The organism is Alteromonas sp. ABH4_454, from assembly GCF_056311775.1.
The window spans coordinates 2,191,513-2,422,198 of record NZ_CM149972.1; the positions used below are offsets into that span (position 1 = coordinate 2,191,513).

Sequence of the window (230,686 nt, forward strand, 5' to 3'; positions counted from 1 at the left end):
ATTGAAGCAGACAGACTGATTACGCCTGACGCCAGTACCGAAGACGAGGTGATTGACCGTGCCATTCGCCCTAAAATGTTGGAAGACTACACAGGGCAGCCTCACGTTTGTGAGCAAATGGAAATATTTATTAAGGCGGCACGTAATCGCGATGATGCGCTCGACCATCTACTTATCTTTGGCCCGCCTGGTTTAGGTAAAACAACCTTGGCGAATATTGTGGCTAACGAGATGGGCGTAAACATCAAAACCACTTCAGGGCCTGTGCTAGAGAAAGCTGGTGATCTTGCCGCGCTGCTTACCAACCTAGAGCGCAATGATGTATTGTTCATTGATGAAATACACAGATTAAGCCCAGTAGTGGAAGAAATCCTTTATCCAGCAATGGAAGACTATCAGCTTGATATTATGATAGGCGAGGGGCCTGCCGCCCGTTCAATTAAGCTAGACCTTCCTCCTTTTACGCTGGTAGGCGCTACCACCCGCGCAGGTTCGCTAACGTCGCCATTACGCGACCGTTTCGGGATTGTTCAACGATTAGAGTTTTACAACGTAAAAGACCTCACTAGCATCGTTGCAAGAAGTGCAAGCTATCTTAATTTAGAAATGAATGAGGAAGGCGCTCAAGAAGTGGCACGTCGCTCTAGAGGTACACCGCGTATCGCTAATCGTTTGTTACGCCGTGTACGGGATTATGCCGAAATCAAATCTGACGGTACTGTGGGCGCAGACGTTGCTGCCAAAGCTTTAGATATGCTTGATGTAGACAAAGAAGGTTTTGATTACATGGACCGCAAATTGCTTACTGCTATTATCGAAAAGTTTGATGGTGGTCCAGTAGGGCTAGATAATTTGGCTGCGGCCATTGGCGAAGAGAAAGAGACCATAGAAGATGTAATTGAACCCTTCCTTATTCAGCAGGGCTTTTTACAACGCACGCCACGGGGGCGTATTGTGTCGCAGCGCGCCTATCTGCACTTCGGCTTCACTCCGTCAGAATAGTTTGTAACCCTTTTGTAAGAAGGTTTAGATTCGTTTTAAAGGCCTAGCTGAAATGCTGGGCTTTTTTGGGTAAGGCCGAAGGCTTCAAATATTAGAAGTAAGCGCTTATATAGGGGAAGGTGGCAAGTTCAGGGCCGCTAGTGAAGAGTGTTTGAAAGTAAATGGCGAATTGTTGAAATGCGCTTGTTAAGCATGGGCCGCTAATATTTTGTTTTGTACAGATGCTAAATTACAGGCAAAAAAAAGCCCGCTCATTGAGCGGGCTAAAACAACAAGTGTTGAAGGAAATAAATCCAGGGAACTCATGTCTAACAGGAGAATAACTCTTGCATGACCGTGCTAAGCACCATCACGCTCTGTACGACTGATGCTGTGCATTATAGGGAGAGCAGAGAAAACTACAATTGAGTAAAATTGTTAGTTTGGATTAGAAAAACTAATGTGTTAACTAGGTGTTTCGGGTTGGTTTAATTTTGATTAAATGTTAGCTTTTATGGGCTCTGTGGCGTGGTTTTGTTCTGCACCTTATCGTGCTAATTAGTTATTTTAACTTTGTTTTGGATTATTATATTTTTTGGTGAAGGAATAGTTATGCATTTACATCAGGTAAGAGTGTATTACGAAGATACCGACGCAGGCGGTATCGTCTATTATGCGAATTACCTAAAGTTTATGGAGCGAGCCCGCACAGAGTGGCTTCGCGAGCTAGGTTTTGAGCAAGACACGCTGATGGAACAATCTATCGCTTTCGTCGTCAAACACGTTGAAATGCATAACTATGCGCCTGCACGGTTCAATCAACTGTTGAGTATTGAAACTCGCGTTGTAGAATTGAAAGGCGCTAGTATGACGTTTCAACAAAATATTAAAAATGAACAAGGCGTTACCTTAGTATCTGGAAATATTAAGGTTGCCTGCGTCGATTTGGCTGTAATGAAGCCAAAAAGACTACCACGTACTTTGTTAGGGGAAATTTCGCGTGTCATCTGATCTCACTTTTATTGGCTTGTTTTTACAAGCAAGCTTTATTGTTCAACTTGTTATGCTTCTACTATTAAGCGTTTCAGTCGCGTCTTGGACATTTATATTTCAACGAAGTAAAGCTCTGTCGGCTGCGCGTAACGAAATGCGTCAGTTTGAAGATAAGTTTTGGTCAGGTGCTGACCTGAATCGTCTTTATCAAGAACTTTCCGCCAGAACTAACTTAACAGGCATGGGCAGCATCTTTTGCTCAGGCTTTAAAGAGTTTGTTCGCCTACGCAAATCTAACACCGCCACCAATGGCATTGTTGACGGTACATATCGTGCCATGCGTGTTTCTATGTCTCGCCAAGTCGAAGAATTAGAAAGTCGTTTACCCTTTTTAGCTACGGCGGGCTCAATTAGCCCTTACATCGGTCTATTCGGCACTGTGTGGGGGATCATGAATGCCTTCATCGCACTAGGTGAAGTGCAGCAAGCTACCCTTGCAATGGTTGCACCTGGTATCGCAGAAGCACTAATCGCAACCGCTATTGGTCTATTCGCAGCAATCCCAGCTGTAATCGCATACAACCGTTTCAGCCACCAAGTTGAGAAGCTAGAAAATAGCTACGGCAACTTTATGGAAGAGTTCTCTGCAATTCTTCACCGCCAAGCCGTTGCTGCGCAAGCACAACAACAAGCCTAAGCGTTTACATTCCAAACGGAGGACTTGTTATGTATGTAAGAAAACGCCGTAGGCCCGTATCAGAGATAAACGTAGTGCCCTACATCGACGTGATGTTGGTATTGCTTATAATCTTTATGGTAACGGCGCCGCTTATTTCTCAAGGGGTAAAGGTAGATTTGCCTAAAGCAAGTGCCAACCCGATAGAGCAAGAAGATACACCGCCAATTATTGCGTCAGTGGATGTTAAAGGTCGCTACTTTCTTAATGTAGGAGAAGACCAAGAATCGCCAATTAGCGAAGATGAGCTTGGCGCTATTGTAAAAGCACAATTGACCAAAGAGCCTAACACGCCCGTAGTGGTTAAAGGCGATGGGCAAGTAGCGTATAACGAAGTGATACAGCTAATGGTGTTATTACAGCAAGCGGGTGTGCCTTCAGTGGGGTTAATGACGGATCCGGTTGAGTAATATAGATATGTCAAAACCTGAAGTGTCCAATAGCACTGAGCATAAAAATGCTTCTTCGAAAGAAGAGGAGCGCGCGGGGACGAAACAAAAAGGTAACAAGAAAAGTACAATGACGCCTGAACAACTTGGTTTATACAAGTCGTTAGGTTTGCATGCCATTATCGCTGCACTGTTACTTATTAGCGTCAGTTTCTCTCCTGACCCTTTGCCGAGTATGCCATCCAATGCGCCTGTAATAGAAGCAACGTTTATTGATGCGCAAGCAATTGCAGATCAAAAAAGAGAGCAGGCACAAGCTGAAGCTCAAGCAAGAGCCGAAGAACAAGAAAGGCAAAGAAAAGCAGAAGCAGCTGCAGAGAAAAAACGTCAGCAACAGCTAGCTGCAAAGCGTGCGAAAGAAAAGCGTGAAGCAGAAGCTGCTGAAGCGAAACGTCAAAAAGACTTGGAGCGCTTAGCGGCGCAAAAGGAACAAGAGCGTAAGGAGCGCGAAGCAAAAGCGAAAGCCGAGGCCGAGCGTAAGAAGAAAGAAGCCGCTGAACGTGCAGAGATGGAAAGGATCATGCAAGAGCAGTTAGCGCAAGAGCGAGCTGCACAGCAAGAACGTAGGCGAAAACAGGTACTTACTGAAGTAGAGCGCTACACCGCGCTTATTCAGCAAACCATTAAACGCAACTTGTATTCAGACGACAGTTATCAAGGCAAAACCTGTCGATTGAATATTCGGTTAGCAACAACAGGGTTTGTGACGAGCATTCGCGTACTCGGCGGCAATGACGCGCTATGCCGCGCAGCAGAGAGTGCGGTTCGCAGGGCTGAAAAGTTGCCGGTATCTGATGCGCCAGACGTTTACGAGCAGTTAAAAGACATTACTTTAAAAGTGGAATTATAGTGGTATGAAAAAACTAGGTTTATGGATAGCGCTTATTACGATGACATTCAGTGTCAACGTGTTTGCATCCTTAGAAATTGTAATAACCGAGGGCGTAGATAGTGCACGTCCAATCGGGGTTGTGCCATTTAAATGGAAAGGTCAGGGCAGTATGCCTGGCGAACTGTCTAAAGTAGTAATGGCAGATTTGATGCGCAGTGGTAAGTTTAACCCGGTATCTGTCGATAAAATGCCACAGTACCCAGAGACAGCGGAGCAAGTGTCTTTTACCGCATGGGCAACGCTTGGTGTTGATACCGTATTAGTGGGAAGTATTGAGCCACAAGGTGGCGACCGCTACCTTGTATCTTATGAGTTGATTGATGTACTTAAAGGGCAGGTTGACAATGGTCAGGCCAAAGTACTCAAAGACGGCAACTTAGTATCGAGTAACGATCACGTTCTTGCTGCCCGTCAGGCAGTGATCAACGGCCGAGATTTTCGCCAGTATGCGCATCGAATTAGCGACATAGTGTATGAAAAATTAACAGGTGTTCGCGGCGCATTTTTAACGAAAATTGCTTACGTCATTGTTCGCGACCGCGATACGGTTGAAAAACCTTATCAATTAGTGATTGCAGACTACGATGGTGAAAATGAAACGCGCTTGCTGTCCTCTCCCGAACCGCTTATGTCGCCAGTGTGGTCGCCTGATGGAGAGAAGCTTGCCTACGTGAGTTTTGAAAATCGTAGACCTCAAATATTCATTCAGGATATTTACACCAGTGAGCGTACGCGCATTACTGATTTCCCTGGAATAAATAGTAGCCCGGTGTTTTCACCAGATGGCAAGCAACTTGCTATGGTTTTATCGAAAGATGGAAACCCTGAACTCTATGTGATGGACTTAGCGACGAAAAATCTTCGCCGAGTTACACGCAATAGAGCGATTGATACGGAGCCTGCGTGGCTACCCGATGGCAGCGGTTTAATATTTAGCTCGGAACGGGGTGGTAAACCCCAGATATATAGCGTAAATTTAAATTCTGGGAAAGTAAGGCGCGTTACCTTCGTAGGTGAGCAAAACCTTGGCGGTACGCTAACCCCTGACGGCAAGCAAATGATTATGGTTAACCAAACTAATGGGAACTATCACATTGCTAAGCAGTCTTTGGATGGTGGATCACCTCAAGTACTGACACGGACGTACTTAGATGAATCACCAAGTGTAGCGCCGAATGGAAGCATGATTATTTACAGCACCCTTCACGAGGGGACTCAAGTACTATCATTGGTCTCTTTAGATGGGCGTTTTAAAGCTAGGTTACCAGCAGCCAATGGGCAAGTTAAATCGCCAAGTTGGTCACCATTTTTGTTCTAACAATTTAACGACTAAACAATAAAATTTAAGGATTAGTAGGATGCAAATGAATAAAGTGATGAAGAGCTTCATTATCGCATTGCCAGTAGTGACAATGATGGCATGTTCTTCAGGCCCTAGCGAAGAAGAATTGGCAGCTGAACGTAACCGCCTTGCACAAGAACAAGCGGCTGCGGAAGCGGAAGCACGTGAAGCAGAAGCTCAGCGCGTTAAAGCAGAAGCTGCACAGCGTATGAAGCGTCAGGAAGAAATGGTTCAGCAAGAAATGGAAGCGCTGAAAAACGAACAAACCGTTTACTTTGACTTTGACCGCTCAAGCATCAAGCCAGAGTTTCAGCGTATTCTAGACAAGCACGCGGCGTTCTTGGTGAAAAACCCAAGCACTAAAGTGACTATTGAAGGTCACACTGACAGCCGTGGTACACCAGAGTACAACATTGCACTAGGCGAGCGTCGTGCACAGTCTGTTGAAACTTACCTACTTAATGCTGGCGTAAGCAGCAGCCAAGTAACAGTAGTTTCATACGGTGAAGAAAAACCAGCAGTGATGGGTTCTACTGAGTATGCATTTGCTCAAAACCGTCGCGGAGTGGTTGTTTACCGCTAATGACTATTCTAACGAATAAGACATTAAAAATGGGCGTCACGTTATGTGCCGCCCTTGCTGTTTCTACCGCATTTGCGCAAGCGCCTGTAGTAGACGCCAATGGCGGCAGTGAATTAGAGCAGCGTATTGTCGTGCTTGAGCGTATTGTTAAGAGCCGAACTGAAATGCAGCATAGGCTTCAAACGCAACTAGACAATATGCAAATGGAAGTCGACCAGCTGCGTGGTGCGGTTGAAGTTAATACCAACGAACTTCAAAAAGTACTTGAGCGCCAGCGTGAGCTTTACCTTGAAATAGATAAGCGCGTTGAAGCCCTTAAGCAAAGTGGTGCGCTACAAGGCAGTGCTATGCCAAGTGCAGGTGTTGATTCTGGCTCTGTGAGCTCTCCAACAGCATCTACGCCAACGCAAGCTCCGCAAGCAGGTGAAGATGAAGCCTATGAAAATGCGGTGAATTTGATCCTTAAGTCTCGTGAGTACGATAAAGCCATTCCTGCGTTTCAATCGTTCATTTCACGCTTTCCCAACAGTGGTTACGCACCAAATGCGCATTACTGGTTAGGGCAACTGCTGTTTAATAAGCAGCAGTGGAGCGAAGCAAGTGAGCAATTTAATATTGTAGCTAATCGCTTTACCGATTCTTCCAAGCGTCCTGATGCCTTATTAAAACTAGGTGTCATTGCTGAGCGAACGGGAGACAGTTCAACAGCACGTCAGCTGTTCCAACAAGTTGTAAATGATTACCCTGATTCTTCGGCAAAACGCCTCGCTGAATCTCGGTTAAATAACTTGTAATGAACAAAGCCTCTTTTAAAGAGGCTTTTTTGTGAGTTAGAGAAAAGTTTTTTTCAAAAAATACCATTTAGAGTGCATAAAACTTCTGCACCAAATTTCACTGTATTTCGTAGAAACCTGACTAAACTCAATTAGTACTGGTATAAATACTCAGCGATTTGTTTTCATTTTGACCGTTTAGTCGTAATTTGACAGAAAAATGAAAATAAAAGGACGTTATGGGTTGCGTCGAATAAAAATCTGAGTATTATATGCCGCCGTTGCCAAGACACAGGCAACAACAGGAAAGAAAGGGTCGTTAGCTCAGTTGGTAGAGCAGTTGACTTTTAATCAATTGGTCGCTGGTTCGAATCCAGCACGACCCACCACTTTCTATCCTAGCATCAAATGATGGGTCGTTAGCTCAGTTGGTAGAGCAGTTGACTTTTAATCAATTGGTCGCTGGTTCGAATCCAGCACGACCCACCATCATTTGAATTGCTAAACTTATCTTTGTGTCACTTGATGGGTCGTTAGCTCAGTTGGTAGAGCAGTTGACTTTTAATCAATTGGTCGCTGGTTCGAATCCAGCACGACCCACCATCAAGTCTTCTTAATGTTCAAACAACGCTACTCAAATCGCACTTTCTGAAATCTAACTTATATTTCTCTTTGCACTGTCACTTATCTCATTTTTACTTTGATCTGGTTAACTTAACCCCATGTAGTAGAAAGGTAAGTACAAATACGACTATTTAATTACGCTTATGTTGAATAGGTAGTATGTAATTTTTATGACAGTTCGGTATAATCCGCACCCTTGTCGCAACAGAGATGTAGGTTAATGTCAGTAGCATTTCGAGTGGATCAGGTAGAGTACCCGTTCCCAGCAAAACCACAGCCATTATCAGAAGCACGTAAAGCTGAATTAAAGGCTGAGATCAAAGCTTTACTTAAAGCCCGTAACGCTGTGCTTGTCGCACACTATTACACCGATCATGAAATTCAGGCGCTTGCTGAAGAAACTGGCGGTTGTGTAGCTGACTCTTTAGAAATGGCGCGATTTGGTAGAGATGTAGCAGAGCAAACGTTAATTGTTGCTGGCGTTCGCTTTATGGGCGAAACGGCAAAAATTCTTAGTCCAGAAAAGACGGTGCTAATGCCTACCCTTGAAGCGACCTGTTCCCTTGATATCGGTTGCCCGGTAAAAGAGTTCAGCGAGTTTTGTGACCAACATCCTGATCACACCGTTGTGGTTTACGCGAATACTTCGGCCGCTGTGAAAGCGCGCGCAGATTGGGTAGTAACGTCAAGCATCGCGCTGGAAATTGTTGAGCACTTAGACAGCCAGGGCAAAAAGATCATTTGGGGCCCTGACAGACACCTAGGCTCTTACATCGCAAAGCAAACCGGTGCCGACATGCTAATGTGGCAGGGCGAGTGTATTGTTCACGATGAGTTCTCTGCGCAAAAACTTGCCGACATCAAGGCGCTATACCCTAACGCTGCAGTACTGGTTCACCCTGAATCACCAGCCAGCGTGGTAGACATGGCTGATGCGGTTGGCTCAACCAGCCAGCTGATAAAAGCATCGCAAACCATGGATAACGACACCTTTATTGTTGCTACCGATAAAGGCATCTTTTACAAGATGCAACAACTTACTCCAGAGAAGACGTTTATAGAGGCTCCAACAGGCGGTAACGGCGCTACGTGTAAAAGCTGTGCTCACTGTCCTTGGATGGCAATGAACGGCTTAGAAGCGATTAAGGCGTCTTTAACGGGCGAAACTGATGGGCACGAAATCTTTGTTGATGATGAATTACGTAAAGGTGCACTTATTCCACTTGATCGCATGCTTAACTTCTCAGCCGAGTTAAAAGCGAAAGGCGGGCTATAAGCGCACGTTTTATAAGCACTTGCTGAATATTTTCCAGCAAGTTCTTGATTAAGCGCGCGGCTTTACCTACTATACGCGCGCTCAAGGGTTTTCGTAGTTAAAAGCTTCTTGATACAAAATTTGGAGAGATGGCTGAGTGGCTGAAGGCGCACGCCTGGAAAGTGTGTATACGTTTATAGCGTATCGAGGGTTCGAATCCCTCTCTCTCCGCCAAATACAAAGAACCGGCTTTACGCCGGTTTTTTTGTTTTAAACGCTGTTATTTAGCTTAACTATTACTCAGAATGCTGTGTTAGTGTTTTAACTCGCTCACGTTCAATTTCAAGTAAATTATTTTGAGCCCACTCAATGGCTGTTTTTATTACTGGCACTAACGTTTCTCCAAGCTCAGTCAGTTTATATTCCACTCGAAGTACCATCTCGTCCGTATAGTTCGCTCGACTTACTAATCCATCTCTTTCTAGTTTTCTTAGTGTTTGTGTGAGCATTTTCTGTGAAATCCCCTCACATTGGCGTTTAAGTTCGCCAAATCGAAGTGTATTGCCATCGAGTGCAACTACCACTAATGCCACCCATTTTTCTCCAATCATCGCTAATACCTGCCTGGAAGGGCAAATTTTTGCGTAAACATTAGGTGAGAGTTCGTTTTCTTCCGTAATCACTAGTTACCTCAAAGTGCCTAATTGAAGGCAACGTCTTTAGTCTTTAAATTGGTTTTCGGTATCCATTGGATACCGGTGTTCTAAATGTACTTATTTCTCCAATTAACATCAACTAAAGGGTTAAGAAATGAATAATATTGCGGTAGTAGGGTTCGGAAACGTGGGTAAAAACTTAGCGCATCTTTTTAACCGCGCTAATTATAAAGTGACGGTTTACTCCACCACAGGCGATGCAGGTGCGACTGTTTATGATACTCAACTCCTTGGGCATGGCTTTAAAGAAGTCGACGCAGTTGCTTTAGCTCTGCCTTATAAAGCGGCATTGGCTTTAGTTGAGGAACAAGCGGAATCTCTAGCAGACAAAATAATCATCGATTGCACAAATCCACTTAACGATGACTGGTCACCCTTGCTACTGGGTGAAAGTACTTCTGCTGCTGAGGAAATAGCAAAACGAGCGCCATCCGCACATGTAGTGAAAGCGTTTAACACAATTTTTGCTGATGTTATGTCACCTCAGTACCATAATATTAGCGGTACACCGACAACGGGTTTTGTAGCAGGTGATGATGCGGTAGCGAAAGAAATGGTTATGAGACTTGTCGATAAAGCCGGTTTTGCAGCGCTAGATGTGGGGGCTTTAAAAAACGCACGCTATCTTGAAGCTATGGCCCATTTAAATATCGAAATTGCGGTTAATCAACGAGGTGGTACAAAAGCGGTATTTTGCTACTACCAAGACAAATAGTTAAACATAGGAAAGAAGTTCGCAGCAATGCGGGCTTTTTAACTAGTCATAAACGCCACTAAATTCATTTCAATCTATTTCCTCGCTAAGTAAGCATAAATCGCAATCTATTACTTTTACAGTAACGTAATAAGAGTAACGTTTTAAACAAGGAGTGCGCTATGACAACTTTTAAACATACAGCGATAGTTACAGGAGCATCAAGGGGAATAGGTGCCGAAATTGCCAAAAAGCTGAGTAAAGAAGGCTTTCAGATTGTTGTGAATTACTCAGGGAGTGAAGAGCAAGCGCGAGGTGTGGTGCATGATATCGAGAAGGACGGCGGTATAGCTTGCGCCATTCAAGCCGATGTATCTGATATCAGTGATGTGAAACGTCTATTCGATGAGACTGAAAAGCAATTTGGTTCGGTCGATATACTCGTTAATAATGCTGGTGTTCTATCTATGGATGCATTAGCAGATGTGAGTGAAGATACCATTCATCAACATGTGGATATCAATCTTAAAGGCGTAATCTTCACCACGCAGCAGGCAGTTAATCGGCTAAACCAAGGTGGCCGAATTGTGAATATATCTACCTCTATTGTTGGCCTCAAACTAGAGAAATATGGCGTTTACGCGGCAACAAAAGCTGGTGTTGAAACCTTGACTGCTATAACGTCAAAGGAACTACGTGGAAAAGACATTACGGTAAATGCCGTAGCACCTGCCCCACTGATACCGAACTGTTTATGAAAGGCAAGTCGGAAGACTTTGTTGAGAAGTTAAAAAACATGGCGCCGTTAGAACGTTTGGGTACGCCAAAGGATATTGCTAACGTCGTTGCCTTCCTATGCAGCGAAGACGGTATCTGGATAAATGGTCAAGTTATACGGGCTAATGGTGGGATTGTTTGAAGATTTGCATAAAATGTAACGCGCTATTGAACGTAGTAGCAGTTAGTTATGCTAAAAAGCAGTCTAAGTGATGAGTTCATCATTATTGAAATTATTCAAATATTAATATATATTTTCTTGGTTAATAAATGTACAAATGTGGCTGTGGCCTATAACGTTTGTTGTTACTGAAGTACGATATCGATTGGATATAACGTTATTTTAGCAAGGACGCTTTAATGACACCTCTGAAACGAAACCTCACTAGATTTTTTATCTTTTTCCTTGTGCTTTTTCTTAGCGCTACCATTTTTGGCTTTGTTTATTTTTTTAAAATGGAACGAAGCGAAGATATATTGAACACTCTTTATTTTAGAGAATTACAGCAGATAGAGAATGGAATACAGCGTAGCATAGAAAAAGTGAATAAAACCGGCAGCTATGTATTGTCGTCTTGGCGTGAAGGGAAAGATAAAAAAAGCAAAGTTTTTGATCAAGCAGAGAAAAGCTTTGAGAGTCAAGCAAAGCAAAACTTCGAGGATCTAGCAAGTTCAGCGCAAGACTTAACGACATAAAACTACATTCTCCGGAGTTTACCTACGGTTACTGTAAAAAAGGAAAAGAATCGTTTTCCCTGAACATAGACGATTTCAATTCGGTCGAATTTGCCAAAACGAAGTGCTTGGACGATGGATACAAAGGAACCCTAAGATTAAGCGCAAGTATTGATATGGTCCTTTCTCAAGGATTAAACCGTTTTCAAACAGTAGCGTTAGTGGAAAGCAATGGCTTGGTGCGATCAATAGTTAACAACAGGGCTATGCTTACCAAAGAGCCAGAGCTTTATCTTAACAAGATATCTTCTAAAGTTTTTTCCAAAAATGCCGCGAAGTTAGATGATAGTGTTTCGCTTTTCGGGACCCATTTTGAAGACATAACCCTCGATAGAAACGACTACCGTGTCTATGTGCACCCGATAGTAAGTAGAGGCTTGAGCGCTGATAAAAAAGAGTACTTTTTAGTTGGCCTGGTGAATAAACAGTTAATAGTAACTGAAAAACTCAAGTTGCCTTCTGAAGTCCTCATGTGGCTTATATTAGCTCTATTATTATTCATAGCATGTACGCCATTGCTAAAATTACGGTTTGTTAGTGCAACCTATGCCATACAAAGGGGGGACAAAAGCCAAATAATACTAGGGCTTATTATTGCGGTAGGTATTCTATCTATAGGACTATCCCAACAACTGTTTCAAGGTTATTTAGTATCTGTAAAAGAAGAACAGCTAAAAAACATTCATAAGTCTATTGTAAATGATGCGAAGAGTGAACTAATTCGCATTATTGCCGCTACTAACCCAAACTGCGCAGATAAAGAAGGGAAAGATAATAGGTGTGAAGTTGACTATGTTACAGCATCCCAAATATATGGCACGGAGTTGAAAGATAGTCCAGCTCTATATGTTATTGATGGCGTTTGCAAAGATAATAAGTTTAAAGTCTATGATGTAAAAGCCCCCCATATATGTGAACCTGTGTTTGGTGGCTGTTCAATCCAATACATTATTGATAGTGAGTGGCAAGATAACATAGTTGATATACAACCTAGCAAAACAAGAACCTTTCTAGAAACAGCAATATATTTAGATGGGAATGGAAAAATTCAAGTTGACGAGCTGGATGAAAAACCTAGGTACGCATCATCCAGATTAGAGCTAGGCAAAGATACAGACTTGTCACACCGCGAGTATTTTAAGCGGGGGAAGAAGAATGAGTTCTGGAGTTTTGGTAATACCAAACTATTTTTACAGCGTATTTTTAATATTGAAGATGGGCGATTGAATTCAGTTATTGCATATCCAGCAAAAAGCGCAAAAGAAACAAAAACTTCGAGTAAAAATACAACAAACGACGAAGATAAAAGTACAAAATTAAAAGTAGTCGGCGCGAGGATATCTTCGCTGGTTGATAGAGTTTTACCAAAGAACTTTGGGTTTGCAGTTATCGATTCGCAAGGCGATGTAATTTATCACAGCACAGACTCATTGAGTTTGGTAGAAAACTTTTATACTGAAATTAACCAAGATCCGCTTGCCATTATTGCAAACAATCATCGGCAAGGTGAAGTGATAAGCTTTGATGTGAATTATAAAGGCGCGCCTCATAAAATAGCGGTAGGTCCTCTGTTTGATTCTGACGAAAGCTCTACAGTCCCATGGAACTTGGTCGTGTTTTTTGACCCAAGTGAAGTGCATACAAACAATATGATCTTGGTATTTGTTGCTGTACTACTTTATCTCTTATTAATTATTCCTTCCTTTTTAGTGTGTCGATATTTGTTGGTCCAAAAATTTTGGCAGGACATTTGTTATTATGACGTTGAAATAGACACTCGTTATTATACATTATTCACTGTTTTTGCAGTCTCGATGGTGAGTTGTGTAATTAGTTTAATGGGTATTGTGCATAGTCTTTTAGCGAGGTTGACGCTGTGGGGGCTGGCCTGCGTTGCAATGATGTTTGTTTTATGCTCATTGTGGCGACTAAATTATTCCGCTTATTTTGGCTGGTATCGCCCTAAAATAATAGCATCGTTAATACTTATACCATTTTTTCTGCTTACTATTTGTGTGGATTGGAGACTTAACTACGACATTATCTTGTTAAACTGGCAAAGTGCTATCGTAGGAGGAATTACACTTTTAGCGGTTTCAGTGTTCACTTTGTATAGGCTTCAGTTTTGGAACAGCGAAGATAAAGGTAAACCCCTATTCAGCCCTAAGGCGGATACTCATTCTAGACAGAGAACAAATAAACAGCGATACCGCTTCCCTAACAATTACCCCGCCTATTTAGCCGCGCTTGTTTTTTTAGCCGCCGCTACACCTGCAACCATTATTACATACAGTGCTCATGAATATTTGTTGGAGCGGCAAGCAAATTTTGAAGAAGACTATTTAAGGCATAGCTTTAGAGCTAAGTCAGATGATCTTCTGAGATACATGCGCTTTATTTCTGAAAAAGAAGATATAGAAGTGCCCTTCGCTTTTCCCAGTGATTATGAGTCTTTAACAGCATCTTTCGTTTTAGAAACGGCTCCCAGAAGTAAAGAGGAAAGCACTAATATTAAAGAGGTGGATGACTGGAATTGGTTTATTTTTGACAGTGATCACTCGTCTTCGACAGATAAGCTTTTTGACTTGCTTTTTAACTCTACATTCGATGGGACTGATTTTGTTAGTCATCTGACATACGAAGCAAAACTCACGCTAACCGAAGGTAAGCGCCGTAGTGACGCTTTTCATTACCGAGCTGATAATTTCATGGTTTCAGCCTTATCTGACCCAAGGAGTAGAGTAGTCATATTGTGTATGTTCTTATTTCCTCTAGTTATTTTTGTAACAGTTAGACAATTGATTGTTCGCCGGTTAATGGGGGAGCATTTACAGGATCAATACAGAGTTAGGACCAAAAGTGAAAAAATCGACTATTATGCTACTAGTTTTCCCGACTTAACAAAACTGGACGACGTTAGTAATAGACGCTCACAGCTTATACTTAATACTACTAGAGCATTGGCAGAGGTAGAGCTTAACGAAATTGCTAAAAATAAAGAGATAATTCTCTATCAACAACAAGTATTCAGAATTATGGATTGTTTAGACAAGTTTTATTCTTCTGAAGAGCATCTTGAAACATTTTTCTTTTTAAAAAAGCTTAGAGCTTTCCTTAATGCAAATAAAAATAAACGAATTATCGTTGCTATTTCAGCGTTGGAACAGATAAGCCTAGACAATTCTTTGAGGAAGGATGCATTAGAGCTTCTTTATGAAATCCATAAAGATCCTAAAATTAGATTAATAATCATAGCTGAAACTGCACCCTTGTATCGTATTCTTACTCCAAAGGCTTACCAACCAAACTCAAATATTTCAGTAGACATAGATGAAAAAACTAGTTGGACGAAATTGTATTCTGAATTTGATAAATATTACGCATGGTCACCTGTATGCAAAAAAAGACTTGATAACCCATTTGCTCCGAAAGATTTATATGACTATGAAGTCAAGGCTTGGCCGGAAATGCGTGCATTAAAAGATAAGTATGACAGTTGCTTACTTCGCGAGCCTGAACAGGTTATAGAATATATGTTGGTGCATGCTGGGCCCATTTACAGGCGTAAATGGGAAGAGTGTACTATCAATGAAAAAGTAATTCTGTGGAGAATCGCAAATGGCGCATCGATTAACCCTGAAAGTACAACTACCATAGAGCGACTAATGAGACGTTGCTACCTGTATCGAGATAAAGGTTGGAGCTTGATAAATGAAAGCTTCAGGCAGTTTATACTTACAGCAGAGTCTGAAGCAACTATGAAAGAATGGCTAGATAATACGGATGTGGGAATGTGGACGGTATTAAGAGTTCCAATTTTTGCACTACTCTTGGTATTGGTTGCCGTTTTTGTTTATTCCAGCGGAAGCTCACTAGATACGTTTTTGGGTATCGCTACCGCGACTTTGGGCTTAATTCCCCTTTTAATCAAAAATATAAGTCTTTTGCGGGGAGGGACGGCAACTGATATTGAATGATGGCTTCGTATAAATGTTGGAAAATTTTAATAAAGAAACCCGCTTAAAAGCGGGTTTCTTTAGTCACTGTATCACGATGTTGAAATGGTTAAAGCCAACATCTTCTGATATAGCCGCAGATTACTTAGCAACCTGCTGGTGAAGTTTGATTAGGTCAGGAAGCTTTTTCGCGTAAATCGCTTTCTTAGTACCCGGGTGAAGTAGTTGGCTTACGAAAGTACGTAAGAAACCAAGTACAAAAGTTTGAACTCGGTCTGCATCTGCTTCGCTTGGATTAGCGATAAGCGTTTCTGTTTCCGCTTGTACTTTATGTACAATTGGGTCCATGGTGTCTTTGCCTGCAACAAGGTCGTTACCTGTTACTACACCTTTGCCAAGTAAGTCGCGTACGGCATCGTAAAGGTCGGCAGAAACAGCATTCGCTTGACCCCAATTTGCGATGTTGTACTCTTCAGAAATTTTATCTAGCTCGGCAGTTGGCTCGCTAGATTTCAATAGGCCTTCAATAAGTTTGTGTGCTTCGGTTTGTTTTACAGGTGTTGATAATTCTGACATGATTTACTTGATGAAATAGTGAAAAGGCGTTTTATAAATACTTTTCTATTTGCTGTCAAGGTGGTTAGTTTTTAGACGTATTTATTTTCTATACCTATCAATTGCTTACGCTTTTTCGTGCGGTAAAAACCGTTTACAGTCATACACTAGGTTATTTTCCATGTCATTTAAGTTAGTTTTTCGGTGTGTACCGTGAAAGCCATTTTTTTCGACCACGACGGTACGCTAATCGACTCAGAAATGACGCATTTCGAGTTATGGAAAACCATGCTTGCAAGTATGGGAAAAGAACTAACATTCGAGTATTACCACACGCGTATGGCTGGCATCTCGGTAATGAACAATGCTAGTGATATTATTCGGGATTTCTCGCTTGCATTAACGCCCCGAGAACTCTTTAAGAAGAGAAGGGCGCTGACACTTCAATTTCTACAGCACCAAGCATTTCCGTTAATGCGTGGCGCAAAAGAGACCCTTATGTTCTGTAAATCTCATGGCTTACGCGTAGCTATAGTAACGGGGGGCGCTCGGTTGGCGGTTGAAAAAACAGTGTCTTTCTATGGCTTTGAAGATATTGTTGAGTGTATCGTTTCTTCTGATGACGTAGTTAAAGGTAAACCTTCACCCGATTGTTATTTAGCAGCCCTATCCCAAATGCAGTTGGCACCCCATGAAGTTATAGCAGTTGAAGATACTGAGTTTGGTTTGCAAGCTGCCGTTAGTGCAGGAATTGAAACAGTGGTTATACCCACACCCTTGTCGGCTAATCATGATTTTTCTAAAGCAGCGTGCGTGTATGAAAATCTTGAGGACTGGGCAGCATCGCTGCCCCAGAGGTAGGGAGAGCGTTGCTGCCCTTAAAGTAAATAGAGCAGCGATTATGCCGTCATTCGCTTATCGTCTTTCTGCGAATTCATATTCTGTTTAAAGCGCGCGGGGAAAGGTAACGTGAGTAAAGGTCGCTTTGCCTTCGCTTCTTTACCTTTCGCCTCTTCAACGTTTTTCACGACACGAATATTATCGCTGCGTAACGTTTCCGCTTCGGTCTCTTTGGTAATTACCGCAACAGTTTCGCTTTTAAATTGAGCTTCTGATGCGCTTTCTGCTTCTAAGAAAGTAATACCAGCCTTTTTGCCAAGGTTGTAATCGTGACGAAGCTGCGCATCAGTACTGCCTAACAGCTTACTTTGAAGTTTGTTAGGTGCAAAAATTTGAATTACCTCAACCCCTTCAGGTGGGTTCTCGATAAACGCTAATTCTTTTTGATACGCATGCTCATGTTGCAGTAAATAGTCGATAGTTTTTGGGCAGGTACCCGTTGCACACATTACTGCGCTTAGCTTTTGTAGCCAAGGTGATTGTGCTTGAAAGCTCTCGTCCACTGTTCTAATCACTACAATTTTTGTAGCACCGCGCCTATAAGCCTCTGTGACAGGTAAAGGCGCGGCTAAACCACCATCTAAGTAAAAATCGGTATTGGCAGCTCGCTTGGCTTCAATTTCAGTGTGAAGCGGAACACCTTGTTTGTATAACAAAGGCAGAGCGCTTGATGCTTTAATCAATTCAACCCAGTTGTTTTGGCTCTTCATAGGGTTTAGAAAATATGCTTTTCTGTCTCTAGAGTTCGTGGCTGTAAACAGTATTTCTCTATCTGCCACATTGTTTTTAGCCGTATCTAAATCTAATAAACGGTTAGCTTCTTGGGTTTTATCAAAGTACCAGTCTAAATCGACAATATGTTTGCCCACTAAACCACGGCCCATCTGAAAGAAACGCTTATGTCGTGTTAAGCCGCGAATAAGGCGTTTTGCATACCCTTTTTGACGTGCAACAAAACTTGTTAAGTTTTGCGAGCCTGCCGACGTGCCAATAAGGATATCGAAGGGGTCATGCCCTGCATCTAGCCATGTATCAAGTACACCTGCTGTGAAAATACCGCGCTGACCGCCACCTTCTGCGACTAAAGCAACTTTGCTATTAGCAGAATTTTCAGCATTACGAGCATTAGTTGATGCAGATTGTTGACCGAACATGATGACCCTCTATTTGACCATATATAAGTTGACTACTTGGTCTAATTGTAAGGAGATCACGTGTTAGGGGAAAATTGAAAGATTGAATCACATTAATAGGAAATAACTGATACAAAACGTTTTTTGTTATTACTGTGTGATTTTTATGTTTACATTTCGATCGTTACGAAGCAGTCTGAATAAATAACAGAAAGTTAGGCATGATAGGAAAAGTATCAATGAATATCGTGGTGTTAGGCGCGGGTAGTATTGGTTGTTATGTTGCAGGTTGTTTGTTGGCGTCCGGCTTTGCGCTTAATGGGTCCAATACGCTTACACTTATTGGTCGACAGCGATTATGCAACGACATCGTAGCAAATGGCTTGAAAGTGACAGACTGGCAGGGCCGCAATCAAATGAGCGACGCTCATCACGTCAGTTTTTCATTAAATAACGATAGCTTAGCTAATGCAGAGATCATTCTACTATGTGTTAAAAGCCAAGATACCGAGAGTGCTGCCAGCATAATTAATCAGTTTGCGAAGCCTCAAGCGCTTGTTATCAGTCTGCAAAACGGTGTGGGCAACGCTGATCTATTACGACAACATTTAGAACAAGTTGTTATTGCGGGCATGGTGCCTTTCAACGTTTTTTACAAAGGAAAGGGGCACTTCCATTGTGGTACAGAGGGGAATTTAGCTTTAGAAGATCCCGACAATCATTGTACAAAATTAGTTAAGGCGCTTGAAAACGCTTCCCTGCCGGTGACGATTTATAGAGATATGGCAGCGGTGCAGTATGGCAAGCTCATTATGAACTTGAATAACGCGGTAAATGCTTTGTCGGGCATACCGCTTAAATCGCAGCTAGGGAATAGGCAATACAGGCTGGTAATGGCAAAGGTATTGTCTGAGGCGTTAGCAGTATTAAAAGCGGAAGGAATTGCACCAGCAAGAACCGGTAAGGTCATTCCCAAGCTGATGCCAAAAATTATGAAGCTGCCTAACTTTTTGTTCAAGGCGGTTGCTGCATCAACGCTTAAGATCGACCCCGAAGCACGCTCCTCCATGTATGAGGATTTGGTACTAGGAAGGCGTACTGAAATAGATTACTTAAACGGTGAGATAGTCAGGTTGGGCAAAAAGCATCATATCGCGACACCGGTCAACGCCTATATTGTTGAACTAGTTAAACAGAATGAGCAAAAGCAACAAGGAAGCCCGTGTCTATCGGCAGAGGCTTTGCTACCTACTGAAAAACATCAGTAAAACTTACCGTCTGCAAAAAAACTGATTAGCTATTTATTTGTGCGCAGCAAAATTAATAGCGATTAATTGTGTAAAAGGAATTTTTGAAGTGTATTCACCAAGTGCACTTTATCAACCGGTTTACCAACGTGAGCATTCATGCCTGCGGCTAGGCATTCGTCGATATCTTGCTGCATTGCATTTGCAGTCAACGCCACGATCGGCGTATTTTTCTTAAGGATTTGGCGGATGTGTCGTGTCGCGCTTATGCCGTCCACCTGCGGCATCTGGACATCCATAAGAACTAAGTCGAATTCTTGTTTTGCCATTGCATCAATGGCCTCTTGTCCGTTAGACGCATAATGCAGATCCAATTTAAACTCTTCCAATAACGCCTTCATTACCTCTACATTAATATCATTGTCCTCGGCTAATAACACCCGCTTTCCAGCCAATAAATAGTGAGAATCTTCTTCGTTCGCTGCAGAAGACATACTGTCTGTGTCAGCAGCTATAGCAAAGCTTACGTCAAATGAAAATGTGGTTCCCTTGCCAAGTTCGCTTTCAACGGTTAAAGAAGAGCCCATTAATTTAAGCAGGTTGTTGGTAATATTAAGCCCCAATCCTGTACCGCCGTATTTTCGCGCGATAGAACTTTCCGCTTGCGTAAAAGGCGTAAACAGCTTTGCCTGGTTTTCTTTAGAGATGCCAATACCAGTATCTTTAACCCAGCAATGAAGGGTGTAATGACTATCGCAAGCTTCAGTAACGCGAACACCTATTTCGACAATGCCTTCTTTAGAAAACTTGATGGCGTTACTGAGCAAATTAGCCATAATTTGCTTAAATCTGAGTTCATCGAACATCAGTTCATCTTTGAGGTTTTCATCAACATTTAGCACTAGGTTCAGGTCTTTGCGCTGCGCTTGGTCAGAAAAAATGTCAATTAATGTACTTATACTCGATTTTACGTGATGCGGCCCGATAGCTAACGTTAGTTTGCCGGCTTCTATTTTCGAAAAGTCCAATAGGTCATTGATAAGTTGCAGAAGCATTTCCGACGCAGTGACGATTTTCTTTGTTAAATCTTTCGTTTCGAAATCAGATGAACGTTTAGCTACGGTTTGACCAAATCCAATTATGGCATTCAAAGGCGTGCGGATCTCATGGCTAATATTTGATATAAATTCTGACTTAATGCGGCTGTGTAGTTCGGCTTTGTCTTTTGCCGTTGAGTAAAGTGCATTCGCCTGTCTTGATTTTTTTAGCAGAACTAAAATGATTACTATGGTAACCATCGTTAATGCAACCAACACAGAAAGTAGCTTTGAGAATAACTCTTGTGTCTGTTGCGCTTCGTTTTTCAACTTTAACGCTTCTTCAAAAGCTTTGTTCTCATTCTCAAGTAAGTTCGCTCTCTCTTTTTCTTGGGTAATTTGTTGAACCAAGTTAGCGCTTTCAATTAGTTCTAAATCTTCGTACTTTTTCGCTTGTAAATATGCTTCGTGAAACACCTCAAACTGTTCGAACGCTAATTTATAATCACCTTTTGCTGCGGTGATATAAGCCGCAGTTTTGTCTAACTGGGCACGCCATGTCGTTTGTTCATCCTCCCGATTTTCATCATAAAGCTCGCGTGCAAGCGCTAGCGACTGATAGGCCTCATCTAACTCGCCTAAAGTAAGGTGTGCTTCTGCTTTCAAGCGATAAATTTCACTATTGTAAAAAGATGAAGAAAGGGGATGGGCTAGTACTTTTTCAGATAGCGCTATTGCAGCTTTTAATTCTCCAGCACGATAGTAAGTGGTTGCTATCCCGTAGGTTGCTAGAAATTCTGAATAGTTAATATCAATTTTTCTATCGTGTTCAACGGCGCGTTCGAAGTAGCCAATGGCGTTATCATAATCACCTAAATTTCGATATAAAATACCAATGGCATAAAGGTTGTCGCTTTCTAAAATCCGTTGATTGGCTGCTTGGGCGCCAGCTAGTGACTTTTCATAAAAGCGCAATGCAAGCTCGTAAGCCCTTACCGACTGATAGTAATCTGCCACGATAGAATCGTAGAGAGGCCTGAGGTAAGAAAGTTCATGAGTGATCAGCAAATCATTAACCGTATTAATAAGCTCTGCATTAGGAGCGAAAACCTGCCCCTCACTATAAGTAAGAATTTGGTAGATTAGGGCATAGGCTTTGACATCAGCGGGAAGGGATGGCGTAGAAATTAACGCGTCAAAACGTTTGTAAGCTTCTGTGTAGTCTGCACTTATGCCATACATTCTCGCTATTCCTGCTGCGATAATGAGGCCATCTCTGGATTTATCTTCTAGCTCTTTTAATTCGCGTAAAATATTGTCATTCGGTCGCTGATGGATTAACAATTGGTAGCGAGCGTATAAAGCGGCGACCGTTCTTTTTTCGTCTACTATCAATGTATCCGATAGCAAAAGCGTTTCTAACTCATCAATTGCAGCGCCTATTGGCGTGGGCGAGACAGTTTCTACTTGCCGACTGATTTCGTTAACCCGGTCAGCTATCGAAGCGTGAACATGAAACGCAGCAAAACTTATTGCAAACACAAATAATAATGTAGAACAAAAAAAACGGGTCAAAGTCAGGCGCCTCCCATGCGAATGCAGCCTCTATATTAAACGATTAAGGTAGTTTATAACTTAGTCAATAAGTCTAAACTATTCGAAGGTACGACAACATTTCAAGGAGAAGAGAAAATGAATGAAAGCATTAAACTCAACTACGTAGAGTTTGGGTCATTAAACTTAAACGCATCTAAAACGTTTTTTGAATCTGCGTTTAACTGGAGCTTTACTGACTACGGTAGTGAGTATAGTGCCTTTAGAAATTCAGGGTTAGATGGCGGCATCTTTGCAGCGGAACGGGTTTCAAAAGCAGAGAGCGGGGCGCCCTTGTTAGTACTTTATGCTAGTAACATTGCTAAAGCACAACGTAATGTAGAGAGCGCGGGCGGAACAATTACCAAACCATTATTTGATTTTCCCGGTGGGTGCCGTTTTCATTTTGTAGAGCCTGGCGGCAATGAACTTGCTGTTTGGTCTGAGTCGGCTAACTAGTATCATACTCTTTTCTAATGTTTTACGTACATTACGAGGAATACTAGAAATAAAAAACGCCTTACCAGTTAATGGTAAGGCGTTTTAGGTTTTACTGAGTAAAATTAAGTTTTAGTTTTGCTCAAGCACAATACGCAGCATTCTGCGAAGCGGCTCTGCAGCGCCCCACAATAGCTGATCGCCAACGGTGAACGCTGAGATATACTCAGGGCCCATGTTAAGCTTGCGGATACGACCTACTGGAATAGATAGCGTACCGGTTACCTTGGCTGGTGTGAGTTCCTGCATAGTCACTTCACGATCATCAGGCACGACTTTTACCCAGTCATTGTGTTTCGCTAAGATTTCTTCAATCTCGCTAACCGGCAGATCTTTCTTCAATTTAAGCGTAATCGCTTGGCTGTGACAGCGCATGGCACCTACGCGTACGCAAATACCGTCGATAGGTACTTCGCTGCCTTTTATGCCTAGAATTTTGTTTGCTTCGGCTTGGGCTTTCCACTCTTCACGGCTTTGACCTGAAGGTAGCTGTGAGTCGATATACGGGATCAGGCTTCCTGCAAGCGGTACACCAAACTGTTCACTTGGGTAGTCTGCGCTTCGAATAAACTCGGACACTTGCTGATCGATATCTAAAATTGCGGTAGCAGGATCTGCTACTTTATCTTTTACATTGCTGTGAATAGCGCCCATTTGGCTAATAAGTTCACGCATATGCTTAGCGCCTGAGCCTGAAGCCGCTTGGTAAGTCATGGGTGATGCCCACTCAACAAGGTCTTTTTCAAATAGACCCCCTAGCGCAAGCAGCATAAGGGAAACGGTACAGTTTCCACCTACGTAGGTGCGAATACCTTTTTCAATGCCACTATCAATTTCTTTACGGTTTACTGGGTCTAGTACAATGACCGCATCATCTTTCATGCGAAGGGCTGACGCTGCGTCAATCCAATAGCCATTCCAGCCAGACGCACGAAGATCATCATAAACGGCTTTCGTGTAGTCGCCGCCCTGACAAGTAATAATAATATCTTGTTTTGATAGCGCCTCGATGTCGTGCGCATCTTCTAAAACACCTGCATCTTTGCCAGCAAAGTTTGGCGCCGCAATACCCTTTTGAGAGGTGGTAAAAAAGGTGGGCTCAATGTGCGCGAAATCTTGCTCTTCTTGCATTCGCTGCATTAAAACTGAGCCAACCATACCGCGCCAGCCCACTAAACCTACTTTTTGTTGTGACATTAAACTGAGAACCCTTGTTACTAAAATGAAAAGTACTTCATCACTTATGTTTGTAGCAATTGGCCAATACTCTAGCCTTTTTATAAATTGGCGTGTATTGGAAAAACATAAAAGTGATGTCGAACGCCGCGTGCCTAGCGCACTGGCGCAATACCTGTCGTTTTTATTTTTATCTCCGCAGTCTAAGTGTTATTTGGCGCGCTGGCTAGATGGTTTTTATAAATAATCTATCGCTGATATAAGCATTTTAAACACGATGGAAATGTAAGCTGTTTATTATATAGATTACCTTGAAACTGCTTTAACGAAACCTGCGCTTATCGAGTTTAGGCATTATTGATACTTTAATGTTAGGCAATTAATTAAAAGAAAGATTGAGCCAGAATTTTTTAAGAAAACTAACGGGTAGAGAGCAATAATGAAAACAGTATTGATAACAGGTGCCACTGACGGCATTGGTCTAGAAACGGTAAAGATGTTGGGCAAAGAAGGTCACAACGTAATTTTACACGGTAGAAATAACGCGAAACTGGAGAATATAAAAGGTGCGCTAGAGGCTCAATTTCCAGGAAGTACGTTTGATACTGTTCAAGCCGATTTATCTTCGTTCGATGATGTAAGGCAGCTCGCAATTGCAGTAAAAGCCAAAAATAAACATCTAGATGTATTAATAAATAATGCCGGCGTATTTACAATGGATAACCCCGTCACAAGCGCAGGGCTAGATGCCAGATTTATGGTGAACACCATAGCGCCTTATATGATCACTCTAGGGTTAATCGATGTAATGGATGCACAAAGTAGAGTGATAAATGTGTCATCGGCTGCACAGGCTCCTATTAATTGGAGCGCGTTACGCGGTGAAATTCAGCTCTCAGATGGTGCTGCCTACGCGCAAAGCAAGCTAGCGATTACCATGTGGACCATGAACTTGGGCAGTAAATACAAAAATAATGGCCCTAAAACGGTATCTGTAAATCCGAAGTCGCTTTTGGGCAGCAAAATGGTGAAAAGCGCTTACGGTATTGCTGGGGGCGACCTGAAGCTTGGCGCACAAATTTTTATGGATGCCGCTTTCTCTGACCGGTTTGCCGATGTTGCAGGAGATTACTTTGATAATGACCACAATACCTTTGCTGCACCACATCCGTTTGCTAATGATCCTTCTCATATTAAGATGTTAATTGCCGAATTAGACGCCATCATCGCGGCGCATTAACGTTTTTGATGCGCTGTAAAATTAGCTTCTCTATTTTACGCTCTGATTAAATAGACAAAACTTCAAACACCTTGCTAGTGAAAAATAGGCCTACAAATTGCTTTAAACCTTATTAGTAATCCCTCACAATGTGTGAGGGATTATAAAATGTTGAGATACGTTAGACGAATAATGTAGTTCTTAACATGGACAAAAAGTGAGGAAAGCATGCAGTACGATAGCCACAACAAATTTGCTACGACAACCGTATTTTTACACTGGCTGGTGGGGTTAACCATTATCGGGTTACTCGCTACCGGCATTTACATGTCAGAAAATGGTGTTTATGCGCTTTATCCATGGCACAAGGCCATTGGTTTTATCATCTTATTTGTCGCGTTAGCCCGCGTAATATGGCGTATGAAGAACGGCTGGCCCAGTGCAGCTGCTAACTACAAACCCATTGAACACAAGTTAGCCACAGTGGTGCACTGGGTTCTGATTATTGCAACATTAATGATGCCTATATCAGGTTTAATGGCCTCGGTACTTGGAGGACACGGCCTATCCGTTTTCGGGTTGGAAGTATTTGCCCAAAACTTTAGTGTAGAAGACCCAGAAAAAACACTGCCTATCAATTACGAGCTGTCTAAGCTGGGTGGAGCGATTCACTTCTATTTAGGATACACCGTAATTGTCGCTTTATCGCTACACATTGCTGGCGCGCTTAAGCATCACATCATTGATAAGGACGGTACGTTAAAGCGTATGCTGGGTAAAACAATTAGTGAATAAAGTGTGAAGCACTTAAATACATCTATCTAGATGTACCATTTGGTGAGTAATAGCACGAAGATGAAAAAGAAAGCCGAGTTATCTAATAACTCGGCTTTTGTATATTAGAAAGGCGCAAAACTATCTTTTGGCGCGTTAGGAACTGTCCATCTCGATTTGGCATCAGCTTTTGACGGTGGTAAAACGCCCCGAGGAATTTGCATGCTATCGCCATATAGCCATAGCACCATGTTAGTTCTGCTGCCACCCGTAATTGGCTGCGCGGCGTGAGGTACACTGCCTCTGTGAAGCATAGCAACACCAGGTGCAAACACTGTACGTGTTACCTTGCCCGTTTCCTTATTAAAGAAGTCAACTTCCGACCCTTTAAAGGTTTCCCCTGGCACATTTAGGTTGATATTCATTGTCGCAGCAGACGCGTCAGTGTGTGGTCTAAGCGATGTGTCCATGCCTTCCTGGTATTGAATGGAGAAACCGAACGTCTGGCTATCGAACCCCATTACTTCAGGAAATAGCAAACGCGAAATAGGGCGCATGTACTTGTCCATGATTAGGTTATAAAACGTTTGGAACGTAGGTGCGGCCAAGTAACCTTCAGAACGTGCATCCAACATACCGCCGTTGCGATTTAGCGCAATACCGTAAGGAGGGCGAAGGGGTATGCCGGCATCGGCTACACCGTCTAAGTAAGCACGCAGAAGATGAAGTTTTTCAACATCAAATAGCTGAGCTTGATACACTCCTGGCAATACTTCCTCCCACAAATTTGCCACAGCCTGTTCTTTAGCTGGGTCTTCCCACGCTAGGGTAACAGCATTGCGAAGCGGTTCGCTTATCAAGTTTTCTGTTACCCATTCAGTCTGACTGCTCGTTTTGCTCATCCCATTCCTGCCATGCGCTCTTAAGTAATAAGCGGTTGCTGTCCCAAAAGCGTTGAACCGACGGCGCTCGTTTTAACATTTCATCGCGACTAGGAAGGACTAACGAGCGTGCTTGTTGCAAGGCTCCGTCTGTTGCTTCAACGTTATTTATAGTTGCTGTTTGCGTTTTTGAAAGGGTCATAAATATTCTCCGTTTAAATGCACTGTATCGGCGCAGGTTACTCGTTTGCATTGATGACAGTGCGTCGATGGCAAAAGAATATTGCACTTTTTAAAATTTAAAAATGCGTTATTTATAGAGTCAGAATATAGATTTTGTTGAAAATTGAAGTATGCCAATAAATTATCAATAAAAACTAAATACTGCTTCAGTACTTATGGGGTTTTTCATTCAAATTGCTGTAGGTATAGTTCGCGACCTATTTAACGCTTCGTCTTAAAAAACGAATAGCGTGCAACTTTTTAATGGGGGGAGATAAAATGAATGCTTCAGTTAATTACCACGTAAGAAAGCCTTTTACACAGGCATTTGAGTTTGATGTAGATGGTATTGATGGCAACTTGATATCGCCCGAACTTTTAACGACCAATGTTAAGGTCTTCGACATACGAAATAGCGACGTGAATATTGGTTTCAAAACCCATGGAATTACTTTTTTAGAAGGGCTTAAGGTGGTTCCTTACCCATTCAATGAAGATGAAGAAGCACTATATAATCGTAAAATAGTGGAACTGCTTCAATCACAAATTGGTGCGAGAGAAGTCTTGGTGTTTGATCATACTGTACGTATCGATGATGAAAATGCGTCGCGCAGACCTGCGAGAAACGTGCACAATGATTACAGTGAGAAAGGTATTCGGAAGCGTCTTATTGATTTAGTTGGAGAAGAAAAAGCCGCTGAATATCACAAAGGGCACTTTGGTTTCGTAAACCTGTGGAGACCCGTTGAAAACACCATCATGTCTTCTCCCTTAGGTTTTATCTACCCTGACTCCATGGATATCGAAGACTGGATAAACATTGAGCTTTGGTATCCAGACCGCAAAGGGGAGATTTTAGGCGTAGCACCTAATCCTCAACATCGCTGGTTCTATAAATCTAAAATGCGCGTGGATGAAGGTATTATTTTTAATATTTACGATAACAATGGGATCCCCCACTTAGCGCACAGTGCATTAGACATGAGCGAAGAAGGCGCTAAAAGTACAATGCGTAAGAGTATTGAAAGTAGGGTGCTGGTAAAATATTAGGGTGGCGTGAAGAGCGCTAACTCATATCTTCATCATCTAGCCTGCACTGGTTAGCAAAGATAAGGTAGTCGTCTGGCGCCGATACTTTATTTTGTTTCGCTTTATACATAGCAATGTCGGCCAGCTTAATCAGTGCATGCAAATTACGACTTGTTTGAGGGTAAAAGGCAACGCCCACGCTCATAGAAACCACCGTTGGCTTACTATCGTTGTTAAAATAAAAAGGTTGTTTAACGCCAGCATTCACTTTATCTACCACTTTCTGAACCGACGCTTCATCATCCGCTTGCAGTAACAACATAAATTCATCGCCGCCCCAACGTATCGCGACATCGTTTTTGCGTATTTTTTCTTTCAATTGCTCAGCAACAAAAATGAGAACCTCGTCACCCGCGTCGTGACCGTAAATATCATTTACCGCTTTAAAACCGTTAAGGTCAATCAGTGCCAACGCGAACTGGTGTTCCTTTCTCATGAGTTTGGTTATGAGCTTTTCACCGCCATTTCGATTGTAGATACCCGTTAAAGCGTCAAAATCTGCTTGTAGCGCAAGCTTTTGTAACTCTTGTCTACGACTCGAAATGTCATTTAACGTAAGCTGGTAGTAACGTTCACCTTCTTCTGTCAATAATGGGCTAGCAATAAGTTGAACCCAAATGGCATTGTCATTTGCGCTACTTTTTAGCTTGTACTCTCCCGTCGCAAACTCGTTTCGCGCAAAGGCTTCTTGAAGTGCGGCTTTCATTGCTTCTGGTGTTTCAAATAGTTCGTCTAACAGTTCGCCATAGCCTTGCTTTATTCCAAGCTCAGTCTTCTCTACCAAATCATTAAACGCGTCGTTTCGAAGCGCTATAGTGCCATTATCAGCCATCAAAACAGTTGCAGTTTTGGCGTTCTCAAATAGCATCCTAAATCGTTTTTCAAGAAATTCGATTTCTTCTCTTAATTGTCGTTCTTGGGTAAATTGCTCTTCGACTTTGTTCAGCAGTTGGTTAGTGTCGTAAACGAGTTTGCCTATTTCACTGCGCGAGTGATATTTAGGCGTTGGGATCCTCTGAGATGTTCCAGGCGTGATTTGGTGTAAAGAGCGGCCTACTCGTAACATAGGGGAAATAATAATGTAGTAGGTGATTATCAACGCCACTATACCAACGACCAAGGCTTCAGCGTACAGTGAGTAGCTGTTGTCGATACTGGTTTTTTCTGCTTGGTGAATAATGTATTCGAAATTGGGGTAGACATTCACCTCAGCAAGCGATTCTTCTGGCATAAAAGGGTGCCTAACCACAAATACCCGAGGTTCCGTACTTTTATTGATAGCTTCTGTTACATTCGTTTGGTAGTAAAGGGCTTCGCTTTTTATAGAGGCCGCTAGAATTTTGTCAGTTTTAACCAAACCGTTAATGGCTTCTTTTGCTAAGTCTTCATCTTCTAAAAAAGCCGCGATGGATGCGGTTGCACCAACGGTTTGATAAAGCTCTTCGATATCCCTGTTAGCTTCGTTTATTTCGTTTTCATAAGTCACGCGATAAAAGAATTCAGCGGTAGTAAGTACCACTAACATGGCCGCTGCGACTAAAAACAGTGAAAAACGAAAACCTAGACCTTGTACGTTAATCAAAACGATAAACTACCTTCATGTTGCTGGTGACCGTCGACTCATAAATATAGGCCAGTGCCGATTCGTCTTCCTCAAGCCGCACCTTAACATCGTCGATGGTTTGCTCTACCGCAGGAGGTTTAACGCGGCCTGAGAATTTTAGTCGCGACCAATAGGCATTAACCCTCGCAAGCGGAAGGCCCACTAAAGACTTGTAAAACTGACTTTTCAATTCGGAATCTAGTTCTACATCAATAGGCGTGGCTTCTTTTCCATTTGGGAACGCCGAGTATTTACCCATAAATAAATCGATTAAGCCTTTTTTATCCAATACCTCTACATCATTATTGAAATTAGTGACAACGACAATTTTTTCTTGCGCTTGCACCATAGAAAACATGCTTAGCATTAGTAGTGTTATAACAGTTATCAAGGGGATGGGTTTTAATAAATACATACTCCCCCCTTAAAAGCTAAAACTTAAGGCGAGGAATAGGGTGTGTGCTATACCGCCTTCATCGTCAACGACTAAACCATCGCGGGCACGAAGGCCGGTACCTCTTGCTTTAACGTTGGTTCGTTCAACTTGTGCCTTAAACGCTAGGTTTTCTCGTAGGTCCCAGCGCCAGCCCACAGAGAATGTCTTCTGCCGGTGAGCCAGTGTGCTGGCTACCTCTTCTACAAACATAGCGAGTTCAGCTGTAGCAGGAATGATGGGAAATTCAGGCTGCTCTTCGCTTAGAAAGTAGGTATCGGTTTCTGCAAAAGAAAATAGACCGTAAAAGGTATGCGCACCATAAAGGTAACTAATATTTAGAAAACCGTTAAAAGAGGGCCTTAATGCAACAGATTCTGAATCAATATGCGAAAGTTCACCGGATACTTCCCAGTCGCCTAAATAACGGTTGGCATAAAGAGAAGTATATTGAATAGTCGCGTCGCGCAGTCGCAGTGAATCCGAAAAGTCAGCCGCGCCGCTCCAAAAAGGTTGTAATAACTCTACAGCGGAGGTGACTTGTGCTATATCGAAATTATCGTTATCAGCTTCGGTGCGTGTGTGTTTTAACGCTACGCTCCAATCAAAAGCGGTTAACTCAATGCCAAGCGTGCGTAAATTTTCAAAGGTGATAGGTTCGAAATCTTTACTTGAAAAGTCGCTTTCTCCTTTACCCCAAAATCCTTTAACTGATAAGTTGAAGTTTTCATAACGTTTCAAGTAACTGATATCAGCGCCATCAAGGCTTCTAGCCGGGACAATGCCGTAAACTTCTGTAGGCACTTTCACCCAAGGGTAGGCAATAGATACATCCCTCGTATCACTAAAATGGAAGATATCGGCTGCAAGTCTTCCGGCTCTAACCTGCCACGAAGGCGTTAGGTTATAGCGCAAAAAAGCCATCTGCGTTATTGAGTCTATGTCCTGCTCATCTTGCTCTCTATAAACAAATTGCCCTACGAAGTCGAGGTTGTTTGAAAGGCTGTAATCGAGCTGCACGCCAATAAGACTTAAAGGCTTAAATGCAAAGCCATCTTTTTTGGCAAATTCGGCTTGAGCCCGGTCGTTTCGAAATTGATACTTGTTGGTATCAGCGGTAGCGGTTGCTAAGGTGCCAAAACCGCTAATCTTAAGTTTGCTTTGTTCTGCTGCTGCAACGTTAGCTAGCAGCAGGCTGAAGATGGCCGTGAAGAACAAGTACGGCTTTTTCATCATTGTATTACCCAATTTGACGTCTGCGTTAAATGTTGCCGAAAAAGCATTGTTTCGACAATTTTACTTTAGTACAAGCATAGTAGAGAAACGGAGAAGCTACTGAAAAATTGGTGTTTTGTTTTGCTAACCAAAAAAGTAAGAAAACCAGTTTTCTTAAAATTAGATAATCTTAAAGAACTACGCCGTTTAACTTTTCGTCCCAATACGGCGTGCCGCTAAAGCGTTCAGCTAAAAAATCAATAAACGCGCGGACCTTAGGAGCTAATAACCGGTTGCTAGGATACACTGCCCACAGTGCACATTCGGTAGCAAGCGGGTAATCTTGTAGTATTTGAACTAATTCGCCGCTTTCTAACTGAGGGTAGCTACACCAAGTAGCAGTAAGGGTTATACCGCAACCTTGAATACAGGCATCGCGCACCGCTTCACCATTATCCATACGTAAATGATTAGGCGTTTTCACTGATGTAACCCCATGGGCTCCCTTAAAGTCCCACACCTCTAGCCCTGTTAGGTTTACTATTTTGTGGTTTTTTAAGTCGGATGGTGTTTCTGGAGCGCCGTATTTATCTATATAGCTTTTGGCGGCGACAATAATACGTTTGTCATCAGCGAGTTTTTTCGCGTGTAAATTACTGTCTTTCAATTCGGCATCGCGAATGGCAACATCAAAGCCACCTTCTACCACATCCAAAATACTGTCGCTGAACCTGAAATCGATATTTAGCTGTGGGTATTGTTCTAAAAATTCAGGGATCGCAGGTACTAAATGCATTCGACCAAATGAAGCAGGGGCAGTGACGCGTAATGTTCCTTGTGGCGTTAACGCGCCGCTCCCCACGGCTGCTTGCGCAGTTTCAATACTGTCTAACACTTCTTGCGCATGGGGCAGAAAAAGCTTTCCATCGTCGGTAAGCGATACTTTCCGCGTGGTTCTGTGAATTAAGCGAACACCTAGCGTTTCTTCAAGTTTACCAATATGCGCGCTCGCCACGGCAGGTGAAATGTTAAGTTCACGCCCCGCTAAGCTGATATTTGCTGTGCTCGCAATACGCACAAAAAGCTTGAGGTGTTCTATGTTCATTTGAATTATCAATAAAATCTAAAAACTGTTTGTCTTTATACACCAATTATCATCTGAAGTTCTAGTATTTATGATTAGTCCCGTACCCAAACAACAGGATTTAAAGGAGCTCAAACATGAAAGCGATGGTAATAAACGAATTTGGCGGTTCTGAACAATTTACACAAAACGATATTCCAGAGCCAACCGTAAAGGCCGGGCATGTTGTTGTGCGTATTGCAGCAAGCAGCGTTAACACAATCGACATGATGATTCGCCAATCGGGGGCCGACTTACCCTTTGCTCCACAACTACCAGGCGTGTTAGGTATGGACTTCGCAGGCACTGTTGAAGCTGTTGGTGAAGGCGTTACAGACTATAAAGTAGGTGATGAAGTTTACGGCTGTGCCGGTGGTCTTGGCGATTTACAAGGCTCACTTGCAGAAAAAATGCTGGCAGATGTTCGCCTTATCGCTCACAAACCTTCGTCTCTTTCTATGAAAGAAGCGGCAGCCATTCCTCTTGTAGGTATTACCGCGTTTGAGGGGCTAACTCGCGCACTCACCAGTGAGGGGCAAAAAGTACTCGTTCATGGCGGTGCTGGTGGAGTAGGGCATATAGCAGTACAGCTTGCCAAGCATATGAAGGCTACCGTATTTGCTACAGGTGGCTCTGATGAGCAAAAAGAAATTATTGAATCTTTAGGTGCAACCTACATCGATTTCCGTAGTGAATCAGTTGAAGACTACGTAAGTAAATACACTGATGGTAACGGCTTTGACGTGATTTTCGATACGGTTGGCGGTAATAACCTTCAAAATTCATTCGCTGCTGCAAAATTAAACGGTCAGGTTTCGACTACTTTATCTTTACTAGAAACCGACTTGTCGCCTGTTCATTTTAGAGGACTAAGCCTGAACGTCGTGTTTATGTTATTGCCTATGATCCACAACGTGGGCCGCGAAGCGCATGGCGAAATACTTAAACAACTGGCGACCATTGTAGATGCAGGCGCACTAAAACCGATTATTGATGCCGAAGACTATACATTCGAGCAAATCGCACAGGCTCACGATCGTTTGGCAAGCGGTAAAGCAGTAGGCAAAGTCGTCGTTACCGTAGACTAGTTTTATCCTTTGAAGTTAAGGTAAACAAACTTCCCGTAGTGCTTCCCTTAGCACACCCTTCGCCGCAGTAATCTTTACTGCGGCTTTTTTATTTGTATCTTTTATTTAAAAGCGCCGTTTGGCAAAAGTCAGTGCTATCTACACAGTTCAAATGTTTTATAATTCTCTGTGCAAAGGAGAACTAAACGTGAATGAATATGCTCGGTATTTTAATGGCTACCCTTCAACTATTGTAGAACAAGCCCTACAGCTAATTTCGGACAATCGGCTAAAAAGCTACTTGTTGAAAAAATATCCCAAAGCTCATGATATAACTACAGATAAGCTGCTTTACCAGTACGCGACGGATTTTAAAAAGCAGTACTTAAAAAATGCGCCACCATTTGGGCGCGCCGCGTTTAAGAAACAGGGAGATATGGTTACCAATGCGTTAGGTACGCATACCTACCGTATGCAAGGTAAAACGCGCAAACACGACTTAGCCATTAATAGTGATTTGCTGCGTGCACCTGAGCCTTTATTAAAGGCCTTAGTAGTACATGAGTTGGCGCACTTTAAAGAAAAGGACCACAACAAAGCTTTCTATAAACTTTGTTGCTACATGGAGCCGGATTACCATCAGCTTGAGCTAGACTTGCGGTTATTCTGCGTAGCCGTTGCGATGGGAGAGAATCCTTATGGGTAGTACTTATGCCTTGATCTTAGGGGACGTCTATAATTGTAGTGCCGCTTATACGGCGATATAGCGGTTAAAGTGAAAGATGTTAAGCGAATAAGGAGTATTGATGAGCATTGCTAAAATTATGTCTACTCGTGTAGTCAGTGTGCATATGGACGATAGCTTGCAGTCGTTAAGAGAGTTATTTGCGGCAACAGGGTTTCATCATTTGGTTGTGGTTCACGATAATAAACTTCAGGGCATTATATCCGACAGAGACTTAATGAAATCGGTTAGCCCTTTCGTCGACACGTTAAGTGAGCGTATGCTTGATCGCGCTACGCTTGATAAACGCGCCCATCAAATTATGACCCGTGAAGTGATAACGCTAAATCCCACTGATTCAGTATTCGCGGCCATTGAGCTTTTCAATACGCATAAAATTTCCTGCATTCCCATCATTGATAAAGATAAGCACCCAGTTGGCATGGTGTCGTGGCGAGATGTAATGAAGTTTATGCAAAGTAGGGTGGAGGCTAAGCGCTAGCTCTGATTTATTTAGCCCTACTTTGTACTATTTGTTTGACTTGGGTTAGTTGTATTAATTTAACGATGCCCTGCAACCTTTAGGCATAGAGGCCCTTCCACCAGAGTAAAAAAGCTTTTCGGTAGAAAGGCCAACGATGATTTGTTAGCTTTTGCGATAGCTAACTTTAAACAGCAAGCTATAAAGCACGGGCACAGCGATAAGCGTAAGCACTGTGGCGAACGCCAATCCGCCCATAATCGTCACAGCCATGTCAGCAAAGAAGGCGTCGAATAGCAGCGGTGCCATACCTAGTATGGTAGTAACTGCCGCCAATGACACAGGACGTACACGGCTTATTGTGGCATCGACTATCGCTTGTCGAATGGCCAACCCTTCTTCTATCTGAAGGTCAATTTCTTCAATAAGCACTATGGCATTCTTGATAAGCATTCCAAACAAGCTTAAGAAGCCGAGTAGTGACATAAATCCAAAGGGCATATCAGTACTAAGAAGGCCTGTAACAACTCCTACAACCGCCATAGGTACCACAAGCCAAATGATAAGTGGCTGGCGTGCATGACCAAAGAGCAATACCGAGATAATAAACATGACTAAAAAGCCTGCGGGTAAGCCTGCGCCCAGCGCTTTTTGTGCATCGCTAGAGCTTTCAAATTCGCCGCCCCATTCCAAGGAATACCCTGATGGCAGGTCAATGTCTTCAATAAGTGGGCGAATTCTAGCTAATGCTTTGGCCGCGGTTTCATCGTCACCCGGCTCCGCTTCCACCGTAATAGTGCGTACGCGGTCGCGGCGATGAATGCGCATTTCTTCAGTCATTAGCTCTAAGCCTTGCGATACCTGTGTGAAAGGCACGTACTGGCGCTGCTGCGTAGACCATACTTGCGATTCGCGTATTGACTGAAGCTCGGTATCTTCTGCTTTACCCATTTTCGCAACAATGTTGTAGGCATAGTCGCCGTCTTGCACTGTACCTAGCTGAACACCGCTACTTGCGTACTGTATGGTTTGGCTAAAGTCGCTATGCGATACGCCAGCAATGCCAGCATTGTAATTGTCAAACTGCGTATTAATGGCAAAGCCTTTTTCACGCCAGTTGTGACGTACGTCTTTTACTTCTCCGTCAGCAAAGAGCAAAGCCTTAGCTTTTTCCGCTAATTCACGAAGCACTTCAGTATCTGGGCCAGAAAACCTCGCTTCTAATTTTGCACCCGAACCGGGCCCAAACTGCATGCGCTCCATATAGAAATTGGCGTCGAAATCTAAGTCAGTCAGCTTGTTTCTAAGCTTCTCTTGAATGGCTGGGATGTTATCCAGTTCATTCGCCCGAACCATGAAAAAAGCATAGTTTTCGTTAGCGCTTTTAGGTGCATAAGTGAGGGTAAAGCGATCTGCACCCTGGCCAATAAAGGTAGTTACAGCCGTCACGTTTTCCATTGCTAAAATGCGTGATTCAGCTTCTTTGGCAATGACTTCAGTGGCTCTTATGTCTCTGTCTTGTGGGCCCCAATAATGTACAAAGAATAGCGGCGCATTTGATGGTGGGAAGAAACCTTGTTTTACCATACCAAAGCTTCCATAAGCCACGATAGTAATAACAAACAATGCACCAATAGTTACCCAACGAAGTTTAAGTGCGCCTAACAACGTGCGCTTGAACCAGCGCTGCGATGCTGAGAGTTCGTTGCCTGCAGTCTGACCCATACCTTTTCGGTAGAAATACGCGCCGAGAACAGGCACTAACGTTACTGCTAATACCCAGCTGATCATTAGTGAAACTAAGACTACGGCAAATAACGAGTAAAGAAACTCGCCGGTGGCATCGTTTGAAAGACCTATGCCTGAGAATGCCGCAATACCAATAACGGTTGCGCCCAGTAGCGGCCACTGAGTACGTTTAACAATAAAGCTGGCAGACTCTTTAGCGGTTGAGCCAGTGGCCATGCGAAGCATCATACCTTCAGCAACCACAATAGCGTTATCTACTAGCATACCCATGGCGATAACCATAGCACCAAGGGATATACGCTGAAGCTGAATATCCATGAGCCACATCACAAGAATAGTACCTAGTACGGTAACAAGAAGCACAGAGCCAACGACTACACCTGAGCGCCATCCCATGAATAAACACAGGGTTAAAGTAACCACAGCGACTGACATGACAAGGTTATTAATAAAGCCAGTTACCGACTCATCAACCACTGAAGCTTGGTCGTATATGGGCGTCAGCGTAATGCCAACAGGTAGCTCTTGAAGTAGCTTTTCTACTTTTGCGTTTACACGTTCGCCTACATCAACAATATTTACATCAGTTAAGGCTGAGACAGAAAGTGTTAACGCTTCTTCGCCATTGTAGCGCACGTGAACAGGTTGTATGTCTGCGGGCTCTAATTTCAATGTGGCAATATCGGCAACTCTAAGTGAACGGTTAGTGCCCGGCACTACCACAGAAAGGTTTGAGATTTCTTCAAGCCTATCTGGTGCGCGCTCTACAATTAGACGCACATTCTTTTCGTCTACTTTAATACGGCCACCGTTAAAGGGCCTTAAGTTATCTTCAAAAAGAGCGGCGAGATCAGGAAAGGAAATGCCTAAGCCTGCTAGTTGGTAGGGGTTGATATACGCCACAATTTGTTCTTTTTGAACGCCAGTGACGTTTACTTTTGCCACCCCTTCCGTGGTAAGCAGGTCGCGGCGTATAATGCGGGCAAACTCGCGAAGTTCTCGCGTATCAAAATCCGGCGCGCTCAGCGCGTAATACAGGCCGTATACATCGCCAAAATCGTCGAACACTATGGGGTCTTGTGCGCCGGTGGGCAGTGAACTGGCAGTGTCTCGAAGGCGCTTTCTTAATTCATCCCATATCTGTGGCAAGAGGTTACTGTCGTAAGTACTCTTAACTTCAACGGTAATTTCAGAAAGGCCCGGTGATGAAACCGACGTCACTTCCTTTAACTGTGGCATTTGCTGAATAGCAATTTCCAAGCGCTCGGTAACTTCACGCTCCACTTTTTCAGCGCTAGCTCCAGGATAGTTGGTGTATACCTTAACCTGTTTAATAGTAAACGCAGGGTCTTCCAAACGGCCTATCTTGCTCATAGCTAAAATGCCGCCTAAAAGCAGGATGACTACCATTAGCCAAATGTTGACGGGCTTATCAATTGAATAGCGTGCGATATCCATAAATTACTTCTCTCCTTGGTAAGGAAGCACTTTCATGTCTGCACGCATTTGTGTTGCTCCAGCAGCAACTACTTGCTGGCCAAGTGTGATTTCGCTTTGGCTATTACTCTCGATAATTGCTAGCTCGTTTTCAATATGCTTAACGTCAACAGGTGTTTTTGTCACCGAACTCGTTTCGTCGTTATATACCCATACCGCAAACCCTGAGCTTTTGTTACCAACAAGGGATTTTACTGGCACAACAAAGCCTTCAGGATACATGCTACCTTGCAAACTTACTTTAACCACAGCGCGGGCGCCGGGTGTAAGCGGGAGTTCTTCACGAGGCTCCATAGCAAATACCACTTCATAGGTTTGCGACACAGGATCAGGCTGTGTTGAGTGCTCTACATAATTTACGGGGTACCACTGACTGCGATTGGTGGCTAACGTGGCACTTGCCTGTTTGATACCACGACCAATATTAGCGGTGAGCAAACGCTCGGGAACATTAATGTTGAAGTAAATTTTAGAAACATCCTGCAGGCGAGCAATGGGGGTGCCTGCAGCAACAAAGCTGTTGTTTTCAACAAGACGTTGAGACACTTTGGCATCAAAAGGGGCATAAAGTTGTGTGTAGCTTAAGTCCTGCTCGGCATTTTTTAGGTCAATAACCGCCAGTTCGTATGATGTTTTAGCGGTATCTAGGGCGCTTTGCGCTAGCAATTTTTGTGCGAACATCTTTTCAATTCTATCTAGTTCACGTTTTGCTTGGTCTAGACGTGTCTTCGACTCTTCAACACGACGCTCAAACGGTTTACGGTCGATAGTGGCCAGTAACTTTCCTTTCTCAATGTCGCTACCTGTGACCAAATCAGTTTGAATAAGGCGACCAGACACTTCAAAGCTTAAATCTACAGTCTTAACCGCAGAAACAACGGCAGGGAAGGTGAATTCGTCAAAGTCGGGAATGCTGCTTACCGTAGCAAGCTTCACGTAGCGAGGAGTTGCGCTTGATTGTTGTTCAGCGGGCTCTTTTTGAGAACATGCAGTCAGGGTTGAAACCGATAAAACGCTTAAAAATAGAATGTGAGAAAATCGCATTATGGACATAGGTGTGTGTAATCCATTGTCAGGGTAAATAAAGTATAGACATGAGAACGTTAAGTAATAATGCTTCAGCACAAGAGCGAATAAGCAGTTATTACTTAAAGTAAACTGGTGAGTGCATTTTAGTGCGGTCGCATTGAAAAGTAAACTGTTCGGTGTAAAATGGAAAGCAAGCGAGCTCGCGAAATGACGGGCAAAGCATAGGGGATTTATTTTGAGACTTTCAACATGGTAGGCAATACAAGAACGCGTAGTGATATAAAACGCGAAGCCATCATTCAGGCGGCTACACAGGCGTTCCAAAAGTTTGGCGTAAACGGCACCAGTATGGATAAGCTGGCTGAATTGGCGAACGTGTCAAAGCGCACAGTGTATAACCACTTTTCTACCAAGGAAGAACTGGTGATGCATTTGGTTACTCAGCAGTGGCAATCAGCAATTCTCAATATAAATAAAGTATACGATAGCGCGCTTCCGCTAGACGAGCAGCTTGAAGACCTTATTTTACAAGATATAGAGTTTATGGTGAGCGAATCCCATTTAGACCTAGCGCGGGTGGCTATTGGTCATTTCTTTTACGAGCCGGAAAAGCTTAAAGATGAAGTGGCACAGCTAAAAGCCCAAGAAACAGCGATGCATCGCTTCCTAAAAGATGCGAAAGCAGATGACAAGCTGGTCTTTGACGACTTAGACCGAGTTGTTGAGGAAATTGATAGCCTAGTAAAAGGGAAATGCTTTTGGCCTCAGCTTTTTAAAATTGAAGATACTCTGAGCGGTAATGACAAAAAAAATGTAGCGAAGAATACAGTCGCGCTAATCCTAAGCCGTTATGCGAAAGCATAGTCTTTCTAGACTAAGGGCGACATGCTAAGTGGTGGCTATGTAAATTAGCGATTAAAAGCCCGTCCCTTGTGCAAAAATACGTTATTTTTATGATTGTAACTAGATAGTTTTTGAAAATCTTGACTACCTAGCATTAGCGGTTCGTGTGGGATAACTGGACTGTTATTAAACGGCAGTATGTTATGCGCATCATAAAATAAAGGGCAAATCACAGCTATCTCCCAAGGCTTTCTACTGGCTTGCTTTTCCATAAAGCTAAATCGCAAATTATAGGCGTAAGGCGGTCTATCTGATGTCACTTTTCGTACTGCCAACCCAAGCATACCCAACCGTTGGAGTAAATATACTAGTGACTCTCCCTGAATTATTTCTTTATCATCTTTGCGTACTACAAATATTTCGTTCTCTCTAAAATACGCAAGTAGCATTTCCCGCATCCAAATGTTGGGTCTTGATTGGAATTTTTCGAGTAATTCTTCAAAACCATCGTATAGCTTTGAAAATGTATCGCTAAAAACCTTTTCAGACTGTAACGTGAAATTTTCTACTATCGTTTGAAAATGGCGTGACCAATCTTGTTCATCATAATAACCTTTAATCGTCGATAGCTTTTTCTCATTTACTTCAATATCTTTGAGTAAGTCATCGATAATAGTTAAAAGGTGTCTAGGAGTGTAAAATGTATGTCTAAGAATATACGAAAAAGTCGGTTCAGTACTGCCTAACTTGTTATACACTCTAGGTGGGAAAAGAGAAGCCCATGTATTCGCCGATTCGATCGAATAAATATCGCCATCGTAACGTGGCTGCTTTTTCTTTATGTTGAATTCTACAGCTATTCTTTTATTTACCAGTTCTACAAGAGATTGACCCCCAACCCATGATAAACATTCCGTTTTAGTATCGACCCAGTCTTCACCATATAACCTAGAATGAAAAAACACCTCACTTGGGATAGCGATCAAATATGACAAGTTTCTTTGATTTTTAGCGGTTGCAATATTACTTCTGGCACCAAGCGCAATAATTGAATCTACGAAAAGCCTATCAGATGGTGAAAAAGAAAATCCAATACCGTCTATATCATCAAGACAAATCAATAATTTTGTGTCTTCACTTTTCAAGTATCCAAAAAGAGCTTGCTTAAAGTCTTTAAAAGTTACACTTCCTACTTTTTTGTTTAAAAGCCTTGCGAAGTTAGGGATTATGCTCATCTTCTCTGAATCACTAATCTCACAAACTATATCAATTGCTCGACTGATAATAGAGCCTCGGCTCATCTGATTAGCAACAAAGAAATTGTACATTTTTTCGAGGTCGGAACCTGGGCGTAAAAACTTTTTTTCTATGTCAGGAAGGATTGCATCCGCAGCTTTGGTTAAAAACAAAAATTCTAATGTAGAAATCACTCCCTCTTCAATCAAGCGTTCGTCTTTTATCGCGTTAATAGACAAATCTGCTAATATTGTAGTCATAGCCTCCTTGAAAATATCATCTTCTTCTGGCCTTATAATTACCACTTTTCTATCGTGATTTTGTTTTTCTAAATAATCGACAATTGTGGACTTCCCGCTTCCTTTTCTGCCATAAATTAACCATATATCGTCAGTTTTTAGTCCTTCGTAAATGTCCGGTTTTTGCCAAATATATTTGATTTCTTTTTCTTCTAATTCAGATATTTCTTTAGAAAACCTAATTCTCATAGTTCTTCCTTAAACTAACTTTAGTCACTAACTTGTGGTTTTTCGCAAGCTAGTGAATAGCTCGCTGTATAAATAATATACATCTATGGCTGAAATACACAAACTTTAGTTCTTGCTCTGTCTTGTATAACTCACTAAAGCAATAAACGCCTTTCTTATAGAAAGGTATTGAAAACCATGTAATCGCATTCAAATGTTCGCTTAACGTCGTGAAGTAATCCGAGTTAAGTTGTGGTGCCGTTGGTTGAAAAAAGTGAGTTGCTGAACATCATGCGTTAGAGATCAATGGGGCGATATTTTGCCAACGTAACTTATTAGGAAGGGGATTTTCTGTTTCTCTTTTAAGCTTATTGTTATACCGACGAAGAAGAAAAAAACTATCCATAAGGTATTTAAAGGCTCTGGTACTGAAATGGTTTTAACTAGTTGAACACTATAGCTAGAATTGGAGTAACCGGAAGTAAACCGTGAATCATCAGCTCCGATCCCTGCAACCGGAATCAAATCTGAGTATTGCGCATAAGCAATTCGATAGAATCCATCTGAATCATTATCATCTCCAAACAAAACATCTGAAATACCTCCAAATGCATCGAGGCTTGACCCAAAAATGCTAGTTAAGTCACGATATTCATCTACGCTAATGTATTCCCCACGGCTGGAGTTTTCATTTAAAGCTACACTCCAGTCAAATGAAGGTATGAAAACATTGTACATATCTATCATTTCTTTGGACGTGGCGACACGCCAACCATCAATAGAGAACTGAGCTAATGCGCTATCAATTGAAAGCCCAATTGATTCATCCCAACGCATCCAATATAGCCCATTGCCCTCGACTAAATTTGAAACGGGGTCGTAGGAAAAATTATACTTGTTTATAACTGCAGCGAGAGCATTTCCTGAAAAAAGGCTCACTGTGATAACAATGATTAGAGAGTAGGAAAAACCTTTAAATTTCATAGTAATGTGTCCTATACCGTCAATGGAATCCGCACACAAATAGACTAATTCAAATATCTAGTGGGACTTTATAATCAAGTCAGTGTTAAATCAGATAGGCCTGATTCAGTTATAATTTAAGTTTATTTAGAATCTATTTTTAAGTACTACTATGCTTCAAATTAAGATATTGGAATCGAATTTTTTCTCAAAAGCGTGAACGCCTGAAAAAAACCATAGCATATAATGCAAGTGGGTTGGTTGTCATATATCTCCAAAACAATTTTTTAGGATCCTCAGCTAGCCTGAAAAGCCATTCTAGACCGAGACTTTGCATCCATTTTGGAGCTCTACCATAAACTCCAGTGACGTAATTGAAGCAACCACCACATGTTATGATTACCTTGGCGTGTATCTCATGTCGATTTTCAATTACCCACTGCTGTTCTGTTGGTTTGCCTAGTCCAACCCATAAAACATCGGGATTATTGTCGTTTATATAGGAAATTATTCGTTTACTATCCGCTGCCGTAAAATGACCTTTGTGTGTGCCACTAAGTAAGAAGTTAGCATGACGCTTCTGAAGAATGTCGCCACAGTCTGCGGCAATGCGGTCGCCGCCTCCTAGCAAGAAGTGTTTCAATGGTTTATCGCTAAGAGTAGGGATGTCGGTAATTAAATCTGTTATCGCTATACGCTCTGATATTTTCGAAGAAGAGAAAAGCTTTGAGCCAATGACAACGCTTTGGCCATCAGCGACTATTGCAGATGCTTGGCTCAACAGAAATAAAAAATTTTTATCTAGAATGCTCATACTAATCCCATGACCATTCGCTTCGAATACGATAAAAGGTGAGCTAGATTTATTTGCCCCCGTACATACTTCTTCAATAATTTTGACAAACTCTTGTCTTGATGCAGTAACAATAGGTAGCCCTGCAACTATCGTGGTGTTTATATCTCTGTCCATGCTTTTCTATTGTCGTTGATGTATTTAGACAAGCTTACTTTCCAGTGGGGGATAGGTGAGTTAGTAAACATTTGAATTTTACTATTAACTGCCGCTTCGTTATGAGAAACCTTTACTTTCCTATCGAATTTTTTTTCTGTAGGCATTACGGTTATTGTTTCGTCATATATCCGCATAATTTCTTTTACGTACTCGAATCTAGTCGCAGTTCCCGAATTAACTGCGTTAAAAATACCTACTGCCTTTTCTCTGATAAGTTCAAAGGCCATTGTTACCAAGTCATCTACGTATGTTGGATTACCCTTTTGGAAAGGGTCACTATACATCACCTTATCTTCTAGATTGTTAGCTTCTTGAATTCTTTTGGCTACGAAGTTTCTATTCGCGGATATACTTCCGCCGAAAAGCCAACCAGTTCTTAAAATAAGTGCGTTAGTATTGTTGGCTAAAGCTTCTTTTTCTCCCGCCAATTTACTCATATGATGCACATTCGTCGGCATCGTTAAGTCGTATTCGTTGTAGGGAGTATTGCCATGCTCGCCATATACACCTGTACTGCTAATGAAAATAAAAGGGATATTAAATAACCGACACGTATGGGCTAAACGAGTAGTATTTAAAACATTATCTCTTAGGCAAATATCAGGAAAGCTCTCACATTCGTCCATATTAGTATTCGCTGCGCAATGAATAAATACAGCATCAGTGTACTTGCTCAACCTCGATTTTAGGTCATTTAAAGATACGGTATGATTGTATTCTTCTTGTTTCAAGGCAAAGACTTCATGCCCGTATTTATAGGCATTTTGGCAGAACGCGCTGCCCAAAAGACCGTTTGCCCCTGAAAGGTACACGTTCATTCTTGTTCCCCAAAATAAAATTCTAATGGTCGGTTTTCCGATTCAGAAGGGTCGTGGGCAATTGAGGCAATGTTAAGCACAAGGTTTGAGCTAATACCGACGCCCTCAAAACAAAACCAAATTCCCGGCTTAACCGTCAGCCTTATGTTATTTTTTGATGAAACCACTATTTTGAATATTTCGCCACTCTGTGGATGAACAAAGTAAAATAAAACTTCACCGGAACAAGTAACGAGATTAAGCGTCATCCTTAGATGCTTTTTCCACCCTTTACGTTCGTTGAAGTTAATCTCTGTAAAATACGCTTCACCAAAAGTTGTAAAAGCGGTACTAGAGGCTTTTACAATGTGCCTAATATTTCCTTTTTCATTCTCAATAATTTTTTCGGAGGAAATAAAAACCCATTCTTTAAGTGGGTGATTGAGTTCTTGATAATCTATTTCTTTTATTTTTGCGCCCATGCTATTGCTCTTTTATTTGCATATTCTTGATAACGCATAATTTGCAGCAATGTGAAATCTCGCATGTTACTTTCTTTTTGATAATGCTCTACGTACCAATCGCTCACAAAGTCTATACATTCTTTATACTCTAAATTGGGTTGCCAGCTAAGGTGAAACATAGCTTTGTCGCAGTTCAGTTTAAGTAACCCTGCCTCATGAAATGGAGTTCTATCAACTATTGAGAAGGCGTCGCTTTGGTCCTTAATACCCCATCGATTTGCGAGTTCGCTAATAAGTTCAAGCACAGTTTTGTTTTGTTCATTTTTAGGACCGAAGTTAAAAGCTTGATGATTTAACCTAGATGGGCTCTGCGAGTCTTCAGATAAAGCAATTGCTAATGCTAGGTAGCCGCTCAATGGCTCTAACACATGCTGCCATGGTCGGGTGGCATCTGGGCATCGAATTGTAACTGGAACACTGTTTAGCCAACTTTTAATGCAATCAGGTACGATTCTGTCTTTTGCCCAATCCCCGCCACCTATAACATTACCTGCCCGGGCACTCGCTATTTTTATATTTGTCTTATTCTTTAAGAACGATTCAATGTAAGCATGTAATATAACTTCTGCAGCCCCTTTAGAGCCGCTATATATGTCTTTTCCACCAAGCCTATCTGTTTCTTTATATCCCCACTCCCACTCTACGTTCTCATAGCATTTGTCTGATGTAATGATAATAGCAGTGCAATCGGTTTCTAGTTCAGTCAGGCATTGTAAAATGCTGGCTGTTCCTAAGACGTTAGTTTTTATCGTGTCTAAAGGGTCTTCATATGATACGGAGACTAATGCTTGAGCAGCTAAATGGAATATAAAATCGGGGTTAAACGTTCTAATCACCCCATTCAAGCGTTCAGTTTCACAAATATCGAACTGGTGATGTTCAATGTCTTTCTCGAGGTTAAGTATTTCGAACATTGAAGGGGAGGTAGGGATGTCTTTGGAAATTCCACATATTTTTGCTCCGACTGAATGCAACCAAGTGGTTAGCCAAGTGCCTTTAAACCCAGTGTGGCCGGTAATTAATACCCTTTTACCGTTAAATACTTCGATACTCATTTAGTCTCTCCAAGTCTTCCATGGTGCTTCTCCGGAATTCCAAAGCTCATTTAGCTTAATATTATCTCGCATTGTATCCATTGGGTGCCAAAAACCGCTGTGCTGAAATGCCATTAATTGGTTAGATTGAGCTAGAGACTGAAGGGGATTTTTCTCCCATACACAATCGTCTCCATCGATAAGGTCAATAACGTTAGGATGCAATACAAAAAAGCCACCATTGATGAACGATCCATCTCCGACGGGTTTTTCTTGAAATTGAGTAACGTTGTTTGAGCCTGTTACATCCAGTGCACCGAAACGCCCCGGGGGCTGCACTGCTGTAACTGTTGCCAATTTACCATGCGCTTTATGAAAGTTTATTGTCTCTGTGATATTTAGGTCAGAGACTCCGTCACCATAGGTAAAACAAAAAGCTTCATCGTTGTTGATATACTTTTGAACTCGCTTTAGTCGACCTCCTGTCATTGAACTTTCACCTGTATCGACAAGAGTAACTTTCCAGTTTTCTGCGCGCCCTCGATGGACTTCCATTGAGTTGTTAGCAATATCAAATGTTACATCAGACATATGCAAAAAATAGTTCGCAAAATATTCTTTGATGATATAGCTCTTGTATCCGCAGCAGATGATAAAATCATTTATTCCGTGGGCCGAGTACATTTTTAGAATGTGCCATAGAATAGGCATCCCACCAATATCAATCATTGGCTTGGGCTTAATATCCGATTGCTCACTTATTCTTGTGCCACGACCCCCTGCCAATATTATTGCTTTCATACGCTTCCTTCTTACTCTCAATAAGGCAATTTCTATATATCTTTTTTAGAATCGCCAGTCTCAAGCCAATCGTCAACAAAAACATTTTATGCGCTTCTTTTACAGCACCACAAAACTCGTTTGCACCAAGTTAGACCCTTTGCCCTTTAAAATTCACTTAGTAATTCGAAAGTGTCGGCTAAAAGTGTCAATTAATTTTGCAGTTTGGTGATTAGAGGCATTGTATGGCTTTCAGCGAATGGTAATAAGTAGTTGGTGTTGTGAACGATTTGTAACGTAAATGTTTGGTCTGGTTGCTATTTTTTATATTTCTCAGTAATCCCACTTCCACAACTTATTATTATTTTTACTTGCCATCAGCACGTTTTAACAGAGAATTATTGGATTTAAAGATACACCTTTAGTTCAAAACCTTTAAATATTAAGCGTTAAGCGCTACGTAATCGAACGGTAATAATTTTCATCTATAAACTTGCCTTGTCAATTTCACTGTATCGCAAAATATTCAAAACCATGAATGTAAATTTATTATATCCACGCTGTAACAATGCCAGCGGCTTCTAGTCATCTAGGCGTGAATAAAGTTATTAAGTCTTTAGTATAAGGCGCGTATTTTGCATGGCACGTCTTAGATTTGTTTTTAATTTCACTTTTGTCTGGTTTTGCTATCAAGGATTCTCTAATGGGTAAGAAAGGCTTTGTTCGAAATAATGTGAATCAGTTCGCAGTTCTCTATAGGTTTTTTGATCTGTTAGCCATTCAGCTATGCTTGCTTATTTCCGCAGAAGTATACGGGGTTGTTGTATCACAGCAGTACTACCTTATTAGCCTTATTGCATGCTTAGCGTATTTGTTTAGTGCCGAGATGCTTTGGCTTTACCGTTCATGGCGCGCGGGTTCTATGAAAGAAATTTTATTCGTAGCCAGCATAAGCCACTTGCTGATGATGGGAGCGGTTGTAGGCTGGATGTTCATCTCAAAATCATCAGAAGATTATTCCAGACTAGCTATAGCTTTGTGGTTCGCGTCAAGTTGGTTAGTGTCGTGTACGTGGCGTGTGGCCCTTAGATACTTTCTATTTGCTGTACGTCGAAATGGCAGAAATACAAGGTACGTTGGCATTATAGGCGCAAATGAAACGGGCTTAGAGCTAACAAACGAAATTAGAAGAACGCCAGAAGCGGGTTATAACGTTGTTGGCGTGTATGATGATAGAGACGCTGATAGAACCGTAGTGCCTGAAGGTTCACAGTTATTAGGAGCAATCAATCAAGTTTATCACGATGTACTCACTGGTAAAGTTGATACGGTTTTCATTACCCTGCCTATGACAGCAAACAAACGTATTGAAAAAATTCTGCAGGCTCTTGGCGATACGCCGGCGCAAGTGCATCTTGTACCCAATTTCTTTGTATACAATCTTCTTCACTCAAGAATCTGTAACGTGGGTGAACTGCAAACTGTAAGTGTGTTCGACTCGCCAATGAAGGGTGCAATGAACTTCCTTAAACGTGTTGAAGACATTATTTTAGCAAGTATTATTCTTACCATCATTGCATTACCTATGCTTGTTATAGCTGCGGCCGTTAAACTAACCTCTAAAGGCCCAGTTATATTTAAGCAAAACCGCTATGGTATGGACGGCAAAAAAATCAAAGTGTGGAAGTTTAGAAGCATGACCGTTACTGAGGACGGCGATAAAGTGACGCAGGCAAGCAAAAATGACGCGCGTATAACGCCTGTAGGCGCATTTTTACGCAGAACATCGTTAGATGAGTTGCCACAGTTTATCAACGTACTGCAGGGCAGCATGTCTGTTGTAGGGCCAAGACCTCATGCCGTTGCGCATAATGAAATGTACCGAAAAAAAGTAGAGTATTATATGCTACGCCATCGTATTAAGCCTGGTATTACTGGTTGGGCACAAATTAATGGCTGGCGCGGTGAAACAGATACAGTAGATAAAATGAAAATGCGCGTTCAGTACGACCTTGATTACATTAAAAACTGGTCGCTTTGGCTAGATTTCAAGATCGTTTTTATGACGGTATTTAAAGGGTTTGTGGGTAAGAATGCATATTAATGCTGATAGGAAATAGCTTGGAAACGGCAGCGAGTAGTAAAGCAAGAGAAACTTGGGTTGACGCAGTGAAAGGATTCACAATCTCATTAGTTGTGTTTCATCACGTTTTTGTAGGCGTTAAGAACGCAATTGGGATTCCCGAATGGGTTGTTGATGTTTATATGTTGACCACGCCGATAAGGATGCCCTTGTTTTTTTTGGTTGCGGGGTTCTATGCTAAAAAGTCAATATTTGGTGAAAGAAAAAAATTTATAGATGGTAAGGTAATACACTTTCTATACTTCTACATCTTATGGAATACTATCAGTATTCTATGTAGAGTAGCCTTGGGTAAATATACGAATAATCAAGTTGATGTCTATGAGGTATTCTATTTTCTGTGGAGTCCATCTTTTACTTTGTGGTTTATTTATGCGCTAATGTTTGCTTTCTTAGTTGCAAGATTAACTAGAAATGTTAATTTTTATACTCAGATTACTTTTGCTCTTTTCTTCTCGATATTCTCAATCGTTTTCGGCGGACAAATATTCCCAAATTTTATTGCTAATCTATTAAAGTTTTACCCATTCTTTTTATTTGGAATCTATAAGTCTGAGCAGTTGCGAAATTGGGTTGCAAATTCCCCAAGACTAACACCTGTGGCCTGTTTCCTTCTTTATATCGCGATTTCAATATTTATACTAAGCTTCGGGCAATGGCTGAAAGAACTTCTATATTATATTCTTGCTGCTCTAGGGGCTGGGGGTATTATGACTTTTTTATATAGAATTAAGACCCACGGTTTCGCCAGTCTTTTAACGCTAATTGGTAGTTATAGTCTATATATTTATTTGCTACACTTCTTGCCCGCAGCAGGTAGCAGAAAAGTCGCGAGTATCCTAGGCTTCGGAAACGAGCCTACTTTGATTGTTATTTTTGGAACAATATTTTCGATTGTTTTCTGTATTGCCGCCGTGAAAATTATCAGAAAAATAAAGTTTTTAAGCTTCTTGATAAGACGCCCAGAGCTACTAAAGGTTAAATGATATATAAAATATCTGCTTGAATATATATTTTTTTAATTAAACTTAGGTGGTTTTAGGTGCGTTTTATACTGAACGCTAATTAGTCAAAATGCATAATTTTTTTTACATTATTGTAGCGAGCAAAAGTGGCGGAAATAACGTGAGTATTTTGTGCTAGTTTTAACTAAGTGGCATAATAGTACTCCTTACAAAAACAACTTTAAGCCTGAATCAACTTTATTTGCGTATTAAAATCTTACTGCTAGAAGTATCGAAAGAGTGCTTATAAATAACTTTTTGTACTCAAGTATTCAAGGAACATATAATTGATTTCTCATAAATACCGTTGTTTATTCATACATATACCAAAATGTGCTGGCACCAGTATTGAGCACGTTCTAGGTCACTTTGACGGACATGAAGGGCGGGCGGGTCAGGATCACAGAAGTATTCGTATGGTTTGTCAACCCGGGCCCAAAGTCTCAGAACTTTTTCATCCAGAAAACTTAAAAGATTTTATTCGTCGTATAAGAGAGCAATATAGAAAGCACGCAAATCCTGAAAATAGTGTTATGCCCTCCGAAGAAGAATATAACTCTTACTATAAATTTACAATTGTTAGAAACCCCGTTGAAAGGGCTTATTCTTGGTACAAAAATGCATTAAGAGATCCAATTCACCAAAAGAACTATGGGATAGACCCTAATGATTCATTTGATCAATTTATGCGAAAGTTTGCGGGAAAAGGATTTTTAAGACCACAAACTTATTGGTTAAAAGATTATAGTGGAGAAATTCCCATGGACTTTATTGGAAAGTTCGAAAATCTTTCTAAAGATTACGAACTTATCTGTAAAAAACTGGGAATTAAAGATTTTCATTTGCCTCATAAAATTGAAGGCCAGACTTCAGGAGAGAAGAAAATTGAAGACCGAACAATAGAGTTTATTAATAGGTTTTATGCAGAAGATTTTGAACGTTTTGGTTATAATTATGGATGAAATTGAAGTCAATTTAGGTTTAACGTATTTGTAATAGCTAAGAACTGGCCTGATAGCTACTGATCTTTTCTCAAAAATAAGACAATGACATTGATGAAAGCTTCAACTAACTGAAGACAATGGAGATCTCAGTATGAAGAAACGTTTAAGCGAAGAGCATATCATCTATGCAATCAAACAGCATGAAGCCGACACCAAGGTAGACGATATATGCCTTACTTATTTGCTTATATGAGTTACAATTGTAGTGTCAAAAAATTTTACATTGTTTTTTTTTAGGCAGTCCATGCCATTAGTCGTTTTTACTAACCTCTTGTATTAAAAGGTGTTATGATTTTTGGCGTGAACTTTGCTTATATTTCTTTAGGTTGGTATTTTTCTTATAAACATGATAGAGAGAAGGAATCATGAGGAAGTTTATTAAGGCAATTTTTATCTGCGCTACCTTAGCTGCTTCACTTAGCACTAACGCAGCGTTTATTAATTTTGATAATTATAATATTAACGGATTTGCAGGGCAAGACGTCAACGGGTCGGCTTCGACAAGCGGCTTTGGACTTTCGTTGGATCTGGATGGAAATACTTGGGTTTCAATCAGCGACCTTTTTGAAATAGACGCAACAAGTGTTTTGTATTTTTCATTTGAAGCCGCTGGTCCACAAGCAGAGTTATATGGTATCGGTTTCGATAACGATTCGAGTGTAACCGCTTCAACTTTGTTTGATATTGGTGGAACAGAAGCAAATAATGCTAATCAATTCTATGACTACGTTTCTGGCGATGGACGAGTAGATTTCGCTATCGATGTTGGTTCGTTCTTTTCAGGTACTTTTAGCAAATTGGTTTTTATTCTCGATGCAGACAATGTGGCTGGTACCTCCGCTTCATTTTTAGATGTAGAACTATGTTCGTCTAATAGCTTTTGTGAGTCAACCAGTCTACAAAGTGTAGCTCAGGTTAATAGTCCGTCTGCGTTGCTTATTTTTTGCCTCGGCTTTGGGTTACTAGTTTCAAGGTACTTTCGTAAATAGGAGCTTTGAAAATTTTCGACAACCTAGATTAGTAATATGATTCGGTTAAAGCCCTTTTTTAAATTGGGCTTTTTATTTTTCCCATCTAAGCCACTGAGTTAATCTCTAACCATTGTGCAAGGCTTGTCGGTCGCTCTACTAAATCCCCTACCTTTAAATAACACAGTATGTTTTATTGGTTTTAGTACTCGAAAATACAGTTTGTAGTGAAAAAGTCTCGCAGGTCCTCAGTGAATAGCTCTTGAAAAAATTGAAATGCATTGAATCACCTAGGCAGAAATGTAATTGCCAAGTGAGAGCTGGGTCAATTTGAAATTAAAAGAAATTCCTTTAAATCATGTTTACTTAATTACATTTAAATTGTATTTTTAAATGAAAATCGCATTTATATTATTCGAGGATGGGTAAAAAACATTTGAATCTTAAGTTGTAAGATGCAGTTTTGAAATAAATTAATACAAGTTATTCGATTTTGACGGGCGAATTTTGAAATTTAGAAAAGATATTAATGGATTACGGGCGATAGCGGTTATAGCTGTAGTTTTGTACCACTTTGACGAAGACTTTTTGAGTGGGGGATTCGCAGGAGTTGATGTATTTTTTGTCATTTCTGGTTTTTTAATGACATCAGCCATTATTGGGAAGTTAGAAGTAAATAAGTTTTCATTAATGGATTTTTATCTTGCAAGGGCAAATAGGATAGTGCCAGCGCTTGCAACACTTTGCTTTGCTCTTCTTTTATTTGGCTATTTCTTCATCTCACCAACCGACCTAAAGCCTTTAGCGAAGCATGCCATTTCATCTGTTGGCTTTTTTTCTAACTTTACATATTTAAGAGAGTCCGGATATTTTGACGCCGCATCAAATCAAAAGTGGTTACTTCATACATGGTCACTGTCAGTAGAATGGCAATTCTATATAATTTATCCAATTCTAATCGTATGTTTGACAAAGGTTATTCCTAAAAATTACTTAAAGTCATTGCTCATAGTATTTCTATGTATCTCATTTTTCTTTTCTTTATATAGTTCATACAAGTGGCCAAGTTTTGCCTACTTTATGCTTCCAACACGAGCATGGGAAATGTTATTGGGTGGTGTTGCATATTTCGCATCAATAAAAAGAACCAATGCGGCTTCCAACTATGCTACTTACGTTGGGTTAAGTGCAATAATTTGCTCATATATTATTTTCAATGAAAGCACTCATTGGCCTGGTTTATCAGTTACGCTACCTACATTAGGCACATACTTAGTAATAGTTAATCATTCAAAAAGCCTCTTGCTAAACAATAAACTGTCTCAAAAGATTGGAAATTGGTCATATTCTATTTATTTGTGGCATTGGCCAGTAGTGGTATCTTTTTACTATTTTTCTATTGAACGTGTCTTCTTACCACTAGGACTTGTATTATCGCTTGTTTTGGGTGCTTTAAGTTTTTCCACAGTCGAGCAGTTGAGGCTCGCTAAATTTGAATCATCCCTACAAAGTATTGTCAAAAGCACCTCTCTATGGCTTTTAACAATGGTCTTCGTCATTGGTTCTTTCTTCTTTTTTACTGACGGACTAATAAAAAGCACATCTAAAGAGTTCCGCTCAATTTTAAGTGAGACCAGAGAAAGTCCTGTTCGTGACAAGTGTCATCTTCAGACATATGTTAACCCAGAGAGCAGTTGTATTTTAGGAAATAAGAAGAAAGTTAACTGGGCTATTTTAGGTGACAGTCATGGGACAGAGATAGCCTTTGCTTTAAGTGGTGCGATAGGTAAAGAGTTCGGTGTTCAGCAATTCACATTTTCTGCTTGTAAGCCCTCTTATAAGTCTAATGATGAATTCAGCAAGTGTAGTCGCTGGTATAATGACACTGTGGAGTACCTTATAAATCATCAAGAAATTTCCAATGTTGTAATAACACATCGATTGACCAGGTACATTACTGGTGTCGATATTTATGACCACCAAAATTCTGGAAAAACACAGGTAGTTTCAGAAGAGTATACTAAATTGCTATTGGATAATTTTAGAAACATTATTGTCGAATTATCAATGACCAAAGACAAAGTTATTATAGTTGCACCAATTCCCGAAATCCCAAGGCACATCAAAACATTGCTTGGCATTGAGTACAAACGTGGGCGTAGCATTGAAAATGTCTATGGCACAAGTTTAGACTTTTACTATGATAGAAACTTCCGTTTTCTTAAGTTTTTATCTAGTCAGGACTTCTTACCAAATGTTGAAATCATATATGTTGAAGACATATTTTGCGACACCACTACATGCTACGCTGTTAGGGACGGAGTCCCCCTTTATTTCGATGATGACCACCCATCAGTTCTTGGAGCGAAGTTAATATCATCAAAAATCCTAGAAGAACAGTGAAAAGACTAGAAGTGAATCGACCAGACTTCTCTAATCACTCGATTACTTTATAATTATGTGTAGTAAAGTCAACTCCCCATTAATGAAACAGTGCTGAATTAGAGTTTTCTAGATACGCCTTCACCGGTAAATGAATTACGAGATGCAAGCGCGATTGTAGAGCTGATAACTTTTTCTTTATATTTATTGTAAGCTATAATTTAGTTGTAATAATACTACGCTTCAATACGACCACACGTAGCAGTTGATGTACGTTTGCTGTTTGTCCTGGTTTTACGTCTATTAAATCAGTTTCTGGTAAGGGATAGTCTACAATCACGCTACTAGATGTAGCAAGCACGCAGCACTTAAACTTTGGTAACTAATTCTCATAATAGTGGCTTTAATGAAGATTTTTAGTGTACCTCATTAAAAACTGTATTTACATCTACTTATCGGGCGCGGATTTTGCTTAAAGTGATTATATTTAGTGTTGCGAACGATTAAAAAAAACGTTACCGCGTTTAAAGCCATAATCACATGAACACGATTCAGTTTTTTGCGTTAAATTAACAGCGTGAGTTGTCAAAAAATAGCTTTAAGGATTAAGGATGAAAGCAATTATTGAAGGTGGTAAAACACCTGTTGGGACAGTTGTGGTAAGTGGAGCGAAGAACTCTGCAACCCGTTTATTAGCTGCAGCCTGTATTTCGGATGGAGAAGTTGTTTTAAATAATTTCCCTACTGAACTTGTTGATGCTAGACATAAAATTCGATTTTTAGAAAATGTTGGTGCCGACATAGTTGTTGATGAAGGTAAAGAGTCACTGACTATTAATTCTTCTAATATACGTTGTACCGAATTAGATACATACGATTACCCTATTCGAACCACATATTTGCTTGTCGCAAGTCAGATAAAAAATAGTGGTGAGGCACTCATTCCTTATCCAGGTGGTTGTAAAATAGGTAGCCGAGGTTACGACTTACACATGATGGTGTGGCGTGATTTGGGCGCTGAAGTTATTGAAGAGCCTGATTTTATTCGAGTTAAAGCGAGTAAATTCAAAGGCGGAACTATTAAATTCCCAATTTCAACCGTGGGTGGTACAGAGAACGCATTGATTTGCGCATGTATTGCTGAAGGGAAAACTGAAATAGTTAATGCCTATATAACCCCTGAAATCGAAGATTTAATAGACTTTCTTACTCGGATGGGCGCTTACATTGAAGTGACTGGTAATAGCCACATTACTGTTGTAGGAGCATCTGGAAGATTGAAAGGTGTTATCAAGTCAGTAATGTATGATCGAATTGAAGCATTAACCTGGTTAGTATATGCAGTAATGAGTGGCGGTACTTTACATATAAAGAATGTGCCATTCGATTCGATGCAAGTTCCGCTACTACATTTGAAAGAAGCTGGAATCGATTTTTTGAGTAACAGTAGCAGTATATACTATTCACCTGATTGTTTAATAAATGGGCAAGTGCAGCCATTTGAACTCGCTTGTGGTGCACACCCAGGAATAATCTCTGATATGCAATCCTTTTACACGCTACTGGGGATTATTGCGAAAGGCGATTCGCGTATCTTTGATTACAGGTACCCCAAACGTATTGCGTATGCTAATGAGTTGCAGAAATTAATTAGTACACCTGTAGTTGAAGCTGAAGAAGGAAAAATAACCACGCGCGGCCCTGGTAAGTTTAAAGCGGGCGAGGTTATTTCTACCGACTTACGTGGCAGCATGGCATTGGTTATGGCTGCGCTATGTGCTGAAGGCAAGACAGTAGTTCACGATGTAGAAATGGCGCTGCGAGGTTACAACAAGCTTGATAAAAAGTTAGCTGGTTTAGGCATAAACATTGAAGTGGTTGACGAATAATGCTGAAGGGGTTAGTAGAAAATTTTCTTGAAACTATACCCCTTGCTTGCAGGCAAAATTTGCCTGCAAGCGAGTTCAGTTACTGGAAAATAGGAGGGCCAGTTAAATTATATGTCGAACCGAATGACATAAAAGAATTGGCTCTTGCTATAAAGTTGTGCAACGCACAGTCTGATGTTCCATTTTTGGTCGTCGGCGATGGTTCGAATCTTCTTTTCGATTCTTCTGGTTTTGATGGTGTTGTTATTAAAATTGGAAATAACCTTTCTAATTTAAAAATCGATGGTACTAACGTAGTTTGTGAAGCCGGCATGTGGGTTCCTGAGTTCACCTATAGATTATCATCCTATGGGCTTTCAGGAATAGAGCATATATGTGGCATTCCAGGGCGCCTTGGCGGGTTGGTATATATGAACGGTGGCAGCAACAGGCGTTCAATTTTAGAAAACACTGTTTCAATTGAGCTTATTAACAAGCGTGGAGAAATTGAAAAAGTGTTCATAGAAGATCTAGAGTTTGCTTACCGTACATCACCTTTTCAAGAAGCCAATGACGAGCGAATAGTTGCGCGAGTAGAGCTAAAGCTAGAAAAAAGCGAGCGAAAACTAGTCCGAAATCAAATAAAAACAATTCTTTCTTCCCGAAGGAAAAAATTCCCTCGCAAACTACCAAACTGTGGCTCAGTATTTTTATCGGATCCAGCCATGTACGATATTATCGGCCCACCTGGTTATGCGATAGAAAAAGTAGGGTTAAAGGGCAGAGTGAGAGGAAACGCACAAATATCGCCAGTACATGCCAACTTTATTGTGAATAACGGTGGTGCTAGTAGTGATGATGTACTGTATTTGATAGCCTTAGCGCGACGAGAAGTGTATCAAAGCACGAATTTTTTGATGGATTGCGAAGTTAGATACGTTTATCCAAATGGCGGCCTAGTACAAGCGCATCTTAAAGCTGATAGTTCATATTCTTTATAGAAATATGTCTGTTAGAAACTATAAAGCCGTCATTTATAGGTCCTTCTAAAGCGAATTTAAGTAGGTTATTGAGTGTCCCAATTTTTGAAACTACCTGTAGCTAAGCTATTGTATTGCTTTCTGCTGCTCTATTTTATGTATTACTTCAGCATTATTGACTTTTTAACGGGGCAGGGAGGTAAAAATACTTTAGAACAAGCTGCTTCAGGGAATTTAGTTAGACAGTTAATTGGCGTTATAGTTTTGGGAGTTTGTGGCCTTTGCTTTTTGTATTTACCACGAATTAATGTTCCTGAGTTTCTCAATAGAAACAAGTTGCTAGTATGCTTTTTACTCTTTTGCATTTTGTCTATTGTTTGGTCTGTTGCACCATTCGTTTCATTCAGAAGGCTGATAGCATTTATAACATTAATTTTAGCAAGCTACGTGTTAGTAAAATCGTTTACGGCTGAATCATTACTAAACTTCCTATTAAATACTATATTTTGGGTTACGTTACTCGGAATTGCTTATACTATCGTGACTGGGAAGGGCTTTTCATTTGGCTTCTCGTCAAGAGGTTACGGATTGTCAGGCATCTTTCTTGATAAAAATGCTGCAGCCCGACTTTACGGTTATGGTATCGTGTTGCAAGCTAGCCCTTTCCAGATACAGAAAGAAAAGTGATATTTTTATATTATGCACTTTAACGCTTGCCATATTACTTTCTCAATCTGCTTCTGCGTTTGCAATGACAGTTATTGGTTCAAGTTTAGTAATAGGACTCCAACTATTTAAAGGTCAAAATCCTAGCCAGTCATTGTCGCGGTTCGTTATTTTTGTATTTATACTATCTTTTGCTTCAATTGTTCTTTATTTCTCTTACGAATATGCACTTAGTTTAATGGGAAGAGACCCTGGAATGACTAATAGAACAATTATATGGGAGTTATTATTGCCTTTCACTGAAGAGAAATCGTTCTTGGGTTATGGCTTTGGTGCATTTTGGGCAAGTTCTGAGGCGGTTGCATTTTCTGAAAGGTGGGGGTTTATAGGAAATGCACACAGTGGTTATTTTGAGGCTTTGTTAAATCTGGGCAAGACTGGACTGTACTTAAAATTTATTTTTCTTATTAACTTTACAGTTATATCAGTTTCGAATTATGTGAAAGGTGGTAAATTTGCTTTATTCACCTTGCCTGTTGTAATTATTCAGTCGATATCTAATTATGCGGGATTTGTGATTTTTAACCATAACAGTATGGATATGGTTATATTTTCCTTAGCTTATTTTATAGCAATAAATGAATATCATTATCTAAAAAGTGTTATTAAAAAATAACACTTTTAAAAAATAAATACTATCTCTTACTAACCATGTGTTATTTAAGTTGCCTAATTTTTCTCAAGGTATAGATCAACGGAACCTTGATGGCTTGAATAGCAGAAAGTTTAATTATTGTATTCATTAGTAAGTTTTTTACGTTTTTGTTCTCTATCAGTGAACGTTCTATAAACGTATTCGCATCTTCGATATTGTCGTTCATATATAGGCGAAGTGATGTTAGGAAACAAAAGTCGGATACCTTTCTACTCGGTTTTCTTAACAGCCCGGCTTGAATTCCATAAACGTCTAAAAGATCTTTTCCACATGCTTCTCTCATTTCATAGCACTGGACCGCAAATGCCATTAAAACCTTCTGTAAATAGAGCTTTTCATGGTTGGTCGCTATACCATCATTTTTGAACAAGCCTCTTTCGTACAAATTTTCTGGAATGACGAAAAATCTACCGGTTTTTATTAGTCGTAACCAGAGGTCTTTATCTTGAGCAAACTTGAAAAAGTGTCTGTATCCACCAACACTGCTATATGCTGATTTTCTATACATAACTTCACCATGCCCAATAGGAGTAGGTTTATAAGTTAAATCAGACTCTGGCACGTCTCCGGAAGTAAGCGCGAATAGCTTTCGCTTTCCTTCTCCCTTGTTGTCTATTTCGACATCTGTGTAATGGCATGAAACTAAGCTATAATCTTGGTGTTTATCTAAAAAATCCGATTGTGTACGAATCCTGTTAGGTAAAGATACGTCACCTGCACCATGAATAGCTATGTATTCTCCGCGTGCATTGTCGATAGCTCTTCTCATAGCTCCGACAAAACCTGTGTTATTCTGATGAATAATTGTTAGCTTTTCGCACTTTAATTTCTCTAGCTCTTCTCTAACTTTATTATCTGGGCTTCCATCATTTACTACAATGACTTCAAAATCACTAAAGTCTTGAGCTAACAAAGAACCAATTGATTCAGAAATCCGATCTGCTCTATTGTATTGTGCAACACATATTGAGACTTTTATTGAACTGCCCAAAACTATTTTCCTTTAGCAAAAAATTGTTATCACTATTCTGTTGTAGTTTATAACCAATTTCAAGCAGACAAGGTACTAACAGAAGTTAATAAGCATAAATCATTTTTGCGTGTAATATTTATGTTTTTATTGTGTGAAAATATTGGTTGTAGACAATAAATAGCATTAAATAGCACTGAATTGTGATACGGTTAACTGCTAGTTAGATAAATTATTTACGTTTAGATTATCATAGAAGTAATATATTTTTTACTCGTGTTGTATGCTTCATTAAGAGGGAAAAGCTTTGAACGATAAATTCATGGTATCGGTTATAATACCTGCTTATAACGCATCGGCTACAATTACTAGAGCTTTAGACTCAGTCAAGGCTCAAACTCTCCAACCTAGTGAAGTAATAATTGTTAATGATGGGTCTTCAGACAATACTTCTGCCGTTATACAAAACTATATAAAGTCTACTGCACTCAATATTATTTTAGTTGAGACTAAGAATGGAGGCCCCTCGAAAGCTAGAAATATTGCTATTGAAAGGGCCAAAGGTAATTGGCTGGCTTTTTTAGACGCTGACGATATTTGGAATAATAGTGACAAATTGTTACTTCAAAGCAGGTTGGTAGAGAAATATCCAGATACGGTTTTAGTCGATACATTTTCAGAAGTTTACTGGAACGACACCAAAACAAATATTAATGACACTGTAAAAAATGATAATGCGTTTGAGTTACTACTTACTAAGAACATAATCAATGCGACCTCTTCCGTTTTATCAAGTGCTGATTCAGTAAGGCTGGCAGGTGGGTTCAATACAGAAATAAAATTTGGTGAGGACAGGCTACTTTGGGCAAAGCTCGCTTTGCAAGGAAGATTTAGAACTGTCGAAATGTTATGCGTTTATAAAGAGAATCATGATGCTAACTTAACCTCTAATGGTATGACAAACCTAAAATATAGAAAGATGCTAGTTGAGGAGTTATTGAGCTTGAAAAACTTTTCTGAGAGAAAGGCGAAAGCTATTTGGCTCTTAAACTTCGAAGAATTTTTGAAGAAAGCCCTTAGAAATAGATGCTTCAACTTATACAACTCGATCGCATTGAGTGCTTTTAAAAAGTCGAGGGAAAGTTTTATCATGTCAAAGTATTTTTTATTTTGGATTCCCTCTTTAATCCTTTCTTTTTTTACTAGTAAATAGATATATGGTTACCGCTAATAATCGAATCATCCATTTGTTTTGGGTTTTCTTTGAGAAGTTCGGGCTTGTATTTCTTTCGATTTTTTCGTTTCTAATTTACGCAAAGTTTCTTTCACCTGAACAAATGGGAATCGGGATACTTTTGTTGGCTGCTGTAGAGTTCTTTGCAATGTTTGTAATATCCTTAGTAGACAACTCTATAATTAGACTAGATAAAATCACTACCCAGCAAGATGGTTGTATCTTCTGGGTACTTCTATTAGTTAGCCTTATTTTATCTTCTCTCACCTATTTAGGCTATTTACTTTACTTCAATGATAACCGTATTTTGTTAATAGGTTTCCTGGCAGTTTGCTCTTTACCGTTTCAAATTTCGGTTCGATTGCACATTGTTCATATGAGAATTAAAAGACAATTTAAAAAGCTTGCACAGCGTACGATTTTTGGAAAAGTACTCGGTATGCTGGCTGGAATTTATTTGGCAATCTATGGATACGGCGATTTCTCTATTGTCGTTCAAACATTAGTTATGGCAATAAGTTCCGCGTTCATGATTTTTGTTCTCGAACCAAGACGGTTACCTTTTAATTTTGATAGAAAGTTTATTTACGAACAATTGAGAGTAGGGGTACCTTCCTCTATCAAAGCAATAAATGTTACGTTATTTATGAAAGGTTTAGTCGTATTAATTGAGACAACATTAGGGACTGCTGCTGTTGGATTCTATAACTTCGCGTCTCGACTTGTCGAGCTGCCAAGGACAGCGCTGATGTCTGCTTTGATGGGATACGCCAACCCTGTTTTCTCAAAAAGAAAAAATGAAGGAAAGTCTATAAATACCCTATTCATAGACGCAACGCGCTTCAGCGCATTATTGATCATGCCCTTTTTTATTGGAATGAGTGTTATGGCAGAACCAATAATTGAGCTTCTATTTTCAAATAAGTGGGCTCCTTCTTCCTTGCTATTACAAGGCATAGCGGCTGTTACTTCTTTAAATCTGTTTTTTCTTTTTTTACCTAGCTCATTAGTGGCACTGGGGAAAACTAAGCTAGGCCTAAAAGGTCAGCTATTTTCTAGTGCTATAGGATTACTTTTTACTGCTTTAACCATTAATGAATATGGTTTAATTGCGATTATATTTGGCTTAATTGTGAGAACTCTTTCTAACAATATTGTCAACTTTTATGTTCTGAAGAAAATTTTGCATATAACTTTCTTTGAGTTTAGCAAATGTTTCATAGCTCCAGTAATCGGTGCAATCTCAATAGTCGTTTCAATAACGCTCTCTCGACTAACTTTAATTGTGAGCCCTCTCCTCTTACAAACTATAATTGAAGTCATTGTAGGCATTTTGGCCTACATACTCACCGTATTTGTTTTAAATAAAAAAGTTGTCAAGGAGTTTAAAACCTTCCTTAATTCATAGAATCAAAATAAATTTTGGAAATATGGCATTTTTTAATAGTCAATCTGGTATTTTGCCTATAACAAGGTCTCCGTTATTGTCAAATTTTGAAAAATTCAATACACGGTTATTGTAGGGAATGGATACCGATATAAAAGGTTCTGATAAAACGCTGTTTGTAATTTCTTCAAGCATCTGTTTTTCTTGGGGGGCGAGAAAGTCGGTTATGTTAGCATTGTAAATCGAGTCTTCTACAATCGTATTAAACATAAAGTTTTTTATATACATTGATTCTTTATATTTACCTGGGTCATTTATACTAAAACCCATGTTGTGCCAGTGTTTATCATGAATTAGAACATTGTTTTGAGCATGTACCCAGAAGCTTGAATCGCCTGCAAAACTTGCGTAGGCGATACCATTTGAGCCGGTAAATACAAAGTTATTAAAGATATTAACTATTCCCGCTGGCCTACTAAAAAGCCCGCCCAATTTGAAAGCAGCCCAAGATTTCTGGCGCTGATCACCCAGATTATGTATGTAGTTGTTAAAAATATAGCTTGGTCCTAGCATATTAGGAATAGCGCTTACACCACAATAGCCTTGTTCTATTTCGTTGTTATAAAATAGTACATTGCTTTGGCCACCATCTAACTCAATTATGTCATCATTCGAATACGCTAGATAATTATTATAAATCGCCGAATCTCTTATAAACCCACCCCACGATCTGCCATTCAGTCGACTTTCAATAACATCGTTGAACCTATGTTCATCCGTTCCATAAAAGCGATTGTTTCTAATAATATACTGGCCTTGCAGGCTTTCATCGTAATTGTTAGCTAATATGAGCATTGCCGCTGGACCTTTTGGGTGCCCATACCCCCAATGGTTTGCTTTTGGGGTTGGCGAATGGATTGTACATTCCTCTACAACAACAATCCCTGTTCTAACTAACGTCATACCGCCGTCATAGTTTATCGGTGTGTTTGAGCCGACTTCATAGGCAATACCGTTTCTATAGTAACTCTCTCCGCGACCCCACTGCGAAACGTTACACCCTTTAAACCATAAATGGCTAGCATCTCTGCTAAATATTCCATGTCGACGTCCCCCTTTAACAACAATATTTTCGAACATGATGTAACTATTACTTCCAATATTGATTGCATATTCATCGTTTTCATCTGCGATTATGGGCGTATTTTCATCACCAATAATTTTCGCCCAGCCCCCTTCTTTTCCTTGTATATTGAGCGAGGGAATATCTAGCGTTCCACCACTATAAATATCACTTAATTTGTAAACTAAATCTGGGTCTACCGGAGGGGTTTCTGCACGTGTAGTGAACTCAAAAGTGAAAATTTCTGAAGGCAACTCTAACGGTGTTACGGTAATTTCAACATTGTACTGTGTGTCAGAATCTAGGTGGACTAAACTTCCAGATAGCGCTTGCCTTACCGGTTCCCAATAAAGCTCTAGGCCTTCTTGCCACTGGCTTTCTCCAACTTTTTTGAAACGTACTTCAGTTGTGCTTTCTTCATGTTGGTCAAACAGTGTAATACTTGCTGAATGAATTAATGGGACGATTCTATGTGTTTCACCCGATGAAGTGGGTGGCGCTATGTCTGCGGGGGGGATGCCAGAGCGAATTGCTGCAAGCATTATAGCGTCTTCATCAATTGAGTGGTCGAGTTTTAAATTTTCTACGAGTAGCATTTTCTTTGAGGGGAATAGTCGAAGTGCTAATTCTATAAAGTCAGCTGCTTTCTCTGGTTGCTCCGCACACAAAGAAGATACAGCTTGGACAATAGTTGATTTTTTAGCCTTATTTAGAATGCGAGCTGCTTCAAAAGTATTCTCTTTGAACACTGGGGCTGTCAAAACGTTATTTTTTACCAATAAGTCAATTGAGCTAACAGTTTCATCTAAGCTGTTAGTGCTTTGCATTATTCTATTTACTTCTGGATTGCTACTGTAAGAGTTAGAAAGGCTTTTTGCTCCGTTTATAGAGCAAGCGGTCAAGGAAATTATTAAGAATAAAGTAACTGAAAGTATGTGAAAGCTTTTTGGGAATATAAGCATGAAAAAAACCTTTCTCCTTTGATGAGATAGTTCTTTAACACTAGCCCAAAAAAAAACAAATGCCTGCTTGGTTGTGTTTGGAAAAGTGGCACGTGCACTTAAGTTGTTGACCCGAATGGCTTTTAAAATTGTAAAAAATGACTCTAATGCAAAGCGTAATCACGTTCTTAATTAGAATTGACAATCGAAAGCTTTAATATCTGCGCTATCACCTTTTCGATACTGTTTATGAAACGATAAAACTTTTATATTTCCTCGCTGAAACTTGGGCAGTGAATCGCTTTACGCTCTCTATCAATTTAATATTATCTACTTCACTTTCGTTTTTAATTAATTCGTTTTTCATTGCGCTAGCAAGCATTGTGATATTCTCATACTCAACCAAAGGAGCAACCTGACCATCTTGCAATATTTCGCGCGCTCCGTGAGGGCAATCAAAAGCAACAACCTGTGTGCCTACAGACATCGCTTCTACAATCGCATTGGGGCTTCCTTCAAACCTAGAAGATAGTACATACAGGTCGGCAGCTTTCATCTCAGCAATTATATTGTCTGAATAGCCAGGCAAAGAGACGTTATCGTGCAAACCCAGTTCACTTATTTGTTGTTCTAATTCTTCGCGTAATTCACCTTCACCAAATATTATTAGTCGGCAAGGTATATTTTTTTGAACATCGGCAAACGCATCCAGTAGCATATCAAACCCTTTTTGATAGCTTAACCTTCCTACCGCGATAACCGTAGGCATGGCTTTATCAATTAACCAGGGGTGCTTTGGCGGTTGCTGTGCGGCCAATTCCGTTTCTTTCGTTAATACGGGGTTTGGAGCCGTTACAACGTCTTTTGCACGAACCACTGTAGTATCTATTAAATCTTGCGCCACACCTTTTGATACCGCAATTACTGGGTTAGGCAACAGGCGATAAATAAAGGGCGCAAGAAAGTAGGTAGCCTTCATCACCTTGTCAGAATTTACTTTCTTATCCAATGAAAAGGCATTTCTTTCGCTTACACTTAACTTTTTAAGCCAGCCTAATGAAGCGCACGTTATAGCGGTAATAACGTTGATATGAGTTAATGCCGCCAAAATACCATCTGGCTGGCAGCGCTTTAGCGCAGAACGAAGCGGACCAAATGCATTTAGCGTTCTTTCGCAACGCAACTCAATTAAGTTAACTTGATCACTCAGGTAGGGCTTGTTACTGCCACCTTGAGTGATCAGTATCATATCTACATGATCACCGTCTTCTATCATTTGGTTAGCTAATCTAACCATCATTTTTTCTGCACCACCGCCTCTAAGGTCATGAAGAACTATACATATTTTTGCCATGACTTATCCAAATTGTGCAATGTAAGCGTTTGCGACGTTTTTATATGAAAAGTGTTTTACTTTGTCGCTAATTGGTTTCGATTTAAGCGAATTATAATTGCATAGCGCGTTCGATAGAGCATCTGTGTCTAACGCTTTTACTAAAATCCCAGTTTCGTCAGGCGTAATGAGTTCGCTTGGGCCTGTGGGGCAGTCAAAAGCAATTACTGGGGTATTCAAAGACATTGCCTCAACTAACACTGTGGGCATGCCTTCATGCCTTGAAGATAAAATAAAGGCTTCTGCGCGCTTTATTATGCAATAAGGGTTGGTTGTGAAGCCTGTAAAGTGAACTAGGTCGTTAATACCTAAGCTAGCAGCTTGTTTTTTTAATGCCTCAAGGTCTTCACCTGCTCCTACTATTACCAGTTCCGGTAACGTGGCATCTTTCATGCGTGCTTTAGAATAGGCTTCTAAAAGAAGGTCAAAACCTTTTTGTTCCACCAGTCGCCCTACGCCACAAAAATACCGTTCGGGTAGGGGGCTTTGTGGGCTTTCACTGGATAACTTTTCGATGCTCGGTTGAAGTACAGCATTAGGAATAAAGCTCACTTTATTCTTACCAAAAATAACAGCGTCTTTAATTTGCTGTTTGAGACTTTCTGATACGGCGATGATTTTTCCATTGGATAGGCTGTATAAAGAGTACAGCGCTTTAATAGCCCATGGAGCTAGTTTTTGGTCGCTAACGTCAAACGCACAGTGCCTAGTATAGATAACCTTTAACTTTGGAAAACGTAATTTGCATAAGAAAGCTAAAATATTAGCCGTTTCTGTTGCTGCAATAATGACGTTAATTTCCTTTCGCTTTATTAAGCTGTATAGGTAGCTCAATTTTTGTCTAAAACCGTTATTGCTGTCTGCCGCGAATGCTGAAAAAGAATCTTGTAATTGACTAAAGCCTTCTTTGCTCTCGCCAGTTACATCGTGTACGTAAAAAACAGAGGTAACACCCTCATCACCTAACGCTTGAGATAAGTTTTTATGTACTCGCTCTACACCACCTCCAGTGGTAAAGAACTTATGAATAAACAGTACCTTGTATTTTTCCATGGCTACAGCTATGCCTGTGATTTCATTCTGTGCTTCCACGCACAATAAATAGAGTGGGGGTTGGTTGTAATATAGCGCCACAAAAACTTGCGAGGCTCGGTTACAGCACGATGTAACCACTCAAACCCTATTCGCTGCATAAACTCAGGGGCGCGTTTATAGTCGCCGGTAATATAGTTGTAGCAACCGCCACAAGTAATAATAACCGCTACGTTAAGTTTGTTCTTATTTCTAACCACAAACTCTTGTTCTTTGGGTTTGCCTAAACCAACCCACAGCACATCTACGTTTGCAGCATTAATTGCTGCAATAACTTCTGCTTCGTTGCTTTCATCGAAATAGCCATGGTGAGTGCCAGCAATGTGAAAGTTAGCATAACGCTGCTTTAGAATACCTGCGCACTTTTCAACAATGCTTTGCTGGCCACCTAAAAGGTAATGTCTTACATTTTCTGATGAGAGTTGAGGAATGTCGTGTATTGTGTCTGTCGTTGCTGTGCGTTCTGGAATTGGTTTGTCGGTAAACCACTTAGAGAAAGCTACAACACTTTGTCCATCGGCATGGATAATGTCTGCGCTTTCCAGTAAACGCATAAATTCAGGGTCGCTATTAGCAATTGAAATGCCTTGGCCATTTGAATCAAATATTGTTAACGGTGATGGCCCAGCGTTTGCAAGTGTATGACTTTTAATACGCTCTACGATTAAATCAACTAACTGTTTTCTGCTTAGGCATGCCGTTTTTAGTCCGCCCACATTCGTAAAAACAACTTCTTCCATTTTCATTGCTTTCGGCACCTGCTGTACTTATTTTCCGTTTTTTAGGATGTTATTCGCTAAGAATGACAATTTTGTGATTTTATCAGATTACTCTGGTTTTATACATTTATCGTGCCATGCAAAATACAAGCGCATTCACAAACACTGAATTGTAGGGGGAATGGATTTTATTATATTTTTGCCTACAACAATAAATGTATATGTCGAGTGATGCAATGATGTATCCTATGGAAAAGGCTGTTAAATTATATGTTGAGGAGTTTCCTGCTCTTACAGTGTGTTTTTATTTTATAATGGCTAGGCAAATTCATCTAATGGCTGGTAAGTGAATAAGTTTCGGCGAAATTTTAATGTTTGGGTACGGGTTATAGTTATCTCTGTGCTAGCCATAGTTTGCTCTAGAATTTTAGCAGACGGCGACCTTGTGTTTTCCGAATTGTTGTATCAGCGAATTGACGAGGTCTACGGTAGTAAAGCGAAAGAGCGCGTTGCAAGCTGGCAGAGGGTATTAAACAGTGCGAAACAGCTGGATGAAGATGAAAAGCTCTATGAAATAAATCGTTTTTTTAACGAACTCCCATTTGTTGACGATAGTCAGCATTGGAATAAATCTGATTACTGGGCAACACCGGTTGAATTCTTGGCTTCTAATGGTGGCGATTGTGAAGACTTCACTATTGCTAAATATTTTAGCTTAAGGGCACTAGGTGTTCCCGAGGAAAAAATGCGGTTTATGTATGTCAATGCGCTTAGGTTAAATCAAGCGCATATGGTTTTGGCTTACTTCCCTAAACCCAATGCTGTGCCCATTGTATTAGACAACATTAACCCACGCATATTACCGGCCTCCCAACGGCGTGATCTTGTACCCATTTACAGCTTCAACGGTGACGGTCTTTGGCTTGCTAAAGCTCAAGGGCGAGGAAAACAAATAAAAAATAGCCCAAACCATAGTTTATGGGAAGACCTTACTACTCGAATGGAAACGGGCTTTTAAAATTTAGGATTGAAAATGTCTTTAAGTCGACAATTTGGTTTAGGTTTTTTATCCGTACTTGTACTGGTCTTTTTAGGTACAGTCTGGATAAATGTTAATAGCACGCGCTCGTATATAAGCGATCAATTGTCTTCCCATGCTCAAGACACGGCAACATCTTTAGGTCTGTCTATCTCACCGTACGTTAGTATGGAGGGCGGACTACCGGTAATTGATACCATGGTTAATGCTATTTTCGACCGTGGCTATTATGAAAGTATCGAACTACAAGATTTAGATGGCAATACGTTGCTTAAAAAGGTTAACCCTCCGAGGCCCGAATTGGTTCCTGAATGGTTCATGCAACTATTTCCTATTACTCCACCAATCACCAAAACAGAGATTAACTCAGGCTGGGTAATGGCTGGCGAATTAACAGTTAAGAGTCACCCCGGACTTGGTTATGCACAGTTATGGAGCAATGCAAAGCGCACTTTTGTACTAACACTGGTGCTTTTCGTAGTAGGAACCCTATTGCTCGCTATTTTACTCAAACTTATCACTAACCCGTTGAAGGTGGTTATACGAGCTGCCGAACGTATAGCTAATCGCGACTTTAACCCTATTGAGTATGAACCTAAAACGAAAGAACTTGGCCTACTGGTTAAGGCGTTTAATAAAATGGCGGGTATTCTTTCGAAACAATACAGTGAGTTAACGGCCCAAGCGCAAGCCTATTATAAAAAGGCTTATCTTGACCCACTAACGCAATTAGGAAATAAACAAGCCCTAGATAATAAGTTAGCGCGTATATTCACTAAAACAGAAGAAGAGCCAGTAGCGGGCTTTTTGGTTCTTGTCAGGCTTTCAAGCCTAGCGCACGTTAACGAGTTAGAAGGTGCGGCTATTGCTGACGAATATATTAAAAATGTGAGTAAAATTTTACTTACCGCTACGCAGCAGAAGGGGGAGTTGTTTAGATCTCGCGGTGCCGATTTTGCAATTTTATTGGAGGATATGAGTGATGAAGATTGTCTGAGTGTGCTTGAAAACTTATCGGAGCAATTTAAGGCAAATAACTCTGACATGTTTAAAAATGGGTATGCCCACATAGGCGTAGCACATTTTGGCGCTGATACTCAAAAGGCCCTGTTGCTGGAGCAAGCTGATTCTGCGTTGACTTCTGCTTCTACTATTCCCAACGGTTGGCAATTAGCCAGCAACATTACAGTTCAACAAAGTCATCAAAGCTGGCGCGAGCAACTTAAACGTATTATTAATGAACAAGCTATTGATATTCTTCTACAACCTGTAAAGAATTTTGACAATGATGTTCTTGTGTCTGAGTGCCTTGCTCGCTTTATAGATAGTACTGGAACGAATTACTTGCCGATGGCTCAGTTAATACCAGAATCCGAAAAGCTATTAGTATCTGGAGAGCTTGATAAAGCAATACTTAGAAAAATTGATTCTCTGTTAAGTAAATCACCAAAGAGTAAAGAGCATAAGAGTATTTCTATAAATATATCAACAGCTTCGCTTAGTAGTATGGATAATGTGGGTGAACTTATTGATATCCTGAAACGGGTACGAGAGAAATCTAAAAATGTGATAGTAGAGATTCATGAGCACTCACTTCACCGATGCTTTAAAAATTGTGTATTTTTTGCAAATAAGCTGCGAGAGATAGACTGTAAGATAACGATAGAGCGCTTTGGTAGTTCAATATCAGCTTTTGCGCACATAAGGCAGATTCGACCGGACTATATAAAATTAGATGGAAGTTTCACTCGTCATATCAATTCATCGGAAGAAAACCAGTTCTTTGTCAGTAGCTTAGTGAGTATTGCTCACGGCCTTAATATTGAAGTAATAGCTGAGTTAGTGGAAGATGAAGATGAGGCTCGATGCTTGCATGGTTTATTCGTAGATTATGTTCAAGGTTACTATTTCGGAAAGCCAGAAGTGTGGTCTTGAAACGAAAGTTTTAGAAACAGTTAGCCTTTAAGATACTATATTTTAACCTGCTAACAACGTAAACTAATTGCATTAGGTTTAATGTCATAAATTTTGGAGTTACCATGCGCAGATTTATTTGGGTTTGTTCTCTTGTTTGTTCATCATTGATGTTCGCAAGCATGGCTCAATCGCAGGAAACCGGTCAGCAAGATTTGAAAGCATCGGCAATATTAATTGATGCTGCGAACGCACCCGGATACAAAGTTATCCAGGAAATAGAAAAAGCAATTGATGGCGGCGTCGAGGGAAATGAAGCCACAAAGGCGACTTTAGCCACACTGTCTGCAAGTGAAAATGAAACGCTAACCACCTCGCAAAAGGACATGCTTTCGACTTACACGCAAGCCAGTTATGCGTTTTTTAATGCTTTGATTGGCGGTTCTGAAATATTCGAAGCTACATTTGCTTCAATTGAAGAACTACCCGCGAACGCTGGTGATGTTGTTACTGTTGCAGTTACCTTCTTTCCAGAGCAAGCCAATGAAATTCTAGCTGCGGCGGTATTAACAGGTGAAATTACGCAGGAAGACGCGATTGCATTAGCTTTGCTTGCCGGCGCTAACCCTGAGGACGTAAGTACTGAAACTGCGGCAGGCGGAGACATTACAGCCGTTCCTGCTCCACTTGGCGCTGGCGTTGGTGCTGGTGGCGCGGGTGGTGGCGATACTACCGCCTCTACTAACTAATACTAAAACACCCCGCGTATGCGGGGTTTGTTTTTTAGCGAACTCATCTGGCATTATTCTTCAATTTTATTAGTATCTCTCTTCAATACCTGCACTATTGGAACTTAACTTGAGTACACATCATCACTTCGTCGCAGCGGAGCGAATAATCTTCTATAGTTTCTTAGTTTTCCTATTTTGGCTTCCATTGCCACTTGGATCGAATCGCCCTTGGGCGTGGTCTTTAATGGAAATTTATAGTTTCTTTATGCTTATTAGTTTGATTTGGATACATAGAGAATCCGCTATAGAACGCCTAAAGCCTTATAAAATACCAATACTGTTATTTAGTATTTTCGTAGTATGGGTTTGGGTACAGCAACTAACACTTCCCGTATCTGTAATAGATTTAGTGTCACCCAATAGTTATGCACTATTTAAGTCTGCAGGTGTTGGCGATGGCACGACCATATCAGTAGACCCAACGCAAACTAAAATCAGTTTACTAAAATCTATCAGTTACCTATGCGTTTTTATTAGCTGCTTGTTACTAATAACAACACCCAGTAGAGCGAAACAAGTCATGCTTTGTTTTTTACTGGCTGGCGTTTGGCAGGCCACCTATGGCAGTTTTGAAGCATTGTCAGGTTTATCAAGAAGCTTAGTATTCGATTTGCCAGTTAAAAACATCGCCACAGGCACATTTGTTTATCGAAACCATTACGCCAATTTCTTGGTGCTTTGCTTGGCCATGAGTGTGGGTTATCTAGTTAGTACATTGGAAACGAGAAGCCTGCCAACCAGTAGAGCAAAACTGCGCAGTATTTTAACTACACTTTTGAACGGTAAGGCACTGGTGAGGATATGTCTCGCTATTATGGTTATAGCTTTAGTTATGTCTCGTTCTCGTATGGGAAATACTTCTTTTTTCATTGCTATGACTATCACTGGTTTGCTTGGACTGTATTTAATTAAGAACAAGACCAGAGGCTTAACGTTTTTGATTATTAGTATGTTTATTATCGATATTTTTATATTAAGCGCCTGGTTTGGTCTGGATAAAGTTCAAGAAAGGTTAGTGGCTACCAGTTTGGAGCAGGAGAGCCGTGATGAAGTAGTAAGAGATGCATTGCCGTTACTCGGTGACTTTGCTGTAACGGGGTCAGGCATGGGAAGTTTCTACGGTATATTTCCTAGCTATCAAAGTGAAAATATACGGCTTTTTTACGACCATGCTCATAACGACTATTTGCAATTTGCGATTGAAGCAGGGATACCTGCTACAGCACTGTTGCTTACCCTTGTGATTATGTGCCTATATTTTGCAATTCGAGCTATGCGAGAGCGTGCAGATTCAATAATGAGAGGCGTGGCTTTTGGGTGCACTATGGCTATTTTGAGCGTTGCCATTCATATGACAGTGGATTTTCCACTTCAGGCACCAGCAAATGCAACCTACTTTACTACGATATTAGCATTGTCATTGCTTTGCACTAAGGTAAAAAGAGAGAGTCGAAAACGAAGGTCGAAACGCCATGCTGCCGGGGGAAATCTATGACTTTAAAATTCAAAGGGCGAATAGAGGACGACCCAGTAATAAGAAACTTGCTAAATGCTATGCCAGATGACGTAAAAAAATCTTTTACAGAAAAGCAGTCTACCTATTTAAAAACTGCAGTGGCTTCACGGCAATGGGGAAGTCACCCAATAGATTTACGAGGAACGGTTAAGGGCTTTAAGCACCGTTACTATTATGTATTCTTAGCAGGAAAGAACAAGCGAGAGCTAAGTAGAAGAGAAGAAAGAATGTCACAGTTGGTACAGGCAGGAATTCTATCGCTATTTTTAACGCTCTGTGTGCTTATAGGACTTGTTGTTTTATATATACTTAAATCGGCGCTAGGCATTAACTTATTTGAAGGTTTCTCTTTGGGGTTGTGGGATTGGATCAACACTTAGCTAGTCGAAGCACATAACCGTTGTTTTCGCTAGCAAGCCATCTACAGGTTATGCGTCTTTGTTCGTATTTCTCAACAAGAGCTAGTGCTTTATCTCGTGATTGAGGCGAAAGTATTGCGTTGTAAATTCGATGTTTTATTATTTGCTTGTATTGAGAGTATAAAGGGTGCCGTGCTTGATACGCAGCAAGCCCCAATTCTGTAAACAATAAATGTACTTCTGGCTGGCTCTTTCCGAACTTATCAGCTTGTGACAAATAAAACTTAAAGTCTTCGTCGAATTCTCCATTTCTCCATTTTAAAACAGCCATATTGGCCCAGGTAACTGGCCAACCTGGGCGATTTTGTATAGATAGCTGGTAAAGCTGCATGGCCTCATTGGTAACGTTAACAGTGTCTGTTTCTAACTTTTGATACAATCCCCACTGGTAAATATCGGCTAACACGTCTAAGTACAGCGGGTTGTTTTTAGAAAGCTCAACTGCTTTTTCTGCAGTTTCTTTTGCAAGAACATAGTCGCTTTGACTATTTATCTTCTCACTCTCTTTCCACTGCATTAACAGGTTGTTTGCCTTGTAGTAGTGCAAAGCTGCACGCAATTGGTCGAATGATGCGCTAATAAATGAAAGTAAGATAAGAGTTACCACACCAATAACCAAGTATTTAGTTATCTTAGCCTTTTGGTTCATTGAAACCATTTGCTAGCTATTCTCCAAGGTGTAGTGACAAATAAAGTTTCAGATACCTCTTTGCCAAAGTTTTGCGATACTAGGTTATAAGCGGCATCCATTTCTACTGGGCGGCGTTTTAAGCTGTGAGCGTCAGATGCAATGATATCTACCAAATTGTCTTCAAGCATTTTGAATCCTGTCTGCATTGCTGCATTAGAAAAGGTTCCTGTTAAAACACCTGCAGTTAATTGGAAAAGAACACCTTTACCTTTTAGCCATAATGCTTTGTTGTAGTCTGCAATTATGTCTCTGTTACGCTCAGGGTGAGCAATCATAGGCTGAACGTTGTTGCGTAGAAACCAACCGATGAGGCGATCAGTACCGGCTGGAATATGACTATGAGGAAGTTCTAGAAGAACAACGTCTTTGCCATCCCATTCGCCAATATAAGGGAGGGCTTTATTTGCAAACATTTGAAGAAGATCTGGTGAGATACGACATTCCGCTGCATAGTGAGATTTAAGCGGAATGTTATTCTCAATAAGTGCAGCGGAAAAATCTGCGTGCACCTTTGCGATGGTATTCAAGTCGTTATCGAAATAACCACTATGTATATGCGGTGTACAAACAATATGGGTTACACCTTTATCTACAGCATCTTCAGCTAAAGCGAGTGAAGCCGCCATATCGGCGGCTCCATCATCAATACCCGGAAGTAAATGACAGTGTAAATCGATCAAGTTTTTGATTGCTCCTCAGCGGTATCGGATTGATAACCGTAACGGTCGTAAAATCCTACGTAATCGTAAGATTTAGACGCTTTTTTCATATCGACTTGATTTAACACTACACCATCCACTCTTTTTCCAGCTTGCATGAAACGCGTTAAACCGCTGTTGATAAGTTTATCACTTGTGCTATCTGCTTTCACAACATAAAGCAGTGTATCACAACAGTTAGAGACCACCATGGCATCACTTACAGCCTGCGTTGGCGCGGTATCAATAATTATATGATCGTAGGTTGCCCTAAATTCAGATATAAGATCCCTGAAGCGATGAGAAGCAAGCAGTCTCTTGTGGGGTAGGGGGGATGGTTCCAGAACAAATAATATCTATTCCAGAGTTGACGTCATTAACCAAGCATTCGTCAAGCGTATGTGTACCCGAAATGAGGTTTGCTAAACCTGGTTGAAAACCAGGGAAACCAAATTGCTTCGCAATTGTAGGGCGGCGAAGGTCGGCCTCGATCAAAAGAACTTTTCCTAACTGCCCCATAGCAAAAGCAAGATTTATAGAAACGGTAGTTTTACCTTCTTTTGGCTCACTAGACGTAACCATAAATACTTTTTGAGAACTATCTAAATGAAGCAGTTGTAAACTTGTTCTAAGAGTTCTTATTGCCTCACTAAACGAGTGATGCTTGTTGTCGAAAAACTGTCGAAGAGGAAGGTCTTCTTTACGCTTGTGCTTTTGCCACGGGATTAAGCCTAGCATGCGTTGACCAAGCTTCTTCTCTACATCTTCTACAGAGCGAATACCGCGGTTTAGTGCTTCTAGCGCTAGTGCAAGGAAAATGCCCATACCAAGGCTAACTACAAACGCTGCAGCAATGATTAGGCCTTTTTTCGGCTTTGCTGGGATCGTAGGTGCAAGTGCTTCATCCAATATTCTCGCATTCGCAGTTTCAAAGCCGCCTACTTCGCTAGTTTCCTTTAAACGAGTGAAGAACGAATTGTATAGTTGCTGATTGATATCAACTTCACGTTGCAGTTTTCGACGCTGTGATTCAAGCGTTGTTAATCTTCTATAATCTTGTTTCGATGAATTTACCGTTTGGCGTAGGCCTTCAACTCGTGATTGTAACTGTTGGTATTCGCTGGTTATTCCCGAAATCAGAGCTTGTATTTGTTTATTTAAGCTCTTTTGAACAGAGTTTAGTTCTGCTGTAGCAGAAATCATACGCTGGTGTTTTGGGCCGTAGACTTTGCTTAATTCAGATACCTTACTTTCAGCTTCAAGCTCAGCGCGTTTAACTGACTGGATAGAAGGGTGGTTCAATACTTCAGGTAGTTTTGCAAGCTCTTCTACATCGCCTTGGTAACGTCTTACTTGTTCGTAGATAATAGCACTTTGCTTTAGTCTGCTTTCTGCTGCTACGAGTTCGCTATTAAGGTCTTGAAGCTCTTCACTGGCTAAACCTACCACGCCATCTAGATCTACAACTTGGTTTTCTTCGTAAAAATTAGTAAGAGCACTTTCTGAAGCAACAAGCTTTTCACGCAGCCCCAGTAAGCTATCGTTTAGCCACGTCGTAGCTTTTGATGTCATCGCAAACTTAGATTCAAGATAATTTTCTATATAAGTTTCTGCAAAAGCGTTTGCTATCGTTGCTGCCAATTTGGGAGATTCACTTTCAAAAGTAATTTTCACTACTTGAGTGTTTTTCACGGGCGAAATAGTTAAAGCCATAACGACTTTGTCGGTGACCGCTTTGCGTTTTGCAAATAAAAGTTCTTCTTCTGTGCGATCAACTTTAGGGGTTTGAGGTAAAAAAGGTAGCCCCTCTTTGATAGTAGACTTTAAATCTTTGATAAAAGATGAGATGCCGTTTGACTCTTCTTTGTTATAAAGAGGATGTTCCACAAGGTTTAACTTGTCGACGACCTTCTCAGCTATTTGTCGTGACTTGAGTATTTCGTACTGTGTTTCAAAATACTCTTTGCGGTTCGAGTTCAAGCCATAGATTTCTTCTATCGATACGACTTTTGCTTCCTCTGCTTCTATTAGTAAAGAAGACGATGCACGGTAAACTGGGGTCATGGACATAACGACCATAGCTACCAGAATAGTGACGATAAAAGCTAAGCTGATAATTCGCCATTGATAACGTCTAATAGTCTGCCAGTATTGGCCAAAATCAATAGTATCTTCCCCAAATAGAGAAGCTTCTAGTTGTTCAGTTCCTTTGGGTGCCATGGGTACTTCCGAAGTGGTAAATTAAAAGAAGCTTTGTTCAATAGTTACAATGTCGCCTGGTAATACGATACCAGACCGGTCTACTGAAATTGTGGTTGAGGAGCCGTCTGTATCTCGAACAATAAATATTTTAGTTTTTGACGCGCGTTCAGTGTAACCGCCAGCAAGTGCGGTTGCCTTATCTATAGTCAAGCCAGGCTGGTAAGGGTAACCGCCAGGTTTTTTGACTTCGCCATTAATGAAAAAAGGGCGATAGTCCGTAATTGAAACCGAAACAGAGGGTTCTACTAAGTAATCGCCTTTGAGGCCTTCATATATGTAGGACTCTAATTCAGGCAGGGTTTGGCCAATTAGCTTTATTTCACCAAGATATGGGTAATTGATGATTCCCACATCCGATAAACGAGTTTCTAACGAAAGGTCTTCTTGACCGTAAACGGTAATTTTTACTACATCACCTGAACCAAGTCGATATTGATCTAAACTGTTTGATTGCGCTAGTACAGAGGGCGCAAAAAAGCTTATAAACAGAACGCACAATACTACTAATCGTTGCATTTTTTTGTGTCCGAATTAAAGAGTTACTTTTACGGTAAAGCTTACTAAGTCTCTATCGTAGTCAATGATATCACGGTTACTGCTACGCGTGTCTTTCACGTAATCAAGATTAAATTGCATCCAACGACGAAATTGATAGGTAAGGCCTGCGCCTACTCTAATTGTATCGTCGCTTCTTGTAGTTACGCCTTCTTCACCTTCATAGCGGTCTTGATCGAATGAGGTTGTTAAGCGGGTGGTAAGCCTTTCTAACCAATCATGAGACCAAGTAGCACGATAGGTTCTACTTTTAATGAAGTTGCCTTCACCGTTAGTTTCATTAGTATTGCTGAACGTTGTTAGGTCAAGTTTAGTATACGAAACCGGTTGCCATACAACACCAATTTGCCAATCGACACCGTTAAAAGTATCTCTACCGGGAGCTTCAAAGTCTTTAGCACGGTAACCTAATTTAGCGTAACCTGAAGTTTGCGCAGTAGACTCCCAATTGACACCCAGTAATAATAAATCTTCAGTACTATCTAACGGGTTTTCTGGATTTAGCGCAAAATCATAATCCACATTTTTGTGCGTATAATCTAAGGTTATTTCCGTTAATGGGGCAACTTCGTACCTAAGGGTACCTCCAAATGTGGTCGTATCTCTATCTCTAGCTCGATATACATCGCTTTCGATATCATAATCTAGTGTTTGATAATCAAATATAAAGTCTAGGCCGAATTGAGAAGTTAGCGCCCCATACGAGTATATTGCCTCAAGTCCGGAACTTTTGTATTGGTCAGGCTCGTTAAGTGTGCTCCCGTTACCGATGGAAAATCGTGTTCCTCGGTCGTCGTGACCATCTTCCCAATTGGCTTCGGCTTTTAAACGATTTCTAGAATTGAACTCATGGTCAACTCTGGCATTTAAGAAATGGTCGGTGTAGTTGTCTATCTGACTGGAAAAATAGTCCTTCCTTTCTAATCTGTACCCAACCTGTACCTGATTTGCACCATAATTGTTCAGTAAAATAGCTTCTGGTGAAATTGTGTGGAACCAACTGTTAATCTCACTTGAGCTAGAACGTGTTACGTTATCATCATGCCCAAATCTATAATCAAGAGAGGGAACTAAATCAAAAGACCCCAATTCGATACTTGCGGCTTCTTGAGCTACAGTGTTGGTTGCTGCCAACATTGTAGGCAGCATAAGAGCTAGATACGTTTTACGCATTCAGTTTTCCTTACTGAGTTAATATTGCTGTAGTACTTAGATAAACGTTACTCTTTAGTTTTAACCGAAAAGCAAGTTGTATATTTAGCGATATAAGTTTCATCGCCGTAGTCACACTACAGTGCAAAAGAGGCATGCGTTCTGTGTATGCCATTAGTATGCCAGAATAGTAGATGAATATGATGTCATTATGACAACACCTAAGTCAAAGAAATTAACAATGAACACGTTAGTTTCAGAGTCGCTTCTATGTATGACGATAAATAGTACTATATATACCATCGCCTTAATAGAGGAACACTCAGAAGGTAATTTATGGTTTTGTCCTTTCTTTTTAGTATAAAATGCCGCAAGACCTGCAGAAATCAAAGATCGGTCTAAACTGATTCGTTAGATTGTGTTTATATCGTGGCTATAGCGGTATATCAAACCCGAGATGTATATGGAAAACAAAAATTCTTCTGACAAGCTTTTGCCAAGGGATTCAAACAAGGTGGTAAAAGGGGGGCTTTTAGTCCGGAATCAAAGTGGCTTTTCAACTATTTACCGATTGATCGATCTTACTATTATTGTCTTTTTTTATTACCTTTCATCTTCTTATTATAACGTGCCCTTTGGAAATTTGAGTGTTTTACTTCCATTGGTGTACGTAATTTTCTTTCAGCTTTCAGCTGAGTCTATAGAGCTTTATCGCTCTTGGCGGGGTGAAAGAACTATCGAAATGCTGAGAGCTGCTGCAATAACTTGTGCGATAAGTGCTGCTGTAACGTTGACTGTAGGTTTTTTCTTTACGGGCTATATAGACAATCCCTCACCTGCAATTTTACTGTGGTTTGCTAGTTCTTTTCTTAGCTTGCTTTTGTGGCGATACGTGATGAGAAAGCTTTTGTTCAGACTGCGAAAAGTCGGAATGAATTCACGCAACGCAATCGTTATTGGAGCAACTACACTGGGATACAATGTAGTCCAACAAATTATTGAAAATGATCAGCTTGGAATTCGATTTAGCGGATTGTTCGACGATCGCGCGGAGTCCAGGTTAGCACATGAATTTCAAAGTCAAATCAAAGGCAAAATAGAAGACGCGATAGAGTTAGCGAAGCGAAACGAAGTGGATTACATTTACATAGCTTTGCCTATGAATGCAGAAAAGCGAATAAGACACATTTTAGATAAGTGCAGTGACACAACCGCAAATGTTTACATTATTCCAAATTTCTTCATGTATAACTTACTTAACGCTCGCTGGCAGAGTGTTGGCTCTGTGCAAGCATTAAGTGTGTACGACACTCCATTTCAGGGGGCGAGTAACGTTCTCAAGCGAATTGAAGATATTGTGTTGGGTTCGCTAATCTTATCTTTACTTTTAGTACCGATGTGTATTATCGCATGCGTAGTAAAGCTGACCTCTAAAGGTCCTATCATATTTAAACAGAAGCGATATGGTTTAGATGGAAAGCAAATTACTGTCTACAAGTTTCGCTCAATGACAACACAAGATAATGGCGCAAAAGTAAAGCAGGCTACAAAAAATGACCCTAGAATAACAAAAGTGGGAGGCTTCTTGCGCCGAACATCTTTAGATGAATTACCCCAGTTCATAAATGTACTGCAAGGTCGAATGTCTATTGTAGGTCCCAGACCTCATGCAGTTGCTCATAATGAAGAGTACAGGAAACTTATAAAAGGTTATATGTTGCGTCATAAGGTAAGACCGGGGATTACGGGGTGGGCTCAGGTCAATGGTTTAAGAGGTGAAACCGAGACAGTTAATAAGATGGCTCAACGTGTGGAATATGATCTAGAATATATTCATCGATGGTCTGTCTGGCTAGACCTAAAAATCATTGTGATGACTGTTTTCAACGGATTCGTTAATAAAAATGCTTACTAGTGCACATAAACATATTTAAAAGCTACGTGAGATAACTGAAGAGCGGCTTCATATTTACTCTTTTGCTCATTCTTAGCCGTTATGCTATTGCGTAGCGGCTAGTTTTTGTAACGCTACAAATCTTAGCACGGATTCTGAGTACATAGCTAATGCATTACCCTAGTGTGCCTTCAACCTAAAATCCTTACAATCTAACACCTTTACAACCTTATCCCTTTACAGCGTCGCAGCCGATCAGACCCTGCATCATAAACGCTGATACCGTTATTCTTCTGCGTGCCAATAGGCATTCACTCATCACTTCATCGCTTAACACTTACACAGCACTATAAGTTCATCGTGCTCGACAGACTTTGAGATAAATTCCATGAATTTTAGTTTTCCTGTTTGAAAAGTGTGCTTTTTTGCGTTTTTTTAGACTAAAAATTAAGAAAATTTATAAAGAGTTTTTAAATTTTGATGTATTTGCTCTCGTCATCTTGACATTTTTTCTATATTATCCAGACCACAAATAGCAACTATTATTATTTGCAATTGCAAGACGAATGAAAAGTTAAGCGGTTTGTAAGCGCTAGCGACTTAAAAAAGTATGCCGAATAATAAGGTTCTTGGTTGCCACTTGACACACAACACTTTGAGAACACTTGGAGAGTAGTTTTGAAATTCAAACTTACGAGTATTGCCACTGCGATAATGTTAAGCCCAGCCTGTATTTGCTGCTGATATGGAAGACATTGAAAGGCTGACGGTAGAAGGTAAATACCTTTCGGTTAACCAGTCTAACTCTATCAAGAGCCCTACGCCTATCATCGACGTGCCGCAAAGCTTGTCAATTATAACCGCTGAAGAAATTACGGCTCGCGGTATTACTAGCGTTGGTCAAATTATTGATTACACGCCAGGTGTTAATACTTCTCAAGGTGAAGGTCACCGTGATGCAGTGGTATTTCGTGGCGTACGTTCAACAGCCGACTTCTACCTAGATGGTAATCGCGACGACGTTCAATACTACCGGGCGCTATACAACGTTGAACAAGTAGAAATTCTTCGTGGACCGAATGCATTGCTATTCGGCCGAGGCGGTACTGGCGGTATTTTAAACCGTGTATCTAAAAAGGCGAAAACGGGCGAAAAATTCGTAAACTATAACGTTTCTGCTAACACCTTTGGTGCTTACAACCTTCAATTAGACACAAACGTTGATACAGGCGATAAGTCGGCACTTCGTATCAACGCTATGTACGAAAGCTTGGATAACCACCGTGACTTCTACTATGGAGATCGCTATGGTTTTAACCCAACTGCACGTTTTGAAGTAAGCGACGATACTATTGTTGATGTGTCATACGAATACATCGATCACGAGCGCTTCATTGACCGTGGTGTGCCAACGGCAAACGGCGAACCAGTAGAAGCATTTGAAGAAATCGTATTTGGCGACCCAGAAAATAACTACCAAACTCTTGGTGCCGACCTTTTCCGTGCAAACGTAGAACACACGTTTTCGGACAGCTTAAAAGGTAACTTCAATGCCTTTTACGGTGACTACGACAAAGTTTACTCAAACTTTTACGCTGCGGCTTATGACGCCGACACTGAAGTAGTAACCCTTGACGGTTATGTAGATACTACTCAGCGTGAAAACCTTATCTTGTCTTCAAACTTAGTAGGCGAGTTTGCAACGGGCAGCATTGAGCATACGGTTATCTTTGGTGGTGAGGTTATTAATACCAAGTCGAATCAAGACCGCTATAACCCTGTATTTGATTCTACAGATGGCGATAGGGAAGCGTTTAATGTAACTCGCCCTCTTAGTTTCAGAGGCCTAACGGGTACTAACTCAGTTGGCGAAACAGTTACTGCTACTTTTAGTGATGTAAACGACGATACACATGTAGACCTTGATGTTTACTCTTTCTACGTGCAAGACGAAATTGCACTATCAGAAAACCTCGATATAGTGCTAGGCGCACGCTTTGATAGCTTCGATATTGAAGTGTTTAATGTTGTTGCAGCTGAAACGCGCAGCAGAAAAGACGAAGAAATATCGCCACGTGCAGGCCTTGTTTACAAGCCTCAAGAGAATATCTCAATTTATGCGAGCTACAGCGAGTCGTTTCTACCACGCAGTGGCGAGCAGTATGCGAATATCAACGGTGATGCAGACGCGCTTGACCCAGATACTTTCACTAACCAAGAAATTGGTATTAAGTGGGACTTCAGTGACAGTATGAGCTTTACGGCTGCTATATTTGAAAATGAGCAAACGTCACTTGATAACGACCCTAACGATGCAGAAAGCTTTGTGGAAGTAGACTCAGATGTATCTGGTTTTGAACTTCAGTTGCAAGGCTATATCACTGACAAGTGGTACGTTACTGCTAACTACAGTAACCTTGATGGCGAAAATGCAAGCGGTGTGGAGCTTCGTGAGCTACCTGAAAACACCATGTCAGTATGGACAACTTACGAAGTGAATGAAGTATTTGGCTTCGGCATTGGCGCAACATACCAAGACGAAAGTAAGGTATCGACAAGCGCTACGTCACCTGTACTGCCAAGCTATACCCGTGTTGATGCATCAGCGTACTACACACTTAGCGACAAGACACGCCTTCAGCTAAACGTAGAAAACTTAACTGATACGCTTTACTTCCCTAATGCACACTCTACGCATCAGGTTACAGTTGGCGCACCAATCAACGCCCGTTTATCTTTGATTGGTTCTTTCTAAGTATAACGGAAAGATTATCCATAGAATTTAAAAGCCATTCGTGAAAGCGAATGGCTTTTTTATTTTGCAGAAAAGTTGTTCCAAGCGCCCTTGATGTTATAAGCGTATTTGCAGCTAATATTGTTGTACCTTCATACTGACTAAGTCAGCAAGTCAGCAAGTCAGCAAGTCAGCAAGTCAGCAAGTCAGCAAGTCAGCAAGTCAGCAAGTCCGCGTTACGCCTGTTTTGCGAAGTCGATAAGTGTCTGTCCATCCATGCGATAGCCTAGCCATTCACTCTTTGGTTTAGCGCCAAGGGACTCATAAAAATCGATAGCAGGCTTATTCCAATCTAAAACACTCCACTCAAAACGGCCGCAGTCATTTTCTACTGCTGTTTTTGCTAAATGTTGCAGCAGCGCTTTACCCGCACCTAGGCCACGAGATTTCGGTGAAACATAAAGATCTTCAAGATAAAGTCCGTTGCGACCTTGCCAAGTGGAATAATTAAAGAAGTACACGGCAAAGCCAATAGGGGCATCGTTATTCTCGCAAATAACGCAATGAGCAGTGGCACCTTCGCCAAATAGTGTTTTTAGAAGCGCTTCTTCAGAGGCCTCTACTTCATGTTCGGCTTTTTCATAAATGGCAAGTTCCAGGATGAACTGGCGAATTTGTGAAATATCACTAGGCGTTGCTGGTCTTATTGAAATTGCATTGTTCATAGTGTTTTCCTTTCAATAGGCTTGAAAAAAAATGAGCCTCGAAGGCTCATTTTTAAAAGTTGAGTGCGTTTCTAACACTTAGTAGTGAACGGCTATATAGTGAGGCTATCCACTAGTCGGTTGTTAGTTAACTGCTAGTCAAGTGGGCCAGCAGGCTGAGGTGTATGTGCTTGATCCGCGCCATTGCTTTCGACTTGGCTACTAGACTTTCTACGTAATACTTTTCTTTTTATGAACGAGAAAGGTCCACGCAAATCTAGCAGTATCAAGTACAAACAAGGTACCAAAATGAGTGTTACTAAAGTCGCGTAAAGCACCGCAAAGCCAAGCGCAGCCGCCATAGGTACCACAAACGCCGCCTGTAGGCTGGTTTCAAACATAATTGGCAGTACGCCCACAAACGTCGTGATTGAGGTTAACGTAATTGCCCTAAAGCGCGCGGTACCGGCCTCAGTTACAGCTTCTTTTATACTGTAGCCTTGTGCACGGCGCTGATTCACAAAATCAGTCATAACCAGCGAGTCGTTGATAACAACCCCAGCTGCTGCAATAAGGCCAAAGTTAGACATCATAGATAGGTCTAGGCCTAGTACAAAGTGGCCGAACACTGCACCTGTAAAGCTAAATGGAATAACCGACATAATGATAAGGGGTTGCCCATAGCTCTTAAGCGGAACGGCTAAAAGGATGTACACCATAATCATGGCCGCTAAGAAGAACAGTATTTGCTCGTTTTGTTGCGCCTGCTGCTCTTCAATATCACCGCCAAGCTCAGTCATGACCGAAGGAAACGACTCTTTAAGCTGAGGGAGTAGCTTGTCTTGAATTTCTGTGACGACCTCGTTAGGTTCAACTTTTTCTTCATCAATGTTGCCCCAGATATAAACACTGCGGTAACCACCTTCTCGTCGAATGTAGCTAATACCCGGCTTTTCTTCTAAAGCAACCACGTCACCAAGCATTACTTCTTGACCGTTAGGGGTTTTGATTAAAGAGTACTTCAAGTCAGCAAAGCGTTCGCGGGTAAGTTCAGGGTAGCGAACCATAACCCTAACTTCTTCACCGTTGCGAATAACTCGCTGTGCTTCTCCACCGTAAAAGCCTGCACCAACCTGCGAGGCGATATTAGAAAGAGTAAGTCCTAAATCGTAGGCAACCGGTAGCAAGGTCATTTGTACTTCTTTGCTTGGTGGGTCGATAGTTGAACTTACATCAAACAAGCCTTCTTGCTGCTGCAGCATTTCAATGAACTTAAGGCCAGCCGCGTTTAAGGTGTTAATGTCTGGGCCAAATAGTAGATATCCGAATTCACCGTCGTCACCATCACCGTTTACATCATCAACCACAGTAAACGACTTCATTCCGGAAATTTCGGGAATGGCTTCGCGCCAGCGTCGAGCAAGCTCGAAAGTGTCGATAGGGCGGTCTTCTTCATTAACCAGTGGCGTAAGAATGCGCCCTTCATTGCTGTCTTCGTTAAAGGCGAGCCGATCGCGAATCATGCCTTGCCCAAACTCATCAATGATTTGTTCTTCAACATCTAGAATGGTTTGCTCAACAATTTTAAGTGCATTGATGGTTGCAAGATCAGAGACGTTTTCATTCATCTCTATTTTTACGCTAGGGAAGTCGTGTGGCACTTTAGGGTTTGGCACCATGCGCACATAGTTCGCGCCAATCAGGCCCATGCTCAACATTAGCATAGCCACGAACATCATAAGTACTGCCCAGCGCCACTCAATCGCTTTTGTAACTGTACGCTTGTATGGACCATTCACGAATGCAAAGAAGCCTCTGTTAAAGCGTGCACGCCAGCTATCTTGTCTTACAGGTGAGAATTTTGTGTGAGCTAAATGCGCGGGCAAGATGAGTTTTGACTCAATTAAACTAAATACCAAACACAAAATAACTACTACAGCGATGTTATAGAAAAATGCACCTTCAGGGCCGCTGCTTAGTGTAAATGGAGCAAATACCGCAATCGTAGTTAACACGCCAAAGGTAGCTGGGGTAGCCACGCGTTTAGCGCCGCGAACCACGTTATCTACGCCGCCGCCCTTGCTTTCAATTTCGGTGTAAGCACTTTCCCCAATAACAATAGCGTCGTCAACCACAATGCCCAGCACCATGATGAACGCAAAGAGCGAAAGAATATTAATACTTACGCCGAAAACTGGCATAAGCATCATTGCACCTAAGAAACACACCGGTAGGCCGACCATAACCCATAGCGCCAAACGAAAGCGCAAGAAAAGGGTAAGCATAAACGCGACGAGTACAGACCCTTGAACAAGGTTTGACAGCATCATGTCTAAACGCGCGTTAAGGTAGTAGGTCATATCTACTAAAACTTCTAGGCTGACGCCCTGAGGAAGAGTCTCATTTCTCTGGTCGATATAGGCTTTTACAGTCTCAGCTACAGGAATAGTGTTTTGGGTTTTAGTGGCTTTAACAGCAATGTAGATGGCGTTCATGCCGTTGTACTTAAAGTAGCGTTCGCCTTCGACAAACCCGTCATTAATATAGGCAACATCACCTAGGGTAACTTTAGCGCCACCTGAGCCAATTTTAATGGGGATTTGTTTGAACTCGTCGCCGCTGTAGTATTGATTTTCAACGCGAACTGACACTATGCCAGAATTAGTTCTAAGCTGGCCTGCAGAGATATTCGCTGAATAACTATTAATAGCCTGCGTCACATCGGCAATAGTTAAGCCGTACTTTCTTAGCGTATCGGGCTTTATTTCGATAGCAATTTCATCATCGGGTGTATTGGCTTCCACCAAAGATATAGAGCCAAGTTGAAGTAGTTCATCTTCGACTTCTTTTGCCAGCACTTTAAGCTCGGACAGCGGTAAGTCGCCAACAATGGGCATTTCTATCACTTGCTGCTGGAACTCTACTTGCGAAACGTTTACTGGCTCCATGCCAGCTGGAAAGGTTGCAATGCTGTCTACGCGAAGTTTGACCTTGTCTAGAACATCAGTAAGCTCAGCTTTAGTATCAATCTCTAAAGTGACGGCACCGCCACCACGAAATGCTCTAGATACAGTACGCTTGATTTCAGTGATGTCTTTCACCGCTTCTTCTACTTTGATGAAGATACTTTCTTCAATTTCTTGTGGCGAAGCGCCAGGGTAGTTGGCTTCAACGGTAATGTAGTTAATCTCGATGTTAGGAAACATCTGACGCTGAATAGTAAAGTAGCTGGCTATACCCATGACAATAATGAAGAACATCAAAAGGTTGGCTGCTACTGAGTTTCTTGCAAACCAAGAAATAATGCCGCTTTGCGTATCGTTATGATTTTCCATGACAGCTCCTTAATTAGCTTGTGCTGTCACGATTTCAGCTGTGGTCTCAATAACCTTCACAGGCATCCCGTTTTGCGGGTATTCAGGCAAACTCATTACTACCTTTTTTGCATTGAAGTCACCCTGAATGAGGAAGTCGCCATTTTCTTCACGGACTACCTCAACCTTATGAGATTTCAATCGGTCTTCATCGTCAAGGGTCCACAGCAGGCGATTGGTTACCAATTCCTGTGGTACACGGTATACGTCACTTAACGTTTTACCTTCAAAAGCTATCGTGCTGTACGAACCAAATTTAACGATAGGTTTAGATGAGTTAATTGCATAAGGGTCTTCAATGCGTGCCACGAAATAACTCATGCGCGTGGTGTTGTCTACAACGCCGGTATCTCGGTGGATGGTGCCTTTTACCGTAGCGCCCTGAATGTCATCGACTTCGATGGCAATTTCACTTCCTATTGTACTATCTGAAAGAAAAACGCGATCGAACCCGGCAATAGGGAAAGTGACTTCGGCATACTCTATATTATTAAGAATAGCGACAGGTGAACCCTGAGTCACATAGTCACCTGTGCTGATGTCTCTTGAGACAATAAGGGCATCGTATGGGGCTTTTACTTTACAGTTATCTAAATCGCGCTTTGCTATTTTTAGTTGGGCTTCTGCAGATTTAAGCGCTGCCTTTGCGCTCATTACTTGTGGCTTGCGAAGGTACAAATCGGTAACCCGCGCATTAGGCATCGTTTTCGCTTCCTTTGCCGCCACATCTGCTTGCGCTTCTTCTTGAATCAACTGAGCTTGTGCACTAGCTAAGTTTGCTTCTGCCAATAGAAGTGCAGCTTCATATGCATCAGCTTCTATTTCAAAAAGGACTTCACCACGTCGTATTAGACCGCCGCTTACAAATTTCGGGTTCCAACTCTCAACCTCTCCAGATACTTGCGCAGCAAGGTTTGTGGTTTCAAGAGGCGTGATTTCGCCATAGGAAGTGAGTTGTACGCGCACATCTTCTGGCGATAACGTTTCAATAGTCACGGTTGGGCGAGTATCAACCTCCTCTGTTATAGCGCTGTCGGAAGCAGACGCTTCGATTCCTTTCATTCCTAAATAACCTACCAGTAAGACACCAATAGGTAACGCAACTTTCATCCATTTCATGGGTAGATCTACTTTTATAGCGAATACTAAGCATAGTGTAGCGCTAAAGTGTTTCAGTAATACAGCGCAAATGTAACTAAACGTGAGTCAACTTTGTGTAAAGGACACAAAATTATTGATTACTGTACTTTTAAAGAGGATGAGCCAGATAGAGGTGACGAGCTTATAAATGAAGAGGCGCATACACGATTGCGCCCATTATCTTTTGCGAAATAGAGCGCTTTATCTGCACGGCGTATAGCACTTGAAACATCGGTATCAGCGCTGACCTCACTCACGCCAAAGCTACTCGTTACATGTATTTTTTTACCATTTATATCTAATGGGGCTTTACTGAGTAATTCTTTAATACTTTCTAATGCCTGCACCGCACCGGTCTCATTGGTATCGGCAAAGATAAACATAAATTCTTCACCTCCCCACCGCGCGAGAATATCTTGCCCGCGAAGCCGAGAGCTAAATAACTTAGCGATTTGCCTAAGCACCTCGTCACCTTTTTCGTGACCGAGGGTATCGTTTATACTTTTAAATCTATCTACATCGGCAATGGCAACAGAGAAGGGACGTTTACTGCGCAGCATTCTTGCGTATTCTCTATCTAGACACTGCTGAGCACCACGTCGATTTAGCAAATTTGTTAAATGGTCGTGTTTCGCTTGTCTCTCAAATTGTTCACTGAGATAGAGTGCGGTGTCGTAACTTTTCTGTCTGCTATATTCGTAAAAAGCAGATAGAAAAGAAACGGTTAGAAAAGAGTAGAGTAGGCGAGTTTTAAACGCATAGGTGTAGTTAGCAACGAAGGCTGCATCGTTAAATCCGAACAGGAGGATTGCGCAGGTAATCGTAAAGGCGATGAGCGCCAGTAGCCCGCGAACAAATCCGGCAAAAAACATGGTCACAGGCGGAACGAGGTAAATCCAAAGTGGGCCAGTGTTATCCTTACCACCCGTGATAATCAACAGTAATGTTAATACCATCAGGCAGCTGATCAGCAGCGTGATTGACCAGGTGCGAGCGCGAGGTGAAGAAAAGCGTACTTGTAACTGCTGCGAGACAGCAAAAACAACACTCGCAATAAACAGCGTTGTAGAGAGTGGATATTCAGCGTCGATAAAAGCACGAGTACCCAGCAAAAACGTAATAGACATACCAACGGCGGCAAACAGGTTAACCACAATAATGCGCCTGTTAGTTTCGTCTTTTTGGTGGCTTTTTACGCCACTGAATACGTATTGCTTAAACCGACTGAGCATAATTAGCTTTGTTGGTTAATCGTTATGTTAATATCTTGAGCCAGCTTTTTAATCGCTGACCTCATGGCTTTTATGCTAGATGCAAAGCCATCATTGCTAAGCGGAGCCTTGAACCTAAATGAGTGGATACTGGCTTCTTTTGAAGCGCGCGTAATTGCGTATTGTCCAGAAAGTATTACTTCACCTTCATATGTACTGACAAAGTCATTGAGATATAAAGATAAGTGCGGTGTTTCTTCACTTGCATAATGGTCGGGGCGAACAAGCGCTACATTACTCGAACCTAGAGCACTAGCGAGCGCTTTAGTCAGTCCTTCATCTACAGGCTCAGCCCATAAGTGGCTCGTAGAAATGTGAAGATTAGTGTCACTTGTTTGATACACCAATCCTCTATGCTTTAGATACTCTGGCAATGTTACTTTATCTAAAACGATACTTTGTTTCGCCTCGCGGTCTAAAACAGACTCAACGTTCGTTGAGTGGAGTAGGTAATAAGTCAGCGCGTTAGGGGCGCTACTGCATGCAGATAAAAAAGAAAACAATACAGCTAAAATTATGATTTTTATTGTTTTGTTATCCTTATTGAAAGAAAAAGTATTAACCTGCATTTTCATATAATTTAATCCTTTCATCCCTGACGACGGGTACGCTACCTTAAGTATCGGGTAAGTTTTGCGATCTTTCCAAAAATAAAGTTTAGGGTATATGCCCAATTGTTGAATTGAGGCATATCTCATCTGTTTACAGACTCATACACCTTTATTCGTTTACATTCATTTGTATTCATTTTTTGCGCCAAAATGAATAATTTATGTACAGTGATTTTTATTGAACAGAATTTTAAATAGCTACTTCATTTTTTGGCCTTGGGCTGAATATCTGCCTCAATATCCTTGGAAAATATTAAGCTGTTCGGAGACTGATTTAATTTCAAAAGCAACGGCTGAATATTGCGCATGGTTTCTTGCAAGGCATCAACGGTTTCTTTAATTTCAGATTGATTAAAGCCACCCTCACTGTAATTCTTCAGTAGGCTATCAAGGCTCACAAGAACCTGATTAAGGTTACTGTTGAGGGCTTTTGCATCAATGTCAGCGATAAGTAAATCGAAGTCGTCACTTGCTGTTTCTACTGATTCTGCCGCTAGACGCATATCTTCAACGGCCAACTCTACGTTCTCAACCATTTCTTTAAGGGGCAGCTGATTTATTTTATCTAGGATCGCGTCAGCTTTTTGCGTCAACTGAGTAAACTCGTTACTTACGGTAGGAATTACCTCATAACCGTTAATGACGGCTATCTCGTTGCCGGCGTCGGCGTCAGGAATATGCTGTAAATCTACGTAGAGACCACCGGTCAAAACATTGCCCATTCGAAGCGAAGCCCTGAGATCTCGGTGCAACCAGTTTCTGATGGTCTGCTTTATGGCACTCAGTCCTTCTTCTGTATCAGGTTGTCGCGCTTTACCCGGGTAGATGTTGATGAGCACCGGAATAGGGTAGTCCCTTTCTAGAATGTTTCCTTCAACCGCAGGGAAGGAGTTGATTGCAGTGACGTTACCAATCTCAATGCCTCGGTATTCAACGGGCGCGCCGACGGTGAGCCCTCGTACACTTTCATCGATAAGTAACAGGTATTCAGCGGCTACTTTATAACGGGCATCTGAGGCAGAAGTACTGTCGCCGTAAATAGTGAAAAAGGCGTTGTCTAATACTTGTTCACCCTTTGGTACGCCTTCAGGAATGCCAAAGGTAATGCCATTGGCTAATAAGGTTTCTAAGCTTCCGGTTTCTACACTGACCCCATTTGATTCAAGTAGAAGCTTTACGCCACTGACGTCCCAAAAGCGGGTCGTGTTAGTAATTAGCTTGTGATAGGGCGCTTCAATGAAGGCATCGTAATAAACGACACGCTCTTCAATGTTAAATGTGGCATCTTCAAATTCGCCAACTTTAAAACCCTTGTAAATGATGGGGTCGCCAGGTTTATAAGCAAATTCGTCGTCGCTTTTTAGCATAACGTGAAGGCCAGGAGTACCGGGCGGCGTAACAGGTGGGCGCTCAAGCGCAGTGAAATGCAGTTGTTCTTTGCCTTTGTCGTCAGCAGACATGGCAATGTAACTACCAGATAAAAGGGTATTGAGCCCAGATACTTCCGAAAAACTAATACGCGGGGCTACCACCCAAAACTTCGCATTTTCGTTGAGCAGGTGGGTCGCACTTGCATCAATTCTTGCCGTAACAAGCACACCGTTTAAATCGGGTTTCAGTGTTATTTTCTTAACCTGACCAATGTCTAAGTCGCGCACTTTTATTGGGGTTTTGTTTACTTCAATTCCGGTAGCTGATTGCAGTTCAATCGTGATAAGTGGGCCCTGGTTTTTCCATTGGTAATAAACCATCCAGCCACCAATAACAATCACAAGAATTGGAATAATCCAAATGCGAGAAACCGATGAGGTTGGCTTTACCTTTGCCTCGTTAATGTTGGGGTCGTTTGTGGTCATGGTAATTGTTTCCAGTGCTGCCAAATTAGCCTCGAATCAAATGTCATCGCGGCTATCATTGTTACAAATACAACGGCGCAAAAGGCGAGTGCCGCTTGGCCCGGATAAATAGACATAGTGTTTCCCATTTGTATGAGAGACACCAAAACTGCTACCACAAAAACGTCTATCATCGACCAGCGACCTATCGCCTCGGTAATGCGGTAGTAACGTATACGTAATTGTTTTGAAGTGGTTTTCTCTCGCTGTACGGAAAAATTAAGCCAAGCAAGAATTAAAATTTTCGCGACCGGAACAACCACACTGGCAACCAAGATGATTATCGCAACCGGATACGAGCCAGATTCCCAAAGTGAGATCACACCGCCAATAATGGTATTTGGTGTTTCTTGGCCAAAGAATTCAGTATACATAATTGGCATTACATTAGCAGGAATATATAAAATACAAGCAGTTAACAATAATGCCCACGTGCGCTGAATACTAATTTGTGCTTGTTTTTCGCATAGCGGTTTGGGTTGAGGGGGCTGACCTTGTGACATCCATAAGGCATAACTTGTCGTGTCGAATTTATAAATACAAAGGGCTGTAAATGCCGAAAAGCCGACAAACGCATAAAACGACAGCCCTATAGATACGTCGGCTAACTCTGTAATCTTGATAAGACTTACCAAGGTGCCCACCAGAAATATTTCAGCCATGCTCCAAGGCAAAAGCGCTTTAACCAACTTATACAGCCTAGCTAAGTAAAAAGGGCGACGGTTTTGAATTTGCGCTAATGAAAGCAATAACAGTCCAGCGAGGACCATACCGGGTAGCAAAAGCGTGGCTAAACTAGTTATTATCGCAAGAGATAAGTAATCATTTTCAATGAGCACGGTAATGCCCGTTGGCAGGTCGATACTGTGTTTTTGTCCGCTCGCTTTAAATGTCAAAAAGTTAAAGGGTAACGAGAGCAATAAAAAAATAAGCGCGCTGAACGCATAAGCGAGTAATTTTTCGCTGGCACCGACGCGATACGAAACTAACGTGTGGCTGCAAACAGGACAAACTGCTCTTTGTCTGTGCGCTAGCGCCGGTATGTGAACCTTAGTATGGCATTGCTCACAAACTATAGATAACGTATTAGATTCAGCCATAAAGTTTTATTGCGCCACTTTTTACACACTGGATGTATGATAGAGAGCAGCCTAATGAAATAACTCGTTGATTTTTGAATTCAACAGAATAGCGTATTGCGGCCACATCGGGAAGTAAAGTCATTCGTGCTTAGAAACATAACAACAATAATTGACGAGTAAATGATGGAAATAACAAACGAAATTCGCGGTACTTACAGAAAAGTTAAAAAACAAGGGAATCGTTTATTGCTAAAAAGGCGTATCGGCTTTTTGCGCTTTTGGGGGAGTATCACTTTTGCTCAGCGGTGCTACTTTCTGGCAACTGCAATGCTTTTATTACAGCTTTTTTTTGATGTTAAAAGTGGCTTATTTGAAACGGTCATGTTTGGCTTTGCCCTTAGTGGTATTATTAGTGAAACTTGGCCTAGGTTTATGGCGCTTTGGAATAGTTTACCGGGTAAAGCGGTAATTTTGTTTGTCTATGCCGTTATCGCGAATTTTGCCCTCGCTTCTGCTAGCGGGTTAGTAAATAGCATAACCGGCGTTTCGGCTGGTGCGCTGCCCTACAGCCACAATTTCGCGCTCATACTTATGGTGCCAAGCTGGTTCTTTGTCACCACGTTAATGGCACTCGTTGGCGGAATGCTAGTTATCTTTATTTATCTATTTTTTCTACTACTACTCAAGCCTTTTGGTGTGCAAAAACTGTGGCATAAGCCTGGTTATCGCTATGTGCTTTCTACCGCTGTGGCGCGGTTTGTTTGGACATTAGGTGTGGCGCTTCAGCTTAGCGTGTTAGCAGGGCAGGTAGGGTTACTCTCCGAGTTTAGTGGTGAAAACACAAGCCAGCTGATCACAATCGAAAACGAGACTGAAACGTCGATTGAAAACAGTGAGGTACCACTTACTGAGGAACAAGCGGAATATACTTCCGAGCTGGAAGACGATTTAACCGCGCTTCTCACCGACGCTAAGCAAAAAAGTATTCGCTATAAAAAGGCACAACGCCAAGCGTTAGCTAGTTTTATCTATGAGTTTGAAGCGGACACACGTTCCCGCTGTGCTCACTCTGAGGGGACTCGGGTAATTGAACTTAATGATTACGAGATATTACAAATAGCACAAACGCCGGAAGATGAAATTGGCTATACGTATTCAGTAGAGCCCTGTCGTTCAGCTGCTATTGGTTTGAGTGAAGTGCCTTAGGAAATAACAAATGAATATCGAATACCTAAAACTTTTTGTACGCGTGGCGCATTTAACTAACATAACGAAAACAAGGCTAAAGTCGCGACTATGTTGCAGTAGGTGTGGTTATAGTGGTGGATATAAGGAAATTAAGGCTCGTGACTGAGCTTTGCGGCTAAACTTTATGCGGAATTGATAAAAAAGCCCGCTACAGCATAGCTGCAGCGGGCTTCTAAATATAGTGAACAACAGCTTAGAAGCTAGCGTTACCCGGTGTACGTGGGAATGGGATCACGTCACGTACGTTTTGCATGCCGGTTACGTAAGCTACAAGACGTTCGAAACCTAGACCGAAACCTGAGTGAGGTACAGTGCCGTAGCGGCGTAGGTCGCGATACCATGCGTAGTCTTCTTTCGATAGTCCCATTTCTTCAAGACGAGCATCGAAAACATCTAATCGTTCTTCACGCTGTGAACCACCGATGATTTCACCAATACCTGGCGCTAATACGTCCATTGCAGCAACGGTTTTGCCGTCGTCGTTAATGCGCATGTAGAAGGCTTTAATATCTTTCGGGTAGTTCTGCATGATAATTGGCGCACCAACGTGCTCTTCGGCAAGGTAGCGCTCATGCTCAGAAGATAAATCGATACCCCATTCAACAGGGAACTCGAATTCTTTACCGCAGTTTTGCAGAATTTCAATAGCGTCAGTGTAATCCATGCGCACGAAGTCAGAGCTAACTAGCTTTTCTAAACGCTCAACCGCATCTTTCTTGATGCGCTGGGCGAAGAATGCCATATCATCAGGTAGCTCTTCTAATACCGCTTTACACACATACTTCAGCATGTCTTCAGCAAGCTGTGCGACATCTTTTAATTCAGCAAATGCCACTTCAGGCTCAATCATCCAGAACTCGGCAAGGTGACGAGACGTATTTGAGTTTTCTGCGCGGAACGTAGGTCCGAAGGTGTATACCTTAGACATAGCTGTACAGTAAGTTTCAACGTTAAGCTGACCTGATACGGTTAGGTAGGTTTCTTTACCGAAGAAATCTTCTGAGTAATCAACATTGCCTTTATCGTCTAGCGGAAGGTTCATCATATCAAGGGTTGATACGCGGAACATTTCACCAGCACCTTCTGTATCGCTAGCCGTTAGAATTGGCGTAGAAATCCAATAGTAACCCTTTTCGTGGAAGAAACGGTGGATAGCCTGAGACAAACAGTTACGTACACGAGTAACCGCACCAATAACATTGGTACGCGGGCGCAGGTGTGCGTATTCACGTAGGTATTCAATACTATGGCGCTTTGCCGCCATTGGGTAGGTATCAGGGTTTTCAACCAAACCTACAATTTCTACCTCGGTCGCATCAATTTCTAGTGATTGCCCTTGGCCTTGCGATTCCTTCACTGTACCGGTTACCGACAATGAACAACCAGCAGTAAGGCGCTGGATATCGGCGTAATTTGACAGAGAATTTAGCGCAATAACTTGTACAGGATCGAAGCAACTACCATCGTGTAGTGCAATAAATGATAACCCCGCTTTAGAGTCGCGGCGTGTTCTTACCCAACCCTTAACGGTTACCGATTCGCCAACGGCGTACTTACCTTTAAGCACGTCAACTACGGGCGCATGCGTCATGTTAATTTCTCCGTCTTACTGATCTTATGTTGTTGCTCGAATACACATCGAGCGTATCAACCTAGTGCATTAAACTATGCATGAAAAATTGCACTAAAATTTGCTTTATGGTCAATGTTTTGGATTGCTGTGCCGATAAGTCTTTAATGTCGGTAAAATGCATATTGAAGTTATGGTTAACTTCTTTATGTCATTTATGTATCGCGAATTATAGAAATAAGTATAAATAACGAGATACACCGAACGGAATTCGCTTCGGCGATGTAAAAATAACCAATGAAATACAATCCAATAGCACGCTAGTATACCCAACATAAAGCGGGATGCCAGAGAACAGAGTGACAAATGGGAAATAAAAATGATTCAGGCACGTCGGTACATAACCAGCAGCAAACGCAGGGGGAATCTCAACGCGCGTCACAATCCTCTGCAACAGGCGATATTGACAGGCGTTCTATGACCTATGAGCAACTAAGCTGAACGGCGTTCGACGCCACGCTCAAAAACTCCCTTTTATAAGGTAATGCTTGGCCTCAACGTGTTCGGTTGGGTGGGAATGGTGGTGGTTCTTATATTGTTTCACTACGCTCGGCCCGACTTCATCAGTGGCGTTCAGCAGTATTGGGGAATAGAAGGGGACTCATCTTGGTCTGAAGGTCATTTGTCTGCCATGACTATTATGCTGCAGGTATGCTTAATAGTAAGCCTTGTCAGCATTGTCATGCGTGCAAGACGCAATCGTCGACGCACAGACTCCTTCGGCGTAAACCTTATAATCTTGTTTGCTATTGCGGCAATTAGTTTAATAACTCTTGCGACTACGTTGGGTTTATAGCACAGGTTAACCAACGAAATTAATGGCGAGGAAATCAAAAAAGCTTGGCACTTTACGTCAGTAGAGCAGCCAAGCTTTTTGTTGTTAGCCAACTATTTTTACTCTTTGTACAATTCTGCAGCCTATATAAACGCTGCCTGAATTAGCCAATAGGTATAAGCAGCATAAGCAAGCACAAATGCGCCACCTTCAAGGCGGTTAAGGCGACCTTGACGTTTAATACCGATACAGAAAATGAAAAGTGCCACGGTAGAGGCGAACATCACCATGGCATCGCGGTAAAGGAACTCAGCCTCTACTGTCATAGGCTGTATCGTCCCTGCAATACCCACAACGGCTAGGGTATTAAACATATTAGAGCCAATAACATTGCCAATTGCTAAATCATGCTCGCCTTTTTTAACGGCCATTAATGACGACGCGAGTTCGGGTAGTGATGTACCAATTGCGATAACGGTAAGGCCGATTATCGTATCGCTTACACCAAAGAAGGTGGCGTATTCAACCGCGCCCCACACCAGCATGCGAGAGCTTGCAACAAGTAACAACAAACCCGCAATTAACCACATAACGTGGGTTTTAACGGTGCCTTCGTTACTATTGATTTCCTCATCGTATTCATCGGCAAGGGCGTCTTTATCGCCTTTCATTGCGTGATAGATACTCCATGAAATCAACAGTACAAATAGCCCTAGCAAAGAAAACGCGTCATCTTTGGAAACCGTTAAGTCCCATACCTGCCACACAGCAAAAAAAGTGATGCCCAGTAGTACGGGCAATTCTTTTTTGATAATTTCCGATCTAACCGCAATAGGGCTAATAACGGCGGTCAAACCTAAAATTAACAAAATGTTGGCGATATTCGAGCCGTAGGCGTTACCCAGCGCAATGCCCGAGTTACCTTGGTACGCGGCGAAAATAGAAACGATAATTTCAGGAGCGGACGTACCAAACCCAATAATAAGCATACCTATTAGGAGGGGCGATACACCATAATGATTAGCGACTGATGCGGCACCACCTACAAACTTTCCTGCACTCCAAAGCAGTACGGGTAACCCGATCAAAATAGCCACACTGGCTAGTAACATACTTACTCCTCAAACCATTTGTGTCGTTTTGTCTATCTCTATTTATAGACAAAATTAATAAACAAAAGCTCTATCAATAGATTTAATTGTACATCAGTTTTTATTGTCATTTCGATGAAAAAAAGCCGTGCAGATTGTGCTATGCAAAATTGAAGTTAGGCGTAAACTTCGCGACTAAATAACTGTGTATGCTATTTGAGCACCGCAGTTTACGTTTTAAGTTACCTACCATCTTTTAGAAGCGACATTAATGCACAAAACCTTGATTGTTACTGACGATGTTATCCCTTTTCGTAACTCTTCATTAACTGTACTTACTTTTCAAGAATATCTTGCTGAGTTCCCGAAGCTAAACGAACCCAAAACCCGGGTTATTAATATTTGCGATACCACGCGATATTTAAGCGAGGGCTATTACTGTTCGCTGTTGGCTCAGGCTCGTAACCATTCTGTGTTGCCTTCAGTAAATACCATCAATGATTTGCGTATGGCTGAAGAGAAAAGTATCGATCGCATCGCTTTTTCCTTATCGGTATCTCAAGATAATACTGAAATTACTGATGAGCCTTTATTAGTACTTTTCGGTGAAGTGAAAGATCAGCGCTTTAAGCGCTTGGCCCGACAAGCGTTTGAAAAATATTCGTATCCGGTATTGGTACTAAGCCTCATGGTTACCGATACCAACGAATTGCCAAAAGCTACGAATAAAGTGCAAATTGAAGGCTTTGCAACGTTGCAAGCTAAAGCGTTTAAAGACTTAGATGCAGCGCAACAAGCACGCTTTATCGAGCAACTTGAGAAACAGGCAAAAATACAGTGGAAAGCGAGTAAAACGAGCAAGCGCACGCGCTGGGATATGGCGATTTTGGTTAATCCAGAAGAAAGTACGCCTCCTAGTGATGAGCGAGCCATTAAAAACTTTGTAAAAGCGGCTGAAAAAGTAGGCTTTCGAGCAAATGTAGTCAGTCGCTTGTCGCAAGAAGAGTTAGGTCACTATGACGCACTATTCATTCGTGAAACCACAGCAATTGACCACCATACCTATCGTCTAGCCCGCGCCGCAGAGCGTGAGGGTATTGTGGTAATGGACGACACGCAGTCAATTTTGCGCTGCTGTAACAAGGTGTACTTGCAAGATGCGTTTGCATACCAAAAAGTACCTGCCCCAAAAGCGACCTTTGTATCAAGCGCTACTGATGATGTATGCGAAAAACTCATTGCCGACTTTGGCTTACCGCTGGTATTAAAGCTGCCAGAAAGCTCGTTTTCACGGGGTGTGCATAAAGCTGAAAATAAAGAAGCGTTAAAAGCGCGCTTAGAACAAATGCTGGCTGAATCGGCGCTAGTGCTAGTTCAAGAATATATTTTTACTGAGTTTGATTGGCGAATTGGAGTGTTAGGCGGCAAGCCAATTTACGCTTGTCAGTACTTCATGGTGCGCAACCATTGGCAGATATACAACCATCAGGGCGATAGATTCTCCTCGGGTGGATTTACAACAATGCCTACGTTTGAAGTGCCTAAGCCGGTATTACAAGCCGCTATTAAAGCCGCAAAAGCAGTGGGCAACGGTCTTTATGGCGTAGATATTAAGCAAACCGGAAATGCGGTTTACGTTATTGAAGTGAACGACAACCCAAGTATCGACTCGGGCGTCGAAGATAAATATTTAGGCAAAGAACTGTACGAATTAATTATGCAGGAATTTGCTGATAGGTTGGAGCAAAGAGGGCGATGATTACATCGGCTGAGTGCGTAATTGAAGTGAATAATGCAAGTCCACAGGAAAGTGCAAATCGTGCATATGGCCTAGCAGAAGGCGCATCGAATACTAAGTCGGCACAAGGTGCCGGTGCGCCTTCAACGCAGTCGAGTGTAGTGCTGCGTGTTGCGACATTAAACGATCTTGCTTCGCTTCAGCATATTGAGCAAACCTGCTTTACAACCGACAGACTAAGTAAAAGTCGTTTCAAGTTTTACATTGATGCACAGCACGCAGAGCTAATCGTGGCCGAGCGTGCGCCGTTAAATTCAGGCTTGAACCTCGATACAAATAAGCCGGATTGCAATAGCATAGTAGGCTACGGACTGTTACTGCTGCGACGCGGAACACAACTTACCAGACTGTATTCTATTGCGGTGCTGCCCGAAGCGCGAGGGCTTGGCGTTGCTGAAAAGCTTATAAATAGCTTGGGGGAGCGGGCGCTGCTGCGGGGAAAGCGATTTATGCGCCTGGAGGTAGCAGTAGGTAATGCAGGCGCCATTGCTTTATATAAAAAGTTAGGGTTTAGTCAGTTCGGTATGTATACCGATTACTACGACGATCACACTGACGCATTACGTATGCAGAAAGTATTGGTGCCGAGCAAGTCGGTTAAGCCAGAGGTTTACCCGTGGTACCAGCAAACAACAGATTTTACCTGCGGTCCGTCGGCATTGATGATGGCGATGTGTGCATTAAACAATCGCTATGAAATGACGCAAGAAAAAGAATTATCGTTGTGGCGCACAGCTACCACAATATTCATGATGTCAGGGCATGGTGGCTGTCACCCGGTGGGGTTAGCACTAGCTGCAGTAAATGAAGGTTATGCGGCGAAAGTGGTTATTAATCAGGACGTCCCACTTTTTGTTGATGGCGTTAGAGATGCTAATAAGAAAGCGATCGTTGAAAACGTCGAATCTCAGTTTATGGAAGAAGCACGAGCAAAAGGCATTTCCGTTGAGATTTCAGACTGGCGGACCGACGTAATCGACCAAACACTAAAAGCTGGCGGAGCAGTATTATGCCTAATCAGTACATACGCGTTTGATAAGAAAAAAGTGCCACATTGGGTAGCAATTACGAGCTGTGATCCTCACTGCTACTATCTGCACGACCCAGATGCGAGTGAAGGGCAGCCTGTTGAATATCAACACATTCCTGTTGCACGCGAAGACTTTTTAAGACTTGCCAGCTATGGCACGCGTAAAGTAAGAACATTGGTGCTCCTAAAAAATAAAAAGTAACGCCAATATCAAGCTAAGGTTTGAGGCAAAGTTAAATGCCCCAAGCCTTAGTGATGCACTTGTGTAACGTTAACCTTTTTATTTAGTGTTTTGAGCTGTGTTACCAATTGAGACAGCTCTTTCACCGAACCTGAATAATCAATGTGCTTATTCATTTCCTGGCCTTTCACTGCACTCTGATAAAGCGCTTCACTTTCAAAGCATGCAGTTTTCTTATTTAACGCGTTCCATTCGGCTTCTAGATCGCTCGGAATGCAATGACGTTTTGCAACAATCTTGTCTTTTATTTGCAACACTTTCCCGATCAATAATTGAGCATCTGTAGGCATAATAGTATCTCCTTTGCAATTTACTTGGATAAGTCACTGATATCTGGGGTTTATGATTTACTAAAAAACGATAAACCAGTTATTCGCATCTCACCGTTGAATAAAGGATTGCATTATTGATGCCACGTTCAATAAAAAGGTGAGAATCCTTTTTATGCGCTTGTAGGTTTGGAAGTACTTTCTCAGCTCTTAAACTGTGCTCTTAGAAAAACAGGGGCAAAGCTTGTTTATAAATTCAAACCGCTGAATAAATAGATTTCGACAGAGAACTAAAATCAGGGCTTTTGCTCTTAACCGAATTTAAGAGGAGAGGTTAACCCCGTAAAATTATCGGGACTTCGAAGGAAAATGTTTTTGTCGAACCTGCTGTAGTTTTAAGCTGGTGGCGTGACTATCGCCATTTATAAAAAAATCATCGAGAATTGGCATCACAGCTGAAGCAAAGGTTTCCTCAGCATCACGATCGAAAAATTGTGAAAAACCGTCTGCTTCAGAAAGTGCTGAATAGGCTTCTTTAGTAAGTTTGTTCCTGTGCCTATTCAACTTTGGTCGTTTTACGAGAAGCGCCGTTCTGATTGGCGCGCTATTTATAAGAATAGCGTTTGGGCTTGTCTTTGATTTTCTTAACTTGGCAGTAGCAAAAGTGCGGTGTCCAAATTAATAAATTAAGCAAAATAGCGGTAACAAGACTAAAAACAATTGAAGAAGGGGTTAGCGGTACGGAAGGGCTGAAGTTGTCGAGTACGCGATTTAACGTACCGTATTGAGAGGGCGAGGCCATAAACACCAGCTTTTCGAAATAGTGGCCGTGCTCAAGTTTTCTCATACCCTGCTCCAATGTGGTGATCTGGGCAAAGCGGCTCGCTTTCATTGACGCATTTTCACGCACTACCGGTTCGCTATTTTTCTGTAAACTGTCGAGCATGGCTTCCACAGACGAAAAGCCATGCTGTTTAGCGAGTACAGAGGAACTGGATACTTCATCTCTTAGTGCGTCATAGTAGCCATTTAAATATTGGCGGTAGTGGTCCGCTAAAATAGGTACCTGCAGTGTAATAATGAATAAAACTGCAAAGACCACTTTATCAAGAACACGCACTACCATTAAAAACTCGCTATAAAATAATCAGTATTGTCGACTCATTAGTGACCCGCCTAATCGTTGACTTCTGACATTCGTTTATAGAAGCCTTTTAACGCTAGGGGCTCTCGACATTGAACTCATCTCATGTAACAAAAAGTAAGTGTTAAGCGTAACAACCTCTCACGCTACTTCAAGGCTGTATAAATCGCATGGGTTAACTTACTTAATTGCTCGGAAGATATGATATAGGGAGGCATAATGTATACCAGTTTACCAAAGGGCCTTATCCACACGCCTTCTTCGACGAAATGACGCTGAATTTCGGCAACATTGACCGGATTTACAGTCTCAACCACCCCAATAGCGCCCAACACCCTAACATCAGCAACGCGGGGTAAGTCTGCACATTTTGCCAACTCGGTTTGTAATTGTTTCTCAATGGCGGGAATTTGTTGCTGCCAATGGTTTTCATTAATGAGTGATAAACTAGCGTTTGCCACAGCACAAGCTAACGGGTTGCCCATATAAGTTGGGCCGTGCATAAAAACGCCAGGCTCCCCTTGGCAAACCCCTAACGCAACATCTTCGGTACACAAAGTTGCGGCTAACGTCATATAGCCGCCAGTAATTGCCTTGCCTAAACACAAAATATCAGGCGAGATAGCGGCATGTTCACAAGCGAAGAGCTTACCTGTACGACCAAATCCAGTAGCAATCTCATCGCAAATTAACAGTACATCATAGGTGTCACATAGTTGGCGACAGCGTTTTAAGTATTCGGGGTGATAAATACGCATACCTCCCGCGCCTTGAACAATAGGCTCTAGAATTAACGCCGCCATGGTGTGGTGATGTTTCTCGAAAATCTCTTCAAGCGGAAGAATATCGTCTTCACTAAAGGTTTGACCAAAGCGAGTTTGTGGCGCAGGCGCGAAAATCTGCTTGCTTAATACACCTTCAAACAAACTGTGCATGCCGTTTACTGGATCGCACACACTCATAGCGGCAAACGTATCGCCGTGGTAGCCATTTCGCGGCGCAACAATACGTGACTTCTCAGTACGCCCTTGGCATGCCCAATATTGAATAGCCATCTTTATCGCTACTTCAACTGACACTGAACCAGAGTCAGCTAAAAACACTCGCTCTAAACCAGCTGGAACCATACTGAGTAAAGTTTTACATAAATCCACTGCTGGCTGGTGGGTGATACCGCCAAACATAACGTGAGAAAAAGCATCAATTTGCTTGTGCGCTGCATCGTTGAGTATGGGGTGGTTGTAGCCGTGAATAGCAGCCCACCAGCTAGACATGCCGTCTACTAACGCTTCACCGGTGGCCAAGGTGAGCTCGGCGCCTTTTGCACCAACTACTTCGTAACAGGGAAGGGGGTTAACCGCCGAGGTATAGGGGTGCCAAATGTGTTGTTTATCAAATTCTATATTGTTCACGAATTAACCATTAGTAAGGGTTTTAAATTGGTCAGAGTTGACAACTCGATATTGGGGCATAGACTAAGCCAGCAATAATAATTAGTAAAGGACACTCAATGACGCTGGCTAGTGCGCCTTCTGCGCAAACGACAACTATTCGAAACGATTGGACCAAAGCCGAAGTCGAAGCTTTGTTCGCCATGCCATTTAATGATTTACTGTTTGATGCCCAAGTGGTGCATAGACAGCATTTTAATCCTAACGAAGTGCAGGTTAGCACGCTTTTGTCGATTAAAACTGGTGCATGTCCTGAAGACTGCAAGTACTGCCCACAAAGCGCCCGTTATGATACAGGTCTTGAAAAGGAGCGCCTGCTAGAAATTGAAAAGGTTATCCAGCGTGCGAAAGAAGCAAAGCAAGTGGGCTCTACCCGTTTTTGCATGGGTGCCGCTTGGCGAAACCCGCGCGACAGAGATATGCCTTACATTTTAAAGATGGTTGAAGAGGTGAAAAGTTTAGGGCTGGAAACCTGTATGACGCTGGGCATGCTAACCCGTGACCAAGCAGTCGCACTTAAACAAGCGGGCTTGGATTACTATAACCATAACTTAGACACCTCACCGGAATACTACGGCGATATTATCACGACCCGTACTTACCAAGACCGATTGAATACGTTAGAGAACGTGCGTGCTGCAGGTATGAATGTTTGCTCAGGTGGCATTGTGGGCATGGGAGAAACGGTGAGCGACCGCGCCAGTATGCTGGTGCAGCTAGCAAACCTTCCCGAACAGCCGCAAAGTGTGCCTATTAATATGTTAGTAAAAGTTAAAGGTACACCACTCGATAGCGTAGAAGACTTGGACTATTTCGAGTTTATCCGCACTATTGCTGTTGCTCGTATCATGATGCCCAAGTCACATGTGCGCTTGTCGGCAGGCCGCGAAGCCATGAACGAGCAAATGCAGGCGCTGTGTTTTATGGCAGGCGCGAATTCCATTTTCTATGGCTGCAAGCTGTTAACTACGTCAAATCCAGATACCCATGAAGATGTTATGCTGTTCAAAAAGCTTGGTATTAATACTGAGCGTACAAGAGGTTACTCAGACGAAGCACATCAACAAGTGTTAGAAGAAGAAATTGCCCAGCAGCAAGAACAAGCCGACGACAGTAACGACTTGTTTATTGATGCAACCAAGCCTAAGGTAGCGCCAAAGAAACAGCAATTAACGGAGGCGTAATGGCCTTTCACTGGTTAGACGATTCGCTGAGCGCACGTGCTGAGCAAGGCTTGCTGCGCCAGCGCAACTGCCAACAATACGAAAAAGACAGCATTATTTGCATTAATGGTGAGCACTACCTTAATTTTTCTAGCAACGATTATTTGGGAATGCGCCAGCATGAAGGCGTATTGCAAAGTTGGGTTGAGGGGCTAGCGCAATTTGGTGGCGGCAGTGGTGCATCACCCTTGGTAACGGGGCATACGCAGGCTCATTTAGCGCTTGAAGCTTATATTGCCGATGGTTTAAACCGAGAAGCTGCGCTGTTGTTTAACTCTGGCTTTGCAGCTAACCAAGCCTTGTGTATGGCACTTTTTCCTCACATGTCTCACGCTGGCAGTAGCGGGGCGCCTGGGCACATTATTGCTGACAAGCTCATGCATGCGTCGTTTTTAGAAGGGGCGCAGTGCGTATCCGAGCGCGCCAAGCTTCGCCGCTTTAAGCACAACGATCTTAATCATTTGGAAAGCGTGCTTTCAGGTGTTTGCAATAACTCTGTTCTCGCTGCGGATGAACATAGCAAAGTTAATGCTGACGCTAATTTTAAATCAAGCCAACAAGATATTCTTATTGCCAGCGAAGGCGTGTTTAGCATGGACGGTGATGCCGCGCCTTGCAAAGATATAGCCGATATCGCCGCGAAGTATAACGCTTGGTTCATGCTAGACGATGCACATGGCATGGGCGTTTTGGGTGAAAACGGTTTTGGTACTGCAGAAGCGCTTAACTTAAGCCAGCAACAGGTTCCAGTTGTTATGGGAACATTCGGCAAAGCGCTAGGCACAGCAGGCGCATTTATTGCCGGAAGCCAAACCCTTATTGATTATCTGGTGAATTTTTCTAAGCACTATATGTATTCCACCGCAATGCCCCCAGCGCAAGCGGTGGCAACCTTATATTCACTCACACATATCGCCAGTGATACCGCTCGTCGCGAGTTGCTTACCAACAATATTTCCTATTTCAGAGAGTCGTTCCAAAAACGTTTTGGACAGACACTCAATGCGGACAAGGAAAGCGATAATTCAGACCATATCACCTTGGGATCTATCACCTTAGGAGCCTCGCAAAGCGCTATTCAACCCGTTATTGTCGGCAGCCCAGAGCATGCAGTTGCATTAAGTGAAGGTTTAAAACAACGAGGGATTTGGGCAGCCGCTATCCGGCAACCAACCGTACCGAAAAATCAAGACAGGCTGCGTATAACCTTAACCGCAAATCATACGACTCAAGATATCGATGTGTTAATTGATGCGCTTGAATTGTCGCTCAATGGTTTGAAGGAACTATCGCGCGATGGGTTAAGTGGGCCTTCTGCGAAAAGGGAAGCATAAAGAACGATGTATGCCGTAACAGCCCTAAGTTCCACAAACCAGAAAGAGATGTAAAAATGTCGGCAAGCCCAGCTGTGAAATCAGCGTCATTGACAGAGCCCTTGAAACCTTTTGAAGGTAAGGCGGCAAGTGATACAGCAAAAGTGCTTCCTAATAATGAAGACGCTTTCGTAGCAGAGTTTTGTAATTCCACTGTTGTCGATTCAGCCGACGGTACCGGCGAAGCTAAAAAAGCGATTGTCACACCAGCAATCACTGAACAGAGCATCGCACACCGTTTCTCAAAAGCGGCAGTAAAGTACGACAGTATTGCGTGTATTCAGCGTAATATTGCCGAGCAGGGGTTAGCAAACTTGCCAAAGACTTTGCAGGGCGAGGCCCTCGATATAGGCTGTGGAACGGGTATTCACACACAGGAAATTTTAAAAAAAGGTGCCGTTGCAACTGGAGTAGACATTGCTGAGGGTATGTTGGCGCAGGCACGAAAAAAGTACTCTGACCCCACTTTCGTAGAAGGTAGTGCTGTTGATTTACCTTTCTCTGAAAACACGTTTTCAACGGTGTTTTCGTCCATGGCGCTACAGTGGGTGAGTGACACAAACCTTGTTGCTAGCGAGATAGCACGAGTGCTTAAACAGGATGGTATCGCTGAGCTGGCTATTATGGTGTCTGGCTCTTTTAGTGAACTTAGAACGGCCCGCAAAGTGGCGCAGCTCCCTCAAGCAGAAACTCGTTTGCCGGCAACCGCGCAGTGGGTAAGCGGGTTTAAGCAATCAGGGCTCCGATTACAACGAGTTATTACCAAAGATTATATTGATACTCACCAAGATATTATGTCGCTACTGCGTTCAGTGAAAGATGTAGGAGCGGGTGAGACTGGCCAAAAACAACCTCCGCTTACCCGTCGAGATATTAAAAAATTAGCCATGGCGTATAGCAATATGAGTGGTGTAGAAAGTAAGTTACCGCTTACCTACCGCGTAAGTCATTTTAGATTGGAAAAACGATGAAGCAGTATTTCATTACCGGTACCGACACAGAAGTAGGGAAAACCTATGTCACCTGCCAATTACTAAAAGCAGCGCAAAAAGCATCGCTTACCGGCATCGGCTATAAACCTATTGCTGCTGGTTGTGAGCAGGTTAACGGTGAGTGGGTTAACGATGATGCGCTAAATATACAAAAAGCATGCGCGAAAATACGCGAAAACAAAGCCATTAAAGCTATAGATAATAGCGAGCTAAAAAGCGCAAGCGAAGAAAATGGACAGACACTTCCTTTACATCAAATAAACCCTATCGCATTAAGGCCGCCCATTGCGCCACATATTGCTGCACTTGAAGAAGGCGTGGCGTTAAGCTTTGAAAAAATTGCGCAAGGCCTTGATAAACTGCAAGCTTATCAGCCAGATCTACTGTTGATGGAAGGTGCAGGAGGGTGGCGATTACCCTTAATCGTGGGCGATGAGTATACGCCTACGTATTATCTATCCGATGTTGTGAAAACGCTCAACATGGACGTAATTTTCGTTGTGGGTATGCGTCTAGGCTGCTTAAACCATGCGCTATTAACCGCAGAAGCGATACGCGCAGATGGGCTAAAAATCAAAGGGTGGGTAGCCAACGACATCACAGGTAACATGACGCGATATCAGGAAAACCTGCATTCTCTAAAAGCCATGTTACCCGAGCCGCTGCTGGCAGAAATTCCCTACCAGCGTGAGCCTGATGAAGAGGCGCTATTCGCCGCTATCAAGCAAATAAGTTAAATCATCACCTGAATTAATTGGCTTTTTTTCTTCACCTAAAAAGATGAAGCCGTCTTTTTCACCGACTAAAGTAAGTTGGTTATCACAAAGACGTAACGCCGTGCCTTCACGGATAGCCACTACCGGCGTGGTTGGGTTTAGCGTTGTAAACTCGGCCAATCGCTGATCGCGGGTTTCACCATTATGGCCAGGAGGCTGATAATCGGTGTAGTGCGGGTTCAACTGAAACGGCACGATATCAAGCGCATCAAAACTAGGCGGCTCAATAATAGGCATGTCATTAGTGGTTCTAATTGATTCGCCACAGATATTCGAGCCCGCGCTCCATCCAATATAAGGCGTGCAATCGGCAATGGCGTGCTTTATTGGCACAATAAGCGCATTCGCATATAGTGTTGAAAGCAGACTGAAAGGTGTTTCCTCCACCTACCACAATAGCTTGGCCATTTTTCTTCGCATTGTTTACGGCGGCCACGGGGTCTTCTACTGTGTGTAGCCCAGTAACATTGCATTCTGGCAGGGCAGTAGCAACAGCATCTACATAGCTGTCGTACGTTTGAGTTACAGCGGCGTAAGGAACAAATAGGAGGTCGCGAATTTCGCCTAAGTGTGCAAAAATAAGTTCTCTAGCGTGCTCTAGGTAAGCCTCGTCGCCTTGACGAGAGCTACTTAGCATAAGTACATGTGCGGTCATACTAACTCCACAATTTTTCTGACGGCGTATCATACGCGAAACTGGGCACAAAGTTTAGTCGCGCTCCGTCACTGCGTTTAAATAGGATTTTGAATGAAACAATCTACATCGGTGCTATTCGTGTGTTTGGGTAATATTTGCCGTTCTCCAACCGCAGAAGCCGTGTTCAAGCACAAAGCTGCACAAGCTGGGTTAAGTATTGAAATTGATTCTGCGGGGACCCATGGTTACCACATTGGGAAACCAGCAGATAAGCGTTCACAGGCGGCTGGGGTAGAGCGAGGTTACAGCTTTAAGGGGCTTAAATGTCGTCGTGTTGATGACAGTGATTTTGAGCGCTTCGACTATATTTTAGCTATGGATAATAGCAACCTTGCAAATTTGCATGGTATGTCGCCAAGCCAGTACCAGGAAAAAATTAAGCTATTTCTGGACTTTGCAAATGTAGAAGACAAAGAAGTGCCTGACCCATACTACGGAGGGAAGCGCGGCTTTGAGTTGGTGTTAGATTTAATTGAAGAAGCATCGGACGGTTTGATTGCGCACATTAAGCAAACCCAACAACTATAATCAGAAGCTTTATCCACAAGCCATAACTGAGAAGCGGCATTGCGAACCAAATCTAGAACGCATATTAAGAACCGATTTTGAGAGCCGATTTTGAAAACCATTGAAACTAAACGCCCAGCCCTTTCTTTGGTTGTAATAACGCTACTTTGTTTGTTAGCCGTTGGCGTGGTGGGTGTCATTGGCGTGACAGGGTTTGCTAACACGGCTGCTGACTTAAAGCGACATATTATCGTTCAGCTTCAATTACCGCTTATACTTACCGCATGCTTAGTAGGGGCAGCGCTTTCCGTAAGTGGCGCAACCTTACAGGTGGTACTTCGAAACCCGCTAGCCGACCCGGGGATCATAGGTATCACCAGCGGAGCAAGTTTAGTTGCCGCACTATTGCTACTATTAACGCCGCAATGGGCTACAGCCTACCTGCATTACTTACTGCCTTTTGGGTGCTTCGTGGGTGCCTTGTTATCTACTTTTGTTATTAATCGTTTAGCCAGAAAATTGCTAAGCTCCTCCACTGCGGTAATTCTTGCTGGTATTGCCATATCGACTCTTAGTGGGGCTGTTATTGCCTGGCTTTATATGTTCAGCGATGCTAATGCTCTTCGTAACCTCACTTTTTGGCTAATGGGCAGCTTATATCAAACTAACTGGTTAATTTTATCGGTTGGAGGCCCGTTGATAGTTATAGCTGTAGGTTTACAGCTTTTTTTCGCGGATGATTTGAATAAGCTTTATGCTGGTGAACTTGCGGCAAAAAGTAGCGGTGTGGATGTGGAAAAACTTACCGAACGTGCCCTCATCGTTTGCGCCATCGCAGTGGGCACGGCGGTGTCGATGGCCGGGTCTATCGCTTTTGTGGGCTTATTAGTGCCTCATATTCTGCGTTTGATCATTGGGCATAACAATCGCTATTTATTGCCCTTAAGTGCGTTAAGTGGTGCAAGTCTTTTAATGCTGGTAGCGCTAAGCTCTGAAATGACCCGTGCTGTTACACTTCCTGTCTCTATGGTTACTGCAACCTTAGGTGGTCCATTACTCATTTGGGTACTGGCAAAGGGCCAGCTTAAAGGCTGATAAAATGACGACACCGAATCCTCTTACGCCAAAGCAACCTGATTCTCATAGTGAAGAAAATTCAAGCACAAATGAATGTCATGCGGTTAGTTACAACAAAACGCCTTGCATCAAAAGTCGCGAAAGCGTTTCGGATGCCTCAATGATTTTAAGCCTGCAAAATGTGCGCATTGGGTCACGGCTATGGGTGGAAGACTTAAGCGCGAAAAAGGGCGAATGTATCCATATCATAGGGCCAAACGGGGCTGGGAAGTCAACGCTGCTACTTACACTAGCAGGACTGATTGACGCTGATGAAGGTAAAGTAATACTGCATGGCAAGCCAATGGGGAGTTGGTCTCTTGCCACGCTTGCTAGCGTACGTACTTTGTTAGCTCAGCAAAGTGAAAGTGGTTTTCACTTGTCGGTGAAGGAATATTTAAGCTTTTACGCAACAGCACAGCAAGGTGTGCTCATTCCTTCGGTTTTAGAAAAAGCCCTTGAAGTGTCGGGATTCTTAAACAAAATCCTTACCCAGCTTTCTGGCGGAGAACGCCAGCGCGTAGAAATTTGTCGAGCGCTCTTACAAATTTGGCCCCAGTTAGAGCGGGGAGAGGGGTTAGCGTTTTTAGATGAGCCATTGCAAGGACTTGATATAAGGCACCAATATGCGCTGGCTAGTTTAGTAAAATTCCTTTGCAATAAAGGTAACACCATACTAATGACGTCTCACGATATCGCGCTTAGCGCTAACTACTGCAATAGTCTATGGTTAATGCACGAAGGTCGTATGGTCGCATTGGGTGAGCCACAAGACGTAGCAACTCAGGCAAACCTTGAGAAGGTGTTTGAATGCCATTTTGCTATAAGCAAGCACGATAACTTTCTAGAAATTCAAGTTTGCGCACCTATTTCCTTAGAATAAATGTGGTAAAGTGCCATCACATTTTTTAGATTCATATTTTCACATTAGGCTGATTATAAAAATGCGCTACAGGCATGCTGTGAAGCGCGCTACAGTCTTATTATTCGAAGCATTAAGTTTCAATAACTATTTTCAGTAAAACGTTTGCCCTACGTTTTTTTATTCAGGAGAACACCGTTGAGTAATTGGCAAGTAGACAGTTGGAGAAATAAACCTATTCTTCAGCAACCAGAGTACGACGACAAAGTACGTTTAAATGAAGTAGAGCAAACACTAAGTTCTTATCCTCCACTCGTATTCGCTGCTGAAGCCCGTGAACTTAGACGCCAGCTTAGGTGAAGTGAGCCTGGGTAAAGGCTTTCTTTTACAAGGCGGCGACTGCGCTGAGTCGTTTGACGAGTTTAACGCACCTAAAATTCGCGATACCTTTAAAGTTATCCTTCAAATGGCGATTGTGCTTACCTTTGCTGGCCGCTGCCCGGTGACTAAGGTTGCCCGCATGGCTGGGCAATATGCTAAGCCGCGTTCATCAGATTTTGAAACCCGTGGTGACGTGACCTTGCCAAGCTATCGCGGCGATATCATCAATAACTTTGAGTTTACTGAAGCAGCACGTCGACCTGACCCTGATCGCTTGTTAGAAGCGTATCATCGCAGTGCTTCAACCTTGAACCTTCTTCGCGCATTTGCGCAAGGTGGTTTGGCCGACCTTCACGAAGTGAACCGTTGGAACATGGCGTTTGTTGAAAACAGCCCGCTTAAAGAGCGTTATTCAGATATGGCTAACCGTATTCAAGATACGCTTGAGTTTATGGATGTTATTGGCATTAACGCACAAACTAGCTCTACGCTACATGAAACCTCGCTGTTTACGTCGCACGAAGCTTTGCTATTAAACTACGAACAGGCGCTTACACGTATTGATACGCTTACCGGCAAGCCTTACGACTGTTCTGCGCATATGGTGTGGATTGGCGAACGTACTCGTCAACTTGATCATGCGCACGTGGAGTTTTTCCGAGGCATTCACAACCCAATTGGTGTGAAAGTGGGGCCGAGCATGCAGGAAGACGAGCTTATTCGTTTAATTGATGCGCTTAACCCGCTAAACGATCCGGGTCGATTAACGCTTATTACTCGCATGGGTGCTGATAACTTAGCTGACAACCTGCCACGACTACTGCGCAAAGTTAAAGCGGAAGGCAGACATGTTGTGTGGAGTTCTGACCCGATGCACGGCAACACGTTCTCGGCGTCTAGCGGCTACAAAACCCGAAACTTCGATGCAATTTTGAAAGAAATTAAACAGTTCTTCCAAGCTCATGAAGCAGAAGGTACTCACGCTGGTGGTATTCACCTTGAAATGACCGGTCAGCACGTAACAGAATGTACTGGTGGTGCTTACCAGATTAGCGATGATGATTTAGCCCAGGCGTATAAGACACAATGTGATCCGCGCCTAAATGCAGACCAGGTGCTTGAAATGGCATTCTTAGTGGCAGACCATTTGCGTAATGCGTAATGCGTAATGCGTAATGCGTAATGCGTTAACCGCAGTAAGACTTACAAACGGGCAGCGAAACGAACGCTGCCCGTTTTTTATAGCAGTTGTTCTCTTTCTTCTTCACTTAAAATTCCGGTGAAGATGGTTTCTCTTCTTAAATTAGCGGTGCGCTCGTCATCGGCCAGCAACAATGCTTTGAATAGCTCCGGTTCATTGCGTGCCTCTATAATGCCCTTCCATAGCAGGTAGCTCCCATAACGCATCATTTTGTTTTGATATCGGGTTTCTAAGGTCCGTTCGGCTTGCTCAAAAAGCTCGGGGTGCGATATCAATTTTTCAGCTATGGCGCTGTGAATTTTTTTGATATGTTCGTTTACGTCACTTCGACGTTGTTTTCTGGGTCTTGCAAACATAAATCTTCTTGCTGTTTTGGTGTGCCTATTACGGGGAAATTTAAGTAAAAATACGACGTTGAATTATCTATTTATAGCGCTTTTTATCTTACCTTTTGTCTTATTTAAGTGGGTAAACCAACCACAAAGGCAGGGAGTAACAGAACTTAAGATTGTTATCACCATCGATGTAAGTAGGCTATCAGTATGAAAACTCAAGCAATAAGGCAATGCTCGTTATAAAGCGGTTATCGTCATAAGGCAGTTGCTAGTCATCATCTAAAAGGGGCTCTACTACAGACTCTAAGCCGTTTAACTTTATTTCATACATTAAAGCGAGACTGCTTACCTAACTTGTTTTCAGGGAAGCCTTGTTTGTGAAACCACACCAAATAAGGCTCTGGCAAATGAAAAAGGCGTCTTCCGGCATATTTTCCGAACGGCATTACTTGATTAATGGCGGCTTTTATAAGCGTTGGGTCCATCTATTAACTACCTTCTACATCTTTATCTGTATCTTCATCTTCACGCTGTTGAGCTTGCCATAGGGTTGCGTATTCACCGCCTTGTTCCAGCAAGTAAGTGTGTGTCCCTTCCTCTACTATAGTACCGTTTTTTAGTACCAGGATCTTGTCGGCATCGACAATAGTGGACAGTCTATGGGCTATCACCAAGCTAGTATGCCCCTTGGCTGCATCGCGTAGGGCTGACAAAATTGCTCTTTCTGATGTGCTGTCCAATGAGCTAGTGGCCTCGTCGAAAATCATAATGGGCGCACCTTTAAGTAAGGCTCGTGCGATAGATACGCGTTGCTTCTCGCCGCCAGAAAGCTTTAGTCCTCGCTCACCTACGGTTGTTTCTAGCATATCAGGCAGACTTTCTACAAAGGTTTCAAGGTGTGCAAGCTTAATCACTTGTTTAATATCTTCATCGCTGGCATCGGGGTTACCGTAGCGAATATTTTCTAGCAATGTGGTGTTAAACAGTACCGTATCCTGGGGGACGATACCGATATGTGAGCGCAGACTTTGTTGCGTAAGCGAGGCAATATTATTTCCGTCTATGGTAATGCTGCCCTGTTGAGGGTCATAAAAACGGAAAAGCAACTTCATTAGCGTAGATTTTCCCGCGCCGCTTTCGCCTACTACGGCTACCTTGGCGCCAGGCGCTACGTCAAAGCTAAATCCGTTTAATATTTTCCTATTTTCGTTATAAGCAAAATGCACATTATTAAAGCGTATTGCTGGGTTGGCGCAGGTTAATTCGGTGGCGTTGTCTGCATCTTTTATAGCAGGGGTTTGGGATAGAAGGTCGAATAACTTATCGATATTGGCAAGGCTGCCACGAATTTCACGGTATACAAACCCCAAAAAGTTTAAGGGCATGAAAATCTGCATAGTGAAGGCGTTGATGAGTACAAAGTCGCCAATGGTCATTTCGCCATTCATAACTCCAAAGGCAGCGTTTGCCATCATTGAAGTCATGGCAATGGCAATAATGGCGGCTTGTCCACCGTTTAATGCAAACAGCGATAAGCGGTTCTTCCGTCGCGCCTTTTCCCAAGCAGCTAAGTCTGTGTCGTAGCGATTGGCTTCAAACGATTCGTTATTGAAATATTTTACAGTCTCAAAGTTAAGCAGGCTGTCTACCGCCCTTGAGTTAGTGGTTGAGTCTGCTTCATTCATTTGTGTGACAAAGCGTGTGCGCCAATCTGTCGCTTTCATCGAAAAACCAATATAGGCCACAACGCTGAGCACAATTATCAGCGCGAAAGATACGCCGAACTGAAATAAGAGCAATCCAACTACGAGAGCTATCTCTAACAAAGTAGGGACAATATTAAACACCATAAAGCGCATTAAAAAGCTAACGCCGTTGGTGCCGCGCTCGATATCACGCGACAATCCGCCTGTGCGTCGATTCAGGTGAAAGCCTAAGTCTAGGTTGTGTAGATGTTTGAAGACTTTTAGCCCTAGACGGCGCATGGCGCGCTCAGTAACGCGACCAAATAGCGTATCTCGCACTTCGCCGAGTAAAACATTCAGTAAGCGCAGCGTTCCATAGGCAACGATTAAGCTAATAGGAACCGCCAAAGCTAGCGTGGTTAAATCGCCATTTAAGCTATCAACGGTGTACTTCAGCACGTAGGGCAGGCCAATACTGGCAAGCTTCGCTGCTACTAGGCACAGCAGCGCTAAAAATACGCGTTGCTTAAACTCGAGAAGATAAGGCCAAAGCTGTGAGAGAACGTGCCATTTAACAGGTTCGTCGACATTGGTAGGAAAACGGTTTTTTCTCATTTTATAGTGTGCTTTATTGTTTGGTTTACTGTACTAAGAGCGGGAAGGTTTAGAAAATAATTTGGCGTAAACCTTTTATTAGGAATTGAACAAGCTTGCCCATATATAATTATTCTCGCCTTTTGTGATACGTTTTGAAATAGGCTAGAGATTAAAATGGTCTTATTTATAGCAACGAATGTGTTTAATTTTAATTTCACCCCGCGTACACTAAGGTAGTTTAATTTAGTTACCTTGTTATTTACTCAATGATTTACTGGGGTTTGTAACGTCTAAAAATTGCTGTAGCGATTTATAAAGCAGCAAAGGATTAAGGAGTTGGTTTGTTAGAAGATAGTTTCGGTAGACAGTTTCACTATTTGCGTTTGTCGGTGACCGAAGCGTGCAACTTTCGCTGTCAGTACTGTTTGCCAGATGGGTACGAAGGCCCAACGAGCGATCAATTTATGACATTAAGCGAAATTGATACCTTGCTAAAAGCGTTTGCTCAGCTAGGTACTTCAAAAGTGCGTCTAACTGGCGGTGAGCCAACGCTGCGAAGAGACTTCCTTGATATCTTACAACTAACCAGTAATACGCCGGGTATAGAACGTGTGGCAATGACGACACACGGTGCGCGAATGGAAAAGTTTGCCCACCAGTGGAAAGGTGCAGGCTTAGATCAAGTAAACGTCAGTATCGATAGTTTAGACCCACGGCAATTTGCCGCAATAACAGGGCAGGACAAGCTAAAGGCTGTACTGCGAGGGTTAGATGCAGCAATTGACGCTGACCTTGATGTAAAAGTTAACTCTGTTTTACTCAACGACTTTTCTGATAGCCGTTTACATCGGTTTCTTGCTTGGCTTAAAGATATGCCGGTGACGCTCCGTTTTATCGAGTTGATGGAAACAGGCGATTTAAACCAATTTTTCAATAAACAACATCAAAGCGGTTCACCATTAAAAACTACCCTGTTAGACATGGGGTGGCAGCCCTTATTGCGTAGGAAAGATGCTGGGCCAGCGCAAGAATTTTATCACCCTGATTATGCAGGCAAGATTGGTTTAATCATGCCGTACAGCAAGGACTTTTGTAAAACCTGTAATCGTCTTCGTGTCTCCGCGCCAGGCAAGTTACACCTTTGCTTGTTCAGTGAAAACGGTATAGACATGAGACATCTTCTTGCCAATGGCAATGTGGATGACGTGGTGGCTTTCCTACAAGATGTGCTGGGTCAAAAGCACGAAACCCATTATCTACACGAAGGAAAAACAGGGGCCACAAAGCACCTAGCTATGCTAGGAGGCTAGCAAACTATTCCTACGTTAAAGGAAAATGTAGGCCAGAATAAAAAGCATCGAATAAGTTTGGTTTGTTGTAAAAATAAGCTATATTCTGCGTTGAAAGTATATTAAAAATAATAATGATAAAGGAAGTATATGCATATCAAGGACAGTGCGCGTCTCTCCTACCACTATATCACCGATAAAGACGCCGATTTTTTATGGGAGACTCGACCAAGACGAGCTTGTCATGAAGTATATCAATGGTGGTAAAAAATCCTCTAAAGAAGACATTCGCGATATTTTTGTTCCTCGCTTCCAAGCTTATTCCAACCCTGCTTTGGGGTGGGGGCTCTGGCGCGTAGAGACGCTAGCTGAAAAAGAAAGTATAGGGTGGATTTTGGTTCGTCCTTTTGGCTTTTTTACCCAACATCCTGAAAGTGACAATATGGAATTAGGCTGGCGCTTTAAACGTCAGACCTGGGGCAAGGGGTACGCCACCGAGGCTGCTCAAGCAATAAAAAACGCCTTGTATGATATTGGTGTAGAAAAGTTTTCGGCAATTGCTAACCCTGAAAACAGTGCGTCTATCAATATCATGAAAAAGCTAGGCATGACATTTAGTCATGAGCTTGAATATAAAGACAAACTCTATCATGAGACAGTGGTTGTATATTCTAACTAGGCAGGTGCATGATTAAATCAAAGAACGTATTGGTAAAATCACTTGTTCTTCAATATGTTCTTCACGCTCTGGTAGCGTGCCTGTTGGTCTTCAGATAGGGCTGTTGTTTCAAGAGTCTCTCTGCATTTGTTAATTGCAGCTACTGTGTCAGGAAGCATAGGCGCGTTTGCTTTTCTCGCTCTAATAATGGCTTGAAGATAGTTCAGTGCAATTGAGGGGTTTTTAGGCATAACACGAAACGCCTGAGCGAAGGTGGTATAAGATTGCTCCAAATTACCTCGTTTATACTGGGCGACAGCTGAGTTGTTGAGTGTTTTAGGGCTTAATGTAATTGCTTCTTTTTCTTCTTTTTCCTGCTTTAAATACGTCGCCATTAGGTTTAATTCATCAGCGCTTTCTTCTTGATTTGAAGAAATCGCATCTAAGATTGCAATAGACTCTTTTTTAAGTCCAACCTCATGCAGCGCTTTGGCTCTATCGAGTAATGCTTCTGTGGAGTGATGTTGGGCGTGGTCTGTGTGAAAGTCTGACAGAAGCATCTGTGCTTTCACCGTTTCATCTTTTAGATAGTGAAGTCGGGCATCGATCACTGTTAATTCGTCATTTACCGCTGCTTTTGGGTGGGCTTTTTTCAGACTGACGTAAATATTCATTGGTTTGTTTAACAATGCTGTTTACGTGTTCAGGCTCAGACGTCATTGCGAAATCAACACCGGCTCTTGCTGCAGTTAGATAAATATCTGGTTTATCGTAGATAGAGTTTTTCGCATAGCGTACTACTTTCTTCGCACTGTTAAACTGGCTTTCGTAATCGTGTGTGATACGAGCGAGGTTTATCGCTCTCTGATGCCGGGGGATATTCTGAGGAGAAATGTTGCATGCTAGCACTGTGCATTCTAGCGCATCATCAAACGCTGACTGTTTAATTTGTAGTTTGGCGAGTAAGTCGTATGCGTCTAATGCAGCATCAGGGCGCATCGCCAGTTGGATGATTTCTCTTTCTGCATCATCAAGCTGATTGAGTGCCAAGAGGCTTTTTGCAATTCCCATTTGAGCCCAGCTAAAATCTTGGATGTTTATTATTGTCTCAAAGAAGGCCAAAGCTTCCTGGAATCTCTCTGTGATAATAAACAAATCACCTTTAATCTTCATTGCTAGAGGAAAGTGTTCGGCATGCTCGGGTTGTAACAAGAAATGCTCGATTTCGGCGAGTGCCTTTTCATAGTTCTGTTTGTCCATGAATGAGTAAACATTTTCAAGAGCCTTTTTCCTTGCTAGAACGCGCGAAAGCCGACGGTCTAATTCGTTAACGGAAAACGGCTTAGCAATGAATTCATCTGGTTGCAGTTCGATAATTGCGTGGACGACTTCTGCTGATGTGTCTGCGCTAGTGAAGATAAATGCGCTGGTGAGCGGCAGTGAGTGAGACTCATTGAGTTGCTCTAGTAAAAAGTACCCGCCTTGTTCTGAACGTAAGTTATACGAGCAAATGATGGCGTCATAGGTGTGTTCTTGTAGCGCTGACAGAGCATGAGAGGGCCTATCAACATAGTCCATATTCCTAAAACCTAGCTGCTCAAGGGCATAGTGCATGTGGCTTTTTGCCAGCACCTGATCTTCGGCAATTAACAACTTAGTATTTCTAGCTAAGTGTAGCTTCATTAAAGGGTAGCCTTTAGGACGTTATGGAACTCACCATACCACGATAATTATTTTTAAAGTATAGCTCGTCAGTGAGACTATCGCACAGTTAAGGTAATTCGTAGTGAATATAGACAGCAGGAATTTCGTGGTGAACAGGGTGGTTAAGTGATTGGTACGATTTTGGAAGGTGCAATATTTGGCAGAGCTAAGTGGTAAGTGTAAGTGACAGCATTGCTGAAGTAGTTTTTTACAAGTGATTGATTTTGTTTAGAATGTGAATTGCTTTTGCACTATCTAGGTGAAGATAAAATGATAGTATTGCATTATAAGATGTGAATTCGTTGAATTTTAAGAATACTTAAAGAAGATGGTGGACGCTACTGGGCTTGAACCAGTGACCCTCGCCTTGTAAGGGCGATGCTCTCCCAACTGAGCTAAGCGTCCATATTTTGATTTCACTATTTAGCCACTGTGAGGAAGTGGTGGACGCTACTGGGCTTGAACCAGTGACCCTCGCCTTGTAAGGGCGATGCTCTCCCAACTGAGCTAAGCGTCCGTATTTTGATTTCACTGTTTAGCCACTGTGAGGAAGTGGTGGACGCTACTGGGCTTGAACCAGTGACCCTCGCCTTGTAAGGGCGATGCTCTCCCAACTGAGCTAAGCGTCCATATTTTGATTTCACTATTTAGCCACTGTGAAGAAGTGGTGGACGCTACTGGGCTTGAACCAGTGACCCTCGCCTTGTAAGGGCGATGCTCTCCCAACTGAGCTAAGCGTCCATATTTTGTAAAACCTTGCCTAAGCAAGTGGGGCGGTATTATAGAGTCGGTTCCGTTAGTGTCAACAATAAAATTAAAGAAAAATGACTGTGTGCCCGAAATTTAGCCACTCTGACTGTATCTTAACTAAAATGATGAAAAGAACAGCGTTTTTTAATGTCGTTTTGAATTCTTTTATATCCAAAAACTGCACGGTGCGTTTCTTCGAACTGGTAAGAAGTGGACAGACACTTGCTTCTTCCTCAGATTTTAGTGGACAGACACTTATTCAGCTCGACCAAAAGAAGTGAACGCGGAAGTGCGATGTTTTAATGGACAGACACTTAAACCAACCTAATGGAGTGCTTGTGTAAAAGAGACAGCTCTTTTTGGACAGTCACTTTCTTATTGAGGAAAGTGTTTACCCCTACTGTTACGTAAGCGTGCAGTAATTACCACATTCAGATGTCATCCTTACTCTTATGACTCAGTGTAGGTTAAATACCAGTTATTTGATAAGTGGATATCATACGTTACTATATCATCTCTAGACTTTAATGATTTTATAGCGTTCTTTTTCACGCCATGAATTGTCTTATCATAGATTATGGGGTGGCGAACATTATGTCTGTATTTATAGCTATAGCCGCTACCAGCAAAGCCTAAGACATCTCTAACCAAAGTAATTGTACAAATCTGATTTTCCGGTTTCACGACTATTTGAATTATATTCATTTTATTCAGTAAGCGAGCCAATCCACCGTTTTCCAGGTCACCCGGTGTAGCTCTTAATGTTGGGATTTTCTCAACATCTTGGCAAACAATATCTTCGATTTTTTCAAATACTAAAGTGTTGTCATAAAACTCATTAATGTACTTTTCCTCTAAGTCGCGGGGAGGAAGTAAAAGAAAAATAAAAACTATCCATAAAACAACTAATAAAATAAGTTTCTTCATATTTTGTCCTTGACCAAAGAACCGCAATATTGTGAGGGTTTTTAAACCATTCTTTGAAAACTAAAACAGCTGTTACAAACTCTACTCAACTAACAAAATTGGAGAGGAAAGGGGACAGACACTTAAACCAACCTAATTGAGTGCTTTTATAAAAGAGATTGCTCTTTTTGGGCAGCCACTTTCTTATTGAAGAAAGTGTTTACCCTACAGTTACTCGAAAAGTTGATTATAGATTTATCTAAGTGTGTGTCCATTGCAGCAAGAATGGATATAGAAGGAATAAGCTTGAAGGTAAGTGACTGTCCACTTTCTTCTCCTCTTTTACATTGTTCTATTCTCAACTTACTTTTGAAGTAGCGCGTAGACTGGTAGAATGCGCCCATCTTTAGAAATACTATTAACAATAGAGAGTGACCATGTCGGTTGTTACACGATTTGCACCCAGCCCAACAGGCTATCTTCACGTTGGTGGCGCACGAACTGCGCTTTATTCTTGGCTTCTTGCGAAAAGCAAAGGCGGTGAGTTTGTTCTTCGTATTGAAGATACAGATATCGAGCGTTCAACTGAAGAAGCTAAGCAGGCTATTTTAGACGGTATGCAATGGTTAGGTTTAACTTGGGACACAGGCCCTATCTATCAAACTGAGCGTTTTGATAGATATAAAGAACTTATCCAGCAGCTTTTGGATGAAGGTAAAGCGTATAAATGCTTTATGAGCTCTGAAGAGCTAGATGCAATTCGTGAGGCGCAAAAAGAGCGCGGTGAAAAGCCTCGTTATCCTGGCACATGGAGAGACAGAACGGACCACCCTGAAGGTGAACCGTTTGTTATTCGCTTCAAAAACCCTTTAGAAGGCAAAGTTGTTATTAACGATCATGTTCGCGGAAAAATTGAGATTAGCAATACAGAGCTAGACGATCTCATTATTCAGCGCACTGATGGCACGCCTACCTATAACTTCTGTGTAGTTGTAGATGATTGGGACATGGGGATTACCCATGTAGTGCGTGGTGAAGACCATATTAATAACACGCCACGCCAAATCAATATACTTGAAGCCCTTAATGCGCCAGTTCCAGAGTACGCTCACGTTTCTATGATCTTGGGTGATGACGGCAAAAAGTTATCAAAGCGACATGGTGCGGTAAGTGTAATGCAGTATCGTGATGACGGCTTCCTACCACAAGCGGTGCTTAACTATCTTGTTAGGTTGGGCTGGTCTCACGGCGACCAAGAAGTTTTCTCTGTCGACGAGATGATTGAGAAATTTAGTTTGGATGCAATAGGGCAGTCTGCGTCGGCATTTAATACAGAAAAGCTAATCTGGTTAAATCAGCATTACATAAAGACGTTGCCAGCAAGTGAGGTTGCCTCACATGCTAAATGGCATTTCGAACAGTTAAATGTTGATTTAACAACAGGTCCAGCGCTTGAATCGATAATTGCTATTCAAGCGGATAGAGTTAAAACGCTTAAAGAGTTAGCAGAGATTTCTACATACTTTTATCAAGACTACGAAGATTTCGATGCGAACGCAGCGAAAAAACATCTTCGCCCAGTCGCTCGAGGCCCATTAGAGCTTGCTAAAGATAAATTAATGGCAATTGAAGAGTGGAACCCAGAAAATATTCAAGCTGCTATTAATAGCACGGCTGAAGAACTGGAAGTAGGTATGGGTAAAGTAGGCATGCCGCTGCGTGTAGCTGTGACAGGTAGCGGTAATTCACCGTCTCTAGATATCACGTTGAATCTTATCTCAAAAGAGAAAATTGGCGAGAGAATCGACAAAGCGCTTACTTTTATAGCAAACAGAGAAAATTCATAAAAAAAGCGTTGACATGACAGAGGGGGATGCCTAGAATGCGCCCCGCTGTCACGGAACAGTCACACAAAATGACTGGTGCCATGATGGGGCCATAGCTCAGCTGGGAGAGCGCCTGCATGGCATGCAGGAGGTCGGCGGTTCGATCCCGCCTGGCTCCACCAAGTCACATTGAGTTGTGGTTTGATATAGGCTGAAGTTGTTAAAACAACTTCGGACTGAAATTTCAAAGCTTTAGCTTCGAAAAAGAATTCAGTCCCCTTCGTCTAGAGGCCTAGGACACCGCCCTTTCACGGCGGTAACAGGGGTTCGAATCCCCTAGGGGACGCCATTTTATCGCGTCACAGTCGATTAAAACTGTGAAATAGGCTGGAGTTGATTATTCAACTTCTGACTGAAAGTTTCGGTAGGGAAAGGTTAATCAGTTCGCTGATTCATTCCACCTTACTGAAAATCTCGAAAGCAGAGCTTTCGAAAGTTGATTTTCAGTCCCCTTCGTCTAGAGGCCTAGGACACCGCCCTTTCACGGCGGTAACAGGGGTTCGAATCCCCTAGGGGACGCCATTTTATCGCGTCACAGTCGATTACAACTGTGAAATAGGCTGGAGTTGTTAATTCAACTTCTGACTGAAAGTTTCGGTAAGAATAAGATTGTTTATTGCATTCTTGAGCTCACAGAAATTTAGTGAAATGTATCTTCACTAGCAAAGTTTCAGTCCCCTTCGTCTAGAGGCCTAGGACACCGCCCTTTCACGGCGGTAACAGGGGTTCGAATCCCCTAGGGGACGCCATTTTATCGCGTCACGGTCGATTAAAACTGTGAAATAGGCTGGAGTTGATAATTCAACTTCTGACTGAAAGTTTCGGTGGGAAAAGTCGCTCAGTTCGCTGGCTCACTTTGCCTTACTGAAAAATTTCGAAAGCAGAGTTTTCGAAAAAAGATTTTCAGTCCCCTTCGTCTAGAGGCCTAGGACACCGCCCTTTCACGGCGGTAACAGGGGTTCGAATCCCCTAGGGGACGCCATATCGAAAAAACCAGCCATCCGGCTGGTTTTTTTGTTTTTGTCTCCGGAAACTCTGTGGACAGACACTTCTATACTCCCTAAACCACCAGCCGTTTTTAATTGCTAGTGAATTGCCAATGGACAGTCACTTTTATACTTCCTTAACCATCAACCGCTTTTAGCTGTCAGCGGACAGTCACTTACATTTTCGTCCTTAACAAATGACTATCCAAGTATTACTAACTCAACCTTTCATGCTTACTCTAGGGTGAACTAATCCTTTACAAAGCAAAGTCAACATATCCTTGAGCAACTAGTTTTTTAGGATACGAAGCGTAAAGATCTTATGTCACAGTTGTCGATTAATCTCTTGTAGAGTAGATACGTAAGCTTGCTGAGCTGTTATGATCTCTTAAATACAAAAGAGGTGTTATATGCAGAATTATCCAATTGGGACTCCGGGTGTGCCATGGAGCGAGAAAGAGAAATCGCAGTGGAAATCTCAACAGACTGTGAAAAGAAGTTACCAAGAAGAAGTACTCGATAAACTTTTCAATATTATTCCTGAAGGCTTTGAACTAAAGCAGTATGGTTCTCTCCCATACGATTCTGAACGCTACCCATTATATGCAGTAGTTCCAAATAACTTTGATACTAAAAAGCCTACAGCGCTTGTTACGGGTGGAGTTCACGGTTATGAAACGAGTGGCGTGCAGGGCGCACTTCAGTTTATTAACACAAAGCTGTCTCAGTACGCAGAGCAAATAAACATTGTAGTTGTTCCATGTGTAAGCCCTTGGGGTTACGAGACGATAAATCGATGGAATCCAATGGCGCTAGATCCAAATCGCTCGTTTTACAGCGACTCTCCGGCACCAGAATCCGCTCAGCTTATGCAGTTAGTGTCTGATCTAGCGTTGTCGCTAACGCTTCATATCGATTTACACGAAACTACCGATACAGATAACACTGAATTCAGACCGGCGCTGGCCGCACGGGATGGCGTAACCCACGATAATTGGAATATACCTGACGGTTTCTATACGGTCGCAAACACGCCAAATCCACAAATAGAGTTTCAAAAAGCTGTAATCGATGCGGTGAAGAAAGTGACGCATATCGCTCCTGCAGACGAAAGCGGCAAGATTATTGGAGCAGATGTAGTGAGTGAAGGTGTTATCTGCTATGACAAAAAAGCTTTGTATCTATGTGGCGGTATGACAGATGCCAAATACGTTACAACAACGGAAGTATATCCCGATAGTGATAACGCGACACCTGAAAACTGTAACGACGCTCAGGTAGCTGCCATCTGCGCAGCACTCGATTACTCGAAATAGACGCTTGAACGTTTAGACGTCTAGATGTATATTTAAGCCTCTTTCAAAGGAGGCTTTTTGTGTTTACTTATTCTGCGGTTATTTACGACGGTAAAAAACAAAATTTAGTGCGATATGAATGTGGGACAGACACTGAGTTTGCTTCATATCTTGAATCGCGTTTTGGTTGCCATGTTTGTTTATGGTCAAATAAAGAATTGTCGGAAAACACAATGGCGGCTATTGCTGCTTCGCATGCTCAAAGTAAAAATGAAGGTTTAGATAAAACAGAAGCTTTATGAACTCAACATCACCGTGTATCGCCTTGTGTAAATTGAATGAAGATGAAATATGCGTTGGATGCAAACGTACTATTGATGAAATCGTAAAATGGCGGACATACACTGATAACCAAAAGCTGGCCGTTATAGCTCGTCTAGAGAGCATAAGGAAGGATACTACTTCCCAATAGTATGATAATGAAAAACTATAATTTGACGTTGTAATCAAATAAGAAACCGCTTTATAACAGCCCCTTTTTAGTGGACAGACACTCAAGCTTTAACTCAGCACTTTAGCCGAAAATCCCCTCGACTTAGATAGCTTCAAAGACAGACACTTACTCATCAATAGCACAATCCATTCAACAGTGTTCTTAGTCCAATAAAACGGACAGTCACAAAGTTGATAAACTGAGCACCAAATCCTGGCTGAAATTAACGCTTTTTGCTACACTCCCGCGCCAATTTTATGTTCTATTGACGTGAGACGCTTGTAATGAAAGTAATGCTTGCCCCTATGGAGGGCGTTGTCGATCACTTAATGAGAGATATGCTCACTCGTGTTGGTGGCTTCGACCAGTGTGTTACTGAGTTTGTAAGGGTTGTTGATCAAAAACTACCCAAGAAAACGTTTTATAGACTTTGCCCGGAGCTACACAACGGTGGCAAAACGCCCTCAGGCGTACCAGTAAGAGTTCAATTGCTAGGGCAACATCCACAATGGCTCGCAGAGAATGCACAAACTGCAATAGAACTGGGCTCCCCAGGTGTTGATCTGAACTTCGGTTGCCCTGCTAAGACCGTCAACAAAAGTAAGGGCGGGGCTGTGTTGTTGAAAGAGACGCAAACCCTTTACGGTATTGTGAAAGCGGTTAGGGAGGCCGTTCCTGCTGATATCCCGGTTTCAGCCAAAATCAGGCTGGGCTTTGAGGATAAGTCTTTAGCTATCGACAACGCTATCGCTATTACTGACGCAGGAGCCTCTGAGCTCGTTGTTCATGCAAGAACAAAAACAGAAGGCTATAAGCCACCGGCTTACTGGGACTGGATAGCGAAAATTAAGCAGCACACTGATATTCCCATTGTAGCAAATGGCGAAATTTGGAACGCTGACGACGCTAAGCGCTGTCAAAGCCAATCAGAGTGTACCAATCTAATGATAGGACGAGGTGCATTGGCAATGCCTAATTTGGCGCTGAGTATTAAAGAGGGCGTAGAACCTATGCCATGGACTGAACTGGCTGCGTTGTTGATACAGTACTCTGGCTACGAAATTTTTGGTGATAAAGGAAAATATTACCCTAATCGCATAAAGCAATGGTGCGGCTACCTAAAAAGACAATACCCAGAAGCTGAAACACTATTCAATGACATCAGACGTCTCACGAACTCTCAAGACATCGTTGACGTGCTTGCTCGCCAAGCTGATGTTTAGCTAAATAATGTTGTTGCTTTACCGAATCAAGATAAATATTTTTGAGCATTAGAGACGTTAGGGCGACATGCTCTTTGGCAACACTTAGCAAAATTTTCCATCATTTCTGGGCAGCCAACAGGGCCGGTAAAGAGGGTTTCGAAGTTACTGGTCACTAATTGCCAGTTTTCTTTTGTCATCCCAAGTTTATTGAGCAATTTGTTAGGCAGCTTTGGTATTCTGCAGGCGTTGCTACTGCGCTCTGCGTTCAACGTATCAGTAATAAGCTGCAAGTAATCTGTAAAAGCAAAAGGCAAACTCTCAGCTAGCTTTTTCTCACTGTCATTAAAGGGCATCAGAAACTTAGGTATTTTGTTCGAGCGCTTAGCATTTAAACGATATTGAATACTGGTGTAATGGGAGTTGGTGAGTGTCTTCGCTATTTTCGCTCTAATGGGGTTCAAATCAACATACGCCATTACGCTTGCTAGCGCTTTTTCATCTAATATTGCTTGAGATCTAAACCTTCTTTCCCAGAAATAGCCTTTACATTCATCTTCTTTATTAGCTTTGCGCGCTATGTATTCATTTAACATGCGCATAAACCAGCTTATGCTTTGAAGCCGCTCGCGATATATGACAGATAGCGACTTCAATTCTTCTCGCTCTTCTGCTGTAACTGAATCAAAATTTTCTAGGTATCGCTGTACTAAGGGAGGGCATTTGTAAAACATTCTCCACCTAAGCAATACTTCATCCATAGTCCAGCCGTCAGCTCTACCCTTAGCGATATGGAGTACAACATGAATATGGTTGTGCATTACAGCGTAAGCGCATAAATCAATGGCAAAAGCTTGTGATAGCTTGTGAAGCCTATCTTGAATCCATTTTCTTCTATGTTCGTAGTTTATGCCCGTACGTGAATCACGACCACACAAATAAGATTGCCTTACGCAGCGAGAAATACAATGGTAGTAAGGGGTGACATCGGTGTTAATTTGTTTGTAACGAGGTAAAGGCATATCCGTATCCCATAGTTATTTGTAAGTATTATGAGATTTACAGCGTTAAATTTAAGTGGTCTTTGGAACAGTTTTGTTGGTGTTAGCGATTAGCTGACTCCAAAATGGACTTCTTGGATTACTTTTTCGAACGGAAGTTATGCATTCGTTGAGGAGGATGGTCATGGACAGACACTTAAATTTAATAGTGTGTGAGAAAAAGGACAGTCACTGTTTGGTTAGCAAGTGTCTGTCCTTTCATATTCAACTACCAAGCGAACTAAACGTGGACAAAATCAAGTGCCTGTCCTTTATAAACCTTTTTAGGAGAGCTATACAAATACATCCACTCTAGAACCCACTCGCCCATCATTAGTACTCGATGTCTGTTGTGTATTCTGGGGTTGAGTTTCGCGACTTTCTTGCACACTACGTGACTCCGCTTGCTGAGCAGGTCGCTGAGGCGATTCTAAGATAGTAGAAACGGGCGTCGAATTAACAGATGAAACATCCATAAACAAACCTCATGTTGGAGCAAATTATCGTTTAAAGATAGCACATTTATTGAGCATTAAGAATTAAACTTCTTAAGTGTCTGTCCATAAAATTAGCGATCAACGGTTGTGCCTCGGCATTTGGGTGAATGCCATCGGTTTGCATTAAGTTTTTATTTAGCGCTATGTCTGCAAGAAAAAAGGGAATCTTTTGAACATCCTGAGCTTCTGCTACTTTATTGAAGTTCTGAGTAAACATTTGCGTGTAGCGTTTGCCGTAATTAGAAGGAATTTGCATTTCTTGTAGAAATACTACGGCATTACTATCCTTTGCAACACTTACCAGCGAATCTAAATTATCTCTAATTTTACCGATATTGTGGCCCTGAAGGCCGTCGTTGCCTCCCAGTTCAATTAATACATGTGTCGGGTTGTGTTGCTCTAATAAACGGGGAAATCGCGCTAAACCGCCATCAGTGGTTTCTCCGCTTACCGCAGCATTTACAATATCAATCGGAATATTGTCGTTTTGCCACATCTTTTGTAACAAACTGACCCATCCCTGATGTTGCTGTAATCCATAAGCCGCGGATAGACTATCTCCTAAGATTAGTAAAACCGCATTTTCGCTTGTGTCGCTCTGCTCCGCTTGATCTGATAGCGCTTGAAACGGTATTAAAAGAATAAGTAAAAAAGCGAACGAATAACGAAATTTAACAAACACGAATTGATGACCTCTTATGATAAAAGCTAATGCTGTAACCAAAGTAGTGGATACGAGTGAAGGTTCACTCCAGATCCTTCGTCCTATTTCTTTTGAAGTCAAGTCTGGTGAGTCCGTTGCCATTATTGGCGCGTCCGGTTCAGGTAAGTCAACCCTTTTGGGGTTATTGGCAGGGCTCGATCAAGTTACAGAAGGAGAAATTCTTCTAGATAACGAAGCACTTCATAGCATGAACGAAGAAGAGCGCGCTATTTTAAGAGGAAATAAAGTGGGCTTTATCTTTCAAAGCTTTATGTTAGTTCAAAGCTTAACAGCGCTTGAAAACGTTATGTTGCCCGCAGAAATTGCAGGCCTTGATAACCCAAAAACGCTTGCTCTTGATATTCTTGAACAGGTTGGTTTAAAGCATCGCGCGCATCACTTCCCTAACCAGTTATCGGGAGGCGAGCAGCAGCGTGTTGCCATAGCGCGTGCCTTTATCACTTCACCTAAAATACTTTTCGCCGATGAGCCTACCGGTAACCTAGACGCTAAAAATAGTGAAAAAATAGAAGCACTTCTTTTTAAAATGAACAGAGAAAAAGGCACGACTCTCGTCCTTGTTACCCACGATAATGAGCTTGCAGAACATTGTGATAGGCAACTCACCATGAATGCGGGAGAGCTTGTTGAAACAACCGGCGCGAACACAGTAGACAATAGAGAGGCAGTGTAGATGTCGACGTCTCTCAATTTAGGTTGGCGGCTTTTCAAGCATGAGGCTAGGCGCGGCGAACTTACCATTATATTGCTGGCTATTGTGTTATCTGTAGCAGCCGTGTTGTCGCTGTCGCTTTTTAGTGAGCGCTTGCAAAGTGCACTTAAGTCTCGCTCTGCTGCGTTTATTGCAGCAGATGCTCAGCTTCGCTCAGACGATCCTATAAACGAAGATTGGTTAGCTAGAGCACAAGAAGAGGGGCTCGCGACGGCAAAGCAAGTGGCGACACGCTCTATGGTATTTAAAGGCGATGAGATGTCGCTTGTCGATTTGCGAGCAGTGAACAACGCTTATCCCCTTAAAGGGACAGTCAATATCACCAATCAGCCTTTCGGAGAAAAACGCGCAACCGCAGCATTACCACAGCCGGGTGAAGCCTGGGTACAGTCTCGGCTTTTCCAGAGTTTAGGGCTTTCTATTGGCGATAATATCGAAATTGGCGATGGCACTTTTACCGTAACGCATGTGTTGGTAGATATTCCAGATGCTGGCTTCAGCGTGTTTAATACTGATCCTATCGCTCTGATTAACTTAGATGACTTGGAAAAAACCGCGATAACCGGGCCAGGAAGTCGCGCTCGTTATGTTGGCTTTTTTGCGGGCGACACAGGTGATATAGAAAGTTTTAACAATTGGTTACTGCCTCAACTGAATGACGATTTACATTCGTGGCGGACAGTCGAAGATGATGAGTCAGCAATAGGACGCTCTGTAGCAAGCGCCGAGCGTTATTTTTTACTAGCGAGTTTGTTAGCAATAGTATTAGCGGCGGTTTCCATTGCAGTTGCTGCTCAGCGTTATGCCCAGCGCCATTTTGACCCTGTAGCAATAATGAAGACCCTTGGTGCAACAAGCAACACAATCCGAAAAGTCTACTTGTTCCAAATTTTATTTATTACCGCACTTGGTATTTTTATTGGTCTCATTATTGGTTTTATCGGTCAGCAAATTGTGGTTTCTCTGGTAGCTGATAGAGTGGATGTGTCTCTTGACGTTTGGCACTGGCGCCCGCTTTTAATTGCCGTTGCTACGGGTGCTACCTGCGCTTTGCTCTTTTCTTTGTATCCTCTATTACAGTTGTTTTCAGTGCCCCCGCTTCGCGTATTGAGAAAAGATATCTCGGCGAATCTGCGTTCCAGAAGCATTCAGTTTGTCGCTTCTGGCGGCGCGATATTCTTATTGATGTGGATGTACAGCCGCGACCTCAAAATTAGCGCAATTTTATTCGTGTCAGGTGCAGCGCTCGTTCTGGGGCTACTTGGAGCAACGTATATACTGATTGCTATTGGTCGCAAGCTGGGCAGTGGCAGAATGGGGGCGTGGCAGTTGGCATGGGCTCGTATCAAGCGCCGTGCGATGGACAACAGTGTGCAGCTTATTAGCTTCTCAGTCACTATAATGCTGCTTCTAGTAGTGCTAGTAATGCGAAATGATATGGTTTCACAATGGCGCTCGCAATTACCCGAAGGTACACCAAACTACTTCCTGATAAATATTACACCGGACATACTGCCAGAATTGGACAGACACTTCGCTGGCAATGGCGTAACTATCGAAGAGTTTTATCCTGTTATCCGAGGGCGATTCGTTTCGGTAAACGGGGAAGGGGTCAATACGGAAGTTTCCAAAGAAGACGAGCCAAATCGAGAAGGTCGAAGAGGTTTAGGTAGAGAAGCGAACCTGACGTGGAGTAATTCGTTACAAAAAGAAAACGAGATTATTGAAGGGAATTGGCATGGAAATGTGGAGACACAATACAGCGAAGGGTGGTTCCCAGTTTCTGTTGAAGAAGGTGTTGCTGAAAGATTAAATATTGAAATGGGTGATAGGCTTACTTTTAATGTGGGAAGCGAAATTGTTGAAACGAAAGTAACGAGTATTCGTACCGTTAACTGGCAGACCATGCAGCCCAATTTCTTTTTTGTTATTCATCCAGACGCGATGGCTGCGTTTAGCCCAACGTATATCACTAGTTTTTATCTGCCCACTGATAGGAAGGCTGAGTTAACGAAGCTCTTAAAGCCGTTTGCTTCAATCACAATGTTTGATGTAGACGCTCGAATAAACCAGCTTCGAGAGATTGTGGACCAGGTTTCTGTCGCCGTTGAGTTTATTTTGGTACTGGTTTTAATGGCGGGAAGTCTAGTATTGATTGCTCAGGTACAGGCGAGTATGGATGAACGTAAACAGGAAATAGCCATACTTCGCACACTTGGTGCTAAGGGTGGTTTAATAAGGAAAAGCGTGATTTTCGAGTTTGTTATTATTGGTGTAGTCGCAGGCTTCATGGCTGCTATGGCCAACGAATTAAGTCTGTACTTACTGCAAACCGCAGTTTTTCAAATGGAAGCGAGTTTGCATCCTGAGTACTGGGCTATAGCACCAAGCGTCGGGGCTATTGTTGTAGGCATATTAGGAGCGTTTGGTTGCTATCGACTGCTTACACTTAATACTGGTCAGATGCTAAGAAATATGGTTTGAGTCTACATTTATGATTCGGACAGGCACTTTATTAAGTAAAGTCGAAAGCAAGTCGATTGGACAGTCACTCTCTTTTCAAATTGAGTGTCTGTCCACAATCCTTGAAAACTATTAACCTATAAAGTCAGTCGCTGTATATCTCGTTCAACGCCTCTTCAACAGAAGGGAGCTCAAACTTGAAGCCAGCAGCGGTAAGCTTTTTAGGAATGACCCGTTGTCCTTCTAATATCATCTTTGATGACTCGCCCATTGCTATTTTCATAACGAAGCTAGGTACGTTAAAGAGACAAGGGCGACCCAGAATTTTCGCAAGAGTTTTAGAAAACACCTTGTTCGTAACAGGCTCTGGAGCGGTTAAATTAAACGCACCGGTACAAGCACTATCTTCTAACAAAAAAGAGATAGCACGAACCATGTCCTGTAAGTGGATCCAAGCCAAGTACTGAGTTCCGCTACCTAGTGTTCCTCCGGCCCCTAATTTAAACGGTAGTGCCATTTTTCCAAGCGCTCCGCCTTTCGCAGTAAGCACCACGCCAGTACGAAGCGTAACCACACGAGTTTTCGTTTGATCTACGCCTTGAGCAATAGCTTCCCATCTTGCGCATAAATCATGGGTGAACTCATGGTGAGGAGAGGTATCTTCGGTAACGAGCCTGTCACCTTGGCTGCCGTAGTAACCAATTGCAGAACCAGATAGGAAAACTGATGGTGGTGTTTCACAGCTGTTTATTTTAGATACTAATTCAGCAGTAATATCCCAACGGCTGTCGCAAATCCTTTTCTTTTGTGTGTCTGTCCAGCGTTTGTCGGCGATAGGTTCACCGGCTAAATTTATAACAGCATCGAAGTTCTCGAAGTTTTTTATCGAAGCAATGCTTTCTACAATATCAACACGATTACCTAATTTATCCTTTGCCTTTGTAATATCACGAGAAATCACAGTGAATGAGTGCTTATCTGAATATTGGCGAATAAATTCACCGCCAATCAGCCCCGTACCACCAGTCAAAAGAATATTCACAGTTGGCTCCTTGAAGTATTACCTATCCTGACTTATTACAAGACAGCGTCAGCGACACTGAATCAGAAAATCTAAGAGCGTGTGGTTTATCAACTTCAACCTCGGCGTAACGTACCGAAGAGTGTTCCGACGCAATACTTAACACATCTGCGGTAAGCTTTTCTAAAAGGGAGAAACGGTTGTCTTCGACGAGTTTAATAATTGCTTTGGTAATCGTTTTATAGTTTAACGCGTCACTCATATCGTCGGTGTTTGTCGCCTTTTCAGCGTCATAATCAATTTTCACGTTAACAACAACGTCCTGCTTGTTTTTTATCTCATCTTCATTGATGCCAATGTATGTGCGTAGTCTTAAGTTTTTAATTTTAATAGTGGCAAGATTAAAGTTCATTGAAGTCTCTTGTTTGTAGTTGTTTATAAGTCGTTGTAAAGTATTGTCGTTTCAGTTAGGAATGTAGCACACAATGTCAATGGAACTACGCTCGCCAACAGCAAAGATTCTTATCGTTTTAGCATGTTTAGTGGTAGTGATGGCCGGAATTAAAGCCGCCAGCACAATCATGGTACCGTTTTTTCTCTCTATTTTTATAGCGATCGCGTGTAGTCCAATAATACGCTGGACCTCGAAATTCGGTGTGCCTAAATGGCTCTCCATAACATTTGTTATACTGCTTATTGTTGTTTTTGGTTTTCTTTTAGCTGGCTTAGTAGGCCAGTCTATGACCGAGTTTAGAGAAAACTTGCCAGAATACAGAAGTAAGCTTGATACAGAGTTTGCCTGGGTTGTATCTAAATTAGCTGAGTTCAACATTCACATTAATAGAGAACTGATCGCTTCTCACCTTGACCCAGCAACGGCTATGTCTGTGGCTACAAACTTTATAAGCGGAATGGGCGGCGTGCTTTCTAACTTATTCCTAATACTTTTGACTGTTATTTTCATGCTTTTTGAGGCAGATAGTATCCCTCGCCGTTTCCATATTGCACTTGCAGATCCTGGCATGAAGCTTAAGCACATCGATAAATTTATACGTTCTGTAAATAGCTATTTAGCGATAAAAACTGTGGTTAGTTTGGGTACTGGCTTGATAATCGGCGTTTGGCTTTACGTGCTCGGGGTAGACCATTTCATGTTATGGGCCGTCTTGGCCTTCATGCTCAATTTTATACCAAACATAGGTTCTATTATTGCGGCAGTGCCAGCAGTATTAATCGCATTTGTTCAACTTGGTCCCGCCTCAGCAGGCTTCGCTGCCCTCGGTTTTGTGCTTGTAAATACCATCATGGGTAATATGGTCGAGCCTAGATTGATGGGTAAGGGCATGGGACTCTCTACACTTGTGGTATTCCTATCATTGATATTTTGGGGTTGGTTACTGGGAACTGTTGGAATGCTTCTATCGGTACCGTTAACCATGGTAGTAAAAATAGCGCTTGAATCTCGCGAAGAAAGTAAGTGGCTTGCGGTGTTGTTATCAAGTGAAGGTGAAAAATCTACTTCGTAAAACAGGGTTGATATAGCGCATCAATAGATAGTGGACAGACACTTGCTTGGACTTGTGCAAAGTACTTCAGAGGACAGATACTTTTTTAAAGAAAGTGACTGTCCGTTACAAGCTACTGGTCCATAAAGCTTTGAAAGGGACAGACACTCAAATGTTTTTAGCAACCTTAATGCCGAATAGCTAAACGATAAATTTAAAAAGTGTCTGTCCGATATCAAACTCTTTGAGAAAAATAAAGTGTGTGTCCACTTTTAGGCTCGCTTCTAATCATTAAAGGCTCACTGATTTATGGGTTAGCCTGTGGGCTTTCACACCACTAATTGTGATTTGGAAATTGAATAACGATACGAGCGCCGCCAAGGGCGCTGTCTTTGATAAGCATTCTACCTTCGTAGATAGAAACTAGGTCTGTGGCCAAGGCCATTCCAATTCCGTGGCCTTCAGTGTAGGTGTCAAGGCGAGTTCCTCGCTCTAGTAAAAGTACTTTTTTGTTGTCAGGAATACCTGGCCCGTCGTCTTCAACATTGATTGTGAGCCAACCTTCACTTGTTTCTGCAGATATAACTATTCTATCTTGAGCCGCTTTGCATGCGTTATCTAACAGATTACCGCAAAGCTCCATAAAATCTGTTTCGTCTCCTTTGAACTGGATATTATCATCCATATCAAATTCAATGGTTAGGGCTTTGTCTTGATAAACTTTGTCCATAGCATCGGCAAGTTTGTGTAATACTGGCAAAACATCAATAGCTTGTTGCCAACCAGTTTTTCCTGCACTCGCTCTTTTCAGTTGGCGTTTAATAATTCTGTCAATTTGCTGAAGCGACTCCTTTACCTCAGTTGGTAAATTACTTGCCCCCGATGCTACTGCGAGTGGTGTTTTCAAGCTATGTGCTAGGTCACCTAAGCTGTTTTTGTATCTGGCTCTTTGCGCTGCTTCAGTTTGAAGTAATCCATTAATAGACTCTTTTAAAGAATCGAATTCGACTGGGTATCGCGACTCTAACTCGCGCTTGTTACCGCTAGACGTTTGTGAAATTTCGTCAATTAGCTTTCTAACAGGCAGAAGAACTAAGCTTATGCCTATGATAATAAAGACCAAGAGAGCAATACAGAGGGTGACTATCCATTGCCACGTTGTGCTCAAGAAAGTATTCCGCTCAGCTTCGAACAGTGCTTTGTTATTAAATATATAAAACCTTACCGGCTCGAAATCTCTGCTTGATGCAAACTCAGCAGTAAATGCATATACAAAAAATTGGGACTCTTTATCAAATGCGGGTGTATAGGACTCCAAGAACAACTCGTTGCCTACGGCAACGTCTATTGCGGGAGGAGAAAAGGTATACTCAAGGGCAGAAGCTGATTGCCAAATCACTTCATCTCGAAATACGATAACGCCAAGATAACCAGAGCCAGGCAGATTAAGCTGTTCTTCGTATAAAATTTCAGGCATATAAGGCATGTCGCCGTCTAACTCAAAAGCAGATAACAGCCCTAAGTTCATCAACCTAAGTTCGCTCATCTTAGCTTGTGTAAGGCTATCGGTATAAGCCTCGTCCAAAATGACAACAGTGAAAGGTGCAAAAAGTGCAAGTAGAACTATCGCTAGAAAAATACTTCGCAAACGAAGCGACAACTGCCTCATAGACTTCTATTTATCCTGTAACCTCTACCCCGAAGTGTTTCGATTGGCTTTAATTCACCTGATGGGTCTAATTTTTTGCGCAGTCTTCCTACAAAAACTTCAATGACATTGCTGTCTAAATCGAAATCTTGATCGTAAATATGTTCGGTTAACTCCGTTTTAGAGATGACCTTTTGCGGATTAAGCATAAGGTACTCCATCACTTTGTACTCATACGCGGTTAAATCAAGGGTCTCACCGTTTAGCGATAGCTCTTCGCTTACTGTATCTAGCGAAATAGGACCGAACTGAATGGTAGGGTTTGCTTGACCTGAAGCTCGTCGAATGAGGGCTTTCGTCCGAGCAAGTAGTTCTTCATTGTGAAAAGGCTTAGTGAGATAGTCATCAGCACCTGCATCAAGCCCTTCTACCTTTTCTTGCCAACGGTCTCTCGCTGTTAGAATGAGTATGGGACATGCAATGTCAGCTTGGCGAGCTTTTCTTATAACCTCAAAGCCATCAAGCTTTGGCATACCAATGTCGACGATAGCCAAGTCATAGCTATATTCTTTAATAAGAAAAAGCGCGTGTTCGCCGTTATCAGCTAAATCTACGCTGTAACCATTTTGTTGAAGCAGTGCATCAAGTTGAGTTAATAATCTGCTGTCGTCTTCCGCTACCAAAATGCGCATGTTAGTCCTTATCTTTGCTGGTTTTTACCTTGCCGGAACGTTTGTCTACATCTACCGATACTACTCGTCCCGACTTCTTGAGGACTTTAACACGGTAATTTTTTGAGGTTTTTTCAACTTTTAAAACGCGTCCATTTGCGGCAGTGCGTGCTCGTTCTGCAGCTTCGCTTTTTGATATATCGCTCCCAGAGCCTTGCAACGCCAACGCAGGCGCTATGCTAGACGTTGCTAACACTAAACAAACAACTGCTACACGAAGCGATAATGTCATACAACCTCTCAATTATTATCCCACTAAGGCCAAACTAAAGATAAGTATAAACTTGGTTAACTGAATCCATTCTGAACTAAGTTTAGTCTACCTTGCGGATTGAAAACTGTATATAAGCCTTAAGTAAATTGCATTTACAAAACAGGCTGAAGAGTAGGGCATGATGTGGACAGACACTTTAATTACGAATGTGCATAAGTGGCAGGTTTGTAATTAGAGTGACTGTCCATAGTTGGTTAAAAAACTTCTTGTAGGGAATACCATTGCCAAAGGTTAGAAGGTTAATTGCGTTTAAGGGTGTTGAGTAATCTTTACTTTGGCTTTGAAAAAGTGTCTGTCCACTGTATTTGTTTTTTTGGTAGAGCAGAGGCGGTCATTGGACTTTTGGGGTGACTGTCCATCATTTTCATTCAAACTCTTTAGAGATGAAATTGATAAGTGAGTGTCTGTCCTAACCCGTACTTGCTTGGCGTCAGATAAAAGCGACCATATTTCGCAGTAATGTTTTTAATACAAAATAGGTTTGTTTCTATTTCGTTGGCATGCCATGTGCGTGATATGGACTTCAGGTAAACCAAAAGCTTGAAATAATGTGTTTGTCACCTGTTCTAATAGTAGTGCATTGGACAGACACTTTATGTTCAACAAGGAGGAACAATGTCTAGCGATATTAAGAAAACGATGTGGAAAGCGATGTCAGATAGCCCAAAGGTAATGGTAAGTCTGGTCGGTGAGGACATGCATGCTGAGCCAATGTATGCTCAACTTGATAAAGAAGCTGATGGCGAGTTTTGGTTCTACACGAGTCGCGACAACCGCATTGCTAAAGGTGGTAAAGCAATGGTTCACTTTGCATCGAAGGGGCACGATGTGTTTGCGTGCATTCGGGGCAATCTCACCGTTGAATCACGTAAAGAGGTGATTGATAAATATTGGTCTAATCCTGTAGAAGCATGGTTTGAAAAAGGTAAAGAGGATCCTTCACTATTAATGCTTCGCTTTGAGCTTACAGATGCGGAAGTGTGGGATGCAGACCCTTCACTCAAAGGCATGTTCAAAATGATGACGGGGAAAACTGTGAAGCCAGGAGAAATGGGTGAACATGAAAAGGTAGACCTGTAACGCAGCATTATAGGCCAATTGTATGACGAAGCTTTGAGGCCTCGGGACACTTACTCAAAGGAGCGAGTGTCTGTCCACTATTGGCTATATCAAATCGAACAAAAAAGCCCCTCAAAACCGGAGCTATTCGGTCTTAAGGGGCTTTCGTTATTTATCGCTGTTTACTACATAGCGTTTAGCTAAAAGCTAAGGCAGAACCTTTTTGTAAGGTTTAACCACAACACTTTCATAAACACCTGCTTCGATGTACGGGTCAGCGTCTGCCCATGCTTGAGCAGCTTCTAGTGAATCAAACTCTGCTACTACTAGCGAACCAGTGAATCCGGCTGGACCTGGATCTGGGCTATCTACAGCAGGGAAAGGGCCAGCCATTATTAAACGGCCCGCATCTTTCAATGTATTCAAACGCTCAAGGTGAGCAGGACGTGCCGCAAGGCGTTTTTCTACACTGTCCACTACATCGGTTGCACAAATCATATATAGCATACGTTTATCCTTTTGCCGTAGCTGCTTTCATGTTTTCAACGAAGCTGCCGAGCTCGCTTAGCATTTTGTGACTGTCCGATAAATTAGCAGCAATGATATTCACTGTCGCCGAGCCGGAAATTGCGCCAGCTGCACCCGCGTCAATAGCAGATTTAACCTGTTCAGGAGTAGAAATACCAAAACCTAACAAGGCTGGTGCTGCTTTGTGTTTATTCAATCGCTCAATAAGCTCTGAAGCAGGTACGTTAGCAGCCGTCTCTGCGCCAGTAACGCCCGCACGGCCTAACAGGTATGTATAGCCTTTTGAGTATTCCCCGATTTTTTCCATGGTTTCATCGGTAGCATTCGGCGGTGCAATCAGAATTTGTGAAATGCCCGTTGCTTCGGCTGCTTTCTGAAAAGGTGCCGCTTCGCGAATTGGAACGTCTGCAACTAAGATTGAGTCAACGCCTGCATCCTGTGCTTTGTTGTAAAAGTTCTCTACGCCCTGTGCCATTACCAAGTTGCTATAAAGTAGCAAGCCGATAGGCACATCTGGATATTTTGCGCGAACCCGCGAAATTACGCCCAAACAATCGGCAACTGTCACTTTGCTCTCTAGAGCGCGAATGGCTGACGCTTGAATAGTAGGTCCATCAGCAATGGGGTCAGAGTAAGGTATACCCAACTCAAGTGCGTCAGCACCGCTTTCTACCAACTGGCAAATAATAGCTTCTGATTGCGCTAAATCGGGGTCACCCACCATTACGAAAGGTACGAATGCGCCTTGGTTTTTCTCATCAAGGCCCGCAAACATTTGTGCATATCTATCCATTATAAATCGTCCCCTAAAATGTTGATAACGTGCGCTAAGTCTTTATCGCCACGCCCTGATAAATTAACCACGATGATGGTTTCTTCTTCCGCTTCATCAGCCATATTAAGCGCGTGCGCTAGGGCATGAGACGATTCAAGGGCAGGAATGATCCCTTCTTTTCTTGCAAGCAATTGGAAAGCATTCAGCGCCTCTTCATCGGTCGCCGCTACGTATTCCGCTCGACCAATGTCATGAAGATAAGCATGCTGAGGGCCAACAGCAGGGTAGTCGAGACCAGCCGATACTGAGTAGCTTTCTTCAATCTGGCCTTCTTGGTCTTGCATGATGAAGGTATAAGCGCCATGGAGAATACCTTTTGTACCCGTCACGATAGTTGCGCCGTGCTCTTTGGTGTGCACACCTTTACCCGCAGGCTCAACGCCGACTAAGCGTACAGATGGCTCATCAATAAAGTCTGCAAACATACCGATAGCATTTGAGCCTCCGCCCACACATGCTACTACGGCGTCAGGCAAGCGACCTTCTTTTTCCATAATTTGTGCACGAGTCTCTTCGCCAATCATGCGGTGATATTCACGAACAATAGTCGGGAACGGGTGTGGGCCCGCAACTGTACCTAACAAATAGTGCGCTTTATCATAGTTCGCTGACCAGTCACGCATAGCTTCGTTTACGGCATCTTTAAGGGTACCTGAACCTGCGTTAACAGGGATAACCTCTGCGCCCATAAGCTTCATACGGAACACGTTTGGTGCTTGACGCTCTACGTCTTTTGCACCCATATAAATACGAGCTTTTAGGCCAAGCAACGCACATGCTAACGCAGTTGCTACACCGTGCTGGCCTGCGCCGGTTTCGGCGATAACTTCTTTTTTACCCATGCGCTTAGTAAGTAGCGCTTGACCTAATACTTGGTTAGTTTTGTGAGCGCCACCGTGAAGTAGATCTTCACGCTTTAGGTATAACTTCACCTTTGGGTTACTTACTAGATTGCGAGTTAACGTCATTGACGTTGGGCGACCGGCGTAGTCTTTTAACAGAGATAAAAACTCTTCGTTAAATGTCGGGTCGTCCTTGGCATCCAAAAATGCTTTTTCCAGTTGGTCTAGCGCTGGAATAAGTAGCTCGGGCACGTACATGCCACCAAATTCGCCAAATTTTGTATCTAACTGGTTCATTACGTTGTCCTGTATTTAAATTAGTAACGGCGGCAAATGGCAAAAAGCGCGTCGAGTTTTTCTTCGCTTTTCACGCCGGGTGCGGTTTCTACACCTGAATTAACATCAATAGCACCACTGCCGGTTGCAATAGCATCTGCAACGTTCTGGGCGTTAATACCGCCAGCAAGCACTAACTTATGCTTGGCTTCGATATCGTTTAGTAGCTGCCAGTTGAACGCTTCTCCTGTACCGCCTTTTGCATCGCCTACTTGGCAATCCATAAGAACGCGGCTGATCAGGCTGTTATTTAAGTGTCTGTCCACTGCTTCTGGTAGTGCGTCAGAAGAGGTTGCTTTAACACCTTCGACTTTCCAAATCTCACAACCTTCTGGAAGCTTGGCAGCAAGTGTTGAAATGTAGGTGTTGTTTTCGCTACCGTGAAGCTGAACGGCAAACAAGTTGAGTGAAGCAGCAAGAGAAGCAACGTCATCAATGTTGTGATTAACGAACACACCAACAAAAGCACCGTCAACGTTTTGCTTTATGGTCAAAGCCTGTGCTTCGCTCACACAGCGTGGCGATTTTTCAGCGAAGATAAGCCCGCCAAAGCTTGCGCCTTTATCAAACGCCATTTGTGCTTGTTCGGGGCTGGTTAGCCCGCACACTTTTACTGCACCATTTACCAACGTTTTTACTGCGCGCGGTAGGTCAGCCTCGGCCATTAACGCACTGCCCACTAAAAAACCTTGGGATACAGGCGCTAAACGAAGCACATCTTGGTGTGTGTAAATGCCCGACTCTGAAATAACCACGTAGTCGTGCGTGGCTTTTTCAAGCATGGGCACAAGGCGTTCGGTGGTCGCTAAATCGGTCGAAAGGTCGCGTAAGTTGCGATTATTGATACCAATGATGTTGGCTTCAAGGGCAATGGCGCGCTCCATTTCTTCTTCATTACTTACTTCGGTAAGAATGTCTAATGAAAGAGCATTAGCAACGCTTTCCAATTCGCGATACTCATCATCATCTAGCACACTAAGCATTAATAGCACGGCATCAGCATTGTAGTGACGGGCTAAATACACTTGGTAAGTATCAACAAAAAAGTCTTTGTTAAGCACAGGCTGAGCAACACGCTCAGTAACATAAGCTAAGTACTCAAATTTACCTTGGAAGTACTTCTCGTCTGTTAACACAGAAATACCTGCCGCATAGGGTGTGTATGCCGCTAAGATCTCGTCTAAATCAAAATGCTCTCGAATAAGGCCTTTTGACGGTGATGCTTTTTTGCATTCGAAAATAAAGCCTGCGTTTGGCTCACTTAGCGCTGCAAATAAACTCTTTTGGGAAGGAACTAGATTCGCTTTAAAGCTTTCTAGCGGCAGCGCCTCTTTGCGTGCAGCCACCTCTTCGCGTTTGTCTGCAACAATTTTCTCAAGCACATTAGCCATTCGTGCTTACCTCCTGAGTAATTTTGGCAACTTTCGTTAACAACTGCATCGGCAACCCTTCGGCCATCGCATTCATCGCCATTTCGGCCCCTTCTTTAAAGGTTGAGGCTTTACCGGTTACTTTCAACAGTGCTCCGCAGTTCATTGCGATAGCAGCGCGATGTGCCTCTTTACCTTCACCGTTTAGCGCTGCCTCAACAAACTGTCTGTTTTCTTCAGGCTCGCCACCTTCAATCGCAGAAAGTGGGTAATGCGGTAAACCGAAGTCTTCAGCGGTAACGGTAAGCTTGCGAATATCGCCATGCTCAAGGTCGTAAATTATTGATTCGCCGTGAAGTGCTAGTTCATCTAAGCCGTCGCCGTGCACTATCATTGCGCGATGTTGGCCAAGCAGCATAAGGGTTTTTGCATAAGGTTCAAGCAGTTCGGGAGAGTATACGCCGAAAACGCCATGAGTTGGACCCGCCGGGTTTGCCAGTGGCCCAAGTATATTAAACAAGGTTCTAGTCTTCATCGCAGCGCGGACGGGGGCTGCGTGGCGCATGCCCGCGTGATAAACCGGCGCAAAAAGAAATGTGAAATTTGCTTCATCTAGGCATTTGCGCGAAGTTTCTGGGCTTATCTCTAAGTTAAGCCCAAATTGGCGAAACAAATCAGCTGATCCAGATTTGCTCGATACGCTTCGGTTACCATGTTTTGCCACCTTCACGCCACAAGATGCGGCAACTACACCGGCTGCACTGGATATATTAATGGTGTTGTGGCCGTCTCCTCCTGTACCCACAATGTCGGCAAACTCATAAGAGGGTGAGGGAAAGGGCAGTGCATTTGCAACCATGGCACTCGCTGCACCCGCAATTTCGCTGGGTGATTCTTTTTTCATTTTCAGCGCAGTCAGCACTGAAGCAATCATCACCTCGCTTTGCTCACCGTGCATGATGCTGTTAAACAAGCTATATGCCTCGGTTTGCGACAGAGATTCTCGCAACATAATTTGTTCTAGTAGAGGGCCTGCGTTAAGCATGGTTCGCTCCCTGTAACGTTAAATAGTCAATACTTTGCTTTAACAGCAAACTGCCGTGGGCTGTTAAAATAGATTCTGGGTGGAATTGGAAACCCAACATGCGATCTGCGCTGTTGTAAACTGCCATTACGGCTTCGCTTCCGTCGTCGTTCACGGTAGATGCGCACACAGTAAGGTTTTCAGGCAATGTATGTGCCACTAAAGAGTGGTATCGTGCTACGTGTAAAGGCTGCTGTAAGTCTTTAAACATAGCGTCTTCAGAATGGGTGATTGCTGATGACTTACCATGCATAACCTGAGTTGCACGTCCTACGCTACCGCCGTAATGCTCAACAATAGCTTGATGACCTAAGCAAATACCAATTACGGGGAACACGCCGTGTACTTTTTTAAGAAGCTCAGGCATACAACCAGCTTCACTTGGTGCCCCTGGACCTGGCGACAACATAAGAAGCACAGGGCCTTTCGTTGCTTGCTCCTGCATTCTTTCAAACAAAGCATCTGCTGAAACCGTGTTGCGATACACCTTGATATCTAAGTTTAAGGTACGCAGTTCGTCCACAAGGTTGTAGGTAAATGAGTCTACATTGTCGAGCAAAAATAGGGTGGTCACTTGCTGATTCATGCGTTGCCTCCTTCATTTAATGCAACGTTGATACTTTCAGCTTCTTCTTGTAGCGCTGCTTTTACTGCACCAATTACCGCTTGTGCCTTAGCGCGGGTTTCATCAGCTTCAGCTTGTGGAACCGAGTCATATACTACGCCTGCACCCGCTTGAATATAAGCCGTGCCGTTTTTCACAAACGCTGAGCGAATGACTATACAGGTGTCCATATCGCCTTGACCATTTAAGTAGCCAACCGCGCCGCCATAACTGCCGCGGCGTTTTTTCTCAACTTCGCGAATTAACGTCGCTGCGCTTACTTTTGGTGCGCCAACTAGAGTGCCCATGTTCATGCAGGCTTGATAAGCGTGCAGTGGATCTAAGTCGTCACGTAGCTGACCAACCACGCGCGATACCAAGTGCATCACGTGAGAGTAACGGTCAACTTTAAGCAAGTCTTTCACATAGCGCGTGCCTGGACGACTCACCTTTGCAACATCATTACGAGCAAGGTCAACCAGCATGATGTGCTCAGACTTCTCTTTGTTATCTTCGCGAAGGTTTAGTTCAATGCGACTGTCCAAGTCCATATCAATACTACCATCAGGGCGCTTGCCACGTGGACGGGTACCGGCAATAGGGTAGATCTCTACCTGATTGCTTTCTCTTTCGTATTTAAGCGCTGATTCAGGAGAGGCACCAAATATGCTGAAAGCGGCATCTTGCATGTAAAACATGTAAGGGCTTGGGTTTGACTCTTTAAGTTTAGCGTAAGCAAGTAGCGGCGACGGGCAGGGGAGAGAGAATGTACGCGATGGCACAACCTGAAATATGTCGCCAGCTAAAATATGCTGTTTTAAGTCAAGGACGTGATTGCAAAACTGTTCGTCACTTAAATTAACGCTAACTTCAACACTTGGGTTAAAAGAAAGTGACTGTCCGTTTTCAGTTTCGTTTGGGTTTTCTGAGTTGGAAACGAGTGACTGTCCACTTTCTACTTCTTCATCTTCTACTTCACTGGGCTTCGCCGCATTTGTATTTACTAGCACTGGCTCAGCGGGCATATCGTGTAGCTGTTGATGAATTGCTTCCAATCGCTGGGCTATAGAAAAGTATTGCTGAGCAACGTCTTGTCCGCTAAAAACACTGCCAATTAAATGCGTCTCGCGGGTTTGGTGGTCAACGGTAATTAAGGTTTCTGCCAAGTAAAACACAAAGTCAGGACAGTCATTTTCACCTTCTGCAACATCGGGTAATTTTTCAAAGCCTGCTAGCATGTCGTAGGCAAAAACGCCGCCTAAGAATATAGCGTGTGGATGTTGGCGAATAGGCGTTATTTTATTGATAACAATGCGAAGTGCGTCCATTACGCTTGCGGCCTTTAAGCGACTGTCTTCGTCAAGCTCGCCGTCAGCTTCATCACATATTAAGGTGATTGAAGTGTCTGTCCTTTCTTTAACTCGCAAGCCGTCGGGGGCGTGAGAGGCAAACAAAGGCAATACTGAAGCGCCGTTGCCTGTCAGTGCTTTCACTTCAACACGATTGCCTCGGCATTCCATGCGCAGGGCTGCATCGACCATTAATAAGCTTTGTAAATCGTCTTTTGAATCAATTTCTGCTGACTCTAAAAGCAGCGCGTTGCTTTTATTTCCACATAGGTGGGCAAACGCGGCAAGTGGGTCGTCTACGTAGTGCCCCACTTGCTCAATTGTCTCTACCTTACCTGGGGACGTCCCCAGTTCCGCTAAACTCATTTTTGCTACTCTCCAACTGCAAAAAGATAAAAAAAAGGCCCGTATAAACGGGCCTTTATGTGTTTTCATTCACGCACTACTGTGCACACCGCCCGTTAAGTTAGGGAGTGCCACCACCAAGCTGCAACTGTCGTTGCTGTCGAAATGTCGTATGAATGCATGAATTACTCGTTGTTTTTTCAAACTTCAATAGGATTTGAAGCTGTTAGTACGTATACTTTGTGTGTATAGAAGAAAACAAATTGCCCTTTGTGTCAACCTAAAATTTGCATAAGACATTGAAAATAGATCTACATAGCCACACAAAATTCTCTGATGGCCACTTAACGCCAGAAGAGCTAATCCTTCGCGCACACACTATGCAGGTGGATGCGCTTGCCGTTACCGACCACGATACCGTTGCCGGTTTGGAAGAAGCACACGCTACTCAAGCCAAGCAAAAACGAGCACTAACCATTATTGATGGTGTTGAAATTTCCACCACTTGGCATAGTTTCGATATCCATATTGTTGGGTTGAATGTGGACAGACACTGCCCAAAGTTTCTTGAAAGGCTACAAGGTCAATCGGAAACTCGTGAAGCTCGGTCTGAAAAAATTGCCAGTAAGCTTGAAAAGTGCGGGTTTGAAGGTGTTTTAGCGCGTGCAAAAGCTCTAGCGGGCGTTGGCCAGGTAACACGAGCTCACTTTGCACGGGTATTGGTAAACAATTACGGTGTGCCCAGTATGGACGCCGCGTTTAAAAAGTATCTGGGCAAAGGTAAACGTGCAGCAGTGAAAGCTGAGTGGCCAAGCATTGAAACGGCTATTGAGTGGATCCACGATGCAGGTGGACAAGCTGTATTGGCTCACCCAGCCCATTATGACATGACAGCCAAATGGCTTAGGCGCTTAGTTGCCCTTTTTGAACAAGCGGGTGGTGATGCTATTGAAACCGCGTTTCCTGGAATTAATAAAACAAAGCAAGAGCTTATTAATGAGCTTGCACAAACCCATCAATTGTTAGCATCAGCGGGCTCTGATTTTCATTTCCCTTCTCGCTGGACTGAATTAGGTAAAAACTTGGGCATTAGTAGTAAGCTCACGCCGGTGTGGCATAATTGGCAGCAGTTTGAAGGGCAGATGGCTGAAAGCTAGGAAAATCTAATTTGCTACGCTCACGGTATAAATGTATGACGTAAGGCAAATGGTTCACGTGCAGTTGATGCGCGCTATTGCTAATTAAAATGCTGAGAGTCGGTTAGTAAAAAGCCCAAAAGCGAATTTAGCCAACAAGCTTAATAAGTGGACAGTCACTTACCCCGTTGGCAAAGTGGTAGTATCAACCTGCGCGTTTAAGAAAAGGAAGTAATTATGAGTCAATTTTTCTATGTGCACCCCGACAATCCGCAAAAACGCCTAATCAGTCAGGCTTGTGAGTTAATTCGAGAGGGGGCAGTGGTGGTGTATCCGACAGACTCAGGCTACGCCATAGGTTGCCAAATGGAAGACAAAAAGGCGCTTGAGCAGTTGTGTCGTATTCGTCAAATCGATAAAGACCACAACTTTACCTTAATGTGTCGAGACATGTCTGAGCTATCAATTTACGCAAAAGTTGACAACACGGCGTTCAGACAAATTAAGAACAACACACCTGGGCGTTACACCTTTGTGTTGAAAGCGACCCGCGAGGTCCCCAAGCGTTTGCAAAACCCTAAACGTAAAACCATAGGTATTCGCGTACCCGACAACGCTATTGCACTAGCATTATTGGAAGAGCTAGGAGAACCGTTGATGTCTACGTCTTTGATTTTGCCAGGTAACACCATGGCCGAATCAGACCCGGATGTCATTCGCGACAACTTGGAAAAGCAAGTTGGGCTTATCATTCACGGTGGTTACATCGGAGAGCAGCCCACTACCGTGGTTGATTTGTCGGAAGACACGCCAGTAATTGTGCGACATGGCACGGGCGAACCGTCTCCCTTTGAGTAACTTTCGTTTTACTGTTTTTTCGAACAGATTGCTGTAAATAGCTTCTTTTGCTTGTTGCAGGTGAAAGTTATAGTAGGGACCGTAAGCTAAGTTTCTAAGGCCTGTCGTGCGTTGATGTATAACAATGTTCGATGGGTCCTAGCATGAACGCGTAAATAATAATATCAATAATCGCCGCTTTGTTAGCGCGTAAAAACGGTTGTGGAACTGTGTCAGAGCTTGTTGAAGAAAATAATAACGATAACGAGGCCTCCGGTAAAAAGGGGCTTGCGACACCTGTTCAGCAACCGTTGCCACTTGCGTTTATTAATGGCGAAGCGCTAATTGAAAAACCTGAAGATCTCTTCATTCCACCCGATGCCCTAGAGGTCATACTAGAAACCTTCGAAGGGCCTCTCGATTTACTGCTTTATCTAATTAGAAAACAAAAGTTTGATATCACCACATTGCCCATCGCTGATGTTACCAAGCAGTATATGGAATACGTGGATGCCATGATGTCGCTAAAATTAGAGCTAGCGGCAGAGTACTTGTTGATGGCAGCCATATTGGCAGAAATTAAGTCCAGACTTCTACTACCTAAACGCAGTGATGATTCTGACGAAGAAGAAGACCCTCGCGCAGAGCTTATTCGCCGATTAAAAGAATACGAGCTTAGTAAAGCAAGCGGCAGAAGATTTAGATATTCAGCCTAGGCTTGAGAGGGATATTTTCACCACTCATGTTGAACTTAGTGAGAGTGTGGCGCCAATTCGCATTGAGCCCGATGTGTCTTTAGCTGAAATTGTATTAGCGTTCAGTGCGGCCATGAAGCGCGCTGAAGCGTTTGAACACCATACCATTGCACGGGAAGCACTGAGTACGCGAGAGCGCATGTCGCTTATATTGTCGTTACTCACAACAACAGAATACACGCCGCTTGAACGCCTATTTACGGTTGAAGAAGGTAAAGCTGGTGTAGTGGTTTGCTTCTTAGCAATTTTAGAATTAGTAAAAGAACAGCTAATTTTATGCATTCAGGCAGGTCCTTATGCAAAAATTCATGTAAAATTAGGTGCCCATGAAGAAAATTAACACGGCGCAGCTTAAACAATTGGTAGAGGCAGCAATATTTGTTGCTGATAAACCTATTTCAAAGCAGCATTTAAAAGAAACGGTACTCAATGAGTTTACCGTCGCTGATAGAACCTTGAGTAAGGTGATTAACGAGCTAAAGTTAGACTATCAGCCAAGAGGCATTCAACTGGTGGAAGTAGCAAGTGGCTATCGCTTTCAGTCGTTAGATGCGTTAAGCCCGTGGTTAAGTAAATTGTGGCAGGAAAATGCGCCAAAGTATTCTAGAGCAATGCTCGAAACCTTGGCACTCATTGCCTATCGTCAACCTATAACCCGCGGAGAAATAGAGCAGGTAAGGGGCGTGGCGGTAAGTAGTAATATTATAAAGACACTCACAGAACGAGACTGGGTAAAGGTAGTAGGCCACAAAGAAGTGCCTGGGCGACCAGCGCTTTATGCAACTACCAAAGGTTTCTTAGACTATTTTTCGATGACGTCGTTGAGCGATTTGCCCAATGCTGACGTTTTCGAAAACATGGCAGAAAGCGTTGCGTCAGACTCGCCGCTTAAGGTGTTAAATGAGGCACCGTCAGAATAGACCGTGCGACCGTAAACAAGCAATTAAAGAGTGAAAACCCATGACTGAAAAGTTGCAAAAAGTACTGGCTAACCAAGGGCTAGGCTCGCGACGAGAAATGGAACGTTGGATTGAAGAAGGCCGAGTATCGGTCGATGGCACTAAAGCGACATTAGGAGATAGAGTCGATCATACTGCGCAAATTCGTGTGGATGGTCATTTGTTATCTCGCCAGACAGAACAGCCTGTCTGCCGTGTGTTGATGTACAATAAGCCTGAAGGTGAATTGTGCAGCCGTCACGACCCAGAAGGGCGTGATACGGTATTTGACCGTCTTCCCGCTATTCGGTTAGGGCGCTGGATCACCGTTGGTCGTCTAGACATGAATACCAGTGGCCTACTGTTATTCACCAACGATGGTGAACTGGCCAACCGCTTAATGCACCCAAAGTGCGAAGTAGAACGCGAATACGCTGTACGTGTATTTGGTGAAGTAACAGGCAAAACGTTACATACACTTCAAAAAGGTGTAGAACTGGAAGACGGCGAAGCAAAGTTTTTGACAATTTCAGGAGCGCCTACGCCTCAGCATGCTGAAGATGAAAGCATGAACCGTTGGTACAACGTGACGTTGAAAGAAGGGCGTAACCGTGAAGTGCGTCGTCTTTGGGAGTCGCAGGGCGTGCAGGTTAGCCGATTAATCCGCGTTAAGTACGGCCCAATTGAACTGCAAAAGCGCCTACCGCAAGGGGCGTGGGTAGAGCTAGGTCTAGAAGATGTGAATGCCCTTCGTAGCCATGTTCAATTGCCGGATGAAACGCAGACGATGGTCAATGTGCGCCAAGGTAAACTGGATCACGCCCGCTTAAGTCGTATGCGCCGTTCGGTTAAAAAGCACAAAGTACGCAAGCAGCAAGGCTTGAATAAACGTGCTGGACGTCCAGGCAAACGTAAATAGTATCTAACTAAATACTTAAGGCCGCGAGCAAATGCTTGCGGCTTTTTTTATACCAGTGTTAAACACAAGTCCAATAACAACCAGAGTTGTTTAATTAACCCTATTAATCATTAAGCGCGTTTCGATCTTCTTTTCAAACCGTGGCGTAGGAAATTACGAATCAGCTACGTCAAGTAGTTAAAGGCACACGGAATAGGAGATTGTTATGAAAGACATGCCTCAACTAGGAATGGGAACGTTTCGTTTAAAAAATGACGAGGCCCGTGAATCACTAAGTAAAGCCCTAAAAGTAGGGTTTAGGCATATTGATACCGCACAGATCTATGATAACGAAGCTGAAGTTGGCGATGCAATAAAAACCAGCGGGCTAGATAGGAGCGAGCTATTTGTTACCACCAAAGTGTGGCATGAATCCTTGGGCGACGATCACTTTATCCCAAGTGTTCACGAAAGCTTAGAAAAGCTGAAGCTAGAGTATGTAGATTTACTTCTCATTCATTGGCCGTATCCAGGAAATGGTATTTCACTAGAGAGTTACTTAGGCAATCTTGCCAAGGCGAAAGAGCTAGGACTTACGCGTCATATAGGGGTATCTAATTTCACTATCGATTTGCTAAACAAGGCTGAAGAAATTTTAGGTGAAGGCGAAATTTACACCAATCAAATTGAAATACATCCTTTCATGCAAAACAAAAAAGTAGTGGAAGCTGGCAAGGAAAAAGGCATTAGAGCTACCGCGTATATGCCGTTTGCTGTGGGAAAAGTAATGAAAGACGAAACGCTGTTAAACATTGCTCAAGACCATAATGCTACGCCGGCGCAAGTGGTATTGGCGTGGATGGAAAAACGTCACATTTACGCGATTCCTTCATCAACCAGTGAATTACACCTAGCGGAAAATTTAGCTTATGGTGGTGTTAAACTTAGTGAAGAAGAGCTTGTTCTTATTGACGACCTGGATAATGGCGAACGTATTGTTAACCCCGATTTTGCGCCCAGTCTGGGATTAAGGCTTAACAAAGCTAGCATTATGTTAGGGTGTATATAATACGGTGAATAAGGCTAGCGTAAGTTTACTAGCCTTGTCTTATTTCGTTGTATTCGACATCAATTTAAGGCCGCTTTATTGGTTACATCCGCGGCCTTTTAATACTTCTTATTTCAGCAAATACAATCGATTCAGTGATTAGAGGGAGTGGTGAGTTCGTTGAAAAAGGCCTTTTTGAGAAAAGCTTTGTTCAAAAAAATGCCGTCTACATAAGCTTAATTTATAAAGCTTCCATTCATAAAGCCATCGTCTAAATCGTTAAACACTTTGAGCGACGGGTTCAATCTCTTTGATTACTTTGGCTGGGTTACCGCCTATGACTAGGTTATCTCCAAAAGATTTGGTTACCACCGCGCCAGAAGCCACAACCACATTATCACCCAATGTCACACCAGGGTTTATTACCGCCATCCCACCAATCCAGCAGTTATTGCCGAGAGTAATAGGCTTGGCGAACTCTATACCTGTTGCTCTTTGCGCGGGGTCTATAGGGTGGGTGGCTGTATAAAGCCCTACTTGAGGCGCAATCATACAGTTGTCACCAATGGTCACCTTTGCCGCATCCAAAATGACACAATTAAAATTGGCATAAAAGTTTTCGCCAACGTGGATATTTTCGCCGTAATCGCATTTAAACGAAGACTCGATGTATAGTCTTTTTCCTGTGCTGCCAAACAATTGTTTTAGCAATCTAGTACGCTTTTTGTGGTCACTTTGACAAGTTGCATTAAGCTCGTCTAATTGAATACGGCATTGCTTACGCAACGCCGTTAAGGTTTTGTCTGACGGGTAATATAAATCGCCAGCAAGCATTTTTTCATGTTCAGTCATGTATTTCCGAAACATCAAGCCTTGTTGTTAAAGCGGCTACGTTACTTTGGTCCGCCGTAGCTTACAACGACTTTTTGCTTTAGTTCATCGCTCTCAATATCTAAATTTACAGGGCGATGTAAAATGATGTTGCCATCTACAGTAACAGAGCCACTAATTGATAGCGTGGGTTTGTTATCCGACTTTTTACCCCAAGAGCTTTCACTTTCTTTATACACAATGTCACCCGCAACATGGGATGAACCAGACAAAGTAATATCACCATTTAATGTTTTGATGTGTTTCTCAATGGTTGTATCAACAGCGGTGATATCACCGTTTACAGTTTCAACGCTAGCGCCAATCATGCTTTGTGTAGGAAGCGTAACATTTCCATTTACCGTTTCTATCCCCTTAACCACACTCAGATTCGTATCTGCGCTTACATCACCATTTACAATATCAATATTTCGGACAGTCACATGGCTACCCATTTCAAGATTACCGTTAACAATGCTGACTTCATCTGCGCCGCCGTGATCACTAATTTCTACGTTGCCATTAACCGAAGATATATCCCCAGCATGCTTTCCTTCGGCAATGTCGATATTACCCAGAATTGAACTGAAATCACTGCCTTCCAAAGCGTTTGCATTGCCGACATGGATGACGCAGCCACTTAGTAGAGTGGCGGAGAGCAACATAGCAGCACTGGCAATTATCGACTTTTTCATATTCTTATATCCTTAATGGTTTTTATATACTTTAGATAGCACGCTTTAATGATGTTGGTACTAAACACAAATTTTGATATGACGTGTTATGTGTTTATCACCTTTATTTTCTAAATCAGCTTTATCACGTATCGTGCCATTCTTTAAAAGTTAATTAAATCATAAGGTTAATGGGTTTTTGTGAAAAGGGAGAGCGAGCGTAGTGGCGTGATGCCAAGTTTTATAACTTTTACCGCCAATAGATAGCGAATTTGACCATCCGAATCTACATGCACTTAAGCATAGAAGTGGACAGACACTTACTTAGCTTTAATAAACGAACTGGACGCTCTAATTTAGTGGTAAAGCTCCGACAAGGCTGTTTATCTAAATATTCTTCAACAAAGTATCGAGTTAAAAACATTGTGAGTGTGTGTCCACGGAGTACAGGCTTGAAGTGATTAGGTTGCAGAAGAGCGAGTGTGTGTCCACCAAGTACGGGGGCGACGTGAATAGTTTGCAGGAAAGCGAGTGTGTGTCCACGAAGTACAGGTGCTGTCTTCGAACTTAAATAGTATGTTGGTATTTATAGTTTTTATTTTTCGTTGAGGTGAGAAACGATGGTGAGGATTTATCATAATCCAGAATGTGGAACGTCTAGAAATGTACTTGCAGTGATTAGAGCGGCGGGATATGACGTGGAGGTTATTGAGTATTTGAGTGTAGGGTGGGAACGCGAGCAGCTAAGTTATTTATTGCACGCAGCAGGCTTGACCCCTCGACAAGCGCTTCGGACAACAAAGTCGCCTGCAGCTGAGTTAGGGCTGCTTGATGAGTCAGTGAGTAACGAGGCTATCTTCGAATTGATGTTGAAGCACCCCATATTAGTGAATAGGCCTATTGTTTGCATTCCTATAGGTGAGTGTAAAAAGTCTGCTTCTTTTTCTAACCAAGTAGACGAGGGAAGGGCTGTTTCTAGTAACCTAAAAGAAACAGTGAAATTATGCCGGCCTAGTGAAGCTGTATTGGATATTTTACCTATATGGCCACAAGGCCCTTTTATTAAAGAAGACGGTACACCACTAATTGACCAAGATGGTAAACAAGTAATTTAAACGGAGTAGTTTATGACGGACAAATATGCACAGCTGAACAAAGCCAAAAGGCTCGCATTGGCCTGTTTGGTTTTTGCCGCAGGCGTATTTGTCTTTACAGTATTACTACCCAAGTTTTACCCAAGTTTACAGGGTGCATGGTGGTTAGGGCTTATAAAAATGGCGAGCGAGGCGGCACTCATCGGTGGTCTTGCTGACTGGTTTGCTGTAACTGCGTTGTTTAAACCAATACCAGCCCAGTACCCAATTCCCCACACCAATATTGTGGCTAGCAACAAGTCCGTAATTGCTAATAACTTGTCATTATTCGTTAAAGAGAAATTCTTTCACCCCGAAGCGATAGAAAAACTGATTCGAGACAGTGACCCTGCGAAGGGCGCTGGAAGATGGTTGTCATACGAGAAAAACGCTACTCGCTTAAGTCGCTTTCTATGTGACGCTTTTGCCGGCGTGTTACGTGTACTTGATGACAACCCCGTAAAAGCGTTTATTGCTAAAACAGCACAGAAGGGTATTAACCAACTTGATCTTAGGCAGCTAATGGCTACTTCGCTAAGCGCGGTGACGAAAGAACGCCAGCACCAAGTCGTGCTCGATAGGGTATTAGGGAAGCTAGCTAAACTGCTCGCAGAGCCCGAAACTCAAATTTATATAGCAGATACATTAGTAGTATGGCTAAAAACCGAATACAGTCGTATTGAAAAGCTATTGCCGTCTAGCTGGCTAAGCGAGCAGGGCGCGCTCATTGCTGTTAAAGCCGTTTCAAGCATTTTAGAAGATATATACGAGAATGAGCACCATCCTATTCGCCATGCTTTCGACGAACAGGTGCATGAGTTTTTATACGAACTACAACACAGCCCGTTAATGGAGAAAAAGGTAAACAGCTATCGCGAAAAAATCATCAATGACCCAGCATTAAATACCTATGTTCAGCAATCATGGCGCAAATTCCATCAATGGCTTTTAACGTCGCTTGAAGAACAAAATGGCAAAGCAGAAACTAAAGTGTCGGGTCTTCTAAAAGATTTGGGCACAACTTTAACGCAAGACAGTGAGTTGTCAAAGGCGTTTAATAAGCATATTGGTGAAGCAGCAAAATATATGGCGCCAGAATTAGCTGAATTTTTAACTCGTCATATTCGCGACACCATCAATAGCTGGGACGAACGCGAGATGGCGGAGCAGGTAGAACTAAATATTGGTCGCGACCTACAAAAAGTGCGCATAAACGGCACAATTGTAGGCGGATTAATAGGCGCGATTTTGTTCGGGGTTGAAGCACTACTAGGCCTTTAGCCATTTATTTAAGCAAGTCGCATTAGCAGGCATGGGTATGCATTACGTAAATATTGCTCTGTTAATCAGCGCTAAACGCAAACTAAAAAGTAACTACTTCAGCGCTTCGTATTGGCAACGGATCTTAAAAATGTCTACTTCGCCGTTAGCGCAAATACCAAATTATCAGCGTCTACTTTGCCTTTCAAACCACCTTCAAGCACAGAGCGCTCTAACCTTTGGATGTTGTATTCCGCTGAATAAAGAGCGTCAACGGTTTTTTCGTTTACGCTAAATGGAGGGCCGGCCATTTCATTCTGGTCATACTCGAATGAAATAATTAGCTGAGGGGCGCTTTGAGTAATAGCAATTAGGTGTGCAGCGTATTGCTCGCGAAGGGGGCTAGGCAGTGCAACCAAGGCTGCTCTATCGTAAACGCCTGTAACATCGCCTATATCGCTTGATGTGAGTTTAAAAATATCGCCCACGTAAATGGTTAAGCCGTCTTTGGTGTAAACCTTGCCCTTCGCAGTGGTAGTAACGTTAGGCTCGGCACCAAGCTCTTCAAATAGCTGTATGATAGCCATTTCGCTCAGCTCAGCACCTACCACCTCACAACCTTGGGAAAGTAGCCAGCCGATGTCACGGGTCTTTCCGCATAGTGGAACAAATATGCGTTTGAAAGTAGTGCTCGAGTTTTCGTCGCCAAGCAGACAAGACGCATACTTAACGAGAAGTGCATTCCCTTCAGGTTCGTGAAATCCGATTTCGTTTTTTTGCCATTTACTGTGCCAAAAACTGTGTTCCATGAAGACCTCAATTAACTAAGTGATGTAACTCGAAAAACAGGCGTTGTTACTTAGGGTACTAGAAACTAAAAAGGTAGCGTGAAAACGCTACCTTTTTAAATATAATTAGTTATCAAGTGGTGTGTTGAAGTCTTCAGATAACTCGAAGTCGCCTTCAACCGTGGTGACTTTGTCATCTACAAAGTTTATTATCATTTGCTTCTGAAAATCTTTTCCGCGCTTTTCCATACCGCGTTTCATATCGTAAACGTAGTACCAAGTGTCATCATCGAACGAGTCTTGAACAACAGGGTTGCCTAATACATAAATAACTTGCTCTTTTGTCATTCCAACGCGCAGCTTTTCAACGTCTCTTTGATCAAGGAAGTTTCCCTGAGGAACGTCGATACGATATATCCAGTTCGAGCAAGCGGTTGATGTAAGTGTGATACCAAGAATTACTAATAGGTGTTGCAACTTCATGCGTTAATTTGTCCAGTATTGCCTTTGTTAGTGCCAGCGAATTTCGCGAAGGCGAATTTCGAGGCTGTTTTATTGCAAGCGCGAAGGCATGCTACATTGACAACTATGACCAATCAACTGCATTTTAGTTCGATGCTGCGCTTTTTAGCAGTTCTTTTGCGTTTGCTAAGGCCGATTTGGTTACTTTGTCACCGGCTAGCAATCTCGCCAACTCATCAATACGGTCTTGCTTGGTAAGCGGTAGCATTTGAGTTTCAGTGCTTTGCCCATCAGTGAGTTTAGTAACGAACAGCTGGTTATGCGCCTGCGCAGCTACTTGTGGTAAATGCGTTACACACATTACTTGAGACTGCTTGCCCAGTTTGCGCAACAGACCGCCAACGATAGATGCAGTTGGCCCGCTAATACCTGTATCGACCTCATCGAAAATCATGGTAGGAGTTGCGTGATTGTCACTTGCAATTACCTGAATAGCCAGCCCTATACGTGATAACTCACCACCTGACACCACTTTTTCTAACTTGTCTGCATCCTGGCCCGGGTTGGTAGACACTTTGAACTCGACAGTATCAAGACCTGTGCTAACAGGCTTCTTAAGCTCATCGTACTGAATTTGAATATCGACTTTTGCATGAGGCATATTCATTTGACGAATCTGGTCCTCAATATCTTTACTTAATTTACCTGCAGCACGTTGTCTGCTTTCAGACAACCCTTTGGTCGCAGTTAGGTATATTGCTCGCGCTTCTTCTACTTCGCCTTCAAGTGTACCCAATAGTGTTTCTTGTTCAGATAGTGAATTGAATTCAGCGGCTAGCTCTTGATGGTGTTGATATAGCCCTTCTGGCATAACGCTATGTTTACGTGCCAGCTCCATTGCCTTAGCATAGCGCGCTTCAACTTGCTGTAGACGAAGCGGGTCAATTTCTAATTGATCGCAGTAGCTACGCAGCTCTCCCGCAGCTTCTTCTACTTGAATTGCCGCGTCGTTTAGTAATGCTATCATAGGCGTTAGACTTGCATCATGGGCTTCTAATTCGCCTAAGCGCTCAATGCTGCTTTGAATTACTGATAAAGCGTTGCCTTCATCATTCTCATATAAGTTGTACACGCTAGTTTGCGCTTGTTCTAAAAGGCTTTGACCATTGCTTAAGCGCTTGTGCTCTACTTCCAACTCTTCGAACTCGCCCTCTTCAATAGCAAATTCATCGAGCTCTTGCACCTGATAGGTTAACAGCTGAATTCTATCTTCTCGCTGCTGTGCTTGCTCTTGAAGTGTCTTTAGTGTGCGTTGCTTATCACGCCAGATTGAATGAGTTTCTGCAACTTGCGCTAACAATTCATCATGTTTAGCGTAACCGTCAACTAGATCTCTTTGATGATCTTCTTTCAACAGTTGCAGGTGTGTGTTTTGACCGTGAATGGCTAACAAATATTGGCCTAAGCCTTTTAACTGCTGAAGCGAAGCGGGGGTACCATTGATAAACGCTTTTGAACGACCTTCTTTAGATATAACTCTGCGAATAAAGCAGCTGTTTTCATCCTCGTCTGAGGTAAGTTCATGTTCATCGAGAAAAGCTTTAGCTAACGCGTTATTGCTCAAAGAAAAGTGTGCGATGATTTCAGCTTTCGTACTTCCTTTACGCACAGCGTTTGCGTCGGCACGTTCGCCTAAGCACAAGCTTAACGCATCAATAGCAATTGATTTACCTGCGCCGGTTTCACCGGTTATTGCAGTCAACCCGTTTTCCAGTTGAACCGATAATTGTTTTACAACAGCAAAATTAGAAATAGAAAGATGCGCTAACATAACCACACTCGAATAAGTTGAACATGATGATATATACAGTAACTGATAATATATACAGTATTTTGACTGTGTAAAGTTAAGTCGTAAAAAAATTACGCTAAAAATAAGGGGTAAGATAATAAAGGTAGATAAATCAATGGTATATGTCCACAGGGTTATATGGGGTTATGAGTAACCAGCAGAAACGAAATTAATGAGAGTGCGTGTTTTACAGAAATCTATACAGTACTAATCTAAGTGAAATTCGACAGCCTAAAGCCTGTCTGTAAAGAAGGTTTGTAAGCCAATACGTTGACTGATGAAAAGTGCTTTTAAAACCATATAGCAAAAAGGAGAGCCTAAGCTCTCCTTTAGAATTCCAACTTTAATTGAACTATAAATAGCCAGATAACTATATAATATTCAATAAAAAAGCTTACTGCTGCAACTCACCGCTTCCAGATTCAATGTGTGCGCGTACGAACCACTGGAACTGTTCTAGGTCTGCCAGCTGACCAGTGATCATATCTTCTGATACTGGGTCAATTTCACCAAGAAGCTCTAGCGCCTTTCTATGGTCGCCATTTACACCATCATATACAGCATCTAGTGCTTTAAGGTGGTCAAGTACTAGACCTTTTCCTAGTTCGTAATCGTTCCAGCTGCGACCTTCAACAATGGCTTTTGGTGTGCCTTTTGGTACGCCGCCTAACGTTGCAATACGTTCGGCAATGGTGTCTGTCATTTCGCGTACTGCATCTACCTGAGGGTCTAGCATTTCATGTACGCCAATAAAATTTGGTCCTACCACATTCCAGTGAATGTGCTTTAAGGTTAACTGTAGATCTAATAGTGCAACCAATCGCTGATCCAATACCTTAATTGTTTTGGCAGCAGCATCGTTATCCATTCCAGGGGCTGTAAATTTGATATTGGTGTTACTCATGATATCTCCTATTGAATGTAAATAAATCAGCACGATGTAAAGCATCATAAGGGGCAAAATCTCACTTGCCCTGTGCCAACAACTTACCTAGACAGTTGCAACGGGTATGCCGAAATCTGAGAGTTTTATAAGTACACGTTTTTAATAGAGAAATAGGGGAAGATTAAAAAATCTTTATTTTTCAAGCCTGTAGCAATTAAGAAAATGCTACAGGCTAATGTAATAAATGCACATTAGAAAAGATAAATAGGGAATGAGGCTAGTAAAGCTTGCTGCCCCAACCTAACTTCTTGCGAAGTACGTTGAAATAGCTGTAACCCTTGGGGTGAACAAGATGAAGCTTGTCTACGCTCTTGTTAATGCGAATTTCATCGCCGGGCAGTACGGGTAGAACAATGTGGCTATCGCAACTTACTTGCAACGAGTCACTGTTTACCTTTGATACTTTCATTGATACCTGACTGTCTGCATCAACAACAATAGGGCGACTGCTCAGAGTGTGAGGAAACATAGGCACCAGCGTTAGTGCATCAAGCTTTGGCATAATGATAGGACCGCCGGCGGATAGGGAGTATGCAGTCGAGCCTGTAGGTGTGGCGACAATCAAACCGTCGCTACGCTGACTGAATACGAATTGCTCATCGATATAAATTTCAAATTCCATCATATGAGCAACTTTACCGTGATGCAGCACCACTTCGTTTACGGCAGAATTGTTACTTTTAAGCTTTTCGTGCCGATAAACTTCGACTTCAAGTAAGAAACGCTCTTCAACCACGCACTCACCATTAAAGATAAGGTCAAGCTGTTGAACGATATCATCAGGGTGAATATCTGTTAAAAAGCCAAGATTGCCGCGGTTTACTCCTACAACATGGATGTCAAAACGCGCCAGTACACGGGCGGCACCAAGCATGCTGCCGTCACCACCTACTACAACGGCAAAGTCAGCCTCTTTACCAATAGTAACAAGGTTACAGCTTTTAAAGTTTTCAGTTTCAAGCTCTTCAGCAATACTTTCCTCAACTAATAGTTTGCAGCCTTTGGCTAATAAATATTCGGCAAGAATATTTAAGCTGTCATGGGTTGCAGCGTGCTGAGGTTTTCCAATTAAAGCAACGGTTTGATAGGGCATGGAATGCTAATGTCCTTTCATTTCCAATGGTCGGACATTAGCACAGGTATTTTGCAAAAGAAAAGCGTAAAACGTTGCAGAGTGCAAGGTTTAGCGATCTTCTAATCGATTATAGTCGAGCAGGCCGCCTTCAATAGGGTAGTGCTCGCTAGACCACTGAATCAATTTGTCGCTAAAGGCCCAAAAATTAGGGTTTGTTCGGCGCATAGCGACATTGTCGAGCAGGCAGTCGGATTAAAGTGGTGATAACATTATTTTTACATTGTCATTGCTTTAAGCATGTCGGCAGGTATGCTTGAGAAAAGCAACCATAGGAGGGAAGCATGTCTCATCAAATTATTTTGCCAAGAGTGATGCATATAGGGAAGGGCGCGAGTCAGCGGGTGGCTGAAACCCTCAAAGGCCTTAACTGTCGCAAACCATTATTGGTTACCGATAAGGTGATGGTCGAATTGGGATATAGTGCTGCCATCGTGCAAGTGCTAAATGAGGCTGGAATCAGCGCAGATGTGTTTTCAAATACGGTGCCAGAGCCAACGGTAAAATCGATCAACCAGGGTGTGGATGCATTTAAAGGCAACGATTATGACTGCATTATCGCCTTAGGTGGGGGAAGCCCCATCGATAGCGCTAAAGCCATCGCTATTTTGGGCAAATACGGCGGCGAAATGCGAGACTACAAATTTCCAAGGGTTGTCGATGACGCGGGGTTACCGATTATCGCTATTCCCACAACGGCGGGCACAGGCTCTGAAGCAACGCGATTCACTATTATTACTGACGAAAACACAACAGAGAAAATGTTGTGTGTTGGTCTAGGGTTTATGCCAACGGCAGCTCTGGTCGATTATTCGTTAACCCAAAGCTTGCCAGCACGCGTTACCGCCGATACTGGCATTGATGCGTTCACTCACGCTATTGAGGCGTTCGTAAGCCGCAAAGCTAATCTTTATAGCGATGCACAGGCGTTATCAGCCATGGCATTAATTGCGCCTAATTTACGTACTGTATTTGCAGACCCAACAAATGAAACGGCAAGAGAATCAATGATGTTGGGCTCAACGCTCGCGGGTATTGCTTTTTCAAATGCGTCAGTGGCCCTTGTTCACGGAATGAGCCGGCCCATCGGTGCAGCCTTTCATGTGCCTCACGGCTTGTCTAACGCCATGTTGTTGCCCGCGGTTACCGCCTTTTCTATTCCAAGTTCACCAGTGCGCTATGCCCAATGTGCCCGCGCGATGGGTGTCGCTACACAAAGTGACTCAGATGAAATGGCGAACGAAAAGCTTATCAATGAACTCAAAGCACTTAATGCCGATTTACAAGTGCCCACGCCAGCAGAGTTTGGAATTGATAAAGAGACGTTTTTTGCTTCGACCTCAACAATGGCTGAGCAAGCTTTGGCATCGGGGTCACCGGGCAATAACCCCCGCGTACCCACCATTGAAGAGATGGTCGCCATCTATGTTTCGCTATGGGAATAATCTTTTTGCGAGATGCTAAAACGAAAAAAGACTGCGCCTTGCAGTCTTTTCAACAAGGAGGGAAACACCTACAACCACCAATCATAAAGCGTAAAATTCACTAACAGCTATCGCGCCGTCCAACCCCCGTCGAGCACCATGGTTTGTCCGGTAATATTGCGGGCACTAGCCGACATTAAGAAGCTCGCGGTATCTGCAAGTTCTTCAACGCTAACAAATTGCTTTTTAGGCATGGGTTCTAACATGATTTTTGTTATTACCTCTTCCTCGGTAAGGTTATTTTCTTTTGCCTGTGCTGTAATTTGTTGTTCTACCAAGGGGGTTTTAACATACGCAGGGCAGAGAGTGTTAATGGTTACATTACAGTCACCTGTTTCAAGAGCGATGGTTTTTGCAAAACCTAACAGCCCATGCTTCGCCGCTACATAAGCAGACTTATAGGGCGAGGCTACCAACGAGTGAATAGAGCCTACATTAATAATGCGCCCGTAGTTTTGCTGTCGCATTGTGGGCAAAAAAGCTTGGGTTAACAGAGCAGGGCCAACCAGCATTATGTTTATAAGCTGTTGCCACTTATCAGAAGGGAAGTCTTCTATACGAGAAACGTGCTGTATTCCTGCGTTGTTTATAAGCACATCTACGGTATGTTTTCCCAGTACCTCAGGTAGCGCTGCAACTTGCTCTGCATTGCACACGTCTACCGCCACTGCGCTGGCCGAACCGTCCAAGTACGCAAGCTTGGTCACGGCGTCTTTCGCCGCCTGTTCGTTGATGTCGGCGATGATCACATGATGACCTTGTTTCATCATTGACTCAGCGATACCAAAGCCAATGCCGCTTGCGCCGCCTGTAATAAATATTGTGCGCTTAGTCATTGTTACTTCCGTTTGATTTATTTAATGAAGGGGCACTATTTAATGAAAACAGCAGTTGTTTTACTGCCCTTATTTGCGCACCGTCTCTGTTCGCATAATCGCTAGATGCATAGCCCCACCAATCCCAACAGCCTTGTGGATTTAACGGCATAAATAACGACTTCTTAGTTTGCGGATAAAGCACAACAATATTGTTGTCGTCAGCCCATTCATTCAGACCGGTCTGGGTGGTGTAGGCATCGCCAACGGCATCGGCATACTGGTTACAGCCGTGGAAACTAATATGGGCTCTGCAGGGCTCGCCTTGTGCACAGCTTTCAGGTACATACACAAAACCTTCACTTGCTAATGTTTTAGCATCGCTACCGGCTACATTTTGCTGGTCTATCGAATGCACTTTTCCCGACAAATTATCATCAGGAGCTGAAATATCTTCAATAAGATGGGAAAGCAAAGCGCCTGCGGCATCATAGTCGCAGTTCCCAATGAAGGGGCTCTCTGATTTCATGCAGTTGACGCCATTGTTTTTGGTAGGAAACAAATGTGCCATGGGTTTATCGTTGATATAGGCAATATTTTGAGTGTCTGTCCACAATTTGTATTGCTCAAACAATAAGTCGCTGACTTGTGCAATCACTCTGGTGTCTTGCGTGCCGTGAAAAAGCCAGACTTTTGCGTCTTTCATATTTGAAAGCGAGGCGATTTTTCCCTCAGTTTCATACTGTTTGGCTTTTTCGTTTAGCGTATCAAGGTTAATTTCTCCCTCTACCTTGTTCACGCATTGTGCGAGGGCGGTGGTTATATCACCTTTTGCACAAAAGTAGGGGCCGCCAGCAATGACACCAACGCCTTTCACCCAGTCGCTATGTGCTAGTTGAAATTGGGTTGCCATGTAACCGCCTGAGGACAAGCCAGACACGGTGACATTCTTTAAATCGAGGGTAAGCAAAGGAACATCACCTTGTGCTGATGACTCTGCGCTGAAACTTGGCGAACTAAAGCTAAGCGCGCTAACGCTTAATAAAGAAAGCCACATTGCGCGGCGTAAAAAGGGTTTAGGTTTCATCATTACATTGCTGCCTTATCATTTTCCAAAAATTGACGAATAGCCTGGGCTTGAGCGGATACATTGGTCACGCCTTCTAAGTGACCTAATTTGCCATTTAGCGTAACCAATGTGCTGTCGTTATCCATTGAAATTAGACCTTGGTGTGCACTTTGAGATAAGTAGGGCATAAGAAGCAAATCAGTTTGGGCTGGGATAAACAGCGTTTTGGCCTTTATCGACGCCAGCCCTTGCTCAAGATTATCTTGGTGCCCAGCAACGAAGAGCTGGCAAGCTCGAACCAAGTATAAAAGGTGGTTGGCATCCATAGTTTTTGCCCGGGCCTTCGCTCGTTCACGAAGCCAGCTTACAATACTGTGTGACTGACGTATGTCATTAAGCGGCGCCGACTCAACATTTTTAAAATCCAACGTTTTGCCGGTTTGGTTGAAAAACGAAGGGGTAAGAGCATTTTGCGTAATAAGCATAAGCGAGGCCGCTAAGCCATTAAGGGGAGCCTTTTCTTTGTTGTATTCACCATTGTTCCAGTTGTTATCAAGCGTTATTGGCGTTGCCCAGTGTTCCAGTGCTGCGGTGGTCCATGCATCGCTTTGACCTGCGCCGATAACTGAAATCATACGTTCAACCCAGTCTGGGTAAGCGCTCGCCCAATCGATAGCCTGCATAGAGCCCATAGAAGGCCCAACAACCGCGTGCAATTTGCCAATACCTAAGCTTTCAAGAAGTGCTTTTTGAACATTGACAAAGTCACGTATTGTCACGACGGGAAAGTCTAAGCCATAGGGTTTACCTGTATCTGGATTTATTGACGTAGGACCGGTTGTAATAACGTGCGGGTCGTAAGCATTTAGATTGGCCAGCGTATCAACGCTTATTACATAAAAGCGGTCTGTATCAATGGCCTTGCCGGGGCCGATAATACTATCCCAGTAGCCTGGTGCTGAATCGTTTTCGTCATACTTTCCCGCTGCATGAGAAGAGCCTGAAAAATAGTGGGTAATCAGTATAACGTTACTCTTTGCGTCGTTTAGAGTTCCGTATGCCTCCCAACCTACTTTCACATTTTTGATTTCTTTACCGCCAAAGGTTGTAAAGTGAGGCATTTCAAAAACGCGTTTTTTTACCATTAGCGAAGCGCTTGGCAAGGAAGAAACGGGCTCAGAAGTAGGTGCTTTTGAAGAACTGAGCAATGGCGATTTATCTTCGGATTCGCCAGCAATACCCTGACAATGTACCGTCAACATTAGCGTGGCAAATAATCCCACTAATGCGCGTTGCTTTTTAACTAAATACATCTCAACCAAATTTGCTAGTACTAACTGTTTAACTTGTCTTGAGTCGGGCTTTTTCAATAGCGCGTTGATGCCTTTGCTCTTATTCCACACTAACGTGGAAGTAAATGTCTTTTTCCAATTCATACTCTCTTATCCTTTTCTCAGGCCGCATTTTTACATGGCAATGTTTTGTAAGAGTGACCTTTAAATCGTGGGGCCTTCCGCCATATTGTTGGCTTTGACTAATGCTACATAAAGCTAAACAAGCCAATTGCCATCGCCAAACCAATAACAGGCACCACTACAGTGAGCGCACCCACCGCCCAGTAGGCAGCCTGATGGGTTTCGTTACAAATAGCGCGTATGGTAGTGACCACGTAACCATTGTGAGGTAATGAATCTAGTGCGCCTGAAGATATAGATACAATTCTATGCAGCTGCTCTGGTTCTACGCCTTGGTCAAGATAATGCGGAGCTACCAAGGGTAAGGCAATGGCTTGTCCGCCGGATGCGCTGCCGGTTAACCCTGCAATAACGCTTACTGCAATGGCGGCACCAATGAGCTCATTACCAGGAATTTGGGTCATAAGCGCTACCGTTGTTTGAAACGCTTCAGTGTTTTTTGCAATGGACCCAAACCCTACAACAGCGGCGGTGTTACCTATGGCAATCAATGCCCCGGTCGTACCCGCATTTATGGCAACCGGTAAACTGTGAAAATGTTTGTAGTTAATAGCCAGCAAACACAATACGCCGCCGCCTAACGCCAGAATAAGCGCAAGCTGAGCGAGTTCTTCATGGAATAGAAACGAAATGACTAACACCACGACCAAGGGCACAATTCCGGTAAGCGGGTGGGGGAGCGCTCTGTCTCGCACTTCAGGGTCGCTTGCTCTGGCTTCAAACACCTCGCCGTTATTAACGGCTTTTCTGATCATCTTAGCCAGCCACCAGTAACCGAAGCATGCCATGAATATGGCGACGACAAGGCTAACTTCCCACGCGGCAAAAGGGGAGGTGCCCAAATACTTTATTGGGATCCAGTTTTGAATCTCAGGCGAGCCTGCCGAGGTCATGGTAAATGTTACCGACCCGAATGCCATGGCAGCAGGTATGAAGCGACGGGGTAGGTTGGCATCTTTAAACAAACTCACCGCCATAGGGTAAACAGAAAACGCTACCACAAACACGCTTACACCACCGTAGGTCAAAATAGCGCAAGCTAGCACAACCGCTAATACTGCGCGTTTGTAACCAATTTTGGTGATGATCCAGCGAGAAACAGCATCTGCCGCCCCTGTGTCTTCCATGAATTTACCGAATAACGCACCAAGTAAAAACATAAAAAACCAAGAGGCGATAAAGCCAGAGAAACCGCTCATATAGGTTTGAACGAAATTCACGTCGCCAGTGAACACGCCAATATTGTTGGTGATGGCAACCACAAGCGCACACAAAGGTGCAGCAATAAAGAGGTTCATTCCGCGTATTGTCAAAACAATAAGCAACAACAGACCGCCGACTAAGCCAATCATACTTAACATAGTTATCATTCCTTAAAAAATCTGTGACCGCAGATGATCCGAAACAGTTAAGTCGATTAAAGATTTGCCTACACCCAAAACCACAAAGTGTATGCGAATCAAGTAAAAAGCATTCATAACAGACATAAAGTTTGACGTTACTTTAATCAAAATCCCATAGTACGATGGTACTACATACTATTAACATTTAATTAACTAAAGTGGTTTTGACCGTAGGCAGTACATCCGACAGTGACGTGAGCCTGCTGACCTTTGAGGTACAGCATTTGCGATACAGCAAAGATCAATAGGCCCTAGAACTTAGAACAACAAGGACTCACTATGTCTAAATCAACACACACAAATGGCTTGGTTTCACCTTACCAATTATATCCAGCTGCTGTTAGCACAGCAGAACGCAAAAGAACTTCAGTTAAACACCCTATGCGCAGCCTATGTGCCCTAGCGGTGGCTAGCGTTTTAAGTTCAGCGCCCGTATTTGCTCAGGATAGTCAAGCTAATGCCGATGCCGAAGAGCAAAAAGGAAAATTAGAACGCATTGAGGTGACAGCGCGAAAAACCGTAGAATCGCTACAGGAAACGCCGGTTGCAATCACATCTATTGGTGCGGTTGAACTTGGCGAAAAAGGGATTAGCGTGCTGACTGAAGTGCAGCAGTTTTCGCCTAACACTACGCTACAAACCAGTCGTGGTACTAACTCAACCTTAACAGCATTTATTCGCGGATTGGGTCAGCAAGACCCTCTATGGGGCTATGAACCAGGCGTAGGTATTTATGTTGATGATGTTTATATTGCTCGTCCTCAAGGGGCCGTGCTTGATTTACTAGACGTGCAGCGTATTGAGGTGTTACGCGGTCCGCAGGGGACACTTTACGGAAAGAATACCATTGGTGGCGCGGTTAAATACGTTACGAAGGAAATGACCGGCGATACGCAGATGAACGTTGAAGCTACGGTAGGCAGCTACAGCCAGCGAGATATTAAAGTGACCGGTCAAATACCATTAATTGAAGACACAGTGTATCTAGGCGTGGGTTATGCGAACTTAAACCGCGACGGCTTCGGCGAGTATCTGGTAAGCGCGTTGCCCAATCAAGATAAAGAGAACTATAACAAAGATCTCTGGGCAGCCCGTGTAACGTTAGAAGTTCATCCGAGTGAAGATTTGTTTTTCCGTATTGGCTGGGATAAGACCGAAGATACGTCAAATGCGAAAGGTGGCTACCGTCTAATTCCAAGTATTTTAACAGATGCACCCGTGCCTGATTCGGTTTTCGATTCTTATACCAGCTTACCTACATGGAACAAAGTCGAGTTAGAAGGCTATAACTGGCTGGCACGATACAGAGTGAATGATGATTTAGAGCTAAAATATATTGGTTCACACAGAGAAAGTTATTCACCTACCAACATTGATTTCGACAACACGCCTCTGCCTATTTTTGATGTGCCGGCAGAATATGATGACAGTAATGATACTCACGAGATTCAAGCGAACTATACCGGGAACGCGTTCAGCTTAGTGTCAGGGCTTTATTTTTACGATGGTGAGAGCTGCGGTAATTTTGATGCAATTTTAGGTGTGTTAGGGCAGGCGCTCGGTGCACCGGGTTTGACGCGAGAAGTGACAGGCTGCAATAACTCAGAAAGCTGGGCTGCTTACACACAAATGAATTACGACGTTACCGACAAGCTATCGCTTTCACTTGGTGCCCGATACACCGATGAAGAGAAGACGGCTTTTGTAAATAACGGTTTGGTATTCGCCAACGTTTATCCTTATACCGACTGGATTGATGGGTACGTGCGTCCCGACGGGCAATTAGTGCCTCAAGTACTTGGGACAGACACTGATGGCGATGATGTGTTTGATGCGCCTGCGGTAGAGAGCTGGTCGCGCTTTACCCCGCGAGTGGGCGTTGAGTATCAAATGGACCGCAACACCATGTTCTTCGCAAGCTATTCACAAGGCTTTAAATCAGGCACGTTTAACCCTCGTGCTCAGACTAACGAGCCTGGTGTTGAACCAGAAGTCGTTGACAGCTTCGAGGTGGGTGTGAAGAGCGACTTAACCGACGCACTTCGTATGAATATCACATTGTTCTCATACGACCACAAAGATCGTCAGTATATTGGCGTCGAAGGGGATTTATCTGATCCAACAGCCCTAGATCAGCGACTGCGCAATGCTGCAGAAACGGCTGCAAAAGGCGCAGAGTTGGAGATGACATGGGTGGCCACCGATAACCTTCAGTTTGACGCTGCTTATGGCTATATTGATTTTGAAATTAAGAAAAACAATGCCATTCCTCCGTTGATTGGCCTAGCGAGTACGCCTGAGAATACCTTTAATCTTAATGCCAACTACTTGCTAGAGACGAGTTTTGGGGATATTACCTTCAACGCCAACTACTACTATCGTGATGATTACCTTATCTTTGAAACCAGCGATCTTATCCAGCAAGATGCCTATGGTATGGTGAACTTAAGCGCGCGTTGGGAAAGTGTGGAAGGCGACTGGTATGCTGGACTACACGTGAAAAACCTGACCGATGAAGAATATCTGGTTGGCGGTTATGACTTTGTCACACAAGACGATGAAGGTAACTTCGGACCAGGTCTTGGTGGCGATACCACACTTATCGGTTATTACGGTGACCCGCGTACAGTTCACCTTACGGTAGGTTATCGATTCTAAACGGTATGTTGTGAAGAAGACCGGCAACACGTTTCACGCCTAGGCCATTACGCTTAGGCGTGCTCACTTTTGCTCGACCTCTGTCGGTTGTGTTGGCCGGCGGATATGTCGAGCAGTGAAGGGCGTGGTGCGGAGCCTTACTCAATAACAGATGCGCCAATAACAGATACGCCAATAAGATTAACCTTTTTTTACCGGCGTGGTAGTATGTTGATTAACAAGGTAGTTACAAGTTGATAGCATTATGTCTGTGAAAATCTTGATTGCTGACGATCATCCTCTGTTCAGAGCTGCGATGTGCCATGCGTTAGCTAGTGTGGAGCATATCGAACTTGTAGAAACCTCCACGTTCCCCGATACGCTCACTAGTCTTGAAGAAAATGACGACATCGATCTGCTTTTCTTAGATCTCACTATGCCAGGCAATGAAGGGTTAAATGGCCTTGCTGAGGTACATGCGCTCTATCCTGATGTACTTGTGGTTGTTATTACCGCACAAGAAGAGCCTGATGTTATGGCAAAATCGTTTGCGTTAGGCGCAAGTGGTTTCATACCCAAATCAGCTTCGGTCGATTGCATTATTGACGCGGTAAATACGGTGTTAGACGGTGAAACTTGGATCCCGCCTTCAGTTCACAGTGCATCAGTTACGATGCCAAATGCCTCTGCATCGAATGTGAATGGCCACTCTGGCCAAGATGATTTCACAAACCGATTAAAGCAACTTACCCCTCACCAACTTAAAGTTTTGCGAATGGTATCAGACGGCTTGCTCAACAAGCAGATTGCTTACGAACTGGCCATTTCTGAGTCTACCGTTAAACAGCATGTATCTGCAGTATTGAGAAAGCTTGGCGTTATCAATAGGACTAAGGCTGGGATCGCATTCAAAAATGCTATGCACTTAAATTAAGCACACTAGAACATGAGAAGTTAACAAAGTCCCCTCAGAACTTTTTTCAATATAAAGCTCCTCGTTTGCAATTAAAAGCTCGGCGTTTTTCTTCGGTAATCGTAAATTTCCCGCTTTAAATAGCTACTTTATAATGCAATTCATCGTGTTAAATCGACCTGAATTCATTCTTGTGATAGCGTAAAAAAAAGGATTAAATTACTAACATAAAAGGATATTTATGATTCGCTTAATTTTACTTTCCCTTCTTTTTAGTTCTTACAGCGCATTAAGTGCAGTAACGGCATGGACAGATTTCACGCTAGATAATGGTCACGTGTTTCTGCCTGTCACCATTGAAGGTATCGAGTCTCGGGTTATGCTGGACTCTGGCGCTCAGATAAACAGTATTAATCGCGCGTTTATCGGCAAGCACGAATTAGACCTTGATAAAGGGCGCCCAGTGAATGTTAAAGGTGTCTATGATGTAGAGAGGCGTAACGCTTATAACAATGTAAGCGTTGAGATGTTTGGTACTGGTTTCGAGTTAGATTCACTCGTCGAGACCAGCCTGGGTCACCATTCCAATGGCATGTTGCTGGGTGCAGGCTTCTTTAACAATTTTATCGTCCAGCTAGATTATCCGCACAGAAAAATTCGTTTGGTCACCCGTGATTCACTGGATATGAGAGAGGTTGCAAACGTTAATGCCGACTCCCAACAGGGAAGCGGTATGCCTATCGCACAAGTAGAGATAAACGGTGTAGCTTTGTGGTTGCTTGTCGATACTGGAAACTCAGGCACAATTCTAATTGACCGACGCGCAGCATCAAAGGCTGGGTTGCTAGACAAAGTGGAAGGCGCAAGCACTTCGTTTGGAGCAAACAGCTCTGGCGTAAATGAGTTTGCTACGTCTGATGTGGTGAAGTTTGGTCCCTATGAGATTGGTGACGTAAAGATCAGTTTTCCTGCTAAAGGGCAAAAAACAAACTTAGAAAGTCAATACGAAAGAACGGGTAGCCGGATAGGTGGAAAGCGGGTAGTAGGCTTAATTGGCTATGATTTGTTGAAGGATTTTGTTGTAACGCTAGATTATCGTTACGGTAGACTTCATATCGCGTTGCCGCAGTAGCATAGACGTACCTTGTTCTACTAACTAGTAAGAAATTTTATTTATCTGTGATTTGAAATGAACAGATAGAATCGTCCTCGGTTAAACGAGGGATTGTTTGAGCAGCCGCTTAAATGCTGCTGGCTTTAAAGGTTTTGGCAGATAGCTAAATTGCTGCTCTGCCGCTTCTTCTCTTATATCATTACTTCTGTTGGCTGTGACCAAAATCTTCAAGGTAAAACTCACTTTGTTTTCAGAAAGTATTGCTGAAACGTCAAAACCGGTTTCACCATAATTTAGGTGATAATCGGCAATGAGCACATCAAAGTGTTGGTGCGAAATACTTGATGCCTCTGTTCCGCTCGCTATCAATGTCGTACTTCCTCCCCAGTCTTGTAGCAGAGTACACATTGCATTTGCTACTTGCTCGTCATTTTCTACAAGTAGAAAACGCGTGTCCTTCAAAAATGCGTTATTATTTTTACTCGTTGAATTTAGCGGTGATGTTTGGTGGGAGCGCGAGTTGATTGGAGGCGATTTGCTACTAAAGGCACGTTCTACAACATTTGCCGGATTATTTGGCCCATTTGCTGAGTTAACTGGTAACACCGAGTTTTTTGTTAGGGTATCAGCATAAGTAGTGCTGCTTGGACGCACAGTAGATAACAAGCATTCGCTTTGATTTACTCTGGAAATCGCCACACTAAAACAGCTTCCTTGATTCGGCGATGAAGCCAGTCCGACTTTATGACCTAGTAGTCGGCATATCTTATCCACAATAGTTAGGCCTAAACCAATCCCTTCGCCTTTACTATTGCTTTCAAGTTGGTGAAATTCGCTAAAAATCTCATGTTGTTGATTAGGTGCAATACCAGAACCTGTATCATATACACAAAGCTTTATGGTTGGTTCTGCGTCTGAACAGTGAGCACGTCTAACGCCTACTAGTACGCTGCCCTTTGATGTGTAGCGTACTGCGTTGGACAGCAAGTTTTGAATCACCCGGCGCAATAGAACTTTGTCTGAATAGATGATGACTGCGCTCGGTATATACCTCAGCTCAATACCTTTCTGCTTGGCAATGACACCGAACTCTTGTACCAGCGATGACAGCATTTCATCGATGGGAAACGCGGTCTTTTGAGGTGTAAGCACGCCAGCATCTAATTTTGTCATATCAAGCAACATAGAAAGTAAGCTTTGCGCGTTATCTAGTGAATTCACGACGCCTTCAGACAAGGTGGCCAATTCACTGCCTTGCGTCTTTTTACTGAGCATGCTGGCAAATAATGTAGCGGCGTTAAAGGGCTGCATGAGGTCGTGTCCCGCTGCGGCAAGAAATTTAGTTTTACTCTCATTGGCCTTATCAGCTTGAAGCTTTGCTTCTTCTAATTCAGCGGTGCGAAGGGCAACTCTTGCCTCCAAGTCCTCTTTTGCGCTTTCTAGTTCCCTTTGTATTGCCATGTATTCGGTAATATCGCTGTAAGTGGTTACGTAACCCCCGCCAGGAAGGGGGGCACCATTTAGCTCTATGACTTTTCCATCAGGCTGTCTTCTAATATGTTTATGGCGGGTGCCCTCTAGCATGTAGCTCACTCGCTTATCAATTGATGAGGGGCTAAATAAGCCTCGTTTGGCGTTGTAACTCAGTATGTCGGTAATTGGCATGCCTGCTTTTAAAAAGCCTTTGGGGTAGGCGAAAAGTTCCACATAGCGCTCGTTCCATGCCAATAGCTGCAGTTTGTCATCAAGTACACTAATACCCTGTTCGATATTTTGTACCGATGACTGAAGTACTTCGTGGTTGAATTGAAATGATTGGGACGCTTCTTCTACCCAATCAACCAATTCGGGCAAGCTATCACTTCCGGTATCTGCAATGGCGCTCAATAATATTCGCGCGCTGGGCGCACCCACTTGGGCGGCAAGCAGCTTGTTCACTCTGTCAATAAGAGCCTGACTGGCGTATCCGTTGCTCGAGGCGCGGTTAACATCCACAGAAAGCTGCTGCACAAGTTGACTGTGAGTACTGGTATCAAGGACACGTTCGGTAAGCGCTATTAAATCACGAACTTTTACGAGTAGATGAGGAGAGCCGTCATGCGTTGTCTCAACATTATTCTGTTTAGCGCCCCGGTTTGATGTGATCAGCGCTACTGCAATAAAGGTTATGCAGTTTGCCATTAATGCATAGGCAAAACCCAGACCCAAAGCTTGGTCAGTAGGTACTGGGTCAAAATAGTAGCTAGACATTAAACTGGGGTAGAGCAGAAACACAGCCCAACACATAAAGCCTACCAGTAATGCACAAATAGCTGCAGTTTTAGTACTCCTTTGCCAGTAAATACCAAACATAAGTGCAGGCATGCATTGCCCCAATAAAGCAATAGCGATAACACCACTTTTCACCAAAGGCGCAGCTTGGCTAATATTTAAGTGATACCACAGTGCTATGCTAAGTACGATTAAAACGGTAAGCCGCCGGATAGAAAGAATTTTGCTTGGCTCCATTGAGCGACTTGGAGAGGTTTTCAGTCGCGCCTTCAGCCAGAGAGGCGTGACCACATTGTTTGAAATCATTATTCCTAGGGCTAGGGTAGCTACAATTACCATACTAGTGGTAGCCGATAACCCCCCAATAAAAGCAAAACCTGATAGGGCGATGTTTTCGGTAAATAAGGGCAGGGCGAGTACGTAGGCATCTGAACTTGTTGTTGCCGGAAGCAGCATTTTGCCTGCAAGGGCGATGGGGATAATGAACAACGTCATACCGAACAAGTAAAGTGGAAACAGCCACCTTGCAGTACGAAGCTCGCTCTCACCGTTTTGTTCAACAAAGTTCATGTGAAATTGTCGTGGTAGTACAAACATAGAGCAGACGCCAAGAACTACGTGCGATGCATAAACCCAGGGTGCGCTATCAGCGTAAATGACACCCCTGGCACTGTCATTTGACGAGGCGTTAGAAACTAAATCTAAGATGCCATCAAATAAAAAGAAGCAAACAAAAATACCCACAGCCCACAGTGCAATTAGCTTAATAATTGACTCAAAGGCTATGGTAAGCAACAAGCCAGGGTGCTTATCAGTTAAATTCAGCGTGCGCGTGCCGAAGGTGATAGCAAATATAGCGAGCAAACCGGCCACATAAATGCTTAACCAAGGCGTGGTGGTTTGGGGTTCGCCTGTAAGTAGGTTAATAGACTTTGTTATAGCGTCTAATTGAAGGGCTATATAGGGCACAACACCAAAAAAACACAGTAAAGTAATAAGTGCAGCAATTAAATGAGAATGCTGGTATTTGAGCGAGATGAGGTCGGCTAAAGAGCTGATATTATGCTGCTGGCATAGCCTGCTTATACGAAGCACCACAGGAAAGGCAAATGCCATGGTGAGCATAATGCCTAAATAAGTGGGGATAACCGCCCAGCCATATTGGGTGGCTTGCGATGTGGTGCCGAAAAAAGCCCAAGATGTGCAGTGCACACCTAAACCAAGGCTATAAAGTACGGGGTGCTGTCGATTATCACGTAAATATCTGTCACCCCAAAATGCTAAAGCAAAAAGCGCGAGAAGGTAGAAACCGACGATAGCGCCAACCGTCCATATACTTAGCATAGGTAGTCCGTGTAGTAGATAGTTTATGCAGTTGGACGCACAAATTAGTGCTCTCAAAAACTTATTTTCTTCTTACATTTACATTAACACGGTTTTCACATTTGGCACATCTTCCAGTTTCCTCACATAAATTCAGTTATCAGTAAAAGTGAGGGGCTGATTGCCCCCCCGAAATGATTAGGTGTAATTAGGTGTAATTAGGTGTGATTAGTGATGATTAGGGATAAATAGGGAAAATAGGCTTTATTCTCTCACTGTATTTATTGCTCAAAGCGGAAGCGATAAAGCACATAGGGTGGCTTAGCGTTACCTAGCCCTTGACTGAAAGCTGGGTGCTGATGCAGCTGGTCTTGAGTGACGTAAACATAACCGTTACTTGTCGCAAGGCTATCGGGCCAAGACAGGCGCTTATCTTGAATAAGGGTTTGATACTTTCCTTTAGTCGTTAACCCAACCGCGTTATTTTCTAAATCGGTGGCTAACACGCCGCCTCCTGGCGCTAGTGCAATACCGTCGCTCGGGTTTTTGGGGCCAAATACCTGAATAGATTTCTCTAGTTCATTGTCTGATAGCGACGTGTCGCCGATAGCGGATGTTGATATTTGATAAATTTTGGTGCCAGTGAACGCGCCAAAGTAAAGCGTGTCAGAGGCTGGGTCTAACGCTATTGGATTTAAACCAAATTTAAGCGGGTTTGGCCTACCATCATCGGTTTTAGAGGCAAGTAGCGATGCTTCAATAACAAGTTCTCTATCTTCAGGCATAAGATAAGAAGCGCTTTCTAATACGCGCTTAGATTCGCCCGTCTCGGTGTCTACGACAATAATTGCCGGCTTTGTTGCACCAGCAAAGTTGCCAAATGTCATGTCTGCGATATAAATTTTGTTGTGCTTTTCATCAATAACAAAGTCTTGAACAAACGAATTTGCTTTAAGTGCTTTGCTATCAAGTTCAATGGTTTTCACCAAAGCATTTTCATTGCTATCCCACGCAACAAGTTTTGCTGGTGAGGTTTCACTTCCCATGTCTAGCATCCAGACAATGCCTTGACTATCGCTGTGTATACCAATAACGGCACTAAAGCCCACATCACCAGTTTCTGGACCATCTGCCCAATCTAAATTAGGGAAAGGTTGTTTAGACCCATTGGCCATTACCTCAACAACCTTTAGCTTTGGGTTATCAAGCGGGTGCATGCTAATGAGTAATCGGCCAGACGGAGTGATGGTAATACCTGCGCCTCTGGCGTCTTCAAATGTGGTGACAGGCTCTAAGGGGCCTACTTCAGTAGCAGCGAAGGCCACGCCGCTTAACATGCTTAGCCCAACAGTTGTAGCGATAACAAGTTGCTTTAATTTGATCATCTCTCTTCTCCAATTTTTGGTACGGGGTAAAAAAGTCGGTACAGCTCAATTGCGACTGGCAGGAGAAGTGTAGAGATATAATTTGCAAACAGTAACAGGCTTGTTTTTGAATCTTTATCAAAAACCATTTGATAATGAAAATAAGAAGCGAGAATTCAGGGCGCTTCGTTTTAAACACATCACTTAGAGTCCGAAGTAGTTTTTATATTAAAACTAAAATTTCTCAATATTTTTTAAAATCGTCCACAAAATTATTGTGGATACCCTTGATCACCTTAAAACTAGCCCCATAACTAAGCGCAACGAAGTTATTCCCAGTAATTTTAGTGTTATTGGGCATCGCCTAATTAAGAAAAACGTTTGGAGGTAGGCATGAGCGATAATCGCGACGTGCACGCAGAACAAGAAAATACAGTAGATGAGACTGTAATTAATGCTGATGAAGCGCAGGTAGAAGCATCAGAAGCAGAAGGTGTAGAGCTAGACGAAAATGCGCAGCGCATTTACGAGCTAGAAACCGCACTTTCTGAAGCGCAAGCAACCATTAAAGAACAGCAGGATGGTGTACTTCGAGCGCGCGCAGATGCTGATAACGCACGTCGTCGCGCTGAAGGCGAAGTAGAAAAAGCGCGTAAATTTGCGCTTGAACGTTTTGCTGGCGAATTGCTTCCGGTTATCGACAACTTAGAGCGCGCTATCGAAATGACCGATGGTGACAATGAAGCTGTGAAGCCGCTTTTAGAAGGTGTGGAAATGACCCACAAAACTTTCTTAAGCACTATTGAGAAATTTGGATTAAGCCTTATTGATCCGCAGGGTGAAACCTTTAACCCTGATTTGCATCAAGCTATGTCGATGCAAGAAAGTGCAGACCACGAGCCAAATACAGTAATGGCTGTGATGCAGAAAGGTTATCAAATTAATGGTCGCTTGCTTCGTCCTGCCATGGTTATGGTATCGCGTGCACCAAGCGACGGTGTGGATACGCAGGCCTAAGACGCTTTTTGCGACGAACACACAAAAATGTCAGTTTTTTTACTGGCATCTATTGAAAAGACGGGGAATAACCCCACTAAAAGTACAGTATTAAGAAAATCATTCGGAGACACGAAATGGGTAGAATCATTGGTATCGACTTAGGTACAACGAATTCATGTGTCGCAGTTCTAGACGGCGACAAACCTCGCGTAATTGAAAACGCGGAAGGCGATCGTACAACACCTTCAATCATTGCTTACACAAACGATGGTGAAACACTTGTAGGTCAATCAGCGAAGCGTCAGGCGGTAACTAACCCTGAAAACACGCTATTCGCTATCAAGCGTCTAATTGGTCGCCGTTTTCAAGATAAAGAAGTACAGCGCGACATCGACATCATGCCTTTCAAAATCGTAGGTGCTGATAACGGTGATGCGTGGGTAGAAGCTAAAGGCGAAAAAATGGCGCCTCCTCAGGTTTCTGCTGAAGTACTTAAGAAAATGAAGAAGACCGCTGAAGACTATCTTGGCGAGGAAGTAACTGGTGCAGTAATCACTGTTCCTGCTTACTTTAACGACTCTCAGCGTCAAGCGACTAAAGATGCAGGTCGTATCGCAGGTCTTGAAGTTAAGCGTATCATCAACGAGCCTACTGCTGCTGCTCTTGCTTACGGCATGGACAAAAAGCAAGGCGACAATGTTGTTGCGGTATACGACTTAGGTGGTGGTACCTTCGATATCTCTATCATCGAAATCGACGAAGTAGATGGCGAGCACACGTTTGAAGTACTAGCAACTAACGGTGACACACACCTTGGTGGTGAAGACTTCGATAACCGTGTTATTAACTACCTAGTTGAAGAGTTCAAGAAAGATCAAGGCATCGACCTTCGTAAAGATCCGCTTGCAATGCAGCGTCTTAAAGAAGCTGGCGAGAAAGCGAAAATTGAACTTTCTTCTTCACAACAGACAGAAGTAAACCTGCCTTACATCACGGCTGATGCAACAGGTCCTAAGCACTTAGCAATTAAGCTTACTCGTGCAAAACTTGAGTCTCTAGTTGAAGACTTAGTGAAAAACTCGCTTAACCCGCTTAAGCAAGCACTAGCTGATTCAGACCTATCTGTAGGCGATATCAACGACATCATCCTTGTTGGTGGTCAAACGCGTATGCCGCTAGTGCAGAAGTATGTAACTGAGTTCTTCGGTAAAGAGCCACGTAAAGACGTTAACCCTGATGAAGCAGTAGCGGTAGGTGCGGCAATTCAAGGTGGTGTACTTTCTGGTGACGTTAAAGACGTACTACTTCTAGACGTTACTCCTTTGTCTCTAGGTATCGAGACAATGGGTGGCGTAATGACTGCGCTTATCGAGAAGAACACGACAATTCCAACGAAGAAGTCGCAAACTTTCTCGACAGCGGAAGACAACCAGTCTGCAGTAACAGTACACGTACTACAAGGTGAGCGTAAGCAATCAAGCGGCAACAAGTCTCTCGGTCAGTTTAACCTTGAAGGTATTCGCCCAGCAGCGCGCGGTGTGCCGCAAATCGAAGTTACTTTCGACCTAGATGCTGACGGTATCCTACACGTGTCTGCGAAAGATAAAGACACAGGTAAAGAGCAGAAGATCACCATTAAAGCTTCTTCAGGCCTAAGCGATGAAGAAGTGGAAAAAATGGTAGCAGACGCAGAAGCGAACAAAGAAGCGGATGCGAAGTTTGAAGAGCTAATTCAAGCGCGCAACCAAGCTGATGGCATGGTCCACGCTACACGTAAGCAGCTTGAAGAAGTTGGCGATGCACTAAGTGCAGAAGACAAAGCGCCAATTGAAGAAGCCCTTACTGCGCTAGAAACAGCGTCTAAAGGCGAAGACAAAGCGGAAATCGAAGCGAAAACGCAAGAACTTATTCAGGCGTCTAGCAAGCTGATGGAAGCGGCGCAAGCTCAACAAGCAGCAGCTGGTGGCGCGGAAGGCGCTGAGCAGCAAGCTTCTTCTGGTCAAGCAAACGATGACGTTGTTGACGCAGAATTTGAAGAAGTGAAAGACGACGGCAAAAAGTAAACTGTTGTGATTAGCCCGGCGCGCCGGGCTGTGTAAGCAGTTCAGGCGCAACAGGATATTCTTGTTGCGCCTTTGTTGTGTAAATAACTTGGTGTAAAAAGCTTAGTTTAAATGACCTTGCGTTATTAAAAACCTAATCAGGTTATTTTCACAACAGTCAGATGTAGATTCGACAAGCATTACAAGCTTGTCGACAAAAAAGTAGGATATGTAAACGATATGTCGAAACGAGACTACTACGAAGTACTCGGGGTAGATAAAAGCGCGGGCGAACGTGAAATTAAAAAAGCGTATAAAAAGCTTGCGATGAAATATCACCCTGACCGTACGCAAGGCGATAAAGGCCTGGAAGATAAGTTTAAAGAAATCCAGGAAGCCTACGAAATTCTGTCAGATTCGCAGAAGCGTGCAGCATACGACCAATACGGCCACGCAGGTGTTGATCCAAACCGCGGTGGCGGCGGCTTCGGTGGTGGTGCCGACTTCGGCGATATCTTTGGCGATGTTTTTGGTGATATCTTTGGCGGCGGTGGTCGCGGTGGACGTCAGTCGCGTGCTCGTCAAGGTTCAGACTTACGTTACAACCTAGAGCTAAGTTTAGAAGAAGCAGTTCGCGGTAAGAGCGTTGATATTCGCGTACCTACGCTGGTCGAATGTGACGTGTGCGACGGTTCAGGCGCGAAAAAAGGTTCTTCACCTAAAACCTGTCCTACTTGCCACGGCAACGGTCAGGTTCAAATGCGCCAGGGTTTCTTTGCTGTACAGCAAACTTGTCCGACATGTTCAGGTAAAGGCAAGATTATTGAAGATCCTTGTAACAGCTGCCATGGCCATGGTCGTAAAGAAAAGACCAAGACCCTTAACGTTAAGATTCCGGCAGGCGTAGACACAGGGGATCGTATCCGTCTTTCTGGTGAAGGCGAAGCGGGTGAGAACGGTGCACCAGCAGGTGACCTGTACGTTCAAGTGCATGTTCGTGAACACGACATCTTCCAACGCGACGGCAACAACCTGTATTGCGAAGTACCGTTAAGCTTTACTACAGCAGCCCTTGGTGGCGAACTTGAAGTGCCTACTTTGGACGGTAAAGTTAAGCTGAAAATTAGCGCTGAAACGCAGACTGGTCGTATGTTCCGATTACGCGGCAAAGGCGTTAAGTCTGTTCGAAGCGGCGCTATGGGCGACTTGATGTGTAAGGTTGTGGTTGAAACACCAGTTAACTTATCATCGCGTCAAAAAGAGCTACTTGAAGAGCTAGAAGAGTCTATGGGTAAAGCTTCGAGCAAGCACAGCCCCAAAGCGCAAGGCTTCTTCGATGGCGTGAAGAAATTCTTTGACGACTTAACTAACTAGTTTTTTGTACCTATTAAGTTTCAAAAGCCCTCGTTTAGAGGGCTTTTTTGTATCCGAGTATATGTTTTCTACCTCTGCAACTTGTTAGGACGATTTCGCCTCATAAACGAAATAATTTCGAGTGTCTGTCCGAAACTGTACTTTGTGAGAGTAGGGCGAGTGTCTGTCCGAAACTATACTTTGTGAGAGTAGGGCGAGTGTCTGTCCGAAACTGTACTTTATGAGGGTAGGGTGAGTGTCTGTCCAAACCTGTACTTTGTGAAGACGAAGTAAGTGGGTGTCCCTTTGCCATCCGAATGTTTGTTAAAAGATGACTACCCGCGGCTAATCTCTTGAAAGCGCTTATTCAACGTTATATTTCTTGCGCTAAAACGAACTATTCGTCACGATAGGCTTATAAGTAAAAGGTAAAATATCTGCTTACGTAAAAGTAGGTGACCGGTAATTAAAAAAAGGGAACAGGCATGAGACTTTTCAATCAAACGATGATCGTAGCAGCTACCATTGGCGCAGTGATGTCAGGTTCAGCGTTAGCTGACGTAACGGAAGCTTCTTCTGAAAAACACGCTAAAGCAGCAACTCAGTACCGCCAGGCGGTTTTTCAGTTAGTTCGTAGTAACATGGGCCCATTGGGCGGTATGGCAAAAGGTGCGCTTCCATTCGATGAAAGCATAATGCAAACCAACGCTGTACGCCTTGAACAACTTGCTGACATGATGGGCGACTATTTAGCTGTCGATACACGTAAATTTGACGTAGAGACGGGTGCAAAAGATGAGATTTGGGAAAACTTCTCAGATGTAGAAAAGAAAGTGATGGCACTTAAAACGGCCGCACAAGGTCTACAGGCTGCAGTGGATGCAGGCGACGAGAGCGCGTATCGTGGTGCTATAGGTAAAATCGGTGCAAGCTGTAAGTCTTGCCACGATGACTACAAAAAAGACTAAATTTTAGGTGCTGTTGACGTCAGTGTTCTATCACTGCTCAACAGCACTTGTTCTCTCAGCATCTATTCTGTTAACACCTACTTTTTGAACCTCTCACCTTTCGATAAGCGTGCTGAGGCTTGATAATATTCTAATAATTGTTTTATAAATCTTCGAAAAATAGCAGACGTTAACTTTATCACTCTTTATTTCGCCTCTTCGGCTTAATCTTTTTTACCTCCCCATAGCTACAAAATGCTGGAAATTTGTACAATTTTTGTCTATGTTTGTGAATGAAAAACCAACATATTAATAACTCATATTCACGATAAATGTCTTACCTACAAATGTATTAAAACAGCATTTACTAATAAGGTAACGTGTCACTGTTGGAAAATAACGAAGCGCAAAAGCGCAAACAACACTCTACCCATCTGGTTAAATCAATGGGGGAGGTGCTTTTGTATGCGAGTAATATTGTTTTCGAGGACCTAATTAGATGGATTTACGCAGTGAGCGCATGCTTTCCACAATGCGCACAACGCAGAATAGTATTTCTGCGTTATTAACTGAAAATAGGGATAAAATAGAGTCACCGTGTATATTATTGGTTTCGATAAACCCAAACAGTGGCCGCGCCACCGTTATTGCAAGCGATAGTGAGCACTCAGAAATTGAGTCACATCACATCGTTTTCCCGCCCCATACATTACTCATGCTGCCTTTAACACCGATGAGCGCACCATTACCGGCAAGAGAATTCACCTTGCCCCAATCACTTGAGCATTTTCGTGAACAATATGTCGTTGTGGCGTCGGTAAGAGATATGCAAAATGACGTGTTGGGGGTTGTGCTTACATTTGTGAGAAACAGCAACCTAATTGGACATCAACATACCTACATAGATATTCTGCGCCAGAAGGTCGAATTAAACTACCTCTATGAACTTGCTAGGCATCCTTATTCAGATAAGTTGTCAGAGCAGTTGTCACTCCTTGAAGAGGTAAGCGCTATTTCAAAAGTAGGGGCGTGGCAAATAGACAGGTTCACTGGCGCGTTTTCTTCAACTCAAATAATGAAAAGCCTGCTGGGACTGCTGCATTCAAAAAGCGTTAACCTACAAGATGTGCTCGAAGTTATTTCATTTGAAGACAGAGATAACCTTAAACAACGAATTCTCAAAGCGATTAAGAAACAAAGGCACTTTGCAAAGCATCTCACTATTTCCGATAAACAAGGGCGAACTAGAAATATAAAGCTAACCGTATTTTTACAGATTGAGCGTCAGACTAATTTTGGCTTAAAACTTACTCGCTTATATGGTGTCGTGCAGGATGAAACAGAAACTCAGAGACTTTCTGATTCACAACATAATTATACAGACTATCTAACAAGTATCTTAAATGGTGTTGATAGCGTGGTTCTCAGCATTGATAAGAATGGCACCATACTGTCGGCAAACGAACAGGTTATCTATGTATTGGGGTTTCAGCCGGAAGAGTTAATAGGGCAAGATATCAAGCTTCTAGCGACGAAGGTTCAAAATAGTGACGGGCCTTCCTCCTTGTTAAATTTAGACGAAGGCGTTGCACGTTGCTGTAAGGTTGAGACCATAAACGAGTGCATACGTCACAAAAACGGTAAGAGAATAGCGTGCGATGTAAGCTTAAAAGCATGCACGGTACATAACCAAGACTTAGTCATAATAAGCATACGAAGCGTTTCAAACTTGCATTTTGAAGTAGACCGCTTTAAACAGTTAGCGTTAACAGACCCTTTGACTGGACTGGCTAACCTTTATCATTTAGAGCAATACCTTTTAGATAAAGCTGCATTAGCATCGTCTGAGAAGGCGCTATCTGTGTTTATTCGGGTTAGCATTGTCAATGTTAAAGAGTATGAAGACGCATTTGGAGAACCCACAGTTGACTACATCTTGCGTATATTAGCTAGCCGCTTTGTGCGTGCTTTTGACGTCAATAGGCAGCTTGAAGTGAGAGTATTTAAATACGATCGCGGCAACTTTGTTCTTCACTTAGAAAATTATTTTAAGGACGACCATACGGCGAAAAATGCGGCTCAGCAGTGCGCTCATTATCTCAGAGATAACGTGTTGGCCCCTATCACTCTACACAACAGTTCACTGGCTATCGAGACCAAAACAGTGAGTTGTGCTATCCCCCCAAAGTACTTTTCCTTCAAAAAAGTAAAAGAGCTATTGTCTAGAAAGGCCTGCAATGAAGATATTGTTTATTTAGACGATGAGAGAGAGCACACTTATTTACATATCGATGGTAGCGACATAGACCGCTATAACTATATAAAGCATTCCTTAAATAGAGCTATTGCCAACAATGAGTTATTCGTTGAGCTTCAGCCTCAATATTGTAGTAGTGGAAACTTAGTAAGCTCTGAAGTGTTGCTTAGATGGAACCATCCTCACCTTGGCTTTGTTACGCCGGCGGAGTTTATCCCTATTGCTGAGCAGAACGATTTTATTGCCGACATTGGATTATGGGTTTGTAATGAAGCTTGTAAATTATTAAGCGAATGCCACGAGAAGAGTGTAAACACTAAGCTATCAATCAATATAAGTGCGAAGCATTTAGCGCGGGCTGACTTTGTCAGCAAATTTGTAGCAATAGTAAATAGGTGGAGGGTGCCACACAAGTGTCTAAAACTTGAATTGACAGAAGGCGCTCTGATAAAAGGCGTTAACATAATACAGCGCCGAGTAAGAGATTTAGCCCAACAAGGGTTTAGTTTATCTATTGATGATTTTGGTATTGGTGATTCAAACCTTAACTCACTGCAAGCGCTTCCAATTAATGAGCTCAAAGTTGACAAAGTTTTTATTGAAGCAATAGAAGATTCGAAAGAAAAAAACGTGTTTGTTACAAATATTTGCAACATGGCAAGGGCGTTGAAGCTTGATACCGTGGCAGAAGGTATAGAAACCACAGGGCAATTAAACGAAGCAAAGGCTTGTGGATGTAGCGCTTTTCAGGGTTATTACTTAGATAAGCCAATGAGCATAGGTGATTGGCGCAATAAATTCGTCGACGCTCAGAACTAGTTGTTAGTGGGAAAAAGCATTAAATACGTTTAAATCAGCACTCGTTTGGCTTCTCACTAAAAATTTTACGCTATTTGAAAATGTTTCTCTAAGTTTAAATTAATGTAAATCAAATTGTTAGTTGGCCTACGCCATAAGTCTTATAAGCAGGTCTGATTGAACTGAAGTAGGGTAGATATAAACCCTAATCAGGACATGGATATGACTTATAAAAATGACTACATTGCCTCTACCCAACATCCAGATAATTTTTGGTTGAAACAAGCTCGCAAAATAGCGTGGTTTCAACCGCCAGAGAAGGGATGCCAAAAAACAGATAGTGGTTACTATGACTGGTTTAGAGGAGGGCAGCTCAACACCAGTTACCTAGCACTGGACCATCACGTTAACAATGGCCGTGGTGATAAAACCGCACTTATCTACGACTCACCTGTTACTCAAACTACCCAGCACTTTACCTACAACGAACTACTTGCTGACGTTGCACAGTTTGCCGGGGGCTTGTCTCGCCTAGGTGTTAAGAAAGGCGATCGCGTTATTATCTATATGCCAATGATCCCTCAGGCGGCAATCGCAATGCTTGCATGTGCTCGTTTAGGGGCGGTGCATTCAGTGGTATTTGGCGGTTTTGCAGCGAATGAGCTTGCTGTACGAATAGATGATGCGAAGCCAGTGGCTATTGTTACAGCGTCCTGCGGCGTGGAGGGCAGTAAAGTTCTACCCTATAAGCCTCTTGTAGATGAAGCGATAGATATATCAGAGCATAAGCCTACGGCATGCATATTGTTTCAACGAGAGCAATTAACTGCTGAGTTAAATAAAAATATTGATTACGATTGGCATACTTTAGCTAAAAATAGCGAGCCTGCCTCTCCCGTCGCCGTTGATGCAACTGACCCTCTATATATTCTTTATACTTCAGGTACAACTGGTAAGCCTAAAGGTGTGGTTAGAGATAACGGTGGTCATGCGGTCGCATTACACTACTCAATGGGCGCCGTATACGATACCAGTGAAGACGACGTATTCTGGGCTGCATCGGATGTCGGTTGGGTCGTCGGCCACTCTTATATCGTCTATGCACCGCTTATAAAGGGTGCAACCACTGTATTGTACGAAGGTAAGCCCGTTGGTACGCCAGATGCCGGTGCGTTTTGGCGCATGATAGAAACTCATAAGGTGAATGTACTTTTTGCTGCACCCACTGCGTTTCGAGCAATTAGAAAAGCCGACCCAGAAGGCACGTTTTTATCCAAATACGACACATCGAGTTTACGTACCTTATTTATGGCGGGTGAACGGCTCGACCCGCCCACGTACTATTGGACGAGTGAAAAGGTGGGTGTACCCGTTATTGATCATTGGTGGCAAACCGAGACTGGCTGGCCTATTTGCTCGAATCCTATGGGGCTTGAACCAATGAAGACAAAACCGGGTTCGTCCAGTGTGCCAACACCAGGCTTTAACGTTAAGGTGTTAAAAGGGCCCGATGCACCTCAAGCAACGGGAGATAAGGGAGCCATTGCCATTCAATTACCCCTTCCTCCAGGTTGCTTAACTACGATATGGCAAGATCATCAACGGTTTGTCGATGGCTACTTACGCGAATTTGAGGGGTACTATAGTACTGGAGACAACGGATATGTGGATGAAGAAGGTTACGTATTTATTATGGGGCGTACCGATGATGTTATTAATGTCGCCGGTCACCGCTTGTCAACCGGTGAAATGGAAGAAGTGCTTGCGGCGCATCCAGATATTGCTGAGTGCAGTGTGATAGGGATTAATGATGCACTGAAAGGACAGCTACCGGTAGGGCTTGTTCTTCTAAAAGATGGTGTGAATGTAGATGAAAAAACGCTAGAGCAAGACTTAATTCAGCGAGTTCGCGATAAAATTGGCCCAGTAGCTTGTTTTAAGCGAGCGATAGTCGTGAATCGTTTACCGAAAACCCGGTCAGGTAAAATACTTCGAAAGCTACTGCGTCAGATCGCCGCCAACGAAACTGTGGCTGTCCCTTCAACTATCGATGATCCGTCAAGCGTAGAAGAAATAGAATCGATAATGCGAGATAAAGGGTTAGTCCGTGAACCGGCTGCCATATGATGTCACAGCAAGCGTCAAAAAGGCCTGAGGGCTATAAGCGAGAATGCTAAAGAAGACAAAGCGGAGAACGTTAAACGCAGTTTCCAATGGTATTTTCTTTCATAAATAAAGGGGCTTTTGCCCCTTTATGGTTTTAAATGGCGCGCTCGTTTTAGACTACCATTCGTTAAGCTATTAATGCGTGACAAAAGGTTGTCGTGCAGCTCAATAGTAATATTCGTTTACTTGTGGCTCTGGTGGATAGACTTCAATTGCCACATAAACGAAGGCCGCAGCAATGATCGCCACAACAAGTGCGCGTAACAAACGAGAGTCCGCGATACCTGCAGTTTTTGATTCATTTATCGAGTCTTTACTACCGTGCACCATGGCGGGAACCAATTTTTGCTTTTTATATACGCTGTAAAAAATAACTGCGCCTATATGCAATGCAATGACATAAAGTAATGCATCAAACGCAAGGTGGTGCAGAGTGTTCATCAAACTCAATGTTTCTTCACTGGCGAGCTGTCGATAAGGACCGTCTAAGAAAATATCGTCTGTCATAAATAGCCCAGATACGGCTTGTATAGCCAACAGCACCAGCATAACAATAACAAACCAGCCGCCAAGTGGGTTGTGCCCAATAGCAGGCACCGACTGCCTGTTAAAAAGCGTTTTTACATAGCTAAATACTTTTTTAGGACCAGTTACGAAGCTGCTAAACCTAGCGTGCCTGGTGCCAACTACCCCCCAAATAAGGCGGAAAACAATAAGGAATAAGGTGAAGTACCCTATATAGAAGTGCCACTGGACTTTATTTTCGAGCCATTCAACTGTGGCATATTGGGCTAATAGGCTCGCTACAATCAGCCAATGAAATAGGCGGGTGGGTAAGTCCCAAACAAGAGTTTTTTTCATCGTCATTTTAATTCACGCTTTGTGTAGGTCTGTTTGGCTTAAGTACACGTCAAAAAGAGTGTAGAAAGGTAAATAGACCTGGGTCATTATATCTTTGCATAGCGTCACCCAATTTGCTGGGTAACACAAGAAAGCCTAACCACATAATACTATGTTTTATCTTAAGTCCGACCAAGTTCTAGCCTGCAAATAGTTAGCCTATTGCTGACCAGATGAAGTTTGAACCAATATTTTTGTACATTGTATTTCGAATAAATTAGTTAAGCGAAAGGGGAGCGTGGGCGATTGGTTTCTAATTATGCGTATTTAATATGAATCTCACATTGCAATAGTACCTGCATTTGGCAAAATGCCTGATAGTTGAAGGTTAATAAAAGTGTAAAGCTATAAAATGAAAGTAGGATTATTTGGCGCCAACGGGCGTATGGGGCGCGTATTAGTCGAAGCGTTGGATTTAAGTGAAAATGCTGAGCTTAGCGTTGCTACAGTACGCGATGATTCGCCTTGGGTTGGCCTAAACGTAGGTGAGCTGGCTGGTATTGGTAAAAAAGACGTCGATTGCACTGCGCTTTCGAATTTGAGCGGCAACGACGCGGATGTGATGATTGACTTTACTTTGCCATCAGTGATTGAAAGTAATTTGGCGTGGTGCGTAAAAAACAAAATGCCTGTTGTAATCGGTACTACCGGTTTGAACGATGCACAATTAGCAGCTTTAGATGAAGCGGCAAAGCACATTCCTATTGTTTTCGCTGCTAATTATAGTGTGGGCGTAAACTTAATGCTTTCGTTAGTTCGTCAAGCGGCCAGCGTATTAGGTGAAACGGCAGATATCGAAATTACCGAAGCTCACCACAGATTTAAACAAGATGCGCCTTCAGGCACAGCTATGGCTATTGGTGAAGCTATTGCCGATGAACTAGGTCGCGACCTCAAAACGTGTGCTGTATACGGCAGAGAAGGAAAAGAGCCTGAACGCGATCAAGGTACAATAGGCTTTGCAACAGTGCGGGCCGGAGATATCGTTGGCGAGCATACGGCATTATTCGCGGATATTGGTGAACGTTTAGAAATTACGCATAAAGCATCAAGCCGACTTACTTTTGCAAAAGGTGCTGTGCATGCTGCAAAGTGGTTGTATGGAAAACAACCTGGTCTATACTCCATGGTTGACGTTCTGGATTTAAAGCTATAAGCGTTAATTAAGGCTGTTGTGAAACCCTTTGGGTTTACGCAAACTTTAAGACGTGACTAAAGTGTTAAACTAAGGTTGCACTTTTAATGAGCAATAAGCCGCACTTTCGGTGGTTCTGCGCAAAAAAGGTGGTAAAAGCGTTATTTTAGTAAATTATTACAAATAAATTTGCCATTTTCGGTCAGTGATGTATACTCGCCGGAATTTGCCAGAATTTCGTATTCTGAGGCCGCCAAAACGGCTGAAGAGTGCGGTTTTATTAGCTGCAAAGATCGTAAAACGGGATGTATTGTTATCAATAACTCCCGTTTTTTGTGGGGTTTGTGTAAAAAACTGCACAAACACATAGTTATCCTTAATCTGGAGGTTGACTTGGCTAATTCTGCCCTTTTGGTGTTAGAGGATGGTTCTGTTTTTAAAGGTACGGCGATAGGCGCTACAGGCTCCGCCGTTGGGGAAGTTGTTTTTAATACTTCCATGACCGGCTATCAAGAAATTCTCACCGACCCATCCTACGCTGAACAACTCATCACCCTTACTTATCCACACATTGGCAACACCGGCACTAACGAAGAAGACGTCGAAGCAGATACAATCTGGTCGAAAGGTCTAATCATCCGTGACCTACCTCTTGTTGCTAGTAACTTTCGTCAACAGCAAACTTTGTCTGAATACCTTAAAGCGAAAGGCGTTGTGGGTATTGCCGACATTGATACACGTCGCTTAACGCGTATCTTGCGAGACAAAGGTGCACAAAATGGCTGCATTATTTGCTCTGATGAATTAGACGAGTCTAGCGCACTAGCGCAAGCAAAAGATTTCCCTGGCCTTAAAGGCATGGATTTGGCAAAAGTAGTGAGCATCACTGAGCCAAAAACATGGACGGAAGGCAGCTGGGTACTTGGCAAAGGCTACGTAACACCAAATGAGTTCAAATATCATGTTGTAGCTTACGACTACGGTGTTAAAAACAACATTCTTCGCATGCTAGCTGACCGTGGTTGTAAAGTAACCCTGGTTCCGGCGCAAACGCCTGCAGAAGATGTGCTTGCTATGAATCCTGACGGTGTATTTTTGTCAAATGGCCCGGGCGACCCAGAGCCATGCGATTATGCAGTAACCGCAATTAAAACTATCGTCGATACCGGTACGCCAGTATTTGGTATTTGTCTTGGTCATCAGCTGCTTGCTATCGCAAGTGGTGCAAAAACAGTGAAGATGAAATTCGGTCACCACGGGGCAAACCACCCGGTTAAAGACCTTAAGCGCAATGTAGTTATGATCACTAGCCAAAACCACGGTTTTGCTGTTGATGAGTCTAGCTTGCCAGATAACCTAGAAGTAACTCACATTTCGTTGTTCGACAAGTCGTTGCAGGGCATTCATCGCACCGACAAGCCTGCGTTTAGCTTCCAGGGGCACCCTGAAGCCAGTCCAGGTCCTCATGAAGCGGCGCCGTTATTCGACCACTTCATCGAACTTATTGAACAACACAAGCAGTAGGAATTAGCCAACTATGCCAAAACGTACCGACATAAAAAGTATTCTTATCATTGGTGCTGGCCCTATTGTTATTGGCCAGGCTTGTGAATTCGACTATTCAGGCGCGCAAGCGTGTAAAGCCCTTCGCGAAGAAGGCTACCGTGTTATTTTGGTTAACTCTAACCCAGCAACCATCATGACCGACCCAGAAATGGCAGATGCAACTTACATCGAGCCTATCCACTGGGAAGTGGTTCGCAAGATCATCGAAAAAGAGCGTCCAGATGCTGTACTGCCAACTATGGGTGGTCAAACCGCACTTAACTGTGCGCTAGAGCTTGATAAGCACGGCGTGCTTGAAGAGTTCGGCTGCGAGCTTATTGGTGCCACGGCAGACGCTATTGATAAAGCAGAAAACCGCGAGCGCTTTGACAAAGCAATGAAAAACATCGGCCTTGAATGTCCACGTGCGGAAATCGCGCACAGCATGGATGAAGCGCACGATGTACTAAGCCGAATCGGCTTTCCTTGTATTATTCGTCCGTCTTTCACCATGGGCGGAACCGGTGGTGGTATCGCGTACAACATTGACGAGTTCAATGAAATTTGTCATCGCGGCTTAGACCTTTCTCCTACTAACGAGCTTCTTATCGATGAATCCTTGTTAGGCTGGAAAGAGTACGAAATGGAAGTAGTACGCGACAAAGCGGACAACTGCATCATCGTATGTACTATCGAAAACTTCGACCCTATGGGCGTGCACACCGGCGATTCAATCACAGTTGCTCCAGCGCAAACCCTAACCGATAAAGAATTCCAGCTAATGCGTAATGCCGCTATGGCTGTACTGCGTGAGATTGGCGTTGAAACTGGTGGTTCAAACGTACAGTTCGGTGTAGACCCGAAAACAGGTCGTGTAGTTATCATCGAAATGAATCCTCGCGTATCGCGTTCATCTGCGCTTGCTTCTAAAGCAACGGGCTTCCCGATTGCGAAAGTAGCGGCAAAACTTGCGGTAGGTTATACGTTAGACGAACTGGCTAACGACATCACCGGCGGCCTAACGCCAGCGTCGTTCGAGCCATCTATTGACTACGTAGTAACTAAGATCCCACGCTTCAACTTTGAAAAGTTTGCCGGTGCTAACGACCGTCTAACTACCCAGATGAAGTCGGTAGGTGAGGTAATGGCTATTGGTCGTAACCAGCAGGAATCGCTTCAAAAAGCCCTTCGCGGTCTTGAAGTAGGCGCTTCAGGTTTGAACCCTATGGTCGACCTTGAAGACCCTGAATCACGTAATAAAGTGGTTTACGAACTTCGTCAACCTGGCGCAGAGCGTATTTGGTACATCGGTGATGCATTCCGCATGGGCATGACGGTTGAAGAGGTATTTAACCTTACTAATATCGACCGCTGGTACCTTGTGCAGCTTGAAGATCTGATTCTTCTTGAAGCAAAAGTAGCCGAGCTTGGTTTGCCAGGTATTGACGCTGACTTCATGCGTGCACTTAAGCGTAAAGGCTTCTCTGACGCACGTCTTGCTGAACTAACCAAGGTGGCTGAATGCGACATTCGTGAAACCCGTCGCGGTTTGGGTATTTCTCCTGTCTACAAGCGTGTAGATACTTGTGCAGCAGAATTCTCTACCAGCACGGCTTACATGTACTCAACGTATGACGAAGAGTGTGAAGCAGCGCCAACGGACAAAGAAAAGATCATGGTATTGGGCGGCGGTCCAAACCGTATTGGTCAAGGTATCGAGTTCGATTACTGCTGTGTTCACGCGGCGCTTTCAATGCGCGAAGACGGTTACGAGACCATTATGGTTAACTGTAACCCTGAAACGGTTTCAACCGATTACGACACGTCTGATCGCTTGTATTTCGAGCCAGTAACTTTGGAAGATGTACTTGAAATCGTTGCTAAAGAGCAGCCAAAAGGCGTTATCGTGCAGTATGGCGGTCAAACGCCACTTAAACTTGCTCGTGCTTTAGAGGCGGCTGGCGTACCGGTAATCGGCACCTCACCAGAAGCCATTGACCGTGCTGAAGACCGTGAGCGTTTCCAGCAAATGGTGAACAAGCTTAACCTTAAGCAACCGGCAAATGCCACGGTAACTAACGTTGAGCAAGCGCTAACTATGGCCGAAGAAATTGGCTTCCCGCTAGTGGTTCGCCCAAGCTACGTGCTAGGTGGACGTGCGATGGAAATCGTGTATGACATCAAAGACCTTAAGCGTTATCTAAACGAAGCGGTTAAAGTGTCTAATGACGCACCAGTACTGCTAGACCGTTTCCTAGACGACGCTATTGAAGTTGATATCGACGCTATCTGCGATGGCAAAGAGGTTGTAATTGGCGGCATCATGGAACACATCGAGCAGGCAGGGGTCCACTCAGGTGACTCAGCATGTTCACTGCCTCCGCACTCGCTACCAAAAGACATTCAGGACGTTATGCGCGAGCAAGTAAAAGCGATGGCGCTTGAGCTTGGCGTAGTCGGTCTGATGAATACCCAGTTTGCGATTAAAGACGGTGAAGTGTACCTAATCGAGGTTAACCCTCGTGCTGCGCGTACTGTGCCATTTGTATCTAAAGCAACGGGTGTTCCACTTGCTAAAGTTGCAGCACGTGCAATGGCAGGCGTTAGTCTAGCCGAGCAAGGCGTAACTGAAGAAGTAATTCCACCGTTTTACTCAGTGAAGGAAGTGGTACTTCCATTTGCTAAGTTCCAAGGTGTTGACCCACTACTAGGCCCAGAAATGCGTTCTACAGGTGAAGTAATGGGTGTTGGTGATACCTTCGAAGAGGCATATGCAAAAGCTAACTTGGGTGCAGGTGCACCATTGCCTAAGCAAGGTAAAGCGCTTATTTCAGTACGTGATACCGACAAGCCTCGTATGATTGCACTGGCAAAAGCGTTGGTAGAAGCCGGCTTTAGCATTGAAGCTACCCGCGGTACCGCTACTGAGCTTTACGATGCAGGCATCATGAGCACTGTAGTGAACAAAATGTCGGAAGGTCGTCCTAACATTGTTGATGCTATCAAGAACGGCGAATACGCTTACTTGATCAACACAACAGAAGGTCGTCAAGCCATCACAGATTCAGTATACATTCGTCGTGAAGCCTTGGTGAATAAGGTGACTTACACCACGACAATGAACGCTGCGTTTGCAACTATCCGTGCTAAGTCTGCAGATGACCGCAATAAAGTGGCATCAGTTCAAGAACTACACGCTAGACTCAAACACTAATGACATACGCTAGGATACGAGGTATCCTAGCAATATTACATTTGTGTGAACCAATTAAAAGTGCGCCTTCGCGGCGCACTTTTCTGTTTAAATTACTAGCTAAGTGAGACGGTATTCATGAGTCAGTATCCAATGACAGCGCGCGGCGCTCAAATGCTGCGTGACGAATTAAATGAGCTTAAAACAAAAACACGCCCACGTATTATCGAGTCTATTGCCGAAGCACGTGAGCACGGTGATTTGAAAGAAAACGCTGAATATCACGCTGCCCGTGAACAGCAAAGCTTCTGTGAAGGTCGTATTCAAGATATTGAAGGCAAGCTTTCAAATGCACAGATTATTGACGTAACTAAAATGGAAAATACCGGTAAAGTTATTTTCGGCACTACGGTTACCATTTTAAACGTTGATACCGATGAAGAAACAACGTACCGCATTGTTGGCGATGATGAAGCTGATATTAAGAACAACTTAATTTCAGTTAATTCGCCTATCGCTCGCGGTCTTATCGGTAAAGAGCTTGATGATACGGTAACTATTCAAACGCCAGCTGGTGCTGTTGAAGTTGAAATCATCGAAGTTGAGTATATTTAATTGCTATCGGTCAGTGGCGCAATGCCACTGACCTCCCGTTACAATTTCGTTTTAAACATTCAACATCCTTTCCTTTCTCTTTTTGTTTGTAAATTTTTAACAGAATCATTGCTCTACGTACTTTCTCTCAAGTATTATTTTTCCTTTTTCGAAAGGATGCATCATGGCTTATGATTTTGGTTCTCAAACGCTAGGGATAAAGAACCCGTTTAAGACAGAAGGAACGCTTAGAACACTTGGTGGTGTGTTGACGCTATTGCTAGCGGTTTACGTTGTGTTCTCAGTGCCTGCAATATTTGAAGCTAATAAGGTAAAAGGATATACCCTGTTAGCGGTAGGCTTCATTTTAGTGGTATCGGGAATACGACACACGGCAGTTGGTATCCTTCAACTGATGCGTTTTTTCGTGGGAAGAACGGTTCCCACATCTTTGGCGTATAACTTTTCAAAATCTGAACAAGATGCTGCCCAAGCAGAAAAAAAATCACTACTTTACTCAAAAGAGTCACTGCACTCTATGCTTATGGGTAGAAGGAATACGACATTTGAAGAGCCAAAAGGCTGGCTCGCTCGGTTAGTTCACAGTATTTTCCCTAAGCTAGTTTTCTTACCTTACCCGTTACGCCATCTTGCCCAAGAAATTCTCGCTATGGGAGCAACACTTATCGTGGGCTTAGTCACCTACGCTATCGTTTATTTTCTCGTAAGTAATGGATTTGCTGGCGAAGTAGCAAAAGTGGTTGTTATGCCCATTCTTTCTCTGATACTGCTTATCTACTTCGTTGCCAATTGGACATCCACTGCGAAAGGGATCCATAACGAAGGAAACTCTCAACTTGTCAAAGCCGGTGGGCTTTCCATTGGTGTTATCATCGGCTTGGCGTTAGTTGTTCCCCTTGGCGCAGGTGTGTTTCTTGACGGTGTTGTTGGCAACAATATTAACGAGCTTCAACGCTGGTCAGAAGAACACTCCTTTTTTAGCGCATGGCTAAATTTTGTTTATCTATTTATTAGTATTGGTGTGGTAATAGGCCTTGTATTTCCATTACTTAAAAAGCGCATGGATTTAGTCACCCCTCAAACTGAAGTCAGTGAATTCAGAGCAAACATGCAGGAATCTGTTCACCCCAACGAGATCTTCATTAATATTGAAAATATTGTTCTTGCTAATCGCCGATACAAAGAAGTCCCAAACAGAATATATGCCGACTTTGTGCCTAAGCTTAAAGAACAGGCGGAAGGGAAAGGCAGCTTTGAAGGGGAACTGTTGATTGAAACTCAGCCAACCCTAAGTGAAGGTTTGGCCTTACCTAAAGGTGCGAAAGTCGCGTTAAGTGCTACAGCGCAGGTCGCAGTTGTTGTTGCGGCAGTATTGTTTTATTCATCGGGTGTGCAGTTTGCTGAGCTACTTCATCTAATTATCAATATTGGTGTAGACAACGGCGCGTTACTTAATAATGCATTTTCGATGGTAAACAATTTGCTCATGCTTGTATTTGCATGGCTTACTTTCAGAGCAGCAGGCAGTATTTTGAATAACGCCTCTCACATGTTTTGGGGCGAGTTAAATTTTAATTCTTTGCTCATGTACATGAAAACGGAAGGGACTTATACCGAATCGAGAGTATCGACAGGCATGGCCATTCACGATTCTACGCGTTCTGAAAATGTAGTAGTAAGAAGCAGTATTACCCCTTGGATCATTACTAGTCGAATTAACACATCGATATTTGCCACTAGTGGTATGAATAACTTGGAAGCACCGCGTTTTGTCATGGGAATGAATAAAAATGATGGCGAATTAACCGAAATCGTTGACGAAATAAAAGCGTTCTTGCGTGGCAGAGAAACCATTGCTTCTATTACGAACGAATCGGACTTAGCCAATGCAGGTACCATTCATCAAGTTAATCAGCAGACTCGCGCATTCAACCAAAACTCAGAAGAACGTTTAACGCTTAAAGAAACTGAAGAAAGCGCTGGTTTCCTTAGGAACGAGAAAGACAGTGAATAAGGGGAGGAGTATGTCAGAGATTAAAACGCTAGATACAAAAGTTGTCTACGAAAACAAATGGCTTCGCGTAAGAGAGGATAAAATACGTCGAAGTAGCGGAAATGAAGGTATATATGGTGTGGTGGAAAAGCCGGACTTTGCCATCATTTTACCTATCGAAGGCGATACTGTGTATATGGTTGAGCAATATCGCTATACCATCAAAGAGCGACAGCTAGAACTTCCTCAAGGCGCTTGGGAGAGCAACCCTGACGCCGACCCTGTCGAGCTTGCAAAAGGTGAGCTTAGGGAAGAGACAGGCTTAAGTGCTGAGTCAATGGAGTATGTTGGCTTCCAATATCTTGCTTACGGCTTTTGCAATCAGGGGTACCATATTTACGTGGCTAAAGGGTTGACCCAAGGCGAACAAAAACTAGATATTGAAGAAGAAGATTTACAGGTTGTTCCGCTTTCCTTAACTGCCTTAAAGGAAAAAATCGTCAATGGAGAGATAAAGGACGCAAGTACCTGTAACGCTGTGGGCTTAGCCATGCTCAAAGGGTTTATTTAAACGCGCTGTTACAATTCTTAGGTTGTCTTTTTTCTGCATAAGAGGTTAGGGTAGGTGAATCTACTATAACGTTAATATAAAAGAGATATTCATGACAATTGAAGGAAGCTTCTCCATTACGCGATGGGACGAAGACACGCTGAGTGAAAGAGCAGAGGGAATTAAGGTATCTCAGGCCAGCATCAAACAGGTCTATTCAGGTGATATGAGTGGCGAGTCTAACGTTGAGTTTTTGATGTCTTATCAATCGCAGATGTCCGCCAAGTTTACTGGGTTCGAAACCTTTGTCGGTGTTATCAACGGGTTGCGTGGCACCGTTACTTTTCAGCACAACGGTAAGTTTGAACACGGTGTCGCTAGTAGCGATTTCGAATCAATCAAAGATTCTGCAACTGGAGAACTCACGGGCAAGGCCTTACAAGGCAGCTTTAAGTCTGGCGAGTCAGGTAAAGCTGATTACACGCTTGAAGTAAACGATGTCGAAACTGTTAATGGTTGAAGCTAAAACAAAATAAGCTAGCAATAGGCTTATCTGCAGCTTATAAAAGCAAAAAAACGGCGCCGAGAGGCGCCGCTAAAAGTTGGGAAACAAACCAAGAAACTATTTATTAACTTTCAAGTAAACGAGAACCAATTTCTATTTGGCGAGGCTTCTTGGCTTCAGGTATGACTCGCTCCATATCGATGTGTAATAGACCATTTTCCATATCTGCAGCTAACACCTTCACATGGTCGCCAAGTTGGAATTTACGCTCAAAGTTACGCTCTGAGATGCCTTTATGTAAGAACTTACGTTCGTTACTTTCTTTATTTTCCGCTTCTGCTTTCTTGGTTCCAGTAATGGTCAATGTATTCTCTTCAACCTGAATTGATACATCGTCTTTGCTAAAACCAGCAATCGCCATGGTTACTCTATACTTGTCATCACCAAGCAGTTCGATGTTGTACGGCGGATAGGTGCTTTGCTTCTCTGCACGAGATGCCGCATCAATAAGAGATGCTAGGTGATCAGAACCAATGAATGAACGGTAAAGTGGAGATAGATCGATAGTACGCATAGTCATATCCTCAAAATTAAGCAATATGTTTAAAATTTAAATGCCCCGACTCTGCGGCGGCGGTTTCGTCGACCTGACTCTTCAGCGCCGACAAATCATATATAGGAATCGCCCAAACACTTTTCAAGAAAAAAAGTTGATTTTTTTAGAAAATAATCGAAATTAATTTATAAGTCACTGAAATTTGGTGGCTTTTATAAGGGTGGAATTGTTCTGAATAAGAGTGGGACGCCGTAAGTTAGCAAAAGTTTGCCTTAAAACCCTATATAAAATAGGTGTATGCGATAATTTTTATAAAACATTTAGCATTTGTTTAACCCCTCTAATTGTTTAGAAATGCTACAATTGGTTAAACAGAATGTCTTACCACTTTAATTGAAATTACGAAAATGAAAAAAGAAGTTATTGTTTTAAACTGTGGCAGCTCTTCAGTAAAGTTTGCCATTATCGACGCTGATACTGGTGAAGCGGGTCTCTCTGGTATTGCTGAAGCGTTAGGCAATAGTGATGCAAGTTTATCTTTTAAGCTAAACGGTAAAAAAGAGAAGCAGGCATTGCCAGAAAAAGCAGGGCATACCGAGGCGCTTAACGCTATCTCTGAAATTATTGCAAGCACAGGCGTGCAGCCTATTGCCATTGGTCACCGTGTCGTGCACGGGGGTGAAAAGTTTAAAGGTGCAGCCCTTGTAGATGATAGCGTACTTGAAGCTATAGAAGACTATGCGAGCATGGCACCGCTTCACAATATGGCTAATCTAAAAGGCATTGTGACTGCTCAAGCTGCGTATCCAGATTTGCCTCATGTCGTTGTATTCGATACTTCATTTTTTCAAACACTTCCTAAAAAAGCCTTTATCTATGCTTTGCCGATGTCGCTTTATCGTGAGCATGGCATTAGACGTTATGGCTTCCACGGAACCAGCCATAAATTCATCCTTGATAGCATGGCGAAAATTCTTGAAAAACCAGTTTCAGACACAAGCATAATCAGTGCGCATTTAGGCAATGGCTGTAGCGTGTCAGCTATCGAAAAAGGGCAGGCGGTAGACACCAGCCTTGGTTTCATTCCTTTAGAAGGCTTAGTTATGGGCACGCGCTGTGGTGATTTAGATCCTAGCTTGCCGGGTACGCTACAGAAAAAGCTTGGTAAAACCGCAGACGAAATTAGTGATCTGTTAAACAAACAGTCAGGACTGTTAGGTATTTCAGAGCTGAGCAACGACTGCAGAACCCTTGAGGATGCAGCGCTAGAAGGTCATGAAGGTGCACTGTTGGCAATTGAAATTTTCTGCTATCGCTTGGCTAAATACATAGCGGGCTACATGGTAGCTGTGCCAACGTTAGATGCCATTGTCTTTACGGGCGGTATTGGAGAAAACTCATCGCTAATTCGAGAGACCACAATGGGATATTTCACTCACTTTGGTATTAGCCTTGATGAGCAGAGAAATACTGATGCGCGATTTGGGCAAGGTGGAAAAGTATCTACTGATACAGCATCAACCTCTGTTTATGTCGTACCTACTAATGAAGAATGGGTAATTGCAGCTGAAGCTGCGACCTTCGCGTAAATTCAAACTAGCAAAGCCAGCGCTCGGACGTTGGCAATAGCAGGAGTAACTATGTCTCGCAGAATTATGTTGATCCCCGTGGGCACGAGTGTGGGCCTAACTACGGTCAGCATGGGTCTTGTTCGCGCAATAGAAGAACAAGGAATAAAGCTTAATTTTTTCAAGCCGGTGGCGCAGCCAAGAAAGGGCGACAATGGAGAAGAGCGCTCTACGGCAATTATTGCCCATCATGCTAGCGTATCACCAATCGAACCGTTCGAACTTGAGTACGTTGAGCGCATGATCAGTACCGACAATACTGATGAGCTGTTAGAAGAAATTATAGAGCGGTTTGAAGAAAAGAGCGTTCAAGAAGCGGTAACCGTGATAGAAGGGCTAGTGACCACGCGTCATCACCCCTACGCGGAGCGTTTAAACCTTGAAATCAGCCGTGCTCTTGATGCCGATATTGTTTTTGTGGCCGTGCCTGGCAACGAGTCGACAACAGACATTAATCATCGCCTTGAAATCGTTGTAGATACCTATGGCGGTCATAAAAGTCAAAAAGTGGTTGGCTGTATCTTTAACAAGGTTAATGCGCCTTTTGATGAACATGGTCGCCTTCGCGCTGATATTGGTGCAATAGAAGCGCCAGAGCACGACGAAGAGCGTACGCAGGCATTACGTGACTTGCCTATTTTCAAAAAGGGTTTAAGCCTTCTTGGTACGGTTGATTGGAGCGCAGACTTAGTGTCTCCTCGCGCTACCGATGTGGCAAAGCACCTAAATGCAACCTTGCTCAACGAAGGCGAGTTGGCAGAACGCAGATTAAGCAGCGTTACTTTCTGCGCGCGCGAGATTCACAATATGACGCATACCTTAAAGCCGGGTGCGTTACTTGTGATGTCAGGCGATCGCGGTGATGTATTTGTGTCTTGCTGTTTGGCTGCGCTAAACGGCACTAAGCTGGGCGCGCTATTACTTACAGGTGGCTATCAGCCCGATGAAAATATCATGGCGTTGTGCAGCCAAGCCATGGAAACAGGCCTGCCGGTCATGCTTGTAAATTCGAATACATGGCAAACAGCCCAAGCACTTCACGCATTCAACCAAGAAGTACCGGTTGATGATAGCCAGCGTATTGAGAAAGTGATGGTGCATACAGCGGAAAGCTTAGATGCCAGCTGGGTTAACTCACTAACGCAAAAAGTTTCTCGCCAGAAGAAGCTATCTCCATCGGCGTTCCGTTTCTACCTTACTAACCGTGCAAGACAGGTTAACAAGCGTGTTGTGCTGCCAGAAGGGAATGAGCCAAGAACCGTTGTTGCTGCATCAATCTGTGCAAAACGTGGTTTAGCACGACCTGTGCTTATTGGTGATGAAACAGAAATTCGCCGAGTAGCAGAGCAACAGGGTGTAGTATTGAGCGATGGCGTAGAAATTGTTTCTCCAAGTGAGATAAAAGATAACTATGTTGAAGGTCTAGTGGCTCTTCGCGGACACAAAGGCGTTACTGAAGTAGTTGCAAAAGAGTTATTAGAAGATAACGTGACCTTAGGCACAATGATGCTTCAGCAGGATGACGTAGACGGATTAGTATCTGGTGCAGTAAACACCACGGCGAACACTATTCGCCCAGCGCTTCAGTTAATTAAAACTGCGGAAAATGCCTCGTTAGTATCGTCAGTATTTTTCATGCTTCTGCCTGACCAAGTTTTAGTTTACGGCGACTGTGCCATTAACCCTGACCCCAATGCTCAGCAACTAGCCGACATAGCTATTCAGTCTGCGGAATCGGCGCAAATGTTTGGCATTGAACCACGGGTAGCTATGATAAGTTACAGTACTGGCTCGTCAGGTGCAGGTAGCGATGTAGAGAAAGTGCGTGAGGCAACTAAAATTGCGCAAGAACTACGCCCTGATTTACTTATCGACGGTCCGCTTCAATACGACGCTGCAGCCATTGAAAGTGTAGGTAGAAGCAAAGCTCCAAACAGCCCGGTTGCCGGTAAAGCAAACGTGTTTGTTTTCCCAGACCTAAATACGGGTAATACCACTTATAAAGCGGTACAGCGTAGCTTCGACTTAGTGTGTATTGGCCCTATGCTGCAAGGTATGAGAAAGCCAGTTAACGATTTAAGCCGCGGTGCGTTGGTGGACGATATTGTATTTACCATTGCACTTACTGCTATTCAGGCTGCGGGTAACGCTTAATCAAATACAGTGAACTACCTGTGACTTAAATACTAGTCAAGGTTTAGCAAAAACGGCGCAGCTTCAATGGAAGTTAGCGCCATTTTTTTGCGCTTTTAGTTGTATTTTACTCACCCATCAACTTGTCATTATTAAGGGAGATACTGTTATTATTTGTATCTTTGGCACTTATGATTACAAAAACATCGTTGATAAAATCTAAAGCAATCTTGACCCTTCCGTTTTGCTCTCCACTTTTTAGTGCTTCTAAAGATGTGTAAAAAATTGCATTCAAGTCCAGGTCTAAATCTTTACCTTTTGGTAATTCAACGGCTTGTAGAGATGAGTCCAAAATCGCTAAAACATCTTTTTTCGCTCCACCAACAAACCAGTCATATACATCGTTTCGTTGGTAGTTAGCTGACAAGAATTCGTAGGGAGAACCTTTAACTAAAATGAGGCCCTTAGAGACATAGCCAGATTCGCTGTCGTCAGTATTATGAGAATAGTGGGGGTGAGTCGAAGATATTTTGTGTGTTTTACTATCTAAAGATGAGTCGTATAGCTGGTTAGAAAAGTTAGCGATATAGGCCCCGAGTGCATCTCTGAAGCGAAAATAGAGGTCTATGTCACGTTGTTCATTAATTGAAAAATTGACAGAGGTGGTGTTTGTAACAGGTTCTCCATCGCCATCAATTTCTAAACTCGTGTGAAATTTATGTGCGGTCGCATTCCTGAAGTTTATGACGGCTATATTGCTCGAGCCGGCTCTTTTCTGGCTCTGTGCTGCTGTCCGCTTCATTTCGTCATAGGTACATCCATTACATGGGGTAAGTTTAATAGTAGCGCTGGCTTCATAGCTGACGAATGTTGTCGCTAGAACTACAATTACTGAAAATAATATAGCCCTAAGATTCATAGCTTCTCCTTCAATTCCTTGGATAGACGAATTCTTTTAGGTTAAAACGACTCATTAGTAAAATTAATACCGCAAACTCAGCCCTATTTGTATTTTAACCTATAAAAGTTAGACGGGGCATACATTGGCATAGCATAAACTTTGTTTCAACTTGTTTACATTGAGCAATCAGCGCTGCCTTCGTTTAATTAAGACCGCGCAAACAAACAGTAGAATAACTATAAACGAAACACCTAACTCTTGAAGATGGTAATACGGTGTAAAACCGCGCGTTGCGACAACAGGAGTCTGAAATATTACCGGCCATGAATTGAGGTAGGCGGGCTGTCACTTCACCTTTGTGGTCTATAAAAGCAGTAATACCGTTATTTGTTGCCCTAACTACAGGGCGCCCCAACTCAAGGGCACGCATTTGCGCAATCTGCAAATGCTGCGCAGGACCGTGAGAATGTCCAAACCACGCATCGTTACTTACTGTAATGATCATGTCTGTATCTTCATATACGTTTGCCATAACTTGATGAGGAAACGCAATTTCAAAACAGATAGCAGGTGCTAGGTGAATGCCATTGGCTTCAAGATTAGCTTGCTGATAATCACCACGAGAGAATGACGACATAGGCAAGTCGAAAAGAGGGGCCAGGGGGCGAAGCCAGTCTTCAAAAGGCACAAACTCACCAACAGGTAATAGATGGTGTTTGGAAAAGCGGTTATTGTGGAAATATTGGTAATCAGGGTACGTAGCATCTGGCGTACGTTTACCTAGCACAATGAGATTATTCCACGCCTCGTCGGTTTCCCAGTTATAGTTAACAATGCCAGTGATAAGCGCGGTGTTTTCTTTAAAAGCTCTTTCATTAACTTTGGCAAGATAAGGTTGGGCTAAAGGCTCAAGCTTAGGAACGGCCGCTTCTGGCCAAATAATTAGGTCGTTACCCCATAGGCTTTCGGTTAGCTTCCAGTAGGTGTCCATAGTAGGGCCATCTTGCTCTGGCACCCATCGCAAGCTTTGCGCAATATTGCCCTGCGCCATGCCTACAGAATAGGTTTTTTTTGGGGTAACCCAAGTATGCTGTTTAAGCAGATAGCCACTGGTAAACAAGCATAGTGCAACCAGCACTGCGTTGGCGAAAGTTCGCTTATTGTGAATCAGTGCAAATAGGGTAGCGCTAATAACGATAAGCGCGCTTATACCTGTTTCCCCAATAATAGGCGCAAAACCAGACAGTGGACTTTCTAGCTGGCTATAGCCTAAAGATAACCACGGAAAGCCACTTAGCATCCAGCTTCGCAACCACTCGGCCACAACCCAGAAAAAAGGCAGTGCCATGGGCCACAACTGGGGAGAGAAATACTTGGCGGTGAATTTGGTGGCAAGCGCTGGGTATAGCGCCAAATATCCACAAAGTAATGCCATTAAGGCAATGGAGCCGATAAGAGGTAGCCCACCAAAGTCGGCGATACTTACGTGTACCCAGCTTATACCAGCGCCAAACCAGCCTGCACCAAATAACCACCCAGCTATAAACGGTCGATGTTTCAGCTTGATAACTTGACGTATAGCAAGTGCGAGGGCAGGTATAGTTAAAAGCCACATATTAAATGGGGCAAAAGCCAGCGTTAAACTTGCGCCGCTTAACACAAGAAGAAAATGGGGGATAAACCGTTTCAGCATAGAAGTCATCTGATGGTGGTTGATAGGTTTTGTTTTACACGGGGCAAGCGCCTAAAAATTCGCGCTACCCTGTGCTGAAATAAACGTTATTGTGACGACGTCTCTATTCCAATGAAGGCACTGAAACCTTAAGTTGAATAAGTCGGCGCTTATCAGAGTTAGTCACTTTAAACTGAACATCTCCAATGGTGATTTCATCATTGGTTTCAGGCATATGACCAAACGCTTTAAGCACAATACCACCAATGGTATCGGCTTCTTCTTCGCTAAATTTGGTTTCAAAAAACTCGTTAAAGTCATCCACTGGGGTTAACGCTTTAACCGAGTATGTCGATTTATTTAATGGGCGAATATCATCGGTACCGTCTTCTTCGGTATCGTACTCATCTTCAATTTCACCCACGATAATCTCTAGAATATCTTCGATAGTCACCAAGCCAGATACACCGCCGTATTCGTCTACAACAATGGCCATGTGATAGCGCTGCTGACGGAACTCTTTAAGTAGAACGTCTACTCGTTTGCTCTCTGGAACGATAACCGCTGGGCGAAGAATATCGCGAAGGTTAAATTCTTTTTCTGCATTGAAGGCAAAGGAAAGCAGGTCTTTTGCAAGCAAAATACCTTCGATATGGTCTTTATCTTCACTTATAACAGGAAAACGTGAGTGGGCAGATTCAAGCATCACCGGTAGAAATTCTTCTACTTTTTGCTCTACATCTATGGTGGTCATTTGAGCGCGAGGGATCATGATATCCCTCACTCGCATTTCATTTACCCCAATTACCCCTTCAATCATTTCGCGGGTTTGTGGGTCTATGATGTCGTTTTGTTCAGCATCAGTAATAACCGATACTAACTCTTCTTTACTTTTCGGCTCGCCAGAAATCGAATTTTTTAGTTTATCTAACCAACTCTTGCCTGATGAGCCGTTGGTAGAGTGAGGATTATCGTCGCTCATAATGTCCGTTTAATTGTTAGGTCAACGCCAACGTTAAAATGGTTCGTGCTGGTCGTCAATGTTTTATTGTTATTAAGTGTTAATTTACTTATATAACAAATGGTTATGGTTATTTGTTAATCGTTGACTTCATAAGGGTTATCTATGCCAAGGCTAGCAAGAATATCAATTTCTTTGCTTTCCATTTCCTCGGCATCTACATCGTCAATATGGTCATAACCCATCAAATGCAATAGCCCATGAACCGTCATGTGCGTGTAGTGATCGCTCACTTTCTTTTGCTGTTCTTCAGCTTCACGGCTAATGACCGGGGCACAAATAACTAAGTCGCCTAATAAGTTTAATTCAATGCCCGGAGGCGCTTCGAAGGGAAACGATAGCACGTTTGTCGGTTTGTCTTTGCCTCGGTACTCATGGTTGAGGCTTTGGCTTTCTGCTTCGTCGGTAAAGCGAATGGTGACTTCTTGCCCGTTCAACCCTTCATACTTGAGCACAGCATTAGCCCAAAGCTCAAGTTCTGAAGGTGACGGAATGGCAGATAAGATAGTCTCGTCACCTTCAAACGCTTGTTGCACATCAATAATGGCTGTCACGATGCACTGTCATCTTTGGTTTGAGCGTCGTTTGATTGCTCAGGGCTGTTACCATCAGTTAGCTCAGGGCTGTTACCGTTAATTAGCTCAGGGCTATTATTACTAGTTGGCTCAAGGCTATTGTCAGTACTAGGCTCAAGGCTGCGCGCTGATTGTTCACGCTGAACACGCAACGCTTCTTCTTTTTTCGCTTTTCGAATACGCTCTTGCTCAGCGTCATGCACTTCGTAAGCTCTTACAATGCGCGCAACCACAGGGTGGCGAACCACATCTTCAGCATGGAAGAAGTTGAAAGAAATGTCATTTACTTCGCTTAATACCTCGATGGCGTGGCGAAGGCCTGATTTGGCACCGCGAGGTAAGTCTACCTGCGTGATATCACCAGTAATCACCGCTTTCGAATTAAAGCCAATACGGGTTAAGAACATTTTCATTTGCTCTACCGTGGTATTCTGGCTTTCATCCAAAATGATAAAGGCGTCGTTTAGCGTACGACCACGCATATAGGCTAACGGCGCAACTTCAATAACATTACGCTCCATCAGCTTTTCAACTTTCTCGAAGCCAAGCATTTCAAATAGGGCGTCGTAAAGCGGTCGCAAGTAAGGGTCTACTTTTTGCGAAAGATCGCCAGGCAAGAAACCAAGCTTTTCACCTGCTTCAACCGCGGGACGGGTAAGCAAGATTCGGCGAATTTCTTGGCGCTCAAGCGCATCGACAGCAGCGGCAACAGCAAGGTAAGTTTTACCTGTTCCGGCAGGTCCAATACCAAAGGCAATATCGTGGTTAACAATGTTTGCCACATACTGCGCTTGATTAGGGTTACGCGGCTTTATAACACCGCGCTTAGTTTTAATATTGATCTCTTTGCCATAACCACCCGTTGCGTCTTTTTCAATAACGCGGGCTTCTTGAATGGCAAGATGAACTTGCTCTGCTTCTAGCTCAGGAATACGACCCTTAATAGGTTGTGTTTCTATATAAAGAAGCTTAAGTAATTCGCTAGCACTTTTTATTTGCTGCGGTTCACCCAACACCTTGAACGCGTTATTTCGGTAAGTAATTTCTACTCCCAGCCTGCGCTCAATTTGTTTAATGTTGTCATCAAAGGGGCCACATAAACTCGACAAACGTTTGCTATCTGCCGGTTCTAAATCAAATTCGTTACTAACCAATGTACTCAAGCTACTCTTTTCCTCGCTATAAAATTGTTTTTAGGCTGGGTTAAATTGACCCACGCCAAGTTCATTAGGCAAATCTGCCTGATGCTTTGCCATGATAGATTGGGGCGAAACTGCAACACGCAAGCCCATTTCACTTTCTCTGCGCACAACTTCACCACGTAGTGAGTTGGTAAATACGTCTGTGATGTTTACATCAACGAATTCGCCAATCATGTCAGGTGTGCCTTCAAAGTTTACTACACGGTTGTTTTCAGTACGTCCAGAAAGCTCCATTGGGTTTTTCTTAGACGGGCCTTCAACCAAAATTCGCTGCTCAGTGCCAACCATGTGACGCGCAATACGAAGTGCTTGCTGCGTAATACGCTGCTGTAGTAAGTGAAGACGTTGCTTCTTAGTTTCTTCACTTACATCATCCACTGCATCGGCAGCAGGTGTACCTGGGCGAGCACTGTAAATAAAGCTGAAGCTAAGGTCGTAATCCACGGCCTGAATTAAATCCATAGTAGCTTCAAAGTCGGCATCGGTCTCACCAGGGAAGCCAATGATGAAGTCGCTCGACAAGCTAATGTTCGGGCGAATTTTTTTCAGCTTACGCATTTTCGACTTATATTCAATTGCCGTATGGCCACGCTTCATCAGGTTCAAAATACGGTCAGAACCGCTTTGAACAGGCAAGTGCAGGTGGTCTACTAACTCAGGGATAGACGCGTATGCTTCAATGATATCGTCAGTAAACTCAACCGGGTGAGATGTGGTGTAACGAATACGGTCGATGCCATCGATAGCAGCTACTAGCTCTAGTAATTCAGAGAAACGACAAATTGTGCCGTCGTAATTGTCACCGCGATACGCGTTAACGTTTTGACCAAGAAGGTTTACTTCACGTACGCCTTGACCTGCAAGCTGTGCAATTTCAAGTAGCACGTCATCAACAGGGCGGCTTACTTCTTCACCACGGGTGTACGGTACTACGCAGAACGTACAGTATTTTGAACAGCCTTCCATAATTGAAACGAATGCCGTGGGGCCTTCAGCACGTGGCTCAGGCAGGCGATCAAACTTTTCAATTTCAGGGAAGCTCACGTCAATCACTGACTTTGCGCCGCCTTGAAGTTCGTTGATCATTTCAGGCAAACGGTGCAGCGTTTGAGGGCCAAAAACCAAGTCTACGAACGGCGCACGTTGGCGTATAGTGTCACCTTCTTGTGAAGCCACACAGCCGCCTACACCAATAATAAGTTCAGGCTTGTCTTGCTTTAACGTCTTCCAGCGACCAAGTTGATGGAAAACCTTCTCTTGCGCCTTTTCACGAATAGAGCAGGTGTTAAGCAAGATAACATCGGCTTCTTCAGCACTTTGTGCAGCGCTAAAGCCGTGCGTTGAGTCTAGTAAGTCTGCCATTTTTTCCGAGTCGTACTCGTTCATTTGGCAGCCCCAGGTTTTGATATACAGCTTTTTAGTCATAACAACTATTCGATAACCTGTTAGTGTTCCTGTAAGTGAATGCAGTATCACCTTGGTTTAGCTAAGGTGTCTGCCAGAATGTTATTCTGCATAGGGCGTTTAGAGCGCCCATGCAAAAAGCATCGGAAATGTCAGTTACAGGAAGATGTTCAAAATAGCCGCATATTTTACCTGTTATGCAGGCATATTCCCAGTGTCTTACGACGATTCGTGAAGAATTGATCTAAGCCAAGCCTGTTGTACGTTTTACTTCACAGCGCTTTGTGTTTTAAGACATAATGCAAGTGCGTGTTTTAAGGAGAGTAAATGGTCGATTTTTGTATAAATGGCGGCGGTATGGTGGGTGCAGCACTCGCCCTAGGTCTGGCCCAACAGCAGTTTAAAGTAGCGGTAATCGAGCCTTATTTACCTGCAACATATAAAGCTGAAGATGGCCCAGACTTGCGGGTCTCAGCTATAAGCGAGGCATCGGTTACCCTATTAAAAGCATTGGGTGCGTGGGAGCATATTGCTGCCATGCGCGTGAAGCCCTACACAGGTTTAAGTGTATGGGACCATCCGTCTCATCGAACAGATTTTACCGCACAAAGTATCGACATGCCTCAGCTGGGTTTCTTTGTAGAAAACCGATTGTTGCAATTAGGTTGCCACGAAGCACTAAAACAGTATGAGAATGTTGAGCTTATCAGTGACCACACAGTGCAAGATTTTCAGTTAGCCAATTCTGCTACCGTTGAGCTATCTAGCGGAAGAATGATAGAAGCTAAGTGGCTTATTGGTGCCGATGGTGCAAACTCTCAGGTAAGAAAGGCGGCCGGTATTGGCAACACAGGTTGGCAGTATGCCCAACAGGCAATGGGTATAACAATCAAAATGGAAAAGCCTGTAGAGCCTGTGACCTGGCAGCAATTTACCTCAAGCGGCCCAAAAGCGTTTTTGCCTATGTTCGACAATTATGCCTCGCTTGTGTGGTACGACTCGCCTGACGAACTAAAACGTATAAAAAGTTTAAAAGCGAGCCAACTTGAAAGTGAAATCCTTAAAACGTTTCCTGATGAACTCACTAAAAATGACAACGGCTTTTCTGTTGTAGATAAAGCAGTTTTTCCGCTTACCCGTTCTCATGCTAATCACTATGTTAAAGGCTGCTGTGTGCTAATTGGCGATGCAGCGCACACCATTAACCCATTGGCTGGGCAAGGCGTGAACTTAGGTTTTAAAGATATAGAGGCGCTTTTATCTGTTACCGCTAAGGTTAATTCGAACCACAGCACTGGTGAACTTTCGCTTACGGATAAACGATTTTTGCAAATGCTCACCAACGACTATGAAAGGCCACGAAGGCGAGATAACTTGGTAATGATGAGCGCAATGGATGGTTTTTATACCTTGTTTAGTAACGATATTGCCCCCATTAAATGGGTAAGAAACCAGCTGCTTTCTGTGGCGCAGCGCATGGAGCCTGCTAAACAACAAGTGCTTAAATATGCGATAGGGTTACGATAATGGAAGTATTAATTTTACTGGCTGTATTGTTCGGTGCATTGGCATTAATTATACCGCTAATTGAGCGCTCTAAGATGCGTATCAGTAATGAAGACGCGGCCAAATGGGCAAAGTGGATTTGGCCTTTAATGGGAATATTACTTGTTGCGCAATTATTGCGTTTGCTCTTCTCCTAAAAACTTTTGCTTAGGTTTGTAAAGTCACAAAATCTTGCCATTTGCTTAAGCTAACTATATTCATAATTAAAAAGGTTCAAAGGAATGACCGTACAATTCTCGCAAGGGTTCTCTAATCAATGTCCGTTAGTGAGTTTAAAAGGCTATAGCCTCTACTATATTTGGCAAGGGCACCCATTAGAAGAAGGCGAAAAACATTTTTATCAGTTGAAGAGTAAACCTGACCCCGAAAAGGTTGAGGTGATGTCAGCTTGTTGGGATGGCTATACAGGCAGTTACCAGCTGAGTGTTGAAGGAAGGCTTGTTCTTACTCATTTTTATTATTATCTTCCCGACGGTTTAGGGGAGTCTGATGCCTTACTTGAGGAGCTGCAAGGCGACTTTTACTTAGAGTTTAGAACCCACTTTGAAGGTGACCAGTTATACGTCCCCTTTGTCGATGGTAAAGTAATTGATGACCAAGAACAGTGGGTTGAAATAAAGCGGGCCCAATTTGACTCAAAAGCAAGCGAAAATAACTTTTTCGCTTGGATAAAGAGAGTCATTCCGGGTCGTTTGTTTAATTAAGCCATATTCTATGCAACTGCTTTTAAAGCACTTATTATGAAAATGCGCTGTTTCAGCCTGTTTCAGCCCCTTTCAGCCGGCATTCACTTCAATGTGTTTGTTGAGGCCATTGCCCTTTTAAATCGATTATTACTTTGTCGATCATCTCAATAGTAGCTGCGTTTTCATCTTGCATAAGCGCAAAAGCTCGTAAACCTACGAATTGATTTTGAAGCCACTCTGCGGCCAGTTTCGTTGGTGTATGTTCGGGCAGCTCACCTTTCTCGATACAGGCTTCTATAATATCTCTGAAACCAGCCTTAAGAGTTTGCATGCTTTTTAGCACTGCTTTTTTGGCAACGTCACCAATGATATCTAGTTCTGCAATAGACTTAACTAGCAAGCACTGGCGCATATAGCGCTGTTCATCAGGGCCAGTTAATGCCGTTTCAAAAAAGCTATAAAGCGCATTTAAAGGCGATTCGGCCTGTGCTACTTGCTCTAAACGGTCTGCGCTATTTTGTGCATACTGTTCAATAACAAGCTTGAATAAACCTTCTTTACTTTGAAAGCGAGCGTAGATACTGCCGGGGCGCATATCTAACGCTTGCTGAATATCGCGCATACCCGCAGCATGAAAGCCTCGTTGCCAAAAAAGCGTAGTGGCTTTTTCAATAATGTCATCGTGATCATATTTCATAGCTGCATACCTTATACGTGAATATTTTGAACATGTGTTCAATTATCGCTTGAACGATCGTTCAAGTAAACATATTATTGCTCTCACACTAAAGAGGTAAGGGTAACCAAAAGGGTTACTTTAATTTCTAGTCACATCAATAGGAGAGTGATATGAGCGATTTTAAATTACATACAAAAGAGACAGCGCCAGAAGCGGCAAAGCCACTAATTGATAACTCGGTTAGCGCATTCGGCATGCTGCCTAACTTGCACGCTGTAATGGCAGAAGCGCCAACGTTGCTTGAAGGTTATCAAGTACTACACAAGCTAGCGCAAGAAACGTCGTTTAACGCAGAAGAACTAACAGTAGTTTGGCAGGCAGTAAACGTAGAACACGCATGTCATTACTGTGTACCAGCGCATACCGGCATTGCTAAAAGCATGAAAGTAAGTGATGACTTAATTGAAGAGCTACGCAACGATGAAACACTTTCTGATAGCAAATTGAATACGCTAAAAGAGACCGTACTTGCCGTAACTCGCGGACGAGGCAATGTTGATAGTGCGCAGCTAGATGCGTTTTACAGTGCTGGCTACAAGCACCAGCAACTACTTGAAATTATTCTTATTTTGGCGCAAAAAGTGATGAGTAACTATACAAACCACTTAGCCGAAACACCGGTTGATGAGCCGTTCAAGCAATTCGAATGGTCACCTAAATAAGAAGTCCATTTCAGAGAAACAAAGGCTCCGCTTTTGTTTCTCCACTGATTATTGTGCTGGTCGTTACTTGTACAAGCGCAAGCATCTTAAAACGGCCAGCAATCCCGCACTAAAAAATACATAAATTAGAATCGCAGAAAGCATGACATTTTTCTTCACTGGGTTTTTCCAAGTTTGACTGCGCTAGCTGAATGGTCTTAATTAGCCAACGTTTAGCTGCATCTGTGTCGTTAAACACTTCAACGTTATCTCCAGCTCGCTCGTAAATACTGCTGAAATGTTGCGTGGCGAAACTGGGCGAGTTTGACTTTTCAACAATAAGCGCCGTGCCTACTCTACCGTTTTCTATATCTTTTTTTACAAGCTCAATAAGGTGTGCCTCTGCATCAGGCACATGTATGGGTTCACCATAAATGCTTGCCATGACTCCCCATGGGGCGCCTCTTAGCTCTTCCAATATCGACTTAGCTTTGTCGGTTGAGTGTTGAAGCGCTTCAATATTCCAAGGGCCATGTCCTTCGAGAATGAGTATGCGATCTTCCCGGTGAACATACACTTCACCGTGGGGCATGAAACGGGCCATTTTAACCAGCTGATTTATGAAGCGATTGGTAGCTGCGGCTCAAGCTCTTCAGCAGTATTAAGAGCAACTATTTCTTCATAACCTTTTTGTTGAAGCAGGGCTTTTAAGTCATCTCGTGATGCACATTTTGTGTGCTTAGCAAGTGCAATAGCTTCAATGAAACAAGATAGGTGAGTTGTTGATTGTGCCTGTGTCATATACTTCTCAATTTGTTGCGTTGACGGGACAACTTTGTCTAATACTCAAGTCACTCATGTGACGTTTATGTGACTTTTTTATGAAAAAAATCAAGAAAAGTTCATTGTTAACCTTGAAATGTATATACATTGAATATACATTTATGATTCGAATTGGTGCTTCTTACCTATGAAAGCGGTCGAGATGTCTGAAAAAAACAATAAAAAGAAGAAAAAGAATAGTCAGATGATTATTCGAATTAATGACGAAGAAAGAGCGCAATTTATTACGCTTTGCGATTCTTTGGATACATCTGCGGCTCGTGAAGTAAGGCGCTTTATTCGTGAATTCATTGAAGAACACAATGAAGAATAAATGCTGATAATCAGCAATACACTACAGAAGAAACTAAGGATATAAAAATGGCTAAGAAAAAAGAAATCAAAAAAGAGATGAAAGTAGCTAAAGCAAAAATTGCTAAGCAAGAAAGCAAACTAAAAAAGCTAAAGAAAAAGCTAAAAAAAGCGTAACGTGTAGCGTACTGCTTTGAAAAGGTGGCCAATGCCACCTTTTTTTGTATTTACATTAGATAGATCAATAGCTTCACGTTTTAGTCCCGTAAACTCCGCCTGTTATCGATATTTCTAAATTATTACAACTTTAGTATTGTGTGGGAGAATATTTTTGTGATTTACTCACCGCTAGGCATCTTTGCTTATCACTTCTAATAATTATAAGTCTTTTCAGACAACTCGATGTTTAGCAGTACCCCAACAACAGAAAAAGAAAATGTATCTGTAGGTCTTTTTTCTACTCGATAGAGTAAAAAGCATAGTTTTCAAAGCAGTAAACACATATAAAATTCAGGAACATCACAATGCAACAGGCTAAATTTAACGCTTCTGTTTTTAAGCTTTCCTTAATTGCTTCTGCAATAGCAGGAATGCACTTTTCCACTTCAACACTGGCACAAGAGCAAACTACAGTTGATGAGCAGGATGTTGAACAAATTCAAATCGTAGGTTCTCGCCGTGTAGGCCGTACTATCAATGACTCTCCCGTTCCTATCGATATCATCGATGCTTCTTCGATAGAAGCGACGGGCTTAACTGAAACCAATATGATTTTGAATCAGTTGCTGCCAAGCTTTAACTTTCCTCAACCCTCTGTTACCGATGGTACAGATCACGTGCGACCAGCCCAGCTGAGAGGCTTAGCACCTGACCATACCCTGGTATTGGTAAATGGGAAACGCCGTCATACTTCAGCGCTGCTTAATCTTAATGGATCGGTAGGGCGAGGCTCGTCGGCAGTAGATTTAAACGCTATTCCTGCTAACGCTATCAAACGAATTGAAGTATTGCGTGACGGTGCTGCGGCGCAATACGGTTCAGACGCTATCGCTGGCGTTATCAATATTGTATTAAAAGACGCCGCTGAAGGTGGCGAAGTATCGGCGACTTACGGTGCTAATGTAACGACTATGGACGGTGTACCTAACCTTGAAGGGGTAAGTATTGGCGCTGATGGTAATTTAGCTTTTGAAGAAGGCAGTGACCGAGAGGTAACCGACGGTCAAACCTTTACCCTTCGCGGTAACGTGGGCTTTGAGTGGGGTGACGATGGCTTTGTAAACGTTTCTGCTGAATATCGCGACCGCGGCCAAGCGAATCGTGCAGACTACGATCAACGAGAAAACTACGCCCGCGATGCTGAGGGTAATTTAGATCCGCGTGAACTTACCGTTAATCGTTACAATCACGTTTACGGTAATGGTGAAGTAGAAGACTACGCCCTTTTTATCAATGCGGGTAAAGCGCTAACCGATAGCATTGAGTTTTACACTACAGCAGGTTATAGCACTCGTGACTCTCTTGGCAGTGGCTTTTATCGCCGAGCTCAAGACTCGCGTAACATTGTTGAGATATACCCAGATGGTTTCTTACCTTCTATCCAAACCGATATTACTGATATGTCGCTTATCGCTGGAATTAAAGGTTATGGCGATGTCTGGAATTACGACCTATCGTTAACTCACGGTGGTAACGAGCTAGAGTACGGTGTAGTAAACACACTAAATACGTCACTTGGCCCAACAAGCCAAACTGAGTTTGATGCCGGTACGCTAGAGTACGATACCACTATCATTAACGCAGATGCGTCTCGATTGGTGGATACTGGCTTGTTTTATAGCGAGATGAACTTCGCAATGGGAGCAGAATACCGTCACGAAGGTTACGATATTACAGCCGGTGAAGAAAACTCTTACATTCAAGGTACCTTTGGTCCTGGTGGAGCGGTAACCGACCCAATAGACGGGCCATTTGGCGCAGCTGGCGCACAAGTATTCCCTGGCTTCACTCCAGAATCAGCAGGTGATAACAGTCGTCACAACTACAGCTTTTACGTTGATGTAGAAGCTGATGTGGTTGAGAACTGGAATGTTGCAGTGGCAGGACGCTATGAAGATTATTCTGATTTTGGCAGCACGTTTAACTGGAAAATGTCGCACCGTGTAACGCTTAGCGATGCATTTGCCCTTCGAGCGTCGGTATCAACAGGCTTTAGAGCGCCGTCTCTTCAGCAGCAGTATTTTACCTCTATAGCCACCGTATTTGTTGATGGCGAGCCAACTGAAACTGGCACGTTTGCACCATCAAGTGAGGTTGCACAAGCGCTTGGTAGTCCAGGCTTAGATGCAGAAGAGTCGAATAACTACAGTGCTGGCTTTACCTACTCGCCCACAGCGGACTTCAACTTAACCGTAGATTTCTACCGCATTGATATTGACGACCGTATTGTGCTGTCTAACAACCTTTCGGGTGAAGCAATTGAAGCCTTGCTAGAAGGCACTGGGGCAAATCGTGCACGCTTCTTCTTAAACGCTATCAATTCGCGTACAGAAGGTGTAGACATTGTATCTACTTACACCTTGAATACATCTGACTATGGAGCGTTTAACTTTAATGCCGGAATGAACTTTAACGACAACGAAGTGACCGACATTTTAGATGCTCCTGACGTACTGCAAAACGCTGGGTTCGACCAAGACAACCTGTTCAGTGATGTTGAGCTTCGTCGCTTTGAAACCAGTTCACCTGACAGCAAGCTGAACTTAGGTGTTACATGGAATTACGACCGTTACACAACCACGTTACGCACTACCCGTTATGGTGAAGTTGAAGACCCTTCTTCAATTGAAGCGCGTAATGAAATTCTACCTTCGGAATGGATCACAGACTTGGATGTTCGCGTTGCATTAAGCGATGGGCTAACGGTTTCTGTAGGTGCTAATAACATCTTTGATGTATACCCAGAGCCAACGCGAGACCTGGTTGATGAAGTAACGACTTTCTCTCGTCTGTTTTCTTACTCAGGCTTCTCGCCGTACGGTTTCACCGGCCGCTTTGTTTACGGAAAAGTTGCGTATCGTTTTTAATTAAGTGCTTTTAATTAAGCGCTTAGAATAAACGTAGAAATACTAAAGTAGTAATTTGAAAAGCCCCCCTAAGGTTAGATGTACAACCTTTGGGGGCTTTTTATTTGTTGGGCAAGATGCTATTGGCGGACAGCGTAATATAGTCAAAATTAAATGTATATTGCGGTACTACTATAAGTCCTTTGCTTTCAGGTTTAACCTTTAATCTTCATCGTTTTGTTTTGCAGGCACATCATCCCGATCAAAAGTAACGGTGCATCTATGCGCATCGAGAAGGGCAAAGTCTTCTTTAGGGATAAAAGCGTCGTAATCACGTTGAAGCTTAACTTGCGCTTCTTTACGAATTTTACTGCGGCGAATAGCGGTGACAAAGTTTCGCATTTCATAGTGAGTAGATAATTCAAGTTCAGGAACGGATACAGGTTTACCGCTGTCATCTTTGGCTACCATGGTAAAGAAACTATTATTAGTATGCTTAACCTCGTTCGTTTTTATGTTCTCCGTGGTTACCTTTATCCCCACAACTAACGAGGTGTTCCCGACATAATGCACAGTCGCATCTAGATGAAGAAGATCACCAACCTCAACGGGCTGTAAAAATTCAACGCCGTCGACAGTTACTGTAACGCAGTAGGCGCCTGCATGCTTACTTGCACACGCGTAAGCGACTTTATCCATTAAAGATAAGATAACGCCACCATGCACCTTACCGCCAAAGTTAGCGAATGACGGTACCATTAATTCAGTAAGTCTTGTTCTTGAAAAAGCGACACTTCGTGCAGTCATATACAACCTTTAATCTTAAGCCCTTGAAAAACACCGTGTAAGCGTTCATATCTGTAGAAGTTTTACCCTACCACACATTTTAAGGAATGGTTTTGTCACAAACGCATTTTTATCAACCAAAAGAAGGCCATGGCTTAGCTCACGACCCCTTTAACGCGATTATTGCCCCGCGCCCCATAGGGTGGATTTCTACAAAATCAAAAGCGGGCGTGCTAAACCTTGCCCCTTACAGTTTTTTCAATGCCCTTAATTATACGCCGCCAATTATCGGCTTTTCTGTAGTAGGCAGTAAGAAAGACTCATTGATAAACGTGCAGGAAACAGGCGAGTTTTGCTGGAATCTCGTATCGCAAGATTTGGTTGATGCGATGAATAAAACAAGCAAGCCTTTAGCACCTGAGGAAAGCGAGTTCGATCACGCTGGACTTCAAACCGTAGAAAGCGAAATAGTGCAGGTTCCTCGCGTGAAAGCCAGTAAGGTGAGCATGGAGTGTAAGCTTACCGACGTCGTGCAGCTTAAGTCTGCCTTAGGCGATGAGGTGAATAGTTGGTTTATTATGGGCGAAGTGGTGGGCGTACACATTGATAAGTCGCTTATTGAAAACGGTGTTTATAGCACGCTAAAAAGTGCGCCAGTGAGTCGTGGCGGCGGACGAGGTGATTACTACACTATATCCCAAGATAATTTTTTCGAAATGCTAAGACCTGAGTAACGGTCTTTAAGAAAATAGCGACAACGCGCCAATACCAATCGGTGACCTAAATGTTAAATATGAACTTTGATGAACGCTTAGCTATCAATACACAAAAACAAGAGTGGCAGCCGTCGCCGTCTTCCACGGTTTGGCGTAAGCCGTTAGAGCGGGAAGCAAAAGAGTCAGGCCATACAACTAGCGTGGTGAAATATGAGCCTGGGGCTAGCTTTAAACAGCATAGCCACCCGTACGGAGAAGAAATTCTAGTGCTTGAAGGTGTGTTTTCTGATGAGCATGGAGATTATCCTGCAGGCACGTACCTGCGTAATCCACCAGGTAGCAAACACAGCCCGTTTAGTAAAGAAGGCTGCGTAATCTTAGTTAAACTGAATCAATTCGATAAGCGTGATTTAGCTGAGGTTCGGGTGAACTTTAATACAGCAGAGTGGCTGCAAGGGCAGGGCGGTTTAAAGGTAATGCCGCTACATAATTTCGAGCATGAACACGTAGCGCTGGTTAAGTGGCCTGTTGGCGAGGTATTTAAGCCCCACAAGCATTTCGGTGGTGAAGAAATTTTTGTACTGTCGGGGACGTTCAAAGACGAGCATGGTGAATACCCCAAAGGTACGTGGATTAGAAGCCCGCATATGAGCCAGCATCATCCGTACGTTGATGAAGAAACAATAATTTGGGTTAAGACAGGGCATTTGCCAGTGGCCCTATAAATTCAATAGGGCCAGCGAATAAAAGGTTGCCTCATGTTAATAAGCTTGCAGCACAATAACCATTGTTCCATCAGAAGGTAATGTCTGCCCTATTACGCGCTTTGAAAAAGCTGAACGTATTGACAAGCGTTGAGGTTTGGCTAAGAAAATCTTAAACACGACGCTTACATTTGCGTAAAAGAAGTAAACTCAAACCAAGCATAAATATACCGGTTGTGTGTGGCGCCGACACCTGAACCATAGACTGTCTGATAAAGTCTGCATGAAGCCAGGTGGGAACATAGCCACTCAGTTCACCAAAACTATTATTAAGTTCACCATCGATATCTCCTAAGGCTGTACCAAATGAAAGTCCATAGCTGTTAATACCTGAAAGTAAGTTGTTAATGAAATTAGGGCCGCCGGAATCACCTCCTGCCACAGAAGCTTCACTTAATCCTAGCCCTACGTCTTCAAAGAGCGATGTGCCGAAAAAATTCCCCAAGTTGCCTGACATATCATTCTGAGCGAGACCATTATCTAAATCAGAAACGTAGGAGAATTCAACCTCGGCTGTACCGAAAAAGTTCGAACCGCTAGCATTTCTATCTGTCCAAAAACCACCAAATGCATCGTCGCCAAATGCGAAGTCATAAATATTATTTCCTTGACGAAGATGGCCTGTATTGGCAATCCGACCTTCACTTCCATTACCTCTGGCGCCATAACCTGCAACATTGAACGCTTGACCGGTTAAATCCTCACCGAGGAAAAGCTCATGAGATATTGCCCACTCTGGAGCTTCTTCTGAAAGACGCAGAATGGCAATATCATTTTGGTCGATAACTTCGCCAGTATAGTCCGGGTTCACGAAATAATCGCTGACCTCTATTTCTACGACGCCTTCAGGGCTTGTATAAATATTTTCTGCGGGGGCAATTATTCCATCTTCGGGTTGGAAAAATATTGTGGTTGATAGAGGATTCGGCGTACCTGCACCGCTTGATACGCAGTGCGCTGCAGTTGCTATTGAACGGCGGTCGTTCAAAAGTGTACCTGAACAAACAAAATTACCACTGTTGGTTTGCATCAACATGCCAACGACACCACTATAACTTGAATCTGCATAGTAAAGCGGGTCGCCGCTTTGATTACCGACAGAGCCAGTGCCTATGTCAGAAGCGCCGATGATTCGGCTGGTTGCTTCCCAGAATATATCGCCTCCACTGCCAACACTCATCCGCCCACTTTGATAGCCGATATTAGTGCTTACTGTAAAACCACTTTTTAATAACGATGCATTTGCGATACTTGAAGTGCCTAACGAAAGCGCTAGCGCTAATACAGTGGATTGAACCTTCGACATTATACGAAACTCCGTGTTTAATACTTGACGAGAAAGCAGAATAAAATTCAGATTAAGCTGGATAATTTACTTATTTTTATTGGATTGCTTTGAAGCAATCAACGTATAAAAGATGTTTGCTTGAATTGTACAAGTACGAGAACTACAAGAAATATACCGCGTATGTTTATCATTTTAAATCAAATAGATATATGTTTATGTTTAAGAAAAGAATACCAGTTGTAAAGAAAGTAGACAGCTGTGAATTTTAGGTATGGACTGCGCGACTACAATTGGTAAACAATAAAAATCAAATATAGAGAGATTCGTAGCGTGTTTCCAACACGCTACGACAAAATTATCGAGGCTTTTAAGTAGAGTTGGCTTTAATCAATCCCAAATACCATCTTCTGACTTACCCTGTATTTCACAGTCACCCGCTTTGTATTCCATGTTTGCGCCAGTGTCTTTTTTCTTAAAGTAGTCTTTGCTGATAGAAACAATGGTAGGGGTCATCCATACAATAGCGATGATGTTGATTACCGTCATTAAACCTAACGCCATATCGGCCATTGCCCATACCTGAGGTAGCGCTGCCTGTGCGCCCCAGTAGATCATGCCCAAGTAGCCGATGGTGTAGACTGCACGGCCTATTTTGTTATCTAGCTTGAACATGTGCAGGTTACTTTCGCCATAGGCGTAGTTTGCTACTACAGATGTAAATGCAAATAAGCTGATGGCGGCTGCCACGAAGTCGGTACCGCCTTCGCCTAGATGACTGCTCATGGCGTCTTGGGTTAGGCGTATGCCTTCCATTTGATCAGAGCTTGAACCGCCAGCAAGTAGAATGATAAAGGCAGTAGACGTACACAGTATTAGTGTATCTAAGAAAACACCCAGCATCTGAATGTAACCTTGAGAAACCGGGTGATTAGGGTTTGGAACAGCACTTGCTGCTGCGTGTGGTACCGAGCCGCTACCCGCTTCATTTGAATAAAGACCACGCTGAATTCCATTTTTAATGGCAGCACCTAGTGCGCCAGCGCCAGCTTCTTGTAAACCAAACGCAGACTTTACGATATCAAGCAGCATAGCCGGCAGTTCGGAAATATTAATGAAGGTAATGGCAAGCGCCACTAGCACGTAGCCAATCCCCATGAAGGGAACCACAAACTCGGCAAAGCGGGCGATGCTTTTAAGCCCTCCCACTACAATTAAAGCTGCTAGGGCTATAATGGCTAGGCCAACATATTCAGTAGGGAAAGAGTACGCATTGTTTAATGCATCGGTAATAGTGTTAGCTTGTACGGCACTGAAAACAAAACCGTAGCCAAAGAACAAACACAGCGAGAAAGCGACAGCTAACCAAGTTTTATTCAAACCCTGCTTAATGTAGTAGGCTGGGCCGCCACGGAACTCGCCGTTTTCGTCACGCACTTTGTAAAGCTGGCCCAAAACGCTTTCAGCAAAGCCGGTGGCCATACCAAGAAGGGCAATCATCCACATCCAAAAAATTGCGCCCGCACCTCCTAGTGATATAGCAACCGCAACGCCAGCTAAGTTACCCGTACCTACGCGGGCAGATAAACTGGTACATAAAGCTTGGAATGAACTGATCCCGTCTTTAGTAGAGGTGTTACTGCCTTTAAGCAAGCTGAACATATGACCGAAATGTCTAAGCTGTACACCGCCTAGTTTTACGGTAAACCAAATACCACATGCCAGAAGCATGATAATGAGTACTTGGCCGTCTCCCCAAAGAATATTGTTAACTAATGAAACGAATTCGTTTATCACGCACTTTCCTTCGTTATTGTTTTAATAGCTGCTCGGCGTGTAAAGATGAACTGAACATGACAGGTGCGTTGTCAGAACAAACGCTTCAGCTTAAGCAAACATATAATTGCTAAACCTTAGAATAAGCCGAGCTATATCGATAAAGAACTAATACTAGCACGACAGTTAAATGATTGGACAATGAAAACGTACTGAAACTATGACGTTTTATGCTCGCATATAGCAAATTTATTCATTTAGAAGGGAAAGGGCGTAGAGTTTTTAACTAAAATCTATCAGCACTTTTTAGAAAGGGTAAGCACAAACAAAAAAACCGCTCAATAGAGCGGCTTCTTCAAGAATATGGCTGGGGTAACAGGACTCGAACCTATGAATGGCGGGATCAAAACCCGCTGCCTTACCAACTTGGCTATACCCCAAATTTGGTGCGGAAGGAGAGACTTGAACTCTCACGCCGTGAAGCACTGGAACCTAAATCCAGCGTGTCTACCAATTCCACCACTTCCGCAATGTAGACTTCCAATTAAGGAATGTAAAAAGTTGGTGGCTACGGCGAGATTCGAACTTGCGACCCCATCATTATGAGTGATGTGCTCTAACCAACTGAGCTACGTAGCCTTAACTTTTATCTTGAATAAAAAGCCGCTCGATGAGCGGCTTCTCAAGAATATGGCTGGGGTAACAGGACTCGAACCTATGAATGGCGGGATCAAAACCCGCTGCCTTACCAACTTGGCTATACCCCAAATGGTGCGGAAGGAGAGACTTGAACTCTCACGCCGTGAAGCACTGGAACCTAAATCCAGCGTGTCTACCAATTCCACCACTTCCGCGTAGACGCTAGCTATAATAGTCATTCAAAAAAGAATGGCTGGGGTAACAGGACTCGAACCTATGAATGGCGGGATCAAAACCCGCTGCCTTACCAACTTGGCTATACCCCAGTCGTGGTGCGGAAGGAGAGACTTGAACTCTCACGCCGTGAAGCACTGGAACCTAAATCCAGCGTGTCTACCAATTCCACCACTTCCGCGCAGCTAGACTTTCCTAAAAGAGATAACCAGAGAATTGGTGGCTACGGCGAGATTCGAACTTGCGACCCCATCATTATGAGTGATGTGCTCTAACCAACTGAGCTACGTAGCCTTGCTATTCTCTTCCCTCTCAGGAAGTGGCGCGTATTATGCGTATATGACTGGCAACCGTCAACCCCTTTTTTACTAACTTTTTTTAAATGCTCATTAAGTGTGCGCATTAGGGCGAAATACGCACAAAAAGCCGTGAATTTGAACAACTTGCAAGGGTTTAAGTACCGATTTACCAAGTTTTGTCACTGGCTTTTGTCTGGTAATAACACACGTCAATAGGGCGCGGGCCATAGGTATTGTCATGAAAAAACGGGTTATCTAAATTTTTTCCTGTATTCACCCGATTTTTATATTCTTCATGATGAGGAGTTTGCAGGAAATAAGGTGTTGCATTGCTAGTATGCACAAAAGCCTGCTTTATTTTACTCTCTTGGGTAATGTCATCTAGTACACCACCTGTGTCCATATCGCCTCTAGGTAATTTTTGAAGCACATCCATACCTTTCACTACACGACCTACCACCGACATATTTCTATCTAAATGTCGCGGAGCTTGCCCAATTACAATATAAAACTCTGTACTGGCGGTATCTTTCTCGCTATTACGAGCAAACGCCACAACGCCAGGGCAGTGAAGCCCCCACATTTCTTTACGGCTTTTATCAATGCCCACAGGGAAGCCGTCTAAAAAGCCAGTATTAGGTGCAAACATATCTTTAGATTCAACGACGTTTACATTGCTGTTAAGTGGCTGAGTAAATTCAGCGCTTATTGGCTTAAGCAGTGTTGACGGAAATTGTGATGCGTCGTGAGTATCGTTACTGCCAGCCTGTGCCACAAAGCCGTCTACCACACGATAAAACGCTTGCTCGTTGTAAAAGCCTGCATCTATAAGGGCTTTGAACCTGGCTACATGCTTTGGCGCAAGGGTAGGATGAAGTGCAATAACCACATCACCATATGCGGTTTTGAAGGTTACCGTATTAGCTTGGGGTACCTGATACCAACTATCAGTATTGCTTACCAATGTTGGCGCTATTTCACCGCCACTGATGTCAGATTGTGTGTTTACCGCTTTAATCTGAGTTTCACTGGCGATGGAAAAACTAGCAAAGCTCAGTAAACATAATGTTCTAACCGAGGCTTTAAAAAGGGATAGTCGGTTTTTTAGCTGTGTGTCTCGCTGCGACTTATTTTGCAATAACGCGAACGGTTGTAAATTGCTAAGCTGTTTTAGAATCATTATAAAACCCGTTAGTTTTTTGTCAGTTATAGCAGCCCTATGTAAGCTTCACAATTGTTTATGGCAAACAAAAAAGCCACCTTGCGGTGGCTTTAGTAAACAGCATTAATTTCTACATTAGAAATCATACGTTAAAGCGGAAGTGGATAACGTCACCATCTTTAACAATGTAGTCTTTACCTTCAAGACGCCATTTACCTGCATCTTTAGCACCTTGTTCGCCGTTAAACTCCACAAAGTGGTCGTAGCTCACGATTTCGGCGCGAATAAAGCCTTTTTCGAAGTCGGTGTGAATTTTACCCGCTGCTTGTGGTGCAGTTGAACCTTCAGGGAAGGTCCAAGCGCGCACTTCTTTAACACCTGCAGTAAAGTAAGTTTGAAGCGTCAGCAAGTTATAACCGGCACGAATTACGCGGTTAAGTCCAGGCTCTTCTAAGCCCATGTCCTGCATAAATTCTTCGCGCTCGTCATCTTCAAGCTCTGCAATATCAGACTCAATAGATGCACAAACTGCTACTACTGTAGCATTCTCGCCTGCTGCTATCTCTTTTACTTGGTCAAGGTACGGGTTGTTTTCAAAGCCGTCTTCATTTACGTTAGCAATGTACATGGTTGGCTTAAGGGTAAGCATGTTCATGTAGCTGATTGCCGCCAGTTCTTCTTTACTAAGCTCAAGTGAACGAAGTAATAAGCCTTCATCTAGGTGCGGCTTAATCTTCTCGAGTACTTTCATTTCGTACTTGGCATCAGCGTCGCCACCTTTAGCGCGTTTCGCTACACGGTGAAGTGCTTTTTCTGTGGTTTCTAAATCAGATAGCGCAAGCTCGGTGTTAATAACGTCGATGTCATCTTTAGGGCTAACGCGACCTGCAACGTGAACAATGTTTTCATCGTCGAAGCAGCGTACTACGTGACCAATAGCGTCGGTTTCACGAATGTTCGCTAGGAATTTATTACCTAAGCCTTCACCTTTAGATGCGCCTTCTACCAAACCCGCAATATCAACGAATTCCATGGTAGTGGGAATAACGCGCTGTGGGTTTACGATTTCAGCCAACTTGTCCAAACGAAGATCTGGCACAGGTACTACGCCTGTGTTTGGCTCGATGGTACAGAAAGGGAAGTTGGCCGCTTCGATACCTGCTTTTGTTAATGCATTGAAAAGTGTTGATTTACCTACGTTTGGTAGGCCAACAATACCGCATTTAAAACCCATGGTATGGATCCTTAGTTTGGAAAAGTGAAAACTGGCTAGGTTTACCCTTTGTGAGAGTGTAACCTGTTTTGTGCTTGCTTAAGGTCTTCTTTCAGCAAAATTTCTGTACAGCGTACCGCTTCATCAACGGCGCTTTCAATAGCTGCCTTTTCATCTGCTGGTGGCTTACCAAGAACATGGCCGGTTACTCGGCTTTTATGACCTGGATGACCAATACCTATGCGCAAACGCAAAAAATTCTTGTTGTTACCCATTTTAGCCACAATGTCGCGTACGCCGTTTTGACTAGAACTTCCACCCACTTTGTATTTTGCTACGCCGGGGGGCAAATCTAATTCGTCAAATGCTACTAATATTTGTTCTGGTTCTATACGGTAAAAATTAGCCAGTGCTGCTACGGCTTGTCCACTTTTATTCATAAACGTAGTGGGGTAGAGCAAACGGACATCTTTGCCAGCAATAATAATGCGAGCAGTCTTACCGAAGAATTTGGTTTCTGGTTTTAGCGGGGCGTTATAGGTGTCGGCAAGTTGGTTGAGAAACCATTCACCGGCATTGTGTCGGGTATTTTCATATTCGGGGCCTGGATTACCCAGACCCACGATTAGGCGGATATCAGCCAAGAGGATTATTCCTCTGAAGCTGCTTCTTCGCCGTCTTCTTCTGTATCAGCCGCTTTAGGAGCAGGCTTAACAGTCACAACTGCTAGGTCGTGAGCTTCGTCGTTCTTAGCAAGTTCTACTGAAGAAACGCCAGCTGGAAGTGTTAGGTCAGAAAGGTGTAGCGTTTGACCCATTTCAACAGCAGCCATATCTACTTCGATGAACTCTGGAAGGTTCTTAGGCTGACAAGTAACTTCAATTTCAGTTACGTGGTGCTCAGCAATACCGCCAGCTTTAACAGCAGCAGAAGCTTCTTCGTTTACGAAGTGAATTGGAACGTTAGTGTGAACGTCTTGACCAGCGATAACACGTTGGAAGTCAATGTGCATGATCTTTGGCTTGTACGGGTGACGCTGCATATCTTTAACTAGAACTTCAACAACTTTACCGTCTAGGTTTAGTTCAAGAACGTGAGAGTAAAACGCTTCAAAGTCAGCAGAGTTGTTAACTTTGTTGTGATCTAGAGTGATAGAAACTGGTGCTTCTTCACCACCGTAGATGATACCAGGAAGCTTATCTTCGCGACGTAGGCGGCGGCTCGCACCTTTCCCTAGGTCTGTACGAACAGAAGCATCTAGTTTGAAATTTGCTTCAGACATTGTCTGTCTCCAAAAATATAAGTCTAATGATGTGGATTTTTGCGACCAAAACCCACTGTAATTTGATGTTTATTACGTTTGAAAATACATTCTTACGCACAATAAATCATCAGCCCAAAATTCAAGGGCGGCGAATTCTAACACCACCCACTACAACATACAATTGCCAACGCAGATAAAAATAGAAGCGAAAAGTATAAAACGACGTTGCCAATATTAAAAACGCGCCGAAGCGCGCTTTTATTCTATCAAGAACAGCAAAGTCAGGTTTCTATCCGGCGTTATTCCAATAACAGGCTACTTGCCTAGCACGAAACACGTCTATTTCGTTTGCAGGTTATCAATGACTTTGCTGGTATCAAGCACCTTAACGCTTGATACTTGAAGTACAGTACCAAATTGGGTGAAGGTCATCAGATCGGGCTTAGGTGTACCTTTAACTTCCACAACAAGGCCATTTTTTTGATAAGTTTCATCTAATCCATGTAGGGTGTAACGATCGCCATTCTCAGCAATAAAAGCATAGAAACCGCCTTCTAGATCTTTATAAATAATGCTGCCTTTCATAGAAACTTCACCTTTTACGTTTTCTTCAACGGCCTCAGCTTGTGTGACAGGCTCGGCAACCAGTTCTTTAGGCATTGATTCAGCTTTTATGTCCATTTGTTTTTCTTTATCTACCATGGTGACGTCCTTATTGGCTTCTTCTTCAGAGCAAGCTACAAGTGTAAGTACAGAAGTAAAAATAAGTGCGAGTTTAAGGCGATGTGTTTTCATTCTTATATTCCTCTATTTAATAAAAGTAGGGTTTTATCGTTAGCTTTCATCTAGCGCCCAGCTAGAACCAAAACTACAGCGGTGCATAACTTTGGCTTCTATCGATTCAAGCTTTTCTTTGTTTAACAGTCTTCCATGGTGTTTAAGTAATTTCTACAAAAAACGCAGATACCTATATATCTTTTTCACGTTTCAAAAAGTAGAGCGCATTTTTTTTGAATAAAAAATATTTTGATTTTTACAAAGGCGCAGCACTTTTACGAAACCGTTAAGAATGTTTTTTTCCAAATTAACTGACGGAAAAAATGTTTTATAAGTCTGCTTAAAACTGCCGTTTATAAGGCGATGGCAACAACTTGTTTATCAAGCGATATAGCAAAAAAGCATAGAACTTTCTTTATCGAAATGGACAGTATAGTTTGAAGTGAAGTTTCATCCTCCGCGCTCCCCCCTATATTATAAAGTGATTGGCACAGAGCCTGCTTTATTAACATCGACTTATGTAATAACAACGCCCGGGGCTTACTTATTTAGTCCAAAGGTAATGTATTACGCAGCTAGCATAATCTTAATAACCTTATTTGGGGATTATCAAAAGCAACGTTTTTAAGGAGAGAAAATGAAGCACTTAACTAAAATTTTTGCAGTATCAAGCTTGGCACTAGCGGCAACTGCATGCGATGTTAACAAAACTGAAGATGGTGAAATGCCTGATGTTGACGTTGAGTCTGGTGAACTACCGGAATATGAGGTAGAGAAAACCGATGACGGAGAAATGCCAGACGTTGACGTTGAAGGTGGCGAAATGCCTGAATATGACGTTGATACGATGGACGTTGACGTAAAAACGAAGACTAAAGAAGTTGAAGTACCTGTTGTTGACGTGGATATGCCAGAAGACAACGAAGAAGACGAAACGGGTAACTAAACAAAACTTCCCGTAAAAGAAGCGAGTGAAACAGTGCTTATTTATATCACTGTTTCACTCGTTTTTTAGTTTGAATTAGTATTCAAACATCGCTGAAATAGATTCTTCGTTGCTAATGCGACGAATGGTTTCAGCAAGCATCTCAGAAAGAGTAAGCTGTTTTACCTTTCCGATTTGCTTCATATCCGCACTTAATGGAATCGAGTCGGTAACGATAATCTCGTCAATAACAGACTCTTTAAGGTTGTTTGCAGCGTTACCCGAAAAAATAGCGTGAGTAGCGTAAGCATAAACACGGCGAGCACCATGTGCTTTAAGTGCTTCTGCTGCTTTTGCAAGCGTACCGCCTGTATCAATCATGTCATCAACGATGATGCAGTCTCTATCTTTAACATCACCAATAATGTTCATTACCTGAGCCACGTTCGCTTTGGGGCGACGTTTATCGATAATAGCAAGGTCGGTGTCGTTAAGTAGTTTCGCAGTAGCACGTGCACGAACAACACCGCCAATGTCAGGAGAAACGACAACAGGGTCGGCAAAGTCACGTCTTACCATGTCAGCAAGAAGGATAGGAGTACCGAAAGCGTTGTCCACCGGAACATCAAAGAAACCTTGAATCTGTTCGGCGTGTAGGTCGATAGTAAGAACGCGGTCAACACCAACGTTAGACAGGAAGTCAGCCACTACTTTCGCAGTAATTGGCACCCTAAGCTGAACGAACACGACGGTCTTGGCGTGCATAACCAAAGTAAGGAATTACTGCTGTAATACGACCAGCGGATGCGCGACGTAGTGCGTCGATCATCACAATAAGTTCCATAAGGTTATCGTTAGTAGGCGCACACGTAGACTGGATAATAAAAACGTCCGAGCCACGGACGTTTTCATGAATTTCTACGCTAATTTCACCGTCACTGAAACGGCCAACTTTGGCATTTCCAAGTTTGGTATAGAGGCGATCGGCGACTTTCTGGGCAAGTTCTGGTACGGCATTACCTGCAAAGAGCTTCATATCTGGCACAAGTGGTTCCTCAGTGCGTTGATAAAAGAGGTTTGGCTGGGGTAGCAGGACTCGAACCTACGAATGGCGGGATCAAAACCCGCTGCCTTACCAACTTGGCTATACCCCAATTTTTAAGTTCTTGTCCGATGTGGCGTACACGCTATTTTTGTTGTTCTAATTTGTCTAATAGTGGTGAGCGATTCACACCTTTTGCGACAAAACTCTGCCAAGCTTCAGGCATTTGAGCCCTAACTTGTTCGGCTAAAGCGTAGTCAGAAAAAGTGGCAAATACGCAAGCACCTGTGCCCGTCATTCGCGACGGTGCGTAGTGTACCAACCACTGTAATAATTTTGCAACTTCAGGATAGCGATTCGCGACTAATTGCTGACAATCATTCCAAGTTTTTTCAAATTTATAGTCTTCCCAACGCATCGCTGGTGTATTTCTGGGCAAATCCGGCGAGGTAAAAACTTCGGCTGTGCTGACATGCACGTTAGGGTTTGCGACAAGAAAGTACTGTTCTTTTTGAGGAGTCTGGGGTTATGTCTTCTCCAACGCCTCCAGCAAATGCGGTTAGACCTCGCACAAAAATAGGTACATCGGCACCTAAACTTAATCCTAACTCGGCTAGTTCGTTTTCACTTAGCCCTGTATTCCATAAATGATTAAGCGCGACAAGGGTTGTTGCTGCATTCGATGAGCCACCCCCAATGCCGCCACCCATGGGTAGTCGTTTATCAATCGAAATAACAGCACCTTTATTGCACTTAGTTTTTGTTGCCAGCAATCGCGCTGCTTTTACAATTAAATTGTCATCGTCTGGCACACCATCAAGAGATGTTTCCATGCGAATGGCCGTATCACTTGTGCTTACGTCAAAGGCGAGAGCATCCCCGTAATCCAGCATTTGGAATAAACTTTGAAGCTGATGGTAGCCGTTGTCGTATCGACCTAAAATGTGTAAGAACAGGTTAAGTTTAGCGGGGGAAGGCCACCAATCCTTTTGTTGAGAAACAGATGAGTTCACTACAGAGTCCACTGATAAATTTTAATTTTAAGCTGAGTTTTAGGCTGGTTCGGGGTTTCATCTTGGGTAAGCGTTATGCTGTGAGGCAACCATACAGATGCTCCATCTTCTAGCTCAACACTACCATAGTTGCCGTAAGCAACTTGCCAATTGCGGCAACCTTGGCAATAGCTTTCCAAGGTATTAACCAAACCTTTTTCAGTTAGGGTGAATTTGTCACCGTCCAGGGGTAAGCCTTTTACCCAAGATAATAGCGATTCTACCGGAATTATCATTCCCGTAATCTGATAAATAAGAGGCTCTGGCAGGGCATCTACATAGGTTTCGCCTTCAGCCTCCAATACTGACTGGTTTTTGTTCACGTTTAGATTAACTAGACTTACTCCTAAGAAATTAGTTAATCGAAAATCGAAATCGCCGGAATCGTTTTTCCAGACTAAATTAAGACTTGCCGCTTCTTTTCCTTGGCGAAAAGCAATTTTTCCGCGCATTTGCCACTGGTGGACTTCAGCCACTTTTTCGAGTTGCGCGGTAAGGTTTACCGCATTTTCTGGGCCTTTCGGAGCGGTGGTACATGCACTTAATAAAAAGCAAATGGCAAATAATAAGGAAAATAAGCGAATCATTAAGGCAACATACCCGTATAAAAATAAAACACATTTAGTTGTGACATTATGGGAACACAGTTTCACCAACACTTTCAATCATTTTGCGTTTTTCGTACAATGCCGCTCCGACGTTGCCAGCACAGATTTTAATGACTTTACTCGCCCTCGGTATTAACCATAAAACAGCACCAGTAGCACTTCGCGAAAAAGTGGCTTTTACACCAGATTCTCTGGTGGAAGCGCTTGCGAGTTTAAAAAAGCTGGATGGCATAGATGAGTCTGTCATTGTATCCACCTGTAACCGCACCGAACTTTACGTCAATAGCCAGGACGATACGGGTCAAAAGCTTCTACAATGGTTAAGTGACT

190 protein-coding genes, 22 tRNA genes and 11 pseudogenes (2 of these 223 running past the window's edge) are annotated in these 230,686 nt (G+C 42.9%); 110 read left to right on the plus strand and 113 right to left on the minus strand.

The annotated features are described in order from the left end of the window. From ruvB to ACYX4W_RS09580, 13 genes are all read left to right on the plus strand, one after another. Positions 1-1,002: the 3' portion of a Holliday junction branch migration DNA helicase RuvB gene (gene ruvB, locus ACYX4W_RS09520; protein ID WP_476075367.1), read on the plus strand. Its footprint begins 3 nt before the window's first position; only the last 1,002 of its 1,005 coding nucleotides appear in the window; the start codon falls outside the window, past its left edge; the stop codon is at positions 1,000-1,002. 591 nt (positions 1,003-1,593) lie between these two features. Next, positions 1,594-1,992, plus strand: a complete 399-nt coding sequence (ybgC, locus tag ACYX4W_RS09525; protein WP_024015995.1) for a tol-pal system-associated acyl-CoA thioesterase — start codon at positions 1,594-1,596, stop codon at positions 1,990-1,992. After that, positions 1,982-2,671 carry a protein TolQ gene (gene tolQ / locus ACYX4W_RS09530; protein ID WP_025254600.1) on the plus strand — a complete coding sequence of 230 codons (690 nt, stop codon included), beginning with the start codon at positions 1,982-1,984 and terminating at the stop codon, positions 2,669-2,671. Before ybgC ends, tolQ begins: the two co-directional genes overlap by 11 nt. A gap of 29 nt (positions 2,672-2,700) precedes the next feature. Continuing rightward, entirely contained in the window at positions 2,701-3,120 is a 420-nt protein-coding gene (tolR, locus tag ACYX4W_RS09535; RefSeq protein WP_061485248.1) for a protein TolR, read from the plus strand. A 109-nt stretch (positions 3,121-3,229) separates the two neighbouring features. Further along, positions 3,230-4,009, plus strand: a complete 780-nt coding sequence (gene tolA / locus ACYX4W_RS09540) for a cell envelope integrity protein TolA (protein WP_476075459.1) — start codon at positions 3,230-3,232, stop codon at positions 4,007-4,009. Between the two features lie 40 nt (positions 4,010-4,049). Beyond that, a complete protein-coding gene (gene tolB, locus ACYX4W_RS09545) occupies positions 4,050-5,369 on the plus strand; it encodes a Tol-Pal system beta propeller repeat protein TolB (RefSeq protein WP_476075460.1) in 1,320 nt (439 codons plus the stop codon). A gap of 40 nt (positions 5,370-5,409) precedes the next feature. After that, complete coding sequence (gene pal / locus ACYX4W_RS09550) at positions 5,410-5,976, plus strand: peptidoglycan-associated lipoprotein Pal (protein WP_014948870.1); 567 nt, start codon at positions 5,410-5,412, stop codon at positions 5,974-5,976. Further along, positions 5,976-6,770, plus strand: coding sequence for a tol-pal system protein YbgF (ybgF, locus tag ACYX4W_RS09555; protein ID WP_014948871.1), 795 nt, complete (start codon positions 5,976-5,978; stop codon positions 6,768-6,770). The genes pal and ybgF overlap by 1 nt, the downstream gene beginning before the upstream one ends. A gap of 292 nt (positions 6,771-7,062) precedes the next feature. Beyond that, positions 7,063-7,138 (plus strand) — tRNA-Lys (locus ACYX4W_RS09560). Positions 7,139-7,162: 24 nt separating this feature from the next. Next, positions 7,163-7,238, plus strand: a tRNA-Lys gene (locus tag ACYX4W_RS09565). Between the two features lie 38 nt (positions 7,239-7,276). Then, positions 7,277-7,352: transfer RNA gene (locus tag ACYX4W_RS09570), tRNA-Lys, on the plus strand. Positions 7,353-7,593: 241 nt separating this feature from the next. Then, positions 7,594-8,649, plus strand: coding sequence for a quinolinate synthase NadA (gene nadA / locus ACYX4W_RS09575; protein WP_476075368.1), 1,056 nt, complete (start codon positions 7,594-7,596; stop codon positions 8,647-8,649). 122 nt (positions 8,650-8,771) lie between these two features. After that, positions 8,772-8,862, plus strand: a tRNA-Ser gene (locus ACYX4W_RS09580). Between the two features lie 62 nt (positions 8,863-8,924). Here ACYX4W_RS09580 and ACYX4W_RS09585 read toward each other — a convergent pair. Further along, positions 8,925-9,311 carry a winged helix-turn-helix transcriptional regulator gene (locus ACYX4W_RS09585; protein WP_476054574.1) on the minus strand — a complete coding sequence of 129 codons (387 nt, stop codon included), beginning with the start codon at positions 9,309-9,311 and terminating at the stop codon, positions 8,925-8,927. A gap of 127 nt (positions 9,312-9,438) precedes the next feature. Between ACYX4W_RS09585 and ACYX4W_RS09590 the strand changes: the two genes are divergently transcribed. The 4 genes and pseudogenes from ACYX4W_RS09590 to ACYX4W_RS09605 all read left to right on the plus strand — a co-directional run bounded on the left by ACYX4W_RS09590 (position 9,439) and on the right by ACYX4W_RS09605 (position 15,527). Then, on the plus strand, positions 9,439-10,059 hold the full coding sequence (locus tag ACYX4W_RS09590) for an NADPH-dependent F420 reductase (RefSeq protein WP_476075369.1): 621 nt from the start codon (positions 9,439-9,441) through the stop codon (positions 10,057-10,059). A 161-nt stretch (positions 10,060-10,220) separates the two neighbouring features. After that, positions 10,221-10,957: pseudogene (locus ACYX4W_RS09595) on the plus strand (SDR family oxidoreductase). A 218-nt stretch (positions 10,958-11,175) separates the two neighbouring features. Next, positions 11,176-11,511, plus strand: coding sequence for a hypothetical protein (locus tag ACYX4W_RS09600; RefSeq protein WP_476075370.1), 336 nt, complete (start codon positions 11,176-11,178; stop codon positions 11,509-11,511). A 107-nt stretch (positions 11,512-11,618) separates the two neighbouring features. Continuing rightward, positions 11,619-15,527 (plus strand): PDC sensor domain-containing protein, encoded by a 3,909-nt coding sequence (locus tag ACYX4W_RS09605; protein WP_476075371.1) that lies wholly within the window; start codon positions 11,619-11,621, stop codon positions 15,525-15,527. Positions 15,528-15,647: 120 nt separating this feature from the next. On the opposite strand, the gene ACYX4W_RS09610 is transcribed toward ACYX4W_RS09605, so the two are convergent. Beyond that, the gene (locus ACYX4W_RS09610) at positions 15,648-16,082 is read right to left on the minus strand and encodes a hypothetical protein (RefSeq protein WP_476075372.1); all 435 of its coding nucleotides are present in this window, start codon (positions 16,080-16,082) and stop codon (positions 15,648-15,650) included. A 192-nt stretch (positions 16,083-16,274) separates the two neighbouring features. Here ACYX4W_RS09610 and ACYX4W_RS09615 point away from each other — a divergent pair, with 192 nt between their 5' ends. Further along, positions 16,275-16,922: an HAD family hydrolase gene (locus tag ACYX4W_RS09615; protein ID WP_476075373.1), complete on the plus strand. Its 648-nt coding sequence runs from the start codon at positions 16,275-16,277 to the stop codon at positions 16,920-16,922. A gap of 38 nt (positions 16,923-16,960) precedes the next feature. On the opposite strand, the gene ACYX4W_RS09620 is transcribed toward ACYX4W_RS09615, so the two are convergent. Next, positions 16,961-18,115 (minus strand): patatin-like phospholipase family protein, encoded by a 1,155-nt coding sequence (locus ACYX4W_RS09620; protein ID WP_476075374.1) that lies wholly within the window; start codon positions 18,113-18,115, stop codon positions 16,961-16,963. Between the two features lie 218 nt (positions 18,116-18,333). On the opposite strand from ACYX4W_RS09620, the gene ACYX4W_RS09625 reads away from it, so the two are divergent. Beyond that, entirely contained in the window at positions 18,334-19,362 is a 1,029-nt protein-coding gene (locus tag ACYX4W_RS09625) for a 2-dehydropantoate 2-reductase (RefSeq protein ID WP_476075461.1), read from the plus strand. Between the two features lie 62 nt (positions 19,363-19,424). Here ACYX4W_RS09625 and ACYX4W_RS09630 read toward each other — a convergent pair whose 3' ends face one another. Next, on the minus strand, positions 19,425-21,953 hold the full coding sequence (locus ACYX4W_RS09630) for an ATP-binding protein (protein ID WP_476075375.1): 2,529 nt from the start codon (positions 21,951-21,953) through the stop codon (positions 19,425-19,427). 117 nt (positions 21,954-22,070) lie between these two features. On the opposite strand from ACYX4W_RS09630, the gene ACYX4W_RS09635 reads away from it, so the two are divergent. Further along, positions 22,071-22,430 (plus strand): VOC family protein, encoded by a 360-nt coding sequence (locus tag ACYX4W_RS09635; RefSeq protein WP_474807856.1) that lies wholly within the window; start codon positions 22,071-22,073, stop codon positions 22,428-22,430. Between the two features lie 111 nt (positions 22,431-22,541). Here the strand turns inward: ACYX4W_RS09635 and asd are convergent, their stop codons facing one another. Beyond that, positions 22,542-23,666, minus strand: a complete 1,125-nt coding sequence (gene asd / locus ACYX4W_RS09640; protein WP_476075376.1) for an aspartate-semialdehyde dehydrogenase — start codon at positions 23,664-23,666, stop codon at positions 22,542-22,544. 415 nt (positions 23,667-24,081) lie between these two features. Here asd and ACYX4W_RS09645 point away from each other — a divergent pair, with 415 nt between their 5' ends. Then, entirely contained in the window at positions 24,082-24,885 is an 804-nt protein-coding gene (locus tag ACYX4W_RS09645; protein WP_476075462.1) for an SDR family NAD(P)-dependent oxidoreductase, read from the plus strand. Between the two features lie 207 nt (positions 24,886-25,092). Continuing rightward, a complete protein-coding gene (locus tag ACYX4W_RS09650) occupies positions 25,093-25,659 on the plus strand; it encodes a cytochrome b (RefSeq protein WP_474835124.1) in 567 nt (188 codons plus the stop codon). A 104-nt stretch (positions 25,660-25,763) separates the two neighbouring features. Here ACYX4W_RS09650 and ACYX4W_RS09655 read toward each other — a convergent pair whose 3' ends face one another. Both ACYX4W_RS09655 and ACYX4W_RS09660 read right to left on the minus strand, forming a co-directional pair. Beyond that, positions 25,764-26,540 (minus strand): 2OG-Fe(II) oxygenase family protein, encoded by a 777-nt coding sequence (locus tag ACYX4W_RS09655; RefSeq protein WP_476075377.1) that lies wholly within the window; start codon positions 26,538-26,540, stop codon positions 25,764-25,766. After that, a complete protein-coding gene (locus tag ACYX4W_RS09660) occupies positions 26,515-26,721 on the minus strand; it encodes a hypothetical protein (protein WP_476075378.1) in 207 nt (68 codons plus the stop codon). The genes ACYX4W_RS09655 and ACYX4W_RS09660 overlap by 26 nt, the downstream gene beginning before the upstream one ends. 299 nt (positions 26,722-27,020) lie before the next feature. Between ACYX4W_RS09660 and ACYX4W_RS09665 the strand changes: the two genes are divergently transcribed. Further along, the gene (locus ACYX4W_RS09665; protein WP_476075379.1) at positions 27,021-27,791 is read left to right on the plus strand and encodes a CmcJ/NvfI family oxidoreductase; all 771 of its coding nucleotides are present in this window, start codon (positions 27,021-27,023) and stop codon (positions 27,789-27,791) included. A 16-nt stretch (positions 27,792-27,807) separates the two neighbouring features. On the opposite strand, the gene ACYX4W_RS09670 is transcribed toward ACYX4W_RS09665, so the two are convergent. The 4 genes from ACYX4W_RS09670 to ACYX4W_RS09685 all read right to left on the minus strand — a co-directional run bounded on the left by ACYX4W_RS09670 (position 27,808) and on the right by ACYX4W_RS09685 (position 32,186). Further along, a complete protein-coding gene (locus ACYX4W_RS09670; RefSeq protein WP_476075380.1) occupies positions 27,808-29,412 on the minus strand; it encodes a sensor domain-containing diguanylate cyclase in 1,605 nt (534 codons plus the stop codon). After that, entirely contained in the window at positions 29,405-29,848 is a 444-nt protein-coding gene (locus tag ACYX4W_RS09675; RefSeq protein WP_476075381.1) for a hypothetical protein, read from the minus strand. Before ACYX4W_RS09675 ends, ACYX4W_RS09670 begins: the two co-directional genes overlap by 8 nt. A gap of 9 nt (positions 29,849-29,857) precedes the next feature. After that, a complete protein-coding gene (locus ACYX4W_RS09680; protein ID WP_476054560.1) occupies positions 29,858-31,102 on the minus strand; it encodes a hypothetical protein in 1,245 nt (414 codons plus the stop codon). A gap of 169 nt (positions 31,103-31,271) precedes the next feature. Next, positions 31,272-32,186, minus strand: coding sequence for a LysR family transcriptional regulator (locus ACYX4W_RS09685; RefSeq protein WP_476075382.1), 915 nt, complete (start codon positions 32,184-32,186; stop codon positions 31,272-31,274). Between the two features lie 116 nt (positions 32,187-32,302). On the opposite strand from ACYX4W_RS09685, the gene ACYX4W_RS09690 reads away from it, so the two are divergent. The 3 genes from ACYX4W_RS09690 to ACYX4W_RS09700 all read left to right on the plus strand — a co-directional run bounded on the left by ACYX4W_RS09690 (position 32,303) and on the right by ACYX4W_RS09700 (position 34,497). Then, positions 32,303-33,292, plus strand: coding sequence for a zinc-dependent alcohol dehydrogenase family protein (locus tag ACYX4W_RS09690; RefSeq protein ID WP_476075383.1), 990 nt, complete (start codon positions 32,303-32,305; stop codon positions 33,290-33,292). 187 nt (positions 33,293-33,479) lie between these two features. Continuing rightward, positions 33,480-33,977 carry a M48 metallopeptidase family protein gene (locus ACYX4W_RS09695; RefSeq protein ID WP_474835139.1) on the plus strand — a complete coding sequence of 166 codons (498 nt, stop codon included), beginning with the start codon at positions 33,480-33,482 and terminating at the stop codon, positions 33,975-33,977. Positions 33,978-34,077: 100 nt separating this feature from the next. Next, positions 34,078-34,497 carry a CBS domain-containing protein gene (locus ACYX4W_RS09700; RefSeq protein ID WP_474807835.1) on the plus strand — a complete coding sequence of 140 codons (420 nt, stop codon included), beginning with the start codon at positions 34,078-34,080 and terminating at the stop codon, positions 34,495-34,497. Positions 34,498-34,641: 144 nt separating this feature from the next. On the opposite strand, the gene ACYX4W_RS09705 is transcribed toward ACYX4W_RS09700, so the two are convergent. Together ACYX4W_RS09705 and ACYX4W_RS09710 are read right to left on the minus strand one after the other, a co-directional pair. Continuing rightward, entirely contained in the window at positions 34,642-37,683 is a 3,042-nt protein-coding gene (locus ACYX4W_RS09705; protein ID WP_476075384.1) for an efflux RND transporter permease subunit, read from the minus strand. A gap of 3 nt (positions 37,684-37,686) precedes the next feature. Further along, the gene (locus ACYX4W_RS09710) at positions 37,687-38,775 is read right to left on the minus strand and encodes an efflux RND transporter periplasmic adaptor subunit (RefSeq protein ID WP_476075385.1); all 1,089 of its coding nucleotides are present in this window, start codon (positions 38,773-38,775) and stop codon (positions 37,687-37,689) included. Between the two features lie 225 nt (positions 38,776-39,000). Between ACYX4W_RS09710 and ACYX4W_RS09715 the strand changes: the two genes are divergently transcribed. Next, positions 39,001-39,615, plus strand: a complete 615-nt coding sequence (locus ACYX4W_RS09715; RefSeq protein ID WP_476075386.1) for a TetR/AcrR family transcriptional regulator — start codon at positions 39,001-39,003, stop codon at positions 39,613-39,615. Between the two features lie 44 nt (positions 39,616-39,659). Here the strand turns inward: ACYX4W_RS09715 and ACYX4W_RS09720 are convergent, their stop codons facing one another. The 7 genes from ACYX4W_RS09720 to rfbF form a co-directional block, all read right to left on the minus strand. Further along, the gene (locus ACYX4W_RS09720) at positions 39,660-41,318 is read right to left on the minus strand and encodes a P-loop ATPase, Sll1717 family (protein ID WP_476075387.1); all 1,659 of its coding nucleotides are present in this window, start codon (positions 41,316-41,318) and stop codon (positions 39,660-39,662) included. Positions 41,319-41,600: 282 nt separating this feature from the next. Beyond that, positions 41,601-42,281, minus strand: coding sequence for a hypothetical protein (locus tag ACYX4W_RS09725; RefSeq protein WP_476075388.1), 681 nt, complete (start codon positions 42,279-42,281; stop codon positions 41,601-41,603). 187 nt (positions 42,282-42,468) lie between these two features. Further along, positions 42,469-43,230, minus strand: coding sequence for a WecB/TagA/CpsF family glycosyltransferase (locus tag ACYX4W_RS09730; protein WP_476075389.1), 762 nt, complete (start codon positions 43,228-43,230; stop codon positions 42,469-42,471). Then, complete coding sequence (locus ACYX4W_RS09735) at positions 43,215-44,090, minus strand: SDR family oxidoreductase (RefSeq protein WP_476075390.1); 876 nt, start codon at positions 44,088-44,090, stop codon at positions 43,215-43,217. The genes ACYX4W_RS09730 and ACYX4W_RS09735 overlap by 16 nt, the downstream gene beginning before the upstream one ends. Beyond that, positions 44,087-44,551 carry a dTDP-4-dehydrorhamnose 3,5-epimerase gene (locus ACYX4W_RS09740; protein ID WP_476075391.1) on the minus strand — a complete coding sequence of 155 codons (465 nt, stop codon included), beginning with the start codon at positions 44,549-44,551 and terminating at the stop codon, positions 44,087-44,089. Before ACYX4W_RS09740 ends, ACYX4W_RS09735 begins: the two co-directional genes overlap by 4 nt. Next, positions 44,536-45,648 carry a CDP-glucose 4,6-dehydratase gene (rfbG, locus tag ACYX4W_RS09745; protein WP_476075392.1) on the minus strand — a complete coding sequence of 371 codons (1,113 nt, stop codon included), beginning with the start codon at positions 45,646-45,648 and terminating at the stop codon, positions 44,536-44,538. Before rfbG ends, ACYX4W_RS09740 begins: the two co-directional genes overlap by 16 nt. After that, positions 45,649-46,428: a glucose-1-phosphate cytidylyltransferase gene (gene rfbF / locus ACYX4W_RS09750; RefSeq protein ID WP_476075393.1), complete on the minus strand. Its 780-nt coding sequence runs from the start codon at positions 46,426-46,428 to the stop codon at positions 45,649-45,651. 682 nt (positions 46,429-47,110) lie between these two features. On the opposite strand from rfbF, the gene ACYX4W_RS09755 reads away from it, so the two are divergent. From ACYX4W_RS09755 to ACYX4W_RS09790, 8 genes are all read left to right on the plus strand, one after another. Continuing rightward, positions 47,111-48,511 carry an undecaprenyl-phosphate glucose phosphotransferase gene (locus ACYX4W_RS09755; RefSeq protein WP_476075394.1) on the plus strand — a complete coding sequence of 467 codons (1,401 nt, stop codon included), beginning with the start codon at positions 47,111-47,113 and terminating at the stop codon, positions 48,509-48,511. Between the two features lie 17 nt (positions 48,512-48,528). After that, the gene (locus ACYX4W_RS09760; RefSeq protein WP_476075395.1) at positions 48,529-49,536 is read left to right on the plus strand and encodes an acyltransferase family protein; all 1,008 of its coding nucleotides are present in this window, start codon (positions 48,529-48,531) and stop codon (positions 49,534-49,536) included. Positions 49,537-49,841: 305 nt separating this feature from the next. Then, positions 49,842-50,516, plus strand: coding sequence for a sulfotransferase family 2 domain-containing protein (locus ACYX4W_RS09765; RefSeq protein WP_476075396.1), 675 nt, complete (start codon positions 49,842-49,844; stop codon positions 50,514-50,516). Positions 50,517-50,923: 407 nt separating this feature from the next. Beyond that, complete coding sequence (locus ACYX4W_RS09770; protein WP_476075397.1) at positions 50,924-51,547, plus strand: hypothetical protein; 624 nt, start codon at positions 50,924-50,926, stop codon at positions 51,545-51,547. Positions 51,548-52,033: 486 nt separating this feature from the next. After that, positions 52,034-53,929, plus strand: a complete 1,896-nt coding sequence (locus ACYX4W_RS09775; protein WP_476075398.1) for an acyltransferase family protein — start codon at positions 52,034-52,036, stop codon at positions 53,927-53,929. A gap of 590 nt (positions 53,930-54,519) precedes the next feature. After that, positions 54,520-55,797 carry a UDP-N-acetylglucosamine 1-carboxyvinyltransferase gene (locus tag ACYX4W_RS09780; RefSeq protein ID WP_476075399.1) on the plus strand — a complete coding sequence of 426 codons (1,278 nt, stop codon included), beginning with the start codon at positions 54,520-54,522 and terminating at the stop codon, positions 55,795-55,797. After that, on the plus strand, positions 55,797-56,777 hold the full coding sequence (gene murB / locus ACYX4W_RS09785; RefSeq protein ID WP_476075400.1) for a UDP-N-acetylmuramate dehydrogenase: 981 nt from the start codon (positions 55,797-55,799) through the stop codon (positions 56,775-56,777). Before ACYX4W_RS09780 ends, murB begins: the two co-directional genes overlap by 1 nt. 541 nt (positions 56,778-57,318) lie before the next feature. Next, entirely contained in the window at positions 57,319-58,098 is a 780-nt protein-coding gene (locus tag ACYX4W_RS09790) for an O-antigen ligase family protein (protein ID WP_476075401.1), read from the plus strand. A 40-nt stretch (positions 58,099-58,138) separates the two neighbouring features. On the opposite strand, the gene ACYX4W_RS09795 is transcribed toward ACYX4W_RS09790, so the two are convergent. After that, positions 58,139-59,128, minus strand: coding sequence for a glycosyltransferase family 2 protein (locus tag ACYX4W_RS09795; protein ID WP_476075402.1), 990 nt, complete (start codon positions 59,126-59,128; stop codon positions 58,139-58,141). A gap of 286 nt (positions 59,129-59,414) precedes the next feature. Between ACYX4W_RS09795 and ACYX4W_RS09800 the strand changes: the two genes are divergently transcribed. Both ACYX4W_RS09800 and ACYX4W_RS09805 read left to right on the plus strand, forming a co-directional pair. Next, positions 59,415-60,320: a glycosyltransferase family 2 protein gene (locus ACYX4W_RS09800; protein ID WP_476075403.1), complete on the plus strand. Its 906-nt coding sequence runs from the start codon at positions 59,415-59,417 to the stop codon at positions 60,318-60,320. Positions 60,321-60,324: 4 nt separating this feature from the next. After that, complete coding sequence (locus tag ACYX4W_RS09805; protein WP_476075404.1) at positions 60,325-61,749, plus strand: oligosaccharide flippase family protein; 1,425 nt, start codon at positions 60,325-60,327, stop codon at positions 61,747-61,749. Between the two features lie 39 nt (positions 61,750-61,788). Here ACYX4W_RS09805 and ACYX4W_RS09810 read toward each other — a convergent pair whose 3' ends face one another. The 4 genes from ACYX4W_RS09810 to ACYX4W_RS09825 all read right to left on the minus strand — a co-directional run bounded on the left by ACYX4W_RS09810 (position 61,789) and on the right by ACYX4W_RS09825 (position 67,023). Then, entirely contained in the window at positions 61,789-63,678 is a 1,890-nt protein-coding gene (locus ACYX4W_RS09810; protein ID WP_476075405.1) for a right-handed parallel beta-helix repeat-containing protein, read from the minus strand. Positions 63,679-64,039: 361 nt separating this feature from the next. After that, positions 64,040-65,146: a glycosyltransferase gene (locus tag ACYX4W_RS09815; protein ID WP_476075406.1), complete on the minus strand. Its 1,107-nt coding sequence runs from the start codon at positions 65,144-65,146 to the stop codon at positions 64,040-64,042. Between the two features lie 3 nt (positions 65,147-65,149). Continuing rightward, complete coding sequence (locus ACYX4W_RS09820) at positions 65,150-66,238, minus strand: glycosyltransferase (protein ID WP_476075407.1); 1,089 nt, start codon at positions 66,236-66,238, stop codon at positions 65,150-65,152. Between the two features lie 8 nt (positions 66,239-66,246). Continuing rightward, positions 66,247-67,023 carry a WecB/TagA/CpsF family glycosyltransferase gene (locus ACYX4W_RS09825; RefSeq protein ID WP_476075408.1) on the minus strand — a complete coding sequence of 259 codons (777 nt, stop codon included), beginning with the start codon at positions 67,021-67,023 and terminating at the stop codon, positions 66,247-66,249. Positions 67,024-67,441: 418 nt separating this feature from the next. On the opposite strand from ACYX4W_RS09825, the gene ACYX4W_RS09830 reads away from it, so the two are divergent. The 5 genes from ACYX4W_RS09830 (at position 67,442) to ACYX4W_RS09850 (ending at position 72,636) form a co-directional block, all read left to right on the plus strand. Further along, positions 67,442-68,014 carry a transglutaminase-like cysteine peptidase gene (locus tag ACYX4W_RS09830; RefSeq protein WP_240692150.1) on the plus strand — a complete coding sequence of 191 codons (573 nt, stop codon included), beginning with the start codon at positions 67,442-67,444 and terminating at the stop codon, positions 68,012-68,014. Between the two features lie 15 nt (positions 68,015-68,029). After that, on the plus strand, positions 68,030-69,970 hold the full coding sequence (locus ACYX4W_RS09835; RefSeq protein ID WP_476075409.1) for a bifunctional diguanylate cyclase/phosphodiesterase: 1,941 nt from the start codon (positions 68,030-68,032) through the stop codon (positions 69,968-69,970). A gap of 104 nt (positions 69,971-70,074) precedes the next feature. Then, the gene (locus ACYX4W_RS09840) at positions 70,075-70,698 is read left to right on the plus strand and encodes a hypothetical protein (RefSeq protein ID WP_476075410.1); all 624 of its coding nucleotides are present in this window, start codon (positions 70,075-70,077) and stop codon (positions 70,696-70,698) included. A gap of 226 nt (positions 70,699-70,924) precedes the next feature. Next, on the plus strand, positions 70,925-72,235 hold the full coding sequence (locus ACYX4W_RS09845; RefSeq protein ID WP_476075411.1) for an O-antigen ligase family protein: 1,311 nt from the start codon (positions 70,925-70,927) through the stop codon (positions 72,233-72,235). Further along, positions 72,232-72,636: a 3-phosphoshikimate 1-carboxyvinyltransferase gene (locus ACYX4W_RS09850; RefSeq protein ID WP_476075412.1), complete on the plus strand. Its 405-nt coding sequence runs from the start codon at positions 72,232-72,234 to the stop codon at positions 72,634-72,636. Before ACYX4W_RS09845 ends, ACYX4W_RS09850 begins: the two co-directional genes overlap by 4 nt. Here ACYX4W_RS09850 and ACYX4W_RS09855 read toward each other — a convergent pair. The 5 genes and pseudogenes from ACYX4W_RS09855 to ACYX4W_RS09875 all read right to left on the minus strand — a co-directional run bounded on the left by ACYX4W_RS09855 (position 72,626) and on the right by ACYX4W_RS09875 (position 78,054). Beyond that, positions 72,626-73,333 carry a VpsP family polysaccharide biosynthesis protein gene (locus ACYX4W_RS09855; RefSeq protein WP_476075413.1) on the minus strand — a complete coding sequence of 236 codons (708 nt, stop codon included), beginning with the start codon at positions 73,331-73,333 and terminating at the stop codon, positions 72,626-72,628. The genes ACYX4W_RS09850 and ACYX4W_RS09855 overlap by 11 nt on opposite strands. Continuing rightward, positions 73,321-74,046 (minus strand): tyrosine-protein phosphatase, encoded by a 726-nt coding sequence (locus ACYX4W_RS09860; RefSeq protein ID WP_476075414.1) that lies wholly within the window; start codon positions 74,044-74,046, stop codon positions 73,321-73,323. The genes ACYX4W_RS09855 and ACYX4W_RS09860 overlap by 13 nt, the downstream gene beginning before the upstream one ends. Next, a pseudogene (locus ACYX4W_RS09865) lies at positions 74,043-76,284 on the minus strand (GumC family protein). The gene ACYX4W_RS09860 and the pseudogene ACYX4W_RS09865 overlap by 4 nt, the downstream one beginning before the upstream one ends. Before the next feature lie 21 nt (positions 76,285-76,305). After that, positions 76,306-76,842, minus strand: coding sequence for a polysaccharide biosynthesis/export family protein (locus ACYX4W_RS09870; protein ID WP_476075415.1), 537 nt, complete (start codon positions 76,840-76,842; stop codon positions 76,306-76,308). Positions 76,843-76,857: 15 nt separating this feature from the next. After that, positions 76,858-78,054: an outer membrane beta-barrel protein gene (locus ACYX4W_RS09875; protein WP_476075416.1), complete on the minus strand. Its 1,197-nt coding sequence runs from the start codon at positions 78,052-78,054 to the stop codon at positions 76,858-76,860. A gap of 442 nt (positions 78,055-78,496) precedes the next feature. Between ACYX4W_RS09875 and ACYX4W_RS09880 the strand changes: the two genes are divergently transcribed. After that, a complete protein-coding gene (locus tag ACYX4W_RS09880) occupies positions 78,497-79,948 on the plus strand; it encodes an undecaprenyl-phosphate glucose phosphotransferase (RefSeq protein ID WP_476075417.1) in 1,452 nt (483 codons plus the stop codon). Positions 79,949-80,672: 724 nt separating this feature from the next. After that, a complete protein-coding gene (locus ACYX4W_RS09885; RefSeq protein WP_476075418.1) occupies positions 80,673-82,682 on the plus strand; it encodes a TonB-dependent receptor in 2,010 nt (669 codons plus the stop codon). A gap of 215 nt (positions 82,683-82,897) precedes the next feature. Here ACYX4W_RS09885 and ACYX4W_RS09890 read toward each other — a convergent pair whose 3' ends face one another. The 7 genes from ACYX4W_RS09890 to ACYX4W_RS09920 form a co-directional block, all read right to left on the minus strand. Beyond that, a complete protein-coding gene (locus ACYX4W_RS09890; RefSeq protein WP_474854393.1) occupies positions 82,898-83,386 on the minus strand; it encodes an N-acetyltransferase family protein in 489 nt (162 codons plus the stop codon). Positions 83,387-83,520: 134 nt separating this feature from the next. After that, the gene (locus ACYX4W_RS09895; RefSeq protein WP_476075419.1) at positions 83,521-86,700 is read right to left on the minus strand and encodes an efflux RND transporter permease subunit; all 3,180 of its coding nucleotides are present in this window, start codon (positions 86,698-86,700) and stop codon (positions 83,521-83,523) included. A gap of 9 nt (positions 86,701-86,709) precedes the next feature. Continuing rightward, positions 86,710-87,858, minus strand: coding sequence for an efflux RND transporter periplasmic adaptor subunit (locus ACYX4W_RS09900; protein ID WP_476075420.1), 1,149 nt, complete (start codon positions 87,856-87,858; stop codon positions 86,710-86,712). A gap of 119 nt (positions 87,859-87,977) precedes the next feature. Next, on the minus strand, positions 87,978-89,111 hold the full coding sequence (locus ACYX4W_RS09905; RefSeq protein ID WP_476054551.1) for a GGDEF domain-containing protein: 1,134 nt from the start codon (positions 89,109-89,111) through the stop codon (positions 87,978-87,980). A gap of 2 nt (positions 89,112-89,113) precedes the next feature. Further along, complete coding sequence (locus tag ACYX4W_RS09910; RefSeq protein WP_476075421.1) at positions 89,114-89,725, minus strand: PqiC family protein; 612 nt, start codon at positions 89,723-89,725, stop codon at positions 89,114-89,116. Between the two features lie 239 nt (positions 89,726-89,964). Beyond that, positions 89,965-91,617 carry an intermembrane transport protein PqiB gene (gene pqiB / locus ACYX4W_RS09915; protein ID WP_476073070.1) on the minus strand — a complete coding sequence of 551 codons (1,653 nt, stop codon included), beginning with the start codon at positions 91,615-91,617 and terminating at the stop codon, positions 89,965-89,967. After that, a complete protein-coding gene (locus tag ACYX4W_RS09920; protein ID WP_476073071.1) occupies positions 91,614-92,756 on the minus strand; it encodes a paraquat-inducible protein A in 1,143 nt (380 codons plus the stop codon). The genes pqiB and ACYX4W_RS09920 overlap by 4 nt, the downstream gene beginning before the upstream one ends. A gap of 162 nt (positions 92,757-92,918) precedes the next feature. On the opposite strand from ACYX4W_RS09920, the gene ACYX4W_RS09925 reads away from it, so the two are divergent. Continuing rightward, the gene (locus tag ACYX4W_RS09925; protein ID WP_476073072.1) at positions 92,919-93,944 is read left to right on the plus strand and encodes a hypothetical protein; all 1,026 of its coding nucleotides are present in this window, start codon (positions 92,919-92,921) and stop codon (positions 93,942-93,944) included. Between the two features lie 235 nt (positions 93,945-94,179). On the opposite strand, the gene asnS is transcribed toward ACYX4W_RS09925, so the two are convergent. After that, a complete protein-coding gene (gene asnS, locus ACYX4W_RS09930; protein WP_474807805.1) occupies positions 94,180-95,577 on the minus strand; it encodes an asparagine--tRNA ligase in 1,398 nt (465 codons plus the stop codon). Positions 95,578-95,922: 345 nt separating this feature from the next. On the opposite strand from asnS, the gene ACYX4W_RS09935 reads away from it, so the two are divergent. Together ACYX4W_RS09935 and ACYX4W_RS09940 are read left to right on the plus strand one after the other, a co-directional pair. After that, positions 95,923-96,057 carry a hypothetical protein gene (locus ACYX4W_RS09935; protein ID WP_476073073.1) on the plus strand — a complete coding sequence of 45 codons (135 nt, stop codon included), beginning with the start codon at positions 95,923-95,925 and terminating at the stop codon, positions 96,055-96,057. 58 nt (positions 96,058-96,115) lie between these two features. After that, positions 96,116-96,412, plus strand: coding sequence for a hypothetical protein (locus tag ACYX4W_RS09940; protein WP_476073074.1), 297 nt, complete (start codon positions 96,116-96,118; stop codon positions 96,410-96,412). Between the two features lie 122 nt (positions 96,413-96,534). On the opposite strand, the gene ACYX4W_RS09945 is transcribed toward ACYX4W_RS09940, so the two are convergent. Next, a complete protein-coding gene (locus ACYX4W_RS09945) occupies positions 96,535-97,503 on the minus strand; it encodes a calcium/sodium antiporter (RefSeq protein WP_474854414.1) in 969 nt (322 codons plus the stop codon). A gap of 250 nt (positions 97,504-97,753) precedes the next feature. Between ACYX4W_RS09945 and ACYX4W_RS09950 the strand changes: the two genes are divergently transcribed. Continuing rightward, complete coding sequence (locus ACYX4W_RS09950) at positions 97,754-99,241, plus strand: RimK family protein (RefSeq protein ID WP_476073075.1); 1,488 nt, start codon at positions 97,754-97,756, stop codon at positions 99,239-99,241. Next, on the plus strand, positions 99,238-100,512 hold the full coding sequence (locus ACYX4W_RS09955; protein WP_476073076.1) for a GNAT family N-acetyltransferase/peptidase C39 family protein: 1,275 nt from the start codon (positions 99,238-99,240) through the stop codon (positions 100,510-100,512). Before ACYX4W_RS09950 ends, ACYX4W_RS09955 begins: the two co-directional genes overlap by 4 nt. Before the next feature lie 47 nt (positions 100,513-100,559). On the opposite strand, the gene ACYX4W_RS09960 is transcribed toward ACYX4W_RS09955, so the two are convergent. The 3 genes from ACYX4W_RS09960 to bioA form a co-directional block, all read right to left on the minus strand. Beyond that, complete coding sequence (locus ACYX4W_RS09960; protein WP_476073077.1) at positions 100,560-100,841, minus strand: hypothetical protein; 282 nt, start codon at positions 100,839-100,841, stop codon at positions 100,560-100,562. A gap of 583 nt (positions 100,842-101,424) precedes the next feature. Continuing rightward, positions 101,425-101,946, minus strand: a complete 522-nt coding sequence (locus ACYX4W_RS09965) for a DUF2937 family protein (protein ID WP_476073078.1) — start codon at positions 101,944-101,946, stop codon at positions 101,425-101,427. A 164-nt stretch (positions 101,947-102,110) separates the two neighbouring features. Further along, a complete protein-coding gene (gene bioA, locus ACYX4W_RS09970; RefSeq protein ID WP_476073079.1) occupies positions 102,111-103,376 on the minus strand; it encodes an adenosylmethionine--8-amino-7-oxononanoate transaminase in 1,266 nt (421 codons plus the stop codon). A 98-nt stretch (positions 103,377-103,474) separates the two neighbouring features. On the opposite strand from bioA, the gene bioB reads away from it, so the two are divergent. The 4 genes from bioB to bioD are packed head-to-tail and all read left to right on the plus strand — an operon-like array spanning position 103,475 to position 107,740. After that, positions 103,475-104,599 carry a biotin synthase BioB gene (gene bioB, locus ACYX4W_RS09975; RefSeq protein ID WP_474854428.1) on the plus strand — a complete coding sequence of 375 codons (1,125 nt, stop codon included), beginning with the start codon at positions 103,475-103,477 and terminating at the stop codon, positions 104,597-104,599. Further along, complete coding sequence (locus ACYX4W_RS09980; protein ID WP_476073080.1) at positions 104,599-105,972, plus strand: aminotransferase class I/II-fold pyridoxal phosphate-dependent enzyme; 1,374 nt, start codon at positions 104,599-104,601, stop codon at positions 105,970-105,972. Before bioB ends, ACYX4W_RS09980 begins: the two co-directional genes overlap by 1 nt. Positions 105,973-106,028: 56 nt before the next feature. Beyond that, on the plus strand, positions 106,029-106,982 hold the full coding sequence (locus ACYX4W_RS09985; protein WP_476073081.1) for a methyltransferase domain-containing protein: 954 nt from the start codon (positions 106,029-106,031) through the stop codon (positions 106,980-106,982). Continuing rightward, positions 106,979-107,740, plus strand: coding sequence for a dethiobiotin synthase (gene bioD / locus ACYX4W_RS09990; protein ID WP_476073082.1), 762 nt, complete (start codon positions 106,979-106,981; stop codon positions 107,738-107,740). Before ACYX4W_RS09985 ends, bioD begins: the two co-directional genes overlap by 4 nt. On the opposite strand, the pseudogene pepE reads toward bioD, so the two are convergent. Further along, a pseudogene (gene pepE / locus ACYX4W_RS09995) lies at positions 107,711-108,434 on the minus strand (dipeptidase PepE). The gene bioD and the pseudogene pepE overlap by 30 nt on opposite strands. Positions 108,435-108,527: 93 nt before the next feature. Here pepE and ACYX4W_RS10000 point away from each other — a divergent pair. The 4 genes and pseudogenes from ACYX4W_RS10000 (at position 108,528) to ACYX4W_RS10015 (ending at position 112,504) form a co-directional block, all read left to right on the plus strand. Continuing rightward, positions 108,528-109,004, plus strand: a complete 477-nt coding sequence (locus tag ACYX4W_RS10000; protein WP_476073083.1) for a low molecular weight protein-tyrosine-phosphatase — start codon at positions 108,528-108,530, stop codon at positions 109,002-109,004. 126 nt (positions 109,005-109,130) lie between these two features. Then, on the plus strand, positions 109,131-110,078 hold the full coding sequence (locus ACYX4W_RS10005; RefSeq protein ID WP_476075463.1) for a FecCD family ABC transporter permease: 948 nt from the start codon (positions 109,131-109,133) through the stop codon (positions 110,076-110,078). 4 nt (positions 110,079-110,082) lie between these two features. Next, positions 110,083-110,982, plus strand: coding sequence for an ATP-binding cassette domain-containing protein (locus tag ACYX4W_RS10010; RefSeq protein WP_476073084.1), 900 nt, complete (start codon positions 110,083-110,085; stop codon positions 110,980-110,982). A 177-nt stretch (positions 110,983-111,159) separates the two neighbouring features. Then, a pseudogene (locus ACYX4W_RS10015) lies at positions 111,160-112,504 on the plus strand (class II 3-deoxy-7-phosphoheptulonate synthase). A 77-nt stretch (positions 112,505-112,581) separates the two neighbouring features. Here ACYX4W_RS10015 and ACYX4W_RS10020 read toward each other — a convergent pair. The 3 genes and pseudogenes from ACYX4W_RS10020 to ACYX4W_RS10030 form a co-directional block, all read right to left on the minus strand. Beyond that, positions 112,582-112,899, minus strand: a complete 318-nt coding sequence (locus ACYX4W_RS10020) for a hypothetical protein (RefSeq protein ID WP_476073085.1) — start codon at positions 112,897-112,899, stop codon at positions 112,582-112,584. Positions 112,900-113,146: 247 nt separating this feature from the next. After that, positions 113,147-113,363: pseudogene (locus ACYX4W_RS10025) on the minus strand (DUF3820 family protein). A 3-nt stretch (positions 113,364-113,366) separates the two neighbouring features. Next, complete coding sequence (locus tag ACYX4W_RS10030; protein ID WP_476073086.1) at positions 113,367-115,178, minus strand: ABCB family ABC transporter ATP-binding protein/permease; 1,812 nt, start codon at positions 115,176-115,178, stop codon at positions 113,367-113,369. 323 nt (positions 115,179-115,501) lie between these two features. Here ACYX4W_RS10030 and moaA point away from each other — a divergent pair, with 323 nt between their 5' ends. Then, complete coding sequence (moaA, locus tag ACYX4W_RS10035) at positions 115,502-116,470, plus strand: GTP 3',8-cyclase MoaA (RefSeq protein WP_476073087.1); 969 nt, start codon at positions 115,502-115,504, stop codon at positions 116,468-116,470. Positions 116,471-116,693: 223 nt separating this feature from the next. Further along, entirely contained in the window at positions 116,694-117,128 is a 435-nt protein-coding gene (locus ACYX4W_RS10040; protein WP_476073088.1) for a GNAT family N-acetyltransferase, read from the plus strand. A gap of 38 nt (positions 117,129-117,166) precedes the next feature. Here ACYX4W_RS10040 and ACYX4W_RS10045 read toward each other — a convergent pair whose 3' ends face one another. From ACYX4W_RS10045 to ACYX4W_RS10075, 7 genes are all read right to left on the minus strand, one after another. Beyond that, positions 117,167-117,781 carry a hypothetical protein gene (locus tag ACYX4W_RS10045; RefSeq protein ID WP_476075508.1) on the minus strand — a complete coding sequence of 205 codons (615 nt, stop codon included), beginning with the start codon at positions 117,779-117,781 and terminating at the stop codon, positions 117,167-117,169. Next, positions 117,729-118,790 carry a response regulator gene (locus ACYX4W_RS10050; protein ID WP_476073089.1) on the minus strand — a complete coding sequence of 354 codons (1,062 nt, stop codon included), beginning with the start codon at positions 118,788-118,790 and terminating at the stop codon, positions 117,729-117,731. Before ACYX4W_RS10050 ends, ACYX4W_RS10045 begins: the two co-directional genes overlap by 53 nt. A gap of 350 nt (positions 118,791-119,140) precedes the next feature. Further along, positions 119,141-119,216: transfer RNA gene (locus ACYX4W_RS10055), tRNA-Val, on the minus strand. Between the two features lie 36 nt (positions 119,217-119,252). Continuing rightward, positions 119,253-119,328: transfer RNA gene (locus ACYX4W_RS10060), tRNA-Val, on the minus strand. 36 nt (positions 119,329-119,364) lie between these two features. Next, positions 119,365-119,440: transfer RNA gene (locus ACYX4W_RS10065), tRNA-Val, on the minus strand. Positions 119,441-119,476: 36 nt separating this feature from the next. Continuing rightward, a tRNA-Val gene (locus ACYX4W_RS10070) sits at positions 119,477-119,552 on the minus strand. Between the two features lie 459 nt (positions 119,553-120,011). Continuing rightward, positions 120,012-120,488 (minus strand): hypothetical protein, encoded by a 477-nt coding sequence (locus tag ACYX4W_RS10075; protein WP_474807773.1) that lies wholly within the window; start codon positions 120,486-120,488, stop codon positions 120,012-120,014. 416 nt (positions 120,489-120,904) lie between these two features. Here ACYX4W_RS10075 and gltX point away from each other — a divergent pair, with 416 nt between their 5' ends. From gltX to dusC, 10 genes are all read left to right on the plus strand, one after another. Beyond that, a complete protein-coding gene (gene gltX, locus ACYX4W_RS10080; protein WP_476073090.1) occupies positions 120,905-122,314 on the plus strand; it encodes a glutamate--tRNA ligase in 1,410 nt (469 codons plus the stop codon). Between the two features lie 85 nt (positions 122,315-122,399). Beyond that, positions 122,400-122,475, plus strand: a tRNA-Ala gene (locus ACYX4W_RS10085). A 91-nt stretch (positions 122,476-122,566) separates the two neighbouring features. After that, positions 122,567-122,642, plus strand: a tRNA-Glu gene (locus tag ACYX4W_RS10090). A gap of 157 nt (positions 122,643-122,799) precedes the next feature. Beyond that, a tRNA-Glu gene (locus ACYX4W_RS10095) sits at positions 122,800-122,875 on the plus strand. Between the two features lie 151 nt (positions 122,876-123,026). Then, positions 123,027-123,102: transfer RNA gene (locus ACYX4W_RS10100), tRNA-Glu, on the plus strand. A 157-nt stretch (positions 123,103-123,259) separates the two neighbouring features. Next, positions 123,260-123,335, plus strand: a tRNA-Glu gene (locus tag ACYX4W_RS10105). 414 nt (positions 123,336-123,749) lie between these two features. Then, a complete protein-coding gene (locus ACYX4W_RS10110) occupies positions 123,750-124,655 on the plus strand; it encodes a M14 family metallopeptidase (RefSeq protein WP_476073091.1) in 906 nt (301 codons plus the stop codon). A gap of 59 nt (positions 124,656-124,714) precedes the next feature. Beyond that, positions 124,715-124,936 carry a hypothetical protein gene (locus ACYX4W_RS10115; protein ID WP_025254684.1) on the plus strand — a complete coding sequence of 74 codons (222 nt, stop codon included), beginning with the start codon at positions 124,715-124,717 and terminating at the stop codon, positions 124,934-124,936. Then, entirely contained in the window at positions 124,933-125,106 is a 174-nt protein-coding gene (locus ACYX4W_RS10120) for a DUF1289 domain-containing protein (protein ID WP_474830753.1), read from the plus strand. The genes ACYX4W_RS10115 and ACYX4W_RS10120 overlap by 4 nt, the downstream gene beginning before the upstream one ends. A gap of 305 nt (positions 125,107-125,411) precedes the next feature. Then, on the plus strand, positions 125,412-126,350 hold the full coding sequence (gene dusC, locus ACYX4W_RS10125) for a tRNA dihydrouridine(16) synthase DusC (RefSeq protein ID WP_476073092.1): 939 nt from the start codon (positions 125,412-125,414) through the stop codon (positions 126,348-126,350). A gap of 26 nt (positions 126,351-126,376) precedes the next feature. Here the strand turns inward: dusC and ACYX4W_RS10130 are convergent, their stop codons facing one another. The 3 genes from ACYX4W_RS10130 to ACYX4W_RS10140 all read right to left on the minus strand — a co-directional run bounded on the left by ACYX4W_RS10130 (position 126,377) and on the right by ACYX4W_RS10140 (position 128,548). Further along, a complete protein-coding gene (locus ACYX4W_RS10130) occupies positions 126,377-127,351 on the minus strand; it encodes a transposase (protein WP_476073093.1) in 975 nt (324 codons plus the stop codon). A 311-nt stretch (positions 127,352-127,662) separates the two neighbouring features. Further along, on the minus strand, positions 127,663-127,845 hold the full coding sequence (locus ACYX4W_RS10135; RefSeq protein ID WP_476073094.1) for a hypothetical protein: 183 nt from the start codon (positions 127,843-127,845) through the stop codon (positions 127,663-127,665). A gap of 46 nt (positions 127,846-127,891) precedes the next feature. Beyond that, entirely contained in the window at positions 127,892-128,548 is a 657-nt protein-coding gene (locus tag ACYX4W_RS10140; RefSeq protein ID WP_476073095.1) for an arylesterase, read from the minus strand. A 16-nt stretch (positions 128,549-128,564) separates the two neighbouring features. On the opposite strand from ACYX4W_RS10140, the gene ACYX4W_RS10145 reads away from it, so the two are divergent. Both ACYX4W_RS10145 and ACYX4W_RS10150 read left to right on the plus strand, forming a co-directional pair. Continuing rightward, on the plus strand, positions 128,565-129,263 hold the full coding sequence (locus ACYX4W_RS10145) for an ABC transporter ATP-binding protein (protein WP_474807758.1): 699 nt from the start codon (positions 128,565-128,567) through the stop codon (positions 129,261-129,263). Beyond that, entirely contained in the window at positions 129,264-131,786 is a 2,523-nt protein-coding gene (locus ACYX4W_RS10150) for an ABC transporter permease (protein WP_476073096.1), read from the plus strand. A 124-nt stretch (positions 131,787-131,910) separates the two neighbouring features. On the opposite strand, the gene ACYX4W_RS10155 is transcribed toward ACYX4W_RS10150, so the two are convergent. Both ACYX4W_RS10155 and folX read right to left on the minus strand, forming a co-directional pair. After that, positions 131,911-132,807: a TIGR01777 family oxidoreductase gene (locus ACYX4W_RS10155; protein ID WP_476073097.1), complete on the minus strand. Its 897-nt coding sequence runs from the start codon at positions 132,805-132,807 to the stop codon at positions 131,911-131,913. 22 nt (positions 132,808-132,829) lie between these two features. Next, complete coding sequence (folX, locus tag ACYX4W_RS10160) at positions 132,830-133,198, minus strand: dihydroneopterin triphosphate 2'-epimerase (RefSeq protein ID WP_118489729.1); 369 nt, start codon at positions 133,196-133,198, stop codon at positions 132,830-132,832. 73 nt (positions 133,199-133,271) lie between these two features. Between folX and ACYX4W_RS10165 the strand changes: the two genes are divergently transcribed. Beyond that, complete coding sequence (locus ACYX4W_RS10165) at positions 133,272-134,312, plus strand: AI-2E family transporter (RefSeq protein ID WP_474807750.1); 1,041 nt, start codon at positions 133,272-133,274, stop codon at positions 134,310-134,312. 316 nt (positions 134,313-134,628) lie between these two features. Here the strand turns inward: ACYX4W_RS10165 and ACYX4W_RS10170 are convergent, their stop codons facing one another. Genes ACYX4W_RS10170 through ACYX4W_RS10180 form a run of 3 tightly spaced genes read right to left on the minus strand, consistent with a single transcriptional unit; the run spans position 134,629 to position 136,902 of the window. After that, positions 134,629-135,960 (minus strand): ATP-binding protein, encoded by a 1,332-nt coding sequence (locus tag ACYX4W_RS10170; protein WP_476073098.1) that lies wholly within the window; start codon positions 135,958-135,960, stop codon positions 134,629-134,631. Next, positions 135,957-136,631, minus strand: coding sequence for a response regulator transcription factor (locus ACYX4W_RS10175; protein WP_476073099.1), 675 nt, complete (start codon positions 136,629-136,631; stop codon positions 135,957-135,959). The genes ACYX4W_RS10170 and ACYX4W_RS10175 overlap by 4 nt, the downstream gene beginning before the upstream one ends. A gap of 1 nt (position 136,632) precedes the next feature. Further along, complete coding sequence (locus tag ACYX4W_RS10180) at positions 136,633-136,902, minus strand: PepSY domain-containing protein (RefSeq protein ID WP_474807744.1); 270 nt, start codon at positions 136,900-136,902, stop codon at positions 136,633-136,635. Positions 136,903-137,559: 657 nt separating this feature from the next. Here ACYX4W_RS10180 and ACYX4W_RS10185 point away from each other — a divergent pair. Continuing rightward, complete coding sequence (locus tag ACYX4W_RS10185) at positions 137,560-138,024, plus strand: pyridoxamine 5'-phosphate oxidase family protein (protein ID WP_476073100.1); 465 nt, start codon at positions 137,560-137,562, stop codon at positions 138,022-138,024. A gap of 186 nt (positions 138,025-138,210) precedes the next feature. On the opposite strand, the gene ACYX4W_RS10190 is transcribed toward ACYX4W_RS10185, so the two are convergent. Genes ACYX4W_RS10190 through ACYX4W_RS10220 form a run of 7 tightly spaced genes read right to left on the minus strand, consistent with a single transcriptional unit; the run spans position 138,211 to position 145,317 of the window. Then, positions 138,211-138,510 carry a YciI family protein gene (locus ACYX4W_RS10190; protein ID WP_476073101.1) on the minus strand — a complete coding sequence of 100 codons (300 nt, stop codon included), beginning with the start codon at positions 138,508-138,510 and terminating at the stop codon, positions 138,211-138,213. A 4-nt stretch (positions 138,511-138,514) separates the two neighbouring features. Next, positions 138,515-139,324, minus strand: coding sequence for a tryptophan synthase subunit alpha (trpA, locus tag ACYX4W_RS10195; protein WP_476073102.1), 810 nt, complete (start codon positions 139,322-139,324; stop codon positions 138,515-138,517). After that, positions 139,324-140,505 (minus strand): tryptophan synthase subunit beta, encoded by a 1,182-nt coding sequence (gene trpB, locus ACYX4W_RS10200; protein WP_476073103.1) that lies wholly within the window; start codon positions 140,503-140,505, stop codon positions 139,324-139,326. Before trpB ends, trpA begins: the two co-directional genes overlap by 1 nt. Before the next feature lie 20 nt (positions 140,506-140,525). Then, positions 140,526-141,935: a bifunctional indole-3-glycerol-phosphate synthase TrpC/phosphoribosylanthranilate isomerase TrpF gene (trpCF, locus tag ACYX4W_RS10205; protein WP_476073104.1), complete on the minus strand. Its 1,410-nt coding sequence runs from the start codon at positions 141,933-141,935 to the stop codon at positions 140,526-140,528. Further along, entirely contained in the window at positions 141,928-142,959 is a 1,032-nt protein-coding gene (trpD, locus tag ACYX4W_RS10210) for an anthranilate phosphoribosyltransferase (RefSeq protein WP_474807733.1), read from the minus strand. The genes trpCF and trpD overlap by 8 nt, the downstream gene beginning before the upstream one ends. Then, positions 142,952-143,584 carry an aminodeoxychorismate/anthranilate synthase component II gene (locus tag ACYX4W_RS10215; RefSeq protein WP_476073105.1) on the minus strand — a complete coding sequence of 211 codons (633 nt, stop codon included), beginning with the start codon at positions 143,582-143,584 and terminating at the stop codon, positions 142,952-142,954. The genes trpD and ACYX4W_RS10215 overlap by 8 nt, the downstream gene beginning before the upstream one ends. Continuing rightward, complete coding sequence (locus ACYX4W_RS10220; protein ID WP_476073106.1) at positions 143,581-145,317, minus strand: anthranilate synthase component 1; 1,737 nt, start codon at positions 145,315-145,317, stop codon at positions 143,581-143,583. Before ACYX4W_RS10220 ends, ACYX4W_RS10215 begins: the two co-directional genes overlap by 4 nt. Positions 145,318-145,595: 278 nt before the next feature. On the opposite strand from ACYX4W_RS10220, the gene ACYX4W_RS10225 reads away from it, so the two are divergent. The 6 genes and pseudogenes from ACYX4W_RS10225 to dkgB all read left to right on the plus strand — a co-directional run bounded on the left by ACYX4W_RS10225 (position 145,596) and on the right by dkgB (position 150,929). Continuing rightward, entirely contained in the window at positions 145,596-146,453 is an 858-nt protein-coding gene (locus ACYX4W_RS10225) for a PHP domain-containing protein (RefSeq protein ID WP_476073107.1), read from the plus strand. A 216-nt stretch (positions 146,454-146,669) separates the two neighbouring features. Further along, positions 146,670-147,290, plus strand: coding sequence for an L-threonylcarbamoyladenylate synthase (locus ACYX4W_RS10230; protein WP_474807725.1), 621 nt, complete (start codon positions 146,670-146,672; stop codon positions 147,288-147,290). 209 nt (positions 147,291-147,499) lie between these two features. Then, positions 147,500-148,364: pseudogene (locus ACYX4W_RS10235) on the plus strand (segregation and condensation protein A). Continuing rightward, positions 148,351-148,944: an SMC-Scp complex subunit ScpB gene (gene scpB, locus ACYX4W_RS10240; protein WP_474807721.1), complete on the plus strand. Its 594-nt coding sequence runs from the start codon at positions 148,351-148,353 to the stop codon at positions 148,942-148,944. The pseudogene ACYX4W_RS10235 and the gene scpB overlap by 14 nt, the downstream one beginning before the upstream one ends. A 40-nt stretch (positions 148,945-148,984) precedes the next feature. Further along, the gene (gene rluB, locus ACYX4W_RS10245) at positions 148,985-149,881 is read left to right on the plus strand and encodes a 23S rRNA pseudouridine(2605) synthase RluB (protein WP_476073108.1); all 897 of its coding nucleotides are present in this window, start codon (positions 148,985-148,987) and stop codon (positions 149,879-149,881) included. A 205-nt stretch (positions 149,882-150,086) separates the two neighbouring features. Beyond that, positions 150,087-150,929 carry a 2,5-didehydrogluconate reductase DkgB gene (gene dkgB / locus ACYX4W_RS10250; RefSeq protein ID WP_476073109.1) on the plus strand — a complete coding sequence of 281 codons (843 nt, stop codon included), beginning with the start codon at positions 150,087-150,089 and terminating at the stop codon, positions 150,927-150,929. A 258-nt stretch (positions 150,930-151,187) separates the two neighbouring features. Here the strand turns inward: dkgB and ACYX4W_RS10255 are convergent, their stop codons facing one another. Then, the gene (locus tag ACYX4W_RS10255) at positions 151,188-151,760 is read right to left on the minus strand and encodes a sugar O-acetyltransferase (RefSeq protein WP_476073110.1); all 573 of its coding nucleotides are present in this window, start codon (positions 151,758-151,760) and stop codon (positions 151,188-151,190) included. A 41-nt stretch (positions 151,761-151,801) separates the two neighbouring features. Continuing rightward, positions 151,802-152,473: a DUF4097 family beta strand repeat-containing protein gene (locus tag ACYX4W_RS10260; protein ID WP_476073111.1), complete on the minus strand. Its 672-nt coding sequence runs from the start codon at positions 152,471-152,473 to the stop codon at positions 151,802-151,804. Between the two features lie 599 nt (positions 152,474-153,072). Here ACYX4W_RS10260 and ACYX4W_RS10265 point away from each other — a divergent pair. Then, positions 153,073-153,567: an arsenate reductase family protein gene (locus ACYX4W_RS10265; protein ID WP_476073112.1), complete on the plus strand. Its 495-nt coding sequence runs from the start codon at positions 153,073-153,075 to the stop codon at positions 153,565-153,567. A 12-nt stretch (positions 153,568-153,579) separates the two neighbouring features. Beyond that, complete coding sequence (locus ACYX4W_RS10270) at positions 153,580-154,866, plus strand: DUF445 domain-containing protein (RefSeq protein ID WP_476073113.1); 1,287 nt, start codon at positions 153,580-153,582, stop codon at positions 154,864-154,866. 134 nt (positions 154,867-155,000) lie between these two features. Here the strand turns inward: ACYX4W_RS10270 and tmpT are convergent, their stop codons facing one another. The 6 genes and pseudogenes from tmpT to ACYX4W_RS10300 form a co-directional block, all read right to left on the minus strand. Then, entirely contained in the window at positions 155,001-155,654 is a 654-nt protein-coding gene (gene tmpT, locus ACYX4W_RS10275) for a thiopurine S-methyltransferase (RefSeq protein WP_476073114.1), read from the minus strand. Between the two features lie 105 nt (positions 155,655-155,759). Continuing rightward, entirely contained in the window at positions 155,760-156,116 is a 357-nt protein-coding gene (locus ACYX4W_RS10280; protein ID WP_476073115.1) for an outer membrane protein assembly factor BamE, read from the minus strand. Between the two features lie 124 nt (positions 156,117-156,240). Continuing rightward, positions 156,241-157,926 carry a DNA repair protein RecN gene (gene recN, locus ACYX4W_RS10285; RefSeq protein ID WP_476073116.1) on the minus strand — a complete coding sequence of 562 codons (1,686 nt, stop codon included), beginning with the start codon at positions 157,924-157,926 and terminating at the stop codon, positions 156,241-156,243. Between the two features lie 415 nt (positions 157,927-158,341). After that, a complete protein-coding gene (dps, locus tag ACYX4W_RS10290; protein ID WP_014976104.1) occupies positions 158,342-158,851 on the minus strand; it encodes a DNA starvation/stationary phase protection protein Dps in 510 nt (169 codons plus the stop codon). 259 nt (positions 158,852-159,110) lie between these two features. Further along, positions 159,111-159,986, minus strand: coding sequence for an NAD(+) kinase (gene nadK / locus ACYX4W_RS10295; RefSeq protein ID WP_476073117.1), 876 nt, complete (start codon positions 159,984-159,986; stop codon positions 159,111-159,113). Positions 159,987-160,076: 90 nt separating this feature from the next. After that, positions 160,077-160,211 (minus strand): annotated as a pseudogene (locus tag ACYX4W_RS10300) (fatty acid cis/trans isomerase); the annotation flags it as partial. A gap of 98 nt (positions 160,212-160,309) precedes the next feature. On the opposite strand from ACYX4W_RS10300, the gene ACYX4W_RS10305 reads away from it, so the two are divergent. Next, positions 160,310-161,470, plus strand: coding sequence for an iron-containing alcohol dehydrogenase (locus ACYX4W_RS10305; RefSeq protein ID WP_476073118.1), 1,161 nt, complete (start codon positions 160,310-160,312; stop codon positions 161,468-161,470). Between the two features lie 107 nt (positions 161,471-161,577). Here the strand turns inward: ACYX4W_RS10305 and ACYX4W_RS10310 are convergent, their stop codons facing one another. The 4 genes from ACYX4W_RS10310 to ACYX4W_RS10325 form a co-directional block, all read right to left on the minus strand. Further along, positions 161,578-162,345, minus strand: a complete 768-nt coding sequence (locus ACYX4W_RS10310) for a 3-hydroxybutyrate dehydrogenase (protein WP_474855668.1) — start codon at positions 162,343-162,345, stop codon at positions 161,578-161,580. Next, positions 162,338-163,414, minus strand: coding sequence for an extracellular catalytic domain type 2 short-chain-length polyhydroxyalkanoate depolymerase (locus tag ACYX4W_RS10315; RefSeq protein WP_476073119.1), 1,077 nt, complete (start codon positions 163,412-163,414; stop codon positions 162,338-162,340). The genes ACYX4W_RS10310 and ACYX4W_RS10315 overlap by 8 nt, the downstream gene beginning before the upstream one ends. Continuing rightward, entirely contained in the window at positions 163,414-164,829 is a 1,416-nt protein-coding gene (locus ACYX4W_RS10320) for an E22 family MetX-like putative esterase (RefSeq protein WP_476073120.1), read from the minus strand. The genes ACYX4W_RS10315 and ACYX4W_RS10320 overlap by 1 nt, the downstream gene beginning before the upstream one ends. A 104-nt stretch (positions 164,830-164,933) precedes the next feature. Next, a complete protein-coding gene (locus tag ACYX4W_RS10325; RefSeq protein WP_474807697.1) occupies positions 164,934-166,229 on the minus strand; it encodes a GntP family permease in 1,296 nt (431 codons plus the stop codon). Between the two features lie 321 nt (positions 166,230-166,550). On the opposite strand from ACYX4W_RS10325, the gene ACYX4W_RS10330 reads away from it, so the two are divergent. The 3 genes from ACYX4W_RS10330 (at position 166,551) to ACYX4W_RS10340 (ending at position 170,953) form a co-directional block, all read left to right on the plus strand. Then, on the plus strand, positions 166,551-168,929 hold the full coding sequence (locus tag ACYX4W_RS10330; protein WP_476073121.1) for a TonB-dependent receptor: 2,379 nt from the start codon (positions 166,551-166,553) through the stop codon (positions 168,927-168,929). A gap of 244 nt (positions 168,930-169,173) precedes the next feature. Further along, positions 169,174-169,842: a response regulator transcription factor gene (locus tag ACYX4W_RS10335; RefSeq protein WP_476073122.1), complete on the plus strand. Its 669-nt coding sequence runs from the start codon at positions 169,174-169,176 to the stop codon at positions 169,840-169,842. A 220-nt stretch (positions 169,843-170,062) separates the two neighbouring features. Next, positions 170,063-170,953 carry an aspartyl protease family protein gene (locus tag ACYX4W_RS10340; protein ID WP_476073123.1) on the plus strand — a complete coding sequence of 297 codons (891 nt, stop codon included), beginning with the start codon at positions 170,063-170,065 and terminating at the stop codon, positions 170,951-170,953. Positions 170,954-171,034: 81 nt separating this feature from the next. On the opposite strand, the gene ACYX4W_RS10345 is transcribed toward ACYX4W_RS10340, so the two are convergent. Together ACYX4W_RS10345 and ACYX4W_RS10350 are read right to left on the minus strand one after the other, a co-directional pair. After that, a complete protein-coding gene (locus tag ACYX4W_RS10345) occupies positions 171,035-174,550 on the minus strand; it encodes a PAS domain-containing hybrid sensor histidine kinase/response regulator (protein ID WP_476073124.1) in 3,516 nt (1,171 codons plus the stop codon). Between the two features lie 260 nt (positions 174,551-174,810). Further along, on the minus strand, positions 174,811-175,914 hold the full coding sequence (locus ACYX4W_RS10350) for an L-dopachrome tautomerase-related protein (protein ID WP_476073125.1): 1,104 nt from the start codon (positions 175,912-175,914) through the stop codon (positions 174,811-174,813). Between the two features lie 372 nt (positions 175,915-176,286). Here ACYX4W_RS10350 and grpE point away from each other — a divergent pair, with 372 nt between their 5' ends. From grpE to ACYX4W_RS10380, 6 genes are all read left to right on the plus strand, one after another. Continuing rightward, positions 176,287-176,910 (plus strand): nucleotide exchange factor GrpE, encoded by a 624-nt coding sequence (gene grpE / locus ACYX4W_RS10355; protein ID WP_476073126.1) that lies wholly within the window; start codon positions 176,287-176,289, stop codon positions 176,908-176,910. 116 nt (positions 176,911-177,026) lie between these two features. Beyond that, the gene (dnaK, locus tag ACYX4W_RS10360; protein WP_476073127.1) at positions 177,027-178,955 is read left to right on the plus strand and encodes a molecular chaperone DnaK; all 1,929 of its coding nucleotides are present in this window, start codon (positions 177,027-177,029) and stop codon (positions 178,953-178,955) included. Between the two features lie 219 nt (positions 178,956-179,174). Beyond that, positions 179,175-180,308 (plus strand): molecular chaperone DnaJ, encoded by a 1,134-nt coding sequence (gene dnaJ, locus ACYX4W_RS10365; RefSeq protein ID WP_476073128.1) that lies wholly within the window; start codon positions 179,175-179,177, stop codon positions 180,306-180,308. Between the two features lie 464 nt (positions 180,309-180,772). Further along, positions 180,773-181,255 carry a c-type cytochrome gene (locus ACYX4W_RS10370; RefSeq protein ID WP_476073129.1) on the plus strand — a complete coding sequence of 161 codons (483 nt, stop codon included), beginning with the start codon at positions 180,773-180,775 and terminating at the stop codon, positions 181,253-181,255. 478 nt (positions 181,256-181,733) lie between these two features. After that, complete coding sequence (locus ACYX4W_RS10375; protein ID WP_476073130.1) at positions 181,734-184,310, plus strand: EAL domain-containing protein; 2,577 nt, start codon at positions 181,734-181,736, stop codon at positions 184,308-184,310. A 201-nt stretch (positions 184,311-184,511) separates the two neighbouring features. Further along, complete coding sequence (locus tag ACYX4W_RS10380) at positions 184,512-186,416, plus strand: propionyl-CoA synthetase (protein ID WP_476073131.1); 1,905 nt, start codon at positions 184,512-184,514, stop codon at positions 186,414-186,416. Positions 186,417-186,620: 204 nt separating this feature from the next. Here ACYX4W_RS10380 and ACYX4W_RS10385 read toward each other — a convergent pair whose 3' ends face one another. Then, entirely contained in the window at positions 186,621-187,316 is a 696-nt protein-coding gene (locus ACYX4W_RS10385) for a cytochrome b/b6 domain-containing protein (RefSeq protein ID WP_476075464.1), read from the minus strand. Between the two features lie 391 nt (positions 187,317-187,707). Here ACYX4W_RS10385 and dapB point away from each other — a divergent pair, with 391 nt between their 5' ends. The 7 genes from dapB to ACYX4W_RS10420 all read left to right on the plus strand — a co-directional run bounded on the left by dapB (position 187,708) and on the right by ACYX4W_RS10420 (position 196,906). Beyond that, positions 187,708-188,511, plus strand: coding sequence for a 4-hydroxy-tetrahydrodipicolinate reductase (gene dapB, locus ACYX4W_RS10390; protein WP_474807675.1), 804 nt, complete (start codon positions 187,708-187,710; stop codon positions 188,509-188,511). A gap of 372 nt (positions 188,512-188,883) precedes the next feature. Continuing rightward, positions 188,884-190,014: a glutamine-hydrolyzing carbamoyl-phosphate synthase small subunit gene (carA, locus tag ACYX4W_RS10395; protein WP_474855690.1), complete on the plus strand. Its 1,131-nt coding sequence runs from the start codon at positions 188,884-188,886 to the stop codon at positions 190,012-190,014. 13 nt (positions 190,015-190,027) lie between these two features. Further along, positions 190,028-193,249, plus strand: coding sequence for a carbamoyl-phosphate synthase large subunit (gene carB / locus ACYX4W_RS10400; RefSeq protein ID WP_476073132.1), 3,222 nt, complete (start codon positions 190,028-190,030; stop codon positions 193,247-193,249). A gap of 117 nt (positions 193,250-193,366) precedes the next feature. Then, positions 193,367-193,843 (plus strand): transcription elongation factor GreA, encoded by a 477-nt coding sequence (gene greA / locus ACYX4W_RS10405; protein WP_025254739.1) that lies wholly within the window; start codon positions 193,367-193,369, stop codon positions 193,841-193,843. Positions 193,844-194,006: 163 nt separating this feature from the next. Next, positions 194,007-195,857 carry a hypothetical protein gene (locus ACYX4W_RS10410; RefSeq protein WP_476073133.1) on the plus strand — a complete coding sequence of 617 codons (1,851 nt, stop codon included), beginning with the start codon at positions 194,007-194,009 and terminating at the stop codon, positions 195,855-195,857. Positions 195,858-195,867: 10 nt separating this feature from the next. Continuing rightward, a complete protein-coding gene (locus tag ACYX4W_RS10415; protein WP_476073134.1) occupies positions 195,868-196,407 on the plus strand; it encodes an NUDIX domain-containing protein in 540 nt (179 codons plus the stop codon). A 91-nt stretch (positions 196,408-196,498) separates the two neighbouring features. Beyond that, complete coding sequence (locus tag ACYX4W_RS10420; RefSeq protein WP_476073135.1) at positions 196,499-196,906, plus strand: DUF3224 domain-containing protein; 408 nt, start codon at positions 196,499-196,501, stop codon at positions 196,904-196,906. A gap of 109 nt (positions 196,907-197,015) precedes the next feature. Here the strand turns inward: ACYX4W_RS10420 and ACYX4W_RS10425 are convergent, their stop codons facing one another. Then, complete coding sequence (locus tag ACYX4W_RS10425) at positions 197,016-197,465, minus strand: Hsp20 family protein (RefSeq protein ID WP_474830852.1); 450 nt, start codon at positions 197,463-197,465, stop codon at positions 197,016-197,018. A 389-nt stretch (positions 197,466-197,854) separates the two neighbouring features. Between ACYX4W_RS10425 and ACYX4W_RS10430 the strand changes: the two genes are divergently transcribed. Beyond that, entirely contained in the window at positions 197,855-199,036 is a 1,182-nt protein-coding gene (locus ACYX4W_RS10430) for an acetate kinase (RefSeq protein ID WP_476073136.1), read from the plus strand. Positions 199,037-199,087: 51 nt separating this feature from the next. Then, positions 199,088-201,229, plus strand: a complete 2,142-nt coding sequence (pta, locus tag ACYX4W_RS10435) for a phosphate acetyltransferase (protein ID WP_476073137.1) — start codon at positions 199,088-199,090, stop codon at positions 201,227-201,229. A 106-nt stretch (positions 201,230-201,335) separates the two neighbouring features. Here pta and ACYX4W_RS10440 read toward each other — a convergent pair whose 3' ends face one another. The 6 genes and pseudogenes from ACYX4W_RS10440 to miaB all read right to left on the minus strand — a co-directional run bounded on the left by ACYX4W_RS10440 (position 201,336) and on the right by miaB (position 208,004). After that, entirely contained in the window at positions 201,336-202,127 is a 792-nt protein-coding gene (locus tag ACYX4W_RS10440; RefSeq protein WP_476073138.1) for a hypothetical protein, read from the minus strand. 168 nt (positions 202,128-202,295) lie between these two features. Further along, positions 202,296-203,802 (minus strand): annotated as a pseudogene (gene lnt / locus ACYX4W_RS10445) (apolipoprotein N-acyltransferase). 103 nt (positions 203,803-203,905) lie between these two features. Then, positions 203,906-204,763 (minus strand): CNNM family magnesium/cobalt transport protein CorC, encoded by an 858-nt coding sequence (gene corC, locus ACYX4W_RS10450; RefSeq protein WP_269916243.1) that lies wholly within the window; start codon positions 204,761-204,763, stop codon positions 203,906-203,908. A 116-nt stretch (positions 204,764-204,879) separates the two neighbouring features. After that, positions 204,880-205,356 carry an rRNA maturation RNase YbeY gene (gene ybeY / locus ACYX4W_RS10455; RefSeq protein ID WP_474855708.1) on the minus strand — a complete coding sequence of 159 codons (477 nt, stop codon included), beginning with the start codon at positions 205,354-205,356 and terminating at the stop codon, positions 204,880-204,882. Between the two features lie 95 nt (positions 205,357-205,451). After that, a pseudogene (locus ACYX4W_RS10460) lies at positions 205,452-206,540 on the minus strand (PhoH family protein); the annotation flags it as partial. Positions 206,541-206,570: 30 nt separating this feature from the next. Continuing rightward, positions 206,571-208,004 carry a tRNA (N6-isopentenyl adenosine(37)-C2)-methylthiotransferase MiaB gene (gene miaB, locus ACYX4W_RS10465; protein ID WP_474807655.1) on the minus strand — a complete coding sequence of 478 codons (1,434 nt, stop codon included), beginning with the start codon at positions 208,002-208,004 and terminating at the stop codon, positions 206,571-206,573. Positions 208,005-208,310: 306 nt separating this feature from the next. Here miaB and ACYX4W_RS10470 point away from each other — a divergent pair, with 306 nt between their 5' ends. The 3 genes from ACYX4W_RS10470 to ACYX4W_RS10480 all read left to right on the plus strand — a co-directional run bounded on the left by ACYX4W_RS10470 (position 208,311) and on the right by ACYX4W_RS10480 (position 210,253). Continuing rightward, complete coding sequence (locus ACYX4W_RS10470) at positions 208,311-209,510, plus strand: FAD-dependent monooxygenase (protein ID WP_476073139.1); 1,200 nt, start codon at positions 208,311-208,313, stop codon at positions 209,508-209,510. Continuing rightward, positions 209,510-209,686, plus strand: coding sequence for a hypothetical protein (locus tag ACYX4W_RS10475; protein ID WP_162889809.1), 177 nt, complete (start codon positions 209,510-209,512; stop codon positions 209,684-209,686). The genes ACYX4W_RS10470 and ACYX4W_RS10475 overlap by 1 nt, the downstream gene beginning before the upstream one ends. A gap of 84 nt (positions 209,687-209,770) precedes the next feature. Next, positions 209,771-210,253, plus strand: coding sequence for a hypothetical protein (locus ACYX4W_RS10480; RefSeq protein WP_476073140.1), 483 nt, complete (start codon positions 209,771-209,773; stop codon positions 210,251-210,253). Between the two features lie 88 nt (positions 210,254-210,341). On the opposite strand, the gene ACYX4W_RS10485 is transcribed toward ACYX4W_RS10480, so the two are convergent. Continuing rightward, complete coding sequence (locus ACYX4W_RS10485; protein WP_474807650.1) at positions 210,342-210,932, minus strand: TetR/AcrR family transcriptional regulator; 591 nt, start codon at positions 210,930-210,932, stop codon at positions 210,342-210,344. A gap of 152 nt (positions 210,933-211,084) precedes the next feature. On the opposite strand from ACYX4W_RS10485, the gene ACYX4W_RS10490 reads away from it, so the two are divergent. Next, entirely contained in the window at positions 211,085-211,636 is a 552-nt protein-coding gene (locus tag ACYX4W_RS10490) for a carboxymuconolactone decarboxylase family protein (RefSeq protein ID WP_474855717.1), read from the plus strand. A gap of 109 nt (positions 211,637-211,745) precedes the next feature. On the opposite strand, the gene ACYX4W_RS10495 is transcribed toward ACYX4W_RS10490, so the two are convergent. Continuing rightward, positions 211,746-212,219: a hypothetical protein gene (locus ACYX4W_RS10495; RefSeq protein WP_476073141.1), complete on the minus strand. Its 474-nt coding sequence runs from the start codon at positions 212,217-212,219 to the stop codon at positions 211,746-211,748. A gap of 14 nt (positions 212,220-212,233) precedes the next feature. Further along, complete coding sequence (locus tag ACYX4W_RS10500) at positions 212,234-212,416, minus strand: hypothetical protein (RefSeq protein ID WP_474835261.1); 183 nt, start codon at positions 212,414-212,416, stop codon at positions 212,234-212,236. Between the two features lie 169 nt (positions 212,417-212,585). Here ACYX4W_RS10500 and ACYX4W_RS10505 point away from each other — a divergent pair, with 169 nt between their 5' ends. Both ACYX4W_RS10505 and ACYX4W_RS10510 read left to right on the plus strand, forming a co-directional pair. Further along, positions 212,586-212,771 (plus strand): hypothetical protein, encoded by a 186-nt coding sequence (locus ACYX4W_RS10505; RefSeq protein ID WP_476075509.1) that lies wholly within the window; start codon positions 212,586-212,588, stop codon positions 212,769-212,771. A gap of 502 nt (positions 212,772-213,273) precedes the next feature. Beyond that, positions 213,274-215,835: a TonB-dependent receptor plug domain-containing protein gene (locus ACYX4W_RS10510; protein WP_476073142.1), complete on the plus strand. Its 2,562-nt coding sequence runs from the start codon at positions 213,274-213,276 to the stop codon at positions 215,833-215,835. 201 nt (positions 215,836-216,036) lie between these two features. Here ACYX4W_RS10510 and ACYX4W_RS10515 read toward each other — a convergent pair whose 3' ends face one another. Next, positions 216,037-216,621 carry an acyl-CoA thioesterase gene (locus ACYX4W_RS10515; RefSeq protein ID WP_476073143.1) on the minus strand — a complete coding sequence of 195 codons (585 nt, stop codon included), beginning with the start codon at positions 216,619-216,621 and terminating at the stop codon, positions 216,037-216,039. A gap of 92 nt (positions 216,622-216,713) precedes the next feature. On the opposite strand from ACYX4W_RS10515, the gene ACYX4W_RS10520 reads away from it, so the two are divergent. Both ACYX4W_RS10520 and ACYX4W_RS10525 read left to right on the plus strand, forming a co-directional pair. Continuing rightward, positions 216,714-217,334, plus strand: a complete 621-nt coding sequence (locus tag ACYX4W_RS10520; protein WP_476073144.1) for a flavin reductase family protein — start codon at positions 216,714-216,716, stop codon at positions 217,332-217,334. A gap of 50 nt (positions 217,335-217,384) precedes the next feature. Beyond that, entirely contained in the window at positions 217,385-218,041 is a 657-nt protein-coding gene (locus ACYX4W_RS10525) for a cupin domain-containing protein (RefSeq protein ID WP_476073145.1), read from the plus strand. Between the two features lie 151 nt (positions 218,042-218,192). Here ACYX4W_RS10525 and ACYX4W_RS10530 read toward each other — a convergent pair whose 3' ends face one another. From ACYX4W_RS10530 to ACYX4W_RS10600, 15 genes are all read right to left on the minus strand, one after another. After that, positions 218,193-219,386, minus strand: coding sequence for a trypsin-like serine protease (locus tag ACYX4W_RS10530; protein WP_476073146.1), 1,194 nt, complete (start codon positions 219,384-219,386; stop codon positions 218,193-218,195). Positions 219,387-219,755: 369 nt separating this feature from the next. Further along, the gene (locus ACYX4W_RS10535; protein WP_474808766.1) at positions 219,756-221,162 is read right to left on the minus strand and encodes an alanine/glycine:cation symporter family protein; all 1,407 of its coding nucleotides are present in this window, start codon (positions 221,160-221,162) and stop codon (positions 219,756-219,758) included. Between the two features lie 343 nt (positions 221,163-221,505). Beyond that, positions 221,506-221,581: transfer RNA gene (locus ACYX4W_RS10540), tRNA-Gln, on the minus strand. A gap of 4 nt (positions 221,582-221,585) precedes the next feature. Then, positions 221,586-221,670, minus strand: a tRNA-Leu gene (locus tag ACYX4W_RS10545). A 33-nt stretch (positions 221,671-221,703) separates the two neighbouring features. Further along, positions 221,704-221,780: transfer RNA gene (locus ACYX4W_RS10550), tRNA-Met, on the minus strand. Positions 221,781-221,832: 52 nt separating this feature from the next. After that, a tRNA-Gln gene (locus ACYX4W_RS10555) sits at positions 221,833-221,908 on the minus strand. A gap of 2 nt (positions 221,909-221,910) precedes the next feature. Further along, positions 221,911-221,995, minus strand: a tRNA-Leu gene (locus ACYX4W_RS10560). Between the two features lie 35 nt (positions 221,996-222,030). After that, positions 222,031-222,106, minus strand: a tRNA-Gln gene (locus ACYX4W_RS10565). A 4-nt stretch (positions 222,107-222,110) separates the two neighbouring features. Further along, a tRNA-Leu gene (locus ACYX4W_RS10570) sits at positions 222,111-222,195 on the minus strand. A gap of 36 nt (positions 222,196-222,231) precedes the next feature. Beyond that, positions 222,232-222,308 (minus strand) — tRNA-Met (locus ACYX4W_RS10575). 171 nt (positions 222,309-222,479) lie between these two features. Beyond that, complete coding sequence (locus ACYX4W_RS10580) at positions 222,480-223,493, minus strand: peptidylprolyl isomerase (protein WP_476073147.1); 1,014 nt, start codon at positions 223,491-223,493, stop codon at positions 222,480-222,482. Positions 223,494-223,617: 124 nt separating this feature from the next. Next, positions 223,618-224,709, minus strand: coding sequence for a redox-regulated ATPase YchF (gene ychF / locus ACYX4W_RS10585; protein ID WP_118489665.1), 1,092 nt, complete (start codon positions 224,707-224,709; stop codon positions 223,618-223,620). Positions 224,710-224,750: 41 nt separating this feature from the next. Continuing rightward, positions 224,751-225,332, minus strand: coding sequence for an aminoacyl-tRNA hydrolase (gene pth, locus ACYX4W_RS10590; protein WP_476073148.1), 582 nt, complete (start codon positions 225,330-225,332; stop codon positions 224,751-224,753). A 5-nt stretch (positions 225,333-225,337) separates the two neighbouring features. Then, on the minus strand, positions 225,338-225,970 hold the full coding sequence (locus ACYX4W_RS10595; RefSeq protein ID WP_474807632.1) for a 50S ribosomal protein L25/general stress protein Ctc: 633 nt from the start codon (positions 225,968-225,970) through the stop codon (positions 225,338-225,340). A 321-nt stretch (positions 225,971-226,291) separates the two neighbouring features. After that, positions 226,292-226,747, minus strand: a complete 456-nt coding sequence (locus ACYX4W_RS10600; RefSeq protein ID WP_476073149.1) for a ribose-phosphate pyrophosphokinase — start codon at positions 226,745-226,747, stop codon at positions 226,292-226,294. 619 nt (positions 226,748-227,366) lie between these two features. On the opposite strand from ACYX4W_RS10600, the gene ACYX4W_RS10605 reads away from it, so the two are divergent. Beyond that, positions 227,367-227,675 (plus strand): hypothetical protein, encoded by a 309-nt coding sequence (locus tag ACYX4W_RS10605; RefSeq protein ID WP_476073150.1) that lies wholly within the window; start codon positions 227,367-227,369, stop codon positions 227,673-227,675. 75 nt (positions 227,676-227,750) lie between these two features. On the opposite strand, the pseudogene ACYX4W_RS10610 reads toward ACYX4W_RS10605, so the two are convergent. From ACYX4W_RS10610 to lolB, 4 genes and pseudogenes are all read right to left on the minus strand, one after another. Continuing rightward, positions 227,751-228,699 (minus strand): annotated as a pseudogene (locus tag ACYX4W_RS10610) (ribose-phosphate pyrophosphokinase). Positions 228,700-228,732: 33 nt separating this feature from the next. Then, positions 228,733-228,808, minus strand: a tRNA-Gln gene (locus tag ACYX4W_RS10615). Between the two features lie 33 nt (positions 228,809-228,841). Continuing rightward, positions 228,842-229,709: pseudogene (gene ispE, locus ACYX4W_RS10620) on the minus strand (4-(cytidine 5'-diphospho)-2-C-methyl-D-erythritol kinase). Then, the gene (lolB, locus tag ACYX4W_RS10625; RefSeq protein WP_476073151.1) at positions 229,709-230,335 is read right to left on the minus strand and encodes a lipoprotein insertase outer membrane protein LolB; all 627 of its coding nucleotides are present in this window, start codon (positions 230,333-230,335) and stop codon (positions 229,709-229,711) included. The pseudogene ispE and the gene lolB overlap by 1 nt, the downstream one beginning before the upstream one ends. A gap of 131 nt (positions 230,336-230,466) precedes the next feature. Here lolB and hemA point away from each other — a divergent pair, with 131 nt between their 5' ends. Next, on the plus strand, positions 230,467-230,686 hold the 5' end (the start) of the coding sequence (gene hemA / locus ACYX4W_RS10630) for a glutamyl-tRNA reductase (protein ID WP_474807622.1). The gene runs 1,055 nt beyond the window's last position; the window shows 220 of its 1,275 coding nt (coding positions 1-220); the start codon lies at positions 230,467-230,469; the stop codon falls past the right edge of the window.

Excerpts from the sequence above, each read along its gene's own strand:
- ybgC (WP_024015995.1), top strand. The coding sequence starts at position 1,594 with ATGCATTTACATCAGGTAAGAGTGTATTACGAAGATACCGACGCAGGC.
- tolR (WP_061485248.1), top strand. The coding sequence starts at position 2,701 with ATGTATGTAAGAAAACGCCGTAGGCCCGTATCAGAGATAAACGTAGTG.
- tolA (WP_476075459.1), top strand. The coding sequence starts at position 3,230 with ATGACGCCTGAACAACTTGGTTTATACAAGTCGTTAGGTTTGCATGCC.
- tolB (WP_476075460.1), top strand. The coding sequence starts at position 4,050 with ATGACATTCAGTGTCAACGTGTTTGCATCCTTAGAAATTGTAATAACC.
- pal (WP_014948870.1), top strand. The coding sequence starts at position 5,410 with ATGCAAATGAATAAAGTGATGAAGAGCTTCATTATCGCATTGCCAGTA.
- ybgF (WP_014948871.1), top strand. The coding sequence starts at position 5,976 with ATGACTATTCTAACGAATAAGACATTAAAAATGGGCGTCACGTTATGT.
- nadA (WP_476075368.1), top strand. The coding sequence starts at position 7,594 with ATGTCAGTAGCATTTCGAGTGGATCAGGTAGAGTACCCGTTCCCAGCA.
- ACYX4W_RS09590 (WP_476075369.1), top strand. The coding sequence starts at position 9,439 with ATGAATAATATTGCGGTAGTAGGGTTCGGAAACGTGGGTAAAAACTTA.
- ACYX4W_RS09600 (WP_476075370.1), top strand. The coding sequence starts at position 11,176 with ATGACACCTCTGAAACGAAACCTCACTAGATTTTTTATCTTTTTCCTT.
- ACYX4W_RS09610 (WP_476075372.1), bottom strand. The coding sequence starts at position 16,082 with ATGTCAGAATTATCAACACCTGTAAAACAAACCGAAGCACACAAACTT.
- ACYX4W_RS09620 (WP_476075374.1), bottom strand. The coding sequence starts at position 18,115 with ATGTTCGGTCAACAATCTGCATCAACTAATGCTCGTAATGCTGAAAAT.
- ACYX4W_RS09625 (WP_476075461.1), top strand. The coding sequence starts at position 18,334 with ATGAATATCGTGGTGTTAGGCGCGGGTAGTATTGGTTGTTATGTTGCA.
- ACYX4W_RS09635 (WP_474807856.1), top strand. The coding sequence starts at position 22,071 with ATGAATGAAAGCATTAAACTCAACTACGTAGAGTTTGGGTCATTAAAC.
- asd (WP_476075376.1), bottom strand. The coding sequence starts at position 23,666 with ATGTCACAACAAAAAGTAGGTTTAGTGGGCTGGCGCGGTATGGTTGGC.
- ACYX4W_RS09650 (WP_474835124.1), top strand. The coding sequence starts at position 25,093 with ATGCAGTACGATAGCCACAACAAATTTGCTACGACAACCGTATTTTTA.
- ACYX4W_RS09655 (WP_476075377.1), bottom strand. The coding sequence starts at position 26,540 with ATGAGCAAAACGAGCAGTCAGACTGAATGGGTAACAGAAAACTTGATA.
- ACYX4W_RS09660 (WP_476075378.1), bottom strand. The coding sequence starts at position 26,721 with ATGACCCTTTCAAAAACGCAAACAGCAACTATAAATAACGTTGAAGCA.
- ACYX4W_RS09665 (WP_476075379.1), top strand. The coding sequence starts at position 27,021 with ATGAATGCTTCAGTTAATTACCACGTAAGAAAGCCTTTTACACAGGCA.
- ACYX4W_RS09675 (WP_476075381.1), bottom strand. The coding sequence starts at position 29,848 with ATGTATTTATTAAAACCCATCCCCTTGATAACTGTTATAACACTACTA.
- ACYX4W_RS09680 (WP_476054560.1), bottom strand. The coding sequence starts at position 31,102 with ATGATGAAAAAGCCGTACTTGTTCTTCACGGCCATCTTCAGCCTGCTG.
- ACYX4W_RS09685 (WP_476075382.1), bottom strand. The coding sequence starts at position 32,186 with ATGAACATAGAACACCTCAAGCTTTTTGTGCGTATTGCGAGCACAGCA.
- ACYX4W_RS09690 (WP_476075383.1), top strand. The coding sequence starts at position 32,303 with ATGAAAGCGATGGTAATAAACGAATTTGGCGGTTCTGAACAATTTACA.
- ACYX4W_RS09700 (WP_474807835.1), top strand. The coding sequence starts at position 34,078 with ATGAGCATTGCTAAAATTATGTCTACTCGTGTAGTCAGTGTGCATATG.
- ACYX4W_RS09705 (WP_476075384.1), bottom strand. The coding sequence starts at position 37,683 with ATGGATATCGCACGCTATTCAATTGATAAGCCCGTCAACATTTGGCTA.
- ACYX4W_RS09710 (WP_476075385.1), bottom strand. The coding sequence starts at position 38,775 with ATGTCCATAATGCGATTTTCTCACATTCTATTTTTAAGCGTTTTATCG.
- ACYX4W_RS09715 (WP_476075386.1), top strand. The coding sequence starts at position 39,001 with ATGGTAGGCAATACAAGAACGCGTAGTGATATAAAACGCGAAGCCATC.
- ACYX4W_RS09720 (WP_476075387.1), bottom strand. The coding sequence starts at position 41,318 with ATGAGAATTAGGTTTTCTAAAGAAATATCTGAATTAGAAGAAAAAGAA.
- ACYX4W_RS09725 (WP_476075388.1), bottom strand. The coding sequence starts at position 42,281 with ATGAAATTTAAAGGTTTTTCCTACTCTCTAATCATTGTTATCACAGTG.
- ACYX4W_RS09730 (WP_476075389.1), bottom strand. The coding sequence starts at position 43,230 with ATGGACAGAGATATAAACACCACGATAGTTGCAGGGCTACCTATTGTT.
- ACYX4W_RS09735 (WP_476075390.1), bottom strand. The coding sequence starts at position 44,090 with ATGAACGTGTACCTTTCAGGGGCAAACGGTCTTTTGGGCAGCGCGTTC.
- ACYX4W_RS09740 (WP_476075391.1), bottom strand. The coding sequence starts at position 44,551 with ATGGGCGCAAAAATAAAAGAAATAGATTATCAAGAACTCAATCACCCA.
- rfbG (WP_476075392.1), bottom strand. The coding sequence starts at position 45,648 with ATGAGTATCGAAGTATTTAACGGTAAAAGGGTATTAATTACCGGCCAC.
- rfbF (WP_476075393.1), bottom strand. The coding sequence starts at position 46,428 with ATGAAAGCAATAATATTGGCAGGGGGTCGTGGCACAAGAATAAGTGAG.
- ACYX4W_RS09755 (WP_476075394.1), top strand. The coding sequence starts at position 47,111 with ATGGGTAAGAAAGGCTTTGTTCGAAATAATGTGAATCAGTTCGCAGTT.
- ACYX4W_RS09770 (WP_476075397.1), top strand. The coding sequence starts at position 50,924 with ATGAGGAAGTTTATTAAGGCAATTTTTATCTGCGCTACCTTAGCTGCT.
- ACYX4W_RS09780 (WP_476075399.1), top strand. The coding sequence starts at position 54,520 with ATGAAAGCAATTATTGAAGGTGGTAAAACACCTGTTGGGACAGTTGTG.
- murB (WP_476075400.1), top strand. The coding sequence starts at position 55,797 with ATGCTGAAGGGGTTAGTAGAAAATTTTCTTGAAACTATACCCCTTGCT.
- ACYX4W_RS09805 (WP_476075404.1), top strand. The coding sequence starts at position 60,325 with ATGGTTACCGCTAATAATCGAATCATCCATTTGTTTTGGGTTTTCTTT.
- ACYX4W_RS09810 (WP_476075405.1), bottom strand. The coding sequence starts at position 63,678 with ATGCAAAGCACTAACAGCTTAGATGAAACTGTTAGCTCAATTGACTTA.
- ACYX4W_RS09815 (WP_476075406.1), bottom strand. The coding sequence starts at position 65,146 with ATGGCAAAAATATGTATAGTTCTTCATGACCTTAGAGGCGGTGGTGCA.
- ACYX4W_RS09820 (WP_476075407.1), bottom strand. The coding sequence starts at position 66,238 with ATGGAAAAATACAAGGTACTGTTTATTCATAAGTTCTTTACCACTGGA.
- ACYX4W_RS09825 (WP_476075408.1), bottom strand. The coding sequence starts at position 67,023 with ATGAAAATGGAAGAAGTTGTTTTTACGAATGTGGGCGGACTAAAAACG.
- ACYX4W_RS09835 (WP_476075409.1), top strand. The coding sequence starts at position 68,030 with ATGTCTTTAAGTCGACAATTTGGTTTAGGTTTTTTATCCGTACTTGTA.
- ACYX4W_RS09840 (WP_476075410.1), top strand. The coding sequence starts at position 70,075 with ATGCGCAGATTTATTTGGGTTTGTTCTCTTGTTTGTTCATCATTGATG.
- ACYX4W_RS09845 (WP_476075411.1), top strand. The coding sequence starts at position 70,925 with ATGGAAATTTATAGTTTCTTTATGCTTATTAGTTTGATTTGGATACAT.
- ACYX4W_RS09850 (WP_476075412.1), top strand. The coding sequence starts at position 72,232 with ATGACTTTAAAATTCAAAGGGCGAATAGAGGACGACCCAGTAATAAGA.
- ACYX4W_RS09855 (WP_476075413.1), bottom strand. The coding sequence starts at position 73,333 with ATGGTTTCAATGAACCAAAAGGCTAAGATAACTAAATACTTGGTTATT.
- ACYX4W_RS09870 (WP_476075415.1), bottom strand. The coding sequence starts at position 76,842 with ATGCAACGATTAGTAGTATTGTGCGTTCTGTTTATAAGCTTTTTTGCG.
- ACYX4W_RS09875 (WP_476075416.1), bottom strand. The coding sequence starts at position 78,054 with ATGCGTAAAACGTATCTAGCTCTTATGCTGCCTACAATGTTGGCAGCA.
- ACYX4W_RS09880 (WP_476075417.1), top strand. The coding sequence starts at position 78,497 with ATGGAAAACAAAAATTCTTCTGACAAGCTTTTGCCAAGGGATTCAAAC.
- ACYX4W_RS09885 (WP_476075418.1), top strand. The coding sequence starts at position 80,673 with ATGGAAGACATTGAAAGGCTGACGGTAGAAGGTAAATACCTTTCGGTT.
- ACYX4W_RS09890 (WP_474854393.1), bottom strand. The coding sequence starts at position 83,386 with ATGAACAATGCAATTTCAATAAGACCAGCAACGCCTAGTGATATTTCA.
- ACYX4W_RS09895 (WP_476075419.1), bottom strand. The coding sequence starts at position 86,700 with ATGGAAAATCATAACGATACGCAAAGCGGCATTATTTCTTGGTTTGCA.
- ACYX4W_RS09900 (WP_476075420.1), bottom strand. The coding sequence starts at position 87,858 with ATGAAATGGATGAAAGTTGCGTTACCTATTGGTGTCTTACTGGTAGGT.
- ACYX4W_RS09905 (WP_476054551.1), bottom strand. The coding sequence starts at position 89,111 with ATGCTCAGTCGGTTTAAGCAATACGTATTCAGTGGCGTAAAAAGCCAC.
- ACYX4W_RS09910 (WP_476075421.1), bottom strand. The coding sequence starts at position 89,725 with ATGAAAATGCAGGTTAATACTTTTTCTTTCAATAAGGATAACAAAACA.
- pqiB (WP_476073070.1), bottom strand. The coding sequence starts at position 91,617 with ATGACCACAAACGACCCCAACATTAACGAGGCAAAGGTAAAGCCAACC.
- ACYX4W_RS09920 (WP_476073071.1), bottom strand. The coding sequence starts at position 92,756 with ATGGCTGAATCTAATACGTTATCTATAGTTTGTGAGCAATGCCATACT.
- ACYX4W_RS09925 (WP_476073072.1), top strand. The coding sequence starts at position 92,919 with ATGATGGAAATAACAAACGAAATTCGCGGTACTTACAGAAAAGTTAAA.
- asnS (WP_474807805.1), bottom strand. The coding sequence starts at position 95,577 with ATGACGCATGCGCCCGTAGTTGACGTGCTTAAAGGTAAGTACGCCGTT.
- ACYX4W_RS09935 (WP_476073073.1), top strand. The coding sequence starts at position 95,923 with ATGGGAAATAAAAATGATTCAGGCACGTCGGTACATAACCAGCAGCAA.
- ACYX4W_RS09945 (WP_474854414.1), bottom strand. The coding sequence starts at position 97,503 with ATGTTACTAGCCAGTGTGGCTATTTTGATCGGGTTACCCGTACTGCTT.
- ACYX4W_RS09950 (WP_476073075.1), top strand. The coding sequence starts at position 97,754 with ATGCACAAAACCTTGATTGTTACTGACGATGTTATCCCTTTTCGTAAC.
- ACYX4W_RS09955 (WP_476073076.1), top strand. The coding sequence starts at position 99,238 with ATGATTACATCGGCTGAGTGCGTAATTGAAGTGAATAATGCAAGTCCA.
- ACYX4W_RS09960 (WP_476073077.1), bottom strand. The coding sequence starts at position 100,841 with ATGCCTACAGATGCTCAATTATTGATCGGGAAAGTGTTGCAAATAAAA.
- ACYX4W_RS09965 (WP_476073078.1), bottom strand. The coding sequence starts at position 101,946 with ATGGTAGTGCGTGTTCTTGATAAAGTGGTCTTTGCAGTTTTATTCATT.
- bioB (WP_474854428.1), top strand. The coding sequence starts at position 103,475 with ATGACGCTGGCTAGTGCGCCTTCTGCGCAAACGACAACTATTCGAAAC.
- ACYX4W_RS09980 (WP_476073080.1), top strand. The coding sequence starts at position 104,599 with ATGGCCTTTCACTGGTTAGACGATTCGCTGAGCGCACGTGCTGAGCAA.
- ACYX4W_RS09985 (WP_476073081.1), top strand. The coding sequence starts at position 106,029 with ATGTCGGCAAGCCCAGCTGTGAAATCAGCGTCATTGACAGAGCCCTTG.
- bioD (WP_476073082.1), top strand. The coding sequence starts at position 106,979 with ATGAAGCAGTATTTCATTACCGGTACCGACACAGAAGTAGGGAAAACC.
- ACYX4W_RS10000 (WP_476073083.1), top strand. The coding sequence starts at position 108,528 with ATGAAACAATCTACATCGGTGCTATTCGTGTGTTTGGGTAATATTTGC.
- ACYX4W_RS10010 (WP_476073084.1), top strand. The coding sequence starts at position 110,083 with ATGACGACACCGAATCCTCTTACGCCAAAGCAACCTGATTCTCATAGT.
- ACYX4W_RS10020 (WP_476073085.1), bottom strand. The coding sequence starts at position 112,899 with ATGTTTGCAAGACCCAGAAAACAACGTCGAAGTGACGTAAACGAACAT.
- ACYX4W_RS10030 (WP_476073086.1), bottom strand. The coding sequence starts at position 115,178 with ATGAGAAAAAACCGTTTTCCTACCAATGTCGACGAACCTGTTAAATGG.
- ACYX4W_RS10040 (WP_476073088.1), top strand. The coding sequence starts at position 116,694 with ATGAAGTATATCAATGGTGGTAAAAAATCCTCTAAAGAAGACATTCGC.
- ACYX4W_RS10045 (WP_476075508.1), bottom strand. The coding sequence starts at position 117,781 with ATGAATATTTACGTCAGTCTGAAAAAAGCCCACCCAAAAGCAGCGGTA.
- ACYX4W_RS10050 (WP_476073089.1), bottom strand. The coding sequence starts at position 118,790 with ATGAAGCTACACTTAGCTAGAAATACTAAGTTGTTAATTGCCGAAGAT.
- ACYX4W_RS10075 (WP_474807773.1), bottom strand. The coding sequence starts at position 120,488 with ATGAAGAAACTTATTTTATTAGTTGTTTTATGGATAGTTTTTATTTTT.
- gltX (WP_476073090.1), top strand. The coding sequence starts at position 120,905 with ATGTCGGTTGTTACACGATTTGCACCCAGCCCAACAGGCTATCTTCAC.
- ACYX4W_RS10110 (WP_476073091.1), top strand. The coding sequence starts at position 123,750 with ATGCAGAATTATCCAATTGGGACTCCGGGTGTGCCATGGAGCGAGAAA.
- ACYX4W_RS10120 (WP_474830753.1), top strand. The coding sequence starts at position 124,933 with ATGAACTCAACATCACCGTGTATCGCCTTGTGTAAATTGAATGAAGAT.
- dusC (WP_476073092.1), top strand. The coding sequence starts at position 125,412 with ATGAAAGTAATGCTTGCCCCTATGGAGGGCGTTGTCGATCACTTAATG.
- ACYX4W_RS10130 (WP_476073093.1), bottom strand. The coding sequence starts at position 127,351 with ATGCCTTTACCTCGTTACAAACAAATTAACACCGATGTCACCCCTTAC.
- ACYX4W_RS10135 (WP_476073094.1), bottom strand. The coding sequence starts at position 127,845 with ATGGATGTTTCATCTGTTAATTCGACGCCCGTTTCTACTATCTTAGAA.
- ACYX4W_RS10145 (WP_474807758.1), top strand. The coding sequence starts at position 128,565 with ATGATAAAAGCTAATGCTGTAACCAAAGTAGTGGATACGAGTGAAGGT.
- ACYX4W_RS10150 (WP_476073096.1), top strand. The coding sequence starts at position 129,264 with ATGTCGACGTCTCTCAATTTAGGTTGGCGGCTTTTCAAGCATGAGGCT.
- folX (WP_118489729.1), bottom strand. The coding sequence starts at position 133,198 with ATGAACTTTAATCTTGCCACTATTAAAATTAAAAACTTAAGACTACGC.
- ACYX4W_RS10165 (WP_474807750.1), top strand. The coding sequence starts at position 133,272 with ATGTCAATGGAACTACGCTCGCCAACAGCAAAGATTCTTATCGTTTTA.
- ACYX4W_RS10170 (WP_476073098.1), bottom strand. The coding sequence starts at position 135,960 with ATGAGGCAGTTGTCGCTTCGTTTGCGAAGTATTTTTCTAGCGATAGTT.
- ACYX4W_RS10175 (WP_476073099.1), bottom strand. The coding sequence starts at position 136,631 with ATGCGCATTTTGGTAGCGGAAGACGACAGCAGATTATTAACTCAACTT.
- ACYX4W_RS10180 (WP_474807744.1), bottom strand. The coding sequence starts at position 136,902 with ATGACATTATCGCTTCGTGTAGCAGTTGTTTGTTTAGTGTTAGCAACG.
- ACYX4W_RS10185 (WP_476073100.1), top strand. The coding sequence starts at position 137,560 with ATGTCTAGCGATATTAAGAAAACGATGTGGAAAGCGATGTCAGATAGC.
- ACYX4W_RS10190 (WP_476073101.1), bottom strand. The coding sequence starts at position 138,510 with ATGCTATATATGATTTGTGCAACCGATGTAGTGGACAGTGTAGAAAAA.
- trpA (WP_476073102.1), bottom strand. The coding sequence starts at position 139,324 with ATGGATAGATATGCACAAATGTTTGCGGGCCTTGATGAGAAAAACCAA.
- trpB (WP_476073103.1), bottom strand. The coding sequence starts at position 140,505 with ATGAACCAGTTAGATACAAAATTTGGCGAATTTGGTGGCATGTACGTG.
- trpCF (WP_476073104.1), bottom strand. The coding sequence starts at position 141,935 with ATGGCTAATGTGCTTGAGAAAATTGTTGCAGACAAACGCGAAGAGGTG.
- trpD (WP_474807733.1), bottom strand. The coding sequence starts at position 142,959 with ATGCTTAACGCAGGCCCTCTACTAGAACAAATTATGTTGCGAGAATCT.
- ACYX4W_RS10215 (WP_476073105.1), bottom strand. The coding sequence starts at position 143,584 with ATGAATCAGCAAGTGACCACCCTATTTTTGCTCGACAATGTAGACTCA.
- ACYX4W_RS10220 (WP_476073106.1), bottom strand. The coding sequence starts at position 145,317 with ATGAGTTTAGCGGAACTGGGGACGTCCCCAGGTAAGGTAGAGACAATT.
- ACYX4W_RS10230 (WP_474807725.1), top strand. The coding sequence starts at position 146,670 with ATGAGTCAATTTTTCTATGTGCACCCCGACAATCCGCAAAAACGCCTA.
- scpB (WP_474807721.1), top strand. The coding sequence starts at position 148,351 with ATGAAGAAAATTAACACGGCGCAGCTTAAACAATTGGTAGAGGCAGCA.
- rluB (WP_476073108.1), top strand. The coding sequence starts at position 148,985 with ATGACTGAAAAGTTGCAAAAAGTACTGGCTAACCAAGGGCTAGGCTCG.
- dkgB (WP_476073109.1), top strand. The coding sequence starts at position 150,087 with ATGAAAGACATGCCTCAACTAGGAATGGGAACGTTTCGTTTAAAAAAT.
- ACYX4W_RS10255 (WP_476073110.1), bottom strand. The coding sequence starts at position 151,760 with ATGACTGAACATGAAAAAATGCTTGCTGGCGATTTATATTACCCGTCA.
- ACYX4W_RS10260 (WP_476073111.1), bottom strand. The coding sequence starts at position 152,473 with ATGAAAAAGTCGATAATTGCCAGTGCTGCTATGTTGCTCTCCGCCACT.
- ACYX4W_RS10265 (WP_476073112.1), top strand. The coding sequence starts at position 153,073 with ATGGTGAGGATTTATCATAATCCAGAATGTGGAACGTCTAGAAATGTA.
- ACYX4W_RS10270 (WP_476073113.1), top strand. The coding sequence starts at position 153,580 with ATGACGGACAAATATGCACAGCTGAACAAAGCCAAAAGGCTCGCATTG.
- tmpT (WP_476073114.1), bottom strand. The coding sequence starts at position 155,654 with ATGGAACACAGTTTTTGGCACAGTAAATGGCAAAAAAACGAAATCGGA.
- ACYX4W_RS10280 (WP_476073115.1), bottom strand. The coding sequence starts at position 156,116 with ATGAAGTTGCAACACCTATTAGTAATTCTTGGTATCACACTTACATCA.
- recN (WP_476073116.1), bottom strand. The coding sequence starts at position 157,926 with ATGTTAGCGCATCTTTCTATTTCTAATTTTGCTGTTGTAAAACAATTA.
- dps (WP_014976104.1), bottom strand. The coding sequence starts at position 158,851 with ATGAGTAACACCAATATCAAATTTACAGCCCCTGGAATGGATAACGAT.
- nadK (WP_476073117.1), bottom strand. The coding sequence starts at position 159,986 with ATGCCCTATCAAACCGTTGCTTTAATTGGAAAACCTCAGCACGCTGCA.
- ACYX4W_RS10305 (WP_476073118.1), top strand. The coding sequence starts at position 160,310 with ATGTCTCATCAAATTATTTTGCCAAGAGTGATGCATATAGGGAAGGGC.
- ACYX4W_RS10310 (WP_474855668.1), bottom strand. The coding sequence starts at position 162,345 with ATGACTAAGCGCACAATATTTATTACAGGCGGCGCAAGCGGCATTGGC.
- ACYX4W_RS10315 (WP_476073119.1), bottom strand. The coding sequence starts at position 163,414 with ATGATGAAACCTAAACCCTTTTTACGCCGCGCAATGTGGCTTTCTTTA.
- ACYX4W_RS10320 (WP_476073120.1), bottom strand. The coding sequence starts at position 164,829 with ATGAATTGGAAAAAGACATTTACTTCCACGTTAGTGTGGAATAAGAGC.
- ACYX4W_RS10325 (WP_474807697.1), bottom strand. The coding sequence starts at position 166,229 with ATGTTAAGTATGATTGGCTTAGTCGGCGGTCTGTTGTTGCTTATTGTT.
- ACYX4W_RS10330 (WP_476073121.1), top strand. The coding sequence starts at position 166,551 with ATGTCTAAATCAACACACACAAATGGCTTGGTTTCACCTTACCAATTA.
- ACYX4W_RS10335 (WP_476073122.1), top strand. The coding sequence starts at position 169,174 with ATGTCTGTGAAAATCTTGATTGCTGACGATCATCCTCTGTTCAGAGCT.
- ACYX4W_RS10340 (WP_476073123.1), top strand. The coding sequence starts at position 170,063 with ATGATTCGCTTAATTTTACTTTCCCTTCTTTTTAGTTCTTACAGCGCA.
- ACYX4W_RS10345 (WP_476073124.1), bottom strand. The coding sequence starts at position 174,550 with ATGCTAAGTATATGGACGGTTGGCGCTATCGTCGGTTTCTACCTTCTC.
- ACYX4W_RS10350 (WP_476073125.1), bottom strand. The coding sequence starts at position 175,914 with ATGATCAAATTAAAGCAACTTGTTATCGCTACAACTGTTGGGCTAAGC.
- grpE (WP_476073126.1), top strand. The coding sequence starts at position 176,287 with ATGAGCGATAATCGCGACGTGCACGCAGAACAAGAAAATACAGTAGAT.
- dnaK (WP_476073127.1), top strand. The coding sequence starts at position 177,027 with ATGGGTAGAATCATTGGTATCGACTTAGGTACAACGAATTCATGTGTC.
- dnaJ (WP_476073128.1), top strand. The coding sequence starts at position 179,175 with ATGTCGAAACGAGACTACTACGAAGTACTCGGGGTAGATAAAAGCGCG.
- ACYX4W_RS10370 (WP_476073129.1), top strand. The coding sequence starts at position 180,773 with ATGAGACTTTTCAATCAAACGATGATCGTAGCAGCTACCATTGGCGCA.
- ACYX4W_RS10375 (WP_476073130.1), top strand. The coding sequence starts at position 181,734 with ATGGATTTACGCAGTGAGCGCATGCTTTCCACAATGCGCACAACGCAG.
- ACYX4W_RS10380 (WP_476073131.1), top strand. The coding sequence starts at position 184,512 with ATGACTTATAAAAATGACTACATTGCCTCTACCCAACATCCAGATAAT.
- ACYX4W_RS10385 (WP_476075464.1), bottom strand. The coding sequence starts at position 187,316 with ATGAAAAAAACTCTTGTTTGGGACTTACCCACCCGCCTATTTCATTGG.
- dapB (WP_474807675.1), top strand. The coding sequence starts at position 187,708 with ATGAAAGTAGGATTATTTGGCGCCAACGGGCGTATGGGGCGCGTATTA.
- carB (WP_476073132.1), top strand. The coding sequence starts at position 190,028 with ATGCCAAAACGTACCGACATAAAAAGTATTCTTATCATTGGTGCTGGC.
- greA (WP_025254739.1), top strand. The coding sequence starts at position 193,367 with ATGAGTCAGTATCCAATGACAGCGCGCGGCGCTCAAATGCTGCGTGAC.
- ACYX4W_RS10410 (WP_476073133.1), top strand. The coding sequence starts at position 194,007 with ATGGCTTATGATTTTGGTTCTCAAACGCTAGGGATAAAGAACCCGTTT.
- ACYX4W_RS10415 (WP_476073134.1), top strand. The coding sequence starts at position 195,868 with ATGTCAGAGATTAAAACGCTAGATACAAAAGTTGTCTACGAAAACAAA.
- ACYX4W_RS10420 (WP_476073135.1), top strand. The coding sequence starts at position 196,499 with ATGACAATTGAAGGAAGCTTCTCCATTACGCGATGGGACGAAGACACG.
- ACYX4W_RS10425 (WP_474830852.1), bottom strand. The coding sequence starts at position 197,465 with ATGCGTACTATCGATCTATCTCCACTTTACCGTTCATTCATTGGTTCT.
- ACYX4W_RS10430 (WP_476073136.1), top strand. The coding sequence starts at position 197,855 with ATGAAAAAAGAAGTTATTGTTTTAAACTGTGGCAGCTCTTCAGTAAAG.
- pta (WP_476073137.1), top strand. The coding sequence starts at position 199,088 with ATGTCTCGCAGAATTATGTTGATCCCCGTGGGCACGAGTGTGGGCCTA.
- ACYX4W_RS10440 (WP_476073138.1), bottom strand. The coding sequence starts at position 202,127 with ATGAATCTTAGGGCTATATTATTTTCAGTAATTGTAGTTCTAGCGACA.
- corC (WP_269916243.1), bottom strand. The coding sequence starts at position 204,763 with ATGAGCGACGATAATCCTCACTCTACCAACGGCTCATCAGGCAAGAGT.
- miaB (WP_474807655.1), bottom strand. The coding sequence starts at position 208,004 with ATGACTAAAAAGCTGTATATCAAAACCTGGGGCTGCCAAATGAACGAG.
- ACYX4W_RS10470 (WP_476073139.1), top strand. The coding sequence starts at position 208,311 with ATGGTCGATTTTTGTATAAATGGCGGCGGTATGGTGGGTGCAGCACTC.
- ACYX4W_RS10475 (WP_162889809.1), top strand. The coding sequence starts at position 209,510 with ATGGAAGTATTAATTTTACTGGCTGTATTGTTCGGTGCATTGGCATTA.
- ACYX4W_RS10480 (WP_476073140.1), top strand. The coding sequence starts at position 209,771 with ATGACCGTACAATTCTCGCAAGGGTTCTCTAATCAATGTCCGTTAGTG.
- ACYX4W_RS10485 (WP_474807650.1), bottom strand. The coding sequence starts at position 210,932 with ATGAAATATGATCACGATGACATTATTGAAAAAGCCACTACGCTTTTT.
- ACYX4W_RS10490 (WP_474855717.1), top strand. The coding sequence starts at position 211,085 with ATGAGCGATTTTAAATTACATACAAAAGAGACAGCGCCAGAAGCGGCA.
- ACYX4W_RS10495 (WP_476073141.1), bottom strand. The coding sequence starts at position 212,219 with ATGGCCCGTTTCATGCCCCACGGTGAAGTGTATGTTCACCGGGAAGAT.
- ACYX4W_RS10500 (WP_474835261.1), bottom strand. The coding sequence starts at position 212,416 with ATGACACAGGCACAATCAACAACTCACCTATCTTGTTTCATTGAAGCT.
- ACYX4W_RS10505 (WP_476075509.1), top strand. The coding sequence starts at position 212,586 with ATGAAAGCGGTCGAGATGTCTGAAAAAAACAATAAAAAGAAGAAAAAG.
- ACYX4W_RS10510 (WP_476073142.1), top strand. The coding sequence starts at position 213,274 with ATGCAACAGGCTAAATTTAACGCTTCTGTTTTTAAGCTTTCCTTAATT.
- ACYX4W_RS10515 (WP_476073143.1), bottom strand. The coding sequence starts at position 216,621 with ATGACTGCACGAAGTGTCGCTTTTTCAAGAACAAGACTTACTGAATTA.
- ACYX4W_RS10525 (WP_476073145.1), top strand. The coding sequence starts at position 217,385 with ATGTTAAATATGAACTTTGATGAACGCTTAGCTATCAATACACAAAAA.
- ACYX4W_RS10530 (WP_476073146.1), bottom strand. The coding sequence starts at position 219,386 with ATGTCGAAGGTTCAATCCACTGTATTAGCGCTAGCGCTTTCGTTAGGC.
- ACYX4W_RS10580 (WP_476073147.1), bottom strand. The coding sequence starts at position 223,493 with ATGATTCTAAAACAGCTTAGCAATTTACAACCGTTCGCGTTATTGCAA.
- ychF (WP_118489665.1), bottom strand. The coding sequence starts at position 224,709 with ATGGGTTTTAAATGCGGTATTGTTGGCCTACCAAACGTAGGTAAATCA.
- ACYX4W_RS10595 (WP_474807632.1), bottom strand. The coding sequence starts at position 225,970 with ATGTCTGAAGCAAATTTCAAACTAGATGCTTCTGTTCGTACAGACCTA.
- ACYX4W_RS10600 (WP_476073149.1), bottom strand. The coding sequence starts at position 226,747 with ATGAAAACACATCGCCTTAAACTCGCACTTATTTTTACTTCTGTACTT.
- ACYX4W_RS10605 (WP_476073150.1), top strand. The coding sequence starts at position 227,367 with ATGAAGCACTTAACTAAAATTTTTGCAGTATCAAGCTTGGCACTAGCG.
- lolB (WP_476073151.1), bottom strand. The coding sequence starts at position 230,335 with ATGATTCGCTTATTTTCCTTATTATTTGCCATTTGCTTTTTATTAAGT.